Raw genomic sequence first — 230,686 nt, 5'->3', positions numbered from 1 at the left:
CCGACCCGAACACCACGGCGGCGGATGCACGGGTGCAGTTCTCCAACCCAGGCATCACGGCCCAGGTCACGCAGTTCCTGCCGGATGCTTCGGCGATTCCTGGGCAGACCGACAGCGGCGGCACCCAGGGCTACATCATGACCGTCAGCGTCAGCAGCAACGCGGCGCCGGGGCTGGTCAGCGTGCGCGCGCTGAACCCCAGCGAAGCCGCCAACCCCAGCGCCACCCAGCACCCATGGGAAAGCGGCCTGGCGCTGGTGCCCGTCGCCTGAGTGCCTGCCGGCCGCCCATGCCTGGCGTGGGCGGCCGCCTCTTGAGTCTTGAGCAAGGAATGCGACCATGAACGGATGGCTTCGCCCGCTGCGCCGGGCACGCTTGAATGTGTTGTGCTGGATCACCTGCGCCCTTCTCCCTTTCGCACCCGAACCGGTCAGCGCGGCGTCAGATGCCCAGAGCTGCGTCAGTCAGTTGGTGTTCGACCCCACCAGCGGCGGCTTCCTGCCGGTGAACAACTTTGGCACCGAGCAGGACTTTCTCAACTGTTTTGGCTGGCAACTGTTCATCGCCATGAACTGGCCGGTCAACCCTGGCTGGCCCGTCAACCCGAGCCTGGCCGGGGAGCCGGACACGCAAAGCACCGCGGCCCAGTTCGGCGTGCCGCCAACGCCCGGCCAGCCCATGAGCAATGCCCCGGTGTGGGCCAGCTACAAGGATGCCAGCGAGATCTTCCTGCCCGGTGCGCCCAAGCCCTCCGGCTGGGGCGTGGAAACCCGGGTGCCGTCCAATTGCACCGCCACCGGCAACCTCAAGGCGTTTTCCACGGGCGCGCGTAAATTCATTACGGCCACCTCCGAAAGCGCGATCAACCGCAAACACCGCTTCCACCTGTCCAGCGGCACCCAGGTGACCTTGCCGGATTCGATCATGGAGGCTTCCGGCGGCTGGCTCACGGACCAGTCGGGCAACCTGGTGTTTTTCGAGCGCAAGGTCGGCAAGGCCGAGTTCGACTACATCGTCGACAACGGGCTGTACGACGCCGCCAATCAACTGAGCGTGGCGCAGAACAGCGACAACCGGCACCCGGCCGGCCTGTCACTGCCCGCCGGCAAACTGGTGCGCGAGCTGCCGGCCCAGGCGCTGCCCCAGGAAGAACTCGGCGCCCTGGAACTCAAGGCGGCCTGGCGCGTACTCACCAACAAACCCGAGCTGTACGGGCGTTACCTGACCACCGTCGCCTGGCTGCAACGCCCGGATACGCTGCAATGCACCCAGGAAGTGGTGGGCCTGGTGGGCCTGCACATCATCAACAAGACCCAGACCCAGCCGAACTTCATCTGGACCACCTTCGAGCAGGTCGACAACGTGCCCGACGGCGGCGCCACCCCGCCCGGCGGCTACAGCTTCAACAACCCGGCCTGCACCGGTGACGCGTGCACGCCCAACGTCGCACGGGTGCAGTGCGATGCCACCCACACACCGCCCAACTGCACGCCCCTTGATCAGCCGGTGCAGGCCACGCGGGTCAATGCCACGCCTCAGGACATGCAAGCGCTGAACACGGCGGTGCAGCAGACCTTCGCGCAGAAGACCCAGGGCCAGTCGGTGTTCCAGTACTACAAACTGGTGAATGTGCTGTGGTCCAAGACGCCCAACGCGCCCAACGATCCGGGCCCTGGACCCAACGTGAAGGTGCCGCTGTCCTATGGGCCGTTTGTAAGCGACCAGAGTGTCATCGTCGCCAACACCACGATGGAAACCTACGTGCAGACAGACAACTGCAACGACTGCCACCAGTACGCGGCGATTGCCGGCACGTCCAAGCTGGCGTCGGATTTCTCATTCCTGTTCGGCAATGCCGATTCTGCGAAGAATACGCGCCTGATCAAACGCATCGAGGCGTTCAAGACCCTCAAGGACAACCCGTAGCCGACGCAAAAAAAGGGGCGATCAGTGATCGCCCCGAACACTACAACGAGAGGTCCTTTCCAAAGTCTTACAGGCTGATCTGCTTACGCTCCTCATCCGTCAGCCGCGCCCGGGCTTGTTCACTCAGCGGCCCCGCGCCAAGTACCTGCACTGGGCTGTTGGGGTTGTAGCCAGAGGTTTTCTGAGCCGGTGCAGGTTCCTGTGGCAATGGCTCGCTGCCGAGGCTCAACACCTCAACCGTCATGATCGACGGCCGGCCCTGCTTGGCCGCTGCCTGCTGGCTACGCGCCGCGTCTTCCGCCGCCTGGGACGCCGCTGCCCCGGCCGCGCTGGCCGAACTCATGGCGTTGGTGTTGACCGCCGCAGACACCGGCACCCCTGACGACTTGCCCTGAGTCTGGATGTTTGCCGCGTTCACCACACGCAAGGCGGCGATGTTGACGTTGCCCGACACACGAATGCCCGCCTCGCCCGCATCGATGGTGCCCAGCGGCGCGATCAGGTCGATGTCCCCGGCTGGCACTTCCGGAATCGGGTTGAGCGTGGCAATCCCCGCACCGGTGCTCGGCACCGATGGCGACAGGCCCACGTTGCCCCAGTTGTCATAGACACGCTTGGGCGGCGTGTAGACCACGGTGGTCTTGGAGCCGCGACCGGCGTTGATGTCGCCCTCGGCGGTCCAGCCCATGATCGAACCGCCAAAGGTGGTCATGATGCGGCTCTGGCCAAGCAGGATGCTGCCCAGGGAATACAGCTGGATGTCCCCCGCGCCCTGGGTGATCACACCCGCTGTCGACGGCGGCGCCGTGCCTTCGATGCCGAAGGTCTGGCTGCCGCCGGGGGTGAGCATCTGGATCGAGCCACCAAAGTTGGTGTGCACGCCCGCGCCGCCGAACATCGTGATGTCGCCTTTGTAGGTGACCGGGTTGCCGGCCACGTCCTTGTCCGGGAACAGCGCTGCAATCGCCTCGCGGCCACGCAAGTAACTGCCCTGGCGCACGCTGCCCTCCTGGTTGTACTCACGGCCGGCGGCCTTGAGTTCAGCGAAGTACACATCGCGGGCAAACACCCGTTGCTGTTCAGCCGGCAGCGCCGTGTAGTAAGCGCGGGCCTGAGTGGTGTCCCCGACAAAACCGAAGCGCTCGGCCAACCAGCCGACCAGCTCGTTTTCGTAGGTCTTGGCCACCTTGCTGCCCTGGAGCGACTCGCCCGGCTGCGCCAGGTTGACCGGGTTCAGGTAGGCCTCGACGAAACGAAGGTAATCCGGGCCGTTGGGGCCTACACCGGCTTGCATCACGATACTGGCGCCAGGGCGGTTATCGCCTGCGGCCACCGCGCCGAGGCTGGTAATGCCGACTTTGTCGTCCATCAGGATATTGCGGCCTGCGGTGACTTCCAGGGTGCCCGGCCCTGCGACGTTAAAGCTGCTGAAGAGAATGTCGCGGCCGGCGCTGACGATGGAAACATCGGTGGGTCCGTTGTGCATGAACAGATTACCGACGATGCTGTATTCGACAGCCCCCGCGTCACCACCGCTGGCACCGCTCAATCGCGTACCACTGCCGACGATGTCTCGCCCGGCCGACATCCACACCGCACCTGCACCTTCATGATAGGTCTGCCCAAAACGCGGGTCAGTCGAGGTAGTAATGGTAATCGAACGCCCGCTGTTGACGCCCAGCAGGTCACCGGTCAAGGCATAGAAACGCGCGGGCTCCAAGGCATCTCCCCATGAGGTGCTGGCAGTATTTGCACCGAAAGCAAACAGAGGCGCAATGCCACCCAGTTCGGCGCGAACAGCATCCGTAGAAGCATTACCGCCCACAAAATCATAAACGCCGGACACAGGGTTTTTTACGTACCCCTGGAACGCTGGGCGCAGAATCGTCGCCAGGGTATCCGCAGCGGCGCTGGAGCGGCTGATGGTCAAGTCACCGCCATAGATGGAGTCCCCCGCCAACAGCTGCAGTTGACCCTGCGCAGACGGCGCCAACACCAGCGCTTTGAGCGGCGGTGGAGGACTGGTGTTGAAGGCCGAGGCACGCCCGTAATACAGGCTGCCGTTGGCGGCTACCGCGCGTAATGTGGCGGGATACACCGCAGCCATGTCCGATTCAGTGGTGTCGGTCAGCGGCGTGAGATTGCCACCCGCGGAGAACAGGTCGATTGCAGTGCCAGGGGTCCACAGGCTGAACCATGTCTGCCCCACGCCCATGACCCCATTGTTGTCATACGCCCACGTATTCATCTGTGGCGCACGCCCCGGATCCGCGACATCCTGCAACACCAGATCACCGCGAGTGGCCAGGCTGAAGGTCGCGTCACCCGGCATCAAACTCCACCCCCCGGCCGCCGTGGCAGAGGTTGAGCGTATCGAATCATAGGCGCGTGTCTCACTGGGGCTCTGATTCTGGGGCTGGTTGCCATAACGCAAGGTCAGGCTACCCAGGGCACCGCCCGTCAATTGAACATGCCCGCGCAGATCCACCACCGCGCCGTTGAGATGGCCCGTTGTGATTTGACTGCCTGGGTTCACGGCCCCACCTACCCGAACATTCAGATCGCCACCCCCGGTGAGCTGCAGGCTGCCATCCGCCGCGACACGGCCAGTGCTGCCCACCGCCAGCACCAAGCCTTGGCTACGGGCGTTGACATTCACAGGTACAAAACCCGAGGCCAGTGGCCTGATGATCCCGGCGTCACCGCCGACGTCGACATTCAGGTTACCCCCGCCCAGGGTGCCGAACCCGGTGAAACCGACCATTTGGTCAAGCGCATTTTGCAGTAACACATTAGGAATATAGGCGCCAAAGTTGATCCCCCAGGCGGTCGCCTTGGCCTGGATACCCGATAGGCCATTGCCTTGGCGCCACAACCAAGTGCCCACGTTGGCGGAGTCGTGGCCTGCATCACCCGCGACGGGTCGCCCCAGGTCTCCTGCTTCACTGGTAATGTTCCCCGTCAGGTTGCCGCCCGCCTTCACCAGCAAATTCCCCCCGCCCTCCGGGAACCATTCGCCGGACGCACCCACGGCGGAGCTGCCGGCGGTATAGACGCCAAACAATGAATCCATGCTCAGGTCGCCCCCGGCCAGCAATTCGAGGTCCGCCGCGCCAGTGCGGATCACGCTGAAACGCGTGCTGCCGCCCGCCACCAGGTTATTGACGGATGAGTGACTGTCGGCCAGGCGCAGATTGCCTGCCTGTGGATGGGGCTGCAGCAGGCGGCTGTCGGCCGCCTGGGTATCGGCTCCGGCCACCAGGCGCATCGACCAGGACTGCGAACCCTCTGGCAACATCGGCGCCACTGCCCAAAGCTTGCCCTGCCCCCCCGCACGCAGGTCTACCGATGCGACGCCACCCGGCAACTTGACGTTGGTGCCCACTGGCAACAGCGCCCCACGCGGCAGCAGCTTGGCACCATTGAGGGTCACGGTCGCGGCGCTGCCCAGTTTCCCCGGCAACGGCACGCCTGCCGGCCAAGTCATCACCCGCACACTGGTGAGACTCACCAACACCGTACCGGCATCCAGGATGCTGCCGCTCGGCAAGCTCACGCGTGCGGTCAATATCGTGCCCGCCGGGTACAACACCGTGCCCGCGGCATTACGCACCGCACCCGCCAGTACCGTACCGGCCGGGAGTGCCAACGTTGAATTGAGTGTCACCGCCACCGGCAATCGTGTGCCGGCAGGCAGGCTGCGGGCCTTGATCGGCAGGTCGAAGTTGAGAATCGTGCCGCCAGGGAACGTGGTGCCGTCCGCCAGGGTCACGCCGTCACCCGGCACCGTGATCGTACCGCCGGTGTAGTCGATGCCGGCACGCAGCACCCAGCCTTTGTCATCCGGGGTTGCCCCAGGCTCTGCAAAACCGTCGTTGATGCTGCCGTAGATGTTCAGGTCACCGCCGGCACGCAAGGTCAGGCTGCCGGCCTCGGTCACTGCATGGGTCGGCGACGTGAGGCTGGCGTAGCGATAGCCGGACAGGTTCAGGTCACCCTGCACCACCAGGTCGCCATCCGGGGTTTTGCTGATGATTTCGACGCCAGGGCGCAGGTGGAAGGTATCGCCGTAAGTGGCGTTGTTCAGGCCGGCCAGCTTGTTCTGCAACAAGTTTGTGTTTTTCAACGCCTCAGTGATGAATGTCGTGCTCAGACCATGGATGTCATTCAAGTAATCCTGGGTGATTTCCTGATACGGCTTGCCGCTGGCAGTCGGATTAGTCTTGGTTGGCGCGTCGTCGTAGGTGACCATGCCGTTGAGGTTGATCGAGCGAGCGCCCACGATCGTCAGGTTGCCGCTGGCGTCGATCGCAATGTCGTTGGCGCCTAGGCGCGGTGCATTCAGCTCCAGCGTGCCGCGATTGCGCCCGTCATTGCCGGTGGCGGTTTCGGTGCCATGGCGCACGTCGATGCGCATGCCATCGGCCAGGGTCAGCTGGCCGGTGCCGGAACCCAGGACCACAGTGGCGCGGTTCGGCGAGTCGATGATCTTGCCATAGCTGTCCACGCGTAATTGCGTGCCATGGGCGTCGAGCACAGCGCTGCCATCCAGGGTCAGGCCGTTCTTGCCGGCCAGGTTGATATTGCCGACGCGCTCGCCGCTGGCGTCCACCCGGCCGGTCACGCGCAGACTGCCGCTGTCCACCGAGACATTCACGGTGTTGGCCTTGACGTCGTTACCGATGATCAAGTCGCCCTGCTTGAGTTGGAAACTGCGTGCACCGTACACCTGGCCCTGGTTGAGGCGCTGGTTGAGGGCGGCGAATTGGTCGCTCAAGCTGCCACTGCCTCCCAAGTGCTGGGCCTGGACCTCCACCGCACCTGCCTGGTACGGCACCAGGGTGCCGCCGGCATCGTAGTAACCGCTGCTGCTGCCGAGGATCTTGCCCGCCAAGTCGACGGTGCCGGCCGCGCCGCCCACCGCCACGGCGCGCAGTTTGCCTGCCTGGTTGTACTGGGCCGACAGGTCGATGGTCGAACCCGCCGCCTGCAGCACATTGCCCTCGCGGCTTTCCAGCAACACGTCGCCGCCGGCGCTGTATTTGGTCAGGTCATTGAAGGCAATGTCCCGGCCGGACACATCAATCGACGCGGTATCGGTCAGCACTACATCACCACGGGCGCCCAAGGTGACTTTGCCGCTGGGCAGTACCACCGCGCTGGCCACTCGCAGGCTATCGCCCTGCAAGGACAACTCGCCGCCCAGGCCCTCCACATTGCCCACCGGACCGGCTGACGCACTGATATCAATCGCGCCACCGGCGATGATTTTGTTCACCGAACCAGCCTCACCCGTCATCAACGGGGTCAGGATATTCAGGTTGCCGCCGCTGTAGGCAAAGCCCTTGACTTTGTCAAAGGCGCCCTGGCTTTGGTACACCGAGAGGCTGCCCTTGTGGTTGGCCGTGATGCGATCACTGGCCTTGAGGTTGACGTTGGCAAAGCCCAGGGCCAGACGGTCCAAGGTTGCCGCCGTGCTGCTCTGGGCAAACGCGCCATAGCCGAATTCGATGCGCTCGGCGTTGATGTCCAGGCGCCCGCTGCCGGTGCCTGCACCGCCCGCCACCACCGTGCCAGGCAACGCCTCGGCGCCCTGCCAGATCAGGTTGGCAGTGCGGATAGTCGCCACATCACTGGCGCCTCCAGAGCCGTAAATCGCCGGTGTGGAGAGCATCAAGTTGTTCAGCAGCGACTTGCCGGTGACTGCGTCATACGTGTCCAGGGTCGTGGTGCCATAGAAGTTGAAGCTGTCCCGTGCCGACAACTGCAACGTTTCCAGGGCCGGTGCGCCAAACTGGGTGTCGCCGCGCAGCAGGCGGTTGAGCACGTCTTGAGTGAGGGTCAACCCTGCCGGCAGACGATTGGCCGCCGCCGCATCTGCCAAGGCTTGCGGGCTGCCGACGTTGATACTGGTCAGCCCCAGGTTGAGGTGGCGGGTGCCGTATCGCACCTGGTCACTCATTTGCAGGGTGCTGTCGGTCAAGGCGACGATACTGCCTTCTGAATACAGCGCCGTTTGCCCACTGCAGGGCGCACTGTTGCAGACCCCGATCTGGATACCCTTACCCGCCAGCGGTTGCGTCTTGGCAACCACATTGAGCAAGCCATTGGACACCGCCAACACGTTGGCCAGGTTGTAGACAAAGCCATCGCGCGCGTCGTAACTGGCCTTGCCACGTCCGATGGTATTGATCGAAGCGCCCTGCTCCACCACGATGGATCCGCTGGAGGCCACCAGGAACACCTCCGGCGCCGCCAAGGTCGCACCGTCGCGTAGGATAAGGGCGCCCGTGGTGCCGCCGGCCACTTCAACGTAGTTACCACCCTGACCGTAAACGACGACAGTCATCCCGCCGATCATCAAGCGGGCAGCTCCCAATGCATTGAGGCTTTCCGCATCTAGGGTGACGCCGCTGAACCCGTTGCTAACCTGCTTGCCTGGCCCGACGATTTCGATGTCCTTGCCAATTGAGCCTGTGTTCATCACCGACACGGTGCCGCCGAAACCGCCCGTGGCGGCTTCAAAGCGCCCGACGCCCTGGAACGAAAACGCATCCGCGCCCGCACCAGCTTGCAGGGCCAATTGCAAGGTCTTGGCATCCACCGGCAACAATGGCCGTGGCACACCGAGCCTGGCGGCATCGGCCATGGCGAATTGCGCATAGCCGGTTTCGTTGTACTGGGAGTAGCGGCGCAACGTATCGGCGGACGTCAGGATCACTTGGCTCGCGATGCTGTTGGCGATCCCGGTATTGGCGATAGACAGACGCCCCGCCGTCGACCAGGAGCCGTTGCGCATGGCCTGGGCCAAGCCTTCACTGCCGACGCCGGCCAGGCCGTTGATTTCTACTCGGAAAGCCCCCGGCATCAAGGCATAGGTGGACGGCATCAAGGTATAGGTACCCGCCGCCAGCCCAGGCACGCCTGCGCCTATCGTGATTTGCTGGCCGATCAGCGGGTCGACTGCGCCGCCTTCGGGCGCCACCGGCGCGTAGCCCGGTTGCGCGCCTGGCACAATCGCATAGATCGGGTTGGTCGCCAGCCCCGGCAGCACAAACCCGCCGTTGGCACCGAACTGCACCAACGGGTTGTAGCGGGCGTCCGTAGAGCCACCACGCCCGGAGACAAACCCGGCGCCGAGCAGTTCGCCACCGCCGGACAGATCCAGGGTGGCGTCAGGTAGCACCGCCACTGACTGCCCGCCCATGATCACACCGACGCTCAGGCCAGCGTTCGCGTTCAGTTTGCCGCCCTGGCCAAGAAAGGTGACGGTCTTGCCGTTGTACTGATAGATCTGGCCATCGGTCGTCCCGCCGTAAGGCAGTACCAGGCCCTTTGCGCTCACCGAGGTGAGGCTGCCGGGCAACAGTTCGACCTTGCTGGTCCCTCGATTGCCGATTTCGATCAATCCCAACGGCGCACGTACCACCCCACCTTGCTTGACAGTGGGGCCGCCCAATAGCAAGCGGCCGAACGCCGAGTACGGTATGGCAGCGTTGCCATTCCCGGCGTGAGCGATGGTCAAGGTACGGGTTGGATCGTAGGAGAAGCCTCCAGTGGGGTCGCCACTCAGGTAGCCCGCCAATACCCGCGCCCCGACTTCCGTCGCTGGATACAACTGCGCCGCGCGCAGCGTCATGTCCCCCTGGGTCATCAGTTGCGTACTGATACCTGTGGCGATCACATCCGCCCCCGCTCCGGCCAGAAAGCGCAGGTCGCCCTGGCTGGTCAGTTGCACATCATCGAACCCGCGACGGTCGACGTTGACCAGGCTGGTGTCGCTCAGCGGTAGGTTACTGTTATTGCCGAACAGGACATTGCCGCGCACATCGATCAGGTTAGCGTTTGCCGTAAACAGCGCTTGGCTCGTGCGCTGCGACATGCCGGTGGTCAATACCGGGTGCAGATACTGGTCCTTGGCTTCCAGCGGCTCAAGGATGCCCGCCAGTAACAGGTACGGCGCCGACAGGTTGATACGTGAGTTGGCCGCAGCCTGCTCTGTCAGGCCCATGGCGCCGCTGTAGAGGCGCAGGCTCTGGCCCATTTTCAGGGATACGTCACCGTCGAAGCCCAGCATTCCGTCGCTCAACACAGCGAGGTTGTCGAAACCGCCAGCGCTGACCTGGTCCACCCCAAGGCGACCATGGCCATATTCCAGGCTGGCGGCCGCCGCGTCGGCAGTGTCCGGCAATGTGCTGCCCTGGTGGGTTTGGCTCAGTACCAGTTCGCGAAGGGTAAGCACGCGGTCGGTGACCGCATTCTTGGCATAGTAAGGACTTTCCAGGGCCACGGACAAACTGCCCCCCGCCGCACCGGCGCCACCGGCACGGGCGACGAAGCTGCCGTCCAAATACAGGCCGTTGTTGGACGCGAAGCTGATGCTGCCGCCATTGCTGGCCACCTGCACCCGACCCTGGCCTGGAACATCCAGCGCCGCCTGGGTACCGGACGCATCCAGGCGTGCGCCGTCGCGCACCACCACAAACAAGTCGCTGGCCTTGGCAATGCCGGTGGCCAGGTCGATGTCGCCGCCGATGCTGATCTTGCCGCCATTGCGCACCTGGCCGTAGACACCGTCACGATTGTTCACCGCCGTGAACGCGCGGGAGGCGACGTCGATCAGGGCGTTCTCGCCCACCCAGATCGAGCGGCCATGGCCAGCGGCGTTGACCGCCTCGGAAGCCTGCACCGTCAAACCGCCGAGGCTGACGCTGCCGCCCCAGGCATTGAGGGTACCGTCCAGGGTCAGTTGGCCGACGCTGCGCAGGTTGATGCCCTGGCCGGGGTCGACGTTGATGACCGCGCCCTTGCCCACGCTCAGGGCGGTGGTTGCCAGTTCGGCGGCTGTTGAATCGCGATGGCCGGCAGTCAGGGTCAGGCTGGCACCGCGACGCTGGGTCAGCACGCCCTTGGCGGCGTCTTCCTGGTAAAGCGCCGGTGTCCAGCGCTCCAGGGCAGTGGCAGGGTCGCTGCCACTCGGCGTGGATGACGTCTGCTGGCCCAAACGGTAGACCGGTGTGGTCACATCCACCTGGGTACCGTCGGTGACCAGCAGCCCTTCGTTGCCGGTGATGTCGTAGGCGGAGAAGCCCTTGTTGAAAAAATCCCCGGCCAGTTTCAAGGTGTCGGCGGCGGGCACCGTGGCACTGTCGCCGATCTGCACCTTGCGCGCCTGCAACGCCAGGGTGCCGCCGCCCGTGACGCCGTAGCCGCGAATCTCACCGCCTAGCGCCAATGCAGCGAGGGACGCCAAGGTCACGTCGCCGCCTTTGCCGCCGATGAGCTTGCCATCCACACCAAGGGTGGCGCCGGAAGAAGCGTCTACCACACTGCCGTCTGCCAGGTTCACATTGCCGGTGCCGCGCAGCGATACCTTGCCGCCGTTTACATAAGCCACGCCGCCGGTATCGGCAGGGTTCAGTGGCAGGTTGTTCCAGCGCCCGCTGGCGTCCAGTTTCACGCCGCTGGCGAGGTTGACAGTGCCCGCCCCCGCCACGATGGCATCCTCAACGGCCCCGCCCTTGAGCGGGTTGACCTGGCCGAGGATATTGCCCGCATTGAGACTGCCGCCATGGGCGGTCAGGTTCGCATTGATATCAACCCTAGGTCCGAACAGGGTGATATCACCGCCGTCCGCCACCTTGAGCGCGCCGTTGACGGTGATCTGCTGCGTGGCGCCGACCTTGATCGCACCCAACTGGTAACCGTTGAGCTGGTCACTGTCGAGCACCATCTTGCCTTGGCGGTCCGCCGGCAAGGCGGTGGTGAGGTCCAGGCCGTCGGCGATTTTCTGCGTATTACTATCGATCAGCACCTGGTCGGCGGTGCCGCTGAGGGCATAGCGCAAGGTGCCGGTGGTCTTGTTGTAGATCGGAATGTACTGGCCGATGATCAACTGCGCCCGCCGGGCCATGGCCTTCTGGGATTGCTGGTAACCGTCAAGGTTGATGTTCGGCGCCTGGGTCTGGCGGTCGCCCTGGAACACATCACTGATCACCTGGCCTTCCAGCACCGCGCTGGAGGTGCCTATCACCAGTTTGCCGGCGTCGCGGCCCACGGTGTAGCCCGCCTCATAACGGCGTTGCGGCGCGATCAGCGGGTTGTAGTAATACTCGGTCTGGCCCCAGCGCACGCTGTTGTCTTCATAGCCTTTGTACAACCCCGAGTAGAGGATGTCGCCCGGCGCCTTGGACAGTTCATACAAGCGGCCATTCGGGCCCTTGAGCCAGGTCTGCTGGATATAACCGGCTTGCACATCCACGGTGCCGCCGGACAGGTTGATCTGCGCGCCCTGCTGGGTCACCACATCGTTGCCGGTAAAGGTCACGGTGCCACCTTGGGCCATCCATTCGCCGACCGAGTGGCCCTGGGTGCCGAGGTAACCGCCCACCTCCAGCAGGCCGCCGGCGGTGTACCAACGATCCGTCGCATAGCCGTTGGTGCCCGCTGGTACAAACACCAGCTCACGCAGGTCCACCCACACATCGTTGTTGATCAGTTGCCCGCCGTCTCGGTTGACCGGTGCATCGCGCTGCTCGTTGCCCTGCACGTTGATCTTGATGTTGTTGGATTCCATCGACACCTTGACGCCGACCGCACCCGACACATCGATCATCGCGCCATCGCGCACCAGGCTGCGCCCGGTTGCACTGACCGCCACCTGGCCGCCGGTGGCGAGGGTGATCGAGCCTTTCTGGAAGTCAACCGTGCCGCCGCTGACGATCTCGATGCGTGACTGGTCAGTGCGGTCCGCCACGGCGCTGAGGTTATTGAACTGGCCGGTGATCAGGTTCGCGGGCGTGCCGTCGAGCTTGATCAGGCCGTTGTCCTTCTGCCCGTTGAGCGCGGTGCTGCCACTGCTGTCCAGCAGGATCGCGGTGGTGCTGCCCTCGCCCAGGGTCACGCTGCCGGTGCTGTCGGTGGCGGAGTTGAGCAGGTGAATCGTGCCGCGTGTGTCCACCGAGGTGCTGGCCAGGGCCACGCCGTTTTGTTGCACCTGATGCCCGGTCAGGGTGATGTCGCCGGTGGAGGCCATGATCAGACCGCTGTTGGTGACTTTGCCGGCGCTGCTGCCGGCGTTGAGACTGGTCGCCACCTCGTTGCCGCGCGTGGTCGAGCGGTCGTTGCCGGTGGTGCCGACGCCCTTGCGAATGTAGAAGCTGTCACCGGCGGCCAGGGTGGTCTGGCCCTTGGCGGTGATGATAGTGCCGGCGTTTTCCACTTCCGCGCCCAGCAGCAAGGCGTAGCCGCCCGCTTCGGTAGACGTGGCCGGGTTACGGGTCTGGATCACGGCGCCGCGTTGCACCTCGACTTTGCCTACCGCATCGGTGAAGGTCGGCTGGCTGCCGTTAGCGTCGACGTAGAGGCCGCGCTGGGTGAACTGTTCGTCGGTGATGGTCGCTGCCGCCGCCACCAGGTTACGCACGTTGACCTGGCTGGTGCCGCTGAACACCACGCCGTTGCGGTTCATGATCATCACCGTACCGGCGCCGTTGATCTGGCCCTGGATCTCGCTGGGCCGCGCGTTGGGGTCGTTGACGCGGTTGAGCACCGCCCAACTGGACTGCTGCTGGAAATCCACGGTGGTGTTGCGCCCGACGTTGAACGTTTCCCAGTTGAGGATCGCCTTATCAGCGGTCTGCTCGATGGTCACCGTGGTCTTGCCGCCGGACTGGCTCTGGGTCGGGCCCTTGGCGTTGGTCCAACCCTGGGTCAGGCCGTTGTCCACTTGCAGGCCACCCTTGCCCAGGCCATCGGGAATATTCGAGACCTGGCCGAACGCCGCCTGGCGCCCCGCCGCTTGCGCAGCCTGCTGGGCCGCAATCGCCGCGACGCTGGTGTTCAAGGTGCTGATGGAGCGCGACAACTGCTGCTTGACCCGCGCCTGCTGGTTCAATGAGGGAATCCCCGGCACCTGGCCCGCGCCAGTGCGCGCCGCCGTGGCCGCCTGGGACGCGCCCTTGTCGGCAAACCAGCCGGAACTGAACGCTGTGGCCGCCTGGGCATTACCCGCCACCATCAACAGCGCAATGGCATGGGCCAACGGCTTGAGGCGCAGGACAGTCGCTTGGGCTTTCAGGTTTACCGGTGATTTGCAGCGGACCATCTGGAATCTTCCTTCTTTGTTTTAGCCCAGGGGCAAGACAAGCTCACGTATGAGGGTTAGGCGGTTGGCGAGGGGCGCGACTGAACTTCTGTCATGGAAAGTTCACATCCGGCTGGTAACGCGGGACAAAACGACACAAACGCAAAAATCAGCAACGGCACAGGCCGTTGCTGATCGGGTGTCACAGGTCGGTGAAAGCTTGGGTTACAGCGGACGACCTTTGCCGTTGCAGACGTTGGTGTTGCCGATGCTCAGGTCGCTGCTGGCAGTCAGGAAAGTGTCGGTGATGGCGGTTTTCCAGTTAGCTGGCAGTGGCACGAAACGGTTGGCCGAAATGGCGGCGTCGTTGTTGGCGGTTGCGCCGAAGTGCTTGGTGAAGAAATCACGCACTTGGGTGGTCTGGCCGGCGTTGGCGTAGCACTGGCTGAAGATCAGGTTGGTGAAGCCGAGGATTGGGTAACCCGAAGTCGGGTAAGCCACAACGCCGGCGGTACCCGCTTTACCGAACACCGGCACCCAGTTGTCCTGGTTGGCGCGGATGCTGGCAGGGCTGGTGGCAGGCACCTGTACCAAGCCGATGGCTGCCGAAACGTTATCAGGCGCAGGCGACACACCTTCGATGCCGTTTTCTTCATCTTTACCTACGCGAGCAACCTTGGTGGCGTCGTCCAGGCCTTCCAGGGTGGAAGCAGCGTAGTCAGGGCTCATGTAGGTGATGCGGCCGTCGCTGGCGGCCAGGGCAGTCATCACACCTTGGCTACCGGTAGCCGATACAGCACCTGCAGGCAGGCCGCCGGCGTAGCTGGAACCGAACGAAGTGGTGATAGCGAAGGCGCCAGCCTCGGTGCACTTGGCATTGAGGAAGCGGGTGAACAGCTCAGTGGTGCCACTGCTTTCGCTGCGGTAAACCACAGTGATCGGGCCGGTACGGTCGGCGCCGGAGATTTCGCTCCAATCAGTGATACGGCCGGAGAACACGCCGCACAGTTCCTGGACGCTCAGGTCAACGTTGGCATCGCCAGCCTTGTTGAACGGAATGGCAACCGACGTGGCCACCGAAGGCACCTGGATCAGCTTGCCCCAGGCAGCCTGCTTGGCAGAGGCGTAGGTCGACAGTTCAGTCGCGGTCAGCTTCGAATCGCTGCCAGCCCAGTGCACGTTCTTGTTAGTTACGCCAGCCACGAACTTGGTGTAGTCGTTGTTCAGGAAGGCAGCCTTGCCGTTGCCGCTGCCCACGCCGATGTAAGGGGCGAAGCCGGCAGTGAGTACGCCGGCAGTCTGGTACAGCGGTTGTGGCAGAGTTGCGCCGCCGCCGTTTACGTCAGCGAATGCAGCCTGTGCCGAGCACAGTGCAGCGAGGGTCATGGATACCGCGAGAACGTTGCGCTTAAACATGAAGAATCTCCTTTCGTCGTGTTTGTACGTTTGGGGTAGATGGCTCTTGCATGACGCCATGGCTTCGGTCCCAAGCCGTATTGCGGGGGTGGCTGGGGGTGAAAACCATGGAGAGAAAGTCGCAGTTTCCGATGACAGCTGTGGGAAAAAACCTCGGGAGGAACACCTTGATTTCTAAAAAGATTCTCGGGTGTTTTGGTCATGGTTTTGGGCGGTTTGGGCGCAGGTGACAGCGAGGTTTCAGCCACGGTCGATGGCTCTGGGCTGGAGACAGCGCGGGCCGTGTGACGCGCAAGAAAGATGACGGAATGAGGAACCCGAGGTCGGTCGGGTGAGCTAGGTGACCAGTTGATTGATTTCAATGATCGGCAACAGCACCGCCATGACAATCACCAGCACCACAGCTCCCATCACCACGATCATCAGTGGCTCCAGCAACGCGGTCATGCCCATGGCCCTTCGCTCAATATCCCGCGACAACGTCTGCGCCGCACGCTCCAGCATCGGTGGCAGCGAGCCGGTTTTCTCGCCGCTGGCGATCAGGTGGATCAGCACCGGCGGGAACACTTTCTCCACCGCCAATGCCGGGGCCAGGTTGACGCCCTCGCGTACCTTGGCCGTGGCGTCGTTGACACACTGACTCAGGCGATCATTGGACAGGGTCTGCCGCGCCGCTTCCAGGGCGCGCAACAACGGCACCCCGGCACCGCCGAGAATCGCCAGGGTCGAGGCAAACCGCGCGGTGTTCAGGCCCAGCACAAAACGCCCAATCAGCGGCAACCCCAAGACACGGCTATGCCAATTCAAGCGCGCCACCGGGTTACGCAAATACAAGCGCCAGCTCCAGAAGCCGCCAACGATCCCGGCAAAACACAGCCAGCCCCAGGCGCGAATAAAGTCACTGGCGTTGAGCATCGCCAGGGTCAACCCCGGCAGATCCTGACGCGCCTGGGAAAACGCACTGACCACCTGCGGCACCACGTAGCTCAGCAGGAAAATCACTATGCCGATGGACACCAGCCCCACCACGCCGGGGTAGATGAACGCGGTAAGGATCTTGCCGCGCAGGTTATTGCGTTCCTCGATGTAGTCAGCCAGGCGCTCCATCACCTGGGCCAGGTCGCCGGACTCCTCCCCCGCCGCAATCAACGCGCGGTAGATCGACGGAAAATCCCGCGGCCGCGCCGCCAACGCGTCCGCCAGGCGCATACCACCGCGCACGTCCGCGCGCACCGCGCTCAAGGTCTGGGCGATGTGTTTTTTCTCGGCCTGCTCCACCGTGGCACTCAAGGCGGCTTCCAACGGCAGGCTCGCGCCCAACAGGCTCGCCAGTTGCCGCGTGGCCCACGCCAGGTCGTTGTCCGACAGCTTGGCGGTGAACAGGCTGCTGCCAGCCGCCGTCTGCTGGCCGCCTTCGATCTGCACCAGCAACGCCGTCAAACCCCGGCTGCGCAGGTTGGCAAAGGCCGCACTCTGGCTGTCGGCCTCCACATGCCCAGCCTCGACTTTGCCGCTGGCATCGGCGGCTTCATAACGATAGCGATTCATCAGGCGTCCCGTGTCACACGCAGGATTTCTTCGGGCGCGGTGGCGCCGCTGCGCACCCAGCGCTCGCCGTCTTCACGCATGCTGAACATCCCGGCGCGGCGCGCGGCCAGGCGCAGGTCCTGCTCGTTGGCACCCTGGTGGATCAGGCTGCGCACATCGTCATCGACGCAAAACAATTCATGGATACCGGTTCGGCCGCTGTAGCCGATCTGGTTGCACTGCGCACACCCGACCGGACGCCACGTGCCCGGTGCGGCCGGGTCTTCCTGCTTGCAGTGCGGGCACAGGCGACGCACCAGGCGCTGGGCCAATACACCGAGCAACGACGAGGCCAACAGGAACGGTTCGACGCCCATATCGATCAGCCGGTTGACCGCCGACACCGCATCGTTGGTGTGCAAGGTCGCCAGCACCAGGTGGCCGGTGAGCGAGGCCTGTACGGCGATTTGCGCGGTCTCCAGGTCACGGATTTCACCGATCATGATGATGTCCGGGTCTTGGCGAAGGATCGCCCGCAGGGCCAGGCCGAAGGTCATGTCGATCTTGGCGTTGACCTGGATCTGGCTGATGCCCGGCAGGTCGTATTCCACCGGGTCTTCCACGGTGAGGATGTTGCTGATGCTCGCATCCAACCGCGCCAGGGCGGCGTACAGGCTGGTGGTCTTACCACTGCCGGTGGGGCCGGTCACCAGCACGATGCCGTGGGGTTGGCGGATCAGCGTATCCAGGCGTGCCAGCAATTGCGGCTCCATGCCCAGGGTCTCCAACTGCAAGCGCCCGGCTTGTTTGTCCAGCAGGCGCATGACGACGCGTTCGCCATGGCCGGTGGGCACCGTGGACACGCGAATGTCGATGGGTCGCCCGGCTACGCGCAGGGCGATACGGCCGTCCTGGGGCAGGCGTTTTTCGGCGATATCGAGTTGGGCCATGATCTTGATCCGTGAGACCAGCGCGCCATGCAGGGCCTTGCGCGGCGAGACCACGTCACGCAGGGTGCCGTCGACGCGGTAGCGCACCACGGAGTGGGTTTCGTAGGGTTCGATGTGGATGTCGCTGGCTTCGTCGCGGGCGGCTTGGGTGAGCAAGGCGTTGATCATGCGGATCACCGGGGCACCGTCCTGGGTGTCGAGCAGGTCGGTGATTTCGGGCATGTCTTGCATGAGGCGGTCGAGGTCGACTTCGTTTTCGGCGGCGCCCACTACGGCGGCGGCGCTGCCGGTGTCGGCGTAGGCGCTGGTGAGCAGGCCGTCGAGTTCGTCGTCGCGCACGTGTTCGATGTGGGATTGGCCGAATTGGCGGTGGACTTCGCTGATGGACCAGCCGGGGGTTGAGGGGCACACGGTTAGCAGGTGGCCGGCTTCGGTGGGGCGTAGGAGGATGCGTTGGGATTTGGCCCAAGCGTAGGGCAATAGGCTCATGAGTTTTGCCCTGATTGTGGGTGTACATATCCGTTTTTTGAGTAACGGCGGCTATTGGTTCCGCTCTTACAGCGGGTCACTTTGGAAAAGCCCCAAAGTAACCAAAGGGCTCTTGCCCCAACACTCGGTACCTCGCCTAGGCTCGGTGTGCCCGTAATCCGACAGTGATTTGGGGGGCGCCTAAGATCAAAATCAAGATCAAGAGCGAAAGCACAGCGGCCTGACAGCCGGCTTGAGTGGTGTGGAGCAAAAGCAGTTTTTTTTTGTGCACCGCTGATTGCTTTTCTGTGGGAGCTGGCTTGTCGGATCGCCGCACCGCTGCGATACAGGCACCTCGGTGAATCAGGCATATCCAGTTGATGCCTTCGCAGGCAAGCCAGCTCCCACATTTGACTGGGGTCGACCACACAATACCGGTCGGCTCCAAGGCCGCCGCGCTCTGCTTTTGCTTTGGCTTGTGATCTTCGGCGCCCCGTAAAACCACGCTGGCCGAACGCAGGCTTGAATCCGTGGGTAACCCGGCAGGACGCCGGGTTAGCCGCACTGGGCCATGGATGGCCCATTGCGGCGGCCCACGGATTCAAGCCGGAGTGAGGGCACACCGAGCCTAGGCGAGGTGCCGAGTGGTGGGGCGAAGACCTTTTGGTTACTTTTGGGGCGTTTGCCAAAAGTGACCCGCTGTAAGAGCGGAACCCTAAGTGGCCGTTACCGCAGCAACGGATATGTACGCTCACTTAGGCACCGCCCGAATCACCGCCCGAGGCCCCTGCTGCTGCCCCCCGGGAATCGCCTTCTCCACCGAAGGCAACTGTGGCGCCTGCACATCCGGCATCGCCCAACTATGCTCCGGCTGCAACCCCCCTTGTGCCCGCCGCATAAACTCATACCGATTCAACGTAATACTGCGCCCCGCCCCACTGTCCCGGATAATGTAAGGCCGCAAAAACACCATCAGATTGGTCTTGTTCACACTGCGCTTTTCATTCCTGAACAACGCCCCCAACCCCGGAATATCCGACAACCACGGCACCGCATCATTACTCTGGCTATACCCATCCTGCAGCAACCCACCGAGCACCATGATCTGCCCATCGTCCAGCAAAATACTGGTATCGATCGCCCGCTTGTTGGTCACCGTCCCCGCCTCCACCGAAGCCCGCGTATCCACCGTACTGACCTCCTGGTAGATATCCAGCTTCACCGTACCGCCTTCGGAAATCTGCGGCCGCACATTCAGCTTCAGCCCCACCTCCTCACGCTGCACCGTCTGGAACGGGTTGTTGCTGGTGCCCCCGCCGCCGGTCACATAGCTGCCGGTGACAAACGGAATCGTCTGCCCCACAAAAATGCTCGCTGCTTCGTTGTCCAGGGTCAGCAGGTTGGGCGTGGACAGAATGTTGGTGCCACCCTTGCTCTTCAACGCACGCGCCAACACCTTGAGGTCGAGCACCTTGCCGATACCGGGAATATCCACGGTGCCGTTGACCAGCCCCACATTCAGGCCCTTGGGCAATACGTCGATACTGGTCTTGCTGGTCGGCGTGCTGTTCACGCCACTGCCTCCGAGGTTCACGCCACCAAACCCGCCCTTGCCACCGAGGTTCCCGGCTTGCCACTGCACGCCAAACTCGGTGGCATCGTCTTCACCGACTTCTACGATCAGGCTTTCGATCACCACCTGGGCGCGGCGCTGGTCGAGCATGTCGATCACTTCACGCAGGTTGCGGTATAGCGGATCCGGCGCAGAAATCAGCAAGGTGTTGGTGGTGGCGTCGGCCTGGATGGTCACGCCGCCGGCGCTAAACGCGGTGTCTTGATCATTAGCGGTACCGTTGGTGTTAGCCGTTGAACCCGTGGGCTGCCCATAACCGGATTGCACACCACTGCCGGTAGGGGTACCGCTGCTGTTTTGCGCGTTGCTCGCGCCTTGGGTGTTCTTGCCATTGCCGCCCATGGCGCTGAGCTTGCCACGGGCATCGTCGCTGACACCGGAATCGCTTTCGCCGGTCAGCAACCCACGCAGCGACTGGGCCAACTTGCCCGCCTGGGCGTTGCGCAGGTACACCACGTGCATGTTGCTGGGGTTGCTCTGGGCGTTGTCGAGTTTGTAGATCAGGTTGCGCGCCAGCTCGGTGCGCTCCGGGCTGCCGGAGCGGATGATGATCGAGTTGGAACGCGGGTCGCCGATCACGTTGATCTTCTGGGTCTGGTCGGCGCCTTGGGTTTCCAGCAGTTCGGAGACCATGGCGGCGATGTCCACGGCGATGCCGTTCTGCACCATCACCACGTCGGTGTCGATGGCGCTGGGGGTGTCGATGCCGTTGATAATCTGCGCCACCCGCGCAAGGTTTTCCGCGTAGTCAGTGATGACGATGCTGTTGTTGCCGGGATAGGCGTTGATCGGGTTGTTTGGCGACACGATGGGACGCAGCACCGGGATCAGGTTCACCGCGTTCTCATATTGCAGGCGGAAGGTGCGCGTCTGCATGCCACTGCTGCCGGCGCTGTAGATCGGGCCGCCGAGTAATTTGGCATCGGCTTCGGGCACCACCTGGGCCACGCCGCCGACGTCAACCACGCTGAAGCCCTGCATGCGCAGCGCCGCCAGCAACATGTCGTAGGCCTGGTGCGCCGGCACCTGGCCTTCGCTGACCAGGGTGAGGTTGCCCTTCACACGCGGGTCCACCAAAAATTGCTGGCCGGTGGCGCGGGACAGCGCGCGCACCACCGCCTGGATATCGGCGTCGACGAAGTTGAGCTGTACGGGCTGGTCACCCAATGGGTTGCGTGCCTTGACCACCGCCGGGGCGTGGCCGCGTGCGCTGTTGGTGACCCGGTGTTGCACGGGGGCTTTGGGGGGCGGTTCGCGCAGGCGATCCTGCAAGGTCTCGCCGTTGCTACGCGTATCGGCAAGCGGTTGGCCAAGTTCGCTGTCTACCAGCAACGGCTTGGTGGCCTGCTGGCTGCTGCATGCGCTCAGGGCCAGCACCAGCAACGGCGCGACCAGACGAAACGGGGGAACTGACCACTTCATGAAGCTTCCTTAGCGCCAAGCGCCTGATCCATGCGAACGGTCCCGGACACAGTGCCGGCCGAGTTGTCGACGGTGTCGAGGCTGCGTTGCAATCGCGCCTCGGACACCTCCAGGGAAAACGAACGGGCATTGCCCAGCAGCCACCCCACCACGGCATCGGCCGGGGCGTTATCGAAGGTCAGCCGCCAACCCGTGGGCTCCAGCGCCTGCAACTGGTAATGGCCTTGCAGACCTGCACCATCCAAGGTCTGGCGCAGCGTGCTTTCGTCGCCTTGCCTGGGCGCGGCGACATCCTGCAACAGCACCTGCAAGGCTGCGGCCTGGGCGCGCAGCTTGGGGGTTTCGGCCTGCCAATAATCGATCTTCTTCAGCGCGGGCTGCACCAGCACCAGCCAGGTCAGCAGGCTTGCCAGCACCAGCCCGGCACCGCCTAACAGGCGTTTTTCGCGCAAGGCCAGGCCGCTCCAGAACACCTGGGCCTGGCTGAGCAGTCGCTGCACTTTATTCATCGCCGGCTCCTGGCTTTTCTAAGGGCTGGGCCGGGGCAATGGTCCAGGCCTGCTCATTGCGACTGGCGGTAAACCCGGCCTGGGCCAATGCCGCCTGCCATTCACCCTCGGCGGCCGGGTTACGGCTGTCGGCGAGCAGTTCAATGTGCAAGCTGCCCTGTTCAAAGCTCAGGTTGTCGACGCTGCCGACCATAAATGGCAGGTTGCTGCCGGCCAATTGCAGCAGGCTGGTAAAGCGTTGGCCGGGATCGGCGGCGGCACCGGTCTGGCGAGCGGCCAATTGCTGGCGGGCTTGCTGCAAGGGGTTGAGCACCACCGGCAACTCGGGAAACGCCTGGCGCACCTGTTGGCTCATCAACGCTTTAAGGCGTTGGCCCTCCTCCACCTGACGTGCGGCATACAGGTTGAGGCCAAGGGTCCAGATGGCAGTGGCAAGCGCGACACAGGCGAGCGCCCGACCCCATCCAACCGTTGAGGGTTGGCTGAGACGGCCGTGCAAGCCCCACGTGGGTACCGCGCCACTCCAACGCTGCGCCGCTTCAACCAGTGGCCGCTCCAGCGCCTGCAAGCCGAGCGGGTGCACCGTGCCTTGTTGCAGGCTGTCACGTGACAACAGATAGCCGTCATCCAACGCCGCAGCCCCCACCGGCAAGGCAAAGGGTGCCGGGTAAAGCCCGCGCAGCTTGAGTGGCAGTTGCACGAGCCGCTCCAACCCGGCCTTGGGCACCCATGCGACTTGCACGCGCCCATCGCTTTCGCGCGGGCCGTGGGCCACCTGCATCTGTTCCACCGGGCCGAGGATCAGCGCCTGCGCCGCGCAGGCCACCGCCGCCGCCGTTTTCGCGGCGGGTAGCGGGGGCAGCTCCAGGCTGGTGAGCAGGCTGTCGCGCGGGTGCAGGAAACAGTCCATCGCCTGGCGCGATTTAGCCAACTGCGCCAGGCTTTCATACCCTTCTTCAATGACTGCGCCACGCTCCAGCCAGGCAAATCTGACCTGGCTGTCAGCAGTCAATTGATCCAGCGGCGGCAAGCCGATGCGCAGGCGTTTCATACGCCCACCCGCGACCAGATCACGCGCGGCTGACGGTCTTCAGGACGATGCAACAAGGCATCGATCGTCACCCGCCGCTGTTCACGCCGCGCCTGGCCCTGCACACGGAACCACTCACTGGTAATGCCCACGTGCACCGACTCCACGTCCACCTGAGGCAAACGCAGGCGGTTGACGAAATCCCCACGGTTGATGAACCACTGCCCGCTGTCACGCTCGGTCACCAGCCCATGGGCCTGGGACAGGCTGAGCTGCGGCACCACCGCGCTAAGCACTTCGGCGCTGGCGGTGTTGCCGTTGACCCACGTAGGGCCGGGCAACACGCTGATATAGGCGTGCATGCGCTGCAATACGACGGGGTCGAGGCCTTCGATGCCGCTCAGGTCATCCAGGCTGCGCAGCATCGGGTATTTGGCGGGCGGTTCATAAGAGGCAATTACCCGCTGGCTGATGCGCCGGCTCACCGCTGGTTCGACGCCGATCAACCGGCACAGCCGCTCGAAACTCTGCAACTGCTCGGCGTCCACCTGCTGGCGATTGACCAAGTTGCGCAGGTTGAACTTGCCCTGTTCATCCTCGATCCGGCCCTCGAAGTCGCCACGCTGGGCACGCGCCCAAGGTTGATCGAGGCGGGTCAGCACGTCCTTCTGGCGCGCGTCCCAGAGCATCTGCCGGCTGCGTTCAAGGCCACCCTGCAACAACCATTGGCCCTGGATGCGCAGTTGCTCGGCTTCCAGACCACGGGTGAACACGGTCTGGCGCGTGAGCATGGCGCCGGCCAACACGGCGACCACCGCTGCGATCAGCAAGGCGCTGATAATCGCCATGCCGCGCTGCTTCGCCGCTGGGAGCGAATACCGTTTCATAATGGGCCTTACAGCTGCCAGGAGCCGATATCGGCATTCACGCCATCGCCATCTGGCTGGCCGTCGGCACCGAGGGAGAACACGTCGACCTCACCGTTGGCGCCTGGGTTGAGGTAGTGATAAGGGTTGCCCCAAGGGTCGTTGGGCAGGCGTTCAAGGTAGGCGCGCCAGTTGCTGTTCTTCGCATCCGCCGGGCGCTCCACCAGCACTTTCAACCCCTGGTTCATGCTGGGGTAGGAACCGTGGTCGAGGCGATAGAGTTTCAGCGCCTGCATCAACCCACCAATGTCCTGCTTGGCCGCCGTGGCCCGTGCCTGGTCCGGCCGGTCCAGCACCTTGGGCACCACCATGGCGGCCAGGATCCCGAGGATGACCACCACCACCATGATCTCGATCAAGGTGAAGCCACGCTGCCCGCGAGGGCCTGGCAATGGGGACGTTAGGCGCGCGATATCCATCTCGACATTCCTTGGCTTGAGTGCAATTCGAGCCGCAGTGTTGCAAGAACACATGTCAGTCGTATTGAAAATCCTCGGGAGTTTCAGTCGCCAATCGGTCAACTGCCGGCGCTAGTCTGCGGGCCTGTTTCCCGGCTTTGAGAGCGCCATGTACGGCCGTCGCAAGGAGCAAGGTTTTACCCTGATCGAGGTGCTGGTGGCGCTGGCGATCATTGCCGTGGCCATGGCCGCCGCCGTGCGCGTGGCCGGGTTGATGACCCAGAGCAACGGTTTGCTACGGGATAAATCCATCGCGTTGCTGGCGGCGCAGAGCCGCCTGGCGGAACTGCGGCTGGAGGGGCATTTTCGGGGTGGCAAGAAGACCTTCGAGTGTGATCAAGGCCGCCTGAAATTGCGTTGCGAGCAGACCATCAACGCCGATGGTCGCCTGTTTCAAGTCAACCTTCAGGTGCTCGACGCCAGCCGCGAAGCGCCGCCCCTGGCGCGACTGGACACCCAGGTCATGGCCGAGTGAGCAGCGGCAGCGCTGGGCCGTCCGGCAGCTTGTCGAGGTTGACGCGCAGCTTTTCACCACCGCGTTCGATTTCCACACCATCACCCTGGATGGCGGTCAGCCGCACGCCGGGGCTAAGGCGTTCACCCACTAGAAAGCTGCGCGGCGGGCCGTCGTTGAGACTCAGGATCGCCACCGCACCACGGGCGCCTGCCAACACGCCAGTGACTTTGACTTGCAGCGCCGTCGGCGCATTGGAAAACCATTGCAGCGCCGGGTTATCGCTGCGCGCCGCCAGTGCCTGGGGCGTGGCTTGGGGCGTGCGGGATTCTGCCGTGGTCAGCAGCAGCGGCGTCCAGACCGCCACGCCCGCCAGGGCGGCCAGCACCCCCAGCGCCTGCACGCCGTGGGCCAGGGTGAAACGAGGGGCAAATGCCATGGGGAGGACCTCCTGTTTGTCCGTCGCACCAGCCTACAGATCAATTCGCACGCTTTTATTTCACAGACTCCCCAGTTCTCCAGGAAGCCCGCGATGAAACAGCAAGGTTTCACTCTGATCGAGCTGATGGTGGTGCTGGTGATCATCGGTATCGCCAGCGCTGCCATCAGCCTCACCATCAAACCCGACCCGCTGCACCTGCTGCGCAAAGACGCCGAGCGCCTGAGCCAGTTGCTGCAGGTGGCCCAGGCCGAAGCCCACGCAGACGGTCGCCCCATCACTTGGCGTGCGGATGCCAAGGGCTTTCGCTTCATCCGCCGCAGCGATGACGGGGCGAGCGTGGAGTCCTTCCAGGGTGACACCCAACTGCGCCCGCGCCTCTGGGAAAGCACGCCCATGCAGATCAACATCGAACCCCGGCAAACCCTGGTACTCAATGCCGAGTGGATCAACCCGCCGTTGCGGGTGGTGCTGTCCGATGGGCAGCACAGCCTCAGCCTGCAACGCGACGCTGCGGGTTTGATGCGCGTGGTGAGTCAACCATGAACAGGTCCCAGCAAGGCTTCACCCTGATCGAAGTGATGGTGGCGATCATGCTCATGGCAGTGGTCAGCCTGATCGCCTGGCGTGGGTTGGATAGCGTAACGCGTGCCGATCAGCATTTGCAGGCGAGCAGCGAGCAGACCGAGGTATTGCTACGGGCGCTGAACCAGATGCAGCGCGACATCAGCTTGCGCGCCAGTGTGGAGCTGGTTGCAACCGATATGGCGCAAGACCAGACGCCCAAAACCGAAGGGCTGGCCGCCGTGACCGTACGCAGCTCCGACAGCAAGGGCTTCAGGCTAGACGTGATCCGCAGCGCCCCGATGGCCGGGGATGGGCTGCAACGCGTGCGCTGGTGGCTCAAGGGCGACTCGCTGTACCGCGCCGCCGCGCCAGCGCGGGACCGATACCCGCTGCCGGCGGCGAAAGATGGGGTGGTGGTGTTGACCGGTGTGAGTGACCTGCAGGTGCGAGTGTGGGACGCGGACAAGGGATGGCGACAATTGAGCGGTAATCGTCGGGAGGATCCGCTGGGACTGGAAATCAGTTTGGTGCGGCAGACGCCTCAGGGCGTGGAAAAGTACCGGCAGGTGTTAGGGCCGTTGAGGTCTTTGAATTAACTCAACAACACCACCCCACCCGGCAACTCCGTGCACTTGGCCCCATACGCATCGCGAATCAACAACGCCACGCCCGCCAACTGCTGCAAACTGAACCGCGCCTGCACCCGGCGCTGGCCCAACTCTTTGTTGAGCAATAACAGCATGCCCGGCCGGTAGCGGTTGATTTCGTCCACCACCGTCGCCAGCGTGGCGTTGTTGAACACCAGTATCTGTTCACGCCAGGCCACGACCGCCTGGGTGTCTACCGTGGTCACTTCACTGACGCCAGCAACGCCATAGGTCAGTTGCCGACCGCCGTCCAGGCGCACGCTGCGTCCGGCGATATCCACTGAGAGCGAGCCCTCGATACAGGTCACGCACACGTTGTGATCGGTGTTGCGCACGTTGAAGCGTGCCTGCGCCGCGCTCACCCAACCATCACCGGCCTGGACCTTGAGCGGTTGGGCAACGTGGGCGATCACTTCGACTTCACCTTCGACCAGTTCAATGCCCTGCCCCACCCGACTGATGCGGGTCTGGGTGTTGAGTTCCAGGCTGATCCCTTCGCTCAACAGCACTTGGCGTTGCTCACCGACTTCGGTGCGATAGTCCGCCGTGAGTCCGGCAAAGCCACCCGGCACGCCGACGCGCACCATCAACACGGCTGCCGAAGCGGCAATCGCACCGCCCAAAAACGCGCGCCGACCAAAGCTGCGCGGTTGCGCCACCTGGTCGAGGGCCGGTGTGAGTTGCTGCCACAGCACCTTGGCCTGCTCGAATGCCTGCGCATGTTCCGGGCTCTGCGCGCACCAGGCTTTGAGCGCCTTGGCATCGGCCACGGTGGCGCGGCCCGAGGTCAGCAGGAGCAGCCAGTCGCGGGCTTCATCGTGCAGGGGGCTGGCGGCGGATGGCCGGGCGGTGGGGAAGCTGAAAATATTCAAGCGCGCACGTACTCACGGATTTATCAGGGACTCGACACTAAGACGGTTTTCCGGCCCCGGGACCGAACCGCTGAATCACTTTTCTTTCGAGGCGCTTGGCACAGTGGCCCAGGGCGGCCTTGATTTCCTTCTCGACCATGCGCGTGGAGATGCCGAACCGCTGGGATATTTCCAGGTGCGGCGCCTCTTCCAGGCGGGCGGCGATGAGGATTTTGCGGCGACGGGCCGGCAGTTCGTAGAGCGCTTTGACCAGGGACTGAATTTCTTTCTGACCGCCCACCACCCGCGACGGGTCCTGGGCTTCGTCGGCGCTTTGCAGCAGTTCTTCCACTTCGCTGCCGGTGAGCAGGCGCGCGTCGGCCTGGCGGCGGTCGGCGGCGATGTTCAAGGCCATGCGGTAGAGGTAGGCGTTGGGTTGTTGCAGGTTGGGCGGCACGTCCATGCGGTCGACCCGCAAGTAGGTTTCGTGCAGCACGTCGTTGGCCAGGTCTTCCGAGCCCAGGCGCTTGCGCAAACGCACCTTGAAGTCTTCGTAGGAGGCCAGGAACAAGCTGACCATCGCACTGTGCCCGGTATTTTTCATCCGCCCCAGGCTCCTTTCGCTGCTGTGCATTCCATGCGCATTCCTGTTGTGTCAGGCATCAAAAGTAAAGTCACCGGTTGGCGCAGTGAGCTCGGTGCCGGGCGTTGGACCCGGGCCGCGCTCAGGCTGCGTACCAGTGCTTCATCGCGTTGTTCATCGCCGGTGGAGCTGACCAACCGACTGTGTTCAATCACTCCGTCCGGGTTGACCCACACCTGCACCAAGGCCCGGAAGCTGCCGGGCCGGGTCAGCGGCGAGCGGCACAGGCTGGTCTCGATGGCTTGCTGCAGTGCCGTCGCGTAGCTGTTGTTGATCCGCGCGGCGCTGCGTGCCGCCGCCCCCTTTGTGGGCGGTGGTTGGCTGACCTGCGGGGTCTGCAAGGTAAACGCATCGCTGCGTGCATAACGTGCCATCAGGCCACTCCCTGTCAGCAACATTGCCAGTGCTTCTTGCGCCGTAAAGCGCCCGCGTACCCCGATGGAGCGCCGGCCCCGCGTCAACTCGCGGTCCACCAGCACCGCCATCCCGGTGGCGCGGCTGTAGGCTTGCAGTGCGTGTTCAAGGTCTTGCGCCGGCAGGTTCAACGACAGCAGCGGTGACTCTGCCTGCGCCATACGACCGCCGGCCAGCAGCAACAGCAAGACCAGGGCGCACATGACGCGCCTCCAGACTCCCTGTTCACCCCCTGCTCTGCATCGCTGCACGGCCGACGCGCCCTAGAAAACCGTCATCCTGAGGCCAGTTTATGAACCTGATGTTACGGTGATAGCAAAAAAAACATCACGGTGACGAGAAGCCCGCTGCACTACACTTTCAAGCCTAACCGGCCCACTCCTCAGGGCCTGCCAGGAGGCCCGATGAAGCTGTTACCAACCCTCGCCAGCCTGTTGCTGTGCGCTGCCCTGCCCGTACTCGCCCACGCCGAAAACGCCGCCGGCACGTGCGCCGAAGTCAGCGTGGATGGCTACAAGGCGCCCGACTATGGCTGCCTCAGCCAGCAGATGGGCAACGATACCCATGCGACCAAGGCGGCGAAGAAAAACCGCGAAGCCCAAAACATCCCCGTGGAAAAACGGCCGCCGAATGCAGTGGGTTTGTCCACCCCGGCGGCGACCAGCGTGCGCATGGGCAATACCTTTGGCACGTCGGTCAAGCCGCAGCGGCCTTGACGGTTTTGACGGAATTTTCATATATGCCCGCCTATGATCGCGCTCCTCGTTGGGGAGTAACCGGCTTCTGACCCTGTTGGAAGCGTTCGTATCAACATATTCGGCAACCTGCCGTGGTGCGAACACCGTCTTTTCGGTTGGTGAGACCAGCGACATCCCATGCCTGAAGTCGGGCGCATGGCGGTGTCGTTGTGTCCCATAGCCCGACTGGAAGCCTGACCGTGAACCCCATTTCCCTGATCCTCCTGGCCCTGGCCATGTCGACCGACGCCTTTGCGGCTGCCATCGGCAAAGGCTCCAGCCTGCACAAACCCCGCCTTACCGAAGCCCTGCGCGCCGGCCTGATCTTTGGTGTGATCGAAGCCATCACGCCGATGATCGGCTGGGCCATCGGTCATGCCGCCACCCGCTGGGTGGAAAACTGGGACCACTGGATCGCCTTTACTTTGCTGGTCGGGCTGGGCCTGCACATGATCTGGAACGGGTTGAAAGCCGATGATGAAGAGGCCGAGAAGCCGACCCAGCACTCCTTCATGATCCTCGCCGTGACGGCGTTCGCCACCAGCATCGATGCACTGGCGGTAGGCGTGGGCCTGGCGTTTGTCGACGTGAATATCCTGGTGGCAGCGGCGGCGATTGGCCTGGCGACCATGACCATGGTGACCCTCGGCATGATGCTTGGGCGAGTGCTGGGCACCGTGGTGGGCAAACGGGCAGAGATGGTCGGGGGTGTGGTGCTGATGCTGGTAGGTGCGACGATTCTGTACGAACACCTTTCGGCCTGATCAAGCGTAGGAGCCGAGGGAACGGCTCCTACAGAAGATGAATCAGGCAGCGTGGCTTGCTTTCTTCAAGCTATCCATATCGATCACAAACCGATACTTCACATCGCCCTTGAGCATCCGCTCATACGCCTCGTTAATGCCCTGGATATCGATCATCTCGATGTCCGAGACAATCCCGTGCTTGGCGCAGAAGTCGAGCATGTCCTGGGTTTCCTGGATGCCGCCAATCAGCGAACCGGCCAGGCTGCGGCGCTTGAAGATCAGGTTGAACACCGTCGGCGAAGGATGCGTGCTGTCGGGCGCGCCGACCAGGGTCATGGTGCCGTCGCGCTTGAGCAAGTTGAGGAACGCATCGAGGTTGTGCGGTGCGGCAACCGTATTGAGGATGAAATCCAGGCTGTTGGCGACCTTGGCCATCTCGTCCGCATTCTTGGAGACCACCACTTGATCGGCACCCAGGCGCAGGCCGTCTTCTCGCTTGTTGGGTGAGGTGGTGAACAGCGTCACATGGGCGCCCATGGCATGGGCGATCTTCACCGCCATATGGCCCAGGCCGCCCAAGCCCACCACGCCGACCTTCTTGCCAGGGCCGACCTTCCAGTGGTGCAACGGCGAATAGGTGGTGATACCCGCGCACAGCAACGGTGCCACGGCGGCCAGGTTGGACGCGTCGTGGGAAATGCGCAGCACGAATTTCTCCTTGACCACGATGCTGTCGGAGTAGCCGCCGAAGGTGTTCTCACCGCCGAACACCGGGCCGTTGTAGGTGCCGGTAAAACCGTTCTCGCAGTATTGCTCCTCGCCTTCGGCACAGGACGCGCAGTGCTGGCAGCTGTCGACCATGCAGCCGACGCCGGCCAGGTCACCGACCTTGAACGTCTTGACGTTGCCACCCACGGCAGTCACACGACCGACAATTTCATGGCCGGGCACGGATGGATACAGGGTGTTGTTCCACTCGTTGCGCACGGTGTGCAAGTCGGAGTGGCAGACCCCGCAATAGAGAATGTCGATCTGCACATCATCCGCCCCCGGCGCGCGGCGCTCGAAGGTGTAGGGCTTGAGGGAGTCCTTGGCGTTCTGGGCGGCGTAGCTGTAAGTCTTGGCCATTTCGTTCACCTGTGTGATCTGACGTTGGAAGTCAATCGACCAGCATAGACGCTCAACCGTTCAACCGAGCACAGGCGTACAAGCCCTTCGTCCGGTTTAACGCAATAGTGAGCTAGCATTCTCTTTCCACCCTCCCAGGAGTTTTCCATGAGCACATTCGTTGCCAAAGACGGTACCCAGATCTACTTCAAGGACTGGGGCAGCGGTAAACCCGTGTTGTTCAGCCATGGCTGGCCGCTGGATGCCGATATGTGGGAATACCAGATGGAATACCTGAGCAGCCGAGGCTTTCGCACCCTCGCGTTCGACCGCCGTGGTTTCGGCAGGTCGGATCAGCCGTGGACCGGCAACGACTACGACACCTTCGCCGACGATATCGCCCAACTGATCGAGCACCTGGACCTCAAGGACGTGACCCTGGTGGGCTTCTCCATGGGCGGCGGCGACGTGGCGCGCTACATCGCACGCCATGGCAGCGCACGCGTGGCCGGCCTGGTGTTGCTGGGTGCGGTGACGCCGATCTTCGGCCAGCAAGCCGATTACCCGCAGGGTGTGCCGCTCGACGTGTTCGCCGGCTTCAAGGCCGAGTTGCTGAAGGACCGCGCGCAATTCATCAGCGATTTCAACACGCCGTTCTATGGCCTCAACAAAGGCCAGGTCGTCTCCGCAGGCGTGCAGACCCAGACCCTGCAAATCGCTCTGCAGGCGTCCCTCAAGGCGACGGTGGACTGCGTCACCGCATTCTCCGAAACCGACTTCCGCCCGGACATGGCCAAGATCGACGTGCCGACCCTGGTGATCCACGGCGATGGCGACCAGATCGTGCCGTTCGAAACCACCGGTAAAGTCGCGGCGCAGATGATCAAAGGTGCCGAACTGAAGGTCTACAAGGATGCGCCGCACGGGTTTGCCGCCACCCATACCCAACAGTTGAACGAAGACTTGCTGGCGTTTCTGAACCGCTGAAACGTCCTCTGCTTGTTTGACCGGGCTTGCCAGCGCAACACGGCCTCTGTGGTGAGCGGGCTTGCCCCGCGCTGGGTGGCGAAGCCGCCCCAAAACCATACGCCTCGGCGCGCCTGAAGCAATGTGGTGAGGCTGACAGGGGCTGCTGCGCAGCCCAGCGCGGGGCAAGCCCGCTCACCACACAAGCCCGCTCACCACACTAATGGGGGTTAGCGCGGCACTCGCACGCCTGCAGGCCTGTGCAGACATGATGGGTTCCGATTGAATCAACAGCCAGGTAAGGTGGTCCCACTTCATACGCTCACCGTAACAGGACCCGCATAATGCCCCTGCCTACCGAAATGACCCTGATTGAAATCACCACCCCTGGCGGCCCGGAAGTGCTCAAGCCGCGCCAGGCGCCGGTGCCCTCCCCGGCAGCCGGTGAAATCCTGATCCACGCGCACGCCGCCGGCGTCAACCGCCCGGACGCCTTGCAGCGCGCCGGCAAATATCCGATGAAACCCGGCATGAGCCCGATCCCCGGCCTGGAAGTGGCGGGTGAAGTGGTGGCCCTGGGCGACGGCGTGACCGAGTACGCCGTCGGTGACAAGGTGTGCGCCCTCACCAATGGCGGTGGCTACGCCCAATACTGCGCAGTGCCCGCCAGCCAGGCGTTGCCGGTTCCCGAAGGCATGGACTGGATTCAAGCGGCGGCCATCCCGGAAACCTTCTTTACCGTATGGGCCAACCTGTTCGGCATCGGCGGCGCCCACAAGGGCCAGCGTGTGCTGATCCACGGCGGCACCAGTGGTATCGGCACTACCGCACTGATGCTGTGCCGCGAGTTCGGCATCCAGGCGTTTGCCACCGCCGGCAGTGAGGAAAAATGTACGGCCATCCGTGCGCTTGGCGCAGAAGCGATCAATTATCGCGAACAAGACTTTGCCCAGGTGATCGGCGATCAAGGCGTGAATGTGATCCTCGACATCATGGGTGCCTCCTACCTCAACAACAACCTCAAGGCGCTGGCGATGGACGGCCGCCTGGTGATGCTGGGGTTCCTCGGCGGTGCCAAGGCCAATGAGGTGGACTTGCTGACCATTCTTGGCAAACGCGCAATCGTCACCGGTTCGCTGCTGCGCGCACGGACCAAGGACGAAAAAGCCGCAATCGCCGACCAACTGCGCCAGCATGTATGGCCAGTGCTGTCAGCCGGGCGCTGCCTGCCGATGATCGACCAGGTGTTCGACTACACCCAGGCCGATCAGGCGCATGCGCGGATGGAAGGTGGGGATCATATTGGCAAGATTGTGTTGCGGGTTGCCTGATTATCCGGCGTATACCGGGTAATCGATATAGCCCTCTGCACCACCGCCGTACATGCCCTCCACCCGCAGCGGATTCAACGGCCACCCGTTGAACAGCCGCTGCGGCAAATCCGGGTTGGCGATAAACGGCCGCCCGAACGCGATCAAGTCCGCCAGCCCTGCCTCTACCCACCGCGCACCGCGTTCAGCGGTGTAGCGGCCGGCGTAGATGATCCGCCCGCTGAACGTCTCGCGCACGGCACGGCGGAACGATTCAGGCAAGTCGGGTGCGTTGTCCCAGTCGGCTTCGGCGATGGAGACGTAGGCGATGCCCGACGCTTCGAGCACCTTGATGGCTTCGATGTAGGTGTGGTGCGGGTCGTCTTCCACCAGGCCGATGTACACGCGGTCCTGATCGGTGCCGCTGAACAACGGCGAGAAGCGCACGCCCAGGCGTTCCGGCCCGACCACCGCGCTCACTGCTTCGACGATCTCGCGCAGAAAACGCAGGCGGTTTTCCAACGAACCACCGTATTCATCGTCACGTTGATTGGCATGGGCCGAGATGAACTGGTTCACCAGGTAGCCATTGGCCGAATGGATTTCCACCCCATCAAACCCCGCATCCAGCGCATTGCGTGCCGCTTGGGCATAATGCCCAACCAAGTCCTTGACCTCTTGCGTAGCTAACGCACGTGGCACAGGCGGCTGTTTCAACTCACCCTCGCCCGGCGCCGTTTCGATAAAGGCTTTGGCTTGCAGGGCCTGGAGGGCCGACGGTGCGACGGGCGCCGCCCCTTCTGGCTGCAAGGCGTTATGGGACACCCGACCGACATGCCACAACTGGGCAAAGATCACCCCGCCTTCGGCATGCACCGCGTCGGTGACTTTGCGCCAACCGTCGATCTGCGCCGGGGTGTAGATGCCCGGTGTCCAGGCATAGCCTTGGCCACGCGGCTCGATCTGCGTGCCTTCGCTGACCATGAAACCGGCACTGGCCCGCTGGCGGTAATACTCGGCCATCAAGTCGGTCGCAATATCACCCGGTTGGGCGCTGCGCTGGCGCGTCAACGGCGGTAAGACGATACGATTGTTCAGCGTATGGCGACCCAGTGTTACTGGGGTACTTAAAACATTGTCAGTCATTTAAGGATTTCCAAATTCTGGACGTGCTAAAGCATTGGCGACTTATAAAAGTCGCCAATGAATTCAGCGGTCTAATTAATTAAGCAGTCAGTTTCAGCAGGGCTTTAGCGACATCACTGGAACTGCCAGGATTTTGCCCGGTAACCAACAAGCCATCGGTAATGACAAAGGACTGCCAGTCAGCGCCTTTTTCATAAAGGCCACCCAGCTTCTTGAATTCATCTTCCACCAGAAACGGCACCACATCGGTCAACTCCACCGCCGCCTCTTCCGAGTTGGAGAACCCGGTGACGCGACGGCCCTTGACCAGCGGCTCACCATTGACCGCCTTGACGTGACGCAGCGCGCCCGGTGCGTGGCAGACAAAGCCGATCGGCTTGCCAGCACGTTCGAAGGACTCGATCAGGGCGATCGACACCGGCGATTCGGCCAGGTCCCACAGCGGGCCGTGGCCGCCGGGGTAGAACACGGTGTCGAAATCATCGGCGTTGACCGAGTCTAGTTTCACCGTGGAGGCCAGGGCTTGCTGGGCAGCCGGGTCGGCGGCGAAACGGTGCGTCTGTTCGGTCTGGAAGTCCGGCAGATCACTCACCGGGTCCAATGGCGGCTGGCCGCCGGCCGGTGAAGCCAGCACGATCTCGGCGCCGGCGTCCTTGAACGCGTAATAGGGTGCAGCAAACTCTTCGAGCCAGAAGCCGGTCTTGCGCCCGGTATCGCCAAGCTGGTCGTGAGAGGTCAGTACCATTAATACTTTCATTTTCCAGTGCCTCGATAGGTGTGAATGTCAGTTTCTTGCGGCTGACCCAACAACTGCCGGGTCAACCCCAACGCCTCATCAAAAGGCGCCGTAGTACGGGTGATCTTGCTCATGACGCTGGTCCCCAACCACAACGCATACAGGCGCTGGGCCAGGCTGTCCGGGTGTTGCGTAATCACTACCGAGCCGTCTTCGACGCCCTGCTGCAAGGCCTCGGCCAGCAAACCGATGGTGCGTGCAGTGCCACGTTGCAGGGCCAGGCGCATCGGCTCTGAAAGGTCTGACACCTCCGCACCGAGTTTGACGGCAAGGCATTTGCCTGCGTCGGTGCAGCCGGTCTGGTTATCAATCCAGCACTGCCAATAACGCATCAACTTGGTGTGCTGGGTTAAACCCGGCTGCTCGAACAGTTGCTGCATGCCGTGCACGTAGTTGTCGAAGTAGTGGTCGAGCAATACAACGCCAAACGCATCTTTGGAGGTGAAGTAGTGATAAAACGAACCTTTGGGTACGTCGGCGGTTTGCAGTATTTCGTTCAGGCCCACCGCAGAAAAACCTTTGCGGCCAACAATCAATTGCGCCGTGTCAAGAATGCTCTGGCGTACTGTTTTAGTTTCGCTGCTCATCGGATTAGACCAGTCGTCTAGTGCGTTGAGGGAATGTTAGGAGCCTGGGCAAACCCGCACAATGTCAGATCCGCAAGGATTTCGGACATGCGCCAAAGTCGGTTGCCGTTTTCCCGGCAGCCGCCGACAATCCCTGCTCCCCCCACCCGGAGACATGCGATGCACAGCGTTGCGCTGATGGTTTACCCGAACTTCCAGTCCTTGAGTCTCAGCCTGGGCTCGGTGTTCGAGTGCGCGAACCTGTTGCGTGGCGAGCCGGCCTATGAGTTTCACCTGGTGTCGGAAAGCGGCGGCGCGGTGATGACGTCCCAGGGCTTTTCGGTGAACACCACACCGATCCGGCCGGAGGGCTACGACACGCTGATCGTCAGCGGTTATCTGGAATTCCGCCTGCCGGAGGCCAACCTGCTGGAACTGGTCAAGGCCGCCTCCGCCCAGTCGCGGCGCGTCGCCTCATTGTGCATGGGCATCTTCGTGCTGGCCGAAGCGGGCTTGCTGGAAGGCAAGCGCACCACCACCCACTGGATTCACGCGCCGGCCTTTCGCAAGCGCTATCCGCACATTCATTTGGAAGAAGACAAGCTGTTCGTGGTGGACGGCCAGGTGTGGACCGGCGCCGGCATGAGTGCCGGGGTTGACCTGGCATTGGCCATGGTGGAAAACGACCTGGGCAGCGACCTCGCCCGGCGCATTGCGCGCAAACTGGTGATCGCCCAACGCCGGGGCAGTGAACAATCGCAGTTGTCGGCGCTGTTGGAGCTGGACCCCAAGTCGGACCGCGTGCAACTGGCCCTGGCCTATGCCCGCGAGAACCTGACCCACGACTTGTCGGTAGATGCGCTGGCCGATGTCGCCCGCCTCAGCCCGCGCCAGTTCAGCCGGGTATTCCGGGAAGAGACCGGGCAAACACCGGCCAAGGCCATCGAGTCGCTGCGGGTAGAGGCGGCGCGGGCGATGATGGAAACCAGTCGCCACCCGGTCGAGGTGGTCGCCCGCGAAACCGGGTTTGGTGATCGCGAGCGCATGCGCCAGGCATTTTTAAGGGCGTTCGGGCAGCCGCCGCAGGTGATGCAGCAGGCGTTTAATGCAGTGCCGCCCGCGTAATCAGGTAACTCACCAGCTGCGGGTCATCCTCCAGCTCAATCGTCTGCACCGGACGCGGCAGGTTATCCAGCACCGTGCGCCAGAACGCTTGGGACACTTCGTCCTGATCATAGAAGCGCACCAGCCAATCAGCCTCGCCACTGCACAGCACCTGGCTGGCGATGGCGCGGCCGATGCCTTTGCGGCGGTAGCGCTTGAGGACGAACAAGTCGGCCAGCTCCAGGGAGTGGATGCCCGGCAGCTCGCTGCCTTCGATCAACAGAAAGCCCGCGATATAACCATCCACCAACAGCAGGTTGGCGCTCCATTGCGGGTCCTCCCAGTAACGGACCAGGTGTTCGTCATGGATGTAGAAACGGCCATCGGCCTCGACATCTTCCTGTTCCCAGTCAGAGGATTCATAGGCGTAGTACTGGTAAAGATTGCGGATCAGCTCGGCGTGCTCCGGGCCGGTCTGGATCAATTCGACGGTGACTTCGGGCATGAGACTCTCGGTGAAAACACACAGGGCGCCATTGTTCACAAAACCGGTGGGCAGGCCAAGAGAGCGGCCAACCTTTCTACTTGCTGAACCGATTGCAAATAGGTGTTGCCTCGGCCGAAACCCTGAAACATTTCGAATAAACTCCGCGAAATTGACGCTCTCTTTCAAGGACACGTATTTTGACAAACGCCTGTACCGCCGGCCTGGACGTGGGTTTTGCCTCCCTGGATTACCTGCAGATCTTCATCCTGGGCGTGATCCAGGGCATTACCGAGCTGCTGCCGGTGTCGTCCACCGCTCATATGCGCGTGGTCCCCGCCCTGCTCGGCTGGCAGGATCCTGGCTCGGCATTCTCGGCGGCCATGCAGTTGGCGGCGCTGGCGGCGGTGGTCAGTTACTTTTGGCGAGATGTGCGCCAGGTGACCACCGGCAGCATTGGTGCGGTGCGCCGGGGTGACTACAACGACCGCTGGTTCAAGCTGGCGGTGGCGATTGTGCTGGCGACCCTCCCCATCGGCATCGCCGGCCTGGCGCTGTCTTCGACCCTGAACGCCTGCAACTCACCGTTGCGCGGGTTGATGGTGATCGGTATTTCCTGCGTGGTCATGGCCGTGCTGCTGGCGGTGGCCGAAGTGCGCGCACGCCACACCCGCGAAGTGAGCGAGATGCGCCTGCGGGATGCGCTGATCGTGGGGATTGCGCAGATCGGTGCGCTGATTCCAGGGGTTTCGCGGTCCGGTTCTACGCTGACCGCCGCGCTGTTCCTCAACTTCAAGCGTGAGGAAGCCGCGCGGTTCTCCTTCCTGCTCGGCTTGCCCGCCATCGCCCTCGCCGGCCTGAAGGAACTGTGGGTGCTGCTGCACGCCGACATGCCGGCCCATGCCTGGCCGCATTTGCTGTTCGGCCTGGTGGTCGCAAGCCTCTCGGCGTTTTTTGCGATCTGGGGCCTGATGAAGTTTCTGGAGCGGTTCTCCACCTGGCCGTTCGTGATCTATCGCGCGTTGCTGGGGATCTTCCTGATTGTGGCGGTTAGCACCGGGCTGTTGAGCTGATCAGGCCTGACTGCTGCGCCATACCTCGCGAATCAACGCCTGCATTTTCAGCGCTTCGGCCCAGCGATTACTGATCTCACGCCCGTCCGCGCCGGTGATCGCATAGGGCGGCGGGCCCAGTTCGCAGGTGAAGGACAGGCTCTGCGGCGTGTCGGGCCGGGCCAGCCAGTCCTCAATCCCGTAGCGCCACCACTGGGTAAAACGCTGTACCCAGGCTTGGTGCTGGGGAAAGTCCAGGGAGACTTGCACCTGCTCGCTGCTGGCGACACGACCGTGAAACCCCCAGCTGTGGCGCAAAATCGTACGGATATGTTTGTCGTCTTCCGGCGCGCCCGGTTCGGGCAGTTCACGCCCGACCACGTAGTGGGACAGGTCGGCCAGCAGCTTCAAATCCGGCATTTGCGCCAGCAGGTCGAGGGTGAACAGCAGGTCGTTGGTGAGGCGATAACGGTGGGTTTCCAGCAACACCGGAAAGTCCACCTGCTCGGCCAGGCGTTGCCAGCCTTCGACCAGCCGGGCTGCCTCGGCTTGGGTGCGCGGGCGTACGTCGGCTTGCAGGGTGAGGTGGTGGCAGCCGTAGCGAGTGATCACATCCAATGCGGCGGCCAGGTCATCGATCGATTGCGGAAACAGCTGGCCCTCGATCTGCAAGCCTCTTGAGCTAGCCGCCGCGTGTAAACGGGCGACATCGGCAGGCTGCCAGTAATGATCGGTAATGCCGTCAAAACCAGCGGCCTGGATGCGGTCGAGCTGGGTGTCGAGACAGCCGGGTTCGGTCTGCATCGCCCACAGGGATTGGAACACCAGGAATTGGCGCATATCAGCCTCGCAGCAGGTGTTTGAGGGACAGCTCGGGGTTGGCCAGGCTGGCGGTATCGAGCGCAATCCGCGCGCTGATCAGCCGCTCGCAGAGCTTGATGTCCTTGGCCACGCTGCTGCCCGGCGCCCAACCACAGGCGCCTTGCAAGTGCTGATCGCCATCGAGGTAGAACAGCAACAGGCCGCCGCCCGGTAATGGGCGGTTGACCACTGTCGGTGTGATCACGCCCACGGTCTGCAAACCCCAGTCGTACTGATCGGACCAGAAACCGGGCAACGCCTCGAACGGCTCTTCGCGCCCCAGCAGGTTCAGTGCGGCATGCCGGCCCTGGGCTTCGGCGTTGCGCCAGGTTTCCTGGCGATGGTAGAGACCGTCGAGGCGGAACTCACACACATCACCGGCGGCATAGATGTTCGGCGCGCTGGTGCGTAGGTACGCATCGACACGAATGCCCTGCCCCACCTCCAACCCTGCTGCTGCCGCCAGTTCGAGATTGGGTTGCATGCCGATGCCGACCACAATCAAGTCGCAGGGCAACCGGTGCCCATCCACCAACAACACGGCGTCGGCCTGGATGGATTCCAGCGCCACATTCAAACGCACCTGCACACCGTGCTCGCGATGCAGATCCAGCAGCGCCTGGGAGATAACCGCTGGCAGTACACGCCCCGCCAAGCGTGGCCCGGCTTCCAGAACCGTCACTTCACAGCCCAGGCGACGTGCGGTCGCCGCGACTTCCAGGCCGATAAAACCACCACCCACCACCACCAGCCGCGTGCCGGGGCGTAAGGCGCTGCGCAACGCGAGCGCCTCATCGTGAGTGCGCAGGTAAAGCACATTGGCCTGCGCCTGGGGCAAACGTCGCGCCCGGCCGCCGGTGGCCAACAGCAGACCGGCGTAAGGCAACCATTGGCCGTCGGCGAGTTGCAGGCGATGTTGCTGCGGTTCCAGATGAGTCACCGGGTTACCGGCGATGTGCTCTATGCCCAGTTCGGCCAGTCGCGCACTGTCGCACAAGCTGTAGCCGGCCAGCTCCGCCGTGCCTTGCAACAGGCCTTTGGACAACGGCGGCCGCTCATAGGGCAAGTGCAGTTCATCGCCTATCAGAATCAAGCGCCCGGTATAACCTTCTTCGCGCAAGGTCAGCGCCGCCCGGCCACCGGCATGACCGGCGCCGACGATAATCAACGGAGCGTTCATCATCAGGCCGTAACGGCGAGCAACACCCGCCCCGCTTCGACCCGCACCGGGTAGGTCTTGAGGTTGACGCACACCGGCGCGCCGAGGGCCTTGCCGGTGCGGTAGTCGAAGCGCCCGTTGTGCTTGGGGCATTCGATCACGTGGTCCATTACCAGGCCGTCGGCCAGGTGGATTTTCTCGTGGGTGCACAGGCCGGCGGTGGCGAAGAATTCATTCTCGGCCGAGCGGTACAGCGCGTAGGTGTGCGGGCCGTGGTCGAAGCGCAGCACGTCTTCTTCCTCTATTTCGCCCACGGCGCAGACGTCGATCCATTGATCGTTCATGGTGTTTTCTCTTGTTCTTGGGTGGGGATCAGCCAGCAGCGGTTTCTGCATGCACCGGCGCATGGGCAGCCGAATGAGTGTTCGGGTGAATCGGGCGCTGGATGAAATAGGTCGGGTCGCTGCGCTGCCGCCAGATCGTCGGCAGGATTTCCTTGTACGCCTCGAACAGGTTGGCGTACGGCGGTGGGCAGTCGCTGCGGATCTCTTCGTGCAGTTGCGCGAGGGCGTGGTACGGCACCATCGGGTACATGTGGTGTTCGAGGTGGTAGTTCATGTCCATGTAGATAAAGCGCAGCACGCGGTTCATGTAGATGGTGCGGCAGTTGCTGCGGTGGTCCAGCACGTCTTCGGCCAGGCCCACATGCTGGGTGAGGCCAAAGACGTAGCCGAGCCAGGCGCCGTAGAGGCTCGGCAGGCCAATCAGCATCAGCGGCAGCCAGCTGTGCAGGTACAACGCGGTGCCAATCACCACCGCATAAATACCGACCCAGATGCGCGCCGCACGAAACACCTTGGGCCATTCGGATTCGGGGATGAAGTCGGCTTCCTGGGCGCTCATCTTGCCAATGGCATGCCGCGCCACACCGCTGAAGGTTTTCCAGGCCAAGGGCAGGTTGAACAGGCTCAAGAACATCATCAAAAAGCTTGGCGGACGCGGCTCGACGATCTCCGGGTCGCGGCCGACCACGATGGTGTCGGTGTGGTGACGGGCATGGCTCCAGCGCCACACGTGAGGTTCGAAGATGCACATGAAACTCGCGACCTGATACAGCCCGTCGTTCATCCACCGAGTCTTGAACGCCGTGCCATGGCCGGTTTCGTGCCAGCGCGGGTTGGACGCCGTGCCATAGAGCACGCCGTAGGCGAGGAAGAACGGCACACAGGCCCAGGTGCCCCAGAACCAGTAGCCGCCAAAGCCAGTGGCAACCAGTGCGATCACCCAGATGGCGGTGTCGAGCAGGGCCGGGCCGTCGCGGCGCTGCATCAGTTCTTTCATGCGTTTGCGCGAGATGGGCGACTGGTACCAACTGGCCGAGACCAGGCCCTTCTCAGCCGCGCGGGCGGCTTCGGGGCCGGTGAGGCTATAGTCGCGCCGGGCGGTGTGAGCGGTGTGTTCAGGCATTGTTATTGTTCTCCGCAAGCGGGTGGTTTCAGGTGCTGTGTGAAACCCACGATAGAGAACGCCTAAATCACCCTCAAGGCCTTGAATCCATTCCCTATCAAGCTATCATCCAGGCCCAGCGGGGCTTGATAGTTTTCTATCAAGACGCTCAAGGGGCCTGTCATGAACAACAGTAAACGCCCGACCATCGCCACCGTTGCCGCCCAGGCGGGGCTGAGTGTGGCCACCGTCGACCGTGTGTTGAATGCACGTGCGCCGGTCAATCCCGAGACCGCCGAGCAGGTGTTCCAGGCGGCCGAAGCCGTGGGCTATTTTGCGGCGCGGTTGATCGGCCAGCGCATTCGCGAACGCCGGCCGACCTATCGTTTCGGCATCCTGTTGCTGGCCACCGCCCAGGCGTTCTATGCCAGCCTGGCGCAGGCCATCAGCGCCGCCGCCGAGCAGCATGCCGGCGCCAACCTGACGTGCCAGTTCGAGTACATCGTCGATCGCACGCCCAGCGCTATCGTCGCGCAAATTGAACAACTGGCCGTGCAATGCGATGGCCTTGCGGTGGTGAGCTTTGCCCATCCGCTGATCAACGCCTGCCTCAAGCAGATCCGCGAAGCCGGTGTGCCCGTGGTGGCCCTGCTTTCGGGTATCCACGAACAGGCCGAAGAACCCTACGTCGGCCAGGACAACCATGTGGTCGGCCGCACCATGGGCTGGCTGCTCGCCCGCACCTGCGGCGCCCGCAAAGGCAGCGTGGGCATCCTGCTTGGCGGCCACCGTTTCCTCGGCCACCAGGCACGGGTCGAAGGCCTGCACAGCTACCTGGCCGAACACGCGCCGGGGCTCAAACCATTGGAGCCGCTGATCAACCTGGACAACTGCGACATCACCGAAGAAGCCACCCTCGACCTGATCAGCCGCCACAGCGACCTGCGCGGATTGTGCGTGGTGGGCGGCGGCGGCGACGGCATCATCAGCGCCCTGGCACAGTTGCCCAAGCGGCCGGCGTTGTGCTGCATCCTGCAGGAGTCGACTGAGCTGTCACGCCAGGCGTTGGGCCAGGGGTTGATTGATGTGGTGATGGATTCGCAGCCGGGGCAGACAGCGACGGCGTTGGTGCGGTTGATGGTGGATCTGCAGAGTGCAGAGGGGTTCGATCCGGTGCGGCAGCGGGTGTATGTACCGCCGCAGATTGTGACATCGGAGAACATGGGTAACTGAAACACCGCTCCTACAAAGGCTTGCGAAAATCCGCAGCACTCAAGCCAAACCGACTCATCTTGTTGTACAGCCCACCCCGCGACACGTTGAGTTGCTGCGCGGCCAGGCGGATGTTGCCGCCGGTACTGTTGAGCGCGGCGACGATGGCGTGCATTTCATGGCTGCTCAAGTCCTGGGCGGGTGGCGCTTCGTGGGTGCGCAGCGGGATGCGTTGTCGGCTTTCCAGCGGCAGATCCACCGTTTCGATCAGCGCTCCCATCGCCAGGTTGGTCGCCCGTTCAATGCTGTTTTCCAACTCGCGCACATTGCCCGGCCAGCCGTAGGCGGTGAGCAGCGCCAGGGCGTCTGGTGAAAATCCCTGCACCGATTTACGCAGTGAACGAGCGCACCGGACCAGAAAATGCCGCGCCAGCAGCGGAATATCTTCGCGGCGCATGCGCAGCGGTGGCACGGTCAGGTTCAGCACGTTGAGTCGGTAGTAGAGGTCTTCGCGAAACGCGCCTTGCGCCACGGCCTGGCTGAGGTTGCGGTGGGTGGCGGCGATGATGCGCACATTCACTGGCCGCGAGTTTTTCGCGCCTACCCGAGTAATTTCCCCCTCCTGCAACACCCGCAGCAGGCTGACCTGGGCATCGAAGGACATATCGCCAATCTCATCGAGAAAGATGGTGCCGCCATCCGCCAGTTCGAACTTGCCCGCCGAGCCGCCACGGGTGGCGCCGGTGAACGCGCCTTCGACGTGGCCGAACAGCTCGCTTTGCACCAGGTCCCGTGGAATCGCACCGCAGTTGACCGCCACAAATGGGCTGTTGCAGCGCTCGCTGCCATTGTGGATGGCCTGGGCGAACAGCTCCTTGCCGGTGCCGCTTTCACCGAGGATCAGGGTGGTGGAATCACTGCGACTGGCGATGCGTCCCAAGTGCAGCGCGTCCTGGATCGCCCGCGAGCTGCCCTGGATGGTGTCGAAGGTGTAGCTGGCCTGGGTGCCGATGAGGCGCCGGGTGATTTCGCGAATGCGGCGGTTCTCGCGCAGCGACACGATCACCCCGCCCTGCTCCAGCGGGCACACCGAGACCAGGCAGGCGAGTTGACTGCGGTTGTGCAGCTGGAAGGTGCAGTCGAGGTCGCGCACGGGCTCGCCAAGGGCGTCACTCAGTTCACTACGGCCCAGTTGCTGGAACGGCCGCCCGATCAGCTCCAGCCCGACGCCAAACAGCTGCCGGGCATAGCGGTTGAGCGCCTTGATGCAGCCGCGTTCGTCCAGCACCACCAGGCCTTCGTTGAGCACTTCGAGGACAGTCTGCTGTTCTTCCAACAGCCCTTGCAGGGCCATCTGCCGCGATACCGCGTCGGCTGCGGCCTGCACCGTGCCGAGGGTATGGAAGTGAAACCAGCCGGGCTCGGCAGTCAGCGTCAGCATGGCCACGGTCTGGCCCTGGGCATTCTTGATCGGCGCGGCGGCGCAATGCATGCGGCGCTGGCGCAGGCCGACGCCGAAGTTTTCCTCGGCCAACACGTACACCAGGCGATCCTCGGCCAGCGCCAGGCCGGTGCAGTTGGTGCCTTGCACCGATTCCAGCAGGCGACTGCCCACGGGGGTGATGTCCAGCCCGCAGAAATACAGGGTGGTGCCATCGGCATCGGTAAGGTTGATGTGACCGCGCGGGTTGTAGGCCAGCAAGCCATGCATGACTTGCGCGGCGGCCTCGATCAGCACGCGGTGGGTGGCCTGGGCGGCGGCCAGCGTATCGGCGGCAACGAAGCGGTACGCGTTGTCGGTCGGGTCGATACCGGCCTGGACACTGCGCCGCCACGAATCCCAGATCACTTGGCGCACGTGCGCCGGGCGGTCGACCTGGCCGGCCAGGCAGTCGCGCCAGGCCTGTTCCAGTGCAGCGACCGGGCCATCATTCAGCGCGGCAGGCCCCAGGGCCGTGAGGTAGTCGAGGTCTTGCACGCTGAACGCCAGGCTCATTGGGCGGTATCCATGTTCATATTTTTGACATGGCAGTATAGGCATGTCATCAAAATGAACACTTTTTGTTTAAAGATAATTATTAATCTTTATTTATCAATATCTTACGAAATGGCACAGCCCTTGCTCTGACCCCTCTGCCGCAGGACTGTCCTGAGGCCAATAACAACAAGAGGTTATTTCATGAGTACACAGAACATCCGCCTGGGCTTGATCGGTGCCGGACGCATGGGCAGCTTCCACGGCCTGACCGCCGCGCGGCATATCCCCGGCGCCAGCCTGGCAGCGATTGCCGACCCCACACCGGGCCAGGCCGCCCGCCTCGCCGCTGAGCTGGGGGTGAGCAAGGTCTACACCGACCCGCAGCAGTTGCTCGACGACCCGGACATCGACGGCGTGTTGATCGCCGCCCCCGCGCGCAGCCACGCCGAGCTGGTGATCAGCGCCGCCCGCGCCGGCAAGGGCATCTTCTGCGAAAAACCCATGGCTATCACCCTCGATGAAGCCGACCGCGCCATCGCCGCTGCGGCCGATGCGCGGGTGCCGCTGCAAGTCGGGTTCAACCGGCGCTTCGCCAAGAGCTTTCGCACCGCGCACCTCGACGTCGCCGCCGGCCGCATCGGCACCCCGCAACTGCTGCGCTCGCTGACCCGCGACCCGGCGTTGAACAACCCGGCCAAGTCGCCGCAATGGGTGATCTTCCTGGAAACCCTGATCCACGACTTCGACACCCTGCGCTACCTCAACCCCGGCGCCGAGGCGGTGCAGGTCTACGTGATGGCCGACGCTTTGATCGCCCCGGAATACAAAAGCAAAGGCTTCCTCGATACCGCCGTGGTCGCGATTCGCTTCGACAACGGCGCCATCGCCACCGCCGAGGCCAACTTCCAGGCCGTGTATGGCTACGACGTGCGCGGCGAAGTGTTTGGCAGCGCCGGCATGCTGAGCATGGGCAGCCTCAACGATTGCGACCTGGTGCGCTACCTGGCCTAGGGCATCCAGGCCGACACCCAGCGCCTGGACACCGACCTGTTGCGCGACGCCTACATCGCCGAACTCAACCACTTCGTCGACTGCCTGCGCAGCGGCGCCAAACCCCTGGCCAGCGGTGAAGACGCGCGCGCGGCATTGGCGCTTGCCCGCGCCTGCATCGAGTCGTTCGAAACCGGCAAGGCGGTGGCCGTATGAGCCCGTTCACGCTGGCCGTCAGCGCGGAGATGGTGTTTCTCGACCTGCCCTTCATCGAACGCGTGAAGCGTATTCATGCGCTGGGCTTCAGTGCTGAAATCTGGAACTGGACAGACAAGGACATCGCCGCCCTGGCGGCTACCGGCGCCGACTTCACCTCCATGACCGGCTACATCAGCGGCACCCTCACCGACCCCAGCGGTATCCGCCAACTGCTCGACAGCGCCCGCGAATCCTTAGGGGTCGCCGAACGACTGAATTGCCCCAGCCTCAACCTGCACGGCACCGGCCTGGGTGACGGCGGCCTGCCCGTGCAGCCCGTGAGCCAGACCACCGGCCGCATGTGGCTGAGCGCCTGCAAGACCCTGGAAAAAATCGCCCGTTTGGGGGAAGACGCCGGCCGGGTGTTCCTGCTGGAAAACCTCAACACCGAAGTTGACCACCCCGGCACCCCCTTCGCCCGCGCCGACGATACCCTGGCGCTGATCGAGGCCGTGGGCAGCCCGCACCTGAAGATGAACCTGGACCTGTACCACGCGCAGATCGGCGAAGGAAACCTGATCGAACTGATCCAGCGCGCCGGCACACATATCGGTGAAATCCAGGTGGCCGACGTGCCGGGACGCAAGGAGCCCGGCACCGGTGAAATTCACTACCCGGCCATCGCCAGGGCCTTGCACGCCATGGGCTACAGCGGCGTGGTCGGTCTGGAAGGCTGGGCCAGCGGCGACAGCGAGTTGGCTTTGGCGCGTTTCCGCCAGGCGTTCACCCTATAACAATAAAAGGATCACCCTTATGAATCGCTATTCGTTGTTTGCTGCCACCTTGTTGCTGCTGTTCAGCCAATGGACCTTCGCGGCTTATCGCATCGGCGTGAGCATTGCCCGGGTCGACGATAACTTCATGACCTACGTGCGCACCGGCCTGGAAGCGGCCGCCCAGCAGCAGGATGTGCAGATCCAGTTCGAAGATGCCCAGGGCGATGTGGTGCGCCAGCTCAATCAGGTCGAAGGTTTTCTCAACCAGAAGGTCGACGCGGTGATCGTGCTGCCGGTGGACACCGCCGCCACCGCCAACATGACCCGCGCCGCCGTCGCGGCCAAGACGCCGCTGGTGTACGTCAACCGCCATCCGGACGAGCGCACCTTGCCCAAAGGCGTGGTCACCGTGGCTTCCAACGACATCGAGGCCGGGCAATTGCAGATGCGCTACCTGGCGGAAAAACTCGGCGGCAAGGGCAATGTGGCGATCATCATGGGCGACCTTGCACAGAACGCCACCCATGACCGCACCGAGGGCGCCAAACAGGTGCTCAAGGACTTTCCCGGTATCAAGGTGGTCGAGCAGCAAAGCGCCGAATGGCAACGCAGCAAGGGCATGGACCTGACCAGCAACTGGCTGCTGGCGGGCACGCAGTTCGATGCGATCGTGGCCAATAACGATGAAATGGCGATTGGCGCGGCCATGGCGTTACAGCAGGCAGGGAAAGCCAAGGGTGACGTGGCGATTGTCGGCATCGATGGCTTGCCCGATGGGCTGGCGGCGATCAAGCGGGGGTTGCTGACGGCGTCGGTGTTCCAGGACCCGAAAGCCCAGGCAACCCAAGCGGTGCAGGCGGCGGTGCGGATGATCAAGGGCGAGTCGATTGAGCCGGAGGTGTGGGTGCCGTTTGAATTGATCAAGCCGGAGCAGGTGGCGGTGTTTGAGCAGCGCTACAAGTAACGCAAAAGAGCGTGCTCCCATGGCGATCTGAAGGCCGCCACGGGAGCAAGCTCCCTCGCCACAGTTTACCTCGGTCAGTCCAGGTCGCTGGCGTTATGCCGCTCGGCCAACTGCTCATGGGGCTCACCGGACACCCGATTCACCCGCCGCCCGCGCTGCACCGCTGGCCGCGCTTCGATGGCGTCTGCCCAGCGCAACACGTGCTTGTACTCATGCACCGACAAAAACTGCGCCGCGCCATACAGGCGGCCTTTGACCAACCCGCCATACCACGGCCAGATCGCGATATCGGCGATGGTGTATTCATCACCCGCTATGTATTCGCTCACCGCCAGGCGTTGGTCGAGTACGTCCAACTGACGCTTGGTTTCCATGGCAAAGCGGTTGATCGCGTACTCCATCTTGCTCGGCGCATAGGCATAAAAATGCCCGAAACCACCGCCCAGGTAGGGCGCACTGCCCATCTGCCAGAACAGCCACGACAGGCATTCGGCACGGGCCGCAGGCTCGGTGGGGAAGAACGCGCCGAACTTCTCGGCCAGGTACTGCAAAATCGCGCCCGACTCGAACACCCGAATCGGTGTGGCACCACTGCGATCCAACAGCGCCGGGATCTTGGAGTTCGGGTTCACCCCCACAAAACCGCTGCCGAACTGGTCGCCGTCACCGATCTTGATCAGCCAGGCGTCATATTCCGCACCGCTGTGACCCAGCGCCAGCAGCTCCTCCAGCAGGATCGTGACCTTCTGGCCATTAGGCGTGGCCAGGGAATACAGCTGCAGCGGGTGCTTGCCCACCGGCAAGTCTTTTTCGTGGGTGGCACCGGCAATCGGTCGGTTGATGCTGGCGAAGGTGCCGCCATTTTCGGTGTCCCAGGTCCACACTTTCGGGGGTACGTAATCGGTCATGCTGACGGCTCCAGAGGCGTTTGCGATCGGCGAAGCGCTCCAGACTAAACCAAAGGTTGATGGCTCGTCACACAGTGAATGCCACCGCCACCCGCCGCAATGGCATCGATATTCAGCGCCACCACCTCGCGGTCCGGGTAGAGCCGGGCCAGCAGGTCCAGTGCCTTGCGGTCCGCCACCGGGTCGCCAAACTCCGGGGCGATCACCGCACCGTTTATCACGAAGTAATTGATGTAGCCCGCTGCGAAATCCGCATTGCCCCTACTGAACTTGCTTTTACGCGGGTTGAGCGGTGGCGACACCGTGTGCACCTGCAAAGGCCGGCCATCGGCGTCGGTGGCCTTTTTAAGGATTTCCAGGTGCGCCAGAGTGACCTTGTGATCATAGGACTCAGGGTCGGTATCGAGGTTGGCCAGCACTACGCCGGGGGAGACGAAGCGTGCGTAGAAATCGACGTGGGCGTCGGTGATGTCCTTACCCTTGATGCCCGGCAGCCAGATGATCTTGCGCAAGCCCAGGCGCTCCTTAAGCTCCGCCTCGACCTCGGCCTTGCTCCAGTCCGGGTTGCGATTGCGGTTGATCCAGCTGCTTTCGGTCATGATGCCGGTGCCGAGGCCGTCGACTTCAATCCCGCCGCCCTCGCCCACCAATTCGCTGCGGATAGGCCGGGCGCCGGTTGCTTCGGCGATCTGGGCCGCCAGTAGCGCGTCATCGTCGTGCTGCTGCTTGTTGCCCCAGCCATTGAAGTTGAAGTCCACCGCGCCCAGGCTGCCGCTGCCGTCGATGACGAAGTTGGCGCCGGTGTCGCGCATCCAGATGTCATCCAGCTCGGTTTCCACGAAGGTAATGTTGCGGGTGCCGCAGTGTTTTTCCGCAAGATGGCGTTCGTCTTCACGGCAGAACACGGTGACCGGTTCGTGATCAGCAATCGCCCTGGCGATACGGCCCAAAGCGGCCTGCACGTCGGCGGTAAAGTCTTCCCAGATGGCGTCCTGGGCGCCAAAGGCAATGAAGGCCTGACGGTGTTTTTCGCCCTCGTCGGGCATGTAGAAGCCGCCGCGGGTGGCGGCGCGTAGATGCGGGGCGATCAAGGTCATGGCGCAGACCACACTGGCTTGTTTGATGAAGGTGCGACGGGTTGGCATGGGGTTCTCTGGTTACGGTGTTGGGTTGAAAGTGGCGCTTCTGTGATGGAGGCGTTTGTTGTGGTGAATGGGCTTTGGTTATGAGTGGTTTTTTGTGGTGAGCGGTTTTTGTGGTGAGCGAGCTTGCTCGCGCTGGAGTGCGTAGCGCTCCCGTTTTTTTTGGGGCCGCTGCGCAGCCCAGCGCGGGGCAAGCCCGCTCACCACAACAAGCCCCATCACCACAGAAGCCCGCTCACCACAAAAGCCCCTCAGCTACATGGTTTTGAATTTAGTCCATACACGCATCCGTGCGCGCATATCGGCCTGGGGGATGTCCTTGCCGGCGATCAACCGTTCGAAGGTCGCCGCGTCCGGGTAGATGTCCGGGTTATCGCGCATGCTCGCCTCCACGTCCGGCCGCGCCTTGGCATTCGCCGTGGGGTAGCCGGTGAGGTTGGTGATGGCGGCCATGTTTTGCGGGCGCATCACGAAGTTGATGAAGGCGTAGGCGTATTCCGGGTGCTGGGCGTCGACCGGGATGGCCATGGTGTCAATCCACACCGTGGTGCCTTCGCGGGGGATGTGATAGCCGAAGGTTACCGCTTTGCCGGCCGCATCGGCGGCGCGCTGGGCCTGGGTCATGTCGCCGCTGTAGCCGAGGGACAGGCACAGGTTGCCATTGACCAGGTCGGTCACCGGTTGCGACTGGAACTTGCGGATGTACGGCCGCACCTTGAGCAGCAGCTCACTGGCCGCCGCCAAGTCTTCACGCTTGGCGCTGCGCGGGTCGCGGCCCAGGTAGTTGAGCACCACGGCGAGGACTTCGTCCGGTGAATCGATCAGCGAGATGCCGCAATCGGCGAATTTGGCCGCGTTCTCCGGCTTGAACAGCAGGTCGAGGCTGTTGACCGGCGCATTCGGCATGCGCTGCTGGATCTGCTGGGTGCTGTAGGTCAGGCCGATCGTGCCCCAGGTGTAGGGCACCGTGGCTTTGTTCGAGTTGACGTAGTGGGTGCGCAGTTTCTGCAGGCCCGGCTCGATGTCGCTCATGGCGTCGAGCTTGGCGGGGTCCAGTGCTTGCAGGCTGCCGGCGCGCATCAGGCGTTCGGCCACGGTATCGCCGGGGAAGATCAGGTCGTAGCCGCTGCCGCCGGCCATCAACTTGGCTTCCAGGGTTTCACTGCCATCCATCACGTCGTAGATCACCCGGATACCGGTCTCGGCGGTGAATTTGGACAGGGTGTCGGCGGCGAAATAGTCAGCCCAGTTGTAGAGCTTGAGGGTTTTGTCCTCTGCCGAGGCGCAGACACTCGTCATGATCAGCGCACAACTCAATAGCCGCTTCATGATGGACGCCCATCCAGGGTCAGCAGGCCGCCGTACATCTCCGGGCGACGGTCGCGATAGATGCCCCAGGTCAGGCGGTCTTCGCGCATGGCGGACAGATCGAGGCTGCGCAGCAGAACGCCGGTGGAGTCGCGATCCGCTTCAGCCAGCAGCTTGCCCTTGTGGTCGCAGATGAACGATGAACCGTAGAAGTCCATTTGCAGGCTCGGGTCGGTGGTCGCCACTTCACGGCCGACGCGGTTGGCCGCCACTACCGGCAACAGGTTCGCCGCCGCGTGGCCGCGCATGGTCATCTGCCAATGGTCCCTCGAGTCGAGCGTGGCGCAGCCGGGTTCCGAGCCGATGGCGGTGGGAAACAGCAGCACTTCGGCGCCTTGTAACGCCAGGCAGCGCGCGGTCTCCGGGAACCACTGGTCCCAGCAGATGCCCACGCCCAGGCGCCCGAAGACCGTCTCCCAGACGCGAAAACCTGTGTCGCCGGGGCTGAAATATTCTTTCTCCTGATAGCCGATGGCGTTCGGGATATGGGTCTTGCGGTACACGCCGAGCAAGCGCCCGTCGGCATCCGCCACACTGAGGGAATTGAAGAATGCGTTGCCGGCCTTTTCAAACCAACTCAGCGGCAATACCACGCCCAACTCCTTGGCCAGTGCGGCGAAACGCTTAAGCACGTGGCTGTGCTGATAGTCCTCGGCCAACGCCAAATGTTTGTGGTGTTGCTCGATGCAGAAATACGGCGTGGCGAACAGCTCCTGCAACAGGATGACCTGGGCGCCCTGCGCCGCCGCATCTCGCACCAACTGCTCGGCACGGTCGAGGTTGCCCGGCAGGTCCCAGGTGCAGTGCATTTGGGTAGTGGCAATGGTCAGAATACTCATGGCTTCACCCAGGCTGGCTGTTGCTGGGTGATGCAGTGCACGCCGCCGCCGCCATGGGCCAGGTGGTTGATCTGCACCGGTACGATCTCGCGACCGGGAAACGCCTGGGCCAAGACTTCGGCCGCGACCTGATCGGCTGCAATGCCATAGGCCGGCATGATAATTGCCCCGTTGGCGATGTAGAAGTTGGTGTAGGAGGCGCAGAACACCTCGGCGTCGGTGTCGACCGCATCGGTGGCTTCATGCAGCTCGATCAGCTCGAAATGGCGGCCTCGGGCGTCGGTGGCGAGTTCCAGGGCGCGACGGTTTTCGCGCACCACTTCGGCGTATACAGAGCTTTGATCGTGAGTTGCATCGACCAGCAACACGCCAGGGCGGGCAAACGCACAAACACCATCAACATGCCCGTCAGTCATGTCGCCCGTGACGTAGTCCGGGTCGCCGGGCAACCAAATGGTCTTCTTGATGCCCAGCAGGCGCGTGAAGATGGCTTCCATCTCGGCCTTGCTCACGCCGGGGTTGCGGTTGGGGTTGAGCAGCACCGATTCGGTGGTGATCAGCGTGCCCTCGCCGTCCACATGGATCGCGCCGCCTTCATTGCTCAGGGGCGTGCCGAAACATTCCAGCCCCAGGTGATTGAGCACCCGACGTGCCAGACTTTCGTCCAAATCATGGGCCGACTTGCCACCCCAGGCATTGAAGCGCCAGCTCACACCGGCCGTGCCCAGCTGCGGATGGCAGACAAAGGTCGGGCCGGAATCGCGGCACCAGCTGTCGTTGACGGCCTGTTCGATCAGCTCGATGCCCGGCCCGCACAGCGCCTTGGCGCCCGCCACGGCAGACGGATCAACCAGCATTTTCACCGGTTCGAAGCGAGCGATCGCATTGGCCACCCGTGCAAAATCCTCCTGCACCTGCGCCAGGGTCACGCCCCACGTGGTTTCCCACAAGGCCCGATTGTGCGTCCAGACCATCCACGTCGCCGCATGCCGGGCCCACTCCGCAGGCATCCACCAACCATTGCTTTGCATTGCATTCTGCTGCATGACAAGTACCCTTCAGTTAAGTCATTGTGTTCAGTGAAAACTGCCCACGGAGTCTTGGCACACATGCTATGGCGGCTTGCAAAGCCGGACAAACGATGGATTTTGTAGAAAACTGATTAGAGGAACTTATCAGCATGCTCAACCACTGGCCGCCCCTCGGCACCCTGCGCGGCTTTGAAGCTGCGGCGCGACTGGGCAGTTTCCACAAGGCCGCCGAAGAACTGCACCTGACCCAATCGGCGATCAGCCAGCAGATCCGCAGCCTGGAGGCATACCTGGAACAGCCGCTGTTTTTCCGCAGCGGACGCAGCGTGGCCCTGACCGACGCGGGCCATGACTTCCTCAGCACCACCCAAGCGCTGCTGCAGCAACTGGCGGTGGGCGTGCGGCGCCTGGGGCAGTATCGCAAGCCCAACCAACTGGTGCTCAACACCACGCCGACCTTTGCCCGGCACTGGCTGTTGCCACGGCTCGCGGATTTCCGCCGGCAACACCCGGAAGTCGACCTGTGGATCTTCAGCACCGACGAAGTGCCCGACATGGCCAGCCAGACCATCGACCTGGCCGTGCGCGACGACATCAGCTCCCAGGCCGAATGCAGCTTCAAGGTGCTGCACGCCGACCGGCTGTTTCCCGCCTGCCACCCACGGCTGTTGAAGCTGCCCCTGGCACAACGCACTACCCTGCACGGCGAGCGGGAAATGGACTGGAGCCATTGGGCGGTGGAAGCCGGGATTGATGTGGGGCAGCAGGACCAGGGCCTGAATTTCTCCGACCCCGGCCTATTGCTCGACGCCGTATGTACCGGCCTGGGAATTGGCTTGGTCAGCCAGTTGCTGAGCCGTCAGGCGCAAACCGACGGGTTGCTCACGCCACTGGTCGACGCGACGATTCGCGGGCCGAGCTGGGCGCTGCTGACCCATCGCGACAGCGAGCAGGATCCGCTGGCGCGCAGTTTCACGGCGTGGTTACTGAGCCACCTGGAGGCCTAGTTCAAAGGTGCAGCGCCGCGCCCATACCTGCCTCGGTGCGCGGCACCTGCACCCGCAACGCAATCAACAACGCCGCTAGCAACATCAACACACCGGCGCCGAGAAACACGCCGTCGATGCCACTGAGACTGAACATCGCGCCCCCACCGGCCGCACCCGCCGCAATGGCCGACTGCACCGACGCCACGACCATGCCGCCGGCACTCTCAGCCTGGTCCGGCACGGCGCGGGCCACCCAGTTCGACCACGCCACGGGCACTCCGCCAAAGGCCATGCCCCACAGCGCCAGCAGCAATGCCTGGCCTGGCAGAGAGGCCGGGAGCAACACCAGGGCCAGCGCCGCAACGCCCACCAACACCGGCATCAACACTAAAGTGCCGCGCGGAAAACGCACCAGCATCCAACCGGCCAGCAGCGTGCCGACAAAGTTGGCTGCGCCGAACCCCAGCAGCATCAACGCCAGCCCTTCTGTCCCCACCCCCGTGGTGCTTTCCAGGAAAGGTCGGATGTAGGTGAACAGCGCAAAGTGCCCGGTGTGAACCAGCACGCAGCCAAACATGCCGATGGCGATGCCCGGACGCAGCAGCACGTCCAGTACCGTGCGCAGACGTGCGGTGCCCGTGGGCGCCAGGCGTGGCAGCGTGAACAGTTGGAACGCCAACGTCACTGCACCGACAGCGGCGGCGGCAATGAACGCACTGCGCCAGCCATACAGACCACCGAGGTAGCTGCCCAGCGGCACGGCGACCACCGTGCCCACCGCAATACCACTGAAGATGATCGACAGCGCTCGGGGCAGCAGCGCCGCCGGCACCAGGCGCATCGCCACGGCGGCTGCCATGCTCCAGAAACCGCCCAGGGCGACGCCCAGCAGGATGCGCATCAGCAGCAGCACCGCCAGGCTTGAAGAGAACGCCACCAACAGGTTTGAGGCAATCATGAGCAGGGAGAAACCCAGCAGCACCACGCGTCGGTCGATCCCACGCGTGAGGCCGGGCACCAGCAGCCCGGCGAACAACGCCACCACTGCCGTCACCGTCACGGCCTGGCCAGCGAGCGCCTCGGACACGCCCAGGTCCAGCGCCATTGGCGTCAACAAGCTGGCCGGCAGGTACTCCGCCGTCAACAAGCCAAACACCCCCATGGCCAGGGAAAACACCGCCATCCAGGCGGGCGCGTCGGGCGCCACTTGGGCAGGGTGAGCGGTTTGGACTACATAATCATTCATCACACAACATCCTCGGGAAATTAGCGCGACGGCCAGTCTAGGTTCGCCCATCCGGATGATCTATGATGCAGACCCTTGAGTTTTTGACCGAAACCCCGACCATGACTGCAATGGCGCCTTTCAATCAGTCCTCCGACCTTATCGACGAACTGCTGCGCGGCATGCGCCTGAGTGGGGTGCAGTACCGGCGCATCCAGGCCGGACCGAGCTTCGGCATGGGCTTTGAGGCCAAACCCGGACATGCCTACTTCCACTTCCTGGCCGCAGGCACGGCCACTCTGAAAACCGACGACGGTGGCCTGTTTGAATTGTCGGCAGGCAATGCCGTGTTCATCTCCCACGGCGGCGCCCATGCGCTGTCCTCCGATACGGACAGGCCTGTGCAGGACATTGACGGCTTTGCCGCGACCGCGTTGGGCGATACCGTCTGCGCCGTGGATGCGTCCCCTGATACGCCCCCCAGCACCTTGCTGTTCAGCGCCTGCATGGCGTTCGAACTCGGCAGTCTCCAGGGGCTCGGTAGCCTGATGCCGGCCTTGATGCTGATCGATGCCCAGGGCCAGCGTTACCCCGGCCTGATGCCGATCCTGGCAGTGATGGAACGTGAAGTGTCGGCTGCCCGCATCGGCTACTGCGGCATCCTCGCGCGCCTGGCCGATGTGGTCGCCGCCATGATCGTGCGGGGCTGGGTGGAATGTGCCTGCGGGAATGCATCGGGATTGGTGGCGGCGCTGCGCGACACGCGATTGGCCGGTGCCCTGCTCGTCTTGCACCAGCAGCCTGGCCGCGATTGGAGTGTGGCCGAATTGGCGGCGCACTGTCACACCTCCCGTTCGGTGTTCGCCGAGCGCTTCCAGGCCACCCTGGGCATCCCGCCCCTGCGCTACGTGACGCAATTGCGCATGCGCCTGGCCAGCCAATGGCTGACCTTGGAGCGTTTGCCCATCGAGGAAGTGGCACTGCGCCTGGGCTATACCTCTCGGGCAGCGTTCAGCCGTGCGTTCAAGCGCATTACCGGCCAACCACCGGGGGCCAGCCGTCAGCGCCGGAGAGCTGGCCCGACATGAGTTCACGGATGCCGCCACGGCGTTTGAACAGAAGATCCGACGCTATCAGCAATTACGGCGGGCCATTGCGCAGGCCGATCCTGAGCCCTTACTCTCTTGAGCCCATCACGTGGTAAGCAATGGAGGCTTCATGAAACTGATCGGCATGCTGGACTCGCCTTACGTAAGACGCGTGGCGATTTGCCTGGACCTGTACGGGGTGGATTTTGTGCATGAACCGCTGTCGGTATTCCGCAGCTTCGACGCGTTCGCCCAGATCAATCCGGTGGTGAAGGCTCCCACCCTGGTGCTGGACGATGGCACCGTGCTGATGGACTCCAGCCTGATTCTGGACTACCTGGAAACCCTGGCCCCGGCGGACAAAAAGCTGCTCGCGCAGCACCCCGACGCGCGCGCCCGGGAACTGCATATCCTAGGCCTGGCCTTGGCAGCCTGCGAAAAAAGCGTCCAGATTGTCTACGAGCACAACCTGCGCCCGGCCGAAAAGCTGCATGCGCCTTGGCTGGACCGGGTCAGCGGGCAGTTGCTCGCTGCTTATTCGCTGCTGGAAAAACAACTGCCTGACAGTGAGGTGCTGACCCAGGCGTCGATTACAGCGGCGGTGGCCTGGTCGTTCAGCCAATTCACTGTGGCGTCGGTGGTCAAGGCGGATGCGTTTCCCAACCTGAGACGCCACGCCGAGCGGCTGGAACAGCATCCTGTCTTCAAGAAACACCCGATCGAGTAAGCGGACCTACACCCAGCCGCCATCCACAATAAAGTTCTGCGCCGAACACATCGCCGAGGCATCGGAGGCAAGAAACAACGCCATATTCGCGATGTGTTCCGGCAGCACGCTGCCCGGCAAACACTGGCTGCGGCTGATCAGTTCCTTGGCCGCATCGTCGACCCACATCGCCAGTTGTTTTTCGGTCATGACCCAACCCGGCACCAGCGTATTCACGCGGATCTGGCTCGGCCCCAATTCCCTGGCCAGGGCGCGGGTCATGCCGTGGGCGGCGGCTTTGCTGGCGGCGTACACCGGGTAGCCGGCGGACGCCATCATCCAGCCGACGGAGCCGAGGTTGATGATCGCCCCGCCGCCCGCGCTTTTCATCATCGGCACCACGGCCTTGGCGGCGAAGAAGGCGTGCTTGAGGTTGACGGAGATCAGTCGATCGAACATTTCCGAGTCGACTTCTTCTAGGCTGTGGCGCACGTCATTGGCGGCGTTGTTCACCAGCACAGTGATCGGCCCCAGGGAATGCTCGAAGCGCGTGATGGCGGCCTTGTAGGCGATCTCGTCGGTGATGTCGCAGTTCACGAATTCCACCGTGTGCCCGCGCGAACTCAGCAACGCTGCCAGGCGTTCGCCCTGGCTTTGCGCGCGGTCGACAAAGCCGACCTTGGCACCCTGGGCGGCGAAGGCGCGCACCATGAATTCGCCAATGCCCGAAGCGCCTCCGGAGATCAGGACCGTCTTGCCTTCGAGGTCGGGGTAAACAGCGTGCTGGGTCGTCATGAAAGCTTGCCTCGCTTAATTAGTCTTATTTTATTTTGCAAAAATGGCGTTAAAGGCTATAAATTCGCTGCTCTATCGACAAAATATCGCACATTAGTAGAACTATTCCACTCAAAACAACAAAAGGAAGTTCGATCATGAAGCACCCTCGATACCTGCTGTCGGGCCTGGCGATGTCCATGCTGATCGCCAGCGGCGGCACCCAGGCCGCAGGCCTCACCAGCGAACACAAACCTTTCGGTAAAACCAACGACGGCACCGCCGTCGAACAGTACATCCTGCGCAACAGCCACGGCATGCAAGCCACGGTGATCACCTACGGCGGTGTGTTGCAGTCGCTCAAGGTGCCGGACAAACACGGCAAGGTCGAGGACGTGGTGCTGGGCTTCGACGACGTGCAGGGCTATCAAAGCGGCACCGCATTTTTCGGCGCGACCATCGGGCGCTTCGGCAATCGCCTGGCCGGTGGCGCTTTTGAGCTCGACGGCAAGCGCTACCAGGTGCCGCTCAACGACGGCCCCAACTCGCTGCATGGCGGCGCCCAGGGCTTCGACAAGCACGTATGGAAAGCCACGCCCGTCAAGGCCAAGGACTCGGTGGGCGTGACCCTCACCTACCTGTCCAAGGACGGTGAAATGGGCTTCCCCGGCAACCTGAAGACCGAGGTCACCTATAGCCTCAATGACAACAACGAACTGCACATCGACTACAAGGCCACCACCGACAAACCCACGGTGCTCAACCTCACCAACCACAGCTACTTCAACCTGGCGGGCGCGGGCAATGGCGACATTCTCAAGCAGGTTGCCACGTTGCACGCCAGCCATTACACGCCGGTGAATGCCACCTTGATCCCTACCGGCGAACTGGCACCCGTCAAGGGCACGCCGATGGACTTCCTGAAACCGACACCCATCGGCCAGCACATCAAGGAGGATCACCCGCAGCTCAAGTTTGCCGAGCCGAAACAGGGTGGGTTTGACTTCAACTGGGCGCTGGATAACAAAGGTGATGTGAAGCAGCTTGCGGCCGAGGTGCATGATCCTGAGTCGGGGCGGCGCTTGCAGCTGTTTACCACCGAACCTGGGGTGCAGTTTTATACCAGCAACTTCCTGGATGGGTCGGTGAAGGGCAAGGCTGGGAAGACCTATCAGCACTGGAGCGGGTTTACGCTGGAGACCCAGCATTTCCCGGATGCGCCTAACCAGCCGACGTTTGCCTCTACGCGCCTGAATCCGGGGCAGACCTATACCCAGAACACCGTCTTCAAATTCACCACCGATTAACCTGTGAGAGCGGGGACTATGTGGTGAGCGGGGCAAGCCCGCTCACCACAAGCAAGCCCGTTCATCATAGGTGAATTTTAAAATGGCAAGGGTTCAGCGTTGTTTCATACGGTCGATCACAACGGCCAGCAGAAGGATCGAACCCCGGATCACATACTGATAGAACGTGTCGATGTTCTTCAGATTCATCGCATTCTCGATGATCGCCAAAATCAACACCCCGGCGATTACATGGCGGATCATCCCTACCCCGCCACTCAACGAAACCCCGCCCAGCACGCACGCCGAAATCACTGTCAGCTCAAAGCCCTGGCCAATCATCGGCTGGCCCGAGGTCATGCGCGACGCCAATATCACCCCAGCCAACGCCCCGATCACCCCATGCACAGCGAAGATCAGGATCTTGGTGCGGTCCACGTTCACCCCCGCCAGCAATGCCGCTTCCGGGTTGCCGCCAATGGCCATGGTGTTGCGCCCGTAGGTGGTGTAGTTGAGCAGCCAGCCGAAGAACAGGAAGCACAAAATGGTGATCAGGATCGGCACCGGCACGCCAAACAACTGGCCGTTACCGAAGACAAAGAACTGCTCCTGGGACACGCCCACTGCCTTGCCGTTGGCAAAGATATACGCCAGGCCACGCACGATCTGCATGGTCGCCAGCGTGGTGATCAACGCATTGACCCGCAGCTTGGCGATGACGATGCCGTTGATCAGCCCCACCATCAGGCCCATCAGCAGCGCCGCGCCAATGCCAAGCATGACGCTGTCGGTGTCGCGCATCACAATCGCCGCCACCACCCCGGCGCAGGCGATGACCGAGCCCACCGACAGGTCAAAATGCCCCGACGCCAGGCAGAACAGCATGGTGCACGCGGCAATGCCCACGGTGGAAATCGCCAGGCCCAGCCCGCGCATGTTCAACGGTGAAAGGAAGTTGTCGATCAGCAAGGCGCACAGCAAAAAGATACTCACGGCGGCCAGCAGCATCGCCCAGTTGTCGAGCAGCGCACGCAGGTCAAGCGGCTTGCGCGCGGTGGGCAGCACGTTGTGTTGAGGGGTCATAATCGTCTCTCAGTTCGCCAGGCTGCGCGGCAAGGCCAATTGCAGCAGGTTGGATTCAGTCGCGTGCTCGCGGGTTTGTTCTCCGCGTAGCGCGCCTTCGCACAGCACCAGGATGCGGTCGCTGATGCCCATCACTTCCATGAGGTCGCTGGACACCACGATCACCGCAATGCCCTGAGCAGCGAGGTTATGGATGATCTGGTAGATCTCGGCCTTGGCGCCGATATCGATGCCACGGGTGGGTTCGTCCAACAGCAACACTTTCATCGGCATCGATAGCCAGCGGCCGAGAATGGCTTTTTGCTGGTTGCCGCCAGAGAGGTACATGATCTTTTGCGCCGCGTTGGGCGTCTTGACCTTCATGGCCTTGATCTGCTGGTCGGCGTTGCCCTTCTCCCAGCCGTCGCGCAGCAGCCAGCCAAACGTGGAATGGGCGCCCCGCGCGCTGATATTGATGTTCTCGGCGACGCTGGACAGCGGAATGATGCCCTCCTTCTTGCGGTCTTCCGGGCACAACAGCACGCCGGCCGCGATGGCATCCCGGGGTGACTGCAAATGCAGCGGCTCGCCACAGAGTTGCAGTTGCCCGGCGCTGGCACGCTCCAGGCCGCTGAGCAGGCGGAACAGCTCCGTGCGCCCTGCCCCGACCAGCCCGAACAGGCCAAGAATCTCGCCCTTACGCACATTGAAGCTGACCGGCTCACGCAGGCCGGGCCCCAAGAGGCCGTCGACCTTGAGAGCCACCTCGCCGTGCTCACGTGGGCGGTAGTCGTAGATGTCCTGGATATCGCGGCCGACCATGCACGTTACCAACTGGTCATGGGTCAGCGTGCTCATGTCCTCGAAAGTGCGCACGTAGCGGCCGTCCTTGAACACGGTCACTGCATTGCAGATGCGGAACACTTCCTCCATGCGGTGCGACACGTAGAGCACCACTTTGCCCTCATCCCGCAGGCGCGCGATGATCGCCATCAAGCGGTCGATCTCGCGCGCCGACAAGCTGCTGGTGGGCTCATCAAACGCAATCACATGGGCACCACGGGACAGCGCCTTGGCGATTTCCACCAGTTGGCGCTGGCCCAGGGAAAGACGCCCGAGCTTCTCGGCAGGATCGATTTCATCCGCCAGGCCCTTCAGGCAAGCAAGGGCCTGCTCTCGCAGCAGCCTCCGGTTGACCACACCAAAGCGCGACGGCAAATGCCCGAGAAACAGGTTCTCGGCCACGCTCATTTCCGGCACCAGGTGCAGTTCCTGATGGATCACCGCCACGCCGCTGGCAATGCTGTCAGCAGCGTTTTTGAAGGCCATGACCTGCTCGCCGATCTGCAGCGTGCCGCTGTTGGGAATGTAGGCGCCGCCGAGGATCTTCAGCAGCGTCGACTTGCCCGCGCCGTTCTCGCCCATCAACGCGTGCACCTGCCCAGGGTGGGCGCTGAAGCTGATGCCATCCAGCGCCTTGACCCCCGGAAAGGTTTTGCCGATGCCGTCAAATCGCAAGGCGGCAGCGGTCATTGCCACAGTCCGATCTTGGTCAGCTCGGCCTGGAAGTTTTCACGGGTGATCAGGGTCACTTCGTCCATGGCCGTGTACTTCGGTGGCTCGGTGCCTTTTGTGACCCACTCGTACATCATCAGCGCGGTGTTATAGCCCTCGATGTGTGGGCTCGGCAGCATCGAGCCGAAGAAGCCGCTGCTCGGTTTTTTCAGTTCGCCGATGGCGTCGGTGCCATTGATGCCGATGCCGATCACGTTGGCCGCCTTGAAGCCGGCGCTTTCAGTGGCGCGTACGCCGCCGAGCACGGTGTTGTCGTTCATGCCGCCGATGATCAGGTTTTTCGCGCCGCTGGGCAGTTTCACCAGGGCCGAGTTCGTCGCGTCCATGGAGCCTGGGACATCCAGGGTTTTGGCCGCCGTGAACAAGATGTGATCCTTGGGAATGCCAGCTTCTTCCAGGGATTTGACCGAGCCATCGGTGCGTTTCTTACCGGTGTCGAGTTCGTTGAAGGTGTTGATCACCGCATAGGTGTCCTTCCAGTCCCAGCCGCGTTTTTTCGCTTCGGCGGCCATAGCGGCGCCTTGCTTCTGGCCGACCTCGAAGGCCGCCATGCCCAGGTACGGCACGTCTTCCATGAAGTTGCCTTTGGCGTCGACGAAGCGGTCATCCACTGCAATGACTTTCAAGCCGTTGGCCTTGGCCTTGGCGACGATGGCCGGGCCGAGGGACACGTCCGGCGGGCAGATCACAAAGCCTTTGGCACCGTTGGCGGCCAGGCTGTCGATGGCCGAGAGGGTTTTCTCACCATCGGGCACGGCGATCTTGATCACGGTGAAGCCATGTTCCTTGCCGGCTTTCTCGGCAAAGGCCCACTCGGTCTGGAACCACGGTTCCTCAGCCTGTTTGACCAGGAAGCCGATCTTCACCTCTTCAGCGGCCAGCAACAGCCCGCTCAAGCTCATGGCCGAGACCGCCACAGCGGCGCAGCACAGGGAACGCAAACCACGACGACGATTCATACGGGTGACTCCTTGTTGTTGTTTTTAAAGGGGACTTATCCGGCAAAGCGGTGACAGGGTTTTCCAGGCACATCAACCTCGATGGCCAATACCGCACCATCCAGGGGGTGATCCAAAGGGCTCGCGGCACTGGTGATATAGAGGGTGGTGAGATCCGGGCCACCAAACACGCAACTGGTCGGGCGGCTGACGGGCAGTTCGATGATGCGGTCCACCTCGCCGTCGGGCGTGAGGCGCAACAGGCAACTGCCGTCCCAGCGGGCGTTCCAGGTGTAACCGTCAACGTCCATGGCCGAGCCATCCGGCCCGCCACGTTCGTGGGGGCCGAACCAGACCTGCGCGGGATCGAGCTGGCCGTCGGCTTGAATTGCATACCGGTACAACGTGCCGTCCAGGCTGTCGCCAAAGTGCACATGGCGGCCGTCGTCGCTCCACAGCAAGGTATTCGGGATGCCCAGGCCACTGAGCAACGGCGTGACCTGCGCATCAACATCGATACGAAACAGGCCGCCGGAGCGTCGGGTGATGGGCAGATCCTCGCCCTGCTCGCCGATGTTGTTCTGCATGGTGCCTAGCCACAGGCGGCCCTGGGCATCGCAGCGCGCTTCATTGCCACGGTTGCCCGGTTGCGGGTCCGCGACGCACAGCAGGGTCAGGGCTTCGGTGGCCAGGTCGAGGCGATACACGCCGCTGCTCAGGGTCACCAAGGCATCGCCGCTTTCACACGGGATGAACGCCGAGACATGCTCGGGCAACTGCCACACCTGCAACTGCCCTCCCATCAGGCGCAGCGCCTGTTTACCGGCGATATTCACCCAGTACAGTGCCTGGGTCGGCGCGTCCCAGAACGGATCTTCGCCCAACTGCGCACGGTGCGGGGTAACGGCGATACACGACATGATGCCTCCTGGATTGTTGTTGTTCTCAGGTGCGCGTTACAGCGGGTCGCGAGATGGCGTGCCATCCACCAGCCGCTGGATACGCAACGGGTTGGCGTTTTTCAACGCGTCGGGCAGCAGGCTATCAGGGTAATTCTGGAAGCACACGGGGCGCAGGAAGCGGTCGATGGCCAAGGTGCCGACCGACGTGCCACGGGCATCCGACGTGGCCGGGTACGGCCCGCCGTGCACCATCGAATCGCAGACCTCCACACCGGTCGGGTAACCGTTGAGCAAGATGCGGCCGACCTTCTGTTCCAGCAGCGGCGTGAGTTCAGCGAACTGTTGCAGATCAGCTGGCTCGCCAATGATCGTGGCGGTGAGTTGGCCGTGTAGCCCTCGCAAAGCGGCGCTGAGCTGGGCTTGGTCAGTGACTTCGACAAACACGGTGGTTGGGCCGAAGACTTCTTCCTGCAGCACTTCATCGCCGTCGATCAACAAGCTCGCATCGGCCTTGAATAACTGCGGTTGCGCTTGGTTGCCAGCCTGTGGGCTGCCCGCCAGGTGCTGGATGCCCGGATGTGCCAGGAGCTTTTCCAGGCCCTTGCCATAGCTGCCCAGGGTGCCGGTGTTGAGCATGGTCTGCGCCGGTTGGTCGCCGATCAATTGCGCAACTTGCTGGGTGAACGCGGTGAACTCAGGCGATGCGATGCCAATCACCAGGCCTGGGTTAGTGCAGAACTGGCCGCAACCCTGGACCACCGAGGCGGTCAGGTCACGTGCGACGCTTTCGGCCCGTGATTTCAAGGCCTTGGGCAGCACGAGCACCGGGTTGATGCTCGACATCTCGGCAAACACCGGGATCGGCTGCGGGCGCGCTGCCGCCATGTCGCACAACGCACGACCGCCCTTGAGCGAGCCGGTAAAGCCCACCGCCTGGATCGCCGGGTGCTTGACCAGCGCTTCACCGACGCCGCCACCGAAGATCATATTGAACACACCGGCGGGCATCTCGGTGGTTTTGGCCGCGCGGATGATTGCATCGGCAACCCGCTCGGCCGTCGCCATATGCCCGCTGTGGGCCTTGAATACCACCGGGCAACCTGCCGCCAGCGCGGCAGCGGTGTCGCCGCCCGCAGTAGAAAACGCCAGGGGGAAGTTGCTTGCACCAAATACGGCTACCGGCCCCAGGCCGATGCGGTATTGACGCAAGTCCGGGCGCGGCATCGGCTGGCGATCTGGCAACGCCTTGTCGATGCGCGCGCCGTAGAAATCACCGCGACGCAACACCGTGGCGAACAGGCGCATCTGGCCGCTGGTACGCCCGCGCTCCCCCTTGATGCGTGCGGCGGGCAAGGCGGTTTCGCGACAGACCAGATCGACAAACTCATCCCCCAGCGCGTCCAGCTCATCGGCCACTGCATCCAGGAACTGCGCACGGCGCGCCGCACTCAACGCACGGTACGCAGGGTAAGCCTGCGCGGCGGCCTTGGCGGCGGCGTCGACTTCCTGCGGCGTGGCCTGGTAGAACACCTGGGGCAAGGCTTCGCCGGTGGTGGCGTCGACGCTTTGCAAGGTGACGCTGCCGTTGGCGCTGCGCTGGCCGCCGATGTAGTTGTGGCCGAGGAACGAGGTCATAGTTTTCTCCTTAAAGGGTGATGACGCTGCCGGGTGCGAACGCTGCTTCGCTGCTGCCGACACGGTTGACCAGCGGCGCGCCGAACTCGGCCTGGCTGATCTCGAATACATCGCCCGGCTGGGTACGGATACCGTCGGCGAATGACAGCGTGGCGGTGCCGAAGAAATGAACGTGCACATCGCCCGGCGTGAGGAACTGGCGGTACTTGAAGTGGTGGTATTCGAGGTTTTCCAGGCTGTGGCACATATTGGCCTCGCCGCTGAGGAATTCGTTCTGCCAGATCACTTCGCCGTCGCGCAGAATGCGGCTGGTGCCCGCCAGGTGCTGGGGCAACTCGCCCACGCGCAACTCGGGGCCATAGCTGCAACTGCGCAGTTTGGAATGGGCCAGGTACAGGTAGTTCTTGCGCTCCATAACGTGGTCGGAGAACTCGTTGCCCACTGCGAAACCGACGCGATAGGGCTGGCTGTCCGGGCCAATGACGTAGAGGCCGCCGATCTCCGGTTCTTCGCCGGCATCTTCCGCGAAAGGCGGCGACGGGAAGGCCGCGCCGGGGCGCACCACAATGCTGCCGTCGCCCTTGTAGAACCACTCCGGTTGCACGCCTGCCTGACCGGATTCCGGCTTGCCGCCCTCCACGCCCCATTTGAAGATGCGCATGGTGTCGGTCAGCGCGGTGTCATCCCCGGCCTGATGCATCTTGTCCCGCGCCGAGGCGCTGCCCAGGTGGGTCAGGCCGGTGCCGCTGATCAGCATGTGGGCCGGGTCCGGGTGGTCCAACGGCGGCAGGATTTTCAGGTCGGCCAGCAAAGTGGCGTAATCGTAGCTGTCGCCCAAGCCCAGGCTGTCCACCTGTTGCGCCAGGCCGACACCGGCGTCTATCGCAGCCAGGGCCAGTTCGCGCACCGTGCGGGCGCTGTTGACCTCACGCACTTTGCTGCCGTCCACCACGCCAACCCGGCGGTCCCCGTTACGTAATTCAAACTGAACCAAACGCATGTCATTTCTCCTGAATCAAGTACGTGTAGCGCCACGGGCACTGGCGGCGAATTGGTCGACAGGCAGCACGTGCTTGCGCTCCAGCTGGCGGTAGACCACACCCGTCAGCAGCAAGCCAAACACCATCACTGCGGACAAAAAGTACAAGCCCGACGCCAGGTTGCCGGTGTACTCCTTGAGCGCGCCGATCACGAACGGGCCGATATAACCGCCGAGGTTGCCCACCGAGTTGATCAACGCAATGCCCGCCGCCGCACTGGCACCGGCAAAGAACCGTCCCGGCAAGGTCCAGAACACCGCCGTGCAAGAAAACATCGCGAACGCCGCCAGGCACAGCGCGGCCATTTGCAGCACCGGCACGCTCAGCCAGGCGCTGCAGAACAGGCCGATGGCGCCCAGCACGTAAAGCACGGCGAGATGGCCGTAGCGATCATTCAAACGGTCGGAACTGCGCGGGATGATCAGCAGGCCGATGATGCCGAAGATGTACGGCACGGCAGAGATGAAACCGGTGGTGAGGTCACTGCCGCCGAATTGCTTGATCAAGGTCGGCAGCCACAGGCCCAGGCCATAAATGCTCAGGGTCACCGGCAGGTAGAACAGCGCCAGCAACAGCACGCGCTTGTCTTTCAAGGCATGCAGCGGGTTGCCGTGACGGGTTTGGCCGTAGGCTTGCAGGTCTTTGGCGAGTTCGCCGGTCAGCCAGGCTTTTTCATCCTCGCTCATCCAGTTGACCTCCTTGGGGCCGTCCGGCAGGTAGCGCAGCACCGGCCAGGTCAGCAGGATCGCCGGCGTGCCGATGACGATAAACAGCCACTGCCAGCCATGCAGGCCAAGGATGCCGTCCATGCCCAGCAAACCACCGGACACCGGCCCGGTGATCATCATCGCGATGGGCTGGGACAGGATGAACAGCCCGAGGATCTTGCCGCGATGGCGCACCGGAAACCACTGGGTGATGTAGTACAGAACGCCCGGAAAGAACCCCGCCTCCGCCGCCCCGAGCAAAAAGCGCATCACATAGAAGCTGTGCGGCCCCTGCACGAAGGCCATGCCGATGGTGATGGCGCCCCAGGTGATCATGATGCGCGCAAACCAGCGCCGTGCGCCGAAGCGGTCGAGCATCAGATTGCTGGGGATCTCAAAGAGGAAATAGCCGATGAAGAACAACCCTGCGCCCAAGCCGTAGGCGGCGTCGCCAATGCCGACGTCGGCGCCCATGTGCAACTTGGCGAAACCCACGGCGGAGCGGTCCACGTAGGCGATCAGGTACAGCAGGATCAGGAAGGGAATCAGTTTCAGCGTGATGCGCCGAATAAGCCGCAGTTCCTGGCTCATGGGGTCGATCTCCGATTGTTGTTTTTATAGAAGCTCGGGGGACGCCTCTCGCGAAAATCCGCCAGGGCCATACCTCAGTTGAAGCCGACTATATAGTATGACTATTTGCAAAACAACTCTTCCAAAGCAGGGTTTTTGCGCTTATGCTTAAGCACGTATAGAACATATAGTCATACAATAAGAGAATCGATCATGTCTGATAAAAAGCCCGGCCTACGCTCCGCCCAGTGGTTTGGTACTGCCGACAAGAACGGCTTCATGTACCGCAGCTGGATGAAGAACCAGGGCATTGCCGACCATCAGTTCCATGGCAAACCGATCATCGGCATTTGCAACACCTGGTCGGAGCTGACCCCGTGCAACGCGCATTTCCGCCAGATCGCCGAGCACGTCAAACGCGGCGTGATCGAGGCCGGTGGCTTCCCGGTGGAGTTTCCGGTGTTCTCCAATGGCGAATCGAACCTGCGCCCCACCGCCATGCTCACGCGCAACCTGGCTAGCATGGACGTGGAAGAAGCGATTCGCGGCAACCCGATTGACGGCGTGGTGCTGCTGACCGGCTGCGACAAGACCACCCCCGCCCTGCTGATGGGCGCCGCCAGTTGCGACGTGCCGGCCATCGTGGTCACCGGCGGGCCGATGCTCAACGGCAAGCACAAGGGCCAGGACATCGGCTCGGGCACCGTGGTGTGGCAGCTCAGCGAACAGGTGAAAGCTGGCACCATTACCCTGGATGATTTCCTGGCGGCCGAAGGCGGCATGTCGCGCTCGGCGGGCACCTGCAACACCATGGGCACCGCGTCGACCATGGCTTGCATGGCCGAGGCACTGGGCACCTCGCTGCCGCACAACGCGGCGATTCCGGCGGTGGATGCGCGGCGTTATGTGCTGGCGCATATGTCCGGCATGCGCGCGGTGGAGATGGTGCGCGAAGATTTGAAGCTGTCGAAGATCCTCACTAAAGAAGCGTTTGAAAACGCGATCCGCGTGAATGCCGCCATCGGCGGCTCGACCAACGCGGTGATCCATCTCAAGGCCATCGCCGGGCGCATTGGCGTCGAACTCGATTTGGACGATTGGACCCGCATGGGCCGTGGCATGCCGACCATCGTCGACTTGCAGCCATCGGGGCGCTTCCTGATGGAAGAGTTCTACTATGCCGGGGGCCTGCCCGCCGTGTTGCGTCGCCTCGGTGAAGCCAACCTGATTCCCCATCCGAATGCCTTGACTGTGAACGGCAAGTCCCTCGGCGAGAACACCCAGGACTCGCCGATCTACGGCCAGGACGAAGTGATCCGCACCCTCGACAACCCGATCCGCGCCGACGGCGGTATCTGCGTGCTGCGCGGCAACCTGGCGCCTCTCGGTGCAGTCCTCAAGCCGTCCGCCGCCAGCCCTGAACTGATGCAGCACCGAGGTCGCGCCGTGGTGTTCGAGAACTTCGACATGTACAAGGCGCGCATCAACGACCCGGAACTGGATGTGGACGCCAACTCGATCCTGGTCATGAAAAACTGCGGGCCCAAGGGTTACCCGGGCATGGCCGAAGTCGGCAACATGGGCTTGCCCGCCAAGCTGCTGGCCCAAGGCGTGACCGACATGGTGCGGATCTCCGACGCGCGCATGAGCGGCACGGCCTACGGCACGGTGGTGTTGCACGTGGCGCCGGAAGCGGCGGCCGGCGGTCCGTTGGCCACGGTCAAGGAAGGTGACTGGATCGAACTCGACTGCGCCAATGGCCGCCTGCACCTGGACATCCCCGACGCAGAGCTGGCGGCCCGCATGGCCGACCTGGCGCCACCCGAGAAGCTGATCGTCGGCGGCTATCGCCAGCTGTACATCGACCATGTGCTGCAGGCCGACCAGGGCTGCGACTTTGACTTCCTGGTGGGTTGCCGTGGGGCGGAAGTCCCAAGGCATTCCCACTAATTGGGATGCTATGATGCCGCGTCTTTAAGCCAGAGCCGTCCTGTCGTCATGGATCACCAGCCGCCCAAGCCGCGCAAGAGCCAGCATGCCCAGATCGTCCAGGATTTGGGCATGCACATCGTTTCCGGTCGCTTCAAGCCCGAAGAACGCTTGCCCATGGAGGCCACGCTCTGCGAGGAGTACAAGGTCAGCCGCTCGGTGTTGCGTGAAGCGACCCGCGTGCTCAGCGCCAAGGGCCTGGTGTATTCCAAGCCACGGGTGGGCGCGGTGGTGCGGCCACGCTTGAAATGGCACCTGCTCGACCCGGACGTGCTGTCCTGGTTGATGCAATCCACGCCCCACAGCGAGTTCTTCAACACCCTGGCCGGCGTCCGGCGCATCCTCGAACCGGAAATCGCCGCCATGGCCGCGACCACCGCCACCGACGAAGACATCGCCACCATCGAGCAAGCCTACCTGGGCATGGAAACCGCGCAGACCCACGAACAGCTGCTGCAGGCTGACCTGGACTTCCACCGCGCGATTGCCGATGCCACCCGCAATGACCTGCTGGCCTACATGTGCAACATGCTGTCGCTGCCGTTGCGCGAGTCGATCAACATCACCAACCGCCGCCCGGACATCCAGGGCCTGAGCCTGCCCCGGCACAAAGCAATCCTTACCGCGATCCAGAACCGTGATGCGCTTGGGGCGCGGCACGCGTCGCTGGTGCAACTGGATGACACGCGGGTGGCGTTGGATACCGTGATGAATGTGCTCACGCCGCTCTGATTGCGCCATTCCTTGAGCTGCACTGAACCTGTGGCGAGGGAGCTTGCTCCCGTTGGGCTGCGAAGCGGCCCCAAACAGCCGGCTCCAGCTTCGCTGTCGAACGGGAGCAAGCTCCCTCGCCACAAAAACCTCACCTCCTCAAGCAACCCGTTTTCCCGCTGAATAACTCGCCGTGCGCTGCCACTTCACGCGTGACAGATATCCGACTTCGACGGCTACTCAAGCTCGATAGGAATGGCAAACGTGCGCTTGTTGTTTTGCATGGCGACAAAGGTCTTGAACTGTTTGATGTTGCCGAAAAAGAACAGCTCACGGGTCAGTTGCTCGTATTCGCTCATGTCCTTCACATTCATCACCAGCAAAAAATCAAAATCACCGGTCACGTAGTACACCTGCTGCACCTGCGGGCAGCCCACGAAACGCCGCTTGATCTCGTCCAGCAGGTCCAGGCGTTCATTTTCCAGCTTCACTTCAACGATCACCGTGATCGGCCGCCCCACGGCCGTGGGGTCGACGATGCTCACGTTCTGGCTGATCACGCCGGCTTTCTCCAGCGCGACGATACGTCGGTTCACCGCCGACGGTGACAGGTTGACCAACTCTGCCAGTTCGCGCTGGGACAGTCGGTTGTTCTCCTGCAGAACATTGAGGATCTTCCTGTCGTAAGCATCCAACTGCATAGGGCATTCCTCGGTGAAGGGCGCAAAACGCCGGTTGACGCAGATTCGTTGCGCCAGCCACCGAGAATCTAGCAACTTCCCACGCCAACCACGCAACAAAATGCCAAAACGCAAGAATGGTGCATTTACGCCGTGCATTTTCGGCCAATCGTGCGCAAGGCAGGCCTTAGCATCATCTGCACCGCAAATAACAATAAGAAAGGAGACCACATGACCCCCTCCCTTTGTGCTCGCCACTGCCCTTCGCCTTTTCACTGGGAATCCTTCATGAAACTTGATCAGCAGCAAAACCGGCACAACTTCGTCTCCACGGCACGGCGTTATCTCACCCTTGGCGCGGCAGCACTGCTGCTGGGCACAAGCCTGGGTGTCCAGGCAGCGACGCTGGAGCAAATCGAGGCGAAGGGCGTATTGAGCGTCGCCACCGAAGACAGCTACTACCCTTTCGAATTCATCAAGGACGGCGAATCCGACGGCTTTCATAAAGACGTGATCGCCGAACTGCGCAAGTACGCGCCGTTCAAGGTCAACCAGGACATCATGCCCTGGACTGGCCTGCTGGCCGGGATCACCTCGGGCAAATACGACGCTGCCATCACCGGTGCCGGCGTGACCGAAGAACGCCTGGGCGCCTTCGACTTCGTGGCGCCGGTGGCCCCCGAGGTGTCCTACTACATCAAGCGCGCGGATGACGGGCGCATCAAGGGCCTCGCCAACTTGTCCGGCCTGACCGTGGGCGTACAGGCCGGCGGTGCGCAACTGGCGCGCCTGACCCAGCTCGACGCCAAGCTCAAGTCCCTCGGCGGCTCATTGGGCAAGGTCGTGCAGTACCAATCCTATCCGGAAGCCTACGCCGACTTGGCCAACGGCCGTCTGGACTACGTGGTCAACTCCATCGTGCCGGCCAATATGCTGGTCAAGGAACGCCCCAAGGTCTTCGCTGTGGGTGAGCCCACCTCGGGCATGGGCTTCATTGCCTGGCCCGTGGCAAAAGGCAACACCGCGCTATTGGAGTACCTGAGCGGTTTCGTCAATCACTTGCGCGACACCGGCAAGTTGGCCGAACTGCAGAAGAAATGGCTGGGCCAAGCCTTCGACAACCTGCCACGCGAGCCGATCACCTCGGTCGAACAGTTCAAGCAGTTGACCGCGCAGTAGATCGCACGGCGTCTATCACCCGCGTTGATCCGGCCCGCTGGCGGCCGGGCAACGCGCTCGATCCAAGGAATTCATGATGACTGGCAGTGACTGGCTCACGCTCCTTCATGCCGCCTGGACGACGATCTGGATATCCGGCATCTCCATCCTGTTGGGGGTGGTGCTGGGCTTGGTTGTCGCGATGCTCCGGGCCGCGAAGATCCCGCTTCTCAGCCCCTTGTTGGCGCTGTATGTCAGCCTGATCCGGGCCACGCCCATGGTCACGCTGGTGCTGTTCCTGTTTGTGATCGCCCCGTCCATCGGCTGGGAGATCGACCCACGCATCGTCGCCATCGGTGCCATGACCCTCAACACCACCGCCTTCAATGCGGAAATCTGGCGCGGCGCGCTCAACAGTTTTTCCCGCGAACAAGTGGAAGCGGCCAAGGCGGCCGGCATGACCACCGGCCTGACCCTGCGCCGGATCATGTTGCCGCAGATGATAACCACCAGCCTGCCCGGCCTGGTCAACGAGATGTCTTTGCTGGTCAAGAGCAGCCCGGCCATCGCGATGATCGGCATCGTCGACCTGACCCGCGTGACCAACCGCATCGCTGCCGTCACGTACGACCCGCTGCCACCGATCCTTGCCGCCGGGGTGTTCTACATCCTGATCATCGGCGCCCTGGTGCGCTTTCAACGAATCGCTGATGCGCGCGCCAAGCGCCTGGCCATGTAGGAGGCCCCATGAACGGTTTGACCATGTTGTGGGACAACGCCGCGCTGTTTGCCACCGGTTTGCAGAACACCCTGTTGCTGTTTTGCGTGTCGGCGGTGTGTGCCTTCGGGCTGGCATGCGGCATTGCGTTTTTGCTCGAAGGTCGGCAGAACCTCCCACGCAGGCTGTTGCGCGGCCTGCTGGACCTGATGCGCATGCTGCCCTTCCTGATCTTTTTGTACCTGCTGTATTACGGGCTGCCCAATGCGGGAGTCCGTCTGGACGTGTGGACCGCTGGCTTTATCGCGCTGATCACCTACCACGGCGCTTACTTCGCCGAGATCCTGCGTGCCGCCCGCATCGCATTGCCTGCCGGCCAGGCGGAAGCCGCGTGGGCCCATGGGTTTATCAACGCAACGATGTACTGGCGGATCCTGCTGCCGCAGATGGTCATGCGCTCGGGCCCGCTGTTCGGCAACCAACTGGTGTGTGTGCTCAAGGACACGGCGTTTCTCTCGATCATCACGTTGATGGACCTGACCGCCGCCGCGTCCGCTGTTCAAGCCAAATATTTCGTACCCCTGCCGCCGTTCATTCTGGTGATCGCGCTGTACTGGTCGATCACGCTGATCGTCGAAGCGCTGCTGCAGCGCCTGGCGCGACGCGCGCAAAAAAGAGGATTGGTCCATGAATAAATCAGCGCCCGTCGTGGAAATCCGCGACCTGCACAAACATTTTGGCGGCATCGAAGTGCTGCGTGGTATCAACCTGACCGTCGAGCGCGGGCAGACCGTCAGCATCCTGGGCTCCTCCGGCTCCGGCAAGTCGACCATGCTGCGCTGCATCAACTGGCTGGAAGTGCCGGATGCCGGCGAGATCTACCTGGGCGGCGACCGCATGGGCCTCAAGCCCGACAGCCTCAAGCCCATGTCCAACCGCGAACTGGCCGCCATGCGCGCACGCACCGCGATGGTGTTCCAGGGGTTCAACTTGTGGCCGCATTTGACGGTGCTGCAAAACGTGACCGAGGCGCCGATCCATGTCATGGGGGTCAACCGCAAAGAGGCCAACGAACAGGCAGCGGCACTGCTGGACAAGGTCGGGCTCTCGCATAAACACGATGCCTATCCCTGGTCGCTGTCCGGCGGGCAACGCCAGCGCGTGGCGATCGCCCGTGCGCTGGCGATGAACCCTGAGGTGATCCTGTTCGACGAACCCACCTCCGCCCTAGACCCGGAACTGGTCGGCGAGGTGCTGGCCGTGATGCGTGCGCTGGCCGAAGACGGCTTCACCATGGTGATTGTCACCCACGAAATGGAGTTCGCCCGCGCGGTTTCCAATGAGGTGGTGTTTATCGACAAGGGCCTGGTGGTGGAACGCGCCGCGCCCGAAAAATTCTTCACCCATTCGGACAGCGAGCGGGTCCGCCAGTTTTTGGGCCGCTACCGCACCGCGACCGCCTAAGCCTGCCACTTCTATCAACAAGGAGCCTTTCATGTTGTGTGTTAATCCGCGAGCCATCCGAGGCCCGTACCCGGAAAGCCTGAAACAGGTCATGAATATCGAGGCCGCCCTGCAGTCTCGGCGCTGGCTGGCGCACTGGGATCAACTCAGCCCCCAGGCGACGCCGCTATGGGATTTGCCAGGGGTTGCCGCCCGCCTCGGCGTCGGCAGCTTTTGTGTGAAAGATGAATCGACCCGCTCGCCCCTGGGCAGCTTCAAGGCGCTGGGCGCGCCGATTGCGTTGATCCGGTTGATTCTGCGGATGCTGCCGCAGGAGGCGTTCGAACCCGAAGGCCTGATCACCGGCCAATACCGCCAGCGTTTGCAGGATTTCACGGTGATCAGCGCCACCGATGGCAACCACGGCCGCGCCTTGGCGGCGGCAGCGCAGAGTGTCGGCTGTCGTTGCGTGATCGTGCTGCACGCGAATGTCAGCCTGGAGCGCGAGGCGTCGATTGCCGAGTACGGAGCGCGAGTGATCCGTATCAGAGGCAATTATGACGAGTCGGTGGCGCATACCGCGCAACTGGCCGAGGAACACGGCTGGCCGGTGGTTTCCGACACTTCCTACGAAGGCTACGAAACCGTTCCCCGTGATGTGATGCAGGGCTATGGCACGCTGGTTGCCGAATTGATCGAGCAAACCGCCGGCACCCCGCCGTTTACCCATGTGTTCCTGCAAGGGGGCGTGGGCGGAATGGCGGCCGGTATCAGCAGTTATCTGTGGGAGCACGCCCAGGCGCAGCGCCCGGTGTTTGTGATGGTCGAGCCGGAGCAAGCCGATTGCCTGTATCAAAGCGCATTGCAAGGGCGTCCGGCGAGCGCCACCGGTTCAGTCGACTCGGTGATGGCCGGCCTGGCCTGCGGTGAGACCTCGCCGTTGGCCTGGCGCTTTCTGGCGCCGTGCATCGACTTTTTCATGACCATCAGCGATGACGCTGCCGTGTCGGCCATGGGCTCCTTGGCGCGAGGCAGCACGACGGATATCCCGATCCTGGCCGGCGAGTCGGGCGTGGCCGGGCTGGCGGCCTTGCAGCAGTTGGCGAACGACCCGAACGCCGCGCAGCAAATCGGCCTGGGACCCCACGCCCGTGTGCTGATCATCAATACCGAAGGGGCCACTGCGCCCACCGTCTACGCAGAGTTGGTGGGAGAAACCGCGCCGTCGGTGCTCGCCCGCCAACACGATTGGCTGACCCAGGAGGTTTCCCGTGAGCAATGACACTGCCTTTGAGCAGCAACTGGTGCGCTGGCGCCACCACTTGCACCAACATCCGGAAGTCGGTTTTGAAGAGGTGCAGACCGCCGACTACATTGCCAATGCCCTGACGGCGATGGGCCTGGAAGTACACCGTGGTATCGGCGGCACCGGCCTGGTCGCCAGCCTGACGCTGGGGGACAGCCCGGCCACGGTCGGCGTGCGCGCAGACATGGATGCGCTGCATATCCACGAAAACGCACCGGACCGCGCACACGCTTCGGTCACTGCCGGCAAGATGCACGCCTGCGGGCACGACGGGCATATGTCGATGGTACTGGGCGCCGCCAAGCTGCTCACCGAGCGCCGCAACTTCAATGGCACCGTGCGGTTTATCTTCCAGCCGGCCGAAGAACACGGCTGCGGCGCCAAGGCCATGATCGCCGACGGCCTGTTCGAACGTTTTCCGGTGGACGCGATTTACGGCGCGCACAACATGCCGGGCCTGCCCGCGGGTAGCATCGCCACACGCAGCGGCGCAATCATGGCCAGCGAAGACAACTTCGTGATCCGCATCACCGGCACCGGCACCCACGCGGCCCGCCCGCACATGGGTGTCGACCCGATCGTGATTGCCGCCGAGGTGGTGCTGGCCCTGCAAACCATCATCTCGCGTAACCTCGATCCGAGCGTGCCGGCCGTGATTTCCTGCACGGAGTTCATCACCGACGGTATCCGCAACGCGATTCCCACCCACGTGGTGATCAAGGGTGATACGCGCAGCTACGCGCCCGAAGTGCAGGCCATGCTCGCCAAGCGCATGCGCGAAATCAGCGAAGGTATCTGCCGGTTGCACGGGGCATCGTGTGAATTCGAGTACACCCATGAGTTCGCCCCCACCGTGAACTGGGCACACTGCACAGCGATTGCCGTTGCTGCAGCGACGGCGGTGGTGGGGGCTGAACGGGTGAACCCGGAGGTTCAACCGATGATGATTTCCGAAGACTTCGGTGCGTTCCTGCAAGGGGTGCCGGGCAACTTTGTGTTCATTGGCAACGGGGAACAGGCTGGCGAAGGCGGCACGCCACTGCACAACGCGCGGTATGACTTCAACGACCAGGTGCTAGAGACGGGCGCGCAGTATTTCGCGCAGGTGGCGGTGGCGGCATTGGCGTCGTGAAATCGAGGGAAGAGCGCCCCGCTCTTCCCCGTTTTTTTACAGGGTGTAGGCGATCCCCACCTGCACCGTGCGCGGCTCACCCGGATACGCATACACGTTGCCGAACGCGCCTTCTTCATAGTCGCGGTTGAACAGGTTCTTCACGTCCAGGTTCAGGCGGATCTTGTCGTTGACCTTGTAGTAGCTGAGCAGGTCGACCACGGTGTAGGCATCCATCGAGAACGCAGTGTTGGAGGTCTGCCCCGCGCGCTCATCCACGTATTTGCCGCCCGCCCCCAGGCCCAGGCCCTTGAGTGCGCCGTCCTGGAATTCGTAGACGTTGAGCAGGCTGAAGCTGTTGCGCGGAATGTTCAGCAAGCGGGTACCGGTGTGCAGGGTGTTGTCCTTGGTGACTTCGGCGTCCACGTAGGCATAGCCGCCAATCACACGCCATTGCGGGGTGATGTTGCCGGCGATGTTGAGGTCCAAACCTCGGCTGCGCACCTGGCCGGCGGCGACACTGAAGGTTGAGTCCAGCGGGTCGGTGGTGAGCACGTTTTTCTTCTCGATCTGGTAGATCGCCGCGTCGACACTCAGTTGGCGATCCAGGGCTTCCCACTTGATGCCCATCTCGTAGGACTTGCCTTTCTCCGGCTCAAAACCACCCCCCTGGCGGCTGGCACCGGTGTTGGGCTTGAACGAACGGGCTGCGTCCGCATACACCGCGACGGTGTCGGTGAGGTCGTAGATCACGCCCATGCGCGGGGTGACCGCGTTATCGCTGGCTTCCCAGCTTTTACCGCCTGGCACATAGGTGTGGTAGTCATGTTCGAAGCGCTCGAAGCGGGCACCGGCCAGCACTTTGAGGCGCTCGGTCAGGGCGACCTGGTCCTGGACGAAGGCGGCGTAGGTCTTGAGGTTTTCCTTGTCGTGGGTCGGCGTGCGTGTGAGCGCCGGGCGCGGCTGGCCGTAGACCGGGTTGAAGATGTCGATGGGGTAGGCACCCACCGCGCCGCTGGAACGCTGGATGATCGACTTGTAGTTGTAGTCTTCGAACTCGACGCCGGTCAGCAGCGTGTGGTCGAAACCGCCGGTGGAGAAATGCCCGGTGAGGTTGAGTTGGGTGTCCTTGTCGGTCCACTCCAGCTTGCGGTAGTTGAAGTTGCGGCCCAGGGTGCGACCGTCAGCGGCCAAGCCGTTGGCTTCGATGGCATTGCCTTGCAGGGTGCCGTCGAGCCACTGGAAACCGCCGCCCAGGGTCCAGTTTTCGTTGAGCAGGTGCTCGAAACGCAATTGCGCCATGCTGTTGTCGTTGTGCAGTTTGCCGGCGTCTTTTTCACCCCAGAAGGTGTCGCGCGAAGGCGTGCCTTTTTGATTGGGGTAACGCGTCAAGCCACGGTCCAGCGGGTGATTGTTGCGCATGAAGTCACCTTCGAAGATCACCTTGGTGTCGTCGGTGGCCTGCCAGGTAATCACCGGGGTCACGCCGTAGCGCTCGGTTTCCACGTGATCACGGAAGGTGTCGCCGCCCTCGCCCACCACGTTCAGGCGATAGGCCAGGCGGCCGTCCTCATCCAGCGGGCCGGACGCGTCGAGGGTGGCGCGCTGCATGCCCTGGTCATCCAGTTGGCTGCCGAGGGTCACTGTCGGCTCGGCCAGCGGTTGCTTGGAGACCACGTTGAAGGTGCCACCGGGATCGCCACGGCCGTAGAGCATGGTCGCCGGGCCGCGCAGCACCTCCAGGCGCTCGATGGTGTTGGCGTCGGGCATGTTCGGGTAGCCGCGATTGATCGGGAAACCATTGCGGTAGAACTCGCCGGTGGTAAAACCGCGCACGGTGAAGGTGGTGAGCCCCTGCCCGCCGAAGTTGTTGGCACGGCCGACGCCGCCGGCGTAGTCCAGCGCGTCCTGCAAGCGGGTGGCGCCGATGTCCTCGACCACCGCCTTGGACACCACGCTGATGGACTGCGGGGTTTCGTGAATCGAGGTATCAGTGCGCGTCGCACTTGCCGAGCGGGTGGCATGGTAGCCCTGCACCGGACCCTGGGCGGTTTCGTAGTCGGCCGCGCCCGTAATGCTGGTGGTTTGCAGCTCGATCGCGGCTTTTTCAAGCGGCTCGACCTCGGCCCAGCTCAACGGGGAAAACGCCTGAAGCACACACACGGAAAGCAGGGTACGACGCATGAAGGATAAACCTAGTGAAAGAGCCAGATGGGACGGCATATCTGCCAATTATTATGCGTCGCATGATATGTCAAATCATTAACGTTTGGCATCTATTCTCATTAACGACTTATCGAGTAACCGCTTCGTATCAACGCACGGCAAAACCCGCGCAAAAAAAAAGCCACTCTCACGAGTGGCTTCTGTCACGCCCTTACCGCCTCAGCGATAACGTTCCAACCAATGCGCATAAGGTGCAGGCAAGGTCCACGACGACTTCTCGACGCCCAGCTCCTTGGCCGCAAAGTACGCCCAATGCGGATCCGCCAGATGCGCACGCCCCACCGAGACCAGGTCCAGATGTCCGGCCTGCAACGCACCTTCCGCCAGTTGCGGCGTGCCAAAGCCCCAGGCCGATGTCACCGGAATGCCGGCTTCACGACGCACGCGCTCAGCGATCGGGCCCATGAACGCCGGACCCCACGGGATGTTGGTGTCTGGGATGGTGAAGCCGACGCTGACACTCAGCAGGTCCAGGCCACCGGCCTTGAAACGACGGGCCAGTTCGATGGATTCGGTGAGGGTCTGCTCGTCGCGACCGTCGTATTCGATCACACCGAAACGCGCGGTGAGCGGCAGGTTTTCCGGCCACACTTCGCGCACGGCGGCCAGGGTTTCCAGGAGGAAACGGCTGCGGTTGTCGAAGCTGCCGCCATAGGCGTCGGTGCGTTGGTTGGAGTGCTCGGAGAAGAAGCTCTGGCCCAGGTAGCCGTGGGCGAAGTGCAGTTCGATCCACTCGAAACCGGCGTCGCGGGCACGGCGGGCGGCGTCGACGAAGTCCTGGCGCACACGGGCGATGTCGTCCAGAGACATGGCGCGCGGCACTTGCGGCAGGTTGGCGCCGAAGGCGATGGCCGACGGTGCGAGGGTTTCCCAGCGGCGCGCATCGGACGCGGCCATATGGTCGTCACCTTCCCACGGGCGGTTGGCGCTGGCCTTGCGACCGGCATGGCCGATCTGGATGCCCGGCACCGAACCGGCAGCCTTGATGGCCTGCACCATCGGCACGAAGGCCTCGGCGTGGGCGTCGCTCCAGAGCCCGGCACAGCCAGGCGTGATACGCCCTTCCGGCGCGACAGCGGTGGCTTCGACCACCACCAGGCCAGCCCCGCCACGGGCCATGCTGGCCAGGTGCACAAGGTGCCAATCGTTGACGATGCCGTCATCGGCCATGTACTGACACATCGGCGGAATGGCAATGCGATTGCGCAGGGTGACGTCTTTGAGTGTGAACGGTTCGAACAATGCGGACATGTTGACTCCAGCCAGTGGTTGGTTGATTCGATAGTTCGATGGTAATCGAACTATGGTATTCAACGATAGCCCCCTGTTATGATTCGTTTCATGCGAGCCTTCAAACACCCTCCCCTTCAAGACCTGACCCTCGAACGCGTGCTGTACGCCCTGAGCGATCCGGTGCGTCTGGAAATCGTGCGCTGCCTGGCCGGCGTGCCTGAAGCCACCTGCGGCGAGTTGGACGGCGGGCGGCCCAAATCGAGCATGTCCCATCACTTTCGCGTGTTGCGCGATGCCGGGTTGGTGCAGACCCGCAGCGTGGGGACCACTCATCTGAATGCGTTGCGTGCGGAGGATCTGGAGGGCCGCTTTCCCGGTTTACTCCAATGCGTCCTCGCCCAGCGTTGAATCAAGATTCAGACTGGCACGATCAACCTCGCCCTGCACAGCCTCCCGGCTCGGCGCGCTGTCAAATTTCATTGCGCCAATGCGCCCTTGCAGTTGATCGACAAATCGCTGCGCTTCCTGGCGTGTATTGAACCGCATGCTCAGGTCACCCAGGCGTAGCAGGCAACCCTTGGGTGAGTCCACATCTTCCAACTCAATCTTCATACGTCCCCTCGCTTATTCAGTTGCCACAAACAAACGCGGCCACACAGGCTCACCCTCCAGATACACGCAGTCCTTGCCATTTCGCTTGGCTGCGTACAGGTTCCGGTCAGCAACCTTGAGTACCGCAGACATATCGGCGCCTGCCGCAAAACGCGCCATGCCCGCGCTGCAGGTGTAGTGATGGGGCGGTGCAACGCTGCCCCGGATCCCCTGTAGCAGACGCAGCGCAAAATCGGTTGCGACGTGAAGATCATCTCCCACCACCAGGACGCCAAATTCTTCCCCACCTATGCGGCCGAAGCTGTGGCTGCCCGGGGTGGATTTAAGGCAATCGGCCATGGCACAGAGAATCCTGTCGCCCACGTCGTGGCCAAACTGATCATTTTTCAACTTGAAACTGTCGATATCCAACATTATGAAATAGCCGCTTTCTTCGGCAGCGATCAACTGGGTGAAGGCTTCCATAAAAGCACGTCGATTCAAGATCGACGTCAAGTAATCAGTCTGCGCCAATTGCCGAAACTCACTCTCGACTAACAGCACCGAACGCAAGTTCTTTAAATAAGAAAAATTCAAGACAAAGCCAATCGACAATGACGATGCGCAAAAGATCAACAAATAAACGTCCAGCCCATTCACTAAGCTTGCTTGTATGGGTGCCCACATCACTAACCAGACTAACGTCGCACTTAGCAAATAGTCTTGGACGCTGACAAATAGAATCGAACTACTGACGACCAATGTCACCGTCAATGGCAACGCCAATACCTGCAACTGCACATTTGAGCGAATCACATAAGCAAATCCCGCTGATAATAGAACAAGGTAGACGACACCCAACGCACGCCAAAGATAAAAATTCATCACCCCACGATGAAACCGATACACCCCCCACAGACCGAGGGTGATTAATACACTGCAAAGACCAACCGACATGGCCGGATCAACCAGCAATGTCGCCAGCCAGGCAACGATGCCGATAGCTTGCGCCTGCCTCACTGAAGGTGACAATAACCTTTGCATCCTTGGTCTGAGCTTTAAAATGGCCGGCATCCTGACACTCCCTGCGCAAATGTTGCCTATCTTTCATCGGCCAGGCTCAGTTCCACACTGTGCAGGCCGGACGCAAAAGTAAATGCCATAAAGCGCCGTACAAGGCTGATAAACGGAGGCAGCACTTCCAGTTGGGTTTTGGAGTGAATTCTGAAATAGCCTCTGTCGGCGCCCTCCTGTACCAGGCGGATAACATGGGTCTTGGATACCGACAGCTGTTGAGCCAGTGCCAAGTAAGAAGATGACCTGAAGCTCGCACCATTGCCCTCCAGGCCGCAGGCATCGTTGTAAATCGCCAGCATCAGCATGTGGCCGGCGTCTCGCTTCACCAGCCAATAACACTCCGGCAGCAACCCATCGATGGCCAGCTTGTTATTCAGCAGCGTTGCGTAGCCCTTGAAGTAAAGCGCCAGGAAGGCCCGGTCATCCAGTTCGCGCAACTGGCGGAACACTTCATGGGCAGGGCACAGCACCGCCAAAGGGTCGGTGATAGAGGTCATCATCACCCGCACCTCCCGGCAGGCTTGGTTCGATGGCTGGAAAGTCCTGAAGCGACTGTCTTCCGGGTGCGCGCTGACATTCATGAAACCCAGGGCCCGAAACAGCAGGAAGATGGACTCGAGGCTGTTTCTCGAACAGAACCCCTGAGCCAGGCAAAACGCCTTTACCGCCGACAGCAGAGGCACCGGCTTGGAGGCGTATTCGCTCAATAACGCGAAAGACACCATCAAACGGCTGTATTTAAGTGCACTCTTATAAAAAAACGGCCTTTTCGAATAGGTATCCAACAACACCGCGTAGTGTGCTCGGATACACCCCTCAAATGCCGAATGACGTTCAAACGACTGCGCAGACACAATAATAGCCAACTTTAACGACTTGACGCACATGAGATAGAGCCCTGATCAACCGACTTCAATTCACTGATCTTGGTCGCAGCCTCTGTGCGACCAGGTCTCACAACAACTCACGTCGTAAACGCTGCCAGTGCTGGCGTTTTGCCCACGCGCAATGTATCGCGATTAACGAAGAGGACATCATCGCTACCAAAATTGTTCCATTCGGACGTGAGACTGTGACAGTAAAGTGTCCATTTTGACTTTGTGACATTTACTTACATCTATATTTAATCTTCCCAAAGATGGCCCAAGGGATTGTTCTTAAAACGCGCTAGGGTTTCGCCGAATCGAACTACGAGACAAATCAGAGTCAATGTGCATTGCCGTGACACATAACTAACTCCGCTGCTGAACGAGAACCCGTCATGCATCAATCCATCCGCCTGTTTGCCGACACAATCGAAGCCAAGATCGAGGAAATCACTGATAACGCCCGAGTCCTGCAGCAGCACGGCCATGAGGTGATGGCCGGTAATGTCATCGAGCAAGCCCAGATTGTGCTGGAGGCACTCGAGGTCCTGCGCCAGGAGGTCAACGATGCTCGCGCCACTTAAACGTTTAAGGCACTCACCGAACCTTTCCCCCGAACCCACGTCCGAGCTTAAGCACTATTGCTTACCGCTCGCCGCGAGGTCTTCGTTTGAAAGCTGCCATCCTCAAAAAGTACCGCCTGATCATCAAGACCATGGGTTACGTGGGCTGGGCGCTGTTCTGGCTGTTGCTGTGGGACGTCGCCGTCACTGTGGACTTCATGCTGTTTCTCACCGCCAAGATCAATTTGCCGCTGATGCCCCTGACCCTGCTGGGTTCGGCGCTGGTGGTGCTGATCAGTTTCCGTAACAGCAGCGCCTACAATCGGTGGTGGGAAGCCCGCACGCTGTGGGGCGCGATGGTCAATAACTCGCGCAGCTTTGCGCGCCAGGTCTTGACCTTGCTGGACGACCCCGACGGCGAAGTGAACCCGGTCAAGGCCACCCTGTTGCGCCGTCATGTGGCGTACGTAAACTGCCTGGCCGCCCACCTCAAGGGCCAGCCATGCCCTGAAGAAGTCCGCGCCTTCATCCCCAGCGAAGAGTTCGCGCGCAATGGCGCCACCAACAACTTCGCCAATGACATCCTCACCGGCTCGGCCGCACTGCTCGCCAAAGAATATAAAGCCGGTCATCTGGACAGCATCCGCCTGGCGCGGCTGGAGTCGACCCTGGTGGACTTGTCCAACGCCCAGGGCGGTATGGAGCGGATTGCCAATACCCCGCTGCCCTACCCCTACGTGTATTTCCCGCGCTTGTTTATCTCGTTGTTCTGCCTGATCGTGCCAGTGGGCCTGGTGGAATCCCTGGGTTGGTTCACCCCGCTGGCCTCGACGGTGGTGGGTTTCATGCTGCTGGCCATCGAGCGCATCGGCACCGACCTGCAAAGCCCGTTCAACTCCAGCGAACACCAGATCCAGATGGAAACCATCTGCGAAACCATCGAGAAAAACCTGCAGTCGATGCAGCGTGATGCGCTGGGTGGCGAGCGCATCGGTTAAACCCTCCTTTGGCCCTCAAGTGCGTGCTCCCGCAGTCGATACACAGGGAGTACGCATGGGCCACACCTCCCTCAAAACAACACATGCGACGCTCGACGCCACTGTTTTCTCCTTGCCAAAAATTATAAATACCCGCGGGTGAAGTCATGAATATCAAGCAAAAGCTGACCTGGGCGTTTGCCGCCATCGCGTGCGTCCCGGTTATTTTGGTCGCGGTACTGGTTGTGCTGAATCTGCGTGAGGGGGCCCAGGCCAATTTCCTCGACAGCAGCGGCCGTGAGATCCGCCAGATCGACAATGGCATGAAGCAGTTCTTCGACGGCATCAGCCAGAACGTCGACTATGTGGCCAAGGACCCGCGCGTTGTCGCGGCCAAGGACCTCAAGAGCTACGCCGGCGCCGACGCCGCACAAATCCCCCTCACCCCCACCAATAAAGAGCTGCTGGAGATTTTCGACCAGTTCGCCAAGAGCCATCCGAGCACCGCTTACCTGTCCCTGGGCTTGAAAGACGGCGGCTACGCCAGTTGGCCCGACGACACCAAACTCAACAACTACGACCCGCGCGTACGCCCCTGGTATCAGGCGGCCATCGCCGCACCGGGCAAAACCGTGCGCACTGGCGCCTACTATTGGGCGCCGGACGATGTGACGCTGATCGGCACCGTGCACACCGTCGCCGATGCCAGCGGCAATATCCTTGGCGTGGTCGGCCTGGACGTGTCGCTCAAGCAGCTCACCGAACTGGTGCGCAACATCAAGCTCGGCGACAGCGGCTACTTGATGCTGGTGGAAGGCAACGGCAACGTGCTGGTGGACCCCAGCGATGCCAAGCACAACTTCAAGCCCCTGGCTGACCTGGGCCCGAACTACGCCGAACTGGCCAAGCGCGGCGACGGCGTGACCCAGATCGAGATCGATGGCGTGGCCTACATGGCCAATATGGTCAGTTCCAAAGACCTGGGCTGGCGTTTTATCGGCCTGATCAAGCGCGACGAAGTCATGGCCGGCGCCACCCGCCTGACCTGGTTGATCGCGGCCATCGCTGCGGTATTGGCGTTGGTATTCGCGGTGGTCGGCGCCAGCTTTGCCAGCGTCATCGTACGGCCGATTCGCGGCGTGGCCGACGGCCTGCAAGAGATCGCCGAAGGTGAAGGCGACCTGACCCGCCAGCTCAAGGTGCAAGGCAAGGACGAAACCGCCAGCCTGGCCGGCTGGTTCAACCAGTTCCTGAGCATGATCGCCCAGTTGGTGCAGCGAATCGGCAACGCCTCGTCGGACCTGCAGACCGCCGCCGCCGACACCAGCCAAGTCGCCAACAACATGAACCAGGCCGCCGGCCGCCAGCGTGAAGCCGTGGAACTGGTGAGCACGGCGTTCAACGAAATGGTCGCCACCGCCAACGAAGTCGCGCGCTCCTGCAGCGCCGCCGCCACCAGTGCCGACGAGGGCTACCGCGATGTGCACGACGGCCAGCACCATATCGGTGAAGCCACCGGCAGCGTGCTCAAGCTCAGCGAAGACCTGCAGAAGTCGACCCAGACCATGCAGTTGCTGGAGCAGGACAGCAAGAACATCAACACCATCCTCGACACCATCCGTTCGATTGCCGAGCAGACCAACCTGTTGGCGCTGAACGCGGCCATCGAGGCCGCCCGTGCCGGGGATCAAGGCCGAGGTTTCGCGGTGGTCGCCGACGAGGTCCGCGCCCTCGCCCGCCGCACCGCCGACTCCACTGGCGAGATCGACAGCCTGCTCGGCAACCTCGCCCGCCGCACCCAAGAAGTGACGCAACAGATGCAAGGTAGCCTGCTGGTGTCCCACACCAGCGTGGAACGTATCCAGCAGGCCCGCGACAGCTTCGACAAGATCCGCGGTTCGGTGGACTCGATCCGCGACCAGAACACCCAGATCGCCACCGCCGCCGAGGAACAGCACCAGGTGGCCGAAGAGATCAACCGACACATCGCGCAAATCCATGCCGACGCGCAGCTGGTCGAAGGCTTCGCCCACTCGGCGCAGACCGGGTCAGGTCGGTTGACGGATATTTCGGGTCAGCTCAAGGGCTTGGTGGGTCGGTTCAAGTTCTAACCCTTCCTCTGTAGGAGCCGGCTTGCCGGCTTCTACAGGTAATGGCTCAACCCACCTGAAGCTCCGTCGAACGCCCGGTGGCCTTGAAAAACACCAGCACGGCAATCCCCAGCGCGATCCAGCACGTGCCGCCGACCTTGGCATAGCTGTCGGAATTGACCAGCACGTAGCTGATGATCACAAAGCCGATCAGTGGCACCAGCCCGTGCACCAGCCGGCGACCGGCGCTGCGGTAGTGCCAGGCCACGGCCACATGGAGCAGCAAAAACGCGGTGAGCGCACCAAAGTTGCACATCGACGCCAGCAGGTTGATCTGCCCCACGAAGAACAGACCCAGCACCAGGCTCAAGCCCGCAACCAGCAATGTCGCGCGCTGCGGCACGCCGGTGACGGGGTGCACCTGGCTGAGAAACTGCGGCAATTGGCGGTCCCGAGCCATGGCGAATAACAGGCGCGAGGTGGCAGCCTGGGCCACCAAAGAGTTGGCGATGGCTGCGCCGATGGCCACGGCCAGGGCGATCACCACTTGCAACCAGGGCCCGGCCACCAGGCGGCCGATTTCATAGAAAGCGTTGTTCGACGCATCGGCATCCGGGTACTGCACCAGATTGGGCTGCAACAGCGCCGCCAGCCAGGTCTGCACCATGAACAACGCCGCCACCAGCGCCAATGCCCATAAGGTCGCACGTCCCACCGCGCGGCTGCCGCCACGGGTTTCTTCCGACAAGGTGGAGATCGCATCGAAGCCCAGGAACGACAGCACCGCCACCGACAACGCGCTGAAGATCAGCGGCAGAGAAAACTCGTTCGGGTTGTACAGCGGCTTCATGGTCCAGCTGGCGCCATTCACGCCGTTGCTGATCGCGATACTCGCCAGCACCACGAACACCACCAGCACCACCAGTTGCCCGTAGAGGAACAAGCGGTTGGCGCGGGCGGTGGTCTGGATACCGCGCAGGTTGACCAGGGTGTTGAGCACCACGAAAAACACGATCCACAGCGGCTGTGGCACGGCGGGGATCACGTTGGCCATGGCATTGGCGCCGATCACGTAGAGCAAGGTGGGCACCAGCAGGTAGTCAAGCAGGATCGCCCAGCCCGCCAGGAATCCCAACTGGCTGTTCAGCCCACGCCCGACGTAGGCATACACCGAACCCGCCACCGGGAACGCATGGGACATCTGCTGGTAACTGATGGCGGTGAACAGCATGGCGACAAAGCCGATCAGGTAGGTCAGCGGGACCATGCCGTGGCTGGCGTCAAACACCCCGCCAAAGATCGAGAACGGCGCCAGCGGCACCATGAACACCATGCCGTAGATCAGCAGGTCACCCAGGCTGAGCTGGCGCTTGAGTTGTTGGGTATATCCGAAACGCGCCAGCTGCGCGCTGTCACCGGGGGTGGAAGGATCGATCATGATGACGCTCCGCAAGGGTTGAACAGAAGCCTCACTCTAGGGCGGTACAGGCCGGCAGCTCTATCCTGAAAAATACTAGGTTTTGGCCTTGGCAGACTGTTTGCTTGAAAAACCGCGCAACCCCACGCCCGGAGGCGCCATGCACACCGACCTGATGCGATTCAGCGAGCAACTCGCCCACACCACGACGCTGGATGCGTGCCTGGCCGAGGTTCAGGCCGCCACTAACTCACTGGGTTTCAAGACGCTGATCTACGACTATGCTCCCGTGCCGGTCAGCCATGAAGGCGCGCTGATCACACCGTCGGTGTTCAAGACACTGAATGCCCCGACGGACATGCACGCCCTGTGGTGCGAGCGCGGCTATTACCAGATCGATCCGGTGCAGCAATGCGCGGCACGCCGCACCACGCCATTTGTCTGGTCATTTGGCACGGACACGCACTGGAACGGCGCCCTCACCGAGGCCCATCGTCCAGTGGCTCACTACATTCGCGACTACGGCCTGAGCACCGGCTTGACCGTGCCGCTGCACTTGCCCGATGGCGGCTTCGCCACGCTGACAGCGATTGTCGACGGCACGCCGGACGGCGCCGAGCAGCAAGCCCAGCACAACCTTGGCGAGATGCTGGTGCTGGCCCACGCCTTCCAGGCCAGGGCCAGCGAGTTACTGGCGCCGGCCGAGCGCTGCTGCACGCACATCCACCTCACCCGCCGCGAACGCGAGTGCCTGCAACATTCGGCCAAGGGGCTGACCGCCAAAGGCATTGCCGCCACCCTCAACCGCTCCCAGGCCACGGTCAACCTGCACCTGGTCGGCGCCGCGCGCAAACTGGGCGCGCGCAACCGTGTGGAAGCGGTCGTGCGCGGCCTGCATTACCGGCTGGTGGAAGTCTGAGAACCTAGCATTTTTGCCAGTGCCACTGACGGCACGCATTGGCTAGCCTGTACCTCATTGATCCCCAAGGAGGTACACAGCATGCAGGTTCGCGAAGGTTATGCCGATTTCCGTGGCCACCGGACATGGTTCCGAGTCACCGGCGATCTGGACTCGGGGCGCCTGCCCCTGATCGTCGCCCATGGCGGCCCCGGCTGCACCCACGACTACGTCGACAGTTTCAAGGATTTGGCCGCCACCGGCCGGGCGGTGGTGCACTACGACCAGATCGGCAATGGTCGCTCGACTCACCTGCCGGATGCCCCCAGCGAATACTGGGCGGTCGACCTGTTCCTCGCTGAACTGAACAACCTGATCGCCCACTTGGGCATCCGCGATTACGCCCTGCTCGGCCAATCCTGGGGCGGCATCCTCGGCGCCGAGCATGCGGTGCGCCAGCCGGGCGGCCTCAAGGCGCTGATCATCGCCAACTCGCCGGCGTCCATGGCGTTGTGGTCCGAGGCGGCGAATGAATTACGCCAGGCGTTGCCCGCCGAGGTGCAGGCCACGTTGCTGCAACATGAGAGAGCAGGCACTACCGACAGCGCCGAATACCGCGCAGCCTCGGACGTGTTCTACGCGCGCCATGTATGCCGCGTCCAACCGATGCCCGCCGAAGTCGCGCGCACCTTCGCCGCCATCGACGCCGACCCCACGGTGTATCACGCCATGAACGGCCCCACCGAATTCCATGTGATCGGCAGCATGCGTGACTGGACGATCATCGATCGCCTGTCGCGCATCCAAGTGCCGACGCTGTTGATTTCCGGCCGCTACGATGAGGCCACGCCCGCGACGGTGCAGCCGTTCGCCGACGGTATTGCGGATGTGCAATGGCAGATTTTCGAGCAATCCAGCCACATGCCCCACGTGGAAGAACGTGACGCGTGCATGGCGTGTGTGGAGCGGTTTCTGGAACAGCGACTGAGCTAGCGGCCGGGTCAAGCCGTGGGCCGTCGGTGCTTTCAACCGCGCCGGCGGCTGACCTGCCAACTCGCCAACTGATAAAGCCCGAGCAAACCGCCGGCCAGCAGCAGGGTCCATTGCACGCTCAGCGCCGCCGCCAACAGACCGGCGAGTAACCCGCCGATGGCTTCAAAGCCGAAACGCATGGCGATGTAGAACGCGATCACCCTGCCCCGCAAGGCTTCGGGCGCGGCGCTTTGCAGCGTCATGTTGCTGCTGACATTGCTCACCGTGATACCAAAGCCCAACCCCGCCAACGCAACCAGGGTAAACCACAGCGGCGGGTTGGCCGCCACCGCACACAACGACACCGCACACACCACCGCGCCCATGGCGATGATACGGCTCAACCGCGAGGTGCTGCCCGCGAACGCAAGAAAGATCGTGGCCACAAAAGCCCCCGCGCCCGCAGCACCCCAGAGCCAGCCCAGGGTCTGTGCATCGCCGCTGAACGTGTGCTTGGCCAGGATCGGCAGCAGCACCGTGTAGCAGGAGGCAAGCAGGTTCACCATCACCACACTGATCAGCAAGCGGCGGATGGACAATGTGCCCCACAGGTAGCGCAGGCCTTCGCGGAAGATCTCCCCGGTAGAGCCCTTGGCGCGCACTTGTGCGCGACTCTTCACCTGGCCCAGACCGATCAGCAACATGCCGAAGGCGATGGCGGTGAGCAGAAAGCAACCGGCCTCGCCGCTCCAGTTGATCAGCAAGCCGGCCAGCGGCGGGCCGATAAAGCGCGCGGCGTTGATCAGCATCGCATTCAGTACGAGGGCATTGGGCAGGTCGTTGGGGTCATCGACGAAACTGGCGATCAAGGCTTGGCGCAGCGGCGTTTCCAGGGCATTGAGCAACCCCAGCAGCAGCGCCATGGCGATGATGACTTCGCGGCCCATCCACTGCTGCCAGGTGAGCACGGCGAGCGCCACCGATTGCACCGCCAGTATCGCCTGCACCGCCATCAGCAGGCGGCGCTTGTCGTGGCGGTCGGACCAGGCGCCCGCCAGCGGCCCGACCAACAGCTGCGGCAACAGCGTCAGAAACGCAATCGCGCCCAACAGAACGGCCGAGCCGGTCAGGTGGTAGGCCAGCCACGACAACGCGACCTGTTGCACCCACTTGCCCAGGGTGGAGAGGCCCTGCCCAACAAAGTAGATCTGGAAATTACGATGGCGCAACGCGCAGATGGGCGCGGGCCATCGGGGGGTAGACGCAGGATTCAAATAAACTCGCAGCCCTTTTGTGTCAGGGATTTAAGGACCCAGGAACGGTCGTTTTCGCCCAGTGCAATCTGTTCCAGCTGCTTCTGTTCGGCGGCATGTTTGGCATAGGCGCGATCATACACCTCGCCGACCTGCTCGAACGGCACGCAGAGCAAACCGTCCTCATCCCCGATCACCAGGTCGCCCGGTTCGATCACCATGCCGGCCAGGGCAATCGGCACGTTTACCTCGCCAGGGCCATCCTTGTAAGGGCCGCGATGGGTAATACCGGCGGCGAACACCGGGAACTCCCCCGCGCCGATGCTGGCCGCGTCGCGAATCGCGCCATTGATCACAATACCCGCCACGCCCTTCTTGATCGCGTAGGCCACCATCATCTCGCCAATCAGCGCGTTGCTCAGGTCACCGCCGGCATCCACCACGATCACGTCGCCAGGCTCGGCGATGTCCAGCGCGTGATGCAGCATCAGGTTGTCCCCCGGCCGTGCCTTCACGGTGAGCGCCGGCCCGACCAATACGCCCGTACGGTGCATCGGTTGCAGGCTGGCACCGCCGGCGGTCATGCGGTGCATGGAGTCGCTGATGTTGGCGACGGGCACGGTGCGGTAACGCTCGACCCACTCGGCGGCGACCTTGCGTTGCTGCTTGAGCACTCTGAATCCGATGGACATGGGGTGTTCCTCTGATGATTTTTGTTTGTTTTGAAACGTCGTTTCGAAATTAACATCATAAATTCAAATCATCAAGACTCAAACCCGAGCCGCCCGCCAAATGACGAGCGGCAAAGCCCCGTATAAACTTTCTAAACACTTGATACAGCAAGGCCAAACCACGAATTCAGCTCGATTTTAAGCGATCACTGAAAATTATTTATTGCAACGCCGTTTCATTATGCTAATTTCCAGCCACTACCGCACACCGACAAAAACACCAAGGTGCACAGAAATGACCCGAACCCTCCTGCTGACCGGCCCGGAATTGACCGCCGACGCCATGGCCCATGCCGCCTCCCACGGCGTGCGCATCATCCCCACCACGCCCTACGCACCGGCCGATGAACTCATCGCGATCATTGCCCGCGAACAACCGGACGCGATCATCGTGCGCCAGGGCCAATTGACCCGCGAGATGATCAACGCCTCCGCCGCACTGAAAATCATCGCCAAGCACGGCGTGGGCTACGACACCATCGACATCGCCGCCGCCGCCGAGCGCCAGATCCCGGTGACCATCGCCCTGGGCGCCAACGCGCAATCGGTGGCCGAACACGCCTTGGCATTGATGTTCAGCGTGGCGCGCCAGACCGCCCTGCTCGACGCGCGGATGCGTGACGGGCATTGGGACAAGGCAACTTCGGTGGGCATCGAACTGTCCGGCAAGACCCTGGGTCTGGTGGGCCTGGGCGCCATCGGACGGATCCTGATGGAACTGGTGGCGCCACTGCACATGACCATCAAAGTGTTTGATCCGTACCTGGCGGACCTGCCGAACGTGGAACGCGTCGACACCATTGATGACCTGCTGGCGAGCTGCGATATCATCAGCCTGCATTGCCCGCTGACCGAGCAAAACCGCAACCTGTTTGGCGCCGCGCAGTTCAAGCGCATGCGCCCAGGCAGCATTCTGATCAACACGGCACGCGGGGAGCTGATCGATACCGAAGCCTTGGTCCACGCCCTGAGCACCGGGCAGATTGCCGGCGCCGGGCTCGACACCTTCAACCCCGAGCCGCCACCCGCCGACTCGGCGCTGTGGGGCCTGCCGACCCTGGTGGCCACTCCCCATGTGGGCGCCAATACCGCCGAAGCACGGGACCGCGTGGGCCTGCTGGCCTTGCAACACATCATCGATTTCTGGGACGGCGTCGCGCCGCCGCCGCGTGCGGTGGTCAACCGCCATCTCTACGCACACTGACATCTCCCGCCGATTACGCGCGGGCTCATCACGCTTCTCCAAAAAAAACAACACGGGAGAGAGTCATGCCTATCAGTTCTACCGACATCAGCGCCCTTGAGCGTTCAACCATGCGCAAGGTGGCGTGGCGACTGCTGCCATTCCTGATCCTCTGCTACCTGCTGGCGATCATCGACCGTGGCAACATCGGCATGGCCTCGCTGCAAATGAACCAGGACCTGGGGCTGACCCCGGCAATCTTCGGCTTTGCCAGCAGCCTGTTCTTTGTCTCGTACTTCCTGGTGGAAGTGCCGAGCAACCTGGCCCTGCAGCGCTTCGGCGCACGGGTGTGGATTGCGCGGATCATGATCACCTGGGGCCTGATTTCCGCCGGCACCGCGTTTGTCACCGGCGCCAACTCGCTGTATGTGATGCGCTTCCTGTTGGGTGCGGCCGAGGCCGGCTTCTTTCCGGGCGTGCTGTTGTACCTCACCTACTGGCTGCCAGCGGCGTACCGTGGGCGCATGGTCGCTATTTTCATGGTGGCGATTCCCGGCGCCAACTTCATCGGCTCGCCGCTGTCCGGCTTGTTGTTGAGCCTGGACGGCTGGTTCGGCATGCGCGGTTGGCACTGGCTGTTCATCATCGAAGGCATTCCGGCGGTACTGTTGGGCATTGCCTGCCTGTTTGTGCTGACCGATCGCCCGGAGCAAGCCAAATGGCTGAGCCACGAGCAACGCCATTGGCTCACCAGTCGACTCGACGAAGAACGCAGCCGCAAGACCGCTATCGGGCATATCTCATTGTGGAAACTGCTGCGCCACAAACACATCTGGGTGCTGGCACTGATCTACTCCGGCGCCTCGGCGGCCGGCAGCACCATGAGCGTGTGGGCGCCGCAACTGCTCAAGACCTTTGGCCTGAACAACTTGGAAATCGGCCTGGTCAATGCCATTCCCTATGGGCTGGCATCGATCCTGATGATCCTGTGGGGCCGTAGCTCGGATAAAACCGGCGAACGCCGCTGGCACACCGCGACCACCTTGTTGCTGATCACGGGCGGCCTGCTCTTGGCACTGGTCACCTCATCCCTGGTGGCGACGGTGATCATGCTGTCGATGGTGCTGATCGGTGCTTACTCCATGAAAGGACCGTTCTGGGCATTGGTCTCCACCTGGCTCTCCTCCTCCACCGCTGCTGCTGGCTTGGCGGCGGTGGGCGCGATGGCCAACCTGATTGGCGGCGGGATCATGGTTAACGTGTACGGCACGATTCATCATGCTACGGGCAGTTACGCGATTGCGCTGCTGCCATTGGCGGCGCTGTGTGCGGCAGGTGCGGTGATGGTGTTGTTGATGGGGCGCAAGCAGATGAAGGAAACCGTGGAGTTCAATAAAGCAGCCAGCGCCAACTGAAATCCTAATGCCACAGGTACAGTGCTCAGCCTTAACTGATGGGCACTGGGGCTTGCCCACTCCCACCTTTAGTTCCGGTGGACAGTCAAGATTGCCCCCATCCGCCAATACCAGTATTTTGCAGTTTCCCCCCAACAAGGAGCACCCCATGGTAAAAACCCGCCCACGCCCCGCAGTCACCGGGGTGGCCTCGGCTGATCGGGTGCTCACCGTGCTCACTGCCTTCCGCATGGGGGATACCGCCCTGGAACTGGCCGAACTCGCCGCCCGCACCGGGCTGATCAAAAGCACCATCATGCGCTTGATGGTCTCGCTGGAGGATCACGGCCTGATCACCCGCCTGGCCGACGGTCGCTATCAGTTGGCCACCGAGATCATGCGCTTGAACACCGTGTATCAGGACGGCCTCGACCTTGAACGCCACATCACCCCACTGCTGCACCGCCTGACCCAGGAAACCGGCGAAACTGCGTCCTTCTATGTACGCCACGGCGCTTATCGGATGTGCCTGTACCGTGTGAACTCCCCCCATCACCTGCGCCTGCACCTGCAACCCGGTGACACCCGCCCCATGGACGGTGCCGCCGGGGCCGAGGCGTTGCGCACGCCCTATTCGCTGGCCGCGAAGATGATCAAGCCGATTTTCTCCCACGGCGCCACCGACCCCCACGCCTCGTCCATGGCCCTGCCCATCTTCGGCCCAGGGGAAAACCTGATCGGCGCGCTGGTACTCTCCGGCCCCGCCAGCCGCCTGACCGCCGAACAAGCGCAGACGCTGCACCCGCTGTTCCAGCAAGCCGCCGTCGAACTGACCCGTAGCCTGGGTGGCGACGCACTGGCCGACACCGACGCCCCGCAGAAAAAGCTGCGCGGCAAAAAAGCCGACTAAACTCATCACTGATGCGCAGAACAGCAGGGTGCCAGACGGATCGCACCCTGAGCGACATTCCACCACATGCCATCTTCGCAGCACCTGTAATAGTCTATTGCAGGACTCTAATGTACTAACCAGTTACTTATCTTGCTAAAATCGCGTCTTTGCCCTCTCACATTCGAGTCCTGTCGACATGAAACGAGCATCGCGCGCCGCTGGCGCCTCTAGATTCTTACTGCTGGGCCTGGGCGTGATCATCGCCCTGCTCGGCCTCGCGCTGGCCATTGGCGGCGTCAAACTGGTCAGCCTGGGAGGCTCCTGGTACTTCCTGATCGGCGGCGCAGTCATGACGATTGCCGGGTTGCTGATCGCCGGCCGCAAGCCGGCCGGTGCCTGGTTGTTCGCCGCCTTTTTGATCGGCACGGCCATCTGGGCCGTTGCGGACGTGGGCCTGGTGTTCTGGCCGTTGTTCTCCCGCGTGTTCATGTTCGCAGCCATCGGCATGGTGGTGGCGCTGGTGTACCCGTTGCTCGTCAACCGGCCTGCACGTGGCGCCTATGCGGTGGCTGGCGTACTGGCGTTGGGCGTGGCAGTCGCGGCGGGCAACATGTTCGTCGCCCACCCAAGCGTGGCACCGACCGGCACCGGCCCAGGCATCACCCCGGTGGCTGCGGCCGATGCGCAGAAAGACTGGGCGCATTACGGCAACACCGAAGGCGGCAGCCGCTTCGCTGCGCTGGACCAGATCAACCGTGACACGGTCAATAAGCTCAAAGTGGCCTGGACCTACCACACCGGCGACGTGGCGATCAGCGACGGCAACGGTGCCGAAGACCAGCTGACGCCCCTGCAGATCGGCAACAAGGTGTTCATCTGCACACCCCACAACAACCTGATCGCCCTGGACGCCGACACCGGCAAAGAGCTGTGGAAGAACGAGGTCAACGCCAAATCGGCGGTGTGGCAGCGTTGCCGTGGCATGGCGTATTTCGACGCCACCGCGCCGATTGCCCAGCCGACCCAGCCGAATAGCTCACAGATCATTGCCGCCAGTGTTCCGGCCGGTGCGCAATGCCAGCGTCGCCTGCTGACCAACACCATCGACGCGCGACTGATTGCCGTGGATGCCGACACCGGCAAATTCTGCGAAGACTTCGGCACCCACGGCCAGGTGGATTTGAAAGCCGGCCTGGGTAACGTGCCGGACAGCTACTACCAACTGTCTTCCGCCCCCTTGATCGCTGGCACCACTGTGGTAGTGGGCGGCCGCGTAGCTGACAACGTGCAGACCGACATGCCCGGCGGCGTGATCCGTGGCTTCGACGTGATCAGCGGCCAGATGCGCTGGGCCTTCGACCCCGGCAACCCGGAAGACAAAAAAGCCCCGGCTGACGGCAGCACTTACGTGCGCAGCACGCCGAACAGCTGGGCGCCGATGTCCTACGACCCGCTGATGAACACGGTCTTCCTGCCGATGGGCAGTTCGTCCACCGACATCTACGGCGTGGAACGCACCCAGCTCAACCACAAATACGGCGCTTCGGTGCTGGCGCTGGATGCCTCCACCGGCGCGGAAAAGTGGGTGTACCAGACCGTCCACAATGACCTGTGGGACTTCGACCTGCCGATGCAGCCAAGCCTGATCGACTTCACGCCACCGGGCGGCGACAAAGCCGTGCCTGCGGTCGTGATCGGCACCAAGGCCGGACAGATCTACGTGCTCGACCGCGCCACCGGCAAACCGCTGACCGACGTTAAAGAAGTTCCGGTCAAGGCCGCCAACATCCCCAACGAACCCTACTCCCCGACCCAGCCGAAATCAGTGGGCATGCCGCAGATCGGCGCGCAAACCCTGACCGAATCGGACATGTGGGGCGCCACTCCCTACGATCAGTTGCTGTGCCGTATCGACTTCAAGGGCATGCGCTACGACGGCCTGTACACCGCGCCGGGCACCGATAAATCCCTGAGTTTCCCAGGCTCCCTGGGTGGCATGAACTGGGGCAGCATTTCCACCGATCCAGTACACGGTTTTATCTTCGTCAATGACATGCGCCTGGGCCTGTGGATCCAGATGGTGCCGTCGCAGAACAAGGCCCAGGCCGCGTCCGGTGGCGAAGCGCTGAACACCGGCATGGGCGCCGTGCCGCTCAAGGGTACGCCGTATGCCGTGAACAAGAACCGCTTCCTGTCGGTGGCCGGTATTCCGTGCCAGGCGCCGCCGTTCGGCACCCTGACCGCCATCGACATGAAGACGCAAAAGGTCGCCTGGCAAGTGCCGGTCGGCACCGTGGAAGACACCGGTCCGCTGGGCATTCGCATGCACCTGCCGATCAAGATCGGCCTGCCAACTCTCGGCGGCACCCTTTCGACCCAGGGCGGCCTGATCTTTATCGCCGGCACCCAGGATTTCTACCTGCGCGCCTTCAACAGCGGCAACGGTGATGAAGTCTGGAAAGCCCGCCTGCCCGTGGGCAGCCAAGGTGGCCCGATGACTTACGTGTCGCCGAAAACCGGTAAGCAATACATCGTGATCACCGCCGGTGGCGCACGCCAGTCCACCGACCGTGGCGACTACGTGATCGCCTACGCCCTGCCATAACCCCCTGTTCGCGCGGCGCCTCCCCGGCGCCGCGCCTTCTGCCTGGAAAAACCCGCATGACCCCCACTTCTCATATTCCCCTTGGGCGCCTGTTGCTGGGCCTCGCCCTGGGTGCCGCCCTGCCCGTGCAAGCCGATGACACCACCCTGACCGGCGACTGGGGCGGCCTGCGCCGCGAACTCGACGCGCAAGGCATCCGCTTCACCGGCGACTACAGCGGTGAAACCGCCTACAACGCCCACGGTGGCCAGCACCGCTCGGCGCGCTACTCGCAGAACCTCAAGCTGGGCGTGCAGTTCGACCTGGGCAAAATCTACGGTTTCAATAATGGCGACCGCATCCAAGTCACTATTAACGACCGTCGCGGCAACAGCGCTTCCGAGGATTTGGTGGGCAACCGCCTGCCGATCCAGGAAAACTACGGTGGCCTCTACACGCGCCTGACCGAGTTGAGCTACGAGCGCACGCTGTTCACGCCGACTCTCAACGTCAAGCTCGGCTACATGGCCATGGGCAATGACCTCGGCGGCCTGGACAGCGGCATCCTGTGCAACTTCATGAACGCCGGTTTCTGCGGGCACCCGCTGAACATGTCCGGCGGCAGCGGCTGGACCAACTACCCGAATGCGCGCTTGGGTGCGCGGGTGAAATACGACTTTGCGCCCAACTGGCAACTGCGCGTCGCCGCGTTCAACGTGGACCCAGAGAGCAACGGCAATTCCAGCCGCGCCTGGAAACTGGGCCCCAAACACACCACCGGCACCGTGGTGCCGATCGAGCTGGTGTACAAACACGCGGGCAACCTGCCGGGTGAATACAAGCTGGGCTATTACTACGACAGCTCCGACGTGAAACGCATCGGCAGCAGCAAGGAAGTCAGCGGTCGCGGCGGCCACTACCTGCTGATCGACCAGGCCGTTTGGGCTTCCGACTCCTCCGCCGGCCGCGTGCTGCACGCCTTCGGTCAATACTCTGCCGCCAGTGAAGCGGCTTCGCCGTTCAGCAAGTGGTATGGCGCGGGCGTGGTGCTGTACAAGCCGTTCGAAGGCCGGCCGCGTGACACCCTGGCCCTGGGTTACGGTCGCGCCGTGCCCAACCCGCGCAGCCGCGAGGTGCAGGAGCTGGCAGCCTTCAACGCCGGCAACGAATACCCCAACCTGAGCAATGCCGAACAGCTGATCGAACTCAGCTACGGCTACCAGGCCACGCCCTGGCTGACCCTGCGCCCGGATGTGCAATACATCATCGAGCCGGGTGCGTTTTCCGGTGACAACATCGACAACGCCTTGGTGCTGGGCCTGCAGGTCAAGGCGGTGTTCTGAAACGGCTCAGTCGTCTGACGGCAACGCCCTGTTCGCCTGTTCGAGCGCAGTGATGCGCTCGACTTTCTTGCCGGAGCGCTCCGCTTCGAACTCCGATTCCAGAAACACTTTGACGATACTCTTGGCCAGCTCGGGCCCGATCACCCGCGCACCAATGGACAGGATCTGCGCATCGTTGCTCTTGCGCGCACGCTCGGCCGAATACGTGTCGTGAGCCTGTGCAGCCCGCACGCCTTTGATCTTATTGGCAGAGATCGCCATGCCAATACCAGTGCCGCAAATCAACACGCCCAGGCGCTGCTCACCCGCCCCCACCGCCATGGCCACCGCCGCCGCGATATCGGGGTACAGCACCGGGCTGGACGAATGACAGCCAAAATCCTCGACCCCATAGCCCAGGCCTTCGATAAAGCGCTTGAGCAATTCCTTGAGCTCGAAGCCCGCCTCGTCGCATCCGATGGCCACCGAAAACGTCGTTTGTGCACCCATTACTGTTTCTCCATCAGACCGATCATATGATCACTCACTGAAATTATGCACAATCATTAGCGGGCGATGAGCAGGTCGCTGTCAAGGCTTATTTAAAGACCCAAACACTAAATAACACCAAAACCTCGGCGAGAGCCGTGGGCAAAGCATTGACAAAACCGCCTCAAGCAGTTTAAACATATGATCACTATCCGATCATATGATCAGGCTGTTGGTTAAGCCTACCTAATAAGAAAATCAGCAAGAGGACACACCGATGGCCACGCCATTACTGCTCCAGGCTGAACAAGTTTCCAAAGCCTATGCCGGGGTCCCTGCCCTGCGCGACGGGCGTCTCTCCCTGCGGGCCGGCAGCGTGCACGCACTGTGCGGCGGCAATGGCGCCGGCAAATCGACCTTCCTCAGCATCCTCATGGGCATCACCCAACGTGACGCCGGCACCATCCTGCTCAACGGCCAACCGGTGCAGTTCGACCGCCCCAGTGCGGCACTCGCCGCGGGCGTGGCGATGATCACCCAGGAACTGGAACCCATCCCCTACATGACCGTGGCCGAGAACATCTGGCTCGGTCGCGAGCCGCGCCGCGCTGGCTGCATCGTCGACAGCAAGGAACTGAATCGGCGGACTCGCGAATTGCTGCAAAGCCTGGAATTCGACGTCGACGCCACCAGCCCCATGCATCGCCTGAGCGTGGCGCAGATTCAGCTGGTGGAGATCGCCAAGGCCTTCAGCCATGACTGCCAGGTGATGATCATGGACGAGCCCACTTCGGCCATCGGCGAGCGCGAAGCCGAAACCCTGTTCAAGGCGATCCGCCGCCTGAAGGCGCGGGGTGCCGGCATCATCTACGTGTCCCACCGCCTCAGCGAATTGGCGCAGATCGCCGACGACTACAGCATCTTTCGCGACGGCGCCTTTGTGGAGAGCGGGCGCATGGCGGATATTGACCGCGCCCACCTGGTGCGCGGCATCGTCGGCCAGGAGTTGCAACGCATCGACCACAAGGTCGGCCGCGAATGCGCCGCCACCACCTGCCTGGACGTCAGTGGCCTGAGCCGCGACGGCGAGTTCCAGGACATCAGCCTGCAACTGCGCCAGGGTGAAATCCTCGGCATCTATGGCCTGATGGGCTCGGGGCGCAGCGAATTCCTCAACTGCCTGTACGGCCTGACCCTGCCGGACGCTGGCAGCGCCACCCTGCAAGGCCAGCCGTTGCCGACCGGCACGCCAGCGGCGACGATTCGCGCCGGCATGTCCCTGGTCACCGAAGACCGCAAAGACAGCGGCCTGGTGCTCAGTGGCAGCATCCTCGCCAACATTGCGTTGTCGGCCTACAAGCAGCTGTCGAGTTGGTCGGTGATCAATGCGCGCAAGGAGAACGCGCTGGCCCAGAGCATGGTCAAGCGCTTGCAGATCAAGGTTTCGTCCCTGGACTTGCCAGTGGAGTCCATGAGCGGCGGCAACCAACAGAAAGTGGTGCTCGCCAAATGCCTGTCGACGCAGCCGATCTGCCTGCTCTGCGACGAGCCCACGCGCGGCATCGACGAAGGCGCCAAGCAGGAGATCTATCACCTGCTGGACGAATTCGTGCGCGCCGGTGGCGCGGCCATCGTGGTTTCGTCCGAAGCCCCGGAACTGCTGCACCTGAGTGATCGCATCGCCGTGTTCAAGGGCGGCCGGCTGGTGACCGTCAGCACCGACACCGCCCTTTCCCAGGAAGCCTTGTTGAGTCTTGCCTCATGAATAGCAAAGTCCTCGCCGCCCCCGTTACCGCCGCGCCACGCAATCGCCTGCGCCTGTCACTCGACCGTTTTGGCCTGCCGCTGGTGTTTATCCTGCTGTGCCTGGTAATGGCGTTTTCCAGCGAATACTTCATGACCTGGCGCAATTGGATGGACATCCTGCGCCAGACTTCCATCAACGGCATTCTCGCCGTAGGCATGACCTACGTGATCCTGACCAAGGGCATCGATCTGTCGGTGGGGTCGATCCTGGCGTTTGCCGGTTTGTGCAGCGCCTTGGTCGCGACCCAGGGCTACGGCCTGCTGGCGGCGGTGAGTGCCGGGATGTTTGCCGGAGCCATGCTGGGTGTGGTCAACGGGTTCATGGTCGCCAATTTGAGCATTCCTCCGTTTGTCGCCACCCTCGGCATGCTCAGCGTGGCGCGGGGCATGACCTTTATCCTCAACGACGGCAGCCCGGTCACCGACCTGCCGGACAGTTTCCTGGCCCTGGGCATCGGCAAGCTCGGCCCCATCGGCGTGCCGATCATTATCTTTGCAGTGGTCGCGCTGATCTTCTGGATGGTGCTGCGCTACACCACTTACGGACGCTATGTGTACGCCGTGGGCGGCAATGAAAAGAGCGCGCGCACTTCCGGCATTGGCGTACGCAAGGTGACGTTTTCGGTGTATGTGATTTCGGGCCTGCTGGCGGGACTCGCGGGCGTGGTGCTGGCGGCGCGGACCACCTCGGCCCTGCCCCAGGCCGGCGTGTCGTATGAGCTGGACGCGATTGCCGCCGTGGTGATCGGCGGCACCAGCCTGTCCGGCGGCACCGGCAGCATCGTCGGCACCTTGTTTGGCGCGCTGCTGATCGGAGTGATCAACAACGGCTTGAACCTGCTCGGGGTGTCGTCGTATTACCAACAAGTGGCCAAGGGGTTGATCATCGTGCTTGCGGTGCTGATCGACGTCTGGCGCAAGAAAAAACGCTAAGTGGAGTGTGTGCAATGTCCAATTTCTGGAACCAGGCGTTCGACCTCACCGGCCGTTGCGCCGTGATCACCGGGGGCGCCGCCGGGATCGGCCTGGCCTGCGCGAGTTTGTTGGTGGAGCGCGGTGCCAGGGTGGCCTTGCTGGATCGTGACCCCGCGGTGGTCGAAGTGGCCGCCAGCCTCGGCACGGGGCATTTGGGCCTGGTGGCTGATTTGCGCCAGCTCGATTCGGTACAGGCTGCGATTGATGAGGCCCACGCCGGACTCGGGCGCATTGATTACCTGGTCAACAGCGCGGGGGTCGCGCTGTTGGACAAGGCCCTGGACGTCAGCGAAAACGCCTGGGACACCACCCTGGACATCAACCTCAAAGCCAGCTTCTTCGTGGCCCAGGCCTGTGCCCGGCATATGATCGAACAAGGCGGCGGGCGCATCGTCAACCTGGCCTCCCAAGCGGCGGTGATTGGCCTTGATCGCCATGTGGCCTACTGCGCCAGCAAGGCGGCAGTGGTCGGCATGACCAAAGTGCTGGCCATGGAATGGGCGCCCCACGGCATCAACGTCAACGCCGTGTCGCCAACCATCGTCGAGACCGCCCTGGGCAAGAAGGCGTGGGCCGGCGAACTGGGTGAGAAGGCCAAATTGCAGATCCCGGTGGGGCGCTTCGCCCAGCCGGAAGAGATCGCCGGGCTGGTGCTTTACCTGGTCAGCGATGCGGCCAAGATGATCACCGGCGAAAACGTGGTGATCGACGGCGGCTACAGCATTCAGTAATCCGATTCCAGACAGATAAGAACAAGGAAACACCCTATGAATCGAGTCATCAACGATCCGGACCTGGTGGTCGAGGACATGCTCGCCGGCATCCTCCTGGCGCACCCGGAACTGGTGCAGTACGAGAGCAACCCACGGGTCATCGGTAAGCGTAAGACTTCACCGGCCGGCCAGGTGGGCATTGTCACGGGTGGCGGTTCGGGGCATGAGCCGGCGTTTCTGGGTTATGTGGGGCCAGGGCTGGTGGATGCGGTGGCCGTCGGCGAGATTTTCTCCTCGCCCACCGCCAAGAGTTTCTTCGATGCGTTCCGCGCCGCCGACCAGGGCGCGGGCGTGGCGTGCCTGTACGGCAATTATGCCGGTGACAACATGAACGTAAAGCTGGCGATGAAAATGGCCGCCAGCAAAGACATGAACATTCGCACCGTGGTCGCCAATGACGACGTAGCCTCTGCCCCACCCGCCGACATCGCCAAGCGTCGCGGCGTGGCCGGTGAGATTTTCATGTGGAAAATCGGCGGTGCCGCCGCCGCCCAGGGCTACGACCTTGACGGCGTGATCCGTGTGGCGCAGAAGGCCGTGGACCATTGCCGCTCCATCGGCGTGGGCCTCACGCCCTGCACCATCCCGGCGGTGGGCAAGCCGAACTTCCAGATTGCCGATGGCGTGATGGAACTGGGCATCGGTCATCACGGCGAGCCGGGCATTGAAGTGGTGCCGGTGGAATCCGCTGCGGCCATGGCCGAACGCATGCTCGCGCCGATCCTGGCTGACCGCGACTTCACCCAAGATGAGAGCGTGGTGGTGCTGGTCTCCGGCCTGGGCGCCACGCCGGTGATGGAACTGTATATTTTCTACGCCGAGGTCGAGCGCCAACTGCGCGCCAAGGGCCTGCGTATTCACCGCTGCTATGTGGGCAACTATTTCACGTCGCTGGAAATGATGGGCGTGACCCTGACCCTGCTCGGCCTCGACGCCGAACTGAGCAGCCTGATCGACCAACCCTGCCGCTCCATCGGCATGACCCAGTCGGAGTAGCGCATGAGCGAGCATTTCCCCAGCAACACCGGTAGCGCCATCGTCACCAACCTGGTGTCGATCATCGTCGCCAACCGCGAATACCTCAGCGAAGTGGACGGCGCCATCGGCGACGGGGACCACGGCATCAACATGGCCAAGGGGTTCTCACGCTGCGGCAAGACCCTCGAAGGCCGCGAGCTGTCTTTGGCCGAGGCACTGGACGAACTGACCCTGGCGCTGATGGAAGGCATCGGCGGCTCCATGGGCCCGCTCTACGGCAGCCTGTTCATCGGCATGGCCGACGAAGTGCGCGGCCGCGACAGCATTGACGCGGCGACCTTCGCCAAGCTGCTGCGCGGTGGTCTCACGTCCTTGCAGGACATCAGCGATGCCGGTGTGGGCGACAAATGCCTGATGGATACGCTGATCCCGGCGGTGGAAGCCTTTGAACAGGCCCAGGCCAGCGACGCGTCGTTCAGCGAGGCCTTGCGCCAGATGAAAAGCGCGGCCTCCCAGGGCCGCGATTCCACCCGCGACCTGGTGGCAAAAATCGGCCGCGCCAGCCGCCTCGGGGAACGCTCCCTCGGCGTACTGGACGCCGGCGCGGTGTCGTGCTGCCTGATCCTCACCGACCTCGCCGAATCGGTGGAGGCGCGGTTGGTTGCTTAGTTGTTTGTGGTGAGCAGCCAGTCAGTCAAGAAGTCGCAAGAACGCAAAGTACTCTGTGGCGAGGGAGCTTGCTCCCGTTGGGCCGCGAAGCGGCCCCAGCTCTTTGTTTTAAAAGACTAGGACTGCTGCGCAGTCCAACGGGAGCAAGCTCCCTCGCCACAGGTACAGCGCTCGCTCTTACCTGACGGCCTGTAGCGACTGAGCCTAACGACGCGTCGCATCATCCAGGGCAAGGATCGTGTACGCATTCGACACGGTCGTCGCCAGGGTGTTGATCACCCCGGAGCGCAACGCGCCGAGGGTGGCCGCTGCCTTGGTGTTCTCGCTGGCAATCGCCACCACATCGGGAATGCGCACCAACTCCTGCACCGTCAAGCCGATCACCCTGCCCTGCATGGCGTTGACCGCCGGCTGGCCGTGGATGTCGATGAAGTCATAGCCCATCATGTCGCCCACCGTACCGGACACACGGGCCTGGGCGATTTCCTGGGGTGAAAACCAGCCCATGCGCACCATGTTGCTGTTCTCGCTCATGTCGCCGATGCCGATCAAGGCAATATCGGCGCGGCGCGCGCGGTCGAGGGTGGAGCGCACGGTGTCGTTGTTGATCAACACGCTGCGCAGTTCCGGATTGGCCACCAGGGCCGGGGCGTACAGGGTTTCGCTCTCGGCGCCAAAACGCAGGGCCAGGCGTCGGCAGATATGGTCGGGGTTCATGTATTCGCCAGCCTTGAGCGAGCCGCCAATCGCACACACAAACGTGCAGTTGCGCGTCACCGGCAGGAACACATTCTCGGCCACCGCGCCGACGTTGCGGCCCATGCCGACGGCGATGATCATGCCGTCACTGAGGGTCTTGTTCAGGTAGTTGGCGACCAGGCTGGCCACGGCCGAGCGCTGGGTGTCAGGGTCGCCATGGTCCACCGCGATCAACGCGCGGTCCAGCTGGAAACGCTCGACCAGCGCCTGCTCCAGCTCCGTGTTCAACGCCGGATGCTGCAACACCCGCACCTCTACCACCCCTTCATCCCGGGCGCGCTTGAGCAGCCGGCTGACCTTGACCCGCGACAGGTCGAAGCGCTTGGCGATGGCTTCCTGGGTGATGTTGTCGAGGTAATAAAGCATGGCCACTTCGGTCATCAGGTCGATGTCGCTGGCGGCACGCTGGGCACTGTCGGTCATGGGAGCTTCCATTTACGCCACAAAAAACCATTCTCCCTAGTCTGTGCGGTGCAAGTCCAGCGGCGAATGGGCCAAGCCTGCAAAGTTTCTAATGGTTCTGCTGGTATTCCCGTGGCGTGCAGCCGAACTCGCGACGGAACACCGTGTGCAGGTACTGCGCGGACTTGAAGCCGCATTGCTGGGCGATATCGGCAATCGCCAGGTGATCGTCCTCCAGCCCCTTGGCGGCACTGGCGAGTTTGAAGCGCAGGATCTCGTCATGCACGCTGCACCCGCGCACCTTGCGAAAATGCGCCTCCAGGGACGAACGGGACACGCCAACATAGGCCGCCACCTGGGCAGTCTTGATGCCCTGGCAAGCGTATTGACGGATAAACAGCAGCGCCTGCATCACATAAGGATGACCCAAAGGTTGATGCAAGCTGGACGCCTGCACGTTGATTGCATCCGGCGGCACCAGCACCTGCGTGCCCGCGCAGGGCTTGCCGTGCAACATCTGATGCAACAGCGCAGCGGCGGTGCGGCCCATGGTTTCGGTGCCCTGGATCACCGAACTCAACGGCACCCGTGTGAGGGTACGGGTCAGCGGGTCGTTGTCGATGCCGATCAGCGCCACTTCTTCCGGCACAGCAATGCCGGCGGTCAGGCAGGCCTGCAGCAACTGCCGCGCGCGGGCGTCGGTGACGGCGATAATGCCGATGGGTTTGGGCAGGCTTTGCAGCCAGGCAATCTGCTGCTCGACGGCGCTGTCCCACAGCGGCGCGCTGGTGCCGAGGCCGCGATAGATCTGCACGGGCAAGCCATCCCTTCGCAGTAAGCGCTTGAAGGCTTTTTCGCGCTCCTGGGCCCAGCGATTGGCCTGGGCTTCGGGCAGGCTGAAACAGGCAAACTGCGTCAGGCCGGCTTCGATCAAATGCTCATAGGCCAACTTGATCAAGGCGTAGTTGTCCGTGGCCACGTAGGGAATGCCCTTGGGATAGGCCCGCACATCCTCATAGGACCCGCCCACCGCCACCACCGGCACCTTGCTCCCGGCCAGCGCCTCGCCAATCAGCGGGTCGTCGAAGTCGGCAATGATGCCGTCGCCCTGCCAGCGCTCAATGCCCTTGAGGCGGCACAGGAAATCTTCTTCGAGGAACAAGTCCCAGGACGCGCGGGTGCTGCTCAGGTAATTGCCGATGCCAGCGATGATGCCGCGGTCGTAGATTTTGCTGCCGTTGAACAGCAAGGCGATACGGTGCACGGGCGGTAGGGTTTTCATTGTTTTTATCCTGGGGCCGGTCGAAACAGACTAGCCCCTGCTACGCAAAATCGCACTCTCCCTTGATGATTTTCATAATCGGCAGGCCCAACGCCGTTGCTAGTATCGAGCCACCGCCAAGAACAATAAGGAAAACGCCATGCCGTACTTCCCCGGTGTCGAGAAGGTTCGCTTCGAAGGCCCCCATAGCGATGCCCCCCTCGCCTTTCGCCACTACGACGCCAACAAGCTCATCCTCGGCAAACCCATGCGCGAGCACCTGCGCATGGCGGCCTGTTATTGGCACACCTTCGTTTGGCCAGGGGCGGATATGTTTGGGGTCGGCACTTTCAAGCGGCCCTGGCAGCGCAGTGGCGACCCGATGGAATTGGCCATCGGCAAGGCGGACGCCGCCTTCGAGTTTTTCTCCAAGCTGGGCATTGACTACTACAGCTTTCACGACACGGATGTCGCCCCCGAAGGTAGCTCGCTCAAGGAGTACCGCCACCACTTCGCGCAGATGGTCGATCATCTGGAGCGGCATCAGGAACAGACCGGGATCAAGCTGCTGTGGGGCACCGCCAACTGCTTCAGCAACCCGCGCTTTGCCGCCGGCGCGGCCAGCAACCCGGACCCGGAAGTGTTTGCCTACGCCGCCGCCCAGGTGTTCAGCGCGATGAACGCCACCCTGCGGCTCAAGGGTTCCAACTATGTGCTGTGGGGTGGCCGCGAGGGCTATGAAACCCTGCTCAACACCGACCTCAAGCGCGAGCGCGAACAGCTCGGGCGTTTCATGCGCATGGTGGTGGAGCACAAGCACAAGATCGGCTTCAAGGGCGACCTGCTGATCGAGCCCAAGCCCCAGGAGCCGACCAAGCACCAATACGATTACGACAGCGCCACGGTGTTCGGCTTCCTGCATGAGTACGGCCTGGAACAGGAAATCAAGGTGAACATCGAGGCCAACCACGCGACCCTGGCCGGGCACAGCTTTCATCATGAGATTGCCACCGCCGTGTCCCTGGGGATCTTCGGTAGCATCGACGCCAACCGCGGCGACCCGCAGAACGGCTGGGACACCGACCAGTTCCCCAACAGCGTCGAGGAAATGACGCTCGCCACTTATGAAATCCTCAAAGCTGGCGGGTTCAAGAATGGCGGCTATAACTTCGACTCCAAGGTGCGCCGCCAGAGCCTGGACGATGTGGACCTGTTCCACGGGCATGTGGCGGCCATGGACGTACTGGCCTTGGCGCTGGAGCGTGCGGCCGCGATGGTCGAGAACGACCGGCTGCAGCAATTCAAGGACCAGCGTTATGCCGGCTGGCAGCAGCCGTTGGGGCAGGCCGTGCTGGCGGGTGAGTTCAGCCTGGAATCACTGGCCGAGCACGCGTTTGCCCATGAGCTGAACCCGCAGGCGGTGAGTGGTCGGCAGGAGATGCTTGAGGGTGTTGTGAATCGCTTTATCTACCGGTGACCGTGTGGTCAGCGGACTTGCTTGTGGGGTGCTGGCTTGTATGTGGTGAGCGGGCTTGCCCCGCGCTGGGGCGCGTAGCGGCCCCACTGCAGGCGATGCGTTTTTACCTGACACTCTGAAGTGCCTGGTTTTGGGGCTGCTTCGCAGCCCAGCGCGGGGCAAGCCCGCTCACCACAGATATAGCGTTTGTTCTTGAGTCTTCCAACAACAATAAAAGGACGCACAACCATGAAACGTACACTCATCGCCACTGCCCTGGCCCTGCTCGCCCTGCCCGTCATGGCCGACTCAGCGCACCCGAAAATCGGCTTCTCCATCGACGACCTGCGCCTGGAACGCTGGTCCCGCGACCGTGACTACTTCGTTGCCGCCGCAGAAAAACTCGACGCCAAGGTCTTCGTGCAATCCGCCGATGCCAACGAGCAGAAGCAGATCTCGCAGATCGAAAACCTGATCTCCCGTGGCGTCGACGTGATCGTCATCGTGCCGTTCAATGCCACAGTGCTCACCAATGCCGTCGCCGAAGCCAAGAAAGCCGGGATCAAGGTGGTGTCCTATGACCGGCTGATTCTCAACGCGGATATCGACGCCTACATCTCCTTCGATAACGAAAAAGTCGGTGAGATGCAGGCCAGCGGCGTGTTGCAAGCGGCACCGAAGGGCAACTATTTCCTGCTCGGCGGCGCTCCCACCGACAACAATGCCAAGGTGCTGCGCGAAGGCCAGATGAAGGTGTTGCAACCGTCCATCGACAAAGGCGACATCAAGATCGTCGGTCAGCAGTGGGTCAAGGAATGGAACCCCACTGAAGCCCTGAGCATCGTCGAAAACGCCCTGACCCGGAACAACAACAAGATCGACGCCATCGTCGCCTCCAACGACGCCACTGCCGGCGGTGCGATCCAGGCCCTGGCCGCGCAGAAACTGGCGGGCAAGGTGCCGATTTCCGGCCAGGACGCCGACCTCGCCGCGATCAAACGTGTGATCGACGGCACCCAGACCATGACCGTGTACAAGCCCCTCAAGCTGATCGCCACCGAAGCCGCCAAGCTTTCGGTGCAACTGGCGCGCAATGAGAAGCCCACCTACAGCTCGCAGTACGACAACGGCAGCAAAAAGGTCGACACCATCCTGCTCACCCCAACCCCACTGACCAAGGCCAACATCGACCTGTTGGAGAAGGACGGGTTCTATACCAAAGAGCAGATTGCCGGGCAGTGACCGCCATGGCCGACTACCTGTTGCAAATGAACGGCATCGTCAAACGCTTTGGCGGTGTCAACGCGCTGAACGGCATCGATATCCAGGTGCGGCCGGGGGAATGCGTCGGCCTGTGCGGCGAGAACGGCGCGGGCAAGTCCACCTTGATGAAGGTGCTGTCGGCGGTCTATCCGTACGGCACCTGGGAGGGCGAAATCCTCTGGGACGGGCAGCCGCTCAAGGCCCATTCCATCAGTGAAACCGAGGCCGCGGGCATCGTGATCATCCACCAGGAACTGACCCTGGTGCCCGACCTGTCGGTGGCTGAAAACATCTTTATGGGCCACGAACTGACCTTGCCCGGCGGGCGCATGAACTACCCGGCCATGTTCCACCGCGCCGAAGCGCTGATGCGTGAACTCAAGGTACCGGACATGAACGTGGCGCTGCCGGTGTCGCAATACGGCGGCGGCTACCAGCAACTGGTGGAAATCGCCAAGGCCCTGAACAAGCAGGCACGGCTGTTGATTCTCGACGAGCCCTCCTCGGCCCTGACCCGCTCGGAGATCGAGGTGCTGTTGGACATCATCCGTGGCCTCAAGGCCAAGGGCGTGGCCTGCGTGTACATCTCGCACAAGCTCGATGAAGTGGCGGCAGTGTGCGACACCATTGCGGTGATCCGCGACGGCAAGCACATCGCGACCACCGCCATGGCCGACATGGACGTCGCGAAGATCATCACCCAGATGGTCGGCCGCGAGATGAGCAACCTCTACCCCACCGAGCCCCATGCGGTCGGCGAGGTGATGTTCGAGGCGCGCAACGTCACCTGTTATGACGTCGACAACCCCAAGCGCAAGCGCGTGGACGATGTGTCCTTTGTGCTCAAGCGCGGGGAGATCCTCGGCATTGCCGGGCTGGTCGGCGCCGGGCGGACGGAACTGGTGTCGGCACTGTTCGGTGCCTACCCCGGCCGCTACAGCTGCGAGGTGTGGCTGGACGGCCAGGTGATCGACACGCGCACACCGCTCAAGTCGATCCGCGCCGGGCTGTGCATGGTGCCCGAGGATCGCAAGCGCCAGGGCATCATCCCCGACCTCGGCGTGGGCCAGAACATCACCCTGGCGGTGCTCGACACTTACGCCCACCTGACCCGCATCGATGCCGAAGCTGAACTGGGCAGCATCGACCAGCAGATCGCGCGCATGCACCTGAAAACCTCCAGCCCGTTTTTGCCGATCACCAGCCTCTCCGGCGGCAATCAGCAAAAAGCCGTGCTGGCGAAAATGCTGATGGCCAAGCCCAAGGTGCTGATCCTCGACGAACCCACACGCGGCGTCGACGTGGGCGCCAAGTATGAGATCTACAAGCTGATGGGCGCGCTGGCAGCCGAAGGCGTGGCGATCATCATGGTCTCCTCGGAGCTGACCGAAGTGCTCGGCGTGTCCGACCGCGTGCTGGTGATCGGCGACGGCCAGTTGCGTGGTGACTTTATCAACGAGGGGCTCACCCAGGAACAGGTGCTCGCCGCCGCGCTCAGCCAACACAACAATAATGATCGGAAGACCGCGTAGATGAATCAGGTCAAACACCTTTTCACCCGCTACAAAATGCTCGCCCTGGTCATCGCCGTGGCGGTGATCTGGGTGTTTTTCAGCTGGCAGACCGAGGGGGGGTTCCTTACACCGCGCAACCTGTCCAACCTGCTGCGGCAGATGTCGATCACCGGGATCCTGGCGTGCGGCATGGTGCTGGTGATCATCAGCGGCGAGATCGACTTGTCGGTGGGGTCATTGCTCGGTTTGCTCGGCGGGTTGGCGGCGATCCTGGATGTGATTTATCACATACCGTTGCTGGCCAACTTGAGTCTAGTGGCGCTGTGCGGGTTGATGATCGGGCTGGCCAACGGCTACATGACGGCCTATCTGCGCATCCCGTCATTCATTGTCGGCCTGGGTGGGATGCTGGCGTTTCGCGGGATTCTGCTGGGGATTACCGGCGGCACCACCATTGCGCCGGTGTCGCCATCGTTGGTGTATGTGGGCCAGGGGTATTTGTCGCATTCGGTGGGTATCGGGCTGGGTGTGCTGTTGTTTGCGCTGACGGTTTTTTTGACCTGGAAACAGCGGCGCAACCGCGCGCTGCATGGCTTGGCGGCGCATTCCCTGGTGCGTGACCTGGTGCGCGTGGCGGTGATCGGCGCCGTGCTGGCCGGGTTCGTCACGACCCTCAACAGCTATGATGGGATTCCCGTCCCCGTCTTGCTGCTGTTGGTGTTATTGGGCGTGTTCAGCTACGTCACCAGCCAGACCGTGTTTGGCCGTCGCGTGTACGCGGTGGGCAGCAATATGGAAGCCACGCGCCTGTCGGGCATCAATGTGCAGGCGGTGAAGTTGTGGATCTTCGGCATCATGGGCGTGATGTGTGCACTCGCCGGTTTGGTCAACACGGCTCGTCTGGCCGCCGGCTCGCCGTCGGCGGGGAGCATGGGTGAGCTGGATGCGATTGCTGCGTGTTTTATTGGCGGCACATCAATGCGTGGCGGCTCGGGCACGGTGTATGGCGCGTTGCTCGGGGCGTTGGTGATCACCAGTCTGGACAATGGGATGTCGATGCTGGATGTGGACAGTTATTGGCAGATGATTGTGAAGGGCAGCATCCTGGTGCTGGCGGTGTGGGTGGATGTGAGTACGCGCACGGGCAGACGCTGACTGCCTCACTTGCCCAGCAACACCGCCCCTTCCCCGACCTGCCCCAACCGATCTCCCGGATTGCGCAGCGGGCAGTCATCCAGGGACAGGCACCCGCAGCCAATGCACCCGTCGAGTTGGTCGCGCAGTTGCGTGAGGCTGTTGATTCGCTCATTCAACATGTCTCGCCAACGCGTGGAAAGCCGCGTCCAGTCCTTGGCCGTCAACGGTCGCCCCGACGGCAGTTCCTCCAGTGCCGCCTTGATGGTTGCCAATGGAATCCCCGCGCGCTGTGCCACCTTGATCACAGCAATGCGGCGCAGGACATCACGGTGGTAGCGCCGCTGATTACCTGGGCTGCGTTGGCCCTGAATCAAACCCTTGGCTTCGTAAAAATGCACAGTCGCCACGGTCACCCCGCTACGCCGCGCCAACTCGCCTACCCCGAGGGGGATGTGCACATCGATTTTCGGTTCCATCGGCGGCTTGACCTCATCTATACATGAGGTCTTATAAAGAGTGTCGGCCTGCCCTGGCAAGCCTTCATTCCTTTGACATGGAGTCTCCATGAACACAACGCAAACCTCTCCCTCCAACTGGGCCGCCTTGCTGTCCGGTGCAAATGGCGTACGGTCACTGGCCCTGGCAGGCGGCGTGGTGCTGCATGCGATCAACGTCTACATCGCCACCACGATTCTGCCGTCAGTTGTCAAGGATATCGGCGGCATAGACTACTACGCATGGAATACCACGCTGTTTGTCGCCGCCTCGATCCTCGGTTCAGCGTTGTCCGCGCGTTTGCTTGGCCGCCTAGGGCCGCGTGGTGCTTATCTGGTTGCCAGCCTGGTGTTCGCCGGCGGAGCCTTAGCGTGCGCGTTTGCGCCTTCCATGCCGGTGATGCTGGTCGGACGGCTGGTACAGGGTCTGGGCGGAGGGTTCTTGTTTGCGCTGTCCTACGCGATGATTCGCCTGGTATTCGACGAACCCTTGTGGCCACGCGCAATGGCGTTGGTCTCGGGGATGTGGGGCGTTGCGACGCTGGTCGGGCCAGCGGTGGGCGGCGTGTTTGCCGAACTGGGCATCTGGCGGGCGGCATTCTGGTCGTTGATTCCGGTGGCCGGGTTGTTCGCCGTGCTGGCCGCAACTGTACTGCCTAAGCGCAGCACAGAGAGCGTTGAACCCACACCGTTGCCGCTCACTCAATTGTGGCTGCTGACAGCAGCGGTACTGGCGGTGTCGGCCGGCAGTGTCTCTTCCACCCTGCCCCTGAACCTGTTGGGGCTCGCAGCGGCAGCAATGTTCACGGCGCTGCTGATCTTCACAGAAAGCCGATCCCGCCATCGACTGCTGCCCGCTGGAGCCTTTCGACTCACCACCGCGCTTGGCGCGCTGTACGCCACGATGTCGTTGTTGGCGGTCGCTGTGACCAGTGGCGAAATCTTTGTACCGCTGTTTCTTCAAGTCCTGCACCACCAGTCACCGCTGGTGGCCGGTTATCTGGCAGCACTGATGGCGGCCGGCTGGACGCTGGGGTCAATCGCCAGCGCGGGAATGACAGGCGCGAATGTTCGTCGCGCGATCCTGGCCGGGCCGATCCTGGGTGTTGTCGGCATGCTGGCGCTGGCTCTTTTAATGCCTCGCGAAAGCAATGGCGGTGCGCAGACGCTTACGCCGATTTGCCTGGCCCTTACCCTGATCGGCCTGGGGGTGGGCCTGGCCTGGCCGCATTTGTTGACCCGGGTATTCCAGGTCGCACCCGACGGTGAGCAGGACCTGGCCTCTGCGTCGATTACCACGGTGCAACTGTTCGCCACCGCGTTTGGCGCAGCACTGGCGGGCATGGTAGCGAACATCGCGGGCCTGACTGAACCCGGCGGCATTGAAGGCACGGCAAGCGCTGCGGTGTGGTTGTTCGGGGTGTTTGCGCTGGCGCCGGTGATGGGTATTCTGATTGCCAGGCGGGTCGTTCAACCGATCGGTTAGCGGCCGCTGATGCTTGAGAGCCGACTAAAAAATGTAACAACTGCTACGGTCTTCATTCTCATAGCGCCACGACTGGATAATGCCCTCACCCGAGACGAGCACGGAGTATCGACAGTCGCGGATCCAGGTCACGAAGTAGCGCTGGCTGTCGCCCTCCTTCACTACCTGGTCATAGACCTTTTTCTTGTTGACCGGGGACCAATAGGAATCGCCACAGCCACGGCTGCAATCGTCATAGAGGTGGGCATCGAAGCGTGTGCCGACAAACGCGTTCCTGACGCCCGTCCATGCCGAGTGAGACGGCGCACAGCCCGCCAGTAACGTGGCCAACAAGGCGATACCCATGATTGTTTTCAAAGCGTTCTCAACCGAGCATTTCCGTATTGATTGACTTGACTGTGTTCGCTCGCTGGGTGAGCGTGCCAAGTTCCTCTGAGTAGAGCAAGCGAAGTCAAGACTTGTGCCCCGCTCCTGACGCCAATGTGGGAGCTGGCTTGCCTGCGATTGCGGTGTATCAGAACCAAAAAGGTTGACTGACACTCCGCTATCGCGGGCAAGCCCGCTCCCACAGTTGACCGCGTACTGGCTTGAGTTATTTGGAGACGGGCATGGCGAATTCGGCGCCTTGCTCAATACTCTCCGACCAGCGCTGCATGATCGACTTCTGCTTGGTGTAGAAGCGCACGCCTTCGGTGCCATACGCATGCATGTCGCCAAACAGGCTCTTCTTCCAACCACCGAAGCCATGCCAGGCCATTGGCACCGGGATTGGCACGTTGATGCCGACCATGCCCACTTCGATACGCCGCGCAAATTCACGGGCGATGTTGCCGTCGCGGGTGAAGCAGCTGACGCCGTTGCCGAACTCATGATCGTTGACCAGCTTGATCGCCTCGGCAAAGTCATTCACACGCACACAGGCCAGCACCGGACCAAAGATTTCTTCGCGGTAGATGCTCATTTCTTGGGTCACATGGTCGAACAGCGTCGCGCCCAGCCAGAAGCCGTTTTCCAGGCCCGCTTCGGTGGGCACGTAGTCACGCCCATCCAGCAGTAATTGGGCACCGGCCTGTACGCCTTGCTCGATGTAGCCGCTGATACGCTCCAACGCTGCGCGGGACACAATCGGGCCCATCTCGGCTTTCAAATCACGGCCGTCGGTGATGCGCAGTTGCTTGGCGCGTTCGGTCAGGGCGGCGATGACTTTATCGCCCACATCGCCTACCAGCACGGCGACGGAAATCGCCATGCAGCGCTCGCCAGCACTGCCGTATGCAGCGCCCATCAGGGCGTCGACGGTTTTTTCGATATCGGCGTCGGGCATCACCACCATGTGGTTTTTTGCACCGCCCAGGCCTTGCACGCGTTTACCGTTGCGGGCGCCGGTTTCGTAGATGTATTGGGCAATCGGCGTGGAGCCGACAAAGCTCACGGCCTTGACGTCCGGGTGTTCGATCAGCGCATCCACCGACTCCTTGTCGCCCTGCACCACGTTGAACACGCCTTTGGGCAGGCCGGCTTCACGCAGCAGTTCGGCCATGAACAGCGAGGCACTTGGGTCGGTCGGGCTTGGCTTGAGGATGAAGGTGTTGCCCGCTGCGATGGCGATCGGGTACATCCACATCGGCACCATCACCGGGAAGTTGAACGGCGTGACACCGGCCACAACCCCCAACGGCTGGCGCATGGTCCAGTTGTCCATGCCACGGGAAACCTGGTCGGAATGCTCACCCTTGAGCAGGTTGGGAATGCCACAGGCGAATTCAAGAATGTCGATGCCACGGTCGACTTCGCCCTGAGCGTCGGTGAAGACCTTGCCGTGCTCAGCGACGATAATGCGCGCCAGGTCGTCCTTGCGTTCGCGCAGCAGGTGCAGGTATTCGAACAGCACGCGGGCGCGGCGGATCGGCGGGGTATCCGCCCAACCGGCAAACGCGGCTTGGGCGGCGGCAACGGCTTCGGACACGGTCTGGCGGCTGGCCAGGGCGACGCGCCCGGTCTTTTCGCCGGTGGCGGGGTTGAAGACGTTCTGATAGCGATCATCGCGGGACACGCGTTGGTCGTTGATGTAATGCTCGATTGTCGTTGTCATGGCAGTAGATCCCGGGTGGGTAGCGTTGGGGATCACGATAGGCTTTCGCTTTGTTCCAAACCAGAGCAGAATCCAGAACTTATTGTCCACATACGCGAACAATCTACACATGGAAAAGGCTGAAATCGAAGGGCTTTGGACTCACATCCACTGGCTGTCAGTGCTGGAAGAACAAGGCACCTACACCGCCGCCGCCGCACGCCTGGGCGTGAGCAAGTCCGCCGTGAGCCAGCGTATTTCCGACCTGGAAAAGGCCACCGGCACGCGGCTGGTGACGCGCACCACGCGCAGTGTGCGGCTGACCGATGCGGGGCTGTCGTTGACCCGCGAAGTGCGCAGCGCTTATGAACAGATAGCCCGCAGCTTTTCGTCGGTGCGCGACTCGGTCGGGGAGATTCGCGGGCTGGTGCGGCTGACGGCACCTGTGGCGTTTGCCCGTCAGCAACTGGTGCCGCATCTGTCTGAGTTCTTGCAGCAGTACCCACAAGTGCGTATCCAACTGGACGTATCGGACGCCCTGAGTTCACTGGCCGCCGAAGGCTACGACCTGGCCGTGCGCCACGGTTTCCAGGTGCCGGAAACCCATGTGGCCTGGAAACTGTGTGACACCGGCTCGGTACTGGTCGCCACCCAGGACTACCTGCAACGCCACGGCGAACCGCGCGAACCCGGCGACTTGTCCGCGCACAACTGCCTGTTCTACCCACGCGGCACCGACCAGCCCGCCTGGACATTCGAACGAGGTACAAAAAACGTCGAACGCCTCACCGTGCCCATCGCCGGCAGCTTCGCCACCAACAACAGCGAAGCCCTGCGCGATTCGGCGCTCAATCATCTGGGCATCGCCCTGCTTCCGGACTTCAGCGCCCACGCCGCGCTATCCAATGGCACGTTGGTGCAGGTGCTTAAGGGCTGGACGCTCAAAGGCGCGTTTGCCGATGAGATCTACCTGATCCGACCGTATTCGCCGCATGTGCCGAAGGCGGTGAGTGTGTTGGTCAGTTATTTGAAGGGCAAACTGTCCGGTGGGTTTCGATACACGGCCCATTAATGGCCCGACCAAATTAGCACTAAGTGGATCTTTTTGAGGAACCAATTCGGCCGTAGCATTCTCTTGCGGCCACAACACTCCAGGCCGTGGCAGCGTCATCTCAAGGGCTCCCTAGTGGGGAGTGTTGATCATCATGAACTGGAACATCGTCCCCTCCACCGCCTTTCAAACCACCGCTGCGGTGATGTCCGCCATTGCCCTGCTCGGCTGCCAACCGCCCACACGGGCTGACTTCATCAAGTACCCGTCGTTACAGCAACGCTGGTCGATGATCTGCGACCCGCGCAGCAACATTGCGGAGGCAAACGTGGAAGGCTGCGAGAATTTCCATGCGTGGCAAACAGCAAGCCAAGGGCCGGTACTGGGTAATCTGATGAATCAGAACCTGGGCAAGTGAGGCGCCAGCTTTTTTCTCGCGGGATATTGCTCAGCAGAACTAAAAGTCCATAATGAACAAATTAGTTTATCTGCGGAGACACCGATGTCCAGCACACCTCATGTGATCCATCAGGCCCAGACCCGCGAGCTGCTCAGCCAGATCGATGTACCGCAGATCCTGCGCAAGCTGTTCCGCGACCTGGCGAACGAGCAAGCGGTGCAGCCAGCGCAGCAACGGGTGGAGTTCCCGCAAGCCGCAGGCGACTTCATCAACTACCTGGGTGTATTGGCCGAAGATGGGGTGTACGGGGTCAAGACCTCGCCCTATATCGTGCGTGAGCAAGGCCCGCTGGTGACGGCCTGGACCTTGCTGATGTCGATGCAGACCGGCCAACCATTGCTGTTGTGCGATGCAGGTGAACTGACTACGGCGCGTACTGCGGCAACGACTGCACTGGCGGTGGATGCATTGGCGCCTTTGGCAGCGCGACGATTGGCGATAATCGGCAGTGGCAAGGTGGCCCAGGCGCACCTGCAGTATGTGAAAGGCTTCAGGGATTGGCAGACCATCAGCGTGTATTCGCCCAGCCTGGCCAACGCATCCGCCGAGGCCATCGTGCAGCTCAAGGACCTGGACCCACGTGTGGTCATCGCCAACAGTTGCGAGGCGGCAGTGGAAGGCGCCGACGTGATCCTACTGTGCACGTCGTCAGCCGGGCCGGTGCTCGACCCGATGCACTTGAGCAAACCGGCGCTGATCACCTCGATCAGCACCAACGCCCCGCGCGCCCATGAAGTGCCGCCACACAGTCTCAACACGATGCAGGTATTCTGCGACTATCGCCGCACCACCCCTGGCGCGGCCGGTGAAATGCTGATCGCCGCCGAACAACACGCTTGGGACCCGCGCTCCGTAGTCGGTGACCTACCCGAATTGCTCAGCGAACAGGTACAGCGCCCGGCCTACGACCGCCACGTGTTCTTCCGCTCCATCGGCCTGGGCCTGGAAGACATCGCCCTGGCCAATGCCCTCTGGAGACAGTTATGAGCCATGCAGACTTCATCATCATCGGCGGCGGCATTGCCGGCGCGTCCACGGGTTTCTGGTTGTCGCAGCATGGCAAGGTGTTGGTGCTGGAGCGCGAAAGTCACCCGGCCTACCACTCCACCGGGCGTTCAGCGGCGCTGTATACCGCCGCGTATGGCACCCCGCAGGTGCGGGCGTTGACCCTGGCCAGTCGTGAGTTTTTCGACCATCCGCCCAGCGGTTTCTGCGAACACCCACTGCTGACGCCACGCGGCGAACTGACTGTGGACTTCATCGGCGATGCGACCGAGTTGAACGCCCAGTACCTGAGCGCCAAGGCCACTGTGGCGCAGGTGCAATTGCTCAACGCCGACGAAGCCTGTGGGAAGTTGCCGATCTTGCGCCGCGAAAAAGTCCACGGTGCGCTGTATGACCCCACCGCCAGCGACATCGACACCGACGCCCTGCATCAGGGCTACCTGCGTGGCATCCGTCGCAACGGCGGTGAAGTACGCACCGACAGCCATGTGCTCGGCTTGAGCCGCGACGCCGACGGCATCTGGCACGTGCAAACCCAGGATTCAACCTGCACCGCGCCCGTCATCATCAACGCCGCTGGCGCCTGGGCCGACCACATCGGCGGGCTCGCCGGCGCCGCGTCCATCGGCTTGCAGCCCAAGCGGCGCTCGGCGTTCATCTTCGCCGGCCCCGAAGGCGTCGACAGCCACCATTGGCCAATGCTGGTGGCGCTGGACGAATCCTTCTACATGAAGCCCGACGCCGGCATGTTCCTCGGCTCACCGGCCAACGCCGACCCGGTCGAGCCTCAGGATATCCAGCCCGAAGAACTGGACATCGCCATGGGCATCTACCAGATCGAAGAAGCCACTACCTTGACCATCCGCCGCCCGACCCGTACCTGGGCAGGCCTGCGCAGTTTTGTACACGACGGTGATCTGCTCTCGGGTTTCGACCCGATGATACCGGGCCTGTTTTGGGTCGCGGCACAAGGCGGCTATGGCATCCAGACCTCACCGGCCATGGGCCAGGCCAGCGCAGCCTTGGTACGCGGCGCGCCGCTGCCGGAGGCACTGACGCAGTTCGGCCTCGACGCTGGTATGCTCTCCCCTGCCCGCCTGGAGCCCCATTGATGAACACCGCTGAACAAGACAAGGTCATGCAGAACTTCCGCGCGATGGCCGACGCCATCGCCACGCTGTTCTTCCCCCACGCGGAAGCGGTGCTGCACGACCTGCGCTCGCAAAAAGTCGATTACATCGCCAACAACCTGTCCAAGCGCAGCATCGGCGATGATTCGGCGCTGGAGGACATGCTCGACGCTGACGTCAGCGAGGTGAACATCGGCCCGTACGAAAAGCTCAACTGGGACGGCCAGAAAATCCGCAGTCTTAGCACCGTGCTGCATGACCACAAAGGTCGTCGCCTGGCGGTGCTGTGCATCAACCTGAATATCTCACTGTTTGAAAACGCCAAGGCGGCGCTGGACCTGTTCCTGTCTCCGAGCACGCTGATCCCGCAACCGGACTCGCTGTTTCGCGATGACTGGCAGGAGCGCATCAATACCTTCCTGCACGCGTGGATGCGCGAGCGCCAGTTGAGCCTGAACCTGCTGACCCGTGACCACAAGCGCGAGCTGGTGCTGGCGCTGCATGCCGAGGGGGCATTCAAGGGGAAGAGCGCGTCGAACTATGTGGCCAACGTGTTAGGCATGGGGCGAGCGACGGTCTACAAGCATTTGAAAGAACTGAAGGGCTGAGCAACCCCATGTGGGACCTGGCTTGTGTGGGAGCAACTGTCTTTGAGGATTTATTTTAAAAATAATCCTTTCGGACATGGCTTCGCCAGTAATACCGCGTAGCGGTATTACTGGCGAAGCCCGCGCTTCAGTAAAGTGCCCCTCATTTGTTATCAGGCTGCGGGGACCTGAGATTTCTGCTCTCTCCAACCCGTGCCATCTCGCAGCATTGCGTTTAGACGAATCAAGAGCTTTCGCATGCATGCCACAACAGCGACCTTCGCAAGCTTGCCTCGCGCTCGCAGAGCCTCATATTCGGCTTTGACTTGCGGATCGTGCTGAACCATTGACCAGGTCGACATATAGGTTGCGCCACGCACCGTATAGCGCCCGCCCTCGATTGATCTAGGGCCGCTCTTCTTGCCGCTATCGTTGTTGTAGGGCGCTAACCCTGCCAAAGCCGCAATCTTGCGTCCCGACACGGTTCCAAGCTCAGGAAGAAATGCCAAGAGCGTTCCGCAGGTGATGGCTCCGATCCCTTTCACCGACCTCAGTCGTCTGGCTTTCTCCTGATCCAGCACGGTCGAGGCATCCTCAATCTCCTTACCCAATGACTTGATCTGGCCCTCCAGGTAAGCGATGTGATCGGTGTAAGTGGATATGGCTTTAGCGCATGTGGTTTGCTTCATCCGGCGCTTGTCGCTGTCCCGGCTCTTGACCAAGCTGCCTCGCAGCTTGAGCAATTCGCCCAGCTCATCCCGATCCTTATTCGGTTCAACATGCGGCAAGTCCTCGAAATCTCTCGCAAACTTCGCCAGCATCTGAGCATCGATCTTATCGGTTTTAGCTATCTTGCCCATTGCTCTCGCATAGTCGCGAGCGCGTTTTGGATTGACGCGAAAGACATTCAAACCCTCCAACCGCAAGGCTCTGAGCAATGCCCTTTCATAGCCGCCGGTGGCTTCAAGCAAGACCCTTCCCACCTCAAGCTCGTTCAGGCATGTGATCAGCCGAGTGAAGCCCTCAAGGTCATTACTGACCTGAAACTGCGTGTAATTCGCAGGAAGAAACCCCACATCCACAGTCGCTTTCGAAACATCGAGACCAACATAGTAGGAAATCATCGCCAAACCCTCTTACACTCAAGAAGTGAGAGCACTCTGACCTATCCCTAGCTTGTGATTTCGAGTTTTGCCGCTCATCCAACTGTTCGGGCTTCTGGTCAGAGTGAGAGGTGGATGGCGACTTGGCTCCCACTCGTGCTTTAAGCACCGCTGGCTTTCAGTCTGCCATCCACTGCTCTCACCCTTCTGAGTTTAAGAGATCTTGAAGACACAAGCTGGCTTGCCTGCGATGCAGGCACCTCGGTGTATCAGGCCGACCCCGTCGATGCCATCGCAGGCAAGCCAGCTCCCACAATTGATTTACAGTGCCTAGGCTTGCCTGCTCACCCGAATCAATCGCCGTAGATATCGGATTTGAAATACTGCTGCGAAATCTTCTGGTATTCACCACTGGCACGAATGCCATCGATGGCCGCATTCAACTCGCCCACCAACGCCGTATTGCCCTTGCGCACCGCAATCCCTGCGCCCTCGCCCACGTATTTCGGGTCTTTGAGTTCCGGGCCGACAAACGCGTAGCCCTTGCCGCGTGGCATCTGCAGGAAGTCGTTCAGGGGAATGGTGTCGGCAAAGATTGCATCCAGGCGGCCGGCCGCCAGGTCCATGTAGATCTCTTCGTTATTGCTGTAGCGCTTGACGTTGATGCCCTTGGGTTCGAACACCTCGGTGGCATACCGGTCGGTGGTGGTGGCGCGCTGCACGCCGATGGTCTTGCCCTTGAGGCTGGCGTATTGGTCATCCACCACGGCGCCGTCCTTCATCACCAAACGCGATGAGGTGAAGTAGTACTTGTGGGTGAAATCCACTGACTTCTTGCGGTCTTCGTTGATGGTCATGGACGACAGGGCCATGTCGATTTTCTTCACCTTGAGGGAAGGAATCAGACCGTCGAACTCACCTTCTACCCACACACACTTGACCTTCATCTGCGCGCACAACGCGTTGCCGATGTCGTAGTCGAAGCCGACGATCTTGCCTTCCTGCGTCTTGGACGCAAATGGCGGGTAAGCCGCCTCGATGCCGATGCGCAGGGTTTTCTCGGCAGCCATCACATGGCTGGAGGCAAGCAGGCCCAAGGTCAGGGCGGTGATGAGGGAGCGCTTCTTCATGGGGGTGTTCTCGCAAGTTGTTGTTGGTTTGGCAAGCCTGAAGAAAGAGATGAAGCTATTTTTTGTACTTATAATTCCATATTGGACTTTTACGTCTTGATCGTCAATCACGCTGCATGACGGTGCAATACCCATGACTTTTTTGCACAACGCACCGGTGTTTTTGAGCGTTCTGCTCTGATTTCTGCGTGCCTATACTCGGTCCAGCCTCTCGGTTCAGCCGAGGGAAAGTCCCACAACAATAATTAAGGACAGCCACCATGACCCAGCCCTTCCTGGCCGCTCGGGATTTTCTGCTCGCTCACCGCACCGACTACGCCACCGCCGTACGGGATTTCCGCTGGCCGCAACTGGGCGAATTCAACTGGGCCCTGGACTATTTCGACGCGATGGCCGAGGGCAATGCGGCGGATGCGCTGTGGATCGTCGAGGAAGACGGCAGCGAGCAACGCTACAGCTTCCAGCAACTGGCGACGCGCTCCAACCAGGTGGCCAATCACCTGCGCGCCCTCGGCGTGCGCCGGGGTGATCGCGTGCTGCTGATGCTCGGCAATGACGTGGCGTTGTGGGACACCATGCTCGCCGCATTCAAGCTCGGCGCCGTGGTTATCCCCGCCACAGCGTTGCTGAACCCCGATGACCTGCGCGACCGCATCGAGCGCGGGCAGGTTCGTCACCTGGTGGTGGGTGAGGCGCATGTGCACAAGTTCGTCGGGCTGGCGGACGGTTGCAGCCGCGTCTGCGTGGGGTCTGCGCCTGCCGGCTGGGTCGCGCACAACGCAGCGTTTGAACACTCCGAGCAGTTCGAGGCCGAAGGCCGCACCCTGGCCACCGACCCGATGTTGCTGTACTTCACCTCCGGCACCACATCCAAGCCGAAGATGGTGCTGCACAGCCACCAGAGCTACCCCGTCGGGCACCTGTCGACCATGTACTGGATCGGCCTGCAACCGGGGGACCTGCACCTGAATATCTCGTCACCGGGCTGGGCCAAACATGCCTGGAGCTGCCTGTTCGCCCCGTGGAATGCCGGCGCGTGCATTTTTATCCATAACGTCGCGCGGTTCAGCGCGCCGGCCCTGCTCAGTGCCTTGGAACGCTACGGCGTGACCAGCCTGTGCGCGCCGCCCACGGTATGGCGCATGCTGATCCAGGAGGACCTCACCAGCTATAAATCACGCTTGAGCCTGCGCGAACTGGTCGGCGCCGGCGAGCCGCTGAACCCGGAAATCATCGAACAGATCCAGCACGCCTGGGGCCTGCCGTTGCGTGATGGTTTCGGCCAATCGGAAACCACCGCGCTGGTGGGCAACACGCCCGGCCAGTTGCTCAAGCCTGGTTCCATGGGTCGCCCGTTGCCGGGTTATCAGGTTGCGCTGCTCGACCCGGACGGCATTCCCGGCAACGAAGGTGAAGTCGCCCTGCCCCTCGACGTGCGTCCGCTCGGCCTGATGCTCTGCTATGAAGACAGCCCGGAGAAAACCGCCGAGGTCATGCGTGACGGCTACTACCGCACCGGCGACACCGCGCAGATCGACGCCGACGGCTACATCACCTTCGTCGGTCGCGCCGACGATGTGTTCAAGGCCTCCGACTACCGCATCAGCCCGTTCGAGCTGGAAAGTGCGTTGATCGAACACCCGGCAGTCATGGAAGTGGCCGTAGTGCCGAGCCCCGACCCGTTGCGCCTGGCGGTGCCCAAGGCATTCCTGATCCTGGCCCACGACGAACCGGGCAGCCATGAACTGGCCCGGCATATCCTCGCCTTCGCCCGCGAAAACCTCGCCCCTTACAAGCGGGTGCGACGCATCGAATTCGTCACCGAACTGCCCAAGACCATCTCCGGGAAAATCCGCCGCGTGGAGCTGCGGCAGATGGAGGTGGTGCGACGCCAAAGCGACACGCGGGGTGAACAGGAGTATTTCGAAGAGGATTTTGCCTGACTGGTCAGAAGTCCACCGTGGCCGACAGCTGCAAAGTGCGCGGATAGCCTGGCGAAAACGCGCCATACGACGCCACGCCCGACCAGTACTCACGGTCAAACACGTTCTGCACGGTCGCGCGGAAGGTGGTTGGCCGGCCTTCGATCTTGGTCGCGTAGCGCGCGCCGGCATCGATGCGCGTCCACGAATCCAGTTCCTGGGTGTTGGCCTGGTTGACGTACTGGCTGTCGGTGTAGATCGCACCGCCGGTGAGGGTGAAGCCTTCCAGCCACGGTGTGTCCCACTCGGCCCAGAGGTTGGCCTGGATATCCGGCACGCCGACCGGTTTGTTGCCACGGTTGGCGGCGGTCGCGGACTGGGTCAGCTCACCGTCGAGGAAGGTCACGCCGCCCATCAAGCGGGTGCCGGGCGCCACTTCGCCGAACATGCTCAGTTCGAGGCCACGGTTACGCTGTTCGGCCTGCACTGAATACACACCGTTGGTGCCCAACTCGCCGCTGGGCTTCTCGATCTGGAACAGCGCCACGGTGGTCATGAAGGTGCCGTGTTCGTACTTCACGCCCACTTCGTGTTGCTTGGATTCATAGGGTGCAAACGTCTCGCCGGCATTCGCCGCCGTGCCGGGGGCGATATCACCTTTGCTCAAGCCTTCGACATAGTTGTAGTAGAGCGACACATCCTCCCAGGGCTTGACCACCACCCCCACCAACGGCGTGGTGGCGTTGTCTTTGTAGCGCGAGCTGACCACGCCGGTGGCGCTGTAGTTACGCGACTCGATGTCTTGGCGGCGCACGCCCAACGTCAGTTGGATACGGTCATCCAGAATCCCCAAGGTGTCGGTCAGCGCCACGCCGGACAGTTCCGATTCGGAGATGCGCAGCACCTTCGGCGTGTTGATCGATTGTTTGGGCGTGTCCACCGGGTGGTAGATATTGGAGCGGATCTCCGTGCCGTTGGTGATGCCCCGCGACAGTTCATCTTGGTAACGGGTCGCCATCAATGTGGTGGTATGGGTCACTGGCCCCGTGGCGAACAGCCCGCGCAAGCCCACGTCAGCGGTCGAGCGGTCGACGTTGAATTTGTAGTACCCCGGAATATTGCTGGTATCGCCGGCCTCGTTGAGGATGCGCGGCACCTGGTCGGACATGCGCTTCACATCCGACTTGCCGCCACCGGCATGGGCGAACACGGTCAGGTTGTCGTTGAGGTCGTATTCGCCGCCGAGCAAGGCCGATTGCTCCTTGGTGTCGGACCAGCCCCATTTCTGCGGCAGGCTGGTGCGGCCATTCGGCGCGGACGGCACTTCCACTCCTGGCGCAAGGGTGAAGGGCCGCGAGGCGCCCTCCCAGCTTTCCTTCTGGCTGATGTAGTCGAGGTTCAGGCGCAGGCGTTCGCCGCGATAATCCAGGGCAATGGCGCCGATACCGACGTCGCGGTTCTGGTTGTCCACGGCGGTATCGCCGCCCTGCAGGCTGCCGTTGAAGCGCACGCCAAACTGGTTTTCGTCACCGAAACGTCGGCTGATATCCAGGTGACCGCCCACTTGTGTGTCCGAAGCGTAGCTGCCGGTGAAGCGCGTCAGATCCTGGTCCAGCGGGCGCTTGGGCACGATGTTGATCACCCCGCCGACGCCGCTGTTCGGTGAAATCCCGTACATCAACGCGCCCGGTCCCTTGAGCACTTCGACGCGCTCAGCGTACTCGGTAAACGCCCGGTAGTTGGGTGCCACGCCGTACACGCCGTCGTAGGCCAACTCGCCCAGGTTGCCCTCGCCGATGGCAAAGCCCCGGATGAAAAACGAATCGACAATACCGCCAGTCTGGCCGGTTGAGCACACCGAAGGATCACGTTCCAGGGCATCGGCCACGGTCACCGTTTGCAGGTCGGCCAGGGTCTTGGCGGTGTAGCTGGTGACGCTGAACGGCGTGTCCATCACGTCCTTGTTGCCCAGCATGCCCAAACGCGCGCCACGGGCGACCTGGCCACCGGCGAGCACCTCCGGCAAGTCGGTAGGGCCGTGGTAAACGGCGTTGACGTTCGTCGCGTCAAGGGTCAGGCTTTGCGCGCTGTCGTCGGTCGAAGCCTGGGTGGCAGCCCAGGCGTTGGTGCTGGCGGCGGCAAGCATCAGGGCGGTACGGACAGCGAGGGTTAACCGGCTGGCAACGGGCATGGCATCAGGGTCCTTTCATCGTGAGAAAATGAGCATTACTCCTGATGCCAGCCGACGCGGGAAAAAGTATCAGCGTCCCGCGCGTTTTTTTACCGAGACCGATTCATGCCAACCACCCGTGTCCTGATTTACCTGCTGTTCACGATCCAACTTGTGTCGATGGGTGCCATGGAAATGAGCGGCCCATTCTGGCCCTTGCACCTGCGCGGGCTGACCGATTCCGACACGTTGTTCAGCTTCGCCAGCATCGCGGTGTACGTGGGGCCGATGCTTGGCATTTTGCTGACCAGTGCGTTCTGGGGCCGTATCGGTGATCGCTACGGCCACAAATGGATGATGATCCGTGCGCTGGTCGGGCTGACCCTGACCCAATTGGGGCTGGCGCTGTTCAGCGACCTTTGGACGATCCTGGTCCTGCGCTTCCTGCAGGGCGCCTGCGCCGGGTATATCGCCCCGGCGCAGGCGTATGGGGTGAGCATCGAGGCGCCTTCGCGGCGCGCGCGTTTGTTTGCGCTACTGCAGATTTCCACCAATGTCGGCTCATTGCTGGGCGCGGTGGTGGGCGGCTTGATCCTCGACCATGCCACGTTCTTCTGGATCAACCTCAGCGCCGCCTCACTCTGCGCGGTGTGCACGCTGGTGGCGGCGGTGATTTTGCCGGATGTTGCGCCGGTCAAGAAAACCGCGTCGGCTGCCAAGAACGGTGTGTGGCAAGGGTCCGCACTGTTACCGCTGCTGAGTGTGATGGGCATTCTGCTGCTCGCGCGAATGCTGCCGCAGACCTCGTTCTCGCTGTATGTGAGCACCACCTTCAACGTGAGCAACGCGGTGGTGGGCCTGTGCTACGGCTTGCTGGCGCTGGGGTTTATCCTGTCGGCCACGGCCTGGTCGCGGCATTTCGAGGGGCGTACGCAAGCCGACACGCTGCGGCGCATCGGTTACGTGGTGCTCGGCTGTATCGTCCTCACCGGCCTGGCCGGCGTCACCCGCGAACCTGTGGTGTTTGTGTGCGCCTACTTCATCTGGGGCGTGCTGTTGGGCGCGACCACGCCGGTGCTGACTGCGCTGATCTCCAAGACCGCCGACAGCGCCCGTCAGGGCCATGTGCTGGGGATCGCCCAGGGCACCGCGCAGTTCGCCTCGATTGCCGGCATCTGCCTCGGCGGGTTGCTCAGCCAGGTGTATGGCCTGGCGTACACCTACCTGTCCGTGTGCCTGGCATACGCGGTGGCCTGGGTTGCGATTCTCGCGTTGCGTTACCGCAGGGTTGTCCCTTAGCATTGGGAATACTTCTCAATTGCACGGATCCGCGCCATGAGCGAAATCCTTACCGCCGATAACCAGCAGCACCTGCGCGTGATCGAGGCCCTGTACAGCGGCCATCACGGTTGGCTGTACGCCACGCTCAAGCGCAAACTCGGCAACGCCATGGATGCAGCCGACCTGGCCCAGGACACCTTCACGCGCATCCTCGCATCCCAGGTCACGGTGATTGACCAGCCGCGGGCGTACCTGAGCTGTGTGGCCAAGGGCATCCTGGTCAACTGGTATCAGCGCAAGGCGTTGGAACGCGCTTACCTGGAGGCGCTCGCCAGCGTGCCGCCCCATGAAGTGCCTTCGCCGGAAGCGCATTTCGTGGTGCTGGAGACCCTGCACGAGATCGACGCGATGCTCGACGCCCTGCCGCCACTGGTCAAGCGCGCCTTCCTGCTGTCGCAGCTCAACGGCCTCAAATACCAGGACATCGCCGAGCAACTGGGCGTGTCGCTGATCACCGTCAAACGCTACATGAAACAGGCTTTTGTGCAGTGCCTGATGCTGGTGGAATAAGTGCTCAGCCTGCGCAAGCAACCCCCGTTAGCCCCCGAAGTCCTCGAAGAAGCTGCCGAGTGGCTGATGCGCTTGAGCGAGGGCGGCCTCAACGACCACGAACGCGCCGAATGGGAGCGCTGGAAAGTCAGCAGCCCCGAGCGTGATCGCGCCTGGGCCCGCGCACAATTACTGCAAAGCAAGTTGGGCGGCCTGCCGCCAGCCCTGGCCATGTCGGCACTGGATCGGCCAAGCCACCCGGAACGCCGCGCAGCCCTGGGCAAGCTGGCCCTGCTGCTGGCGGTGATGCCGGTCGGCTGGGGCAGTTGGAAACTGGCGCAGACCCAACAGTGGACCGCCGACTACCGTACCCGTGTGGGCGAGCGGCGCGAATGGGTCCTGGCCGACGGCTCGCGCATCACCCTCAATACCGATTCCGCCATCGACGTGCTGTTCGACAGCCAGCAACGCCTCGTGCACCTGCGCGCAGGTGAAATACTGGTACAGACCGCCCAGGATGCGTCCCGCCCGTTCATGGTCAGTACCGGCCAGGGCCGCATGCAAGCCCTGGGCACGCGTTTTACCGTGCGCGAATGGAACGCACGCACCCACCTGGCCGTGCTCGAAGGCGCCGTCAAAGTGATGCTGGCCGACAACCGCCAAGTCGCGCCGTTGGTGGTCAACGCCGGGCAACGCACGGATTTTTCCGCGCAGACCTTTGGCTCGCTCACCCCCACCGACCGCAATGTCGGCGCCTGGGCCCAAGGCATGCTGATGGCCGACAAGATGCGCCTGGCGGATTTCGTCGCCGAGCTGACCCGCTATCGCCGGGGCTTCGTGCGCTATGACCCGGCGATTGCCGACCTGCGCATTTCCGGCGCCTTCCCCATCAGCGACACCCAGCGCACCTTGAACATGCTGGTGCAGACCTACCCGGTGCTCGTCAGCGGCCACTTGAACGGCTATTGGGTCACCCTGTCGCCCGCCTGAGCGGGCGCGAAAAATAAAACACCGCTCGGGTGATACTTTTTCCGATCTCGACTGGCACACACAGGAACACCCCTTTTCCTCTCGTCCACAGGGCTCCCTTTGATGCTTGTGATTCGCAGCGCGCTGCTCAGCCTGGCCCTGGCCAGCGCCGCCATGGCCGCGCAGTTGGATGCGGTCGCGGTCCGTGCCTACCAGATCGCGCCAGGCCCGCTCGGCGCCACGCTGTCGAGCTTTGCCGTGGACGCGGGCATCGCCTTGTCGTTTGTCCCGGCCCTCACCGAAGGCCTGACCAGCCCTGGGCTGTCCGGTACTTACTCAACCCTGGAAGCCGTCACCCGCCTGTTGGCCGGCAGCGGCCTGGACATGGTGTTGCGCAGCGACGGCACCTACACGCTGGTGCAGCGCCACGTCACCCTCTCGGACACCACGGTCAGTGGCGTCGAGCAACGCGCCGACAGCCTGCCACCGGTGTATTCGGGCGGCCAAGTGGCCGTCGGTGGGCGACTGGGCATGCTCGGTAATGCGGATGTGATGGACGCACCGTTCAGCGTCAGCACCTACACCGCCTCGTTGATCAAGGACCAGCAAGCCACCACCGTCGGAGACCTACTGGAGCGCGATTCCTCGGTGCGCTCCACCGGGCAGACCGGCGGCATTGTCGACTCGTTTTTCATCCGTGGGTTTCCGGTGGGCGAAGGCAACCTCGGCGAATTGGCGTTCGACGGCGTGTACGGCGTGGCTTCCAACTACCGGGTGTTCACCGAATACGCCGAACGTATCGAAGTGGTGAAAGGCCCCGGCGCGCTGCTCTACGGCATGTCGCCCAACAGCGCGGTGGGCGGAGTGATCAACGTGGTGCCCAAGCGCTCGCTGGAGGAAGACCTGACCCGCTACACCGCCAGCTATGCCCAGGATGCCCACGTCGGTAACCGGATCGATATCAGCCGGCGTTTTGGCGAAGAACGCCGCTTCGGTATGCGGCTCAACGGCGGCGTGCAACAAGGCGACACGGTGATCGACAAGCAATCCCGTGAAGTCGGCATCGGTGCGCTGTCCCTGGATTATCAAGGCGAGCGCCTGCGCACCAGCCTGGACCTGATTTCCCAGGAAGAAACCTTCGACGCCGCGTCCCGACCGTTCCTGATCGCCTCAGGCGTAAAGATTCCCGACGCCGCCAATGGCCATACCAACGTCAGCCAGGACTGGGGCTGGTCGCGCACCCGGGACAAATCCGCCCTGCTCAGCGGCGAGTACGACCTCACTGACAACCTGACGGTGTTCGCCCATGCCGGTGGCGGCAAATCGGCAGTGGCGCGCCTGTCCGACCAGACCCCAAGCATTGTCAATACGGCCGGCGACACCTCATCGATCCCCGGTTACTACCGTTTCGAAGTGCAGCGCTACACGGTGGATGCCGGTGCGCACCTGCGCTTCGACACAGGACCGATCAGCCACAGCAGTACCCTGCAAGTCACCCGCTATCGCGATGAGCTGTCGCGGGGGATTATCTCCGGCGCGCCGGTGCTGTCGAATATCTACCACCCGGTCGAGCGCCCCAAACCCTCCATCGCCAAGCCGGACGCGCCGAAAGTCTCCGCCACCGAGTTATCCGGCGTGGCCATTGCCGACACCTTATCGATACTCGACCAACGCGTGCAGGTCACCGTAGGCTTGCGCAAACAGAACATCCAGTCCCATAACTACAACGCCGCCGGCGCGGTGACCACGGCCTACGACGCCGGCAAGACCACGCCGCTGTTCGGCGCGGTGGTCAAGCCCTGGGAGCATGTGTCGTTTTATTACAACTACCTCGAAGGCCTGAGCAAAGGCGACGTGGCGCCGTCCAATGCGGCCAACGCCGGGGAGATCTTCGCGCCCTATGTTTCCAGGCAGCATGAAGTCGGGGTGAAGTTCGATTACGGCACCTTCATGTCGACGCTGGCGCTGTTCCAGATCCAGAAACCCACCGGCGAACTGGCCCAGGGGCGCTTCTCGGTACAAGGCGAACAACGCAATCGCGGCCTGGAGCTGAGCCTGTTTGGCGAAGTCGCCCCAGGCACGCGCCTGCTCGGCGGCGTGACCCTGCTGGATGCACAGCTCACCAAAACCAGCATCGCCGCCAATCAGGGCAACACCCCGGTGGGCGTGCCCGAAGTGCAAGCCAACCTCTGGGCCGAATGGGACACCCCGTGGGTCGAAGGGCTGACGTTGACCAGCGGCGCGATCTATACCGCCAGCCAGTACGTCAACCAGGCCAACACCCAACAGCTGGACGCCTGGACCCGCTTCGATGTCGGCGCGCGCTACAGCACGCGCATCGCCGAGCGTCCGACCACCTTCCGCGCCACCGTGCAGAACCTGTTCGACCGCGAATACTGGTCCGGCGTGGCCTCCTACGGCGCGTTTTCCCAGGGTTCGCCACGCACCCTCCTCCTGTCGGCCACGGTCGACTTCTGATACCTGCAAGGGCTCACATGATGCGTTCGATTGTTCGATGCGGCCACGTTTTGGCGGCACTGTTGTTCACCGGGTTGCTGGGCATGCCTGCGCTGGCGGCGCCCACCACCGTCACTGATTTGCTGGGGCGCCAGGTCAAGGTCAACCTGCCGGTGCATCGGGTGATTCTGGGTGAAGGGCGCCAGCTGTACCTGGTGGCCGCGCTGGATACGCAAAACCCCATCGAGCGCATCGTCGGCTGGCGCAAGGACCTGATCCAGTCCGACCCGGACACCTACAACGCCTATCGGCGTCAATTCCCCGAGATCGCCCACATCCCCACCTTCGGCGGTTTTGAAGACGGCACCTTCGACATCGAACAAGCGATTTCCCAGCGGCCCGACGTGATCATCCTCAATATCGAGGCGCAACACGCCACCGAGGACGCGCGCTACATCGAGAAGCTCGACGCCCTGGGTATTCCGGTGGTGTACGTGGACTTTCGCAACCAGCCCATGACTAACACCGAACCGACCATGCGCCTGTTCGGCCAACTGTTCGGCAAGGAAGACCGGGCCGAGGCGTTTATCGCGTTCCGCAACCAGCAGATCCGCCGCGTGACCGAGGTGATTGCCGCGCAGCAACCCAAGCGCCCCGCCGTGTTCATCGAGCGCATCGGCGGCTACACCGACGATTGTTGCCTGAGTTTCGGCGATGAAAACTTCGGACTCTTTGTCGAGATGGCCGGCGGCAACAACGTCGCCAAAGGCATCATCCCCAGCACCTTTGGCCAACTGAATCCCGAGCAAGTGATCGTGGCCAACCCGGACCAGGTGGTCGTCACCAGCGCCAACTGGGAAGCTTTCGCGCCGGGTGGCCATTGGGTCGGCGTCGGCCCTGGCGCAGACATGGCCCAAGCCCGGCACAAGCTGGCGTGGTACACCCAGCGCCCGGCCTACGCCGGGATCAAGGCCCAGCAGACCCAGGCCTTCCACGCGATCTGGCATCAGTTCTACAACAGCCCGTATCAGTTCGTGGCGATCCAGCAATTGGCCAAATGGTTTCATCCGACGCTGTTTGCCGACCTCGACCCGGAAGCCGAGTTTCGCGAGTTGCATGAACGATTCCTGCCGGTGCCCTACGCGCCTGGCTACTTCGTGAGCCTCAAGCCATGACTGCCTACCGTCAATTGGTGCTGCGCAAACGCCTGATCCTGGCCATCCTGACCCTGCTATTGCTGTGCAGTGTGTTGCTGGATCTGGCCCTCGGCCCGGCGCGCTACAGCCTCAGTGAAGTGCTCGGCGCGCTGCTGTCGCCGGACAGCGCGGCGCCCCAGGTGCGTGTGGTGATGTGGGATATCCGCCTGCCGGTCGCGCTGATGGCGGTGGCGGTCGGCGCGGCGTTATCCCTGGCCGGGGCGCAGATGCAGACGATCCTCAACAACCCGTTGGCCAGCCCGTTCACCCTGGGGCTTTCCGCCGCCGCCAGCTTTGGCGCGGCCATGGGACTGGCCTTCGGCGTGGCGCTGTTTCCGTTGGCGGCGCAGTACATGGTGCCGGTCAACGCGTTCATCATGGCGATGCTGTGCGCACTGCTGATCCACTTTTTGAGCCTGCGCCGTGGTGTCACCGCCGAAACCATCGTACTGCTCGGCATTGCCTTGGTCTTCACCTTCAACGCGCTGTTGGCGCTGGTGCAGTTTTTCGCCACCGAGCAAGCCGTGGCAGCCGTGGTGTTCTGGACCATGGGCAGCCTGACCAAGGCCACCTGGCCCAAGCTGGGCGTGATCTGCCTGGTGATCCTGATCACCCTGCCGATCTTCGCCAAACGTGCCTGGGCCCTGACCGCCCTGCGCCTGGGCGACGACAAGGCCGCCAGTTTCGGCATCAACGTGCGCAGCCTGCGTTTCCAGACGCTGATCATGGTCAGCCTGCTCGCCTCGTTCCCGGTGGCCTTTGTCGGCACCATCGGCTTTATCGGCTTGGTCGGCCCGCACATCGCCCGCATGCTGATCGGCGAAGACCAGCGCTTCTTCCTGCCCGCCTCGCTGCTCACCGGCGCGTTGATTCTGTCGGCCAGTTCGGTGGTCAGCAAAACCCTGATCCCCGGTGCGATTTTTCCGATTGGCGTGGTCACCTCACTGATCGGCGTGCCGTTCTTTATCTCCCTGATCCTGAGCGGGAAGAAAAACCCATGGTAAGCATTCAGTTGCAGGACCTCGGCGCCACCTACGGGCAACGCACCATCATCCGCGGCGTGACCACCGCCCGTTTTGTCGGCGGCCAAGTGGTGGCGGTGGTCGGGCCCAATGCGGCCGGCAAATCCACCTTGTTCAAGCGCATGGCCGGGCTGATCGACGGACCGGGCCAGGTGATCCTGCAGGATTCAGCAAAAGGCCTCCAAGGCATCAGCTACATGCCCCAAGGCCTGAACGCCAGCGCCCGCTTGACGGTGTATGAATCCGTGCTGCTGGCACGCAAGCAGCTAGCACCCGGCTGGACGGTGCATGATGAAGAGCTGAAGTTGGTCGATGAAATCCTCACCGCCCTCGGCATCACCGAGCTGTCCTTTCGCAACCTCGGCGAACTCAGCGGCGGCCAGCAGCAGTTGGTGTCCATCGCCCAGACCTTGGTGCGCGAACCCGACGTGTTGCTGATGGACGAACCCACCAGCGCCCTCGACATGCATCGCCAGGTGCAGGTGCTGAACTTCATGCAGGCCCTGGCGCGCAAACGCCAGGTGATTGTGTTCATCGCCCTGCACGACCTGAACCAGGCGCTGCGTTTTGCCGACCAGGTGCTGGTGATCGCCGACGGCACCGCCCAGGGCAGCGGGCCGAGCCATGAGGTGATCAATGAGGCAATGCTGCGCGCGGTGTACAAGGTCGAGGCGCGGATTGAGCGGTGCAGTTGGGGGCAGCCGCATATTTTGATCGACGATATTGTGTAAGGCTTGAGTCCGTAGGGTGGCGTTTTGTCATGGTTTGTAAAGGGCCAGCAAGGCGCATCGCTTTTAATTGCAGGACGTTTCCTAGACAATCCCTGCCGCCTTGTGCCTGCTGGAATCGGTGGCTAGTCTGCGGTCCGTCACTGCCTATTCAGTGATCGGGTTTAGTCGCCCGGATTTCGAGCAAGCGTAGGGCCCCATGAAGCTTATGGTGGCTGTGCGCAGGGCGCCCTCGGGCGCGCCGGATGCTCCTGACCGGTCGACTAACCTGCGTACAGCCGCCACCCTTCGTTTAGTCGCGAAGCGTGCCGACTCCATGATCATCCAGGAGCTGCACAAATGAACAAAGTCCTACCCGATCCACCCATCGACCCCGCAAAAGACCGCGCCGCGTTCAACCGTGCCATCGACCATTACCTGCCCACCCAAGGTTTCCACTCGGTCAACGAAGACCTCAGCTTCGAAGACGCCCTGCTCTACACCGCCAGCCTGCTCGACAGCGCGTCGGCCACCGCACTCGATTGTGGTGAGCAATTGGCAAGCCCTGAGCGGGCGAAGATCCTGGCGGTGTGGCATTTGCTGGAAATCGCCAAGACCACGGTGGACCGCTCTATTGAATGCCTGAAACAGAACTAAAACAGATGGGAGCGGCCATGTAGTGAGCGGTGCGACGATTCGACAAGCCCGCTCACTACAAATGGCTGCGTAGGCGAGGGTCATAGCACTAGCACACGAACCATCTGCCAAGCGGCAAAGCCGATCAGACATAGTCCGCTGGCCCGGTTAAGCCAGCCAAAGTCCAGGCGCTTGGCCAGTGTCTTGTTGATCATCGCCCCCACTATCACATACAGCATTTGCCCTAGTAACGATCCCACTAGTACCCCCAGCAAATTCAGGTAAATCCCGCTTCCATCTAGCTGGGCACCACTGGCAACGGCATAGGAGGAAATCGCCGCGATGGTCAGTGGGCTGGTCAACGTCAATAAAAAAACCGGGAGAAACCCCGCAGCTCGCTGCGTGGACACCGCGCTGGTGGTTTTCTTGAAGGTGATAGCACCAAGACAAAGCAGGTAGGCAATCGCTGCCCACGTTAATAACTGATTGTGTGCAACCCAAACGGTTTCAATTGACCTCAGCCCAATAAAAGCGACAGCTGCAAACACTGCGTCGGCAACTGCTGCACCCAGCGCCCCAGGCAATGCACTGCGACAGCCATAGGTGATGGATTGCCCCAGAATAATCAAGGCCACCGGGCCGAAGCTTATTGAAAGCAGTGTCGAAAACACCATTGCACTCAGAAAATCGTGCATCTAATCCACGACTTCCCTAAACATCTTTTTCTTTGCCTGACAATGCGGGCACTGAAATTCATCGCCCAGCTCATCCCATGGCACACCTGCTTCAATACCGACTAGAGGCTCTCCCGAGGCCTCCGAGTAAACGTAGTGACAGATTGTACATTCATAATCTTTATACATATCAATACCCCACGAACTCAAGTTGCCCGAGGATCGCCAAGGTGACGATTAAGTGCTGCAAACATCTGTTCAAAACCATCCATAAACGCCATCGCACCGCGCATTGCTTGGGGTGCAATACTTGGATTTTTCTCCAAATACGAAATCATGATCTCCCGCCCGGTAGCTACATGCATGGGCTCAACTTCACAATGGATAGCAAAAAAAGCCAACACGGGATCATCCTCATCAATCAACCCGTACTCACTGGCATAGAGTTGAAAACCTTTAAGAAAGTACTGAAATTCTCTCGACGAGGTCATCTCTGAAGCCAAGTGAAAACCCAATGCCTCACCCAAAAACTCGGAACGGTACATCCTATGGGTATTGTTCCCCATGGCAGTGCCTTCCGGGAGTACGTTTTGAGAATTAAATAGCTCGGCGTCAGAAAGCCCCAAATGAGTGGTCAGCTGTTTAAACATTTGGTGATGAGTGGGAAGCATATGTTTACTATGCTGGTGTAAACCATATTCATCGACAGAGGCGTACAGGATATGCGCTGCTTTAGCGGTGCCATTCCACATATCCTCCCTTATCCATTCATCCGTGACACGTGCAGCCAACGCAACGATTCCAGCAGGAACATCTTTAAAAAAAGCCCAGATTGTTCCAAAAAACAGAGCCATGTCTTGATGAGTTAAAGGACGAGCAGAAATAACCTCTCCGAACCTTTCAAGCTCCTTGAATGCAGCATGTCGAAGTATTGCGCTAGCCACCTCATTGTAGCCAGCCTCACACACTTTATATATCTCACTCCGAGTAACCCTTTCACCTGATCTGATTACCGCTGAATTTTGAATACTCATAGCCTTTATCCTTGCCTTGATAAAACATGAGGGTTTGAACCATTTATTCAAAAACCAAACAAAGAAATTATTTCCCAATCAATAATTTTGTCAACCCCAAAATCGAAAACACCATCACTGACTTCAAGACACTCATTCTAGAGCTCTCTCATCCGGCACAAAGCAGAAACCCACCTGCAACAGTTAATTATCTCAAGCAAAGTCTTACATACAATACTGTAGGCCCCAGTCGTCAGCCTCTCATTATCTGAAAGGAGTTTCCTACTTTTAAAATAGCGTCTCTTCAGTTATGCCGACCACAATGACAACAAGTAACCCTATAAACTAACTGAAGCCTATCCTTTACAGCCCCAACTTATTTGTAGTTTGCTTTACCGTTGCGATAGCGGTGCATTGATCCATCCATTCATTCATAGGCTGACACATCGCAATCGGAGGTAAGTCGAATCGTCGCACCGCCCCTCCCACATTTGATCTGCGGCGTCTGTATGGCTGCAAGGCGCGACGCTCACTTATGCAGTCACCCGATCCTGTTGAATCCTTGCCCGATCCTCCGATTTGTCGACCACCGGGTATCTGCGCCCTTGCACTCTGGTCTAGAGTTCGACAATAAGCGGCCACTGCGTTCATCACTAAAAAGGCCGCACCTACCGTTGATCAGCAGGTGAGCCATGGAATTACGAATCAACCAAAAGGCCTATCAGGTCGATGCCGACGCAGACACGCCCTTGTTGTGGGTGATCCGCGATGACCTGGGCCTGACCGGCACCAAGTACGGCTGCGGCCTGGCCCAGTGCGGCGCCTGTTCGGTGCTGGTGGACGGCAATGTGGTGCGCTCCTGCGTCACGCCGGTGGCCGCCTTGGTCGGGCGTGAGGTCACCACCATCGAGGCGATTGAAACCGATGAAGTGGGCAAGCGTGTGGTCGCGACCTGGGTCGAGCATCAGGTGGCGCAATGCGGGTATTGCCAGTCCGGGCAGGTGATGGCGGCCACTGCGCTGCTCAAGCACACCCCCGCGCCGAGCAAGGCGCAGATCGACGCGGCGATGATCAACCTGTGCCGCTGCGGCACCTATAACGCCATCCACGCGGCGGTCGACGCCCTGGCCAAGCAGGAGGGCGCTTGATGAGTATCCTCGACGAACTGCTTGATGTACCGGTCAACCTGTCGCGTCGCCGCTTTCTGGCGAGTACGGCGGTGGGCGCGCTGGTGATTGGTTTTGGCCTGCCCCTGGGCTCGGGCCGGGTGCAAGCCGCCACCACCGCTGAACGCGGCACCCAGGTGCCGGCGTTCCTGGAGATTCGCCCGGACGGTACGGTGCGCCTGCTCAGCCCGTTCATGGAAGGCGGACAAGGCACCCACACCGCCATGGCGCAGATCGTCGGCGAAGAGTTGGATGCCGATCCCGCCACCTTTATCGTCGAAGCCGCCCCGCCCGGCGAAGCCTATGTGGTGATGGAAAACGGCCTGCGCATTACCGGCGGCAGCATGTCGGTGCGCATGAGCTACCCGACCATGCGCCGCCTTGGTGCCCTGGCCCGCGCGATGTTGCTGCAAGCTGGCGCTAAACAATTGGGCGTGCCGGTGGGCGAACTGACCACCCAGCCTGGTCGCGTGGTGCACGCAGCGTCCGGTCGTTCATTGGGGTATGGCGAGCTGGCCAGCAGCGCCCTCGACATGCCCGTGCCCGATCCAGCCAGCATCACCCTGCGCGACCCGAGCCAATTCCGCTGGATCGGCAAGCCGGTCAAACGCCTGGACGCGTACGATAAATCCACCGGCAAGGCGCTCTACAGCATCGACCTGAAAGTCGACGACATGCTTCACGCCGCCGTCCAGCACGCGCCACGCCTGGGCATGACCGTCGGCACCCTGCGCAACCAGCCTCAGGTCGAAGGCATGAAAGGCGTGCATTCGGTGCACGTGCTGCCCGGCGCCGTGGCGGTGGTGGCTGAACGTTGGTGGCACGCCAAGCGTGCGGTAGAAGCCATCCAGGTCGACTGGCAGGAAGCCGCCGCCGACTCGGCACTGCGCGTCATGCCAGCGGACTTCTCCAGCGACAAGCACTTCGAGTTCCTCGCTGCCCAGCAAGGCCCGGCCCGTGATGACGAGAACGAAGGTGACGTCGCCGCCGCGTTGAAAGGTGGCAAGACCCAGCTCGAGGCGACGTACCACAACCAATACCTCAACCACGGCCAGCTGGAACCGCCGTCAGCCCTGGCGCGCTTCAACCCGGATGGCAGCCTGGACGTCTGGCTGCCCAACCAGGCGCCGGACATGTTCCGCGCCGACATCGCCAAGCGCACCGGCCTCGACCCTGCGCAAATCAACCTGCACTCGCCGTTGCTCGGTGGCTTCTTCGGCCGGCACTTCCTGTATGACTCGGCCAACCCTTATCCGCAGGCCATTGCGTTGGCCAAGGCAGTGGGCCGTCCGGTCAAGCTGATCTGGAGTCGCGAGGAAGAGTTCTTGCGCGATGTGCTGCGTCCCGTGGCGGTGGTCAAGTTCCGCGCCGCGCTGGATGACAAAGGCCTGCCGGTCGCCATCGAAGCCGTCAGTGCAACCGAAGGCCCGACCGAAGCCCTCGCCGGCAAACAGGGCGATAAGATCGACCCCACGGCGGTTGAAGGGTTATCGGGCAAGTCCTACGCGATCCCCAACAAACGCATCGCGCAGATCTACGTCAAAGGCGCGCCGATGCTCGGTTACTGGCGCTCGGTGGGCAATTCGCTCAACGACTTTTTCTACGAGTCGTTCCTCGACGAACTGGCGGACAAGGGCGGGCAGGATCCCTATGAGCTGCGCCTGCACCTGCTGCGCGACAACCCCCGGCTGACCACCTTGCTGCAAGCGGCGGGTGAACTGTCCGGTGGCTGGAAGCGCGGTCCCTTCACCGCCGAGGACGGCAGCCGGCGCGCACGCGGCGTGGCCATGGCCTCGCCGTTCGGTTCCCACACGGCGGCGATCGCTGAGGTGTCCATCGAGAACGGCAAGGTCAGGGTGCACGATATCTGGCAAGCCATCGACCCCGGCAGCATCGTCAACCCGGCGATTGTCGAAGCGCAGGTCAACGGTGCGGTGGCGCTGGGCCTGTCCCAGACCTTGTTGGAGGAAGCGGTGTACGTGGACGGCAAGCCACGGGCGCGCAACTACGACTTGTACCCGATCCTGGCGCCCTCGCAGATGGCACGGGTGCATGTACGGATAGTCGAGAGTGGCGAAAAAATGGGCGGTATCGGCGAGCCGCCGTTGCCTGCCGTGGCACCGGCCGTGGCCAATGCGGTGGCGCAGTTGACCGGCCAGCGCGTGCGCAGCCTGCCCTTGAGCCGACACACTTTCAGCTGACCTTCAGGAAACGCCCATGAACAACCGTCGATTCGCAAGAACCGCAGGCTGGCTGGCGCTGCCCTGCCTGGTCGCCGCAGGCCTGCTGGCTTGGTACGTCACCCGTGAACCGGCTACGCCGTTCGAACAGGAACAGGCGAAAGCCACCTTCGATCCCGCCTTGGTCAGCCGTGGCGAGTATGTCGCCCGCCTCAGCGATTGCGTGGCCTGCCACAGCCTGGCGGGCAAGGCGCCGTTTGCCGGGGGCCTGGAAATGGCCACGCCGTTGGGGGCGATCCACGCCACCAACATCACGCCGGACAAGCAAACCGGCATCGGCACTTATAGCCTGGCCGATTTTGACCGTGCGGTGCGCCATGGCGTAGCACCGGGCGGCCGTCGGCTGTACCCGGCCATGCCCTACCCGTCCTACGTGAAGCTCAGCGATGACGACATCAAAGCGCTGTATGCGTTTTTCATGCAGGGCATACAACCGGCCAACCAGCCGAATATCCCCAGTGATATTCCGTGGCCGCTGAATATGCGCTGGCCCATCGCCTTGTGGAACGGCGTGTTCGCGCCCACGGCGACTTATGCAGCCAAGCCCAACCAGGACGCGCTGTGGAACCGTGGCGCCTATATCGTCCAAGGCCCCGGCCACTGCGGCAGTTGCCACACGCCGCGCGGCCTGGCCTTCAACGAAAAAGCCCTGGATGAATCCGGCGCGCCGTTCCTCGCCGGCGCCCTGCTCGACGGCTGGTATGCGCCGAGCCTGCGCCAGGACCCCAACACCGGGCTGGGCCGCTGGACGGAGCCGCAGATCGTGCAGTTCCTCAAGACCGGGCGCAACGCCCATGCGGTGGTCTACGGTTCGATGACCGAGGCTTTCAACAACTCCACGCAGTTCATGCAGGACGACGACCTGGCGGCCATCGCTCGCTACCTCAAATCATTGCCCGGTGACCCGCAGCGCGACGGCGCACCCTGGCAGTATCAGGCGGTGGCGGCGGTTCAAGACGCCCCCGGCGCCCACACCTATGCCACACGCTGCGCCTCTTGCCATGGTCTCGACGGCAAGGGCCAGCCCGAGTGGATGCCGCCCCTGGCCGGCGCCACGTCCGCACTGGCGAAAGAAAGCGCGTCGGCGATCAACATCACCCTCAACGGCTCGCAACGCGTGGTCGCGGCTGGCGTGCCGGATGCCTACCGCATGCCAGCGTTTCGTGAGCAATTGTCCGACGCGCAAATCGCCGAGGTACTGAGTTACGTACGCAGCACCTGGGGCAATAACGGTGGCGCGGTTGACGCCAAAGCGGTGGGCAAGTTGCGCGGGCACACTGACCCGGCGAGCAGCAGCCCGATCATCCTGCACATGCGCTGAGGTCAGGGCTTCAGGTTTTTCACGCTGGCAAACGTTGCCTCGCCCCGCGCCTGATCCAACACGTTCATGGGCGCGGGCGTAGGCAACGCATGCATCACCGGCTTGAGCACGATGGAGCGCTCGCTGTCGGTGACGGAGCGCTCGTCGCTGGGCGGCACGCCGAAGTATTCACGGTAGCACTTGGAGAAATGCGGCGTGGACACAAAGCCGCAAAGCACCGCCAGCTCGACGATGGAAATGGGCGTCTGCTTGAGTAACTGCCGTGCCCGGATCAGCCGCAGCCGCAGGTAGTAGCGCGACGGCGAACAGTGCAGGTATTTCTGGAACATGCGCTCAAGCTGACGGCGGGACAACGCGACATACGCCGCCAGCTCATCCAGGTTGATCGGTTCCTCCAGGTTGGCCTCCATCAACGCGACGATTTCCTGCAGCTTGGGCTGCTGGGTGCCGAGCATGTGCTTGAGGGGCACGCGCTGATGGTCCTGCTCGTTGCGGATACGCTCGTACACAAACATGTCGGAGATGGCCGCCGACAGCTCATGCCCGTGATCACGGCCGATCAGGTGCAGCATCATGTCCAGGGGCGCCGTGCCGCCCGAGCTAGTAAGACGATCGCGGTCGAGGGTAAACAGGCTGGAACTGACCGTCACCCGTGGAAACGCCTCCTGCATGGCCGCCAACCATTCCCAATGCACGCTGCATTCATAGCCATCCAGCAAACCCGCCCGCGCCAACACAAAGCTACCGGTACAGATACCGCCCAATCGCTTGGCGTAACGCGCCTGGCTGCGCAGCCACTTGACCAGCTCGCCGGTTACGGTGCCCTGGATGCCGATGCCGCCACACACGATGACGATGTCGGCGGACGGCACGCTGAGTATCGACCCGTCCGGCGTGATGGGCACGCCGTCACTGGCCCACACGGGGTTGCCGTCCGGGCTCGCGGTATGCCACTTGTAGAGTTCCTGGCCCGACAGTTGGTTGGCCATGCGCAGGGGTTCGACCGCCGAGGCCAGTGACATCAGGGTGAACTGGTCCAGCAGTAGGAACACGATGCTGCTTACGGGGCGGCCACTCATGGCGGTGAGGCTGCGGCCACGGTTTTTTGCGAACGTTCGGGCTGCCGCGCGGTGAGCAAGCCGACCAGGGAAATCATCAGGGCCAGGCCGATGGTGGATGACACCTCAAAACGGTGTTCCGGCGTGACCAGCATTACTGTCAATGCAGCACAGATGAACGCAATGACCAGCCAGGTCAGCCAGGGAAACAGCCACATCTGGAAGGTGAGCCTGACGTTGCGCTGTCGCAGGATCTTGCGCATGCGCAACTGCGACACCGCGATCACCAGGTACACCAGCAAGGCGATGGCGCCCGAACTGGCCAGCAGGAACTGGAACAACCCGGCCGGCGCGAAGTAACTGAACAGGGTCACACCCGCGCCCAGGATGGTGCTGGCAATCACCGCTGCCCTCGGCACGCTGGCCGCCGAGGTTTTCTTCATCAACGTGGGAGCATCCCCGCGCTTGCCCAGGGAAAACAGCATGCGCGAGGCAATGTAGATGGAGGAATTCATGCAACTGGCCACGGCGATCAACACCACTACGTCAACCAGCAGCTTGGCGTTGGGAATATTCATCAGCTCCAGGGCGCGCTGATAAGAGCCTACCGAGGCCAGCAACGGGTCGTTCCACGGCACCACGGAAATCACCACGAAGATCGACAACAGGTAGAACACACCAATACGCCACATCACCGAACGTGTGGCGCGGGCGATGTTCTGCGCCGGGTTACTGGACTCCGCCGCCGCGATGGTGACCGCCTCAGTGCCGATAAAGCTGAACATGATGGTAATAAAGGCCCCCACCACCGCCGACAGCCCGTTAGGCGCGAAACCGCCGTGCTCTTCCATCAACCGGCTCAACCCACTGACCTCCCGTTCGGGAATCCAGCCCATCAGCACCGCAAAGCCCAGGCCGATAAAACCGATGATCGCGATGACCTTGGCCATGGCGAACCAGAACTCGAACTCGCCGTACTTGGACACGCTGAACAGATTGGTGACCACCAACAAAAAGATCGACAACAAGGCAAACAGCCAAGCGTCGATCTGTGGGAACCATTGGTTGAGGATATGCCCGGCGGCCAGGGCCTCGATGGGGATCACCAGCACCCAGAACCACCAGTACAACCAACCGATGGTAAACCCGGCCCAGCGGCCGATGGCCTGGTCGGCATAAGTGGAGAAAGACCCGGTATCGGGGTTGGCCACCGCCATCTCCCCGAGCATGCGCATCACCAGCACCACCAGCGTGCCGGAGAACAGATAAGCCAGCAGCACCGCCGGCCCCGCCGCCGCAATCGCATGCCCGGAACCGACAAACAACCCCGCCCCGATAATGCCCGCAATGGAAAGCATGGTCACATGACGCGGCTTGAAGCCTTGCGCCAACTGGCCGTTGGAATCGTTGGAATTCAGGCTATTCATTGTTTTTGTTGTTCTCGGTGATCGACGTCAAGGTGTACTGACTGAAGAGTCAGGCGATCATCATTTCCTAATGATGGGTCACCTTACGCGGCCTGAGTTCATCAAAAATAGCCTGGGAGCGGCGGGGATTGGTCTGATATCGACATGCACATAGGGTTTACCTGCATAGCCCCCACTCATAGACAGGCCCATTTCCCTGTGGCGAGGGAGCTTGCTCCCGTTGGGCTGCGTAGCAGCCCTACCGGTTCAAACAAAGCGCTGGGTCTGCTTCGCGACCCCGACGGGAGCAAGCTCCCTCGCCACAGAGTTGAACTGATTGCCGGGCCCGCCCAAACTGGTCAAATCAAAAGCCAAACCCAATCAGTGAAGCGATTCCTGTGCCTACACGCTCGATAAACAATATTCGCCAGGCCACATCCGACGACGTGCATGCCCTGATCGAACTGGACACCTACGCAACGGCCCATACCCATCGCCGTGTGTTTATCCATGATGCCGTGGTTCGTCAAGAATGCCTGGTGGCCGTCGACACTGTTGGCCGTTGCGCCGGTTACCTCGTTCTGACCCATGACTTTTTCGAGTATGGTTTTGTGGCGCTGGTGGTCGTCTCACCCGCTCATCAGCGTCAGGGCATTGCGCAGCGGTTGCTGGCGGCGGCAGAGGCGGCGTGCAAGACGCCCAAGCTGTTTACTTCAACCAATGCGTCAAACACCGCCTCCCAGGCGCTGTTTGCAAAGGCCGGATTCGTGCCGAGCGGGCAGATCGACAACCTGGACGATCACGATCCTGAGCGGATCTATGTGAAATTCATCACTCCAACCGTGCGCTAACCTGCCCAGGCACGGCATGTACTCGGGGCAGCCCCTTGTAAAAAATTTCCCCTCTCCATCATTCCTCCACAAAACCTCCCATGAATGAGCACGTTAGCTGCGCATAATCGGGTTCGATGTTGAGCGCTATGATCAATACCTGACAGCGTGGGCCATGGAGCGGCAACCACGACAAGGCTTATTCACCGAGCAGACTATGAACGATTACCCCGTCGCATCGACACCCCAGCCCAGCAGCATCCGGGAGAACCAGGCCTTGGTGCTGATCGCCGAAGACGAGCCCGAGATTGCGGATATCCTCATCGCCTATCTCAAGCGCAGCGGCTTTCGCACCGCCCACGCCCTTGATGGCCGGCGTGCGCTGGAACTGCACCAGAGCCTCAAGCCGGATCTGATGCTGCTGGATGTGCTGATGCCCCACGTCGATGGCTGGCAGGTGCTGGCCGAAGTGCGCCATCGCGGCAACACGCCAGTGATCATGCTGACCGCGCAGGATCAGGACATGGACAAGTTGATGGGCCTGCGTATCGGTGCCGACGACTACATCGTCAAGCCGTTCAACCCGGCCGAGGTGGTGGCGCGTACCCAGGCAGTGCTGCGGCGCTCCGTCAACTACACATCGGGTGTCAGCGCCAGTGTGCTGCGGGTGGATGGGTTTGAAATAGATATCGAAAGCCATCAGGTCACGGTGAATATCGAAGGCAACGCCCTGCCGCTGCTGCTGACCGTCACCGAATTCAAATTGCTGGCCCAATTGGCCCGCGCGCCGAAACGTGTGTTCAGCCGCGCAGAGCTGTTGGCCCTGTGCTCGCCGGAAAGCGACAGCCTGGAGCGCACGGTCGACAGCCATATCAGCAAGTTACGCCGCAAGATCGAGGACCTCGGGCTGCAAGGCGTGCCGGCAAGCATTCGCGGGGTGGGTTACCGCTTCGGGAGTGGCGCGTGAAACTATTTAACGGCTTGAGCCGCCAGATCATCCTGTCCATGTCGGTCGTGGTGCTGTGTGTGATTGCCCTGGCGGTGATCGGCTCCTATGTGTTCTACGCCCTGCTTTGGACCTACTGGCCACTTCCAGACGAGCAGGTCGATGAGTGGATGCCCGCCAATGCCGAATGGGCGTGGATGGGCTTGACCACCTGCGTCAGCCTGGCGGTGGGTGCATTCGTGGCGACCAAGTTGTCGCGGCGCATCCTGATGCCGTTGAATTCGGTGGCCGAGAACCTGCGCAAACTGGCGGACGGCGACCTCGATGTGCAGGCCGTGGCTGGCGATCAGTCCATCGGTGAGGCGGCTATTTTGGTGAATGACTTCAACAGCATGGCCCAACGCTTGAAACGCATGGCGCAGGAACAGGCGTTCTGGAACGCGGCGATCGCCCACGAACTGCGCACGCCGCTGACCATCTTGCGCGGTCGCCTGCAAGGTTTGGCCGAGGGTGTGTTCGAGCCAGACACAGCGCAGTTCTACAGCCTGCTCGGGCAGGTCGAAGGGCTGGCGCGGATGATCGAGGACCTGCGCGTGGTCGGCCTGGGTGACAGCGGCTACCTTGAAATCAACGTGCAAGACGCCGACCTGGCCGCAGGGGTTGAGGAGGATGTGCGACTGTTCGAACCGAGCCTGGCCGCTGCTGGTTTTACTTTGCAACTGGACCTGCAACGCCGCATCCTGCGCTGCGACCCCGCACGCATCCGCCAGGCGTTGCTGGCCCTGCTGGACAACGTGCGTCGGCATGCGACACCCGGCAACGTCAACGTGCACCTGAGCACGCGTGATGGCGCGCACTACCTGAGGGTGCGCGACGACGGTCCCGGTATTGATGAGGACTTTGCGACGCACCTGTTCGAACCTTTCCAGCGCGGCGAAAACTCTCGCTCACGCGCCCAGGGCGGCAGCGGCCTGGGCCTGGCGGTGGTGCGCGCGATTGCCATTGCCCATGGCGGCGCTGTGACCTGTCGAAAAATGGAAAACGGCGGAACGCTGTTCGAACTCAGCTGGAACCTTTGAGTAAGCCAGGCCCCGCCATGCGCATCTTTTCCAGGTTGTTCAGAACCACCCAGCGCTTTCGTTATTTTGTCTTGTTGGACACCGCGCTTGTTTGCATTGCGTTCAAAAGCTGCGCCGCAATGCCTCAAAACGGGCACTGGATAGAAGTTGAACACATCAACCTGTCGTGGCTGGGCAATCCCCTCCCCAGCCGTGCCCGGTTAACTGAGCGAGTGTGAACATGAGCCCTTCCCTATCACTCCTTGAAGAGTCGCTACGACAGCACACGGCTCGCCTGAAACGCCTGCAACGGTTCTGGGTGCCGCTGCAACAGCGCGCACCGAAGTGGGTACTGGCGCTGTGGATCATCGGCGTTTTCGTGTCGCTGGCGGCGCAATGCTGGTGCCATTGGTTCGTGACCGCGCCGCTGATCTGCGTGTTGATCGTCGCGGAAATCGTGATCGACGAGGCGCAGATGACACTGCAGTTGCGCACCGATGCCGTTCGCGATTCGTTGCGAGCGATTATGGCGACCGGGAAACCAATCCCGGATTGAACATCCCCTCAAAGCGCGCCTTGTTCGCCGCGTAATACGCCGCCACCGCCTTGTCTGCCGTGCTCTCCCGCGCCTGCATCATCAACGCTTCGAGGTCGGCCTGGGGGATGGAGAAATGCGCAAAGAAGTACGCCACTTCGGGATGCTCCTGGCTGAAGCCTTTGCGGGCCATGGCGTGGATCTGCTCAGCGCCGCCGAAAATCTGCTTGGGATCATCCAGGTAGCGCAGCGACCATTTGGAGAACATCCAGTGCGGGCTCCAGGCGTTGACCAACGACCACTTGTCGCGCTTGAGGTTGCGGTCCAGCTCGTTGAGCATGCCGCTTTCCGAAGACCCCACCAGTTTGTAGCCCGCCAGCTTGTAGTCCTCGATCGCCTTGACGGTGAGCTTGTACTGGCCGTTGCCGACTTCGGAGGTAAAGATCTTGCCGTCGAACTTCTCGCGGATCCCGGGTTTGTTCAAGTCTTCCACGCTGGCGACTTCCGCGACCGGCACCGACGTGGGCACAGCCATGCCGATTCGCCCTTCATACAGCACGCCGAGGTCTTCGAGGCGGTCTTTGTACTTGTCGTAGAACGCCTTGTGGGTGCTGGGCAGCCAGACCATCGGGATCAGGTCGATGTTGCCGTTGGCCAGCGCCTGGAACTGGATGCCGATGTCGGCCATCACCAACTTGACCGGTTGCTTGAGATGTTCCTGCAACGCCGTGCTGGCGAGCTTGACGGTGATTTCCGTGTCGGACCAATTTACCCAACCGATGCGCACCGGTGGTTTTTCCTCGGCGTGGGTCATCGCCGCACTGGCGCCCAGCGCAAGGCCGAGCAGGTAGGCACAGGCTTTTTTCCGATAGTGCACATGAGCATTCATCAGACGTCCTCCTAAGGGGTGAGGCCGATCTTAGCGACGACTTCAGGGCACCGCAATAAAAATGTACAGTCATGTCGACCATTATTGACACCCATGTACATTTATCCTAATTTCAGATCGCCGAGCCTGATGATGCCCACTACGGAGCACAGAATAATGTCCAGCGATCCCCTGCTGCAGCCCTACAAAATCAAGCACCTGACCCTGCGCAATCGGATCATGACCACGGCCCACGAACCGGCCTACCCGGTGGACGGCATGCCGCAGGCGTTGTACCGCGCCTATCACGTCGAGCGCGCCAAGGCCGGCGTGGCTTTGACCATGACCGCAGGCTCCGCCGCCGTATCGCGGGACAGCCCGCCAGTGTTCAACAATGTGCTGGCGTACAAAGATGAAGTGGTCGGCTGGCTGAGGGACCTGACCGATGAGTGCCACGAACACGGCGCGGCAGTGATGATCCAGCTGACGCACCTGGGCCGGCGCACACGCTGGGACAAAGCTGATTGGCTGCCGGTGGTCTCGCCATCGCACCGTCGCGAGGCGTCACACCGCTCCTTCCCGAAGAAGATGGAAGACTGGGACATCGAGCGGATCATCAAGGACTACGTCGACGCCGCCGAGCGCATGCAGGCCGCCGGGCTGGACGGCCTGGAACTGCAAGCCTACGGGCATTTGATGGACCAGTTCTGGTCACCGCTGACCAACGAACTGGATGGCCCTTACGGCGGTTCCCTGGAAAACCGCATGCGCTTTACCTTCGACGTCCTGCGCGGCATTCGCCAGCGCGTTGGTGAAGACTTCCTTCTGGGCGTGCGCTACACCGGTGACGAGGCGCTGCCGGGCGGATTCACCGCCAACGAAGGCCTGCAGGTGTCGCACATGCTCAAGGACAGCGGGCTGGTGGACTTCCTCAACGTGGTACGTGGGCATATCGATACCGACGCGGGGCTGACCGACGTGATTCCGATCCAGGGCATGCGCAACTCGCCGCACCTGGATTTTGCCGGCGAGATCCGCGCGTCCACCGGCTTCCCCACCTTCCACGCGGCGAAAATCCCGGACGTGGCCACCGCGCGCTACGCCATTGCGTCGGGCAAGGTGGACATGGTCGGCATGACCCGCGCCCACATGACCGACCCGCACATCGTGCGCAAGATCATCGAGCGGCGTGAGGAAGATATCCGCCCCTGCGTCGGCGCCAACTACTGCCTGGACCGCATCTACCAGGGCGGCGCCGCCTACTGCATCCACAACGCGGCGACCGGCCGTGAAACCAGCATGCCCCATGAAATTCCCAAGGCTGCGGTGAAGCGCAAAGTGCTGATCATTGGCACGGGCCCGGCCGGGCTGGAAGCGGCACGCGTCGCCGGTGAGCGCGGGCATGATGTGACAGTACTGGAAGCGGCAGACCGGCCCGGCGGGCAAATCCGCCTGACCGCCCTGAGTGAGCGGCGTCGCGAGATGATCGGCATCATCGACTGGCGCATGGCCCAGTGCGAACGCCTCGGCGTGAAATTCCACTTCAACACCTGGGCCGAAACCGAGACGGTGCTGGCCCATGAGCCGGACGTGGTGATCGTCGCCACCGGCGGCATGCCGCACACCGACGTGCTGGCCTCGGGCAATGAACTGGTGGTGTCGACCTGGGACATCATTTCCGGCGACGTCAAACCGGGGCGTCATGTGTTGATCTTCGACGACGCCGGCGACCATGCCGCGCTGCAAGCCGCCGAGGTGATTGCGCAGAGTGGCGCCAGCGTCGAAATCGTCACCCCGGACCGCGCGTTCGCCCCGGAAGTCATGGCCATGAACCTGGTGCCCTACATGCGCAGCCTGCAGGACCTGGACGTGACCTTTACCGTGACCTATCGGGTTGAGACGGTGGAGAAACGCGACGGTCGGCTGCTCGCCCGTTTTGGCAGTGATTACGGCGCGGTGCACAAGCAGCGGGTGGTCGACCAGGTGGTGGTCAACCATGGCACGCTTCCCCTGGATGACCTGTACTTCGAGTTGCGTGCGCACTCCAGCAATGGCGGCGCGGTCGAGCAGCAGGACTTGATCGCAGGGAACGCGCAGCACATCGTCACCAACCCCGAAGGTCGCTTCCAGCTGTTCCGGATCGGCGATGCGGTGGCCGCACGCAATACCCATGCGGCGATCTACGATGCGTTGCGGTTGGTCAAGGACCTTTAAAAACGCTCAAACACCCCCGGTGTGGTTTCGGCATAGCCAAACGCCCCATAGAAGCGGTCCAGTTCACGCCGCTTCAGGGCCTTGCCGGTAAACACACTGACATACTGGGGAATACGCCGGAACCGCACCACCACCTCTTCGGTGGTGTTCATCGAGATATAGCCGATCTGCGTCAGGTAGATGGTCCGGGCACGCACATCGGCGGCCTCGTCGTCGTAACCAAAACGCCGGAACATGCCGGTCAAGGCGTTGATACGGGTGTCATCGGCCTGCGCGATTTCTGCCGCGACCTCCGCCGACTGCATCGCCCAACTGCGCACGGCGAATTCGAATTGCGAGTCGAACAGTTCCGGGTTCAACCAGCATTCGAAGACGTTGAGAATGGCCTCGGAAATACTCTCGGCATAGCGCTCGCACTGGTACACCAGGTTACCGGTGTTTTTGTCGCGCCAACGGGTCAGCAAGGCGGCGAGCAGTTGCTCACGATCCTCGAAAAACCAATAGAAACTGGTGCGTGACAAGCCCAGCTGCTTGGCCAGTGGCATCACGCGCACGGCGTCGATACCGGATTCTTTGAGGGCCGCGTAGGCGGCGTCCAGCCACACATCGACCGAGCCGCGCCAGCCTGTGTCCTGGTTCTTGCCTCGCGGTTTTGCGGGTTGCGACATCCTTGGGTCACCTTTGCCGGGGAATTGCCGGTCACTCTACACGCACCCATCCACGCGTGCAGTTCGTCGGCAAAATCGCATGAAGAAAAAATCCGGACTACTGTATTTATGTACAGTTAAATAACTTAAGGATGAGCACCATGAACGACGATTTGAAGCAGTCAGGTTCTACCACCACCTCGCAACCCACCACCACATTCGAGCAGGCTAAAACCGGCAGGGCCCTAGATTTCACTTGGGCACCCGACGCCAACACGACCACCACCATCGTCTCGGCGGATTGTGTCGACTATCGCGTCAATACTGCCCAAGGCAGCCCGACCGGTGACAGCCACTCCATAGCACGGCTGACCTATGCCCAAGGCAACGGCGGTGGCCAGGTCGGCACACTGTTTCTCGAAGAGGTGCGTGCCGGCGTACGCGCCAACACCCAGATCGGACTAATGGTAGGCCGCAAATGGGCGCTGGATGCCGACGCAGCGGACACCGGCAGCATTGGCACCTACGTGGTGGAACAGTTCGATGACATGCGCGCCAGCGTCAACTATGTGGGGGCGTTCGCCCGCGTCTTTGCCGACCCTCGGATGGTCAGTTATCACGCCGGGGGCCATGTGCACACCAATATCTCGATCACCGGCAGCAGAGCCCTGAGCATGGCGGACTCCGGCAAGTCGATCCTGGTCATCAGCAATACGGACGTCACGCTGACAATTGGCGACGATGTAACCGAAGGCTTCAGGGCCACGTTGATCCAGGCGGCAGCCGGCAAGATCAACATCGCCGCATCGAGCACCCACACGCTGTACAGCAATGCCGGAAACCGCACACGCACGCTCAACCCGCTGGATGAACTGGAGGTCAGCACCTTTCCAGGGGGCCCTGTGTTCCTGGCTTTTCGGGTCAGGCCTGCGGCTTGATGCAAACGCTCGGATCTGGTGTCGCCGCTACCGGATGGGTGCCGGTGGCTGCTACACCACTTAGCCAGGCTGCGCGGTGCCTTTAGGGGCGGCGCCCTCCCCCTGCGCCGACAACACAATCGCCAGCACAATCAACGCCGCGCCTGCCAACATTCGGTAGGACGGTGCTTCATGGAACAGCCACCACGCACAGGCAATCGCGTACACCGGCTCCAGGGAAATGATCATGCCTGCGCTGCGGGCGTTCAAACCCTTGAGGCTTTTGACGAACAGCGCCTGGGACACCGCCGTGCAGAGCACGCCGAGAATGGCCAGGTTGAGCCAGTCGACAGGCTCCAGCGCCACCAGGTCGAACACTGCAACCGGCGCCATGAACAGCGCCACGGTAGCGTTCTGCCAGAACACCACTTGCACGCCATTTCGGCCATTGGTGGCGCGGCGGTTGGTCATGGCCAGCAAGGCGAACGACAGCCCCGAGGCAATCCCCCACAGCAGCCCGACCGTGCCTTGGTTGGCGATCTCGAACGAGGGTGTCACCAGTATCAGGCCGAGCGTGACCAACAGCAACAACAGCGCTTCAGCCAGGCGCGGCCGGTCGCGGAACACCGCCATGTCGAGCAAGGTGATAAACGCCGGAAAGCTGGCAAAGCCCAAGGTGGCGACAGCGACGCCACCGACCTTGATCGCAATAAAAAACGTGATCCAGTGCGCGGCCAGCATCAGCCCTGAGACGGCATAGATGCCGAGTTTCCTGAGGTTCAGGCCGCGCAGCAGCGCGCGGTCCTGCAGGTGTGCGAACACCCCCAGGGCCAGCAAGGCAAAGGCTGCACGGCCAAAGGTGATCACACTGGCGCTGGCGTGGATCAGTGCGCCAAAAATACCGGTCAAGCCAAACAGAATTGCAGTGATATGGGCAGAAGTAAGGGCAGTACGATGGGCAGTCATGAAAAGGCTTCGAAAAAACGAGCTGGGCCGTGGACTTCTTATTGTTGACCCGATTGAAAGGAAGGCGCCCCAATCGCCGCTTGCGTGGAGCTTTGTAGAGGGGCGCCTGGTTTTTTAACCTTCGGACACGTCGATCCAGATGGTTTTGATCTCGGTGTACTGGTCGTGTGCCCAGATGGACTTGTCGCGCCCGCCGAAACCCGACTGCTTGTAGCCACCGAACGGGGTCGAGGCATCGCCTTCACCGAAGCAGTTGACGGTGACGATACCGGCACGGATCTCGCGGGAGAGCTTGATCGCATTGCGCAGGTTATCGGTGTACACCGACGCCGCCAGGCCGTAGATGGTGTCGTTGGCCAGGGCAATAGCTTCTTCCAGAGTGTTGAACGTCGTGACGGTCAGCACAGGGCCGAAGATTTCTTCCTTGAACAGCACACTGTCGGCCCCCACGCCATCGACCACGGTCGGCTCCACGTAGATATCGCCTTGCGTCTTGCCACCGTAGACCACGCGCAGGTTTTCGTTGCCGGCCTGCACCAGGTACGAGCTGACCTTATCGAAATGCGCACGGCTGACCATCGAGCCCAGGCGATTGTCCGGATCGAGCGGGCTGCCCATCTTCCACGCTTGCAACTGCACGCCGATGCGCTTGAGCAGCTCGTCCTTGATATCGGCATGGACGATAAGGCGCGAAGACGCCGAGCAGTTCTCGCCCATGTTCCAGAACGAACCATTGACGATATGCCCCGCCACCACATCCAGGTCGGCCACGTCGTTCATCACCACGGCCGGGTTTTTGCCGCCCAGTTCCAACACGATGCGCTTGAGGTTCGACTCTGCCGCGTACTGCAGGAACAGGCGCCCGGTGTCGGTGGAACCGGTGAAGCTGACCATGGTGACGTCCATGTGGCGACCCAACGGTTCGCCCACTTCACGACCGCCGCCGGACACGACGTTGAACACGCCCGCCGGAATCCCGGCCTGGGCGCCCAGCTCGGCCACGCGCAGCGCCGTCAACGTGGTTTCCTTGGCCGGCTTGACCACGATCGAGCAACCCGCCGCGAGGGACGGCGCGATTTTCCAGGCCAGCATCAGCAGCGGGAAGTTCCACGGCAGCACCAGGCCGACCACGCCGATGGCTTCGCGTACCACCAGGGTCAAGGCGTCGGCGCCGACCGGGGCGGTGTTGTCGTAGATCTTGTCGATCAGCTCGGCATGCCAGCGGATCATGTGGATGGTTTCCGGCACGTCGGTCAGCTGGCACTCACGCACCGGCTTGCCGCTGTCCAGGCTTTCTAGCACGGACAGTTCGTGGGAGTGCTGTTCCAGCAGGTCGGCAAAACGCAGCAGGACTTTCTTGCGCGTGCCGGGGCTGAGCTTGTGCCAACGGCCGTCGTCAAACGCTTGCTTGGCCGAAGCCACGGCGTAGTCCACGTCGTCGCTGTTGCACGCGGTGATTTCAGCCAGCACTTCGCCGGTTGCCGGGTTGGTGGTGGTGAACGTCTTGCCCGAACCCGAGGTGTGGGCAGCGCCGTTGATGAAGGACGTGGTGGGAAACTGGATGTCCTGGGCGATGGCCGCGTATTCGGCGGCGCTGAGCAGGTGAGTCATCATGCACCTCCGACGATTTGCGCAACGTCGCGCTTGAGGTTGGTGATCACCGTTTGCAGCGCCTGGTTTTCGCTCTCGGTCAACGATTGCAGCGGTGCGCGCACGCTGCCGGTACGCAGGCCATTGAAGGCGCAACCGGCCTTGATCGCCTGGACGAATTTACCGCCTTCGAGGAAGTCCATCAGCGGCATGAAGGCGCTCATGATCTTGCGACCCTTGTCGAAGTCTTTTTCGACCACGCAGGCTTCATACAGGGCGACGTGTTCACGCGGCACGAAGTTGGAACCGGCACACACCCAGCTGCGGGCGCCCCAGGCGAAGAACTCCAGGGCCTGGTCATCCCAGCCGCAGGACAATGCGATGTTCGGGTATTGAGTGGCCAGGCGGTGCACCTGGCCCATGTCGCCCGAGCTTTCCTTGATCGCCACGACGTTTTTCGAAGCGGACACGGCCTTGAAGTACTCATCGCCCATGCTCACGCTCATGCGGCCTGGGTAGTTGTAGAGCATGATCGGCAGGCCCGCAGCCTGGTCCACGGCCAGGGCGTGGATGGCGTTTTCCTGTTCGGTGGGCAGTGCGTAAGGCGGCGAACCGACCAGGATCGCGTCAGCCTTGATCGCACGGGCGGCCTTGGCGTATTCCACCGAATCTTCGGTGCGGATGGCACCGGTGCCGACGATCAACGCGACGCGGTTGCCAATGACTTCCTTGGCGTGGGCAGCCAGGTCGATGCGCTCCTGAGAGGTGTGCGCGTAGTACTCGCCGGTGGAGCCGCCAATGATGACGCCGTGTACCTTGGATTCGATCAGGTATTCCAGCACGTCGGCGAACGCGGCGCTGTCGATCTGGCCGGTGGCGGTCAACGGGGTGATTGCCGGGGTGTAGATGCCTTCAAACTTCATGGGTGTTTCTCCAACAGTGAAAGTGATGTGGTTTGCGCTCAACTGCTCAACGCAGCGGCGTCCCGCAAGTTCAGCGAACGTGTTTCCGGGGCCATGGCCCAGGCGGCGGCCAGGCCGATGAACGTCACGCCAGCCGCGACGTACATGGTGTTGCCGATACCAATCGAGTGAAGCGACAGCGGTACGAGGTAGGTGCCGATGGCAGCGCCGACTCGCGACAGTGAGGTGCCGATGCCCACGGCGAACGCGCGGATTTCGGTGGGAAACAGTTCGTTCGGGTAAACCAGTTGCAGCACCTGGGCGCCGCCGATGAACACGGCGTAGGCGCCGAACAGCAGCAGCACGAGAATTTCGTGGCTATTGGAAAACGCCGCCAGCAACAGCAAGGCAAGGCCTGACCACAGGAAGCTGTTGATCAGCATGCTGCGTCGACCGATGGTGTTGATCAGCCGCGTGGCCAGCACGCAACCCACCACGAACAGCAAGGTGATGAACATCGAGCCGTAGGAGGCCCACTCGCCTTTCAGGTTGAGGGCTTGCAAGACCTTGGGGGCGAATGCGTAAACGGCGAACACGGGGATGATCGAACAGGACCAGAACACCGAGACAAAGAACAAGCGCTTGCCGTACCCCGAGCGCAGCAGGTCACGAAAGGTCATCTTGCGTTCGTCGGGTTGCTCCGGCAGGTCACGCAACGAGTAGTGCGGCCCATAGACGCGCTTGATGACCTGCTCGGCTTCGGCCTCGCGGCCCTTGCTCAGCAACCAACGCGCCGATTCCGGCGTACCCAGGCGCAGCACAAACAGCACCAGCCCGATCACCGAGGCACTGGCCAGAGCGTAGCGCCAGGCGTCGTCGGCACCGGTATTGAGGATCGCGTTGCCGACCACATAGGCGAATGCCGCCCCGGCGAACCAGAGGATGGTCAGGGCGGCCAGCCGAGGGCCGCGTTGCTTCTTCGGTAGGAACTCCACCAGCAAGGAGGTGGCAACGGGGTATTCAATGCCCACGGCCAGGCCGATGATGAAGCGCAGGGCAAACAATGCCCAGGCCGACTCCACCCAGAACTGCGCCAGGGAACACACAATAAATAACGACGGGCCAATGAAATAAACTTTCTTGCGCCCTAACTTATCGGTCAGCCAGCCGCCGATAAAACCGCCAAAGAACACGCCGATCAAGGCAGAGGCGGCAATAAGGCCTTGCCAGAACTCGGTCAGTTCCAGTGCACCGGTCACTTGCAGCATCGCAATGCCGATAATGCTTAATACATAGCCATCCACAAATGAACCACCGCCCGAACGGGCCGTGAGCAATCGGTGAAAATTGTTAAGCGGTACATCCTCAACTGAGGCATTCGGACTTGTCATTATTATCTCCTACTTCGCTTCGTTCATTCGCCGGGGTACAACGCACACTTGAAATCCAGGCGAATGAAAGCCGTCTCAATCAGAAACCGCAGTCGCGTAAACGCCTGCTGTTTTCCAATCAATAGATTAAGTTCGGTATTGCGTAACGAGCGTGTTGCGAATCAGCTTTCCTGGCCGGCGCGGCTTTGCCCCCATAGCAAGTTCATGTTTACACCCGCTGATAACAGCGGCTCCGGTGGGTTTCTGCTCGGGCCCGGGGACGTCAACAGGAAGTCCACCAGGTGATTGCGCTTGCCCGCCAGCCATTCGGCCAACAAGGTGCCAGTAACCGTGCCGCGGGTGACGCCCAGGCCGTTGCAACACAGCGCGCCATAGACGTTTTTGGCCAACTCGCCGAAGTGCGCCATATGGTTGCGCGACAGGCTGAGGGAGCCGCCCCAGGTGTAGTCGAACGTCACCTCGCGGTGCAGCGGGAAGCGCCGGTCGAATGACTCTTTGTGGCGCTTGACGAACCGCTGCAGGTACTTGGGGTTGCTGCGCCCGTCGGCGTTGAAGCTGAAGCTGTTGCGCACCAGCAGGCGGTTGTCGACGGTGCGGCGCAACGTAGTGCCGAACGGGTCGGCGGGGATTACGCCCCAGAATGGATGGCCACCCAGGCGTGCCTGCTCGTCTTCGTTCAGCGGTCGGGTCAGGCTGGCGTAGGTGAAGATCGGCAGCATGCGGCTCTTGAGGAAACCAAAGCTCATGGCGAACGCGTTGTTGGTCAGCACCAGCTTGTCGGCGATGATGCGCCCGCCCTTGTGGATCAACACGGTCTTGTCGCCGTACTCCACTTCGGTAATCGGGGTGTTTTCGTACAGCGTCACGTTGGCCGGCAAGGTGTCCGCCAGCCCTTTCACCAGCGCCGCTGGCTGCACCAGTGCGGTGCCCGGTGTGAACAGGGCCTTGCGGTAGAAACCGGTGCCGATGTGGTTGGGCATATCGTCGGCTTCGATCACTTGATAGGCCTGGCCGAGCTTGTCGAGGCCACGGCGGTAGGCATTCAGCACGGCAATGCCACGGTCCTCGACGGCGGCCTGGTACTTGCCGCAATCGCGCCACTGGCAGTTGATGTTGTGCTGCTCTACCAGCGCGCGCAGCATGGACTGCCCGGCGAGATTGAGCTCCATGCTGATCCGGGCGGTGGCGATGTCGCCGATGTAGTCTTCGGCACCGATGTCATGGGGCAAGTCGATGGCAAAACCGGCGTTGCGCCCGGAAGCGCCGTAGCCGACCTCCTGGGCTTCGATCAACACGATCTCGTCATCCGGAAAATTCAGCGCCAGTTGACGCGCCGCCGCAAGGCCGGTGAACCCCGCCCCGACCACGGCCCAGCGCGCCGAGCGGATACCGCTGTGGCGCGGGCGTGCCACGCGCGGTGGGCTGAGGTGAAACCAGCCACAGGTTGAATCGTCTGCCGGGGTGTTTCTGATGAGTGCCATTTTCGCGACCTGGGTTCTTTTATAGTTGTTAGAGCTAACAGCTACCCGTCTGCATCGCGTCACACTGGCCCGGCATCAACCGATCAGAAGGTGAGCGCTACATCCAGGCCTTCGGGCGCCGCGTACTCGGACATCCGCCGACGGGACAGTTCGAGGTGGGCCCGCACGATTTCCCCGGCCGAGACCGGATCGTGGTGTTCGATTGCACGGATCATCTCGTCGTGCTGCTGCGCGGCCACTTCCAGGTCTTCCTGCATGTCGACGGTGGTCGGATGGCGATAGAAGATTTTGCCCAGGCGTGCGTGGTCGATCAGCAAGCGTTGCAAGCTCGGCATCAGGTAGGCGTTGTGGGCCATCTTGCCGATTTGCAGGTGGAACTCGTCGTTGTACAACACACGGTTCTCGACATCTTTTTCCTCGATAGCGATACGGAACAGCGCCTGGATGCGCTTCAACTCCACCACTTCCACAGGCGTTGCGTGTGAGCAGGCCAATTGCGTGGTAGCGATGTAAATCAGCGGTGCCGCCAGGAAAAAACTGCGCAGCGACTGGTAACTCATGGCCGACACCCGCGCGGCGCGGTTGGCTTCGAGGTCGATGTACCCTTCCGCCGCCATCTGCCGCATCAGTTCACGCACCGGTGGGCGCGACAAACCGAATTCATCACACAACGCCAGCTCGTCCACCACAGCACCGGGTGCCAGTTCCATGCTGAGGATGCGACGCCGCAGCGCTTCACCCAGTACCGCCTTGCGATCGATGCTTGGCTCGGCCGAAGCCGGTGTAGTGAGTTCTTTGGTAGCCATGTGAAACCTTCCTAGTAGTAAGTGCACACGGTCTACTACCTGTATTCGCACTATAAAACAACAAAATACTTTGTGTCTACAATTAAAATACACAGTGTTAAATTCAGTTGAAACCCTTTGCCAGCGGGGCTTTCCAGCTATTTGACCAAGCGAATTTCCTTGGACGGACGATGGCCGAAATAGGCGCTGTAGCACTTGCTGAAATGGCTGGGCGAGACAAAACCACAGGCTACCGACACCTCGACAATGGTCAGCGAGGTGTGCTGTAACAAGCGCCGTGCCTCGGTGATGCGCAGGTCCATGTAATAGCGTTGCGGCGAGGTGCCCAGTTGCTCCTTGAACAGCCGCTCGATCTGTCGCCGCGAGCGCCCGGCGTAAAGGCACAGGTCGACCATTTGCAACGGCTCTTCGAGGTTGACGTCCATCAGGTTGATCACTTCGCGCAGCGGCCCACTGACCGAAACGTTCAACATCGGCTTGATCCGGCGAAAGCGCGACGCCTCAAACGCCAGGATGTCTTCAATACCGTCGGTGAGGCTCTTGCCGTGCAAGCTGCGGATCCACTCCAGTGCCATGTAGAACGTGCCGGTGGGGCTCGATGCCGTCAGACGGTTACGGTCCACCACGTAGGCTTCACTGGTGACATGACTGAGCCGCGCGATCTCGGCCAATGCAGGGCGATGCTCGGGGTGAATCGCGCATCGGTATCCCTCCAACAGCCCCGCCCGCCCCAGAAACCACGCACCGTTCCACACGCCCGCCAGCGTTACGCCCTGCTCCGCCGCCGTACTCAGCAGTACGGTCAATTCATCGTTGTAACGCAGCGGCGTGCGATAACCGCCGCAGATCACCAGCAAATCCAGATCGAGCACAGCCTCCAGGGTCAGGCGCGCGTCGGGACGGATCACCAGGCCCAGGTCACTCACCACCTCATCGCAGACCAGGCCGAAGGTGCGCGTGGCGAACAGATCCGCGCGCAACAGGTTGGCGGTGACGATAGTGTCCAGCGCCTGGGTAAACGCCGGCAGCGAAAAGTGCTCCAGCAATACAAACCCCGCCCGCGCCTTGCGCACCTCCTGGCCGTGATGATCATTGAGGTAACGCAGGTTCTTGCCATGCATAGCACCACTGAATTGACGTCGCACTACCACGTCATACCCGCCGTGCCTGGCGTTGCAACGCGCCGCGTGACAGGCGGTCGAGCAACAGCGCCACCGCCACAATCGCCAGGCCGGCACGCAGGCCCAGGCCCATCTCCATCCGCGTCAAGCCACGGGTCACTTCGGCGCCAAGGCCCCCGGCCCCGACCAATCCGGCCAACACCACCATCGCCAGCGACAACAGGATGCATTGGTTCAGTCCCACCAGCAGCGTAGGCGCCGCCGTGGGCAATTCGATTTTGAGCAGGATGTGCCGTGGCGATGCGCCCATGGCCTGGCCCAGTTCCAGCAGGTCCTTGGGCAACTGCTTGAACGCCAAGGTGGTCAGTCGCAGCATCGGTGGGATGCCATACACGATGGTGGCAATGATGGCCGGCACGCGCCCCAGGCTGAACAGCATCACCGCCGGGATCAGGTACACCCACGGCGGGACGGTTTGCATGATGTTCAGGATCGGCAGCAACGCCGCGTCCACACGCTTGACCCGTGCGGCAAGAATGCCCAGGGGAAACGCAATGCTGACAGAAATCAGCACCGCCACCGAGACCAGCGCGATGGTCTGCATCGACGCCACCCACAGCCCGGCAAACAGGCAGAACGCCAACATCAAACCGGCAAACAGCGCCACGCGCCAGTTGGCGAAGATCCATGACAGCACCACCACGATGGCAATCAACACGTAGGCATGGGGCGCAAGCAGCAGGCCCTCGATCACACCCAACGAGGCCTCGATCACCTTGCCGATCAGCACGAACAGACCGTGCAGGTGGGTGTTCAGCCAGTCGATGGCAGGGGCCAGAAACTCACCCGGTGAGATACGCAAATCAGCAAGGCTCATTGACTGGCTCCTCGGCGCGATTCAGCCGCGCTTTGTGCAAGACGGTCGAGAATCATCGTGAGGATGACGATGGCCAGCGCCGCATTGATCGACTTGGCGATGTCCAGGGTGCGCACCGCACCGTAGATGGACTCGCCCAACCCACCGGAACCGACGATACCGGCAATCACCACCATGCCGAATGCCATCATCAGGCTCTGGTTGACCCCGGCCATGATGCTCGGCATCGCAAAGGGCAAGCGGATCTTGAAGAACATCTGCAAGCCGGTAACGCCGCTGGCATCACCCAGCTCGACGAACTCCTTGGGCGTCATGCGGATGCCCAGAGAGGTCAGGCGCAGCGCCGGCGGCACCGCGACGATAAACGTGGCCAGCAGCGCCGTCGCCGGGCCATAGCCGAGCAAGGCAATCGCCGGCAATAGATAGATATAGGGCGGCAGTGTCTGCACCAAGTCCAGGCACGGGTCGACCACACGATCGAACGCCGGCGTGAGCCCGGCCAGCACGCCCAACGGCACTGCCACCAGCAATGCCAACAGCGTGGCGGTGAGTACCAGCGCCAGGGTGCTGACGGTCTCGGGCCACAGGCCGATAACTTCACACAGCAGCAAGGCCAGCGCCGATAACACCGCGAAGCGCAGCCCCACCATGCGCCAACCCAGCAGGCCGATGACGAGGGCAATCACATAGAACGGCGGCGCAGCGATGCACCACTGCACGCCTTTAAACACGGCGGTCAGGGCCGTATTGGCGGCGTCGAAGAAAAACTCGCCATTGTCTTGCAGCCACATCAGGCCGGCGTCTACAGCGGCATCGAACGGTACCGAGAAATCCGGCGTACTCATATCGACGCCTCCAACACCGGGGCCAAGGCCTGGGCCTCGTTGGGAATGCCCTGCACGCCGCGCAGCAGATCCCCAGGTGTGATGATGCCCACCACGACGCCCTGCTCGACCACCGCCAACGGCTCAAGATCGGCGCCCATGGTCAAGCCGATCAGTGCGTTGATATCGGTTTCTGGCGTGGTTTGAGTGAGCCGGGTGAAATCGCACAGGGGGAACGCCAGCGCGTAACGCGCCACCGGCGTCATCACCGAATGGGCCTTGACCAGGTGCAAGCGCGAGATACCCGCGACGAACTCGGCGACATAGTCATCGGCCGGGTTCAACACAATCTCTTCGGCCATGCCGACTTGGATAATCACGCCGTCCTTCATGATGGCGATGCGGTCACCGATGCGGATGGCCTCTTCCAGGTCGTGGGTGATAAACACCGCGGACTTGCCCAGCTCCTTGGTGAGCTGGCGGAACTCGTCCTGCAACTGGCGACGGATCAAGGGGTCGAGCGCACTGAACGGCTCATCCATCAGGATAATTTCCGGGTCGGCCGTCAGCGCGCGCGCCAGCCCGACACGCTGCTGCATGCCGCCAGACAGCTCGCTCGGGTAGCGCGAAGCCCAGTCACTCAGGCCGACCTTGGCCAGCGCACGCTCCGCCACCTGATAACGCTGGGCCTTGCCAACGCCCTGCACTTCCAGGCCGAAAGCGGTGTTTTCCAGCACGGTACGGTTGGGCAACAACGCCACACTCTGAAACACCATGCCAATGTGTTTGGCCCGCACTTCGCGCAACTGTGCGGGAGATAAAGCGGACAAATCCTTACCCTTGACCAGCACCTTCCCGGCGCTGGGGGTGATCAGTTTGTTGAGCAAGCGGATCAGGGTCGATTTGCCACTGCCGGACAAACCCATAATGCAAAAAATTTCACCGCGGCGAACCTGCAGGCTCACATCCGCCACCCCCACCACGCAGCTGAAATCCTGCAGCACCTGGGTTTTGCCGAGCCCTTTGTGAACCACCGCTTGCATCGCCGCCTTGGCATTCTGACCGAAGATCTTCCAGACCGACTGGCAATCCACAAGCACTTCGTTAGTGTCTATTTTGAGCGTTGTCATGTTTGAGCCTATTGAACCAGTTCGACTGGTTTTTCTAATTGATCAGAACGCGTTATCTGTACCCGGCAGTGGCAAAAAAGAGTGAGGTTTATTGTTTGATATTGGCCCAGCGTTTCATCAAGTCGGCATGGTTGTCGGCCCAGCCCGCAACGGCCTGATCCATGCTCTTGCCGTCCTTGACGGCGCCGTTGATAGCGGTGATGTCGGCAAGCGGCACGTAGACGCTGGCGATGACTTCGCGGGCGTGGGGGTATTCAGCGGTGAAGCCCTTATGACCGATCCAGTAATAGGCCTGCGGGGGAGCGAAAGAACCTTTGGGGTCCTTGAGGAACTTAAGGTCGAACTTCTGGGCCATCCACGACGGCTCCCAGATGGTGACCGCGACCCACTCCTTGCGGTCCACGGCAGACTTCAAGGCGGCCGTCATCGCGGCAGTACTGCCTTCGAGCAACTGCAGTTTGAATCCGTAATCCTTGACCGCCTTATTGGCGTCGCTCATCAACCCTGAACCCGGCTCGATGCCGATGATCTTGCCGCCAAACTTGTCGGCGTTATCGTTGAGCTGTTCCAGCGAATCGATATCGACGTACTTGGGTACGGCGATCGCCTGGTAGAGGCCATAGGAAACCGGCGAGAGTTTTTCCAGGCGGTTCTTGTTTTTGTTCCAGTAGTCCTGGGTGGCGTAATCGGTCTGTGAAGCCAGGACTTGTACATCACCCTTGGTCAGGGCCGCATAGGCAATACCGATTTCCGAGAACTCAACCACTTTCACGGAATAGCCGGCGTTCTCCAATACCTTCTTGGTAATGCCGGTAATCGGCGTCAGGTCTTCCCAGGACATGGTGCCGACCGTGATGGTTTTTTCTTCGGCCTGCACCGGAAGCGCAACCACACCCACTAACGCAACCGCACAAACGGTTTTCCAAAAGTTCTTCATGGCGCGCCTCGATCTACGTTGTATTTATAGTTTCTGGCCCTGTTCAAAGGCCGGTGTGTTGGAACAACAAGGAAGGGTTCGGCAGCGCTGAGGGCGGCCTGTTGAAGCGAGACTCGCATGGGAAAAACGGAGGGTCAAGAGAATGTATTTTCTGTGTATACAAATATAATTCACACAAAACACAGATCGAATAATATTTTTTATATGTAATTCATAGAGTTAGACGAGAACGACGAAATACCGACAAGTCGGTTATAGGAAAGTATAAGGTCGCTTTTGGAATGCTACGAAGAGAGGAAAACGGACGGGGTCGTAGAGGTCTGGAGTGGGGGCACTCCAGACAGATTCAAAAAAGCCGCGCGCCCTACCCTAACTCACGCTTGAGTTGCTCGCGATCCAACGCCCCATCCCAGCGGGCAATGAACAACGTGGCCACACCGTTGCCGATCACGTTGATCAGCGCACCGCCTTCCGAGATAAATCGGTACACGCCGAGCACCAGGACCAACCCCGCCGCCGGGATCACATCGATGGAGCCGAGGGTGGCAGCCAGGGTGATGAATGCGCCGCCGGTCACGCTCGCCGCGCCTTTGGAGGTCAGCAGCAGGATCAACAGCAAGGTCACCTGGTGATACAGCGACACATCGATGTCCAGCGCCTGGGCAATGAAGATCGCCAGCACCGTCATGTTGATGCAGCTGCCGTCGAGGTTGAAACAATAACCGGATGGCACCACCAGGCCGACGGTGGACTTCTCACAGCCGAGCTTTTCCAGCTTGCCCATCAGGCGCGGCAAGGCGGATTCCGAGGACGAGGTGCCCAGCACCAACACCAGTTCTTCACGGATGTACTTGAGGAACTTCCACAAGCTGAAACCGGCCAATCGTGCAACCAGGTTCAACACCACGAACACAAACACCAACCCGGTAAGGTAGTAGCACACCAACAGGTTCACGTAGGCCCCCAGCGATTGCACGCCGTATTTGCCGACGGTGAACGCCATGCCGCCAAAAGCCCCGAGCGGCGCCAGGTACATGACAATCTTGAGCATACGGAAAAACGCCTTGGCCACCAGGTCGATGGTGTTCAGCAAGGGTTTGCCGGTATCGCCCAACAGCTGCAGGCCAAACGCAAACAACACCGAGATGAACAGCACCTGGAGGATGTCGCCGTCGGTAAACGCGCCAAACACCGTACTGGGCACGATATGTGTGAGGAAGCCGACCACGCTCTGATCGTGGGCCGCCTTGGTGTAGCCGGCGATAGCCGATGCATCCAGGCTGGCCGGGTCGATGTGCATGCCCGCGCCCGGTTTGAGCAGGTTGACACCGATCAGGCCGATCACCAGGGCGATGGTGGTCAGTACTTCAAAGTAGATCAGGGATTTGAAGCCGATGCGGCCGATGCGCTTGAGGTCCTGCATGCCGGCAATGCCGCTGACCACCGTGCAGAAGATGATCGGCGCGATCAGCATCTTGATCAGCTTGATGAAGGTGTCGCCCAGGGGCTTCATCTGTTCGCCCAAACTTGGGCTGAAATGACCGAGGATCACCCCCAGCACAATGGCTGCGAGCACTTGCACATACAGGTGCTGGTAGAACGGTGTGCGCTGTGGCAGCGCTTGGATCGACGAGCTGATTATTTTTGTCATGGCTCTGCCTATAGGGTTTGTGAGAGACGTCGCTGGGGTTTCAGGTCACCACGTTGATCGGTTTATTGGCGGCGAATGCCTCGATGTTGGCCAGCAGCACCGCCTTGAGGCGTGCGACGCTGCTTTGGCTGGCCCAGGCAACGTGGGGCGTGATCAGCAAATTGGGGTGTTCACAGTGCAGCAACGGGTGATCGGCCTGCGGCGGCTCCACGTACAGCACATCCAGCGCAGCGCCGTCCAATTGACCACTGGCGAGAGCGGCCAGGACGGCGTTTTCGTCCACCAATGCACCGCGAGCGGTATTGATCAGCAAGGCGCCGGGTTTCATCCGCGCGATTTCGGCGGTGCCGATCAGGTAACGGGTCTGGGGCGTCAGCGGGCAATGCAGAGTCAGCGCATCAGCCTTGGCCAACACCTCGTCGAACGCCACGTAACCCGCCCTCACCTGCGGCGCGCCACGGTGTTCGGCAAACAGCACGGTGATGTCCAAGGCCTTGGCCAGGCGCGCGACACGGCTGCCGATATCGCCGCGACCGACGATGCCCAGGGTCGAGCCTTGCAGGTCCTGGATCGGCGCGCCGTGCACGCAAAAATGCGATGACTGTGGCCACAAGTGCGCCGAGGCAGCGCGGTACGCCAGCAAGTGACGGCGCAACGCAAACAGCGAGCCGATCACCGACTCTGCCACGCTGACCGCGCTGTAGGCCGGCACGTTGCACACCGTCACGCCTTGATCACGGCAGGCGGCGAGATCCACGCAGTCGTAGCCGGTCGCTGCCACGCAGATCAGCTTCAGGCGCGGCAATTGCTCAAGGGTGACGCGATCTAGGCGCACCTTGTTGGTGATCGCCACGTCGGCGTCGGCCAGGGCTTCGATGACGTGATCGGGGCGGGTGTGTTCACGCGCGGTCCAGTGGCTGGCTTGGACGGGACGCGCCAACGGAGACGGCAAGCTCGCACCGTCGAGAAACACGATATTCATGCGGGCACCTGCTCGGAAATTTCGATGAGGTTCAGGTCGGGGTCGCGCACATACACCGAGCGAATCGGGCCGGTTGCGCCGGTACGCAGCACCGGACCTTCGATGATCGGCCAGGTTTCAGCCTTCAAATGGGCAATCACTGCTTCCAGGGGAATACTGGCGATAAAGCACAGGTCCAGCGCGCCAGGCACCGGCAGATGGGCCTTGGGCTCGAATTCATGCCCACGCTCATGCACATTGATTTTCTGGTTGCCAAAACGGAACGCGACGCGGCCATTGCCAAAGGTCTCCAGGCGCATGCCCATGACGCGGGTGTAGAAGTCTTTGCAGGCGGTCAGGTCAATAGTCGTGAGGACCAGATGGTCGAGATGATCAATCATGATGGGCTACCTGTTGGGTCAGGGTGTGGACGTGTTCGGGAATGGGATGCAGGTCCAGGCGCTTACCGGCCTTGAGGATCTGGCTGGGCGTGGCGTGGCCGATCAGGCCGGGTAAGCGGGCAGATGCGGCCAGTACGCGGTCCAGCTGCAGGCCGGTGTCATAGCCCATCAGGTCGAGCATGTGCACCAGGTCTTCCATGCACACGTTGCCGCTGGCGCCGGGTGCATAGGGGCAACCGCCAAGGCCGCCCAGCGAAGCGTCGAAACGGTCGATCCCGGCCTGCAACGCCGCCAGGGTATTGGCCAGAGCCATGCCACGGGTGTTGTGAAAATGCAGGGTCAGTTGCAGCTCGGGAAAGCGCTCGCGCACTTGCCGCGACAAGGCTTCCACCTGTGTGGGATAGGCCATGCCGGTGGTGTCGCACAGCGTGACGCCGCGCACGCCGAGTTCGGCAAAACGCCCAACCCATCCCAACACATCGTCCGCCGGCACATCGCCCTGCATCGGGCAGCCAAACACCGTGGACAACGACACATTGACGGCCACCGGCCCATGTCCAATCACCCCCACGACATCCCTCAACTGGGCAAATGATTGATCACGGGTCATGCGCAGGTTGGAGCGGTTATGCGGCTCGCTCACCGACATCACCAGGTTGGCCTCGTCGATGCCACAACCCAGCGCCCGTTCGGCTCCGCGCACGTTGGGCACCAGCACCGTGTACTCCACGCCCTTTTGACGATGGATCCCGGCCATCACGGCCTCCGCATCGCGCAACGCGGGAATGGCCTTGGGTGAGGTAAACGAGGTCACTTCGATCTTGGCGTAACCGCACTGGCTCAGTTCGTCGATCAAGGCGATTTTCTGTTCGGTGTCGATAAAGGTCTTTTCGTTCTGGAAGCCGTCACGGGTCGCGACTTCCTGCAGGTACAGGCGTTTCATAGAGCTACTCCTTGATTCAGATCAGGCCGCGAGCGCGCCAGACTTCGCGGGTCGGCGCGTCGATACCGATGCCGTCAAGCACCGCATCGGTGTGTTGCCCAAGCGTGGGTGCGCGCGAGTGCACGTGGCCGGGGGTGGCCGTCAACTTGGGCACAATGCCGGGCAAGGTGACGGCGGTGCCGTCGTCCAACTGGCTGGCGAGCAGCATGTCGCGCGCCTGGTAATGGGGGTCGGCGGCGATGTCGGCGGCGTCGTAGATCTTGCCGGAGGGGATGTTGGCCTCCTTCAGCGCGGCCAGCACCGCATCGAGGTTTCTGTCGGCCGTCCAGGTGGAAATCGCCGCATCGATGCGCGCCACATGGCGCACGCGGCCGTCGTTCTGCGCCAGTTCTGGATCGTCGGCCAGGTCCAGGCGTTCGATCTTTTCCATCAGGCGCCGGTAGATGCTGTCGCCATTCCCTGCGATCAAGGCGTACTTTCCATCCTTGCAACGGTAGGCATTGGTCGGCGCGATACCTGGCAGGCTGCTGCCGGCCGGTTCGCGCACGCTGCCGAACACCGAATACTCGGGAATCAGGCTTTCCATCATGTTGAAAACCGACTCGTACAAGGCCACATCCACCTGCTGGCCCGCACCGCGATTCTGCTCACGATGGCGCAAGGCAAGCAGCACACCGATCACGCCGTGCAGCGCGGAAAGCGAGTCGCCTATCGACACCCCTACCCGCACCGGCGTACGGCCCGGCTCGCCGGAGAGATGGCGCAGGCCGCCCATGGCTTCACCGATCACACCAAAGCCCGGTAAGTCGCGATAAGGTCCGGTCTGGCCATAGCCAGAGACTCGCAACATCACCAGGCCAGGGTTGATCGATGACAGCTCATCCCAGCCAAGCCCCCATTTTTCCAGGGTTCCAGGTCGGAAATTCTCGATCAGGATGTCGGCGTCCTTGACCAGCCGCTTGACCACCTCACGCGCTTCGACCTGGCGCAGGTCGAGGGTGACAGACTGTTTGTTACGCGACTGTGCAGCCCACCACACTGACGTCCCGTCGTGCAGCAAGCGCCATTTACGCAGGGGGTCGCCGGTGACCGGTGGTTCGATCTTGATCACTTCGGCGCCGAACTCGGCGAGGATCTTGGCGGCGAAAGGCCCGGCAATCAGTTGGCCCATTTCGACCACCTTGATGCCTTCCAGGGGTAGGCTCATGACGTTGTCCGTTCTTGTTGGAGGTGATGGCCGGATAATCCCCCCAAAAACAGACCGTGAGAATGTCAAAGATTTCCACTACTCTTTCCTGACTGGAAACACGGAGGTGGAAATGATCAACCTGCTGCAACTGGACCTGGCCTCCCTGCGCCTGCTAGTGCTGGCCGCCAAAACAGAAAACCTCACCCAGGCCGCCAACAGCGCGCATATGACCGTTTCCGCCGCAAGCAAACGGCTGGCCGAACTCGAACGCGTCACCCACTGCACCCTGTTCACCCGCGTGCCCCGTGGCCTGCAACTGACTCCGGCCGGACGCGGACTGGCCGAGCATGCGCGCACCCTGCTCGACGTGGCCCAGCAAATGGCCCATGACGCCAACGACTACGCAAAGGGTGTGCGCGGCCATGTGCGGTTGTTTGCCAACACCTCGGCGGTGATCCAGTTCCTGCCGGCGGACCTGGCGAGTTTCCTGGCCGCCAACCCGCATGTGCGCATCGAGTTGGAAGAAGCCCTCAGCGATCGCACCATTCACGCGGTGGAAAACGGCGAGGCCGAGATCGGCATCTTTGCCGACAACGTGCCCGCTCCCGGCTTGCACATGCAGCCCTATCGACGTGACCGGCTGGTGGTGCTGGTGCCGCAAACCCATGCGTTGGCGCAGCGTTCAAGCGTGACGCTGGCCGACACGCTGGACTTCGATTATGTCGCCTTGAACCAAGGCAGCTCGCTGCTGCGCCGCATCAACGATGCCGCTGCCGGCACCGGCAAGCACCTCAAGGTGCGTATCCAGGTCAGCAGTTTTGATGGTATTTGCCGGATGATCGAAGCGGGACTGGGGATCGGCATACTGCCGTTGGGATCGGTGCATCCCGAGTTGCTGGCGTCCAAGCTGCGGGCGATACCGCTTGAGGGAGAATGGGCGTCGCGGACCTTGTATGTCGGCGTGGCCGATGCGACGCGCCTGTCGCCGGAGGCGGCTAACCTGTACAACTACTTGAGTGAGCTGGAGGTCGCACCTGCATAGAAACCTTCACTCGTGGCGACAGCAGATCAATCTGCGGCGAGGATAGGTTGCCATTCATGTAGGGGAAGGGACTTCAAGGCCTAACTTGTTAAATCGCAGGCAAAAAAAAGCCACTCGCTAGAGTGGCTTTTTCTTTGTGTTTGGAGCGGGAAACGAGACTCGAACTCGCGACCCCGACCTTGGCAAGGTCGTGCTCTACCAACTGAGCTATTCCCGCTTGGTGATGCGCATTCTATAGAAATCTCGTAACCGGTCAACCCTTTGATTCAAAAAAGTTTTATTTCTTTTCAACGGTCGTGCGCAGATGAGGCCAGGCAGCGCGTAGGTACTGGAGCATGGACCACAGCGTCAGGCCAGCCGCAATCAGCAGCAAGGCGTAGCCAGTCAGGACCCAGAAAGAGAAGTCCGACGGGTTGGCCAGCAGGATCACCAGCGCAAGCATTTGCGCGGCGGTTTTCCACTTGCCCATGTTGGACACGGCCACATGAGCGCGGGCGCCGATTTCGGCCATCCATTCGCGCAGGGCCGAGACGACGATCTCGCGGCCGATGATCACGGCGGCCGGCAGGGTCAGCCACAGGTTGCCGTGTTCTTGCACCAGCAGGACCAACGCGACAGCCACCATGAGCTTGTCGGCCACCGGGTCGAGGAACGCGCCGAACGGCGTGCTCTGTTCCAGGCGGCGGGCCAGGTAGCCGTCGAGCCAGTCGGTGGCGGCCGCAAAGGCGAACACTGAACTGGAGGCCGCATAGCTCCATTCGTACGGCAAATAGAACAACAAAATGAAAATCGGAATAAGCAGGACGCGTAGAACGGTGATCAGATTAGGGATATTCATCGGCACAACTGGCTACGAGGTGGAAAGGCATTCTACTCGCTATGCAGGCACAAGAGGCGTGGCACAGCCATGATACGAGCATAATTGAACGAATGTCTAACGGTGTTCTAACCCAAGTCTAACACTCGGGAATCATGGAGACAGGCCTTAACGATACCAGAAAGGACCGGCCTACAGAGGCGCCCATGTGCGCGATAAGGACCCCAGGCGAGGCCCCATGGGGGGGAACTGGCGGCTGAGCCATATTGAGGTGGTCATTCAGATTTTTCTGTCAGATTCTCAAAGGAGGCCCCACCGATTCGATACGGCGGGATCAATTCTAATAGCTGATTCGTGATGAAGGTCCGCGCCTTCAGCTTCGTATGTCCTGATGCGAGCAACCACAACGCTTTCTACAGCTTTCACAAGGTCTTCAATTTCAGAGAGCCTTGCCAATAACCCATCATAGCTGAAACCATTGAAGACCAGACCCGTAGGCCCCTCCCCGTATATGACTGACTTCGGGTCGTAAAAGGTGAGGTCCGTATGTGCAAACTGCTGGCTCCGCAGGTTGTAGAGAACGTCATGGAGAGCGCGTAGGTGCTTGGGTACGACGTCTTTAACGCCAAGCTCGTGCTTCCCCTTTCTACCTCTGTTCGTTGAGAAAGGCCGTATGTAAGCCACCGTGATATCACGCAGCAGAGCGTATTTGACGTCCAGCCGCTTATAGCGCTTGATCAGCTTAATTGAATCAAGTGCAGCTTCTAAGTCGAGCGAGTACATGTAGTGGAAAAAATAGCTCTCTTCGTTAAGCAGCTTCATCAAGCTTCGTCCTTAAGATCCCTACGAGAATCCCGCTAAGGTCACCCATCACAGCCACCAAGTAGAACACAGACGACATCCCCAAAGGTTTCGACAAGTGGACCACCTTGAACAACTCCGAGAGAGACAAGGAGTAAAGCAAGAAATCGGTAGGTGACACGGCGCGTCAGCAGGATCCGAAGGGACGGCCATACGGCCCTCATAGCTTCCTTCATTCCTGTTTGCTCCTTTAGGACTGCCCTTTGGAGGTGATGCTTATCAGCATAATCACCAAACCTCCGAGGGTCTTCGAGTGGTCTTTAAGGGGATATCTTTAGGCCCCCTATCCTAATAGTGAGGGGTTTTGGAGGCTTTGATACGCGGGGCTTCCAGCTATGGTGTCCCAAGGCCATACTCATGTACTACTCAAAGGAGAATGAGCGTGACTGAGATATTTGAGCTGTTGGGGGCTGCACTTCTCTCGATTGCAGGTAGTGGCGCAATCATCATGGCCCTCTCGTCATGGCTGGGAAAGGTCTGGGCAAGCCGGATTTTGATGACGGAAACCCACAAGCTGAACAAGGAGCTTGAGGAGACCAAGCGCAGCCTTGACCTTATAAAGGAAAATACTCTCCGCTTTCAAAACGACAAGATACTGACCTACAGAGCTGTAGCCGAAATAGTCGCAAGGCTTTTGGCCTCCCTCGACACGCATGAAGACGGTAGGTTGGTCGGTGAGGCCGCCCAGGCTCGATTCGATGAATTCAATGAGCAACGGTTAAAAGCTTACGGATATCTCGCAATGCTCGCGCCCCAAGCCGTAATGGACGCCTACGATGGCCTTATGGACCTACTACTACAAATAAGCAACGGTAATGCCGACTATGAATGGGCCGAGGTCCGCGCGAAGTCCCTTGCGATGATCAATACCGTCCGTGCAGACATTGGAATAGACAAGGATCCGATAGCTTACAACGGCAAGCATTAACCCGCTCTATATCCGAATTCTGAAATAAAGGGGCCCATTAAGGACCCCTCGTGTTTGTTGCTGTTACCTACCCCATTCCAAGAAGCTTCCAGAGCCCGCATCGTCCTCCCAGGACATCGTTATGTCGCCGCCAATGGTCAAGGACATGGCCGACTCATAGCCGTGCAATGGGTTTTCCATTTGAACCTCAAGGAAGTCTGCGAGCATCTCTTGGGCGCCTACCTCGGAATCCTTCTCCATGGCTTCAGTAAAGAACTGAACACCAATCGCCAGGGCGTCCAAGCGGTCATCATGAAGAAGGGAGCCCCGCTCTTTCGTGATCCGAGTGAGCTGGTAGAAGCCGCTGTATTTAACGTCTGTGGTCCCGTCAGGGTTTAGAGCTGACTGGTAGTCTTTCTCAATGACCGACTCTTGAACACACAGCTTATGGCTACCCAATACGGGCTCCAACACGTCGCATATACGTAGCTCTTTCTGGCCCTTCGACTTCACCTCAGTGACAGCACAACGGTGTGTACGGGTCATCACAGGGCTGAACAGCTTCACGTACATCCCGTCACCAAAGTTACCCTCAATGACCACTTCGTTAACCTTGTACTTCTTCCCGATATCGGCAAGGGCCTGCAAGGTCTTGTCGTCGTAACCACCACGGAACCCACCCCAGTCCATCAGGTAGATGTAGCCGTTCAGCATGTACAGAACTGCGTAGCCCGTTTCGTCCTTACCGCGCCCGCTTGGGTCAATCGCCAGGATCTTAGCGCCGTAGGTAGCCGTAGAGGCTCCAGCAGATTCATAGCGGTGATAACGGTCACCTTTAAGGCCGACGTTAGGAATCCCCTTGGCTTCGTTCCCCGTGTTCGGTAACCACTGAAGGGTTGTGGGTGCGGTGTCCATTGAGAACAGACCCACGATGAAGTCACGAAGCTTGAGCGGATACTTCTCGGCATCACTGAGGTTCGGGTTAAGCATGAACTGAAGTGCGAAGCCGCCTTTACCGTAGGACAGCTCCCGTTCCCGTAGGTCCGTATCATCGAACCGTACAGGGTCTGTAGGCTTCCAATACAGCGTGTCGTCACCTTCAAGCTCCTTGAGAAGCATAGGGGCCAACCTACTACCAGCACCGTGTGCGTAGCTCTCCAGGTCCTTGTGGTCCTTGGGATAACGCGCAGGCCAGATAGTCGTCACGTAGCCTTTATCTTCGAGGGACCTATAAAGGGTCATCTCGGTTTGAGGCGTGCCCAGGTAGATAATCTGGGACCCTGGCAACGGCTTTAGGATCGCGTCGAACTCTTGAACGAGTGTTGCCAGCGCTTCACGAGCTGCCTGAGTGGCGCTGTTCCCTGGGACCTCAACGTCATCCGCAATAAGGATGTCTGCACGGGAACCGGTAAGTTGGCCGGTGATACCCACGGACTTCACAGACGGCGAGTGGTCGGGCTTGGCCGGTCCCACGTCGAAGCTCAAGGAGCTATCCCGCTGCTTCGCGTTCGGTTTGAGGTGATGCAGAAACGGAAGTAGATCAATGATCCGTTTGATAAAGATGCTGTTGGCGTCCGCTCGTTCTTTCGAGGCCGACACAATGAGGAACTTCAGGTCCGGGTTATTCCAGAGCTTCCACACCACGAAGGCGCACGTAATGAAACTCTTCCCGATACCTCGGAAGGCCTGAAGGATGAACCGTTTGTCTTTCCCTGAGGAAAGGACCCGCGCCATGTCTATCTGACATCGTGTTGGCTTGGGTAAGTTGAGTGCTGCCCAGAGGACAAAAAGAAAGGCCACAAAGGACCTTTTCATTAAAGCTATGTCTTTTTCCGATTGATTCAATTGCCCTCCCTATTCTTTCTCTCCTTGTAATCTCCTTACAATTTGTTGAAGCGCATTTACTTGTTCGTCTGCGCGCTGGGCTTGCTCGATAAGAAATCGAGAAGTGTCTTGGTGTAGTTCGGCTTTACCATTACTGACGGGTCCACAACTACCTGTGACGTTGCAGACGGTTGAATCTGCAAGCTTGACTGACAGCCTGATACCGTCATCACGCAACCTATCAATAGTGCGTTGAGCCATGCCTTTACTGTTCGCGCTGTAGACCTGCCAGTTCTTCGAGACTTCGTTAAGAGCCTTTTGAGTTGCTGCACGTTCTTCCTCCCGTTTACTGTTGAACTGTATTTGCGCTTGGGCCTTCTCGTTGGATGCTTTAATGTCCCGGTCATGCCAGCCCTTGGAATAGATCCCAAGAGCCAACAAACAGGCACAGGCAAGCCCCAAGAAAATCTTGGTGATTGTTCCCATGGGTCTCCTTAATGCTTAGTGGGTGGTGCCGTAAAGTTCGTCATCAGAAAGATCACGCACAGCATCCAGAGAGGACGCCAAGTCACCCAAAAGCGATGCGTCAGGCTTCAACCGCTGAATGGTGAATTTATGACGCTCCAACAATTTCTCGATGGCGTTGTAAAGCTGTGGGGTCCGCTTCTCTTCATTGCGAAGATCCGCAAGCATGTATCGGGCTTTCTCTGTATCGATAGCTTCCAGCAGTTGTTCAAGTACATTTTCTGACATTAAGGTTTCTCCTTTGCTTTGACCTCCTTGACGGTCTTGTAGACGATCAGTGCTGTCTGAGTTAGTGAATAGATAATGGCCGCCGCATAAAACCAATCGGACATCGTTAAACCAGCAAAACGACTTGCTACATCAGCACCAGCCGCTGCCACAACGGGAGTGGCGCGAACCACCCCCTGCGTGAAGTCAATTTCAAGACTCAATTTGAATCCTCCTGTTATTGAAGGGCAGCGTCACGCATACCCCATAGGCCATTAAACCCATTGTTCGCACCGAAGGACGAAGTTCTGAACATTCGGCGTTGTGCCGTGTTGGTGTCCTCAAAGAGACACGCGATGTAGCTGTTAGGGGCTACGCTCAAATACATGACCGTGCCTACAGGCATATTGGCAAGCTCACGGAGGCCATAAAGCGCCGTGCGGTTTGCAACGGTGCCGCCATAGATACCGTAGAAGAACGTGTAGTTGAATGCGTCGTCTGTCAGCGGGTTCAGAGTTCCGTTAGCGAACGACCTGTCACTGAGCTGGACTACCTCCATCTTGTTCGGCTTAATCCGGTGGGCATCCATGAGTAGTTGCACACGCGCCTCAGTGGTGGACATTCGGCCAGCCAATGCTGCATAGGAGGTAGCTAAGGAGTTAGCCTCAGCGGCGCCCAAAGGAGTGATCACCCCAAACAGACGAGTCATCCACGCACCAGTAACATGAACCGGGTAGGTCTCAGCGCCGTGTCGTGCTGGGTTAGGCTCTACGTACGCACCACCACCTGCCCCCATCTTCTTATCCGTGATAATGCCGGTAGTCTTGATGGGAAAGCCCGGTCCAACACCACTTTGCCCGCCATGGGCGTTTGTCGGGTTCTGTACGTTTTCAGCACCGGGCACACCGCCTGCCCAAGCATCCGCAGCGTCTCCATAGAACCGCTCGGACGTGATGTGCCTGTGTTCTTGGAGTTGATCGCGAAAAATGTAAGGCCTCCACTGACGGTTGCCAGGTTGCGTTACTACACCGTTATCGCCGCGCTGAAACACACCGCCAATCGAACCCGGCTGTGCACCGTTAAGGTCCCGCATGCGGAACTTGCCGGGGCTTGAGTCAAGTACAAAGTGACCGCGCGCCCAAGGGTTCGCCTGCCACGTCGCCTCATCAGTTGCCGGGAATAGTCCAGCTCTCAGAGCTGCCACGAAACCCGGATAGACAGCCTGATCAAGTTCCTGCCCGTCATCTACAGCGAAGCCCTTGAAGGGTTGCGGACGGTAGCCCCACATGGACATACCGAGTTGGATACCCGCGTCGGCAGCGTCCTTTGCGGACTTCTCGGCAGAACCTTTAGATGCCTCAGCCTGACCAGCGAAGCCCCCCGCTGTAGATGCGTACCGACCAGCAGCGTTGTTAGAGGACTGTGCAGCATCAGCAGAAACCTTGGCGGAATCAGAATGCCCCTTGGCCGCATCAACCTGACCATCAATCTTGGCAATCTCATCGGTGGCAACCTTGGCGGAAGCCTTAGCATTGTCCTCTGATTTCTTAGCGTTGGTCTCAGCGGTCACGGCGCGGTCCTCTGACGCTTTCGAGTTTCTCTCGGAAACCTTCGCTGCGTCCCGAGCATCCTCAGAGGCATTACGGTTGCCCAATGTTGATGCAGCCCATGCCTGTTCCTGGCGCAGAGTTACCGCGTGGTCCGGCTGTGTCGCATCCGCAAGATTCACGATACGGCGCCCGCGCGCGTCAAGATCACCATCGTTATTCACAGCGATAGTGTCGGCGGTTAGGTCCCGCGCCTCTTCAGCGATATGCAGCGACTGTACTTGAGCGGTGTTCAAATCGTAGGCACGAAGTACCGAACCATCAGAGAAGTCCACAAGGCGTTCCGTAGCTGAAGTCAGGCGCCGAACCTCGATGCTCTCGAAGCCGTCACCTGGGCCCCACGCCTTCGTTGTCGTGATGGTCCTTTTTGTTGCAAATCGGTATTCCGAGCCCACAGTTAATACTTGCCGAGTAGCCCCCACGAGGGTTAGCACTACGAATTTTCGGGATAGATACTCAAACGGTACATCAAAGTCCCTACGCGATCCGTCGAGCGGATACATAAGGACTGTCTTTGGTGCGGCCATAACGCCCTCCTTTTAATAGGCAAAAGAAAACCCGCTATGTAAGCCGGGTCCTAATAGTGAGTAGTTTTGTCTTAGCGAATCTCTACGCCTTGTGACTCCATCATCATGAGCAACAGCTTCTGAGTTACTGGATCGTTGGGCACGAGACCGCGCAGGCCATTGAAAACGCCGGTCATGTATTCCTGATCAGCTCTACGAGAGTCGGAGCCCAGAGCCCCGAAGGCGTTGTAGCCAGTCTGATAGCCGTTCGCCAAGACGCCCATGGCCGGGACCTGTTCCGAAACACGCCCGAGGAACCCGGTGTATCGTTTGTCCTGTGTAGGGCTGTACTTCATTGCGCCTTGCTCTGGTTTCTCCTTGGCCCCTCGTGGGAGGATCGAAGAGCGCACAGCGGCGCCCTGGTCGAATCCGAAAGGAGCCGCAACGATATTCAGCAGCCCGAGCGGCGCGCCGATGTGAGAGCTACGGGACAGGCCCGCATAGGCCAACATCTTGGGATCAAGCGAACTCTTCAAGAACCCTTCACGCTGGTCCTTAGGCATGCCTGCCGCTTGGCTGTACTTCATCGCCACGTAGGTAGACACAGCGAGGCCCGTAGAGAGAACCGCTTGCATCGTCTGGTCAATTGCACGGCCATTCTTCGTAGCATCGTGATAGCCACGCACCAACCGAGAGTTGACGGAGCGCATCGTGAAGTTCTTGAACTGCATCGCCATCTTGACCCCTGCCCCATAGGCCACCGTATCGGCAGACGAAAGAGCGTGAGGCCTCAGGATGGTCTCGTGTGCGATCTTGTCGCCCATCCGCCACATGTCCATTGTCCGTGGATCGCGTTGAAGGGCTGCACGGTCCTTGATGGTGTATTTACCGTTCTTGCCCATAACCATGTGCTCACGGATAGAAGCCTTGATCCCCTCGAATTGTTCGGGAGTGATAGACATCGAGTGGAGTCTTTGCGGCTCGAATAGGCCCGACTTCCGCCCAGCCAATACGTGATCTACGAGGTCCGAAAGAACGCCCGACCGGCCAGCGTCTGCGATGTAGTTTGAAGACTCTGTGAGGAACTTCGTGAATGGGGACCGCGCCGATACTTCCTGAGTGATGTACTTGGCTGTTCCCACAGCGCTTGCCATCAATGGGTTTACATCCGCTTGGTCCCGAAGGCGCTCAATGATGTCGGAGCGTGTAGGCCGTAGGTGGTTATCCAGCTCACGCCCAAACACCATTGAATGCATGTCCTTAAGGTCGTTAGCGCTGATCTTGGAGCCCCATTGAGCCATATCACGAAGCAAGGGGACGCCCTTCAGAAGCATGCGTGTATGCCCCTTGGTGATCATGCCCGCAACCTCTGAGATTGATTGCACACCCATGTAGGCGTTCTTTGCGACAAAGCCCAGGTCTGAAAGAATCCGCGCCGTGGTCGCTAACGCCCCTTCAGGCTCTCGACGGGCCCGGCCCGTGAGGATCTTTATGGACTCTTCGAGGGCGGCTTTCTCGGTCTTGCTGGAGGCTTTCACCTTGGAGATGTCGTGTAGCAACTCCCCCGTGGTTCGCCCAGTTGCCCCCATGATCCCAATGTCACCGTTAACGCGACGGTCATAGCTCGGAGTAATCCGGCCCAGGTCGAATTCGCGAAGGTCGTTCACTGCGAACTGGGTCCCGTCAGAGAGTGGCACCGCCATATCAGAATCAAAGAGGTGACGCCCTTCGAGGAAGTTGTTTGAGGCTAATCCCATGCTACCGGGGACGCTTCCTTGGTCACCCACTGCCAGCAAGTTAGAGCCGTCGAAGTCGTCAGACTTGGCGATACCGAATGCCTTACGTGCGGCGTAGTCCTCGACAGCGGCTTGCAGGTCAGCGGGATCCAGTACGCGGCCCTCTCGGGTTGCCTGATCCGTCAGAAACTTATCTACACGAGCCTTTACATGTGGCCTCGCTGCATAGCTGGCGAGCCAGGATTCAGAGATTGCATGCTGAAGGCCTTCCTGATCACCGAAGCGTCGAAGATGTAGCGCCTTGGCCGCTGTCGAGTAGACGTTGGGAATGTATGAGCCAGCGTGTCGAGTCTCTGGGAGGATCGCTCGGGCATGCCGGTTACCAAACTGGGCAGGCGCTGCAAGGTAATCGGCTTTACGGTCGTAGTGAGCCCTTACGGTTTCCATCATCTTGCGTTCACCTGGGGTCAACTGTGCTGCCTTGGTCCCCGTGGAGTCCTCAATAGCTTCAGCAACACGACGGTTAACCATGTCCATGTGAGCCTGTCGGCCCCCTGCCTGCGTAGCAAACTGAGGGTCCTTAATGGCTTCCAAGAGCTGTTCCGACATCTTGTTGTAAGTGACATGATCCTGAGATGCGGTGCGCTCAATGATGTCCGAAGCGGTTGCCCCGAACTTACCGTTAGATCCGCTTACGGTGCCTGTCGGTGACCGGAAAAGCTGACCACCGATGTTCCTCACAGCTTCATTTTCAGAACGTAATAGCGTGTAGCCAATCTCTGTAAAGCCGCCCATAGAGGCCCCTTTGGCTGCTTGCTCGGTTGGCATGAATTGCTCAGCGTCCCGAAGGGTCATAGGGTTCAGGGGGTTTGAAGCAGACAGGATGGAACCGTCTTGAAGGCGAACGGCTCCCGGCTCGCTTGGGTGCGGTACTACATCAATCCCACCGATGTTCTCAGGGGCTTCACCGGCCAACCAAGGGAATCGGGAAGGGTCATCCATGCCAGTCTGTCGGGCTGTCTCACGAGCTTCCAGGCGAATCGCAGGACCCGCAAAAGGATTGTTATCGAAGCTCTCCATTTCAGGGTGCAAGTCGAACCGCTCGTTAGGTAGAGCCGACTCACCGTGCATAGCCAAGGTTTTCTCCAAGAGATCGTCAGGGACTTCCTCACGGGTTGGCTGTACGGCTCGTTGTGCCGCCCGGTCAAACAGAGCTGTAGCACCAGCGCCGAAGAGAGCGCCACCGACCAAAGCGGTCCCGTAGTGCCCCTCGATACCTGTAGCCGCCTCACGTAGTCCTTCGGACGCAACAGCGCCTGCACTGCCATACACAGCGCCTTGAGCCATACGGGAGACCAAACGGGTCCCTGTGGTACCTGGGATTGGCGCATAAGTCAGCGGGTCAACACCAGCAGAGATAAACCCACCGACAATCTGTGCCCCCGTGCCTGCCCTGTTGATTCGAGCCTCATAACCGGCGTTCTCCTTTGCCATCGCAATAGCCTGAGGGAGATTCGCTCGCTTGCCCTTCGAGTAATCCATGATGAAACCGAAGTACTGAGGGTCTACGCCCTCCTTGCGGATCATGTCGAAGTCATCGCGAGTCCACGAAGAGGTGTCTGTAGGATTCACCCACTCCAAAGGGTCCACGGCTTCCTGAGTGGCGTAGCGCAGAATCGAGGGAATCGGGGAAGTCATAACAGAGGCTTTCGTAGCGTCCCCTGTCCCCTCGAAGAACGTCTTTTCTGGCTTCGCCATCGACAGGTAATCGGGCTGGGTCACTGGGGCTTCACCACCCTTCATGCCCATGGCGCCAAGACCTGGGAGACCCTGACCTACTTGAATTGGGTTGTTGGCTGTAAGCCCCTGAGTGGCATCCTCAAAACTTACAGCTTTAGCCTTTGGGTGAATGCCTGGATCGGTCACCTCCATAGAATCAAAGTACTTCCGAGACGGGCTATCGCCGGACACGTCCAGCAGGTTGCGCATGTAGGTTTGACCCTCATGGCTGATCTTGGAGAAGTCGCCCTGATCAAACGCCGCCAACTGGGGAGCGCCGAGACGGCCTTGGCCCTGGTTGTATGCGAGGGCAGCTTTCAGTAAGTCACCGCCATAGGCCCCCTTGAGGTCTTTAAGGTGGCGCATGACAGCCGGGATAGCCTTCTGGGGGTCCATTCGATCCTCAGGGGACATCAGGCCGTATGCCTTGCCGGTCAACTCCGTGAACTGTCCGAGCCCAAGCGGGCCTGTTGGGCTCTTAGCCTCGGTCTTAAAGCGCGACTCGTTGAAGATCAGCTTATGGGCGAAGTCGTAGGGAATACCTTCGCGGTCGGCCTCTTGGCGGATCATAGAGTCGTAGGGGGTCCCTTTAGCCAGGACCTGTGCGTATTCGTCTTTGCTATTCAATGTGTTCTCCTTTGTGATTACTGTTTGCGGGCACCTCCCAGAATCCAACGCTCGTGCAAATCGTTAATGCGCTGGGCGCTCTTAACTCCGTCATCGAAACGTTTCTGTTGGGCTGTAGCGGCTTTCTCTTGGGCGTGCTTCTGCATGTCTTCACGGCTGATACGCATGCGCTTACCAATCATGTTTGAGATGTAGAGGACTCCCCCTTTGCTCTCGACAGTCAAACCACCGGCCCCCCATTCGGAATCTTTACGTAGGGCCTGCATGGTTTCGTCAATGTGTGCCTTCCCGGTTTCCCAAGAGGCGGAGTCGTTCGGGTCTACCATCAAGTCCCGTTTGCTAATCATTCCGTGGAAACTGTCCGCACTGGCAAAGCCGTTGTCCTCAACGAAAGACACTGTGGTTTTCTTGAGGTAATCGGACACAGCTCGGGAGGCCTCGTTGGAATCCCCAGAGCGCAAGGTGACTGCATCGAAAACGGCCCTTGCCTGGGTTTCAAAAGCCCCCGGTAAGAACTTGAGTTCCTTTGCGCTGCTGTCGTTCTTGACGGATGCCCACTGCTCATTCCGGTACTTCTGTTCATCCTGGGAGAGACCCTTTTTGGACTTCTCAGCATCGATCAGAACTTGCGGATCAATCCCCGACTCAGCGGAGTAACGAAGCTTCTCCAAGAGTCCTGCTTGATCCGGGAAGAGCTGGGAGATAGTCGCCGGGTCCGCTTGGTAAGCGCGTTGAAGCTCCTTGAGCCGTGGCATGTCACCTGCTGGTTCAGGACTGATTAACGCGCCCTGCCATTCCCGAGATGCGTCCGTAATGAGTGTCCCGAATGCGGCCTGAAAAGGCCCCTTGTCGTAGTCAGCTCGAAGCAAGGAAACCTTCATGGCGTCTTTCTGTTCGTCGGGAATCTGCAAGGCGTCTACCTGATTCAGCTTCTTAGCTGCGTAGGTCGCCATGTCACTCGCTTTCATCTCACCGGTGTTCTCGTTAACAGGAAGAAACTTCGGATCCACCGAGACGTTCTCCCCATTCATACGGCGCGTGTACGCGTCATCAATAACGAGTTGTCGGTTATCCGCCTGCGCAGCTTGTTGAAGCTTCATCAGTCCTTGCTGTGACGCTTGGGCGACTTTGTGAGAAAGCTGCGACTTTGCGTCGATCAGCATTTGCCTTTGCGGGGTCATCTCTGGCCCAGCCTGTACCCAGTCGTTCCCCTGCTCCAACTTGTTGAGCATTTGCCAGCCAGCAGCAGGATCACTCTGATTAATAGCGTTGGTGATACCGAGCTGGAATGTCTCGTTGCGCTTGGAGTCCCGCGTGTAGGCAGTCCCCATAGCTTTGACTCGTAGGTTCTCGTAGACCTCAGGGCCAAGTAGGTCCTTTACCTTGTACTGCGCCCCATAGACGTTAAGCGTCTGGTCTCCCAGGTTGTCCAAGAGAGTCGTACCGCCCTCCTTGTTGACCGCCTCCGAGGCCACCTGCTGAATCGCTTGAATAGCGTGGTGGTCGCTCGGGAAGAGACCCGATTGAAGCCCAGTGTTGATGTAGTTAGAGAACCATTGAGCGCTCGCAGGATTCGCCATAACCTTCGGATCATCCAGCATCGGCTGTGTATCCGCTCTGGTCTCAACAACCGACTGAGCCTCATAGTTTTTGGAGATCCATTGACCGTGGAGGTCGTACACCGCCGCGTTACGATTGGTGATGTCGGTGTTAAAGCCCTTCTGATAGAGCGAGTCGTTAGGGTCAATACCTGCGTCTTCCGCGTAACTCTTGCTGACCATCTCCATGCGGGTCTGTCGGTATTCATCAAGGTCCTTCCGGGTGCGAAAGGTGCCCTTCTGTATCTCTTGCTGAATCTCGGAGTCAACCTGATAGGCAGCGTTCCGGCCCGACTTAAGCCGTAGCTGGTCCATTGCATCTGGGTCGTCTTTGTAGAGCAACGTACCGTCAGCGATTGCCGCGCGGCGCTGCTCAGGGCTCAGCTTTCGGATAATTTCGTTAGAGCGTTCATCTGCTGTTTGCTGCTGTTGATCCCTAAGGGCTCCGTAAGCAGCGCCCGAACTCTTCACGAAGCTCGCCATACCTTCGGCAAACCCGTTACTTCCCGTGTAGTCACTAAGCTGACGCTGCGCCTGGAAGTTACCACCACCTTGCGCAGTGAAGCCTTTACGTCTCGCTGTGGTCTGCTGCGATTGGCCTAAGGCCTGTTCAATCGAATTCATTTAGTCGGTCCTCCTTGTGGTGTGCCTGCGCCTTTCGGAGCGGCTTTGGAAAAACCGCCGCCGGCTGCGTAACCTCCCAGACCCGCCCCTACGATGTTCAAGGCGTTCGCGATGTTGTTGACCTTTGCCCCCTGACCACCACCGCCACGAACAGCCGACCGGGCATTCTCGACAGCCCCAACACGGTTCTGAAAGATTGCCGCGTAGTCACGGTTGTAGTTGTCGGTAATGTTCATCTTCTCAGCGGATGCATCGTTGTCAGCCGAACGGCGAATGCGGTCAATAGAGTTACCAGACATACCGGACTCCCCCACCGCTGCGTTGATGGTCCCTCGATTGCGAATGGCCTGAAGGTTGACCTCGGTGAGTTGGCGTTGGGCCTCTTCACGCTTGTCCACCATCGTTAAGGCCGTGTCCGCGTCCTGCATGTTTGCTTGCTTGATAATTTCCTGTTGGTTCTTGCGCTGGGCATCTGTAGCAGCACCTTTAGCCTTGGCTTGTTCGGATGCTCCCATTGCTGCGCCAGCTACAGCGACCACGGCCAAACCAATAGAAACCGGTTCGCACATTGGTGACCTCCTATAGCCAGAATTGACGAAACCTACATCCAGCCGGGCTCATTACATGCCCCTTATCAAAGGTGGCACCGAGCGACTTCAAGAGGCGGATATGGGCGTGATTGTCCACGGACACACAATTGGTCAGTGGTGTGTTGTTGGGTAGCTCGTCTTTCACAAGCGCCAAGTGTTCCTTAAGGATCCTGTAGAACCGGAATCGCTCGGACTTCTTAAGCATCCCTACGACATTCGTAGTCACGAACCAAACAACCCCCTGCGCGTGCCCACCAACGGCCAACACGAGAGCGCCACACTTGATTGCATGTGTGGTTTCGTCGAGAGCTTTAGGGAGTACGTCAGAGGGTGTTCGTCCAGATTGAAGCGAGTGGAACTCCGCAAGATCACCAGCGGATAGGTCGTGAGATGCGGCCCATAGGTCCCCGTGTGTTGCCTTAACTTTGTGCATGCGTTGAGCCTCCCTATTGTTCGTAATAGTGAGGACTTTTGGAGGTGCTACACCCCAGCAGAACGACGCATATAGTTAGCTTCCCAGCCCGCCCCGATGATCTTTAGGGGAACCGGCGCGGAACTGTAGATGGTGACTCGCTGCACCTTTGCATTACCCGTTACCGGGAACTTGAATTGCCCTGTGCCCAGCATCAGCGAACCAAGGACAACCTCTGTGCCCAGGCGACCACCCGCCATCTGGTAGACGTACTCTGTTGAGCCGTTGTTGACGTTGACCTGAAAGAACCCCGAGGTCTCATAGTTCACCCAGGCGCGGCGAAGCTGTAACCGCCCAGTGTCTTCTGTAGCGCTTGTGCCATCGTCGGCGGTTTGCTTGATCAGGAACTTACTGAACTCATATTGGAACGCGTATTCCTGGCCTACGATAAACGTCTGTTCCCGACGATCCCCTACGAGAATCAATCGGGCATCTGCTGCCCACGTGGTCACCGGCTCGTGGCGCTCAAGGACTCCCCGCTGGTCCAAGGTGTAGAACACAGTCGTAAGGTGTGGGAAGCCGCCGTAGAGGTCCTGAAGGTTCAGATACGATTCGTTCAAGTCCTCGTTGTACTGAGTAACCTTGGCTACCTTCTTCATGTCCATATAGCCCCTGTAGGGCTCTTCAATGAAGTCCACGGTGTTGCTGGTGAACTCGACGCGTTCCAGTGTGACGCCCAAGGCTCTCTCAAGAATCAGGTACATGTAGGACCCAATAGAAGCCGCCGCGAGAATCCGAACGTCATCCCCGAATGTCCAGTGAGACCACGCCTGCTGCACCAGCTCTTCACGTAGGTAAAGGAACTTGTAGAGGAACAGCCGATGTTCCGCCGAGTCCGAAAGGACCGACACGAAGTTCTCCGTCCCTGATCCATGAATGTTGTACACGGTGTTCGGCACGTAGCTTGGAATGTGCGCGGCGACGTCCTCGGCAGACTTCACAGAGGAAACATCCTGCACCGCGTAGTAACGCTTAATGGAGGTGAACGACGCCCGAGGCGATGCGAAGTAGACCCCACGCCCAATCCCCCAAGGGCGCGCACCGTCGCTCACATCGAACTCAGTCGTGAGGTCCAATTGGATCGTCTTACTCGACATGATCCCCTGAGACGACAGCACGAATTGCGCTTGGTCAGACCACAGTAGTAGCTGTTCGGAGAACGGAACGGCGTACTTCAGGATAGAGATACGGTTGTGGGATACAGCCACGTCGATAGGGTCGTCATCACTCAGGACACTTACGGACGCCGGGAAGAAGTGGAAGTATTTTGAGGTTCTCGACATGATCACGTTTTCGCCAGAGAGAAACCCCAGGCGGTTCCGAAAGAAGAACACGTCGTTAATCGTCGAATCCACAAAGGAACTCATAGGGTTCGTTGTGTCGTCCCCTGAGGTCCGGCCCACCCATGGAAGTACCTTCCAATCAAACTGGCCGTCCGCTGCACGCACAAGGCCGTGGGGCATGGTCTCAGCTTTGAAGCCTTCGATAATCCCAGGCTTAACGGTCTCCTTCCAGACCTGGCCCTTTGCGTCATAGCGGACCCAATAGTTATCACCGGACCGTGTGGCCTCGCCGGTAATCTCTACGAGGTATCCGTCTTTACACTGCAAGGGCAGCTTTGAGAACGTCTGAACCTGATAGATGAACGCGGAGATAAGCTGATTCGCGTAGCCATCCGCTGTGGTGATTTTGTCAATCAAAGTCCCCGCCGCTTTAGGCTCGATTAGAACCCAACCGGGGCCCGCTTCGGCCTTCCACAAGGCTGTCGCGTTCACCTGAGTGGCGATTGCGTTAGCAATGAACTGGGCGTCAGTCTGGGCAACCTGGGAGACCTCGTTACCGTTGGGCATTACCACGTTAGCCACCACTGCACCGTTGACATTAACCGTGAGAGTTCGCCCGTATTGACCGCCACGAACGTTCACTATGGCGCGACTGGTCAGAGCTGGGTAGCCCGCCTGAGTCATCGTTGAATTCAACTCGACCACCTTGAGGCGGTTCACGACAAACGTGTAGTCCGCCACGGTGATTAGCCGTAGGTCATCTCGTGGGAAATTGCAGTTTGCATAGCCGTCATACCCACGAACCCCATATGTGTTACCGAACAGGTCTACTACGTTAATTCCGGTGCCTGTGAAAACCATGTAGTACTGTTCTTTTTCATCCCGGTTAACGAGGTGAATTAGAGGCTTCGCGCCGAACATCCCAATGTTCCCCAAACGCTTTCGGAAGGTTGTGGGAGGTCTCTTTTGGAGTCCTTCCGTTTCTGAGGACCATCCGTTTTCCTGGAACTCGCCTTGATTGCTAAAGCGCAGAATATCTGGCTGTTGTGAAATACCTCCTTTGAGGTTCTTAATACTTTGTGTAACAAGACCCATATAGCCCTCCCTGTTAATTATCCCCGTCCGATCTGGCCTCCTACGAAAGCGTCACCGTCAAGCATGTTGAAATTCCCATAATCCAACTCGTACTCTTGAACACTCGCCCAATGAGTTGCCTCTTCTTCCGCTAAAGACCCTTCAATCTCACCGGCTCCAAAGAAGCTCATATTGAACTTCCTTGCAGCCTTGGCGACGATGTAGGAGCGGAAACACTCAGGCATTTCGCTGTATTCACGAAGTCGAATTAGGTCTGCTGTAACCGGACTTCTAAAAACATCTGTCTTAGCTTGGCGGTCATACAAAAAGCCACCACGATTCACATAGAGCGAGCCACCTGAGGTTGTAATCTTCAGGTAGTCGGAGAGATACGTTATAAGACCCGAAAATTGATCAGGAAGAAGGGTTGCCCCTTCCTCAATATTAAACGTCCAGCCTTTGGCCTGAACCTCACGATTAATCTTTGCCAAGATCCGCCGACAGTTAGCCACGTCTGCGTTAGGGTCACCTTCGAGAGAACTAACGGGACTTTCCCCGATAGCCGCGAGCATGTCGTTAACGGCTCCAAGTTCTTCGTCAGACTCAAGTGTTGCTTCAATAGAGCGCGACATTATTAGCCTCCTTACTTCCTCCTTGCGTGCATAAAAAAAACCCTCAAGGCCCCGTTAAGGACCCCAAGGGTTTGTTTGTTCGTTACTTGGCTTTAGTTGCTGGATCGAACACCAGAGCGCCCGCAGCCTCAGGACGCAAGCCGCCGTGACCCATCGCGTAGCGACCGATGATCTGGTCTGCTTGATACTCGGAGCGACGGGCGCGTTCCAGAGCCATATCACGCAACTTCACAGTGCCGACAGCCGAACGGTGGTTGAACAGACCTACAACGTTATCCAGTGCTACACGCACATCGCCGCCAGCAGTAGCCGGGAAGGCATGCTTACGGTTAGTACCAGCCAGGTCATCACCGGCACCACCAGCCGTCAGGTGGGGAACCTCGATAACCTCGAAGCTCATCACGTTACGAATGTTGCCGGTTTCTGGATCAGTCAGTGCCGAGAAGTTCGCAGCGTTAGGCAGCAGAGCGGCCAGGATTGCCGAGTAGTTTTCCGGCGTGGTGTAGAACTTGCGGTCAGCAGCAGGAACGTAGTTCTTGGTCAGCTTCGCACGGGCAATAGTCAACTGAGCCAGGATCGCAAGGCCCAACTTTGCCGGGTCCGACAGGTCAGCAGCTTTACCCACACCCAGAACCGAGGCACTGCCCAAACCTTCGATGTTTTCGTCATTGGCCGCTGGCAAGTTGCACAGAGCTGCCATCTCAGCCAGTACCGCGCCGTCAGCAGCGATAGCCAGAGCCTCACCCAGTTGCGCCGAGTATTCAGCCCGAACGTCGTAGTGGTTCATGGCGTCTTCGATGTCATAAATCAGTACATCGGAAGCCAATAGACCATCAATCTGAATCACTTTTTCGGAGTGCTTAATGTCGCCGCGCTTGTCATCCAGGCTTTCACCCGGTGCCAAGTAGTAACCGCCAGTCCGGCCCATTACTGGGAAGGAAGCAGACTTGCCGTTCTGAATGGTGCGGACCATATGTTTATCCATAGTCACAGCTCGGCGCATAAATGCGGTTAGAACTTCACCACCAAAAACCTTCAGAAACAGAGCCAGTTTATCGGCTGGGGATTGACCCTTGCCCTGGTTAGCACCTACTTGTTGACCACCTTTTGCATTTGCCATTAATAAGCCTCCTTGTATTTAGTTCTTTATTTCCTCTTTGGAAAAGTTAGGGATAAGCGGACAGGCACAAACCGCCCCCTCTCGAAGTCGAAAGGAACTTGCGGGTCTATGTTGTCTGTTGCTAATAGTGAGGGGTTTTGTTTACCAGTTAGAAACCGCTACACGGGCTTCAACTTTTGCTCGGAAAGAAGCGTCTTCGCGATATTCACGAGAGCCCATATCCTTGATCATTTCAGCTTGGGAACTGTAGCCCTCTGGGCCCGCTACGCTTCGACCAGCAGGCGCAGCAGCTCGACGGTTCAAAGTACGGGATGGACTCTTTCCGAACTTCTTAGTCTGACTTGCCATGCCAAGGTTAATGGTCGTGCGGATAGCGCCAAGGTCTTGTCGAGATATCGCGTCGGCCAGCATTTCGGCCGCGTCGGGGCTGTTAGCTTGTAGATGCTTGCAGATTCGCTGAAACTGCTCTTTGCCGCCTGCAAAGTCCATGATCTTACTCACGAAAGTATCCGCGAGCGCCTCTTGACCCTGCATGAAGCTATTTACGAAGCCACGGGAATAGCCGACCTTTTCGAGTTCAACGTAAGAGTCTTCCGACAACTTACCGTTTGCTTCGTATTCCGACTCGATACGTTCAGCTACGACTTCGGGGAGGCCAGCTTTAACAGCCTGTGCGCGCATCTGATCCAAGCCCGCTGCATATTCGTCAATCTGTGCGGAGGCCTTCGTGAGTTCCTCTGTGGGCTCACCAAGAGGCGTAAAGCCGTCTCCTTCAGTCTCTTCACCTTCCTCCCCTTCTTCTTGCTCGTCGGGCTCTTGTTCTTCCTCTTCCTCTTGCTCTTCTTGCTCAAGGGGCTCTTCTTGCTCAGGGCCATGCAGTTCCAGGCTATCGTCACCATCACGGGCGCTTACATCCAGAGCAAGCATGTTTTGTTCATGCTCGGAAATATCGTTAGAGCTAATAACGGCGTTGTTAACACCAAAGCTTGCATATACATCAGCGGACATTAAGTTCTCCTTTAGAGGCAAATTTAAGGCGAACGGAATTCCCGAAAGAAGTTATCCGTTCGCAATAGTGAGGGTTTTAAATTAAGAGCCTACCGGGGCCATTTCGACGCCTGTTGCATCCATAGCACTTTGTAGGTTCTCGGGGGATGCTGTGGCCTGTGCTGCAAGCCCTGCGCCCATTCCTGCTGCCGCTTGCTGACCACCTTGAGCGACCATCGCTTCTGCTTGACGCTTGGCCTTGTCGGCGTCCGTGAGAAGAAGACCAGAGGTATCCATGCCGATAGCGTTAGCCAAGCGGATCTTGAGGTTACTCATGTTGATATCGGGGTCTTGAGCTAACGGTGCGATTGCTTGAAGCCCGGTAAAGAACTGTTGGAGTTTGTCCAAGTCCTGTCCCCGGCCCAGCGCTTCCAAGCCCGTGCTAACGGTAGGCTCTACGGCCTCCTTGGGCATGTCTGGAATCTGGGCAGTTGCTTGTAGCTGGGTAAGCAGAATCCGAACAATCGGCAATTGCAGTTCCTGGGAGAGAATCGAGTAGACGCCACCTAAGGTGTCTTCCAGCTCGCTCGCCACATACCGAATCTCTTCAGCCGTCACGCGCTCCCCGGATCGTTGAACCGCCGAGTTGAGCATGAAGACATAGGCCAAACGGCCCTCAATGGCATCCGCTACGGATTTAGCTACCGAGAAGTCAGCCGTCTTTTCAAGCTGCAAGAATTCGATATCAGCCTTACGGCCCGCTACGAAGTCGCCCGTCTGGGCCTTGGTCAATCGCCGGACCTGGGTGGAGCCGTTTGGGTTCACCAATCCGACCACCTTAGAAGCAATCATTGAGAACTTAATCATGGCTTCGTGGAGGTTCTCCAATGAAGTCAAGTCGCCCAAGTATTCCTCGCAATGCGACCGGCCATAATGCTCGCCATCTCGCTTGGTCCATCTCACAGGGATCCAGGGGCAAGCTTCCCGAGGGTATTGGCCGTCTGTGCCCTCAATCTCCACGCCTTTCACTTCCTGATAGCTCAGGTAGTCTCCCGACTCTTCGTCGAGGTAAACGTGTGTGTAGACTTCAATCTCTTCCTCTGGCTTGGTTTCGCCTTCAGTAGACAGGGCATTACGGACATCCTCAGGCAGTGCCGCATAGGCGACTTTATCCAAGGTGACGATCTGTAGGACGTTCCCGAAGGCGTCACGCTGAACCACATAAGATGGCAGCGGGTAGAGCTTCATGGGGTTGTAGCCCGTGTCTGAATCATCAGGCGGTGGGAGATACAGGCAACCATTCCCAGCGAGCGCAAGCTGTCGAATCAGCTCAAAGAGCGTGACCCGGTAGCTGTTCGATTCCATGTAGCTAAGCAAGATGCGCTCGACCATTCCCAAGCCCTGCTCAACAACAGCAAGTTGCTGCGGATCTGCTACAAGTTGCTTTGCCTGCCACTCAGAAACCTTCAGCTTCATCCAGCTTTGCAGCGGGAACAGAGCAAGCATTACTTTTGCGGAGAGGTTGTTTAGCCCTCGCGCGCCCACAGCCTGCCACGGTGTCGTGTAGTTGGTAGAGGCGTTATCAGAGGACTTAGGGAACAGCGAGGGGATGGTGACTTTTGCGCAGTTTTCAGCGCGGGTCTCGTAGGGTTGTCGGTCGTTCTTCAGCCGGTTGTAGGCTGCAACTGCACTTTCCTCCCCCAGACCAGTTCGAGCCGTAGAGGCCATATAGACCTCCTTATACGTTCAGACCGGTCCCCTGGCTGCGAGCTACGGAGAGCCCTCGTTTACCTTTAGCCTTGGCGGCTCGTTTTGCTGCTTCGGTGTCTGCGTCGTCGTCTACGTTGTCGTCATTCTTTGGAGCTTCAACGACAGCAGCCGGGGCCGGTGCGGGGGCTTCCGGTGCGACTACGTCAGGCGCCTTCTTGTCATCACCACCGCCCAAAGGATTGGATACGACCTTTACTACTTTTTTGAATGCCTTTTTGAGAAAACCCATATAGACCTCCTTATGTTGTACGTTGAAGGGCCCGCTTTACGGCGGTGTTAGATTTCTTGGTGGTCGAAGCAGGAGCCTTTACGGACGCTGTAGAAGAGCCGTCGCCGGTATCCTTAGAGCCCTTTGGGACTTTCAAACTTCCGATGCCATCGTTTTCCCCACCATCGTCCTTACTGACATCCGCCCCAAACTCAATGCCTTTAGGCTCTTCGAGATTCACAGGGGCGGGCGCGTTGATCGCGTTAGGGTCTTGCTTTGGCGTCTTGACCTTGGACTTAAAACACATTCAATCCTCCTTAGTCGTCATTCTCATTAGTTGCGTTACGTTGGGACATCATGAGTTCACACAGTTCAGGCAAAGAGCCCACACCATCAACAAACCCAAGAATGTATTGTTCGGAGTAACCAGCCTTACGAAGATCATCAATAACCCCCGTTCGCTGAAGGTACGCGTAGTTACAACGGACCATTAAGTATTGCGCTGAAGCGTTGGGTATATCCGGGATATTTTCCGGGTCATTCAATACTTCTTGAATAACATGAAGCAAAGGACCTCCTTATCTTAGAGATGGTCTTAAAGTAATCAGGGAGGGCCCCTGCTGCCAATAGTGAGGGCTTTTAACTTGGCTGCCAAAGAATTGGCTTGCTGTTTTCAAAGTCCCAATCGGAAGCGCGAAGAATCCGAGCAACCTGGGCTTGAACAAGAAGTTCACCCTCAGTCATGCCCTTGGACTTCGCCAGGGAGACCATGCATTCCCATAGGGTTTCTCCCTCAGGTTCACGAGAAGCCCAATATTCCACTTCCAGCCCCTTACGCGGGCCGGACTTCATGACCTTCGTTGCGGGGTAGAAGAACTGAGGCGCATCAAGGAACTGTCGGGCACTCTCTGGGCCAAGGCCTGGAATACCCGTATAACCGTCCGTAGTGTCACCCATCAAGGTTTGGTACATGTGCCAGTCGTTTGCCTGGGCCTCGGTGACCCGCAAAAACTCACCTGTGGTCAGATGTAGGAACATTCCAGGGACCGTTTTAAAGTCCTTGTCACAGCTCACAGTCACCACCCGGTCGCAGCCTGCAAGCTCGGGCTTGGTCGATAGGATCCCGCAAACATCGTCCCCTTCCACACCGTCCCACTTAAAGGCTCGCTCGGGGCCGTAGTACTGCATACAGGCCTCTACAAACGCAGGGTAACCCACCGGCTTACGCTTACCTTTGCGGTTCGCTTTGTAGGTCTCAAGGACTTCCTTACGCCAGTTGTCGGCACCGGAAACGATGCACAGCGGGATAAGCTCAAAGGGCTTCTTATTACCCTTCTTCAAGGCCCGTTCGATGTCCGAAAGGATGGTCTTGATTGTGCCTGCCAGGATGCTCCGTGCCTTCTTGTGGTCGCACTCAAGGGACCAAACATCGTCACCCCAATCCACTTCATTCTCACTTGCAGAAAGCGCGGAGAAAATCAGGAAGTCCATGTCCAGGGCTACGCCTATACGAGCAGTCATACAGCACCGCCGTGTTCACTCAGGAACAGTTGGCCCTTTGTGGTCAGCGACCAATAGCCCATGTTGCGGCCAGAAGTAGACACACAAGAAATATGCCCACGGGAGGCAGCTTCGGAGACCAATGCAGCGTTCTTGCGGTAGAAGTCCGATTGGTATGTGCGGGCTTCCTTCTTGATTGCGTACAGAGTTCGTAGGTACTCACTCATTCGGCACTACCACAGTGGTTTTCACTGGCGACATGCGGGTGACAAACAGACCTTTCAACGAGCTGCCCAGCTCTTCCTTTAGGCCGGTCTTGAAGGCATCACGAAGCATCAGAACGCACATTTCTTCATCAGGTAGAGAGAGCGCATCGTCTGCGCGCTTGATCCCCGCTCGTGCCGCCGCTGCTTTCTTGCTGTCCTTACTCGCAGTCATAAGCGCCAAGCGAGAACGTGCTTCTTGAATACCGTCCCGAACGTCTTGGATATCCTGGGTGGACAGCACGACACGGGTGTTAAAGGTGTGTTGCAGGTTAAGAGTTACAGCCATTTGAAAACCTCCTTAAATGACAAAAGGCCCTTTCGGGCCCTTATGGTTTTAGTGACATTCGCGCCAAGTCGGCCCGGTCTTCCCGTCTGTATCGAGGGGGCACCGGAACTCGAACATCTCGGCTACGTTTTGGATTGCTTGCTTGGATACGCCAAGAATCACCTCGGCAATTTCTGGGGTTCGTGCGGCAATTTGGAGTTCGTCGTGGACCCAGGCCATGAAGCTAAAATCGCCGTCCCAACCGTGTGTTAGGCCATGCTCTTCCATCAGGATCCGTTCAACTTCAACAACCCAGGCTTTGCAGACCAACGCACCGGCACTCTGTAGGAGTGTGTTGAGGGCACTGTGTGGAGAGCGGACGTGGATCTTTCGACCATCGAGGCCCTTGATCCAACGGCGCTTCCATTTGATGTCAAATTTTCGAAGGGCCTGGTTCCACTTCTGTTCAGCAATAAGGGAGTCTTCGAGGGCCGCTCGGAGGTCCGCAATAACCGGCGTACCTTCAAGAAAAGCCTTCTTCAGTTCCTTACCGCGCTTCGCACCACCACCGACAATAGAGCCGATCTTGGCGTCACCAGCACCGTAGAGAAACGCATAGATGAAGGTCTTCGCGTTACCGCGCCAAGCCTCATGGTCAGCGCTATGTTTGTCTCGAACAGTCCCTGCTGGAATCAAGCCAGCGGCCAAACCGTTAGCCCAATGCACATCACCATTCAGAACCGTATCGGCATACGCCCCGTTATCGAAGCGAGCCCCGAAGTGGCCCAGGCAGCGAAGCTCAAGACCCGAGGCATCGACGCCAACTTGTACGCAGTTCTCCCAGCCCGGTAAGTGCCTCGCCAAAATCGCCCCGAAGAGCGAACGACATTCAGGCCCATACGGAGAACTTGAAGACGGCACTTGGCCCATGTTCGGATAGCTGTGAGTGGCTCGCCCGGTCACTGCCCCGTTAGGGTTGATAGAGCCGTGCATGAACCCATCAGAACCGACAAGGCGCATCCATGCGTTATCACCTTCAGCAAGCATCCCGATACGCTTCTGAATCATCAGATAGTCACGTACCAGAGCGATGCAGGCTTGGGCCTCAGGGTCATCGACATGGACCCCCTCAAGGGTTTCATCATCGACTTTCGGGGCGCCCTTCTCGGTGAACTCAGTGGGCTCCCAACCAGCGATCTTCAGAACCCTAATCAGGTGCTTACTCGACGCCGGGTTGAAGGTGACGAACTCGACCGGGGTATACGGTGCCCCCTCAAAGGTTTCCCGCTTGTCCTTTCGCTTACCGTCCTTGGTGTAGACGCCGCCAACCTTTGGATACTTGACCCGAGGCATCACACGGCCATCCGACCAAAACTCAATCGGCTTTCGTGTGACTGGGTGGCGGAATTGCTCAGTGCCGCCCTTGGGCTCGTACCAACTCCCGAAGGTCTTAATGAGCTTCACGAGCAAGTCAGAGCGTTGGCCGGCAAGATCCGCGTAGAGACGCTCGGCGCCGTCTTGGTCAAATGGGAAGCCATTACGCTCCATCTGGGCCAAAGTCCAAGCCACCTCATGTTCCAGGTGGACAGCCTTAATCGACTTCATCCAGAGTTCGCCGTTAGGAGCGAGACCACCGGGGAAGTAATAAGGATCCGACATGATCTTGGTCACGAGCTTCGACGTAACCACTACGTCCTGAACGCAATACGCCTGCATCTCAGGGGACCACTTGGCCCACTCCATGCCCTTCACATAAGGAATGCCCTCACGGGCGCACATGGCTACAAAGTCGTTCTTGTACTCGCCCTTCATCTCACCCAGGCGATAACCCCAAGCTTCCAAGGCATGAGAGCCAAAGCGGGAACCTGGGAGCTTTCCTGTGCGCAGAAGCCCTGCGTCAATGTCTCGGATATTCGCGTAGATCAGTCGGGACAGGACAAGAGTGTCCATTACGCGCTTACGGGGGATGTTCAGGCGCTTACCGAAGTAGAGGCGCTTCAACTTATCGAGGGCGGGAATGTCGTACTTGATACCGTTATGGAAAACGATAAGGCCGTCAGGTTTGGCCGCTTCAGCTTCAAGCTGTTTAATGTAATCGCCCAATTGATCCGGGCCGTACTCGAAGGTCTCGCCTGTGAAGTAGTCTTGAGAAACACCGCAGTGAAACTTAGAGACATCCTCAAGGAGACCATCAGTTTCAATGTCTGACGTGAGCAATAGCCCTCCTATTTAGTTATCGGATATAGAACTCTCCTATGGTTGATGTAACGGTTACTGAAAGGCCCCTACGAATAGAGGCCCTTGGATAACAGTTAAATCAGCGCAGACAGCTTCTCAGCCTTAACGGCCAGCTCGTTGGATTCACGCAGTTGTGCGGCGGCAGCCGAGTTAGCCTCACGAGCAGCCTTGAAGAGAGCAGTTGCTTTCGCGTCGGCCTTCTTCGAGGATTTCACGAGGGCCGCATGCAGCTTGGTCAGGACGAAGGTGTACAGTTTTACGATATTCATAGTTGTTTCTCCTTTAATAGTCTGCGTTTTGGGCAACTTCACCGGCCCATGTCTGTTCAGTAGATGTATCTCCATCGCCCTCGGGCTTCCAACCGTCCGGCGTTTCGTCGAGCCAACCCGTTTCTTTGTTGTAAATCAGATATCCAGCCACGCCGGTCTCCCCAGTAAAACGACACTTCAATACGCGGATAGTGACCACGTTAGGAAAATCGCCTTGCTGGTTACGCTCCAGGGCAATGATGGTGTCTGATAGTTGGCGTAAAGAGCCGGAACCACGGAGGTCCGTGATAGATACTGGGCGCCCCTCTTCGTGGGCCTTCCCTTTCTCTGGGTTCTTCAAGTGGCAAATGACCACCATCAGAATGTCATTGGTCTTAGCGAAGGTCTTCAACTTGGTCATTAGGCGGTCGATGGTTTTTCGCTCATCTCCGTTGTCATCCATGCCCGAAACCACGATAGAGATGTGGTCCAACACGATCACCTTGCAGCCCTGTCCCTTCACCATAAAGTGCAGCTTGGACATCAAGCGGTCTTCTACGGATTCCGCAAAGGAGTCATAGAGAAACAGCTTGTCCGTCTCAAAGATGGCGTCAAAGGCAGCGTCAAACTCTTCCTCTGTGGTGCAATCAGGGTTCTGCCGATAGCGACGGCGCATGTGCAAGCCGACAAGGTCCTCTACGGTTTCCTCTACGGACTCTTCAAGCATCGCTACGCCGACTGGCAGACCGTGTTGCCCGAGCCAGCCATAAACGTTCTGGCGCACAAAGGTGGATTTCCCCATGCCAGACCCAGAGGTCACCATAAGCACCTCACCAGCCCGTGCGTTCTTGGTCTTACGGCGCATCTCAGCGGGGCCCATCAGCGGAATTTGTGGGATTTCCTGCTTGTTCTTGATGCGTTCTTTGAGAGATTTCGCGGAGACAACTCCGTCAGGGACGAAGGGGGCAGCGTTCCAGATGGCGTCAGTGACAGCCTTGGCTTGCCCTTGTTGAATGCACTCATTGGCGTCCTTCAGTGGCAATACAGCAATCTTGACCTTGCCGGCAGGGAGAACCTCAGCGGCTTCCATTGCCGCCTTGCGCCCTGGTTCGTCCATATCGAACATCAAGACGATTTCGTCGAACGTGTCGAAGTACTCGTAGTTACGGGCACAGGACTTACGGGCAGCGGCTGCGCCAGTAGGAATGGAGACGACCGGGTATTTGCCGCCCTGCAATTGGGCAACCGACAGGCAGTCAATCTCCCCTTCCGTTACGACGATCTTTCGACCGCCTGACCACAGGTGCTTACCAAACAGGCAATCAACACCATGCTTGCCAGTAGACGAAAAGTTCTTGTCCTCATCGCGGATCTTCTGACCCACGAGGTTTCCGTGTTCGTCGCGGTAGTCCGCTACCTGAATCCACTTACCGTTCCGCTTACCAACCCAGTAGCCGTACTGTTTGCACACGGCAGACTGTAGGAATCGCTTAGGTAGATCCACGTAGCGGCCTTGGTGGTCCCCGAGTGACAGCGTACCGTCAGCTCTCAGGGTCTTAGAGCGCTCGCCAGATACATCACCATTGGCCCCGGTGCGGTGATTACAGACGAAGCAATAGGTATGGCCGTCAGAATAAGTTGCGCATCCATCCGAAGAACCACAGTCGTCCTGATCGCAAGGCCCCTTATGAAGCAGCTCGCTTTCTGGGTAGTCCTCAGAACGCTCCATCGGGCCCGCCTACAGGGACCTCGACGGCCTCACCAGTAGCTCGACGGTAAGACAGGTCAAGCCACTTAACTTGCATCTTGTCGTGGCGCTCTTTGGTGTAGTCCTTACGAACAGGGACCAAAGTGGACCAGTGACGGGCGCCAACGAAACGGACATGAGCCCCATCGATACCGTGATGAATGCCCGAGATGATGAATTGATTCAGGTTGAAGTCGAACGAATCGACTGCTTCCATCACGTCATCACACTCGTAAACGCAGATATCAATATCAGTGCCGACCAACTTATAACCGCCCAAGAGACGATCGGTTGCCGCGCCGTTGTAGATGTGGAAGCCAACGGAGACAATGCCCGCCTTTTCGAGAATCTCGGCTACTGTCGCCATTGGGATTCCCGCAACAATCACGTCGATATCTTTGGGACGAACGCCAAAGTAAATATCACGAGCCGCGCCGCCTGCGATAATTGCCGGTACGCCTTCTTTTTGAAACAGCTCAACGATGTCAAAAGCCCCCTGCATAGTTGCCCGATTTACAGACATAGAAAATCCTCCTAAGTCAATAGAATGAGTTTTAAGCGAGCCAATATGGCCCGCCTAAAGTTGTGTGTTAGTTCTTCGTGCGGGATTTAAGCCAAGAGGCCACGTCGAAGGACGGACAGGCTTTGCCGCTGTCGAGGTCCCGGTGACCGCATATACGTGCGTTGGGATACCAGACGGTCGAAGCTTCCCAGACAAGACCATCAAGGGCCGTCCATTGAGCTTCTGTGAAATTGTCTTCAGGTTTGCCCGAAGAGTCGATGCCGCCGACAAGGCAGATACCGAGAGATTCTGAGTTATGGCCTTTGACGTGCGACCCGACAACATCACGGGGTCTACCAACTTCCACTTGACCATCTCTACGGATAATGAAGTGGTAGCCAACATCGAGCCAACCTTGCTGCACATGCCATTGGCGGATCTCACGAAGGCCGATGTCCATAGTGGGTTTAGTTGCAGCGCAGTGGATAACAATCAGGTCTGTTTTAGTCCTCGCATTGAATTGAACTTTAGCCATGTGATTACTTGGTCCCCTTTGGTATTAGGACCCCTTCCGGGATTACCTTTCGCTTCTCCTTCAGCCAAGCCAGCGGAACTAACTTGTCTGCGTATTGAATGCCGTGTTTGTCACACCACGCCCCATAGGTTGTAGGTGACCCCTTGTAAAGCCTCGACTTAGACGAAGAGAACACCAAGCGAATGTCGAGGTCTGGGTATTGCTCACGCAACAGCAAGTGCTTAGCGCGGTCATCAACTTCCCAGATGCCTTTACATTCAATGATGATCCCGTTGCCCAGGATGAAGTCAGGCAGATACTTTGCGGCTCTTTCTGGAATCGTGTACTTGATCCAGTGTTGCTCAAAGCTGTACTCAACCTTGTTCTTGTCGAGATGCTCGCTGTTCTTCTCTTCGAGACCTGAACGGAAGACCTCAGAGGTTCTCCGTGGTCCCGTGTAGCGACCGAAGGCCACTGTTAGAAGTCGCCGCCGTACTGGGAAGCGTCAGGTTCAGCGTCACCACCCTGGCTTTGCTCGGAGTCGGACCAGCCTTGTTCCTGGCGGTTCTCTTCCGCTACGTAACCGTCTTCAGCTTCGTCGCCCCATTCATCATCACCACCGCCGAACTCAACGAGTTTCAGCAGCATCACGGAGTCGAGTTGCAGCTTCACGGACGCACCAGCCACCGCCGAGAAACCGTAAGCGAACATAGAGAAACGAGCTTTCAACTCGGAACCGCCAGAGATGGCCGGAACGTTGTCAATGCGCTTGCCTTTCGAGTCAACAACTTTCAAGACCAGCGGTTTCAGCTCTTCGGTTTTCTTGTCCACGTAGGAGGCGTAAGAGCTGAACTTGAAGGTCACAGTACCGTCGTCGTTGATGAAGTACGGCATATTGCCCTCGTAGGGTTCTTGCAGCTTCTTGCCGCGACCCAGTTTTGCCATCAAACCAGGGCGGTCGGTCTCGAATTGCTCGCAGATAGCCGCATAGTTTTCTTCGTGCAACTTGTTGATCTTGTTGATCAGCGGTTGAGCATCCTTACTTGGCACGGTGAGGTCGACCTTATAGACGCCGCGAGGATTACCGAAACCCTTCTCAGGGTTGCCATAGTCCGGCTTTTGAATGGAGCAATAAGGCTCAGCAGTGCCACGAGGGGTAAACATGAATTCTTTCTTAATAGCCACGAATAATTCTCCTTTGGTTAGGTGATTGGTTTCCTTTCGGGTTGTGTTGCTAACAGTGAGGGGTTTTAAGAGAACTTAGGCCGCACAACGAATACGGACGTCTCTTGAAGTTCTTCACGGCTGATAGCCATAGAGACCTCTTGAGCCGGACTCTTGCGGATAGACCGATAGACCGAATACACGACAGACTTGAAGTGTTCTCGTAGAAACTTCTTAGTGAAGCGCCATACGTCATGTTTGAAGTGAGCCGACTCTGACCCTTGGGACAGTTCCAACAGGGTCAACTCGACAAGCTCTTGCTGCTGTGAAGTCATTACACGTTCGTAAAGAACCCCGGCGAGACCGGACTGTTTAACGTGGCTGAAGTTGTTCAGGTGCAAGAAACCATCAGGCTTGGCGCGGCCATTACCGTGAGCGCGCCTCATTGAGTCACCATGAAACGGGAAGTGTCCGGCGCAACGGCTGGGCGAATGCGGGTGACCTCAGCTTGAGTGAACATCGTTTCGGTCTGAGCCCATGCAGCATCAAGGCTAACCGCGTAGACGGTTACTTCGTCGACATGATCGTCAATTTGTACGGTTGCTTTAAAAGCTTTCTTTGCGTGTTCCATTAGTTCAAAACTCCTTGTTCTTTAAGTTGGTCGAGCATTGCCCACGGTTCGCCCAGTCGATTCACTACGAGAGCGTCGAAGGGGTGCGCCATCAGGGCTATGTCAGAGATGTGATAAGGCTGGTCGTCGACGCCTTGAATGAACCAGTCACGGACTATTCGGATCGTCTTAACGTCAGGTGCGTACAGAAGGCCCTTGTATTCGTTGGGCATACGCATATCAGTGACGACAACGTGGTCATACGAAGAGTCTTCGAGACCCTGGCGTACTTCACGCATCCCCAGGTCAAACCAAACGTCAGGCTTACCGAGATATTCACGGTGGTATTGAGTCCCGAAGGTCTGCAAGTGCCAGCGCAAGGACTTAGGCGCCGATGGCTCTTCCCAGTAAGTTGTGCGTAGCCAATGCTGGTAGGAACTGGGTGCAATCTGTGAGATACCGAGGCAGCTTTGGGGCTTGTCCTTAATGGACTTATGCATGTCCCGCTGATACGCAGTCGCAAGCTCGCCAGGACCACCCGCAAGAACCTGGGCGCACATCTCTTTAAGGACATCAGCGAAGGCCACGCGGTAAACCTTACGGCCCTCAGCTTCCAACAGACCTATAAGGGTGTCCTTACCTGATTTCCCCCGGATGCTGTTCAGAGCCAGAAGGTCAGTCATTAACGATTTCCTTCAGGCGCTTGATGATCAGCGCACAGCGCGGCCAGTTACCGGCATACGGAGCCAGCTTCAAACGGCCCACCTTGCGGGCAGTCTCACAAACGCCCTTGGTGACAATGAACGTATCGCCGTCTGTTTGGTCCTTCAGGACCGCGTTGAATGGCTTCAGGGAAACGTGGTTAATCGCTCGGTTAATACGAACGGTGTAAGCCAGCTTCGGAACGCCTTTGTTGTGGTGCAGGAATGTTTCGGCCACGAGGGGACCTCCTTTGGTTAGGTGATTGGGTATTCCATCGAGTGGTTAGCTATTGCGGGAGAGGCTTACTCTTTGATCTTGGGGTCTGAGATGCCCCGGAAAGAATCAAAGGACGGGTGACGAAGCGAGCCGTTTTCATAGCGCTCCATAAAGGTCACCTTGCAGGTCCAGCCTTCATAGGGGTTATGGGGTTCAGCTTTCGAACGCGGATCATGCGTAAGCATTACTTCGGCTGTGAACTCGTCCATTTGTGCCTGTGTGATCTTGCAGGCGTTGACCACATGGCCGGACTCAAGAAGAACCTCGAAGCCAATCACTTTGCCTTCGTTAGCCTTGCCTTCAGTACCCCAGACCAGACCCACGACCTTGCCGTCTTCGTTGTCCTTCGGGACGATCTTCCACATGCCGTTTACCTTCGAGCGCTTCCAGATGCCATTGGGGTCCTTCGCTACAACGCCTTCACCGCCTGAATCACGGACCTTGTGGTTGAACTGGTGCAGTTCCTCCAGCGAGAACACATCAAGCGACTCAACAACCTCCCAATGAATTTCCGGGAAGGTGTACTTCAGTGCTGCCACCTGGGCCTCAACGTGGTACTTCATGACAGCGTGAGTGACTTCGTAGTCTTTGCCAGATAGAACCGCGTCCATCGGGACCACACCAAAGACAACAACCTTCAGCTTCTCCACAGGAAGCTCACCGTGTGTATCACGATCACGGCGCAGAACACCCGAGGTTTCCTTACAAGCCATATCAGCGCCGAATTCGTTCTTAACGATCAATTCAGCGTCGAGCATGAAGCCCTGTGGGAACAGTCCCTGTACGGGCTGATACGGGCTGAAGAAGTCTTTCCAACGGCCATCACGGCACAGAGGCCCCTTTCGGGCTGCACTGTTCAAACGAGGGAACCGCTTACCCTCTCGGCTCAGCCATTCGGTATTGAAAGCACCCGTAAAAGCAACTGAGGGACTGACGCAAAGATTCAGGCGTACACCGTCCTCTTTCTTGTCGGCGATCAGGTAAGCGTCTTCGAGAACGGCCAACAATGCCGCTTCGTTGTAGTCAGTCGGGCGTTGTGGGTTCGTTTCGATAATTACAGCTTCTACCTTGCTCATTCAGCGGCCTCCCACTCAGTACGGCCACCACGTTGTGTCTTGTTGCGTTTACCTTTCTTCGCACGGACTTGCTCCATCTCTTCCGCGTTGCGGCGGATCTTGCGAGGGTTCTTTTCAAAGGTCATTGCAGCGTTCATTCAGTTCTCCTAAAGGGATTCGGTTGGTATTTCTAAAAGTGAGGGTTTTTAAATTTCAGGCAGCAAAAAGGCGCCCTTAGGCGCCCTCTTGGGTGTTGCAGCGGTTAGGCAAATGCAAAGTCGGATTCGAGAATCTGAGTGATATCCAGGGAACCCTGTGCGGGTACTTCAGGCATGTCGCTCAGTTGGGTCTCGTGGAGCTGTTCAAGGAATTGATCACGGAAGTCAGCGAGTACGTTTGTGTCGGCGTAGGTCTCAACCATCGTCTCGCGCACCGCCTTGAACATCGCCCCGGCTTTCGCTGGGATGGTCCCGAAGCTGTCATGAATCAGACTGAAGAAGGTGACCCCGTAGGACTCATGAGCCTTCACCACGGTTTTGCGCAGATGGCTACCGTCCTGGCTGTGTACGAAGTTCGGAGAGATACCCGATTGCTGCTTCAGACCGTCAATCACATTACTGTCGCGGACGTTGATGGTCGTTTGGAGGCGCATGGACCCCAAGAACGTCAGGTCAATACGGCGCTGTTCGGGCTTCATGTACTCTTGCCACACAGGGAAGCCATCAGGGGTAACCCAGAAGACAGGCATGCACGGCTTGAGCTGGTCACCAGACTCCTTGCAGACCACCTCTTTAGCCAGGTGCTTAGCGGCGACTTGCAGCCACTTCATGGCCTCAACAGCCTTCACTACGGTGACCCCTACAGCGTCCCAAATGAGGTTCGCCATGTAGCGCGCGCACTGCTGAACGTTGGCGAAGTACTCGATGCCTGTCCCACGATCCATAGCGGGCTGGATGATGTCGCTGATTAGCTGCTCGGAGAAACCGAAAGCCTTGGAGCCATAAGCCAGGGTCATTACGGAACGCTTGGTAACCGAACGGGTAACCCCATAGCCCAGCCAGCCAGCGGCCATACCGCGAGTGCCGAGGACACGCTTTTCAGTGATGTCGCCGGTCTTCTTGTCCTTTACGGTTTCCGTGGAGTCGTCAGTGCCTTCAGCGAAGTCACGGGCAAGCGCTTCGTTTACTCGGTCAGCGACAAGCTTGTAGATGTCCTGCACGGTTTCGGACGGCACGAGATTGACCGCACGACCACCACGTTCATCGCGGAGCATTGCGCTGAAGTGCTGAATCCCAGAGCAAGAGCCGTCGAAGGCGATAGGTAAAGCGGAGAGGTGCCGCGCTCCGTCCTTGACGACGCCAGCCCATTCGAAGCAGAACGCCAAGAAGCAGAACGGGGAATCCATCGAAGCCCATTCGGTGTTATTGAGAGGGTCAGCGGCGCACCCGAGAATAAGTTGCTCATTGTCTTTCACCCATTGTTTACGTTGATCGAAAGCGACCTTATCGACCCCGGCGCAGTTAGCACCGTGGATCATTAGCCACTGAATGCCCTCTTCCCCCACAGGCTCGGCAATGGAAGCCTGAAGAAGCCCCTTGGTCATGTCGTTACCTTGCGGGTTGAACGCAGGGATCGCGTAGACCCGACCACGCCAGTCCAAGTTGTAGGGGAAGTAGATGGACTCGAAAGCGGAGAACTTTGCGGCTTGCTCCAAGGCAAACTCATAGCCCAGGCGGCGAGATACGCGCGCCTTGTCACGGCGATAAACCGTTGCGGCTTCACGCTTCCAAGTCTTCAACAGTTCGGCGTCCTCATCCATGCCTTCAGGCTTGGTCGGGAGTTCTTCCCGTTCTGCCAAAGGGAAGCCGTCGATAGGAACGTGTTTCCACGTCATCACAGCGTTAGCAACGTCGAGGACCTTAGTGTTGATGCTCCACGCTGTCTGCTGGGCCAAATTGACGGCTTGGTAGACTTCGGGCATGTACACATCGCGATAGCGGTTAAGGGCCTTCTTGGAGCGGACACGAATCAACGGAATCGGCTTACGGCCTTTCGCCCAATAACCCCCGCCGACCATCTGGGTCCACTCACGCGGCGGGACGATCATCGGTTGATGTTGTGGTGAGACGCCTGCAAGGGAGAACGCACGGTCACACAGCTTTTTAGCCCAATCGGGATGCAGGTAGACGTATTCGCCATCCTTGGATTTGATCCCCGCAAACTCCCGCTTCACCTCGACCAACTGAGTGGACTCAATGAGAAGCTCAAGAAGGCGAATTCCCATGTGATAGGTAACGTCGTTATCGAGCGTGTCCCACTTCACCCAGGCGGAGGTCAATTGCTCAGCGTCCAGCATATGGCCTTCAACCTTCTCCATGAATTTCACTTTGTAGGTGTAGGCGTTGCGGGTATCGAGAGCCTTCTTAACGTGCTTATTGAAATGAGCGGCTTCTTGGGTACGGATGCGGCCAAAACGGGCCTCCTCTTCCAAATGCTGACCAATACGAACGGCTACCTGTTGAATAGAGAGCGCGGCGGGTTTCGCCATGTCTCCGAGGACAACCTTGATAGTCACCGCTGCGACAGCCTCAGGGGTCATCTGCAAGAAATACGAAAGGCCGACATGCTTACGCCGCACTTTGTTTACTTGGTGGTCAATCCAGGCTTCATAGGCTTCGACCAACTTAGGGACCAAGTGGGCAAGGATAGGTTTAGCGGTTACGTTGTCGGCAAACTCTCCACGTTCAATTTGACGTTCAAGTTGCTTCTTAAAACGTTCCTCACCGAGCGTATAGGCCTCATGCTCAAGACTCAGTTGAGCGGCTGCAAGTTCATCACCATACATCCCCGAGAGAGTCTCAAAGGCCCATGAAGATTCACTTTGAATATCACTGAAGTCGTGCTTAGTTACTTGGATTTGGCTTTTTGCGGACATGGGGATCCCTTGGAAGCTCTTTAAGAGCCCAATAAATTGATAGTTTGTTAGTTGGGTGATTGGTCGAATTGCGGGCGTAGAGGGCCCTTAGAGGTATCTCTAAGATGTCTTTTAGTTTGTCTTAAAGAGTCTCTAAGGGAGGCTCTGGGAGGTACTGCTAACAGTGAGGGTTTTTAATTCCCTTACGATCCCGATAAGCGCAACGCCCTTACGACTTGCCAAATGATGGCATTGTGATAGTCTTTGTTTTCGTCGCTTGCTTTTCCTCTCTTAGTTGGGTGTCGTATTAGTGCGCCTGAGCGAAGCTCAGACAGCCAAAACTTGACCTATTTAACTTCACTCCAATGCACTAAAAGATTCCGCTCACCCTGAGTCACTGGAAGCCCGTAATGCCGCATGGCTTTCCCGTTGAAGAACATTGCGTGACCAATAGGAAGTTGAGGAACGACAACACTTTTAGCAAATGGGCCGAGATGAACTTTAGTGCCACCACCTTCGTGTTCAGCAGTAAGCGCAACAACCATAGTTACGTCAGAATCGTTATCAGCGTGCCAATGGCCGCGTGGCGTATTCTCCGAGGTGTATTTAGCTGCCTGGATAATGCGCAACTCATGGGGATCTTGACCGAACAGCACTTTTGCCAGAGCTATCCCCGCATCAGACCAGAGCGCGCGCAAGCATTCGTGAAGAGCTGGGCAGTGGTGCTTAAAGACCAACTCGGGAATTTGCGCCTCTTCGGGTTCGTCCTCGTTAACCACGTAATCCATGCAATCAAGCTCTAACATCAGGGCTTTGCAGAATTCAGGGGACAGATAAGGGAACGAATAGACACCCCGTGCATGCTCTGTAACTTGGCTCAATGCGTCAGCCCAATCCGAATTCGATGCGAAGTCTTCAGCAGAAATAGGGCCCACTTCTTCCGAAAAATCGGCCATCTCTTTGAAGATAAAAAGGTTGCGGCGAATGAAACCCGCGTACTTGTCCATGCTGGGAATTGCGGTTATTGCTTTCGAGAGAACATGCGTCATTACTTAAGAACTCCGATAAGGGTCACGCACTGAGAAGCCTCAGGCGTCAACTTGTAGGGTTTAGCTTCAACTTCTTTCAGCTTTCCGCCACCATTACGTTTAAAGGTCATAGCACCGTCTTTCGGATAAACAGTAATGACAGTCTTACCGAGACCAAAGAAGCCCTTCTTAAAGCTTGCAAAATAGTACTTACCCGCATCAGTACGGATAATGTGGGTTGCTCCCATTTGTTTCGCACGGGCATGCAAGCGAACGCGATTTTCGGCAGTGGTAACACGGGCGCTACGGGCACGCTGAAGATTCCACTGTGCGCGTTTTGCTTTAGCCGCCTCCATCTCATCGCGTTTCTTTTTGGTCACCTCTGGATGCTCAACAAGTTCATAAACAGCTTTCAACAAAGCTGCGAAGCGAATTTCCAAAGGCCGAGACCAGTGGAACCACGAAGACTGCGCGATGATGTCGCCTACTTCTTGGCCGTTGTACGCGAGGAACTGCAAATTTTGCTTTCCGTCGCGCTCTACGAAATCCACACGAAGCCAGCGCTTCCCGTTACGGTTCTCCAAGTACTGTTCAGCACCGGAAGTTAGCAGGTCATCTACTGCTTTAAGGATCTTCGAGGCGAGCGAATCCGACGCGAACGCGGTCACGTTGAGTTTTGTCAACATTGGTAGTTACCTTCTAATGTCTAAGTAGTAAGCACTGGCGATCCAAAGGACCACCGTCAAGAGGAATAGCGTTACTTCAAAAATGGATTACCTTTCCTTTATATCCGGCTTCATAAGGAGCCTGTCTTTCTGGGACGCTTAAGGCTATCTGTTCGGCCTTCCCCGCCGATTTGGTGAGGGTTTCTAACAGTGAGGGTTTTTAACCTGGGACCGCCCATGGCTCCCAAGGGGCCGCCACAATAGAGGCCAAACCACTGTATGTCCATCCATATTTATGCATTTGTGCATATTCAATGCATTAGGGCATTTACCCTACGATCCCTTACTAAAGGTGGCTATGGCTTACTGAGTTTCGTTCTCCGCTGCCGCCCAGGTGCGCGCGCAGCTCTTGAGGTAGCTCAGGCTGTTATCGCGGTACACATGGCCGCACGGCGCCTTCATGGAATAGTTCGTCCAGCAGTCACCAGCTTGGGTTTCGGAGAATTCAAATGCGTAGCCACAATGACTGGCAGTAATTCCTTCAGGGGCTGCTTTGAGGTCCGATACGGTGAAGCTGCGAAGGTTGTGCATGAGCTTGAAATCTCGGTTTGGGGGGGGTGTGCGCATTTTATGCGTAGATCTATTTAAAGCCTTGCTCAGAAATGCCCTGAGGTCGCCAAATCTACGCACACAATGCGTACATGTCAACGTGAAGACGAAAAAAAACCCGGCGATCCGTAAAGGACCATCCGGGTTTTAGGCTTTTAGCGTTTAGTAGAGAGGGTGACGTTTAAGGACAGCCATCAAAGCCGCTCGGGTTTCCGTGTGGGTGACTTTGAGGGACATAGCAAGGCACAGCCACGAACCAAAATACAGGCACATTTGTTCACGCCCATATTGATCCGTATAGGGACCGAATTGGGCCACCAGGGCGCCGTTACAGAACCACTTGCGCGCGGCAGGTGCATCAGTAGTCAGCACACCAGCAGAAGTAAGCTCAGCTAAACCACCGTTGAAGCTCCTAATGAGGTCTGCATGTGACCTCTGGCGCGTAGTGAACGGAAGTGAAAGATGAATTTCAGCTGTGCTGGTGTGTAGTTCAGGCGTAGCCATGTCTTTAAAACCCTAATAAAGCCGTCACCTTCGGGAAAGCCTGGACGAGCTTAATGATCCCGTAGAGAACAGCAGCACTGAAGACCCACGCGGCGACTGTTAACGCTCGGTCCATGAGTCAATCCTTGTGAATCGTGAAGGCAGTAGCAGTCCCGCCCAGGACGTACCAGCAGTTACGGTTAAGGCCTGAATCTTTCGATATGACTACACCTGTAATGCCGTCCGCGCCCTGTGCATATGCAGCTATCTTCAGGTCTGTTATGACGGTGGATTCTTCCGGAGCTTGCTCAACGAAGCTTCTATGACAGCGACCGGCTGACACCTTGCTCACTACTTCCGCGCCTGCTGGGAGAGCGTCGTAAACCTTCACCGTCCGAACCGCTTCACGCTGGTCCTTGAGGCTCGTGTAGGACTGATCATTGCCTACCTGAAGATTAGAAGAGTGACTGCTACAGCCCATTGCAAGGCCACAAAGTAAAGCAAGGACAACACAACGCATCAGTGGGACTCCAATCAAGAAGCCCCAATGATACCGTTAGCGGCCCATCCGAGCGACCTAAGCCGTTCTGACTTCGTTGAGTAACTCAGGATGTCGGTCGAGTACCTTGAGAAGCTTAATGAGTGCCAGCGGTGGTTTAGTCTTACCGTTCTCATAGCGCGAGAAGGCATTAACCCCTCCCCCGAATATCTCGGCGGCTTCCCGTTGGTCCAAGTCGAGTTTCTTCCGTACCTTCGTGATGTAGCCAGGGTCTACGAGGTCCGCATTGGTTCGCTTGGAAAACGCGCGCATCTCCTTCATGACCCGATCTGATTCCGTAAGGTCCAAGACCGACTCAGAGCAAGACGGGCAGAAATCACCCGTCACGTTCTTAATCAATGTGGTTTCGCCCTTGTACGTATAGGGCACATCGCGGGTGTCATGGACCAAACCCGCAGCGCCGCAAACAGGACATTTCATGTTCAAAGCTCCTTGAAGGACACGATTAGCACGTCTTCGATAACCGTGAGTTTCAGGTACACATTACCCGCCTTCGTGTGAGGCCTATACACGTCTTGCCATATCGTGTGGTCGGCGTAGGTGGTCATGCTCTTATAAAAATCCATTGGTTGAAGGCCCATTACCACGGCCAGCATATCGGAAAGGTCAAGGTTAAGTGCATCGGCGCCCACTCGTGCAGAGTTCGTGGTGCGCACCTTCCCAGATTCAATCAGGGCCTTGACGGTTGTTAGCTTGCAGTGAGGTGTCTTCTTCTCCATGACCGAATATTAACCTAATAGGTTTTTATTTGGCAAGTAGGTTAATTCACCTGCACTCCCCCTTGCTCCTAAGGCGACCTTGAGGGCTTCAGCCATGCGTTGCATTTGTACGGACCTCCCTGAGCCATACAGGTCGAACGTGATAGACCCCGAACTATGCCCCAATATTTCCTGAGCGGTGCCCAAAGGAACCTCAGCCGCTTTCAGAGAGCCCGCGACGAAGTGCCGAAGGGAGTGGAACGACAGACCTCCCTTGGTCTGAATGCCGAGTGTCTCTCGAATAAACTTGTTAAGGACCCCATAGAAAGAACCGAGGGTTCTCTTAAAGAGCTTCCCGTTAGAAGCCTCAGCGAAGGCTTTCAACGCCTCAAGGTCCACCCCGTAGATGTCCACCAAGGGCACCTTACGAATGCTGAATTTGTTCTTAGTACCCTTCCCGTCATTGGTGTTGATGTCCATCACCAACACATTATCAATCTCTACGATGTCCGCCGTAGTTAGCTGATGAATCTCACCAATGCGCGCCCCACTGATAACCCCCAAAGTGACCGCCCAGCGCTTCCAATCATCCGCAGGGAGGCTATTAGCGCACTGAATGAGCTTGGCAATCTGTTCCTGGGAGAATGGTATACGTCCGCTCTCAGCACCCTTCGTTAGCTGAAGCTTCTTACCGAAAGCCTGTTTGATATGACCGTTGTCCACTGCCCAATTTAGAATGGTGGTCATCTGAGTAACGATCTTGTTAACAGTCACGGGCTTACGCCCTTCCTTCAATGTCTCACGGACGCCCACAAGGTCTGCCCTTGAGTGAGTCGCCATGTCCATCTCACCCAGCACCCCTACGAGAATGTCGCAACAAGCCTTCATGCTGCGCATAGACGACGCCTTAACGTCCTCCTTGCGTTCTTCCAAGTAGGTATCTGCGAGCGTCTTGAAGGTAAGCGTCTTGCTGGCTGGTGCTGCCCCCATCACGTTCGGAACCGATATTTCAGGTTTCCAAACAGACTCGCCCTCACCTAACTCCGCGATGATTGCCAGGATAGGCCCCATATCGCCCTCGTCCCGTCTCTCACCGGCAGTCGTTATCCGTTTGCCATAGGACACGGCTCGGGCCTGATCAATACTCAATGGCTCCGTACTGGATATCTCGTTGAGGTCTTTACGAACGTCCCTGTAGACCAACCGAGTGTCGCCAAACTGATCCCACACAGAGCGAGTCTTGAGGATGTCTTTGGCGATGTCTAAGAGGTTCTCTTTGAGGTCTTGCCAGGTAGCGTCGGGTGTATCGAGGTGGAAGGCTCTGAGGGTGCCCAGAAGGTGTGCAGCGGTAGCCAATGCGGATTGCCTGTTCGTTGTCTTGAGGGAGACCGAAAGAGTCTCTTTGGAGCCTAAAGGACGAACCCTGAGAGTGTAACGACCTTGGCGCCTATACAGATAGGGACGCGCAAGCTCTAACATTGTTCTAACACTTTGAGGGTGCGTGGCGGTGGTCATCATGGTCAAAGCCCCGGAATCATTGGGTTGACCTCTTGCCGTGCTAAGTAGGCATTCTATTCGCTGTGCAGATTCGCATAAATCAACTCAGCGAGCTTTTTACTGATACCGGGTGCTTTGGCTATTTCGTCAATGCTGGCACGGGATAGCTCTTGCAAGCCACCAAAATGTTTAAGCAAGTCGCGTCGCCGTGTCGGCCCGACCCCCGCCACCCCTTCCAGGGTTGAGGTTCGCCGGGTTTTACCACGCCGGGCGCGGTGACCGGTAATGGCGAAACGGTGGGCTTCGTCACGGATCTGTTGGATCAGGTGCAGCGCAGGAGAGTCGCCCTTCAAGGTGAACTCATGGGCGGCGTCATTCAAGTACAACGTTTCGAAACCGGCCTTGCGTGTGGCGCCCTTGGCGACGCCGAGCAGGATGAGGTCGGGCACCGCCAGCTCGTTGAGCACGTCGCGGGCCATGGACAGCTGGCCCTTGCCGCCGTCCACCAACAGGATGTCTGGCAACTTGCCCTCGCCGTCCTTCAGCTTGCTGAAACGTCGCGTCAGAGCCTGGTGCATGGCGGCATAGTCATCGCCGGCGGTAACACCTTCGATGTTATAGCGACGGTAATCGGCTTTGATCGGCCCTTCCGGCCCGAACACTACGCAAGATGCCACGGTGGCTTCGCCGCTGGAGTGGCTGATGTCGTAGCACTCCAGGCGCTGCGGTGGTTCGTCCAGGTTGAGGACTTCGGCAAGGGCGTCAAAGCGCGCGGCGACGTGCTGTCGATTGGCCAGGCGTGCACCCAAGGCCTGTTCGGCATTGGTCACGGCCAATTGCTGCCAGCGCGCTCGGGTGCCGCGTACACGGTGGCTGATGTCCAGCTCGCGGCCGCGCAGTTCGTGGATCGCCTCAATCAGCGTGGGGAAGTCTTCGTGCACCACGTTGACGATCAGCTCTGACGGCAGATCACGCTCGGGACTGCTGACGTAGTACTGGCCAAGGAAGGCGGCCATGACTTCGGCCACGTCCTCGTCAATACCGGTCTGCGGGAAAAAGTTCTTGCTGCCCAACACCCGCCCTCCCCGCACGCTGATCAGGTGCACACAGGCGCCGCCCGGGTTGACGAAGGCCGCAATCACATCGACGTCGCCAGTGCCGCCCTCCATGCTCTGCTGGTCCTGCACGCGACGCAGCAGCGAGATCTGGTCGCGCAGTTCGGCGGCGCGCTCGAAGTCCAGGGTACTGGCGGCCTGCTCCATGGCGCCGGAGAGTTCATCGGTCAAGGCATTGCTGCGTCCTTCGAGGAACATCACCGAATGGCGTACATCCTCGGCGTACTCCGCTGGTTCAACCAGGCCCACACAGGGCGCCTTGCAACGCTTGATCTGGTATTGCAGGCACGGACGGGTGCGGTTTTTGTAGAAACTGTCCTCACACTGGCGCACAAAAAAAGTCTTCTGCAGCAGGCTCAGGCTCTCGCGGATCGCACCCGCGCTGGGATAAGGGCCGAAATACTTGCCCTTCTGCTTCTTCGCACCACGGTGAATGCTCAGTCGCGGGAAGTTGCCGTCGGATAAATGCACATAAGGGTAGGATTTATCGTCGCGCAGCAGGATGTTATAGGGCGGCCGCCACTCTTTGATCAGCGTCTGCTCAAGCAGCAGCGCCTCGGTTTCATTGGCGGTGATGGTGGTTTCAACCTGGGCGATACGCGCCACCAGCGCGGCGGTTTTCGGCGCGAGACCGGTCTTGCGAAAGTAGCTCGCCAGGCGGTTCTTCAGGTTCTTGGCTTTGCCGACGTAAAGCAGGCGCGCCTCGCTGTCGAACATGCGGTATACGCCGGGGCGGCCGCTGCAGGTCGAGAGAAAGGCACTGGGATCAAACGGTGTGCTCATGTCAGGCGCTGGCGTCCACCATGCCGTGGCGCACCGCGAGCAGGGTCAATTCAACATCACTGCTGATGGCGAGCTTCTCGAAAATGCGATAGCGGTAGGTGTTGACGGTCTTGGGCGACAGGCACAGTTTGTCAGAGATGCTCTGCACCTTCTGGCAACCGACGATCATCAAGGCGATCTGGATTTCCCGCTCCGACAGCGCATCGAAGGGTGAGTCGCTGACGGGCTGGAAGGACTTGATCGCCAATTGCTGGGCAATCTGCGGGCTGATGTAACGCTGACCGGCAAAGACCAGGCGAATGGCTTGCACCATTTCCGCCAGGCCTGCGCCCTTGGTCAGGTAGCCAGCCGCACCCGCCTGCAACAAGCGCGTCGGGAACGGGTCTTCTTCGCACACTGTCACCACCACGACCTTGATGTCCGGATGGCTACGCAATAATTTGGTCGTGGCGCCAAGACCACCGATACCGGGCATCTTGACGTCCATCAACACCACATCGGGTTTCAACTCTCGAGCCTTGATCAGGGACTCTTCCCCGGACTCGGCCTGGCCGACTACTTGCAGGCCATCGATGTCAGCCAGCATTCGTGTAATGCCTGTACGAACGAGATCATGGTCATCGACTACTAGCACCCTAATCAAGCAGACACCTCGCGATATGGTCTTATAGGTTGCTGAACACCTTAGCAAAAAACCAAGGCGCAGACCTAGCTGCAAGCGTCATATATATAGTGTTTGAACGCACAGTAGCCGTCCACCGAGGGGTGGACGGCTCTATTTGCTGGGCAGCGGCTCAGGAATCCTGGGGCTGCGGCTTGGTTTTTCCATTCAGCGAACTGGAATGTTCGGCCAAGGTCGACGTCAGGCGGCGGATAGCATCCTGGTCTTCCTTGAACATGGCGCGGTAATCGCCCAACACTTTCTCTTCGATGTGGCTCAAGTTCTCCAATTGGATCGGTGTTGCCGTACCGGTCAACACGTACAACACATCCACACCTCTTTCAGCGACACGGGACAAATAGTCCGCTTTAGGCGCTCGCCCTCCACTTTCGTATTTACCTTGGGCGTTGGCTTCAACGCCGCCGATTTCACCAAACACTTTTTGCGACAGGCCAAGTCGCTCTCTTTCTTGCCTCAAACGCGAACCGATTCCACTCATTTGGATGTATGATCCTAGTTGGCACACCCCAAGAGGTGACACACTCATCTCTTTGTTAAACGAACTTGAACGGTTTTGAACTATGCCCGGAATCCGTACTGCTGCACAAGCCAAGGCCTGGCTGGAACATCAAGGAAAGTCAGTTCAAGCGTTCGCCCGCGAACATGGCGTTGATCCGGCAACCACCTATCAAGTGCTCGCTGGGCGCAAAAAGGGACGGCGTGGAGAGGCCCATAAGGTAGCGGTCCTTCTGGGCATGAAAGAAGGGGTCATCCTCTCTGAGGCTGATGGCCAAAACAACGAACAGGAAGTTGTCTCCTGAAGCCAGTATGCGCTTATTAGAATGGGCTGCATGGTTTAGCTGGATGGACAGACGCGTTCCATGCGCCAGAAGCAGTCCTCTTCACCGACTATGCCCAAGCCCATGCGCTGGTATAGCCTCCTGGCCGGATTGGTCTTGAACACGGTCAAGCGCAACAAACCCAGGGTCTGCGCCTTGACCGCCATTTGCTCCAACACCCAGCTGCCCGCGCCAAGTCTGCGGCAGGTCTCGAGCATGTGCAGCTCGCGGATATAGAGCGCGCGGCTGTCGCGGCTCAGGCTGATAAAGCCCAGCACCGCATCGTCGTTACAGATCAGCCAGTTTTCACGGCCAGCCCAGGCGACGTCGAAGCCATCGTTGGACCAGATCAGCCCGTATTGCAGGTAGTAATGGCTCATGGCCTCAAAGGTCAGGGTTCGAGCGAACGGCAGGTCCAAGTCCGTGGCTGCGCGTAAGTGAAACGCCATGTGTCCGTGTCCATTCCAATTAAAATATCCACAGCATATCGGCACTCTCCCATAGCCGTAAGTACTCCAAGGCAATAGAAATTTCTGATTGAAACCACCCGTGCGCGTCGAGTAAGCTCTGCCCATCATTTGGAGACACACCATGTTGCAACTCACCCACACCCAGGTTTGCCCTGCTACCAGCGCCACGCGCTCGGTATCGGCTACCCGTGTGAACGGTTCGAGCGCACTGGTCAGCTTTTATTTTGGGTATTGGTTTAGCCACTGGCGCGCCTGATACCTGAAATCGGCGCCCACTACTCAAGGGGTCGCCTACCAGAGAAATCTAACCCCCGGTCGGCTCCCCGACCGGGGGTTTTGTTTTTTCAGCCTCTAACACTTTTTGAAGAACACTTAAAGGACACACGACATGAACTACGCCACCTATTACCGCTACGACACCTCCACCGCATGGCGATTTAGCCAGCTCCGCTCGGGACAGCCTGCCGCCTCCGATCGGTCACCTCTTGGTGGCAAGCCAACACACGTAGCCAATACGGCCAATTGTCGAACACCCCAGTAGGGCAGAGCGCGCGGGAACAGCCCGCCGCTTGCCCAGGAAGCCTTGAATATGAACTCTGCCACCGCCGCTCTGCCGATCTCTGCACTGACCAGCGCCAACGAAGCCCTGACCCAGCGCCTGCCCAGCTCCCTTGAGCTCAAGCACCAACTGCCCCTGAGCCCGTTCCTCAACGAACAAGTCCACGCCCATCGCCAAGCCGTGCGCGCCATCCTCAATGGCGAAGATTCGCGTTTGCTGGTGATTGTCGGCCCGTGCTCGATCCACGATCCGGAATCGGCCATGGAATACGCGCGCAACCTGAAGAAACTCGCGCTGGAAGTCAGCGACCAGATGCTGCTGGTGATCCGCGCCTACGTCGAAAAACCGCGCACCACCATCGGCTGGAAAGGCCTGGCCTACGATCCGCACCTGGATGGCAGTGATGACATGGCCGCCGGCCTCACCCTGTCCCGCGAACTGATGCGCGAAATGCTGCGCCTGGGCCTGCCAGTCGCCACTGAGCTGCTGCAACCTATGGCAGCCGGCTACTTCGATGACCTGCTCAGTTGGGTCGCGATTGGCGCGCGCACCACCGAATCGCAGATCCACCGCGAAATGGCCAGCGGCCTGGGCATGCCTGTGGGCTTCAAGAACGGCACCGACGGCGGTGTCGCGATTGCCTGTGACGCGATGCGCTCGGCGTCCCATCCGCACCGTCACTTCGGTGTCGACAGCCAGGGCCACCCGGCGATCATCCAGACCCCAGGCAACCCCGACACGCACCTGGTACTGCGCGGCGGGCACCGTGGGCCGAACTACGATGCGCAAAGCGTGGCGCAGGTGAAACACGATCTTGCCAAGTCCAAGGTAGCGGCGCGCATCATGGTCGATTGCAGCCATGCCAACAGCGGCAAGGACCCGCTGCGTCAACCGGCAGTGTTCAACGAGGTACTGGAACAACGCCTGCAAGGTGACACTTCGTTGATCGGCATGATGCTCGAAAGCCACCTGTTCGAAGGCTGCCAGCCGCTGAGCGCATCGATGAAGTACGGTGTGTCGATCACCGATGGCTGCCTGGGCTGGAGTGGCACCGAGCAGCTGTTGCGCAGTGCGGCGCAGCGGTTGCGCACCCAAGGCTAAGCGATCAAGGCGCTGCTACAGCGGGTACAGCGCCTCATCAAACTGCTCAAGCTTCGGAAACACCAAGGGCTGCTCGTCCGCCAGCCCTTGCAGCCGCTGCTCATACCCCACCAGGAAATCCCGCCGTGCCTCATCGCTGATGTACGGCACATGCCACGCTACAAACGGTGACAGCACGTCATACCCCACATACGCCAACGTCCCGCGCAGAATTGGCCGCAGCATGTCCTCCAAAGGGCCGTGAATCGCACCCTCACCGAACATATGCTCACGCCCGCCCAGGGTCACTGTGACCATCGCGCGCTTGCCTGCCAGGCCGCCTTGATCGTAAAAGCGCTTGCCGCCGTAACACACACCCGACACCAGCACCCGGTCGATCCATCCCTTGAGCATGGCCGGCGCCGAGAACCAGAAAATCGGAAAGTTGAGGATCAGCAGATCAGCCCACAGCAGCTTGTCCAACTCGCCCTGGATGTCCGCAGCGATTGACTGCTTCTTCACCCCCAGGCGCTGCTCCAAGGCATACACCAGGTAATCTGGATTCTCCCGCGTCGAAAAGTCCGTTGCCGACGCCACCGGGTTCCACTGCATGGCATACAAATCACTGGTCTTTACCTCATGCCCCTGACCCTCCAGCGTGGCGACCGCCTGATCGCGCAAGGCCGCAGTGAATGACTGTGGCTCAGGGTGCGCGTGAACAATCAGAACCTTCATACAAACTCCTCAAACGGTGTGCGCCGCCCGTTGGGCCAGCAAGTGATCGAGCCAATCCGGGTCCATCTCGGGCGCCGATGAAAACAACAGCCCGGTGTAGTCCTGGTACGGCGGGGTGAAAATCTCGCTGCGGCTGCCCTGATCCACCACCCTACCCCGCTGCATCACCACCACTTCATCGGCAATGGCACGCACGGTGGCGACGTCATGAGTGATAAACAGATAGGCCACGCCCAGTTGCTGCTGGAGGCGGTTGAGCAACTTCAGCACGCCCTCGGCCACCAGTTGATCGAGGGCCGAAGTGACTTCGTCGCAGATGATCAGTTGCGGGTCGGCCGCCAAGGCGCGGGCGATGCAGATGCGTTGTTTCTGCCCGCCGGACAATTCCCTCGGTTGGCGCTCCATGAACACCGCCGGGTCCAGTTCGATCATCTCCAGCAACTCGGCAACGCGAGCGCGCATCGCCTTGCCCTTCAGGCCCAGGTAAAACGTCAGCGGCCGACCGATGATGTCGACGATGCGCTGGCGCGGGTTCAGCGCCGTGTCGGGGATCTGGTAGATCATCTGGATCCGCCGCAATTGCTCCTTGCTTCGCTGACGAAAGTCGGCCGGCAATGCCTCGCCGTCATACAGCACCTGCCCCGCCGTGGCCGGCAACAACCCAGTAATCAGACGCGCCGTGGAGCTCTTGCCGCTGCCCGACTCGCCGATCACCGCCAGGGTCTGGCCGCGATAGAGCTTCATCGACACCTCATGCAGCACCGCTTGATGACCGTAACTGGCGCTTACCTGCTGCACGTCCAACAAGGGCACTTGCTGATCCGGACAAGCTTTGGGCTCGGTGCGAAAACTGCGCACCGCCCACAAGGATTTGGTGTAGTCCTGCTGCGGCTGGCTGAGCATGCTGCGGGTGTCCGCCTCCTCCACCAGCTTGCCGTGACGCAACACCATGATGCGATCGGCCATCTGCGCCACCACCGCCAGGTCGTGGCTGATGTAGAGCGCGGCGCTGCCGTAGGTTTTCACCGCATCGCGGATCGCCGCCAGCACTTCGATCTGGGTGGTGACGTCGAGGGCCGTGGTGGGCTCGTCGAAGATGATCAGGTCCGGGTGGCAGGCCATGGCCATTGCAGTCATGACCCGCTGCAACTGCCCACCGGAGACTTGATGGGGATACCGTTGGCCGATGGTTTGCGGGTTGGGCAGGCGCAACACACGGTACAACTCCACCGCCTCACGCTCGGCCTGGGCGCGATCAATGCCGCCGTTGATCACCGCTGTTTCGACATGCTGGTCGATCAGGCGATGCGCCGGGTTGAACGACGCCGCCGCGCTCTGCGCCACATAGGCAATGCGCAGGCCGCGCAATTTGCGCAGCGCCTCGGGCCTGGCCTGCAATAACTGGATACCGTCAAAACACACCGAACCACCGGTGATGCGGCAACCGTCCCGCGCATACCCCATCGCCGCCAGCCCCAGGGTGGATTTACCCGCCCCCGACTCGCCAATCAAACCCAGCACCTCGCCGCGTTTCAGGGTCAGATCAATGCCCTTGATCAGCGGGTGCCAGGCGTCTTCGTAATGCCCTTCGATCTGCAGGTTGCGGATTTCCAGCAATGGCTTGTCCATCCTCAACACTCCTTCAGGCCGCTGGATTTGTGCAGCATCCAGTCGACGACAAAATTCACGCTGACGGTGATCAACGCCACAGCAAGGGCCGGCAGCAACGGGCTGATGTCGCCAAAGGTGATCAACACCGCGTTGTCACGCACCATGCTGCCCCAGTCGGCAGTGGGCGGCTGAATACCCAGGCCGAGGAACGACAACGCGCTGATGAACAGGAACACAAAGCAGAAGCGCAGGCCGAATTCGGCAATCAGCGGCGCGGCGGCGTTGGGCAACACTTCGCGGGTGACCAGCCACCACAGGCCTTCGCCGCGCAGGCGGGCAGCTTCGACAAAGTCTTGCACCACTACGGTCATTGCCACGGCACGGGACAAGCGAAACACCCGCGTTGAATCCAGCAAGGCAATCACCAGCACCAACGACGTGGCGTTGGTGCCCACTACGCTGAGGATAAGCAACGCGAAGATCAGTTGCGGGATCGCCATCAGCACATCCACCACCCGCGACAAGCCCTGGTCAATCCAGCCGCCCTTGATCGCCGCCACCAAGCCGCTCAAGCCCCCCAGCAAAAACGCCAGCGTAGTGGTCAGGAAGGCAATACCCAACGTGTTGCGCGCGCCGTAGACCAAACGACTGAACATATCGCGCCCCAGGTTATCGGTGCCCAACAGGAACTGGCCGCTCCAGGGCGCAAAGCCCTCGCCCACCACTTGGGTTTCGCCATAGGGCGCCAGCAACGGCGCAAACACGGCCACCGCGATGTACAACAGAATAATCAGCAAGCCGAACTTGGCGCTCAACGGCGCACGGGCCACTTGGCTCAACAGGTTCATGGGCTACCCCTTGGGATGCATCAGGCGTGGGTTGCTGGCGATGGACAACACGTCCGCCCCGGTATTGAGCAGGATGTAGGTGGCGGCAAAGATCAAGCTGCACGCCTGCACCACCGGGATGTCGCGCTTGGACACCGAGTCCACCAGCAACTGGCCGAGGCCCGGATAAACAAACACCACTTCGACCACCACCACCCCCACCACCAGATACGCCAGGTTCAGCGCGATCACGTTGACGATCGGCGCCAGCGCGTTGGGCAGCGCATGCCGCCAGATAATCCGCGATTGGCTGATGCCCTTAAGGCGGGCCATTTCGATATACGGGCTAGCGAGCAGGTTGATCAGGGACGCGCGGGTCATGCGCATCATCTGCGCGATCACCACCAGGCTCAGGGTTGCCACCGGCAGCACCGAGCGTTCCAAAATCGTGCCAAAGGTGGCATCCGGCGCCAGGTTGGACAGGCTGGGGAACCAGCCGAGTTTCACCGAGAACACCAGGATCAGCAGGTAGGCGACGAAGAACTCCGGAAACGACACCGCGCTCAACGCCGAGGTATTGAGCAGGCGATCGAACCAGCTGTTGCGGTACAGCGCCGCCAGCATGCCCAGCACCAGCGCCGTGGGCACCGAGACCAATGCCGCCAATGCAGCCAGGCTCAGGGTGTTACCCAATCGCGCACCGATCAGCTCGGCAATCGGTCGCTGATTGGCCAGCGACGCACCCAGGTCACCGTGCAGCAGGCGCAGCAGCCATTGGGCAAAGCGCGTGAACGGCGGCAGATCCAGGCCCAACTGCGCCCGAAATGCCGCCACGGTTTCCGGCGTGGCGGACTGCCCGAGCATGGCCTGGGCAATATCCCCCGGCAGCATGCCCACGGCGAGAAAGATGATCACCGACACGGCGAACAACGACAGCACACCCAGGGCCAGGCGTTGCAGGACCAGCTTCAACAGGCTATTCATGGTGCCACTCCTCAGGCCTGCCACCACCGCTCGATCAACCGCAGCCCATCCAACTCACCATAGGGCGCGGTCAGCGGCCCGTGGTTGACCTTGTTCGAACGCGCCGCCACCGAGCTGGCAAACAGCGGCACAATCGCGCCGCCGTCATCCCGGCACAGGGCCTGCATTTCGTTGTACATCTCCTGGCGCAACGGCGCGTTCATCTCGCCACGGGCGGCGTTGAGCAGTTGGTTGAAACGTGGGTTGTCCCAATGGGTTTCATTCCACGCCGCGCCTTTGGCGTAACCGATGCTGAACATGCGGTCGGCGGTCAGGCTGCTGTACCAGAACGAGGTGGTGAACGGCTGCTTCATCCACACATTGGAGAAGAACCCGTCGGCCGGTTCACGCACCACATCGATGTCGATACCCGCTTGGCGTGCCTGCTCCTTGAACAATACCGAGGCGTCCACCGCACCGGTGTAGGCTGCGTCGGAGGCTTGCAGGCGCACCTTGAGCGACTCCACACCGGCCTTGCGCAGGTAGAAACGCGACTTGTCCGGGTCGTAGGTGCGCTGCTCGAGGGCCGCATTGATAAAGCGACTGCCGGGCTGGATCGGGTGGTCGTTGCCCACCAGGCCGTAGCCATGCAGCACGGAGGCCAACAACGTCTCGCGGTTGATCGCATGCTTCATGGCCATGCGGATGTCGTTGTTCTTGAATTCGTTGCTGTCGCACAGCATCGGGAAGGTGTAGTGCTGCGCGCCCTTGGTTTCTTCGATCACCAGGCCGGGGTTGCGCTTGAGCAGCGCCACGGTTTTCAGGTCGACCTTGTTGATCACATCCACCTGCCCGGTGACCAGCGCATTGACCCGCGCGGCGCCGTCGGCAATGGCAAGCAATTCGGCGCTGGCGAAGTGCGCGCGACCGGGTTTCCAATAGTCTGGGTTGCGTTCCAGGTCCATGCGCACACCGGGTTCGAAGCTTTTCAGGCGATAGCCGCTGGTGCCCACACCGGCTTGCCAGTCCGCCACGCCGTCCTTGGCGGGCATGATCACCAAGTGATAATCAGCGACGACATAAGCAAAGTCGGCATTGCCTGAATGCAGCTCGAACACCACTGCATCGCTGCCCTGGGCGCTCACACTGGCGACATCACCCAGCACGGTCTTGGCGGCTGAGGTGGACTTGGCGTCCAAGTGGTGATTGATCGAGACCATTACGTCGTCGGCGGTCAAGCTTTTGCCGTTGTGGAAGGTCACGCCAGGCCGCAAGTGAAAGGTCCACACCCGCGCATCAGGTGTGGATTCAAAGCGCTCGGCCAATTCGGGAATCGCGCTGCCGTCCACCGCGATTTCCGTAAGGGTGTTGTACACAGCCGAGAAACCGACAAAGGTGAAGGTATCAACCCAGGAACCCGGATCGCGGGAATCGGTGGTGCTGCCCCCGGCCAGGCCCAGGCGCAACACGCCGCCCGGTTTGGGCGTGGCGTCTGCGGCAAAGGCCTGCAACGGCAAGCCCATGGAGAACGCCGCAGCCACCGCGCCAGCCACGGCACTGTGTTTGAGAAAGTCGCGGCGGTGCATCGCTTGAGTCATTTTGTTGTTGTTTTCGCTCATGGTCTTGTCTCTCTAAAGGTCAACAGGCACAGGCATGTTTCAACTCGATCAAGGTCACGCCATTGCGTTTGAACGCGTTGCGCAGGTCCGTCTGCAATTCATCCAGGGTGCGGGGCTGGTTCACGGTGCAGCCGAACGCCTGGGCGAACAGCGCGAAATCCGGGTTGCGCGGCAGCACGCCGATGGGCTCGATATCGAGGCTCAACATGTCGTCGCGGATCTGGCCAAGCGCGTCGTTGTTCCACAACAGCACCACCAACGGGCTGTCCAGTTCCTCCACGGCAGTCGCCAGCTCCTGGGCGGTGTAGAGGAAACCACCGTCGCCCACCAGCACCAAACCCGGCCGCTGTGGCGCGCCAAACTTGGCGCCGATACCTGCGGGCAGGCCGTAGCCCAAGGTGCCGTAGCCGGTAGGATGCAACCAGCTGCGCGGCGCACGGCTGCGGTAGGCGTAATTGCCGGTGTAGGCCAGTTGGGTCATGTCGCTGCTGATGAACGCATTGGCCGGCAATTCGGCTTCGATACGGTCGAGAATGGCTTGGTGGATGGACTGCAAGGGGCCGTGCCCCAACTCGACTGCCTGCCACAACGCCCTCACTGTCGAAACGGCGGCTTCAGCGTCGCGCGCTGTGGCCGACAGGCGCTCCAGCAAGGCCTGCACGGTCTGCTGTGCATCGCCTTTCAGTGCCACGGCACAGGGGTAGAAATCATTGAATTTGCGCGCGTCGATATCCACCCGCAACAGCTCACCGTTGAGGGGCAAACGCTCACGCCAATAGTCGGTGTCGGCCATCTCCGTGCCGACCGCCAGCACCACATCCGCCTCGCTGATCAGTTGCCAGCCGGGTTCGACGCACAGGGTGGAACCGGCATTCAGCGGGTCATTGATGGGCAATAGACCCTTGCCGGCCACGCTGGTGAAGAACGGCGCCGCCAACTGGGTGCTCAACCGTTGCAAAGCCTCGCCCGCCGCCAAGGCACCGCCACCGGCAATGATCATGGGTCGCTTGGCCGTCGCGAGCTTGGCCGCAGCTTGATCCAAGGCATCGGCCGACGGCAAGCCACGACCAGGGCGGCGTACGACCTCATTGCTCCAGTCGCGCAGGATCGGCGCCGCCAACACATCCAGCGGCACCGAGATATGCATCGGACGGGGTCGTTCGCTGTCGAACACCGCGTAGGCGCGGGCGACCAATTCAGGTAAATCCTCAGTGCTCAGTGCCACCGCCGAAAACGCGGTGATCGGCGCCGTGATCGCGCGCTGGTCCTGGGTCTCATGCAGGATGCCCCAGCCCTTGCCGAGGCTGGCGGTGCTGTTGACGCTGGAAATCACCAGCATCGGAATCGAATCAGCGTACGCCTGGCCAATAGCGGTAGCGGCATTGGTCACGCCGGGACCGGTGATCACAAAGCATACCCCCGGCTTGCCACTGACCCGCGCGTAGCCGTCAGCCATAAAGCCGGCACCTTGCTCATGCCGCGTGAGTACATGACGAATGCCGCTGCCGGGCAGGCCGCGATACAGCTCCAGGGTGTGCACACCGGGAATGCCGAAGACCGTGTCGACGCCATAATTGGCCAGCAACCGCACCAGGGCCTGGCCGCCGGTCAGGGTGTTATCGCGCATGTTCATCTCCTAGACGGATCAATGCATCGACCGCCGTGGCGCCCTGGGCATTGACCAACAATGGGTTCACATCCAGCTCCAGCAATTGCCCGGCATTGGCGCAGGCGTAGTCGGCCACGGCCCGGATGGCCGCCACCAGCGCCTGCAGATCCGCCACTTCACGCCCGCGAAAACCCTGCAATAACGCGGCACTGCGCAGGCTGAGCAAAGCGTTGCGGATGGCACTGTCGGTGGTCGGCAACAACAGGCTGCGGCTGTCCTTGAGCAGCTCCACCAGGATGCCGCCGGCACCGATGACCAGGGCCAGGCCGAAGTCGTTTTCGCGCTTGATGCCCACGATCAACTCGGCCAATGGCGGCGTCGCCATCGACTCCAACAACAATTGATCGAAAACGACATGCGGCGCATAAACCGAAAGATGCTCGCGCATCTGCTCAAGTGCGGCGGTCAGGGCCATGCCGTTCTGCAGGTTCAGCACCACGGCACCTGCCTCGGTCTTGTGCGGCAACTGCGCGCTGACCGCCTTGAGCACCAACGGATAGCCGACCAGTTCTGCATCACTGACCGCCCTTCCCGGCGTACTCAGCACGCCGGCGGGTGTGGTCAGGCCGAACGCACGCAAGGCTTGCTTGGAAGCCCACTCGTCCAAGGCCCCGTCACTGTCATCCAGGGCTTTTGGGCACAAGGGTTCGAGGATCGACTCGCCTCGCTCCAGCAACACGCGCCGGTTGCTCTGGTAGTCGGCAATCCGCCCCCAAGCCGCCAGTGCATCCTCTACGCCTTGCAGCGCGGCGATCCCCTGAGCATGCAGACGCTCGCGGGCATGGGCCGGCAACAGTTCGGGAAACGCCGAGGTGACAAATCCGGTCTTACCATGCCGGCCGAGCGCCGCACAAAACAGCTCCAGCAACAGGTCGCACTCCTTGCGCTCGCCGGTGAACTCGGCAGGGTAATCCAGCACCAGCATGGCGGCATCGGCGTCGGTTCGTAGCGCGGTGTCGAGCATCGTGTTCAGGGCATCACGGTCGCCCCAGATGGCGGTGGTGAAATCCAGCGGGTTGACCAGGTTGGCGTAGCTGGGCAGCACCAGGGCCAGTTCACTGCGTTGCATTTCGTCCAGTTTCGGCAAGGCCAGATGATTGCGTTCGGCATAGTCGGCAATCAGCCCCGCATCGCCACCCGAACAAGCCAGTGCAATCAGGCGGTTGCCCGCTGGAAGATTGCCGCAGGCGGCCGCCTTGAGGGTTTCGACAAAACTTACCGGCCCGCTCACACGGATCACGCCCAGGCGCGCAAACAGGCTGTCGTACAGCGCGTCGGAGCCGGACAACGAACTGGTGTGACTCAAGGCCAGTTCGGCGCCGATCTGCGACACGCCGGTTTTCAGCGCGATGATCGGAATGCCTTTCTCCAGCGCCTTGTGCGCTGCGCGGGCAAAACCGGGCACATTCTTCAAGCCTTCCAGGTGCAGGCCGATGGCGGTGACGCGTAGCTCGTCGAGCAATACGTCCATCAATTCAGCAACGCCCAGTTGTGCCTGGTTACCCACCGAAGCCATGTAGGCCACCGGCAGCGAACGGTCGCTCATCGACAGGTTGTAGGCGAAGTTGCCGCTCTGAGTGAGCACCGCCACGCCCTTCTCCACCGCCTTGCCGCCGTGGGCCACCGGCCACAGGGCCGCGCTGTGCAGGTAATCCAGCAGGCCATAGCAATTGGGGCCGAGCAAGGCCATATCGCCCGCAGCCTTTAAGAGCTGCTGCTGCATGGCGGCGCCGCTGGCGCCGGTTTCGGCAAAACCCGAGGCGTAGCAAATGGCGCCACCGGTGCCGATAGCGGCCAGTTCAGCCACGCAGGTCAGCGTCAACTCCCGGTTGGTGGCGATAAACACCGCATCCGGCCCACAGGGTAAATCGGCCACGCGGCGCACACAGGGGATGCCATCGAGGCTGTCATGTTGCGGGTTGACCAGCCACATCGGCCCGGTAAAACCGCCGTCGGCACAGCGCTTGAGCGCGCGCGCCATACTGCGTCCACCCACGAACGCCAGATGCCGGGGCGCCAACAGGCGCTTGAGGTTGTCGCGAATAGCCTGGGACATACGCTCTCCTCGCCGCTCAACGCAACAGTGGCCGCAACAGTTCACGGGCGATGATATGGCGCTGGATTTCCGACGTGCCTTCCCAGATCCGTTCGATCCGCGCATTGCGCCAGATTCGCTCAACCGGCCCTTCATCCATCAAGCCCATGCCGCCGAAAATCTGCACCGCCTCATCGGCAACCTTGCCCAGGGTTTCGCTGGCAAACAGCTTGGCCATGCCGGCCTCGCCGTCGGTCATGCTGCCTTGGTCCATTTTCCAGGCGGTGTGCAGGGTCAGCAGTTCAGCGGCGCGAATCTGCGTGGCCATGTCGGCCAGCTTGAAACTCACGCCTTGGTAGGTGCCGATCGGCTGGCCGAACTGTTTGCGGTCCGCCGCCCATTGCAACGACACATCCAGCGCGCGCTGGGCCTGGCCGACGCAGTTGGCGGCCACCATCACACGGCCAGCGGTGAGCCAGGCGTTGGCCACTTCCCAGCCTTTGCCCACTTCGCCCAATACCTTGGACGCCGGGACGCGGCAGTCGTCGAAGAACATTTCGTAGGTGTGATAACCCCGGTTGCTCACGCACTTGGGGCCACGGCGGATGGTCATGCCAGGCGTACCCCGATCCACCAGGAACGAAGTCACCGCGTTGCGCTGTCGGCCGTTGTGTTCGTAGGTATCAGTGACCGCAAACACGATGGCGAAATCGGCGTGCCCGGCGTGGCTGATGAAGTGCTTGCTGCCGTTGATCACGAAGTCATCGCCACTGCGCACGGCGCGGGTCTTGATGGCATTGGCGTCGGAACCGGCGCCGGGTTCGGTCAAGGCAAAACAGTCGATTTTCTTGCCTTGCACACAGGGCAACAGGTAGTCGCCAATCTGTGAGCCCGTGCACGCCATCAGGATCTTGGAGGGCCGCGCGACAAACACATGCAACGCCCAGGAAACTTTGGACAACTCACGCTCGATCAGCGCCTGGGACAGGTAGTCCAGGCCACCACCACCCACCTCTTCCGGCATGTTGAAGGCGTAGAAACCGGCAGCAATCGCCTTGTCGCGAATCTGCGCAGCCAGCTCCGGCGAGACCTCATCGGCACGGTCTACCGCCTCTTCATGGGGCAACAATTCCTTGGCAACAAAACTGCGTACCGCGTCCACCAACATGTCTTGCTCTTGGCTGAGTTGGAAATTCATGGCGCTACCTGTTCGGGGTGTTGTTGTTATTGACCGGAGAAATTCGGGAGGCGTTTTTCCAGGGAGGCACGCAACGCTTCGGCGCCATCGGCACTGCGTCCGCACAACAGGCCAGCGGCCAGTTCGGCCTGCAGTTGCTCGGGCAGGCTGCGCTCGGCGCCTTCACGGATGAGGGTCTTGGTCTGGGCGAAGGCGAAGGTCGGGCCGTTGGCCAAGCGCGTAGCGAGTTCGGCGGTGTGGGCGTGCAGTTGATCATCCGCGACCACTTCACCGACCAGGCCGGCAGCCAGGGCGCGGTCGGCGCTCCACAGCTCGTCAAGGAACAGCAGGCGCTTGGCCTGCTCGCCGCCGATCAGGCGCGGCAAGTGCCAACTGGCGCCGGCGTCGGGCGAATAGGCCATGCTGGTGTAACCGGCCTTGAAGCGCGCCGATTGGGCGGCGACGCGCAGGTCGCAGCACAGGGTCAGGTCCATGCCCGCACCGACGGCGGTGCCGTTGATGGCGGCAATCGTCGGTTTGTCGAGGCTGTGCAGGCGGGTCATCAAGGCGTGGGCGGTTTCGGTCCAGCCGTAGGTTTCGAGGGCGCCACGGGCTTCGGCGTCGGCCCACTCGGCCAGGTCGGCACCGGCGCAGAAGCTGCGCCCGTTGCCGGTCAATACCACCACGCGCACCGCAGGGTCGGTGTTGAAGGCGTCGAGCAAAGTGTGCAGGTGCTTGAGGGTGGGGATGTCCAAGGCGTTGCGCTGTGGGCCACGGTTGAGGGTGATCCAGGCAACGCCAGCTTGCACTTGAGTGAGCAAAGGCGAATCGGTAGTCATGGCTTCCTCGAATTATTTTAGTTGGCTTGAGGGGTGCGACACGAGGCGATACTAAACAAGTGTTCAGTAAGAAGGCAATCAGCAAACCGCAAATATTTTCAGAAGGGGAAATGGCCGACCTGAACCTTGCGTTCAGGCGGCCGCAGAAGGCTCAGGGCTTGAGCTGATAACGCTGGCGACCACCGGCCTGCAGGCCATCGACCCAGGCCTCGCAGATCTGGATACCCTGCTCCGGTGTGAACGTGCCGGGGTTGAGCCCCGACTCCAGCCACAACCCGTCGAGCAGTGCGCTCAGGCCGATGGCGGCCAGATCGGCGTCGAAGTGCTTCCAGCCCTCCTCCCTGGCCATGTCGGTCAGGGCCGAACGCATGATGGTGCGGTACTCGCCATAGGAGTGTTCGTGAGCCAGGTTGATCGCCGGCGCGGTCTTGACCGCGCCCCAGAACACCAGCCAGGCATCCAGCAGGTGCGGGTCAAGCAATTCGGCGGAAAACGAGCCACGGAACAACGCCGACAAGCGCTCCCGCGGGTTCGGCGGCGCCTTGGCCATGGTTTCGCGCAGCAGGCTCATGACCTGGTCGGTGATGGTGCGGTAGGCCTCGGCCACCAGTTCATCCTTGCCCGAATAGTGATGGCTGATCAGCCCCACCGACACCCCGGCCTCGGCGCTGATCTTGCGGATCGACGCACCCTGGAAACCATCACGCTTGAGACACGTGAGCGTGGCTTGGACCAGATTGGCCTTGCGCACTTCCGGATCCATCCGGGAAAAACGGGATTCCTGGGTCATGCGGCAAATTCCTACGATTGAGTCGGCAGCACGACTCTACCTCAGTCGCGATAGCCCGGCGACACCCGATCCAGCATCCGCAGTAACGCCGCCCAGGCCAGTTGCATGGCGTCCAGATCGACCAACTCACCCTCTTCCAGCGGTCGCCCAGGGTTGTTGAATTGCTGCTCGGTGTAGGCGCAGACCTCGGCGGACGGTAGCATCAGCTGGCCGCACGCCTGGGCGGCGATCTGGATATCGCAGGCCTTTTCCAGGTAATACATGCGCAGGAACGCCTGGCTGACGGTCTCGCCCACCGTCAGCAAACCATGGTTGCGCAGCATCAGCACCGGCTTGTCGCCCAGGTCCCGCACCAGCCGCTGCTGCTCATCCATGTCCAGGGCCACGCCTTCGTAATCGTGGTAGGCGACCTTGCCGTAGAACTCCATGGAAATCTGGTTTACCGGCAATAACCCGCACTCCAAGGCCGCCACC

General features: G+C 60.6%; 209 protein-coding genes, 1 tRNA gene and 3 pseudogenes (2 of these 213 only partly in view). 76 read left to right on the top strand and 137 right to left on the bottom strand.

Annotation, left to right across the window (positions count from 1 at the left end; all coding sequences use genetic code 11):
* Positions 1 to 272, top strand: the 3' portion of a protein-coding gene (locus OZ428_RS13610; protein WP_269133720.1) for a hypothetical protein. The gene continues 1,462 nt to the left of window position 1, outside the view; only the last 272 of its 1,734 coding nucleotides appear in the window; its start codon lies beyond the left edge, outside the window; it ends in the stop codon at positions 270 to 272.
* A 67-nt stretch (positions 273 to 339) separates the two neighbouring features.
* Positions 340 to 1,926 (top strand): hypothetical protein, encoded by a 1,587-nt coding sequence (locus OZ428_RS13605; protein ID WP_269133719.1) that lies wholly within the window; start codon positions 340 to 342, stop codon positions 1,924 to 1,926.
* Between the two features lie 67 nt (positions 1,927 to 1,993).
* On the opposite strand, the gene OZ428_RS13600 is transcribed toward OZ428_RS13605, so the two are convergent.
* The 9 genes from OZ428_RS13600 to gspG form a co-directional block, all read right to left on the bottom strand.
* The gene (locus OZ428_RS13600) at positions 1,994 to 14,032 is read right to left on the bottom strand and encodes a filamentous haemagglutinin family protein (RefSeq protein ID WP_269133718.1); all 12,039 of its coding nucleotides are present in this window, start codon (positions 14,030 to 14,032) and stop codon (positions 1,994 to 1,996) included.
* A gap of 204 nt (positions 14,033 to 14,236) precedes the next feature.
* Positions 14,237 to 15,427 (bottom strand): substrate-binding domain-containing protein, encoded by a 1,191-nt coding sequence (locus OZ428_RS13595; RefSeq protein ID WP_269133717.1) that lies wholly within the window; start codon positions 15,425 to 15,427, stop codon positions 14,237 to 14,239.
* Between the two features lie 336 nt (positions 15,428 to 15,763).
* The gene (gene gspF, locus OZ428_RS13590) at positions 15,764 to 16,975 is read right to left on the bottom strand and encodes a type II secretion system inner membrane protein GspF (protein ID WP_269133716.1); all 1,212 of its coding nucleotides are present in this window, start codon (positions 16,973 to 16,975) and stop codon (positions 15,764 to 15,766) included.
* The gene (gene gspE, locus OZ428_RS13585) at positions 16,975 to 18,393 is read right to left on the bottom strand and encodes a type II secretion system ATPase GspE (RefSeq protein WP_269133715.1); all 1,419 of its coding nucleotides are present in this window, start codon (positions 18,391 to 18,393) and stop codon (positions 16,975 to 16,977) included. The genes gspF and gspE overlap by 1 nt, the downstream gene beginning before the upstream one ends.
* A gap of 730 nt (positions 18,394 to 19,123) precedes the next feature.
* Positions 19,124 to 21,427, bottom strand: a complete 2,304-nt coding sequence (gene gspD, locus OZ428_RS13580) for a type II secretion system secretin GspD (RefSeq protein ID WP_269133714.1) — start codon at positions 21,425 to 21,427, stop codon at positions 19,124 to 19,126.
* The gene (gene gspM / locus OZ428_RS13575) at positions 21,424 to 21,936 is read right to left on the bottom strand and encodes a type II secretion system protein GspM (protein WP_269133713.1); all 513 of its coding nucleotides are present in this window, start codon (positions 21,934 to 21,936) and stop codon (positions 21,424 to 21,426) included. Before gspM ends, gspD begins: the two co-directional genes overlap by 4 nt.
* Entirely contained in the window at positions 21,929 to 22,987 is a 1,059-nt protein-coding gene (gene gspL, locus OZ428_RS13570) for a type II secretion system protein GspL (protein ID WP_269133712.1), read from the bottom strand. The genes gspM and gspL overlap by 8 nt, the downstream gene beginning before the upstream one ends.
* The gene (gspK, locus tag OZ428_RS13565) at positions 22,984 to 23,853 is read right to left on the bottom strand and encodes a type II secretion system minor pseudopilin GspK (RefSeq protein WP_269133711.1); all 870 of its coding nucleotides are present in this window, start codon (positions 23,851 to 23,853) and stop codon (positions 22,984 to 22,986) included. Before gspK ends, gspL begins: the two co-directional genes overlap by 4 nt.
* A gap of 8 nt (positions 23,854 to 23,861) precedes the next feature.
* The gene (gene gspG, locus OZ428_RS13560; protein ID WP_033901551.1) at positions 23,862 to 24,311 is read right to left on the bottom strand and encodes a type II secretion system major pseudopilin GspG; all 450 of its coding nucleotides are present in this window, start codon (positions 24,309 to 24,311) and stop codon (positions 23,862 to 23,864) included.
* A gap of 148 nt (positions 24,312 to 24,459) precedes the next feature.
* On the opposite strand from gspG, the gene gspI reads away from it, so the two are divergent.
* Positions 24,460 to 24,825 (top strand): type II secretion system minor pseudopilin GspI, encoded by a 366-nt coding sequence (gene gspI / locus OZ428_RS13555; RefSeq protein WP_269133709.1) that lies wholly within the window; start codon positions 24,460 to 24,462, stop codon positions 24,823 to 24,825.
* On the opposite strand, the gene OZ428_RS13550 is transcribed toward gspI, so the two are convergent.
* On the bottom strand, positions 24,812 to 25,243 hold the full coding sequence (locus tag OZ428_RS13550; protein ID WP_269133708.1) for a type II secretion system protein N: 432 nt from the start codon (positions 25,241 to 25,243) through the stop codon (positions 24,812 to 24,814). The two genes, gspI and OZ428_RS13550, sit on opposite strands and share 14 nt — an antisense overlap.
* 93 nt (positions 25,244 to 25,336) lie before the next feature.
* Between OZ428_RS13550 and gspH the strand changes: the two genes are divergently transcribed.
* Both gspH and OZ428_RS13540 read left to right on the top strand, forming a co-directional pair.
* Positions 25,337 to 25,789, top strand: coding sequence for a type II secretion system minor pseudopilin GspH (gspH, locus tag OZ428_RS13545; RefSeq protein ID WP_269133706.1), 453 nt, complete (start codon positions 25,337 to 25,339; stop codon positions 25,787 to 25,789).
* Positions 25,786 to 26,406 carry a type II secretion system protein GspJ gene (locus tag OZ428_RS13540; RefSeq protein ID WP_033901547.1) on the top strand — a complete coding sequence of 207 codons (621 nt, stop codon included), beginning with the start codon at positions 25,786 to 25,788 and terminating at the stop codon, positions 26,404 to 26,406. The genes gspH and OZ428_RS13540 overlap by 4 nt, the downstream gene beginning before the upstream one ends.
* On the opposite strand, the gene OZ428_RS13535 is transcribed toward OZ428_RS13540, so the two are convergent.
* Genes OZ428_RS13535 through OZ428_RS13525 form a run of 3 tightly spaced genes read right to left on the bottom strand, consistent with a single transcriptional unit; the run spans position 26,403 to position 28,568 of the window.
* A complete protein-coding gene (locus tag OZ428_RS13535; protein ID WP_269133705.1) occupies positions 26,403 to 27,329 on the bottom strand; it encodes a FecR family protein in 927 nt (308 codons plus the stop codon). The two genes, OZ428_RS13540 and OZ428_RS13535, sit on opposite strands and share 4 nt — an antisense overlap.
* A 37-nt stretch (positions 27,330 to 27,366) precedes the next feature.
* On the bottom strand, positions 27,367 to 27,912 hold the full coding sequence (locus tag OZ428_RS13530) for an RNA polymerase sigma factor (protein ID WP_038841783.1): 546 nt from the start codon (positions 27,910 to 27,912) through the stop codon (positions 27,367 to 27,369).
* Positions 27,909 to 28,568: a TonB family protein gene (locus OZ428_RS13525; RefSeq protein WP_051422269.1), complete on the bottom strand. Its 660-nt coding sequence runs from the start codon at positions 28,566 to 28,568 to the stop codon at positions 27,909 to 27,911. The genes OZ428_RS13530 and OZ428_RS13525 overlap by 4 nt, the downstream gene beginning before the upstream one ends.
* 201 nt (positions 28,569 to 28,769) lie before the next feature.
* On the opposite strand from OZ428_RS13525, the gene OZ428_RS13520 reads away from it, so the two are divergent.
* Both OZ428_RS13520 and mntP read left to right on the top strand, forming a co-directional pair.
* A complete protein-coding gene (locus tag OZ428_RS13520) occupies positions 28,770 to 29,081 on the top strand; it encodes a hypothetical protein (protein WP_269133704.1) in 312 nt (103 codons plus the stop codon).
* Positions 29,082 to 29,302: 221 nt separating this feature from the next.
* Positions 29,303 to 29,866, top strand: coding sequence for a manganese efflux pump MntP (gene mntP / locus OZ428_RS13515; protein ID WP_038841780.1), 564 nt, complete (start codon positions 29,303 to 29,305; stop codon positions 29,864 to 29,866).
* A gap of 42 nt (positions 29,867 to 29,908) precedes the next feature.
* On the opposite strand, the gene OZ428_RS13510 is transcribed toward mntP, so the two are convergent.
* Positions 29,909 to 30,976 (bottom strand): NAD(P)-dependent alcohol dehydrogenase, encoded by a 1,068-nt coding sequence (locus tag OZ428_RS13510; protein ID WP_269133703.1) that lies wholly within the window; start codon positions 30,974 to 30,976, stop codon positions 29,909 to 29,911.
* A gap of 147 nt (positions 30,977 to 31,123) precedes the next feature.
* Here OZ428_RS13510 and OZ428_RS13505 point away from each other — a divergent pair, with 147 nt between their 5' ends.
* A complete protein-coding gene (locus OZ428_RS13505; RefSeq protein WP_033903182.1) occupies positions 31,124 to 31,942 on the top strand; it encodes an alpha/beta fold hydrolase in 819 nt (272 codons plus the stop codon).
* A 323-nt stretch (positions 31,943 to 32,265) separates the two neighbouring features.
* Positions 32,266 to 33,252: an NAD(P)H-quinone oxidoreductase gene (locus OZ428_RS13500; protein WP_269133702.1), complete on the top strand. Its 987-nt coding sequence runs from the start codon at positions 32,266 to 32,268 to the stop codon at positions 33,250 to 33,252.
* Here OZ428_RS13500 and OZ428_RS13495 read toward each other — a convergent pair whose 3' ends face one another.
* The 3 genes from OZ428_RS13495 to OZ428_RS13485 all read right to left on the bottom strand — a co-directional run bounded on the left by OZ428_RS13495 (position 33,253) and on the right by OZ428_RS13485 (position 35,760).
* The gene (locus tag OZ428_RS13495; RefSeq protein WP_269133701.1) at positions 33,253 to 34,377 is read right to left on the bottom strand and encodes an alkene reductase; all 1,125 of its coding nucleotides are present in this window, start codon (positions 34,375 to 34,377) and stop codon (positions 33,253 to 33,255) included.
* Positions 34,378 to 34,456: 79 nt separating this feature from the next.
* A complete protein-coding gene (locus tag OZ428_RS13490; RefSeq protein WP_038841760.1) occupies positions 34,457 to 35,134 on the bottom strand; it encodes a type 1 glutamine amidotransferase domain-containing protein in 678 nt (225 codons plus the stop codon).
* Entirely contained in the window at positions 35,131 to 35,760 is a 630-nt protein-coding gene (locus tag OZ428_RS13485) for a TetR/AcrR family transcriptional regulator (RefSeq protein ID WP_269133699.1), read from the bottom strand. The genes OZ428_RS13490 and OZ428_RS13485 overlap by 4 nt, the downstream gene beginning before the upstream one ends.
* A gap of 159 nt (positions 35,761 to 35,919) precedes the next feature.
* On the opposite strand from OZ428_RS13485, the gene OZ428_RS13480 reads away from it, so the two are divergent.
* Positions 35,920 to 36,864 (top strand): GlxA family transcriptional regulator, encoded by a 945-nt coding sequence (locus OZ428_RS13480; protein WP_033903177.1) that lies wholly within the window; start codon positions 35,920 to 35,922, stop codon positions 36,862 to 36,864.
* Here OZ428_RS13480 and OZ428_RS13475 read toward each other — a convergent pair.
* Positions 36,842 to 37,348 (bottom strand): GNAT family N-acetyltransferase, encoded by a 507-nt coding sequence (locus OZ428_RS13475; RefSeq protein ID WP_269133698.1) that lies wholly within the window; start codon positions 37,346 to 37,348, stop codon positions 36,842 to 36,844. The genes OZ428_RS13480 and OZ428_RS13475 overlap by 23 nt on opposite strands.
* Before the next feature lie 179 nt (positions 37,349 to 37,527).
* On the opposite strand from OZ428_RS13475, the gene OZ428_RS13470 reads away from it, so the two are divergent.
* Positions 37,528 to 38,400 (top strand): undecaprenyl-diphosphate phosphatase, encoded by an 873-nt coding sequence (locus OZ428_RS13470; protein ID WP_033903175.1) that lies wholly within the window; start codon positions 37,528 to 37,530, stop codon positions 38,398 to 38,400.
* Here the strand turns inward: OZ428_RS13470 and OZ428_RS13465 are convergent, their stop codons facing one another.
* From OZ428_RS13465 to OZ428_RS13450, 4 genes are read right to left on the bottom strand one after another with little or no spacing between them, the layout of a single operon-like run.
* Positions 38,401 to 39,219, bottom strand: coding sequence for a sugar phosphate isomerase/epimerase family protein (locus OZ428_RS13465; protein ID WP_269133697.1), 819 nt, complete (start codon positions 39,217 to 39,219; stop codon positions 38,401 to 38,403).
* Position 39,220: 1 nt separating this feature from the next.
* A complete protein-coding gene (locus OZ428_RS13460; RefSeq protein WP_269133696.1) occupies positions 39,221 to 40,420 on the bottom strand; it encodes an NAD(P)/FAD-dependent oxidoreductase in 1,200 nt (399 codons plus the stop codon).
* 2 nt (positions 40,421 to 40,422) lie between these two features.
* Complete coding sequence (locus OZ428_RS13455; RefSeq protein WP_269133695.1) at positions 40,423 to 40,743, bottom strand: MocE family 2Fe-2S type ferredoxin; 321 nt, start codon at positions 40,741 to 40,743, stop codon at positions 40,423 to 40,425.
* Between the two features lie 28 nt (positions 40,744 to 40,771).
* Positions 40,772 to 41,866 carry a fatty acid desaturase family protein gene (locus OZ428_RS13450; protein ID WP_269133694.1) on the bottom strand — a complete coding sequence of 365 codons (1,095 nt, stop codon included), beginning with the start codon at positions 41,864 to 41,866 and terminating at the stop codon, positions 40,772 to 40,774.
* A 162-nt stretch (positions 41,867 to 42,028) separates the two neighbouring features.
* Here OZ428_RS13450 and OZ428_RS13445 point away from each other — a divergent pair, with 162 nt between their 5' ends.
* Complete coding sequence (locus OZ428_RS13445; protein ID WP_269133693.1) at positions 42,029 to 43,078, top strand: LacI family DNA-binding transcriptional regulator; 1,050 nt, start codon at positions 42,029 to 42,031, stop codon at positions 43,076 to 43,078.
* Between the two features lie 10 nt (positions 43,079 to 43,088).
* Here the strand turns inward: OZ428_RS13445 and OZ428_RS13440 are convergent, their stop codons facing one another.
* Positions 43,089 to 45,053, bottom strand: a complete 1,965-nt coding sequence (locus tag OZ428_RS13440; RefSeq protein WP_269133692.1) for a sigma-54 interaction domain-containing protein — start codon at positions 45,051 to 45,053, stop codon at positions 43,089 to 43,091.
* 183 nt (positions 45,054 to 45,236) lie between these two features.
* Here OZ428_RS13440 and OZ428_RS13435 point away from each other — a divergent pair.
* The 3 genes and pseudogenes from OZ428_RS13435 to OZ428_RS13425 all read left to right on the top strand — a co-directional run bounded on the left by OZ428_RS13435 (position 45,237) and on the right by OZ428_RS13425 (position 47,963).
* Positions 45,237 to 46,241 (top strand): annotated as a pseudogene (locus OZ428_RS13435) (Gfo/Idh/MocA family oxidoreductase).
* Positions 46,238 to 47,017: a TIM barrel protein gene (locus OZ428_RS13430; RefSeq protein WP_269133690.1), complete on the top strand. Its 780-nt coding sequence runs from the start codon at positions 46,238 to 46,240 to the stop codon at positions 47,015 to 47,017. Before OZ428_RS13435 ends, OZ428_RS13430 begins: the two are co-directional and overlap by 4 nt.
* Before the next feature lie 19 nt (positions 47,018 to 47,036).
* Positions 47,037 to 47,963, top strand: a complete 927-nt coding sequence (locus OZ428_RS13425; protein ID WP_269133689.1) for a sugar ABC transporter substrate-binding protein — start codon at positions 47,037 to 47,039, stop codon at positions 47,961 to 47,963.
* Between the two features lie 74 nt (positions 47,964 to 48,037).
* Here the strand turns inward: OZ428_RS13425 and yghU are convergent, their stop codons facing one another.
* From yghU to OZ428_RS13400, 5 genes are all read right to left on the bottom strand, one after another.
* A complete protein-coding gene (gene yghU / locus OZ428_RS13420) occupies positions 48,038 to 48,871 on the bottom strand; it encodes a glutathione-dependent disulfide-bond oxidoreductase (protein ID WP_038849352.1) in 834 nt (277 codons plus the stop codon).
* A 44-nt stretch (positions 48,872 to 48,915) separates the two neighbouring features.
* Positions 48,916 to 50,016, bottom strand: a complete 1,101-nt coding sequence (locus tag OZ428_RS13415; RefSeq protein WP_269133688.1) for an agmatine deiminase family protein — start codon at positions 50,014 to 50,016, stop codon at positions 48,916 to 48,918.
* Between the two features lie 252 nt (positions 50,017 to 50,268).
* A complete protein-coding gene (locus tag OZ428_RS13410) occupies positions 50,269 to 51,342 on the bottom strand; it encodes an extracellular solute-binding protein (protein ID WP_269133687.1) in 1,074 nt (357 codons plus the stop codon).
* Positions 51,339 to 52,220 carry an N-carbamoylputrescine amidase gene (aguB, locus tag OZ428_RS13405; RefSeq protein WP_269133686.1) on the bottom strand — a complete coding sequence of 294 codons (882 nt, stop codon included), beginning with the start codon at positions 52,218 to 52,220 and terminating at the stop codon, positions 51,339 to 51,341. The genes OZ428_RS13410 and aguB overlap by 4 nt, the downstream gene beginning before the upstream one ends.
* Complete coding sequence (locus OZ428_RS13400; RefSeq protein ID WP_269133685.1) at positions 52,217 to 53,266, bottom strand: agmatine deiminase family protein; 1,050 nt, start codon at positions 53,264 to 53,266, stop codon at positions 52,217 to 52,219. The genes aguB and OZ428_RS13400 overlap by 4 nt, the downstream gene beginning before the upstream one ends.
* 134 nt (positions 53,267 to 53,400) lie before the next feature.
* Here OZ428_RS13400 and OZ428_RS13395 point away from each other — a divergent pair, with 134 nt between their 5' ends.
* A complete protein-coding gene (locus tag OZ428_RS13395; RefSeq protein WP_269133684.1) occupies positions 53,401 to 54,258 on the top strand; it encodes a LysR substrate-binding domain-containing protein in 858 nt (285 codons plus the stop codon).
* Between the two features lies 1 nt (position 54,259).
* Here OZ428_RS13395 and OZ428_RS13390 read toward each other — a convergent pair whose 3' ends face one another.
* Positions 54,260 to 55,486: an MFS transporter gene (locus OZ428_RS13390; protein WP_269133683.1), complete on the bottom strand. Its 1,227-nt coding sequence runs from the start codon at positions 55,484 to 55,486 to the stop codon at positions 54,260 to 54,262.
* Between the two features lie 65 nt (positions 55,487 to 55,551).
* On the opposite strand from OZ428_RS13390, the gene OZ428_RS13385 reads away from it, so the two are divergent.
* Both OZ428_RS13385 and OZ428_RS13380 read left to right on the top strand, forming a co-directional pair.
* A complete protein-coding gene (locus OZ428_RS13385; RefSeq protein ID WP_269134175.1) occupies positions 55,552 to 56,553 on the top strand; it encodes an AraC family transcriptional regulator in 1,002 nt (333 codons plus the stop codon).
* A gap of 130 nt (positions 56,554 to 56,683) precedes the next feature.
* A complete protein-coding gene (locus OZ428_RS13380) occupies positions 56,684 to 57,280 on the top strand; it encodes a glutathione S-transferase (RefSeq protein ID WP_269133682.1) in 597 nt (198 codons plus the stop codon).
* 6 nt (positions 57,281 to 57,286) lie between these two features.
* Here OZ428_RS13380 and OZ428_RS13375 read toward each other — a convergent pair whose 3' ends face one another.
* On the bottom strand, positions 57,287 to 58,054 hold the full coding sequence (locus OZ428_RS13375; protein WP_177114757.1) for an SDR family NAD(P)-dependent oxidoreductase: 768 nt from the start codon (positions 58,052 to 58,054) through the stop codon (positions 57,287 to 57,289).
* A 137-nt stretch (positions 58,055 to 58,191) separates the two neighbouring features.
* Between OZ428_RS13375 and OZ428_RS13370 the strand changes: the two genes are divergently transcribed.
* A complete protein-coding gene (locus OZ428_RS13370) occupies positions 58,192 to 59,340 on the top strand; it encodes an aldose epimerase family protein (protein ID WP_269133681.1) in 1,149 nt (382 codons plus the stop codon).
* A gap of 93 nt (positions 59,341 to 59,433) precedes the next feature.
* On the opposite strand, the gene araH is transcribed toward OZ428_RS13370, so the two are convergent.
* The 7 genes from araH to OZ428_RS13335 are packed head-to-tail and all read right to left on the bottom strand — an operon-like array spanning position 59,434 to position 67,769.
* The gene (gene araH, locus OZ428_RS13365) at positions 59,434 to 60,402 is read right to left on the bottom strand and encodes an L-arabinose ABC transporter permease AraH (protein WP_269133680.1); all 969 of its coding nucleotides are present in this window, start codon (positions 60,400 to 60,402) and stop codon (positions 59,434 to 59,436) included.
* 9 nt (positions 60,403 to 60,411) lie between these two features.
* Complete coding sequence (gene araG / locus OZ428_RS13360; protein WP_269133679.1) at positions 60,412 to 61,914, bottom strand: L-arabinose ABC transporter ATP-binding protein AraG; 1,503 nt, start codon at positions 61,912 to 61,914, stop codon at positions 60,412 to 60,414.
* Positions 61,911 to 62,915, bottom strand: coding sequence for a substrate-binding domain-containing protein (locus OZ428_RS13355; RefSeq protein ID WP_016976497.1), 1,005 nt, complete (start codon positions 62,913 to 62,915; stop codon positions 61,911 to 61,913). Before OZ428_RS13355 ends, araG begins: the two co-directional genes overlap by 4 nt.
* A 35-nt stretch (positions 62,916 to 62,950) precedes the next feature.
* On the bottom strand, positions 62,951 to 63,814 hold the full coding sequence (locus OZ428_RS13350) for an SMP-30/gluconolactonase/LRE family protein (protein ID WP_269133678.1): 864 nt from the start codon (positions 63,812 to 63,814) through the stop codon (positions 62,951 to 62,953).
* Positions 63,815 to 63,850: 36 nt separating this feature from the next.
* Positions 63,851 to 65,431, bottom strand: a complete 1,581-nt coding sequence (locus OZ428_RS13345; RefSeq protein WP_269133677.1) for an aldehyde dehydrogenase (NADP(+)) — start codon at positions 65,429 to 65,431, stop codon at positions 63,851 to 63,853.
* Between the two features lie 10 nt (positions 65,432 to 65,441).
* A complete protein-coding gene (araD1, locus tag OZ428_RS13340; protein ID WP_269133676.1) occupies positions 65,442 to 66,431 on the bottom strand; it encodes an AraD1 family protein in 990 nt (329 codons plus the stop codon).
* Positions 66,432 to 66,446: 15 nt separating this feature from the next.
* Positions 66,447 to 67,769: an MFS transporter gene (locus OZ428_RS13335; protein WP_269133675.1), complete on the bottom strand. Its 1,323-nt coding sequence runs from the start codon at positions 67,767 to 67,769 to the stop codon at positions 66,447 to 66,449.
* A 192-nt stretch (positions 67,770 to 67,961) separates the two neighbouring features.
* On the opposite strand from OZ428_RS13335, the gene OZ428_RS13330 reads away from it, so the two are divergent.
* Together OZ428_RS13330 and OZ428_RS13325 are read left to right on the top strand one after the other, a co-directional pair.
* On the top strand, positions 67,962 to 69,698 hold the full coding sequence (locus OZ428_RS13330; protein WP_033903150.1) for an IlvD/Edd family dehydratase: 1,737 nt from the start codon (positions 67,962 to 67,964) through the stop codon (positions 69,696 to 69,698).
* A gap of 48 nt (positions 69,699 to 69,746) precedes the next feature.
* On the top strand, positions 69,747 to 70,469 hold the full coding sequence (locus OZ428_RS13325) for a FadR/GntR family transcriptional regulator (RefSeq protein ID WP_016978830.1): 723 nt from the start codon (positions 69,747 to 69,749) through the stop codon (positions 70,467 to 70,469).
* A 215-nt stretch (positions 70,470 to 70,684) separates the two neighbouring features.
* Here OZ428_RS13325 and OZ428_RS13320 read toward each other — a convergent pair whose 3' ends face one another.
* Entirely contained in the window at positions 70,685 to 71,149 is a 465-nt protein-coding gene (locus OZ428_RS13320; protein WP_269133674.1) for an Lrp/AsnC family transcriptional regulator, read from the bottom strand.
* Between the two features lie 267 nt (positions 71,150 to 71,416).
* On the opposite strand from OZ428_RS13320, the gene OZ428_RS13315 reads away from it, so the two are divergent.
* The 6 genes from OZ428_RS13315 to OZ428_RS13290 all read left to right on the top strand — a co-directional run bounded on the left by OZ428_RS13315 (position 71,417) and on the right by OZ428_RS13290 (position 76,885).
* On the top strand, positions 71,417 to 72,307 hold the full coding sequence (locus OZ428_RS13315; RefSeq protein ID WP_269133673.1) for a transporter substrate-binding domain-containing protein: 891 nt from the start codon (positions 71,417 to 71,419) through the stop codon (positions 72,305 to 72,307).
* Between the two features lie 76 nt (positions 72,308 to 72,383).
* The gene (locus tag OZ428_RS13310) at positions 72,384 to 73,025 is read left to right on the top strand and encodes an amino acid ABC transporter permease (protein WP_269133672.1); all 642 of its coding nucleotides are present in this window, start codon (positions 72,384 to 72,386) and stop codon (positions 73,023 to 73,025) included.
* A gap of 8 nt (positions 73,026 to 73,033) precedes the next feature.
* On the top strand, positions 73,034 to 73,699 hold the full coding sequence (locus OZ428_RS13305) for an amino acid ABC transporter permease (protein WP_033903146.1): 666 nt from the start codon (positions 73,034 to 73,036) through the stop codon (positions 73,697 to 73,699).
* A complete protein-coding gene (locus OZ428_RS13300) occupies positions 73,692 to 74,468 on the top strand; it encodes an amino acid ABC transporter ATP-binding protein (protein ID WP_033903145.1) in 777 nt (258 codons plus the stop codon). The genes OZ428_RS13305 and OZ428_RS13300 overlap by 8 nt, the downstream gene beginning before the upstream one ends.
* 31 nt (positions 74,469 to 74,499) lie before the next feature.
* Positions 74,500 to 75,729, top strand: a complete 1,230-nt coding sequence (locus OZ428_RS13295) for a diaminopropionate ammonia-lyase (protein ID WP_269133671.1) — start codon at positions 74,500 to 74,502, stop codon at positions 75,727 to 75,729.
* Positions 75,719 to 76,885 (top strand): M20 aminoacylase family protein, encoded by a 1,167-nt coding sequence (locus OZ428_RS13290; protein WP_269133670.1) that lies wholly within the window; start codon positions 75,719 to 75,721, stop codon positions 76,883 to 76,885. The genes OZ428_RS13295 and OZ428_RS13290 overlap by 11 nt, the downstream gene beginning before the upstream one ends.
* Positions 76,886 to 76,921: 36 nt before the next feature.
* On the opposite strand, the gene OZ428_RS13285 is transcribed toward OZ428_RS13290, so the two are convergent.
* Both OZ428_RS13285 and OZ428_RS13280 read right to left on the bottom strand, forming a co-directional pair.
* On the bottom strand, positions 76,922 to 79,048 hold the full coding sequence (locus tag OZ428_RS13285) for a TonB-dependent siderophore receptor (RefSeq protein WP_269133669.1): 2,127 nt from the start codon (positions 79,046 to 79,048) through the stop codon (positions 76,922 to 76,924).
* A gap of 201 nt (positions 79,049 to 79,249) precedes the next feature.
* Positions 79,250 to 80,341, bottom strand: coding sequence for an NADH:flavin oxidoreductase/NADH oxidase (locus tag OZ428_RS13280; RefSeq protein ID WP_269133667.1), 1,092 nt, complete (start codon positions 80,339 to 80,341; stop codon positions 79,250 to 79,252).
* A 78-nt stretch (positions 80,342 to 80,419) separates the two neighbouring features.
* On the opposite strand from OZ428_RS13280, the gene OZ428_RS13275 reads away from it, so the two are divergent.
* Positions 80,420 to 80,731, top strand: coding sequence for an ArsR/SmtB family transcription factor (locus tag OZ428_RS13275; RefSeq protein ID WP_269133665.1), 312 nt, complete (start codon positions 80,420 to 80,422; stop codon positions 80,729 to 80,731).
* On the opposite strand, the gene OZ428_RS13270 is transcribed toward OZ428_RS13275, so the two are convergent.
* The 3 genes from OZ428_RS13270 to OZ428_RS13260 are packed head-to-tail and all read right to left on the bottom strand — an operon-like array spanning position 80,702 to position 82,878.
* Complete coding sequence (locus OZ428_RS13270) at positions 80,702 to 80,935, bottom strand: hypothetical protein (protein WP_269133664.1); 234 nt, start codon at positions 80,933 to 80,935, stop codon at positions 80,702 to 80,704. The two genes, OZ428_RS13275 and OZ428_RS13270, sit on opposite strands and share 30 nt — an antisense overlap.
* Positions 80,936 to 80,947: 12 nt before the next feature.
* Complete coding sequence (locus tag OZ428_RS13265; protein WP_269133663.1) at positions 80,948 to 81,988, bottom strand: GGDEF domain-containing protein; 1,041 nt, start codon at positions 81,986 to 81,988, stop codon at positions 80,948 to 80,950.
* A 26-nt stretch (positions 81,989 to 82,014) separates the two neighbouring features.
* Entirely contained in the window at positions 82,015 to 82,878 is an 864-nt protein-coding gene (locus OZ428_RS13260) for a hypothetical protein (protein WP_269133662.1), read from the bottom strand.
* Positions 82,879 to 83,252: 374 nt separating this feature from the next.
* On the opposite strand from OZ428_RS13260, the gene OZ428_RS13255 reads away from it, so the two are divergent.
* From OZ428_RS13255 to OZ428_RS34695, 4 genes and pseudogenes are all read left to right on the top strand, one after another.
* Positions 83,253 to 83,441 (top strand): hypothetical protein, encoded by a 189-nt coding sequence (locus tag OZ428_RS13255; protein WP_269133661.1) that lies wholly within the window; start codon positions 83,253 to 83,255, stop codon positions 83,439 to 83,441.
* 86 nt (positions 83,442 to 83,527) lie between these two features.
* Positions 83,528 to 84,418: a bestrophin family protein gene (locus OZ428_RS13250; protein ID WP_016978827.1), complete on the top strand. Its 891-nt coding sequence runs from the start codon at positions 83,528 to 83,530 to the stop codon at positions 84,416 to 84,418.
* A 146-nt stretch (positions 84,419 to 84,564) separates the two neighbouring features.
* A pseudogene (locus OZ428_RS34700) lies at positions 84,565 to 85,644 on the top strand (cache domain-containing protein); the annotation flags it as partial.
* A gap of 327 nt (positions 85,645 to 85,971) precedes the next feature.
* A pseudogene (locus tag OZ428_RS34695) lies at positions 85,972 to 86,508 on the top strand (methyl-accepting chemotaxis protein); the annotation flags it as partial.
* Positions 86,509 to 86,554: 46 nt separating this feature from the next.
* On the opposite strand, the gene OZ428_RS13240 reads toward OZ428_RS34695, so the two are convergent.
* Positions 86,555 to 87,925, bottom strand: coding sequence for an APC family permease (locus OZ428_RS13240; RefSeq protein WP_269133660.1), 1,371 nt, complete (start codon positions 87,923 to 87,925; stop codon positions 86,555 to 86,557).
* A gap of 139 nt (positions 87,926 to 88,064) precedes the next feature.
* Here OZ428_RS13240 and OZ428_RS13235 point away from each other — a divergent pair, with 139 nt between their 5' ends.
* Entirely contained in the window at positions 88,065 to 88,823 is a 759-nt protein-coding gene (locus OZ428_RS13235) for a helix-turn-helix transcriptional regulator (RefSeq protein WP_269133659.1), read from the top strand.
* A gap of 81 nt (positions 88,824 to 88,904) precedes the next feature.
* Positions 88,905 to 89,795: a proline iminopeptidase-family hydrolase gene (locus OZ428_RS13230; protein WP_269133658.1), complete on the top strand. Its 891-nt coding sequence runs from the start codon at positions 88,905 to 88,907 to the stop codon at positions 89,793 to 89,795.
* 32 nt (positions 89,796 to 89,827) lie between these two features.
* Here OZ428_RS13230 and OZ428_RS13225 read toward each other — a convergent pair whose 3' ends face one another.
* Both OZ428_RS13225 and OZ428_RS13220 read right to left on the bottom strand, forming a co-directional pair.
* A complete protein-coding gene (locus OZ428_RS13225) occupies positions 89,828 to 91,048 on the bottom strand; it encodes an MFS transporter (protein ID WP_442964824.1) in 1,221 nt (406 codons plus the stop codon).
* Entirely contained in the window at positions 91,045 to 91,719 is a 675-nt protein-coding gene (locus tag OZ428_RS13220) for an RraA family protein (protein ID WP_177114722.1), read from the bottom strand. Before OZ428_RS13220 ends, OZ428_RS13225 begins: the two co-directional genes overlap by 4 nt.
* A gap of 274 nt (positions 91,720 to 91,993) precedes the next feature.
* Between OZ428_RS13220 and OZ428_RS13215 the strand changes: the two genes are divergently transcribed.
* From OZ428_RS13215 to OZ428_RS13195, 5 genes are all read left to right on the top strand, one after another.
* The gene (locus OZ428_RS13215; protein ID WP_269133657.1) at positions 91,994 to 92,962 is read left to right on the top strand and encodes a hydroxyacid dehydrogenase; all 969 of its coding nucleotides are present in this window, start codon (positions 91,994 to 91,996) and stop codon (positions 92,960 to 92,962) included.
* 65 nt (positions 92,963 to 93,027) lie between these two features.
* Entirely contained in the window at positions 93,028 to 94,356 is a 1,329-nt protein-coding gene (locus tag OZ428_RS13210) for an MFS transporter (RefSeq protein WP_269133656.1), read from the top strand.
* A 148-nt stretch (positions 94,357 to 94,504) separates the two neighbouring features.
* Positions 94,505 to 95,245, top strand: a complete 741-nt coding sequence (locus OZ428_RS13205) for an IclR family transcriptional regulator (RefSeq protein WP_177074334.1) — start codon at positions 94,505 to 94,507, stop codon at positions 95,243 to 95,245.
* A 178-nt stretch (positions 95,246 to 95,423) separates the two neighbouring features.
* On the top strand, positions 95,424 to 97,832 hold the full coding sequence (locus OZ428_RS13200; protein WP_269133654.1) for a glucose/quinate/shikimate family membrane-bound PQQ-dependent dehydrogenase: 2,409 nt from the start codon (positions 95,424 to 95,426) through the stop codon (positions 97,830 to 97,832).
* A 56-nt stretch (positions 97,833 to 97,888) separates the two neighbouring features.
* Positions 97,889 to 99,154, top strand: coding sequence for a carbohydrate porin (locus OZ428_RS13195; protein WP_269133653.1), 1,266 nt, complete (start codon positions 97,889 to 97,891; stop codon positions 99,152 to 99,154).
* A gap of 6 nt (positions 99,155 to 99,160) precedes the next feature.
* On the opposite strand, the gene rpiB is transcribed toward OZ428_RS13195, so the two are convergent.
* A complete protein-coding gene (gene rpiB / locus OZ428_RS13190) occupies positions 99,161 to 99,643 on the bottom strand; it encodes a ribose 5-phosphate isomerase B (RefSeq protein ID WP_038844192.1) in 483 nt (160 codons plus the stop codon).
* A gap of 256 nt (positions 99,644 to 99,899) precedes the next feature.
* On the opposite strand from rpiB, the gene OZ428_RS13185 reads away from it, so the two are divergent.
* Genes OZ428_RS13185 through dhaL form a run of 5 tightly spaced genes read left to right on the top strand, consistent with a single transcriptional unit; the run spans position 99,900 to position 104,823 of the window.
* Entirely contained in the window at positions 99,900 to 101,387 is a 1,488-nt protein-coding gene (locus OZ428_RS13185) for a sugar ABC transporter ATP-binding protein (RefSeq protein ID WP_269133652.1), read from the top strand.
* Positions 101,384 to 102,361: an ABC transporter permease gene (locus OZ428_RS13180; protein ID WP_071494913.1), complete on the top strand. Its 978-nt coding sequence runs from the start codon at positions 101,384 to 101,386 to the stop codon at positions 102,359 to 102,361. Before OZ428_RS13185 ends, OZ428_RS13180 begins: the two co-directional genes overlap by 4 nt.
* Before the next feature lie 14 nt (positions 102,362 to 102,375).
* Positions 102,376 to 103,134, top strand: a complete 759-nt coding sequence (locus OZ428_RS13175) for an SDR family oxidoreductase (RefSeq protein ID WP_269133650.1) — start codon at positions 102,376 to 102,378, stop codon at positions 103,132 to 103,134.
* Positions 103,135 to 103,170: 36 nt separating this feature from the next.
* Positions 103,171 to 104,172, top strand: coding sequence for a dihydroxyacetone kinase subunit DhaK (locus OZ428_RS13170; RefSeq protein WP_269133648.1), 1,002 nt, complete (start codon positions 103,171 to 103,173; stop codon positions 104,170 to 104,172).
* A 3-nt stretch (positions 104,173 to 104,175) separates the two neighbouring features.
* The gene (dhaL, locus tag OZ428_RS13165; protein WP_061436225.1) at positions 104,176 to 104,823 is read left to right on the top strand and encodes a dihydroxyacetone kinase subunit DhaL; all 648 of its coding nucleotides are present in this window, start codon (positions 104,176 to 104,178) and stop codon (positions 104,821 to 104,823) included.
* 204 nt (positions 104,824 to 105,027) lie between these two features.
* Here dhaL and OZ428_RS13160 read toward each other — a convergent pair whose 3' ends face one another.
* Entirely contained in the window at positions 105,028 to 106,005 is a 978-nt protein-coding gene (locus OZ428_RS13160) for a sugar-binding transcriptional regulator (RefSeq protein WP_033903113.1), read from the bottom strand.
* An 88-nt stretch (positions 106,006 to 106,093) separates the two neighbouring features.
* Positions 106,094 to 107,266: a XylR family transcriptional regulator gene (locus OZ428_RS13155; protein WP_269133647.1), complete on the bottom strand. Its 1,173-nt coding sequence runs from the start codon at positions 107,264 to 107,266 to the stop codon at positions 106,094 to 106,096.
* A gap of 139 nt (positions 107,267 to 107,405) precedes the next feature.
* Between OZ428_RS13155 and xylA the strand changes: the two genes are divergently transcribed.
* The 4 genes from xylA to OZ428_RS13135 all read left to right on the top strand — a co-directional run bounded on the left by xylA (position 107,406) and on the right by OZ428_RS13135 (position 112,633).
* Positions 107,406 to 108,722, top strand: coding sequence for a xylose isomerase (gene xylA / locus OZ428_RS13150; RefSeq protein ID WP_177114805.1), 1,317 nt, complete (start codon positions 107,406 to 107,408; stop codon positions 108,720 to 108,722).
* Positions 108,723 to 108,950: 228 nt separating this feature from the next.
* Complete coding sequence (xylF, locus tag OZ428_RS13145; protein ID WP_269133646.1) at positions 108,951 to 109,943, top strand: D-xylose ABC transporter substrate-binding protein; 993 nt, start codon at positions 108,951 to 108,953, stop codon at positions 109,941 to 109,943.
* A gap of 5 nt (positions 109,944 to 109,948) precedes the next feature.
* Positions 109,949 to 111,496, top strand: a complete 1,548-nt coding sequence (xylG, locus tag OZ428_RS13140; RefSeq protein ID WP_269133645.1) for a D-xylose ABC transporter ATP-binding protein — start codon at positions 109,949 to 109,951, stop codon at positions 111,494 to 111,496.
* The gene (locus OZ428_RS13135) at positions 111,497 to 112,633 is read left to right on the top strand and encodes a sugar ABC transporter permease (protein ID WP_269133644.1); all 1,137 of its coding nucleotides are present in this window, start codon (positions 111,497 to 111,499) and stop codon (positions 112,631 to 112,633) included.
* Positions 112,634 to 112,638: 5 nt separating this feature from the next.
* On the opposite strand, the gene soxR is transcribed toward OZ428_RS13135, so the two are convergent.
* A complete protein-coding gene (soxR, locus tag OZ428_RS13130) occupies positions 112,639 to 113,091 on the bottom strand; it encodes a redox-sensitive transcriptional activator SoxR (RefSeq protein ID WP_269133643.1) in 453 nt (150 codons plus the stop codon).
* A gap of 88 nt (positions 113,092 to 113,179) precedes the next feature.
* Between soxR and OZ428_RS13125 the strand changes: the two genes are divergently transcribed.
* On the top strand, positions 113,180 to 114,595 hold the full coding sequence (locus tag OZ428_RS13125) for an MFS transporter (RefSeq protein ID WP_269133642.1): 1,416 nt from the start codon (positions 113,180 to 113,182) through the stop codon (positions 114,593 to 114,595).
* Positions 114,596 to 114,619: 24 nt separating this feature from the next.
* Here the strand turns inward: OZ428_RS13125 and OZ428_RS13120 are convergent, their stop codons facing one another.
* Both OZ428_RS13120 and OZ428_RS13115 read right to left on the bottom strand, forming a co-directional pair.
* Positions 114,620 to 114,952 carry a hypothetical protein gene (locus tag OZ428_RS13120; protein ID WP_269133641.1) on the bottom strand — a complete coding sequence of 111 codons (333 nt, stop codon included), beginning with the start codon at positions 114,950 to 114,952 and terminating at the stop codon, positions 114,620 to 114,622.
* A gap of 235 nt (positions 114,953 to 115,187) precedes the next feature.
* Positions 115,188 to 116,687 carry a CoA-acylating methylmalonate-semialdehyde dehydrogenase gene (locus tag OZ428_RS13115; protein WP_269133639.1) on the bottom strand — a complete coding sequence of 500 codons (1,500 nt, stop codon included), beginning with the start codon at positions 116,685 to 116,687 and terminating at the stop codon, positions 115,188 to 115,190.
* Between the two features lie 109 nt (positions 116,688 to 116,796).
* On the opposite strand from OZ428_RS13115, the gene OZ428_RS13110 reads away from it, so the two are divergent.
* From OZ428_RS13110 to OZ428_RS13090, 5 genes are all read left to right on the top strand, one after another.
* Positions 116,797 to 117,738 carry a LysR family transcriptional regulator gene (locus tag OZ428_RS13110; protein WP_269133637.1) on the top strand — a complete coding sequence of 314 codons (942 nt, stop codon included), beginning with the start codon at positions 116,797 to 116,799 and terminating at the stop codon, positions 117,736 to 117,738.
* 133 nt (positions 117,739 to 117,871) lie between these two features.
* Positions 117,872 to 118,135, top strand: a complete 264-nt coding sequence (locus OZ428_RS13105; protein WP_218174485.1) for a hypothetical protein — start codon at positions 117,872 to 117,874, stop codon at positions 118,133 to 118,135.
* Positions 118,136 to 118,219: 84 nt separating this feature from the next.
* On the top strand, positions 118,220 to 119,164 hold the full coding sequence (locus tag OZ428_RS13100) for an ornithine cyclodeaminase family protein (RefSeq protein ID WP_269133633.1): 945 nt from the start codon (positions 118,220 to 118,222) through the stop codon (positions 119,162 to 119,164).
* A complete protein-coding gene (locus OZ428_RS13095) occupies positions 119,161 to 120,294 on the top strand; it encodes an NAD(P)/FAD-dependent oxidoreductase (RefSeq protein ID WP_269133632.1) in 1,134 nt (377 codons plus the stop codon). Before OZ428_RS13100 ends, OZ428_RS13095 begins: the two co-directional genes overlap by 4 nt.
* The gene (locus OZ428_RS13090) at positions 120,294 to 120,920 is read left to right on the top strand and encodes a helix-turn-helix transcriptional regulator (RefSeq protein WP_269133631.1); all 627 of its coding nucleotides are present in this window, start codon (positions 120,294 to 120,296) and stop codon (positions 120,918 to 120,920) included. Before OZ428_RS13095 ends, OZ428_RS13090 begins: the two co-directional genes overlap by 1 nt.
* A 152-nt stretch (positions 120,921 to 121,072) precedes the next feature.
* Here OZ428_RS13090 and OZ428_RS13085 read toward each other — a convergent pair whose 3' ends face one another.
* Positions 121,073 to 122,023 (bottom strand): transposase, encoded by a 951-nt coding sequence (locus OZ428_RS13085; RefSeq protein WP_269131116.1) that lies wholly within the window; start codon positions 122,021 to 122,023, stop codon positions 121,073 to 121,075.
* Positions 122,024 to 122,355: 332 nt separating this feature from the next.
* Positions 122,356 to 123,132 (bottom strand): ABC transporter substrate-binding protein, encoded by a 777-nt coding sequence (locus OZ428_RS13080; protein ID WP_033903099.1) that lies wholly within the window; start codon positions 123,130 to 123,132, stop codon positions 122,356 to 122,358.
* 260 nt (positions 123,133 to 123,392) lie between these two features.
* Here OZ428_RS13080 and OZ428_RS13075 point away from each other — a divergent pair, with 260 nt between their 5' ends.
* A complete protein-coding gene (locus OZ428_RS13075) occupies positions 123,393 to 125,075 on the top strand; it encodes an AMP-binding protein (protein WP_269133630.1) in 1,683 nt (560 codons plus the stop codon).
* 4 nt (positions 125,076 to 125,079) lie between these two features.
* Here the strand turns inward: OZ428_RS13075 and OZ428_RS13070 are convergent, their stop codons facing one another.
* Positions 125,080 to 127,245: a TonB-dependent receptor gene (locus OZ428_RS13070; RefSeq protein ID WP_269133628.1), complete on the bottom strand. Its 2,166-nt coding sequence runs from the start codon at positions 127,243 to 127,245 to the stop codon at positions 125,080 to 125,082.
* Between the two features lie 105 nt (positions 127,246 to 127,350).
* On the opposite strand from OZ428_RS13070, the gene OZ428_RS13065 reads away from it, so the two are divergent.
* The 8 genes from OZ428_RS13065 to OZ428_RS13030 all read left to right on the top strand — a co-directional run bounded on the left by OZ428_RS13065 (position 127,351) and on the right by OZ428_RS13030 (position 136,062).
* Positions 127,351 to 128,523, top strand: a complete 1,173-nt coding sequence (locus OZ428_RS13065; protein WP_269133627.1) for an MFS transporter — start codon at positions 127,351 to 127,353, stop codon at positions 128,521 to 128,523.
* Positions 128,524 to 128,559: 36 nt separating this feature from the next.
* Positions 128,560 to 129,075, top strand: coding sequence for a sigma-70 family RNA polymerase sigma factor (locus tag OZ428_RS13060; protein WP_016978354.1), 516 nt, complete (start codon positions 128,560 to 128,562; stop codon positions 129,073 to 129,075).
* Positions 129,076 to 130,044 (top strand): FecR domain-containing protein, encoded by a 969-nt coding sequence (locus OZ428_RS13055; protein ID WP_269133626.1) that lies wholly within the window; start codon positions 129,076 to 129,078, stop codon positions 130,042 to 130,044.
* A gap of 102 nt (positions 130,045 to 130,146) precedes the next feature.
* Complete coding sequence (locus OZ428_RS13050; RefSeq protein ID WP_269133625.1) at positions 130,147 to 132,501, top strand: TonB-dependent receptor; 2,355 nt, start codon at positions 130,147 to 130,149, stop codon at positions 132,499 to 132,501.
* A gap of 20 nt (positions 132,502 to 132,521) precedes the next feature.
* A complete protein-coding gene (locus OZ428_RS13045) occupies positions 132,522 to 133,655 on the top strand; it encodes an ABC transporter substrate-binding protein (protein WP_269134173.1) in 1,134 nt (377 codons plus the stop codon).
* The gene (locus OZ428_RS13040; protein WP_038851439.1) at positions 133,652 to 134,680 is read left to right on the top strand and encodes a FecCD family ABC transporter permease; all 1,029 of its coding nucleotides are present in this window, start codon (positions 133,652 to 133,654) and stop codon (positions 134,678 to 134,680) included. Before OZ428_RS13045 ends, OZ428_RS13040 begins: the two co-directional genes overlap by 4 nt.
* Entirely contained in the window at positions 134,674 to 135,429 is a 756-nt protein-coding gene (locus tag OZ428_RS13035; RefSeq protein WP_269133624.1) for an ABC transporter ATP-binding protein, read from the top strand. Before OZ428_RS13040 ends, OZ428_RS13035 begins: the two co-directional genes overlap by 7 nt.
* Positions 135,430 to 135,765: 336 nt before the next feature.
* On the top strand, positions 135,766 to 136,062 hold the full coding sequence (locus OZ428_RS13030) for a DUF6124 family protein (RefSeq protein ID WP_177114840.1): 297 nt from the start codon (positions 135,766 to 135,768) through the stop codon (positions 136,060 to 136,062).
* Between the two features lie 80 nt (positions 136,063 to 136,142).
* Here OZ428_RS13030 and OZ428_RS13025 read toward each other — a convergent pair whose 3' ends face one another.
* From OZ428_RS13025 to OZ428_RS13020, 3 genes are read right to left on the bottom strand one after another with little or no spacing between them, the layout of a single operon-like run.
* Entirely contained in the window at positions 136,143 to 136,736 is a 594-nt protein-coding gene (locus OZ428_RS13025) for a LysE family translocator (protein WP_269133623.1), read from the bottom strand.
* Positions 136,737 to 136,904, bottom strand: coding sequence for a rubredoxin (locus OZ428_RS34690; protein WP_080589270.1), 168 nt, complete (start codon positions 136,902 to 136,904; stop codon positions 136,737 to 136,739). It lies immediately after the preceding gene.
* Between the two features lie 17 nt (positions 136,905 to 136,921).
* Positions 136,922 to 137,749, bottom strand: a complete 828-nt coding sequence (locus OZ428_RS13020) for an iron-containing redox enzyme family protein (protein ID WP_269133622.1) — start codon at positions 137,747 to 137,749, stop codon at positions 136,922 to 136,924.
* 671 nt (positions 137,750 to 138,420) lie between these two features.
* Here OZ428_RS13020 and OZ428_RS13015 point away from each other — a divergent pair.
* From OZ428_RS13015 to OZ428_RS13005, 3 genes are read left to right on the top strand one after another with little or no spacing between them, the layout of a single operon-like run.
* The gene (locus OZ428_RS13015; protein ID WP_269133621.1) at positions 138,421 to 138,876 is read left to right on the top strand and encodes a (2Fe-2S)-binding protein; all 456 of its coding nucleotides are present in this window, start codon (positions 138,421 to 138,423) and stop codon (positions 138,874 to 138,876) included.
* A complete protein-coding gene (locus tag OZ428_RS13010; protein ID WP_269133620.1) occupies positions 138,876 to 141,095 on the top strand; it encodes a xanthine dehydrogenase family protein molybdopterin-binding subunit in 2,220 nt (739 codons plus the stop codon). The genes OZ428_RS13015 and OZ428_RS13010 overlap by 1 nt, the downstream gene beginning before the upstream one ends.
* 16 nt (positions 141,096 to 141,111) lie before the next feature.
* Complete coding sequence (locus OZ428_RS13005; RefSeq protein WP_269133619.1) at positions 141,112 to 142,455, top strand: c-type cytochrome; 1,344 nt, start codon at positions 141,112 to 141,114, stop codon at positions 142,453 to 142,455.
* Between the two features lie 2 nt (positions 142,456 to 142,457).
* Here the strand turns inward: OZ428_RS13005 and OZ428_RS13000 are convergent, their stop codons facing one another.
* Together OZ428_RS13000 and gabP are read right to left on the bottom strand one after the other, a co-directional pair.
* The gene (locus tag OZ428_RS13000) at positions 142,458 to 143,534 is read right to left on the bottom strand and encodes a GlxA family transcriptional regulator (protein WP_269133618.1); all 1,077 of its coding nucleotides are present in this window, start codon (positions 143,532 to 143,534) and stop codon (positions 142,458 to 142,460) included.
* Positions 143,531 to 144,940, bottom strand: a complete 1,410-nt coding sequence (gene gabP, locus OZ428_RS12995) for a GABA permease (protein WP_269133617.1) — start codon at positions 144,938 to 144,940, stop codon at positions 143,531 to 143,533. The genes OZ428_RS13000 and gabP overlap by 4 nt, the downstream gene beginning before the upstream one ends.
* 377 nt (positions 144,941 to 145,317) lie before the next feature.
* Here gabP and OZ428_RS12990 point away from each other — a divergent pair, with 377 nt between their 5' ends.
* From OZ428_RS12990 to OZ428_RS12975, 4 genes are all read left to right on the top strand, one after another.
* Positions 145,318 to 145,770 carry a GNAT family N-acetyltransferase gene (locus OZ428_RS12990; protein WP_269133616.1) on the top strand — a complete coding sequence of 151 codons (453 nt, stop codon included), beginning with the start codon at positions 145,318 to 145,320 and terminating at the stop codon, positions 145,768 to 145,770.
* 196 nt (positions 145,771 to 145,966) lie between these two features.
* On the top strand, positions 145,967 to 146,716 hold the full coding sequence (locus OZ428_RS12985; protein WP_269133615.1) for a response regulator: 750 nt from the start codon (positions 145,967 to 145,969) through the stop codon (positions 146,714 to 146,716).
* Positions 146,713 to 147,774, top strand: a complete 1,062-nt coding sequence (locus OZ428_RS12980) for an ATP-binding protein (protein ID WP_269133614.1) — start codon at positions 146,713 to 146,715, stop codon at positions 147,772 to 147,774. Before OZ428_RS12985 ends, OZ428_RS12980 begins: the two co-directional genes overlap by 4 nt.
* 220 nt (positions 147,775 to 147,994) lie before the next feature.
* The gene (locus OZ428_RS12975; protein WP_269133613.1) at positions 147,995 to 148,309 is read left to right on the top strand and encodes a hypothetical protein; all 315 of its coding nucleotides are present in this window, start codon (positions 147,995 to 147,997) and stop codon (positions 148,307 to 148,309) included.
* On the opposite strand, the gene OZ428_RS12970 is transcribed toward OZ428_RS12975, so the two are convergent.
* Positions 148,278 to 149,177, bottom strand: coding sequence for a glycine betaine ABC transporter substrate-binding protein (locus OZ428_RS12970; protein WP_269133612.1), 900 nt, complete (start codon positions 149,175 to 149,177; stop codon positions 148,278 to 148,280). The genes OZ428_RS12975 and OZ428_RS12970 overlap by 32 nt on opposite strands.
* A gap of 156 nt (positions 149,178 to 149,333) precedes the next feature.
* Here OZ428_RS12970 and OZ428_RS12965 point away from each other — a divergent pair, with 156 nt between their 5' ends.
* Entirely contained in the window at positions 149,334 to 151,370 is a 2,037-nt protein-coding gene (locus OZ428_RS12965; RefSeq protein ID WP_269133611.1) for an NADH:flavin oxidoreductase, read from the top strand.
* On the opposite strand, the gene OZ428_RS12960 is transcribed toward OZ428_RS12965, so the two are convergent.
* Complete coding sequence (locus OZ428_RS12960) at positions 151,367 to 152,038, bottom strand: TetR/AcrR family transcriptional regulator (protein WP_061436188.1); 672 nt, start codon at positions 152,036 to 152,038, stop codon at positions 151,367 to 151,369. The genes OZ428_RS12965 and OZ428_RS12960 overlap by 4 nt on opposite strands.
* A 140-nt stretch (positions 152,039 to 152,178) precedes the next feature.
* On the opposite strand from OZ428_RS12960, the gene OZ428_RS12955 reads away from it, so the two are divergent.
* Positions 152,179 to 152,955, top strand: a complete 777-nt coding sequence (locus tag OZ428_RS12955; protein WP_269133610.1) for a hypothetical protein — start codon at positions 152,179 to 152,181, stop codon at positions 152,953 to 152,955.
* 60 nt (positions 152,956 to 153,015) lie between these two features.
* Here the strand turns inward: OZ428_RS12955 and OZ428_RS12950 are convergent, their stop codons facing one another.
* From OZ428_RS12950 to OZ428_RS12875, 16 genes are all read right to left on the bottom strand, one after another.
* Positions 153,016 to 153,900, bottom strand: coding sequence for a DMT family transporter (locus tag OZ428_RS12950; RefSeq protein ID WP_269133609.1), 885 nt, complete (start codon positions 153,898 to 153,900; stop codon positions 153,016 to 153,018).
* A 114-nt stretch (positions 153,901 to 154,014) separates the two neighbouring features.
* Positions 154,015 to 155,511, bottom strand: coding sequence for an aldehyde dehydrogenase (locus OZ428_RS12945; RefSeq protein ID WP_177052809.1), 1,497 nt, complete (start codon positions 155,509 to 155,511; stop codon positions 154,015 to 154,017).
* Positions 155,511 to 156,413 carry a dihydrodipicolinate synthase family protein gene (locus OZ428_RS12940; protein ID WP_269133608.1) on the bottom strand — a complete coding sequence of 301 codons (903 nt, stop codon included), beginning with the start codon at positions 156,411 to 156,413 and terminating at the stop codon, positions 155,511 to 155,513. Before OZ428_RS12940 ends, OZ428_RS12945 begins: the two co-directional genes overlap by 1 nt.
* Positions 156,414 to 156,451: 38 nt before the next feature.
* On the bottom strand, positions 156,452 to 157,783 hold the full coding sequence (locus tag OZ428_RS12935) for an MFS transporter (RefSeq protein WP_038851411.1): 1,332 nt from the start codon (positions 157,781 to 157,783) through the stop codon (positions 156,452 to 156,454).
* Positions 157,784 to 157,944: 161 nt separating this feature from the next.
* Positions 157,945 to 159,264: an NAD(P)/FAD-dependent oxidoreductase gene (locus OZ428_RS12930; RefSeq protein ID WP_016979686.1), complete on the bottom strand. Its 1,320-nt coding sequence runs from the start codon at positions 159,262 to 159,264 to the stop codon at positions 157,945 to 157,947.
* Between the two features lie 83 nt (positions 159,265 to 159,347).
* Entirely contained in the window at positions 159,348 to 160,070 is a 723-nt protein-coding gene (locus OZ428_RS12925; RefSeq protein WP_269133606.1) for a GntR family transcriptional regulator, read from the bottom strand.
* Positions 160,071 to 160,207: 137 nt separating this feature from the next.
* Positions 160,208 to 161,221: a GlxA family transcriptional regulator gene (locus tag OZ428_RS12920; RefSeq protein WP_177052810.1), complete on the bottom strand. Its 1,014-nt coding sequence runs from the start codon at positions 161,219 to 161,221 to the stop codon at positions 160,208 to 160,210.
* Position 161,222: 1 nt separating this feature from the next.
* A complete protein-coding gene (locus tag OZ428_RS12915; RefSeq protein WP_177052811.1) occupies positions 161,223 to 162,068 on the bottom strand; it encodes an ABC transporter permease in 846 nt (281 codons plus the stop codon).
* Complete coding sequence (locus OZ428_RS12910; protein WP_038851404.1) at positions 162,065 to 162,913, bottom strand: ABC transporter permease; 849 nt, start codon at positions 162,911 to 162,913, stop codon at positions 162,065 to 162,067. Before OZ428_RS12910 ends, OZ428_RS12915 begins: the two co-directional genes overlap by 4 nt.
* Entirely contained in the window at positions 162,910 to 164,022 is a 1,113-nt protein-coding gene (locus OZ428_RS12905) for a quaternary amine ABC transporter ATP-binding protein (RefSeq protein WP_269133602.1), read from the bottom strand. The genes OZ428_RS12910 and OZ428_RS12905 overlap by 4 nt, the downstream gene beginning before the upstream one ends.
* Before the next feature lie 88 nt (positions 164,023 to 164,110).
* Positions 164,111 to 164,959 carry a glycine betaine ABC transporter substrate-binding protein gene (locus OZ428_RS12900; RefSeq protein ID WP_177052813.1) on the bottom strand — a complete coding sequence of 283 codons (849 nt, stop codon included), beginning with the start codon at positions 164,957 to 164,959 and terminating at the stop codon, positions 164,111 to 164,113.
* Positions 164,960 to 165,323: 364 nt separating this feature from the next.
* Positions 165,324 to 166,610: a C4-dicarboxylate transporter DctA gene (dctA, locus tag OZ428_RS12895; RefSeq protein WP_033903071.1), complete on the bottom strand. Its 1,287-nt coding sequence runs from the start codon at positions 166,608 to 166,610 to the stop codon at positions 165,324 to 165,326.
* 40 nt (positions 166,611 to 166,650) lie between these two features.
* Positions 166,651 to 167,592, bottom strand: a complete 942-nt coding sequence (locus tag OZ428_RS12890; protein ID WP_269133601.1) for a D-2-hydroxyacid dehydrogenase — start codon at positions 167,590 to 167,592, stop codon at positions 166,651 to 166,653.
* Positions 167,589 to 167,972, bottom strand: a complete 384-nt coding sequence (locus OZ428_RS12885; protein ID WP_033903069.1) for a VOC family protein — start codon at positions 167,970 to 167,972, stop codon at positions 167,589 to 167,591. The genes OZ428_RS12890 and OZ428_RS12885 overlap by 4 nt, the downstream gene beginning before the upstream one ends.
* Positions 167,965 to 168,915 carry a hydroxymethylglutaryl-CoA lyase gene (locus OZ428_RS12880; RefSeq protein ID WP_269133600.1) on the bottom strand — a complete coding sequence of 317 codons (951 nt, stop codon included), beginning with the start codon at positions 168,913 to 168,915 and terminating at the stop codon, positions 167,965 to 167,967. Before OZ428_RS12880 ends, OZ428_RS12885 begins: the two co-directional genes overlap by 8 nt.
* 16 nt (positions 168,916 to 168,931) lie before the next feature.
* Entirely contained in the window at positions 168,932 to 170,122 is a 1,191-nt protein-coding gene (locus OZ428_RS12875; RefSeq protein WP_269133599.1) for a CaiB/BaiF CoA transferase family protein, read from the bottom strand.
* Positions 170,123 to 170,234: 112 nt separating this feature from the next.
* Here OZ428_RS12875 and OZ428_RS12870 point away from each other — a divergent pair, with 112 nt between their 5' ends.
* Positions 170,235 to 171,146 (top strand): LysR family transcriptional regulator, encoded by a 912-nt coding sequence (locus OZ428_RS12870; RefSeq protein ID WP_269133598.1) that lies wholly within the window; start codon positions 170,235 to 170,237, stop codon positions 171,144 to 171,146.
* Between the two features lie 141 nt (positions 171,147 to 171,287).
* Here the strand turns inward: OZ428_RS12870 and OZ428_RS12865 are convergent.
* The 4 genes from OZ428_RS12865 to OZ428_RS34685 form a co-directional block, all read right to left on the bottom strand.
* Positions 171,288 to 171,363: transfer RNA gene (locus tag OZ428_RS12865), tRNA-Gly, on the bottom strand.
* A 60-nt stretch (positions 171,364 to 171,423) separates the two neighbouring features.
* Positions 171,424 to 171,984, bottom strand: a complete 561-nt coding sequence (gene pgsA, locus OZ428_RS12860) for a CDP-diacylglycerol--glycerol-3-phosphate 3-phosphatidyltransferase (RefSeq protein WP_003232771.1) — start codon at positions 171,982 to 171,984, stop codon at positions 171,424 to 171,426.
* 279 nt (positions 171,985 to 172,263) lie between these two features.
* Entirely contained in the window at positions 172,264 to 172,785 is a 522-nt protein-coding gene (locus OZ428_RS12855) for a hypothetical protein (protein WP_269133597.1), read from the bottom strand.
* 41 nt (positions 172,786 to 172,826) lie between these two features.
* On the bottom strand, positions 172,827 to 172,988 hold the full coding sequence (locus OZ428_RS34685) for a gp19.5 family protein (RefSeq protein ID WP_442964835.1): 162 nt from the start codon (positions 172,986 to 172,988) through the stop codon (positions 172,827 to 172,829).
* Positions 172,989 to 173,200: 212 nt separating this feature from the next.
* Between OZ428_RS34685 and OZ428_RS12850 the strand changes: the two genes are divergently transcribed.
* Positions 173,201 to 173,752 carry a hypothetical protein gene (locus tag OZ428_RS12850; RefSeq protein ID WP_269133596.1) on the top strand — a complete coding sequence of 184 codons (552 nt, stop codon included), beginning with the start codon at positions 173,201 to 173,203 and terminating at the stop codon, positions 173,750 to 173,752.
* A gap of 63 nt (positions 173,753 to 173,815) precedes the next feature.
* Here OZ428_RS12850 and terL read toward each other — a convergent pair whose 3' ends face one another.
* The 43 genes from terL to OZ428_RS12645 all read right to left on the bottom strand — a co-directional run bounded on the left by terL (position 173,816) and on the right by OZ428_RS12645 (position 215,498).
* Entirely contained in the window at positions 173,816 to 175,576 is a 1,761-nt protein-coding gene (gene terL, locus OZ428_RS12845; protein WP_269133595.1) for a phage terminase large subunit, read from the bottom strand.
* 56 nt (positions 175,577 to 175,632) lie between these two features.
* Positions 175,633 to 175,785: an Rz1-like spanin outer membrane subunit gene (locus tag OZ428_RS34680; RefSeq protein WP_442964834.1), complete on the bottom strand. Its 153-nt coding sequence runs from the start codon at positions 175,783 to 175,785 to the stop codon at positions 175,633 to 175,635.
* A gap of 271 nt (positions 175,786 to 176,056) precedes the next feature.
* On the bottom strand, positions 176,057 to 176,308 hold the full coding sequence (locus tag OZ428_RS12835; RefSeq protein WP_269133592.1) for a hypothetical protein: 252 nt from the start codon (positions 176,306 to 176,308) through the stop codon (positions 176,057 to 176,059).
* Positions 176,308 to 176,511, bottom strand: a complete 204-nt coding sequence (locus tag OZ428_RS12830; RefSeq protein WP_269133591.1) for a type II holin — start codon at positions 176,509 to 176,511, stop codon at positions 176,308 to 176,310. The genes OZ428_RS12835 and OZ428_RS12830 overlap by 1 nt, the downstream gene beginning before the upstream one ends.
* 14 nt (positions 176,512 to 176,525) lie before the next feature.
* A complete protein-coding gene (locus OZ428_RS12825) occupies positions 176,526 to 178,421 on the bottom strand; it encodes a phage tail fiber domain-containing protein (RefSeq protein ID WP_269133590.1) in 1,896 nt (631 codons plus the stop codon).
* A gap of 71 nt (positions 178,422 to 178,492) precedes the next feature.
* Positions 178,493 to 182,542 (bottom strand): transglycosylase SLT domain-containing protein, encoded by a 4,050-nt coding sequence (locus OZ428_RS12820; protein ID WP_269133589.1) that lies wholly within the window; start codon positions 182,540 to 182,542, stop codon positions 178,493 to 178,495.
* Between the two features lie 17 nt (positions 182,543 to 182,559).
* Positions 182,560 to 184,764: a hypothetical protein gene (locus OZ428_RS12815; protein ID WP_269133588.1), complete on the bottom strand. Its 2,205-nt coding sequence runs from the start codon at positions 184,762 to 184,764 to the stop codon at positions 182,560 to 182,562.
* Complete coding sequence (locus OZ428_RS12810; protein ID WP_269133587.1) at positions 184,761 to 185,333, bottom strand: virion core protein, T7 gp14 family; 573 nt, start codon at positions 185,331 to 185,333, stop codon at positions 184,761 to 184,763. Before OZ428_RS12810 ends, OZ428_RS12815 begins: the two co-directional genes overlap by 4 nt.
* A 10-nt stretch (positions 185,334 to 185,343) precedes the next feature.
* Positions 185,344 to 185,787, bottom strand: a complete 444-nt coding sequence (locus tag OZ428_RS34675; RefSeq protein ID WP_442964823.1) for a phage protein Gp13 family protein — start codon at positions 185,785 to 185,787, stop codon at positions 185,344 to 185,346.
* Positions 185,788 to 185,834: 47 nt separating this feature from the next.
* Positions 185,835 to 188,204: a phage nozzle protein gene (locus OZ428_RS12805; RefSeq protein ID WP_269133586.1), complete on the bottom strand. Its 2,370-nt coding sequence runs from the start codon at positions 188,202 to 188,204 to the stop codon at positions 185,835 to 185,837.
* Between the two features lie 17 nt (positions 188,205 to 188,221).
* Positions 188,222 to 188,815 (bottom strand): hypothetical protein, encoded by a 594-nt coding sequence (locus tag OZ428_RS12800; protein ID WP_269133585.1) that lies wholly within the window; start codon positions 188,813 to 188,815, stop codon positions 188,222 to 188,224.
* An 82-nt stretch (positions 188,816 to 188,897) separates the two neighbouring features.
* Entirely contained in the window at positions 188,898 to 189,935 is a 1,038-nt protein-coding gene (locus OZ428_RS12795; protein WP_269133584.1) for a hypothetical protein, read from the bottom strand.
* A gap of 141 nt (positions 189,936 to 190,076) precedes the next feature.
* On the bottom strand, positions 190,077 to 190,943 hold the full coding sequence (locus tag OZ428_RS12790; protein WP_269133583.1) for a capsid assembly protein: 867 nt from the start codon (positions 190,941 to 190,943) through the stop codon (positions 190,077 to 190,079).
* Between the two features lie 81 nt (positions 190,944 to 191,024).
* Complete coding sequence (locus OZ428_RS12785) at positions 191,025 to 192,650, bottom strand: portal protein (protein ID WP_269133582.1); 1,626 nt, start codon at positions 192,648 to 192,650, stop codon at positions 191,025 to 191,027.
* 10 nt (positions 192,651 to 192,660) lie between these two features.
* Positions 192,661 to 192,921, bottom strand: a complete 261-nt coding sequence (locus OZ428_RS12780) for a hypothetical protein (RefSeq protein ID WP_269133581.1) — start codon at positions 192,919 to 192,921, stop codon at positions 192,661 to 192,663.
* A 10-nt stretch (positions 192,922 to 192,931) separates the two neighbouring features.
* Positions 192,932 to 193,207: a DUF5476 domain-containing protein gene (locus tag OZ428_RS12775; RefSeq protein WP_269133580.1), complete on the bottom strand. Its 276-nt coding sequence runs from the start codon at positions 193,205 to 193,207 to the stop codon at positions 192,932 to 192,934.
* Between the two features lie 10 nt (positions 193,208 to 193,217).
* The gene (locus OZ428_RS34670) at positions 193,218 to 193,469 is read right to left on the bottom strand and encodes a phage protein (protein WP_442964822.1); all 252 of its coding nucleotides are present in this window, start codon (positions 193,467 to 193,469) and stop codon (positions 193,218 to 193,220) included.
* A 70-nt stretch (positions 193,470 to 193,539) separates the two neighbouring features.
* Entirely contained in the window at positions 193,540 to 194,421 is an 882-nt protein-coding gene (locus OZ428_RS12770; RefSeq protein ID WP_269133579.1) for a hypothetical protein, read from the bottom strand.
* Positions 194,418 to 194,627 carry a hypothetical protein gene (locus tag OZ428_RS12765; protein WP_269133578.1) on the bottom strand — a complete coding sequence of 70 codons (210 nt, stop codon included), beginning with the start codon at positions 194,625 to 194,627 and terminating at the stop codon, positions 194,418 to 194,420. Before OZ428_RS12765 ends, OZ428_RS12770 begins: the two co-directional genes overlap by 4 nt.
* A complete protein-coding gene (locus tag OZ428_RS12760; RefSeq protein WP_269133577.1) occupies positions 194,620 to 194,952 on the bottom strand; it encodes a hypothetical protein in 333 nt (110 codons plus the stop codon). The genes OZ428_RS12765 and OZ428_RS12760 overlap by 8 nt, the downstream gene beginning before the upstream one ends.
* Before the next feature lie 48 nt (positions 194,953 to 195,000).
* On the bottom strand, positions 195,001 to 197,148 hold the full coding sequence (locus tag OZ428_RS12755; RefSeq protein ID WP_269133576.1) for a DNA polymerase: 2,148 nt from the start codon (positions 197,146 to 197,148) through the stop codon (positions 195,001 to 195,003).
* Positions 197,149 to 197,243: 95 nt separating this feature from the next.
* Positions 197,244 to 197,438: a hypothetical protein gene (locus tag OZ428_RS12750; protein WP_269133575.1), complete on the bottom strand. Its 195-nt coding sequence runs from the start codon at positions 197,436 to 197,438 to the stop codon at positions 197,244 to 197,246.
* A gap of 13 nt (positions 197,439 to 197,451) precedes the next feature.
* On the bottom strand, positions 197,452 to 199,146 hold the full coding sequence (locus OZ428_RS12745; protein WP_330913591.1) for a DnaB-like helicase C-terminal domain-containing protein: 1,695 nt from the start codon (positions 199,144 to 199,146) through the stop codon (positions 197,452 to 197,454).
* On the bottom strand, positions 199,133 to 199,687 hold the full coding sequence (locus OZ428_RS12740) for a hypothetical protein (RefSeq protein WP_269133573.1): 555 nt from the start codon (positions 199,685 to 199,687) through the stop codon (positions 199,133 to 199,135). The genes OZ428_RS12745 and OZ428_RS12740 overlap by 14 nt, the downstream gene beginning before the upstream one ends.
* A gap of 67 nt (positions 199,688 to 199,754) precedes the next feature.
* Positions 199,755 to 200,201 (bottom strand): peptidoglycan recognition protein family protein, encoded by a 447-nt coding sequence (locus OZ428_RS12735; protein ID WP_269133572.1) that lies wholly within the window; start codon positions 200,199 to 200,201, stop codon positions 199,755 to 199,757.
* A gap of 4 nt (positions 200,202 to 200,205) precedes the next feature.
* The gene (locus OZ428_RS12730) at positions 200,206 to 200,655 is read right to left on the bottom strand and encodes an endodeoxyribonuclease (protein ID WP_269133571.1); all 450 of its coding nucleotides are present in this window, start codon (positions 200,653 to 200,655) and stop codon (positions 200,206 to 200,208) included.
* Between the two features lie 2 nt (positions 200,656 to 200,657).
* The gene (locus OZ428_RS12725; RefSeq protein ID WP_269133570.1) at positions 200,658 to 201,365 is read right to left on the bottom strand and encodes a DUF2815 family protein; all 708 of its coding nucleotides are present in this window, start codon (positions 201,363 to 201,365) and stop codon (positions 200,658 to 200,660) included.
* Between the two features lie 421 nt (positions 201,366 to 201,786).
* Positions 201,787 to 201,975 carry a host cell RNA polymerase inhibitor gene (locus OZ428_RS12720; RefSeq protein WP_269133569.1) on the bottom strand — a complete coding sequence of 63 codons (189 nt, stop codon included), beginning with the start codon at positions 201,973 to 201,975 and terminating at the stop codon, positions 201,787 to 201,789.
* Complete coding sequence (locus tag OZ428_RS12715; protein WP_269133568.1) at positions 201,975 to 202,637, bottom strand: hypothetical protein; 663 nt, start codon at positions 202,635 to 202,637, stop codon at positions 201,975 to 201,977. Before OZ428_RS12715 ends, OZ428_RS12720 begins: the two co-directional genes overlap by 1 nt.
* Entirely contained in the window at positions 202,630 to 202,893 is a 264-nt protein-coding gene (locus tag OZ428_RS12710) for a hypothetical protein (RefSeq protein WP_203306422.1), read from the bottom strand. Before OZ428_RS12710 ends, OZ428_RS12715 begins: the two co-directional genes overlap by 8 nt.
* Positions 202,894 to 202,958: 65 nt before the next feature.
* Entirely contained in the window at positions 202,959 to 204,008 is a 1,050-nt protein-coding gene (locus tag OZ428_RS12705; RefSeq protein WP_269133567.1) for an ATP-dependent DNA ligase, read from the bottom strand.
* Positions 204,005 to 204,145: a hypothetical protein gene (locus OZ428_RS12700; RefSeq protein WP_269133566.1), complete on the bottom strand. Its 141-nt coding sequence runs from the start codon at positions 204,143 to 204,145 to the stop codon at positions 204,005 to 204,007. Before OZ428_RS12700 ends, OZ428_RS12705 begins: the two co-directional genes overlap by 4 nt.
* 104 nt (positions 204,146 to 204,249) lie before the next feature.
* Positions 204,250 to 206,922, bottom strand: coding sequence for a DNA-directed RNA polymerase (locus tag OZ428_RS12695; protein ID WP_269133565.1), 2,673 nt, complete (start codon positions 206,920 to 206,922; stop codon positions 204,250 to 204,252).
* 326 nt (positions 206,923 to 207,248) lie between these two features.
* A complete protein-coding gene (locus tag OZ428_RS12690) occupies positions 207,249 to 207,950 on the bottom strand; it encodes a hypothetical protein (protein ID WP_269133563.1) in 702 nt (233 codons plus the stop codon).
* The gene (locus tag OZ428_RS12685; RefSeq protein WP_269133562.1) at positions 207,950 to 208,615 is read right to left on the bottom strand and encodes a hypothetical protein; all 666 of its coding nucleotides are present in this window, start codon (positions 208,613 to 208,615) and stop codon (positions 207,950 to 207,952) included. The genes OZ428_RS12690 and OZ428_RS12685 overlap by 1 nt, the downstream gene beginning before the upstream one ends.
* Before the next feature lie 342 nt (positions 208,616 to 208,957).
* Entirely contained in the window at positions 208,958 to 209,185 is a 228-nt protein-coding gene (locus tag OZ428_RS12680; RefSeq protein WP_269133561.1) for a hypothetical protein, read from the bottom strand.
* A 180-nt stretch (positions 209,186 to 209,365) separates the two neighbouring features.
* Positions 209,366 to 209,707, bottom strand: coding sequence for a hypothetical protein (locus tag OZ428_RS12675; protein ID WP_269133560.1), 342 nt, complete (start codon positions 209,705 to 209,707; stop codon positions 209,366 to 209,368).
* Between the two features lie 556 nt (positions 209,708 to 210,263).
* Positions 210,264 to 210,665: a type II toxin-antitoxin system MqsA family antitoxin gene (locus OZ428_RS12670; protein ID WP_269133559.1), complete on the bottom strand. Its 402-nt coding sequence runs from the start codon at positions 210,663 to 210,665 to the stop codon at positions 210,264 to 210,266.
* Positions 210,666 to 210,667: 2 nt separating this feature from the next.
* On the bottom strand, positions 210,668 to 210,964 hold the full coding sequence (locus tag OZ428_RS12665) for a type II toxin-antitoxin system MqsR family toxin (RefSeq protein WP_269133558.1): 297 nt from the start codon (positions 210,962 to 210,964) through the stop codon (positions 210,668 to 210,670).
* A 9-nt stretch (positions 210,965 to 210,973) separates the two neighbouring features.
* Positions 210,974 to 212,461: a site-specific integrase gene (locus OZ428_RS12660; RefSeq protein ID WP_269133557.1), complete on the bottom strand. Its 1,488-nt coding sequence runs from the start codon at positions 212,459 to 212,461 to the stop codon at positions 210,974 to 210,976.
* Positions 212,462 to 212,514: 53 nt separating this feature from the next.
* Positions 212,515 to 214,338 (bottom strand): excinuclease ABC subunit UvrC, encoded by a 1,824-nt coding sequence (gene uvrC, locus OZ428_RS12655; protein WP_269133556.1) that lies wholly within the window; start codon positions 214,336 to 214,338, stop codon positions 212,515 to 212,517.
* Between the two features lies 1 nt (position 214,339).
* Positions 214,340 to 214,981 (bottom strand): response regulator transcription factor GacA, encoded by a 642-nt coding sequence (gacA, locus tag OZ428_RS12650; protein WP_016977368.1) that lies wholly within the window; start codon positions 214,979 to 214,981, stop codon positions 214,340 to 214,342.
* Positions 214,982 to 215,132: 151 nt separating this feature from the next.
* Positions 215,133 to 215,498, bottom strand: coding sequence for a helix-turn-helix domain-containing protein (locus OZ428_RS12645; protein WP_177003196.1), 366 nt, complete (start codon positions 215,496 to 215,498; stop codon positions 215,133 to 215,135).
* An 82-nt stretch (positions 215,499 to 215,580) separates the two neighbouring features.
* Between OZ428_RS12645 and OZ428_RS12640 the strand changes: the two genes are divergently transcribed.
* Positions 215,581 to 215,820 carry a DNA-binding protein gene (locus tag OZ428_RS12640; RefSeq protein ID WP_033902121.1) on the top strand — a complete coding sequence of 80 codons (240 nt, stop codon included), beginning with the start codon at positions 215,581 to 215,583 and terminating at the stop codon, positions 215,818 to 215,820.
* A gap of 35 nt (positions 215,821 to 215,855) precedes the next feature.
* Here the strand turns inward: OZ428_RS12640 and OZ428_RS12635 are convergent, their stop codons facing one another.
* The gene (locus OZ428_RS12635) at positions 215,856 to 216,287 is read right to left on the bottom strand and encodes a GNAT family N-acetyltransferase (RefSeq protein WP_269133555.1); all 432 of its coding nucleotides are present in this window, start codon (positions 216,285 to 216,287) and stop codon (positions 215,856 to 215,858) included.
* 610 nt (positions 216,288 to 216,897) lie between these two features.
* Between OZ428_RS12635 and OZ428_RS12630 the strand changes: the two genes are divergently transcribed.
* A complete protein-coding gene (locus OZ428_RS12630) occupies positions 216,898 to 217,968 on the top strand; it encodes a 3-deoxy-7-phosphoheptulonate synthase (protein WP_038851373.1) in 1,071 nt (356 codons plus the stop codon).
* A 15-nt stretch (positions 217,969 to 217,983) separates the two neighbouring features.
* Here the strand turns inward: OZ428_RS12630 and OZ428_RS12625 are convergent, their stop codons facing one another.
* From OZ428_RS12625 to OZ428_RS12575, 11 genes are all read right to left on the bottom strand, one after another.
* Entirely contained in the window at positions 217,984 to 218,682 is a 699-nt protein-coding gene (locus OZ428_RS12625) for an NAD(P)H-dependent oxidoreductase (RefSeq protein WP_269133553.1), read from the bottom strand.
* Between the two features lie 9 nt (positions 218,683 to 218,691).
* Positions 218,692 to 220,311: an ABC transporter ATP-binding protein gene (locus OZ428_RS12620; protein ID WP_269133552.1), complete on the bottom strand. Its 1,620-nt coding sequence runs from the start codon at positions 220,309 to 220,311 to the stop codon at positions 218,692 to 218,694.
* Between the two features lie 2 nt (positions 220,312 to 220,313).
* A complete protein-coding gene (locus OZ428_RS12615) occupies positions 220,314 to 221,141 on the bottom strand; it encodes an ABC transporter permease (protein ID WP_028619646.1) in 828 nt (275 codons plus the stop codon).
* Between the two features lie 3 nt (positions 221,142 to 221,144).
* A complete protein-coding gene (locus tag OZ428_RS12610; RefSeq protein WP_269133551.1) occupies positions 221,145 to 222,104 on the bottom strand; it encodes an ABC transporter permease in 960 nt (319 codons plus the stop codon).
* A gap of 11 nt (positions 222,105 to 222,115) precedes the next feature.
* The gene (locus OZ428_RS12605) at positions 222,116 to 223,702 is read right to left on the bottom strand and encodes an ABC transporter substrate-binding protein (RefSeq protein WP_269133550.1); all 1,587 of its coding nucleotides are present in this window, start codon (positions 223,700 to 223,702) and stop codon (positions 222,116 to 222,118) included.
* 19 nt (positions 223,703 to 223,721) lie between these two features.
* Positions 223,722 to 225,329, bottom strand: a complete 1,608-nt coding sequence (locus OZ428_RS12600) for a 5-guanidino-2-oxopentanoate decarboxylase (protein WP_269133549.1) — start codon at positions 225,327 to 225,329, stop codon at positions 223,722 to 223,724.
* Positions 225,319 to 227,427 (bottom strand): acetate--CoA ligase family protein, encoded by a 2,109-nt coding sequence (locus OZ428_RS12595; protein ID WP_269133547.1) that lies wholly within the window; start codon positions 227,425 to 227,427, stop codon positions 225,319 to 225,321. The genes OZ428_RS12600 and OZ428_RS12595 overlap by 11 nt, the downstream gene beginning before the upstream one ends.
* Positions 227,428 to 227,443: 16 nt before the next feature.
* Complete coding sequence (locus OZ428_RS12590; RefSeq protein WP_033902111.1) at positions 227,444 to 228,604, bottom strand: acyl-CoA dehydrogenase family protein; 1,161 nt, start codon at positions 228,602 to 228,604, stop codon at positions 227,444 to 227,446.
* 26 nt (positions 228,605 to 228,630) lie between these two features.
* The gene (locus tag OZ428_RS12585; RefSeq protein ID WP_269133546.1) at positions 228,631 to 229,422 is read right to left on the bottom strand and encodes an enoyl-CoA hydratase/isomerase family protein; all 792 of its coding nucleotides are present in this window, start codon (positions 229,420 to 229,422) and stop codon (positions 228,631 to 228,633) included.
* A 151-nt stretch (positions 229,423 to 229,573) separates the two neighbouring features.
* On the bottom strand, positions 229,574 to 230,212 hold the full coding sequence (locus OZ428_RS12580) for a TetR family transcriptional regulator C-terminal domain-containing protein (RefSeq protein WP_038851358.1): 639 nt from the start codon (positions 230,210 to 230,212) through the stop codon (positions 229,574 to 229,576).
* A 41-nt stretch (positions 230,213 to 230,253) separates the two neighbouring features.
* On the bottom strand, positions 230,254 to 230,686 hold the 3' portion of the coding sequence (locus tag OZ428_RS12575; protein WP_269133545.1) for a class II aldolase/adducin family protein. 326 nt of this gene lie beyond the right edge of the window; 433 of the gene's 759 nt are visible here — the last part of the coding sequence; the start codon falls outside the window, past its right edge; the stop codon is at positions 230,254 to 230,256.

Source organism: Pseudomonas sp. GXZC (assembly GCF_026967615.1).
Taxonomy (GTDB): Bacteria; Pseudomonadota; Gammaproteobacteria; order Pseudomonadales; family Pseudomonadaceae; genus Aquipseudomonas; species Aquipseudomonas azotoformans_A.
Note: the sequence above shows the minus strand (reverse complement) of the source record. Positions and strands in the feature narration are given on the sequence as shown.

Coding starts and splice junctions, on each gene's coding strand:
- OZ428_RS12935 (WP_038851411.1), bottom strand. CDS start 157,783: ATGACAAGTCCGAATGCCTCAGTTGAGGATGTACCGCTTAACAATTTT.
- OZ428_RS13445 (WP_269133693.1), top strand. CDS start 42,029: ATGAACAACAGTAAACGCCCGACCATCGCCACCGTTGCCGCCCAGGCG.
- xylA (WP_177114805.1), top strand. CDS start 107,406: ATGCCGTACTTCCCCGGTGTCGAGAAGGTTCGCTTCGAAGGCCCCCAT.
- OZ428_RS12635 (WP_269133555.1), bottom strand. CDS start 216,287: ATGGCGTTTCACTTACGCGCAGCCACGGACTTGGACCTGCCGTTCGCT.
- OZ428_RS13005 (WP_269133619.1), top strand. CDS start 141,112: ATGAACAACCGTCGATTCGCAAGAACCGCAGGCTGGCTGGCGCTGCCC.
- OZ428_RS12680 (WP_269133561.1), bottom strand. CDS start 209,185: ATGCACAACCTTCGCAGCTTCACCGTATCGGACCTCAAAGCAGCCCCT.
- OZ428_RS12625 (WP_269133553.1), bottom strand. CDS start 218,682: ATGAAGGTTCTGATTGTTCACGCGCACCCTGAGCCACAGTCATTCACT.
- OZ428_RS13280 (WP_269133667.1), bottom strand. CDS start 80,341: ATGTCCGCATTGTTCGAACCGTTCACACTCAAAGACGTCACCCTGCGC.
- OZ428_RS13205 (WP_177074334.1), top strand. CDS start 94,505: ATGGTAAAAACCCGCCCACGCCCCGCAGTCACCGGGGTGGCCTCGGCT.
- OZ428_RS13240 (WP_269133660.1), bottom strand. CDS start 87,925: ATGATCGATCCTTCCACCCCCGGTGACAGCGCGCAGCTGGCGCGTTTC.
- OZ428_RS12785 (WP_269133582.1), bottom strand. CDS start 192,650: ATGGCCTCTACGGCTCGAACTGGTCTGGGGGAGGAAAGTGCAGTTGCA.
- OZ428_RS12940 (WP_269133608.1), bottom strand. CDS start 156,413: ATGAAGTTTGAAGGCATCTACACCCCGGCAATCACCCCGTTGACCGCC.
- OZ428_RS13040 (WP_038851439.1), top strand. CDS start 133,652: ATGACTGCCTACCGTCAATTGGTGCTGCGCAAACGCCTGATCCTGGCC.
- OZ428_RS12760 (WP_269133577.1), bottom strand. CDS start 194,952: ATGGCTGTAACTCTTAACCTGCAACACACCTTTAACACCCGTGTCGTG.
- OZ428_RS13100 (WP_269133633.1), top strand. CDS start 118,220: ATGTCCAGCACACCTCATGTGATCCATCAGGCCCAGACCCGCGAGCTG.
- OZ428_RS13350 (WP_269133678.1), bottom strand. CDS start 63,814: ATGTCGTGTATCGCCGTTACCCCGCACCGTGCGCAGTTGGGCGAAGAT.
- OZ428_RS13075 (WP_269133630.1), top strand. CDS start 123,393: ATGACCCAGCCCTTCCTGGCCGCTCGGGATTTTCTGCTCGCTCACCGC.
- OZ428_RS12585 (WP_269133546.1), bottom strand. CDS start 229,422: ATGACTACCGATTCGCCTTTGCTCACTCAAGTGCAAGCTGGCGTTGCC.
- OZ428_RS13115 (WP_269133639.1), bottom strand. CDS start 116,687: ATGACAACGACAATCGAGCATTACATCAACGACCAACGCGTGTCCCGC.
- OZ428_RS12685 (WP_269133562.1), bottom strand. CDS start 208,615: ATGTTGACAAAACTCAACGTGACCGCGTTCGCGTCGGATTCGCTCGCC.
- OZ428_RS12740 (WP_269133573.1), bottom strand. CDS start 199,687: ATGTCTGTAAATCGGGCAACTATGCAGGGGGCTTTTGACATCGTTGAG.
- OZ428_RS12640 (WP_033902121.1), top strand. CDS start 215,581: ATGCCCGGAATCCGTACTGCTGCACAAGCCAAGGCCTGGCTGGAACAT.
- soxR (WP_269133643.1), bottom strand. CDS start 113,091: ATGGAACCGAAAATCGATGTGCACATCCCCCTCGGGGTAGGCGAGTTG.
- OZ428_RS12890 (WP_269133601.1), bottom strand. CDS start 167,592: ATGAATATCGTGTTTCTCGACGGTGCGAGCTTGCCGTCTCCGTTGGCG.
- gabP (WP_269133617.1), bottom strand. CDS start 144,940: ATGAATAGCCTGAATTCCAACGATTCCAACGGCCAGTTGGCGCAAGGC.
- OZ428_RS13000 (WP_269133618.1), bottom strand. CDS start 143,534: ATGAGTGGCCGCCCCGTAAGCAGCATCGTGTTCCTACTGCTGGACCAG.
- OZ428_RS13080 (WP_033903099.1), bottom strand. CDS start 123,132: ATGAAGAAGCGCTCCCTCATCACCGCCCTGACCTTGGGCCTGCTTGCC.
- OZ428_RS12770 (WP_269133579.1), bottom strand. CDS start 194,421: ATGACTGCTCGTATAGGCGTAGCCCTGGACATGGACTTCCTGATTTTC.
- OZ428_RS12985 (WP_269133615.1), top strand. CDS start 145,967: ATGAACGATTACCCCGTCGCATCGACACCCCAGCCCAGCAGCATCCGG.
- OZ428_RS13090 (WP_269133631.1), top strand. CDS start 120,294: ATGAACACCGCTGAACAAGACAAGGTCATGCAGAACTTCCGCGCGATG.
- OZ428_RS12965 (WP_269133611.1), top strand. CDS start 149,334: ATGTCCAGCGATCCCCTGCTGCAGCCCTACAAAATCAAGCACCTGACC.
- OZ428_RS13125 (WP_269133642.1), top strand. CDS start 113,180: ATGAACACAACGCAAACCTCTCCCTCCAACTGGGCCGCCTTGCTGTCC.
- OZ428_RS13065 (WP_269133627.1), top strand. CDS start 127,351: ATGCCAACCACCCGTGTCCTGATTTACCTGCTGTTCACGATCCAACTT.
- OZ428_RS12790 (WP_269133583.1), bottom strand. CDS start 190,943: ATGTCCGCTGATGTATATGCAAGCTTTGGTGTTAACAACGCCGTTATT.
- OZ428_RS13540 (WP_033901547.1), top strand. CDS start 25,786: ATGAACAGGTCCCAGCAAGGCTTCACCCTGATCGAAGTGATGGTGGCG.
- OZ428_RS12835 (WP_269133592.1), bottom strand. CDS start 176,308: ATGTCAGAAAATGTACTTGAACAACTGCTGGAAGCTATCGATACAGAG.
- OZ428_RS12970 (WP_269133612.1), bottom strand. CDS start 149,177: ATGAATGCTCATGTGCACTATCGGAAAAAAGCCTGTGCCTACCTGCTC.
- OZ428_RS13275 (WP_269133665.1), top strand. CDS start 80,420: ATGATTCGTTTCATGCGAGCCTTCAAACACCCTCCCCTTCAAGACCTG.
- OZ428_RS13155 (WP_269133647.1), bottom strand. CDS start 107,266: ATGAAAACCCTACCGCCCGTGCACCGTATCGCCTTGCTGTTCAACGGC.
- gspH (WP_269133706.1), top strand. CDS start 25,337: ATGAAACAGCAAGGTTTCACTCTGATCGAGCTGATGGTGGTGCTGGTG.
- OZ428_RS12950 (WP_269133609.1), bottom strand. CDS start 153,900: ATGACTGCCCATCGTACTGCCCTTACTTCTGCCCATATCACTGCAATT.
- OZ428_RS13525 (WP_051422269.1), bottom strand. CDS start 28,568: ATGTGCGCCCTGGTCTTGCTGTTGCTGCTGGCCGGCGGTCGTATGGCG.
- OZ428_RS13215 (WP_269133657.1), top strand. CDS start 91,994: ATGACCCGAACCCTCCTGCTGACCGGCCCGGAATTGACCGCCGACGCC.
- OZ428_RS13490 (WP_038841760.1), bottom strand. CDS start 35,134: ATGAAAGTATTAATGGTACTGACCTCTCACGACCAGCTTGGCGATACC.
- OZ428_RS34680 (WP_442964834.1), bottom strand. CDS start 175,785: ATGACGGTATCAGGCTGTCAGTCAAGCTTGCAGATTCAACCGTCTGCA.
- OZ428_RS13600 (WP_269133718.1), bottom strand. CDS start 14,032: ATGGTCCGCTGCAAATCACCGGTAAACCTGAAAGCCCAAGCGACTGTC.
- OZ428_RS13370 (WP_269133681.1), top strand. CDS start 58,192: ATGAAGCACCCTCGATACCTGCTGTCGGGCCTGGCGATGTCCATGCTG.
- OZ428_RS13260 (WP_269133662.1), bottom strand. CDS start 82,878: ATGTGCGTCAAGTCGTTAAAGTTGGCTATTATTGTGTCTGCGCAGTCG.
- OZ428_RS34690 (WP_080589270.1), bottom strand. CDS start 136,904: ATGTATAAAGATTATGAATGTACAATCTGTCACTACGTTTACTCGGAG.
- araG (WP_269133679.1), bottom strand. CDS start 61,914: ATGACCGCTGCCGCCTTGCGATTTGACGGCATCGGCAAAACCTTTCCG.
- OZ428_RS13605 (WP_269133719.1), top strand. CDS start 340: ATGAACGGATGGCTTCGCCCGCTGCGCCGGGCACGCTTGAATGTGTTG.
- gspG (WP_033901551.1), bottom strand. CDS start 24,311: ATGGATATCGCGCGCCTAACGTCCCCATTGCCAGGCCCTCGCGGGCAG.
- OZ428_RS13170 (WP_269133648.1), top strand. CDS start 103,171: ATGAATCGAGTCATCAACGATCCGGACCTGGTGGTCGAGGACATGCTC.
- OZ428_RS13010 (WP_269133620.1), top strand. CDS start 138,876: ATGAGTATCCTCGACGAACTGCTTGATGTACCGGTCAACCTGTCGCGT.
- rpiB (WP_038844192.1), bottom strand. CDS start 99,643: ATGGGTGCACAAACGACGTTTTCGGTGGCCATCGGATGCGACGAGGCG.
- OZ428_RS13475 (WP_269133698.1), bottom strand. CDS start 37,348: ATGCCCGAAGTCACCGTCGAATTGATCCAGACCGGCCCGGAGCACGCC.
- OZ428_RS13255 (WP_269133661.1), top strand. CDS start 83,253: ATGCATCAATCCATCCGCCTGTTTGCCGACACAATCGAAGCCAAGATC.
- OZ428_RS12620 (WP_269133552.1), bottom strand. CDS start 220,311: ATGGACAAGCCATTGCTGGAAATCCGCAACCTGCAGATCGAAGGGCAT.
- OZ428_RS12675 (WP_269133560.1), bottom strand. CDS start 209,707: ATGGCTACGCCTGAACTACACACCAGCACAGCTGAAATTCATCTTTCA.
- OZ428_RS12810 (WP_269133587.1), bottom strand. CDS start 185,333: ATGTGCGAACCGGTTTCTATTGGTTTGGCCGTGGTCGCTGTAGCTGGC.
- OZ428_RS13325 (WP_016978830.1), top strand. CDS start 69,747: ATGGATCACCAGCCGCCCAAGCCGCGCAAGAGCCAGCATGCCCAGATC.
- araH (WP_269133680.1), bottom strand. CDS start 60,402: ATGACCCCTCAACACAACGTGCTGCCCACCGCGCGCAAGCCGCTTGAC.
- OZ428_RS13085 (WP_269131116.1), bottom strand. CDS start 122,023: ATGATTTCCTACTATGTTGGTCTCGATGTTTCGAAAGCGACTGTGGAT.
- OZ428_RS12945 (WP_177052809.1), bottom strand. CDS start 155,511: ATGACTCACCTGCTCAGCGCCGCCGAATACGCGGCCATCGCCCAGGAC.
- OZ428_RS12930 (WP_016979686.1), bottom strand. CDS start 159,264: ATGGCACTCATCAGAAACACCCCGGCAGACGATTCAACCTGTGGCTGG.
- OZ428_RS12855 (WP_269133597.1), bottom strand. CDS start 172,785: ATGAAGCTGCTTAACGAAGAGAGCTATTTTTTCCACTACATGTACTCG.
- OZ428_RS13305 (WP_033903146.1), top strand. CDS start 73,034: ATGAACGGTTTGACCATGTTGTGGGACAACGCCGCGCTGTTTGCCACC.
- OZ428_RS12885 (WP_033903069.1), bottom strand. CDS start 167,972: ATGATTGATCATCTCGACCATCTGGTCCTCACGACTATTGACCTGACC.
- OZ428_RS12925 (WP_269133606.1), bottom strand. CDS start 160,070: ATGGCTACCAAAGAACTCACTACACCGGCTTCGGCCGAGCCAAGCATC.
- OZ428_RS12735 (WP_269133572.1), bottom strand. CDS start 200,201: ATGGCTAAAGTTCAATTCAATGCGAGGACTAAAACAGACCTGATTGTT.
- aguB (WP_269133686.1), bottom strand. CDS start 52,220: ATGAGTATTCTGACCATTGCCACTACCCAAATGCACTGCACCTGGGAC.
- OZ428_RS13070 (WP_269133628.1), bottom strand. CDS start 127,245: ATGCCCGTTGCCAGCCGGTTAACCCTCGCTGTCCGTACCGCCCTGATG.
- gspE (WP_269133715.1), bottom strand. CDS start 18,393: ATGAGCCTATTGCCCTACGCTTGGGCCAAATCCCAACGCATCCTCCTA.
- OZ428_RS12605 (WP_269133550.1), bottom strand. CDS start 223,702: ATGAGCGAAAACAACAACAAAATGACTCAAGCGATGCACCGCCGCGAC.
- OZ428_RS12900 (WP_177052813.1), bottom strand. CDS start 164,959: ATGAAGAACTTTTGGAAAACCGTTTGTGCGGTTGCGTTAGTGGGTGTG.
- OZ428_RS13200 (WP_269133654.1), top strand. CDS start 95,424: ATGAAACGAGCATCGCGCGCCGCTGGCGCCTCTAGATTCTTACTGCTG.
- OZ428_RS12805 (WP_269133586.1), bottom strand. CDS start 188,204: ATGGGTCTTGTTACACAAAGTATTAAGAACCTCAAAGGAGGTATTTCA.
- OZ428_RS13135 (WP_269133644.1), top strand. CDS start 111,497: ATGAATCAGGTCAAACACCTTTTCACCCGCTACAAAATGCTCGCCCTG.
- OZ428_RS12695 (WP_269133565.1), bottom strand. CDS start 206,922: ATGTCCGCAAAAAGCCAAATCCAAGTAACTAAGCACGACTTCAGTGAT.
- OZ428_RS12615 (WP_028619646.1), bottom strand. CDS start 221,141: ATGAACCTGTTGAGCCAAGTGGCCCGTGCGCCGTTGAGCGCCAAGTTC.
- OZ428_RS12910 (WP_038851404.1), bottom strand. CDS start 162,913: ATGAGTACGCCGGATTTCTCGGTACCGTTCGATGCCGCTGTAGACGCC.
- OZ428_RS13175 (WP_269133650.1), top strand. CDS start 102,376: ATGTCCAATTTCTGGAACCAGGCGTTCGACCTCACCGGCCGTTGCGCC.
- OZ428_RS12750 (WP_269133575.1), bottom strand. CDS start 197,438: ATGAATATCGTAAAACTGTACACCTTCGTCCTGACCAAGCTGCATGCG.
- OZ428_RS13025 (WP_269133623.1), bottom strand. CDS start 136,736: ATGCACGATTTTCTGAGTGCAATGGTGTTTTCGACACTGCTTTCAATA.
- OZ428_RS13230 (WP_269133658.1), top strand. CDS start 88,905: ATGCAGGTTCGCGAAGGTTATGCCGATTTCCGTGGCCACCGGACATGG.
- yghU (WP_038849352.1), bottom strand. CDS start 48,871: ATGACCGATTACGTACCCCCGAAAGTGTGGACCTGGGACACCGAAAAT.
- OZ428_RS13380 (WP_269133682.1), top strand. CDS start 56,684: ATGAAACTGATCGGCATGCTGGACTCGCCTTACGTAAGACGCGTGGCG.
- pgsA (WP_003232771.1), bottom strand. CDS start 171,984: ATGAATATCCCTAATCTGATCACCGTTCTACGCGTCCTGCTTATTCCG.
- OZ428_RS12665 (WP_269133558.1), bottom strand. CDS start 210,964: ATGGAGAAGAAGACACCTCACTGCAAGCTAACAACCGTCAAGGCCCTG.
- OZ428_RS12825 (WP_269133590.1), bottom strand. CDS start 178,421: ATGGCCGCACCAAAGACAGTCCTTATGTATCCGCTCGACGGATCGCGT.
- OZ428_RS13345 (WP_269133677.1), bottom strand. CDS start 65,431: ATGACCTCGTTCCTCGGCCACAACTACATCGGCGGCCAGCGCAGCGCC.
- OZ428_RS12875 (WP_269133599.1), bottom strand. CDS start 170,122: ATGAGCCTACCCCTGGAAGGCATCAAGGTGGTCGAAATGGGCCAACTG.
- gspD (WP_269133714.1), bottom strand. CDS start 21,427: ATGAAGTGGTCAGTTCCCCCGTTTCGTCTGGTCGCGCCGTTGCTGGTG.
- OZ428_RS13295 (WP_269133671.1), top strand. CDS start 74,500: ATGTTGTGTGTTAATCCGCGAGCCATCCGAGGCCCGTACCCGGAAAGC.
- OZ428_RS13035 (WP_269133624.1), top strand. CDS start 134,674: ATGGTAAGCATTCAGTTGCAGGACCTCGGCGCCACCTACGGGCAACGC.
- OZ428_RS12630 (WP_038851373.1), top strand. CDS start 216,898: ATGAACTCTGCCACCGCCGCTCTGCCGATCTCTGCACTGACCAGCGCC.
- OZ428_RS12690 (WP_269133563.1), bottom strand. CDS start 207,950: ATGACGCATGTTCTCTCGAAAGCAATAACCGCAATTCCCAGCATGGAC.
- OZ428_RS13510 (WP_269133703.1), bottom strand. CDS start 30,976: ATGGCCAAGACTTACAGCTACGCCGCCCAGAACGCCAAGGACTCCCTC.
- OZ428_RS12815 (WP_269133588.1), bottom strand. CDS start 184,764: ATGAATTCGATTGAACAGGCCTTAGGCCAATCGCAGCAGACCACAGCG.
- OZ428_RS12975 (WP_269133613.1), top strand. CDS start 147,995: ATGAGCCCTTCCCTATCACTCCTTGAAGAGTCGCTACGACAGCACACG.
- OZ428_RS13315 (WP_269133673.1), top strand. CDS start 71,417: ATGAAACTTGATCAGCAGCAAAACCGGCACAACTTCGTCTCCACGGCA.
- OZ428_RS13180 (WP_071494913.1), top strand. CDS start 101,384: ATGAATAGCAAAGTCCTCGCCGCCCCCGTTACCGCCGCGCCACGCAAT.
- OZ428_RS12700 (WP_269133566.1), bottom strand. CDS start 204,145: ATGAACGCTGCAATGACCTTTGAAAAGAACCCTCGCAAGATCCGCCGC.
- OZ428_RS12955 (WP_269133610.1), top strand. CDS start 152,179: ATGAACGACGATTTGAAGCAGTCAGGTTCTACCACCACCTCGCAACCC.
- OZ428_RS12870 (WP_269133598.1), top strand. CDS start 170,235: ATGATCAACCTGCTGCAACTGGACCTGGCCTCCCTGCGCCTGCTAGTG.
- OZ428_RS12915 (WP_177052811.1), bottom strand. CDS start 162,068: ATGAGCCTTGCTGATTTGCGTATCTCACCGGGTGAGTTTCTGGCCCCT.
- OZ428_RS13465 (WP_269133697.1), bottom strand. CDS start 39,219: ATGCGCCAATTCCTGGTGTTCCAATCCCTGTGGGCGATGCAGACCGAA.
- gspI (WP_269133709.1), top strand. CDS start 24,460: ATGTACGGCCGTCGCAAGGAGCAAGGTTTTACCCTGATCGAGGTGCTG.
- OZ428_RS13430 (WP_269133690.1), top strand. CDS start 46,238: ATGAGCCCGTTCACGCTGGCCGTCAGCGCGGAGATGGTGTTTCTCGAC.
- OZ428_RS13550 (WP_269133708.1), bottom strand. CDS start 25,243: ATGGCATTTGCCCCTCGTTTCACCCTGGCCCACGGCGTGCAGGCGCTG.
- OZ428_RS12595 (WP_269133547.1), bottom strand. CDS start 227,427: ATGTCCCAGGCTATTCGCGACAACCTCAAGCGCCTGTTGGCGCCCCGG.
- OZ428_RS13095 (WP_269133632.1), top strand. CDS start 119,161: ATGAGCCATGCAGACTTCATCATCATCGGCGGCGGCATTGCCGGCGCG.
- OZ428_RS13020 (WP_269133622.1), bottom strand. CDS start 137,749: ATGAGTATTCAAAATTCAGCGGTAATCAGATCAGGTGAAAGGGTTACT.
- OZ428_RS12610 (WP_269133551.1), bottom strand. CDS start 222,104: ATGAATAGCCTGTTGAAGCTGGTCCTGCAACGCCTGGCCCTGGGTGTG.
- OZ428_RS13480 (WP_033903177.1), top strand. CDS start 35,920: ATGCACAGCGTTGCGCTGATGGTTTACCCGAACTTCCAGTCCTTGAGT.
- gspM (WP_269133713.1), bottom strand. CDS start 21,936: ATGAATAAAGTGCAGCGACTGCTCAGCCAGGCCCAGGTGTTCTGGAGC.
- OZ428_RS13235 (WP_269133659.1), top strand. CDS start 88,065: ATGCACACCGACCTGATGCGATTCAGCGAGCAACTCGCCCACACCACG.
- OZ428_RS13110 (WP_269133637.1), top strand. CDS start 116,797: ATGGAAAAGGCTGAAATCGAAGGGCTTTGGACTCACATCCACTGGCTG.
- OZ428_RS12705 (WP_269133567.1), bottom strand. CDS start 204,008: ATGAGCAAGGTAGAAGCTGTAATTATCGAAACGAACCCACAACGCCCG.
- OZ428_RS12715 (WP_269133568.1), bottom strand. CDS start 202,637: ATGACTGACCTTCTGGCTCTGAACAGCATCCGGGGGAAATCAGGTAAG.
- OZ428_RS13195 (WP_269133653.1), top strand. CDS start 97,889: ATGACCCCCACTTCTCATATTCCCCTTGGGCGCCTGTTGCTGGGCCTC.
- OZ428_RS12645 (WP_177003196.1), bottom strand. CDS start 215,498: ATGAGTGGAATCGGTTCGCGTTTGAGGCAAGAAAGAGAGCGACTTGGC.
- OZ428_RS12600 (WP_269133549.1), bottom strand. CDS start 225,329: ATGCGCGATAACACCCTGACCGGCGGCCAGGCCCTGGTGCGGTTGCTG.
- OZ428_RS13395 (WP_269133684.1), top strand. CDS start 53,401: ATGCTCAACCACTGGCCGCCCCTCGGCACCCTGCGCGGCTTTGAAGCT.
- gspF (WP_269133716.1), bottom strand. CDS start 16,975: ATGAATCGCTATCGTTATGAAGCCGCCGATGCCAGCGGCAAAGTCGAG.
- OZ428_RS12670 (WP_269133559.1), bottom strand. CDS start 210,665: ATGAAATGTCCTGTTTGCGGCGCTGCGGGTTTGGTCCATGACACCCGC.
- OZ428_RS12800 (WP_269133585.1), bottom strand. CDS start 188,815: ATGTCGCGCTCTATTGAAGCAACACTTGAGTCTGACGAAGAACTTGGA.
- OZ428_RS13425 (WP_269133689.1), top strand. CDS start 47,037: ATGAATCGCTATTCGTTGTTTGCTGCCACCTTGTTGCTGCTGTTCAGC.
- OZ428_RS13310 (WP_269133672.1), top strand. CDS start 72,384: ATGACTGGCAGTGACTGGCTCACGCTCCTTCATGCCGCCTGGACGACG.
- dhaL (WP_061436225.1), top strand. CDS start 104,176: ATGAGCGAGCATTTCCCCAGCAACACCGGTAGCGCCATCGTCACCAAC.
- OZ428_RS13030 (WP_177114840.1), top strand. CDS start 135,766: ATGAACAAAGTCCTACCCGATCCACCCATCGACCCCGCAAAAGACCGC.
- OZ428_RS12745 (WP_330913591.1), bottom strand. CDS start 199,146: ATGGAGCGTTCTGAGGACTACCCAGAAAGCGAGCTGCTTCATAAGGGG.
- OZ428_RS13320 (WP_269133674.1), bottom strand. CDS start 71,149: ATGCAGTTGGATGCTTACGACAGGAAGATCCTCAATGTTCTGCAGGAG.
- OZ428_RS12765 (WP_269133578.1), bottom strand. CDS start 194,627: ATGAGTGAGTACCTACGAACTCTGTACGCAATCAAGAAGGAAGCCCGC.
- OZ428_RS13410 (WP_269133687.1), bottom strand. CDS start 51,342: ATGAAGCGGCTATTGAGTTGTGCGCTGATCATGACGAGTGTCTGCGCC.
- OZ428_RS12960 (WP_061436188.1), bottom strand. CDS start 152,038: ATGTCGCAACCCGCAAAACCGCGAGGCAAGAACCAGGACACAGGCTGG.
- OZ428_RS13495 (WP_269133701.1), bottom strand. CDS start 34,377: ATGACTGACAATGTTTTAAGTACCCCAGTAACACTGGGTCGCCATACG.
- OZ428_RS13330 (WP_033903150.1), top strand. CDS start 67,962: ATGTCTGATAAAAAGCCCGGCCTACGCTCCGCCCAGTGGTTTGGTACT.
- OZ428_RS12795 (WP_269133584.1), bottom strand. CDS start 189,935: ATGGCAAATGCAAAAGGTGGTCAACAAGTAGGTGCTAACCAGGGCAAG.
- OZ428_RS12660 (WP_269133557.1), bottom strand. CDS start 212,461: ATGATGACCACCGCCACGCACCCTCAAAGTGTTAGAACAATGTTAGAG.
- OZ428_RS13160 (WP_033903113.1), bottom strand. CDS start 106,005: ATGACCGACAGTGCCCAGCGTGCCGCCAGCGACATCGACCTGATGACC.
- OZ428_RS13450 (WP_269133694.1), bottom strand. CDS start 41,866: ATGCCTGAACACACCGCTCACACCGCCCGGCGCGACTATAGCCTCACC.
- OZ428_RS13220 (WP_177114722.1), bottom strand. CDS start 91,719: ATGTCCATCGGATTCAGAGTGCTCAAGCAGCAACGCAAGGTCGCCGCC.
- OZ428_RS13105 (WP_218174485.1), top strand. CDS start 117,872: ATGAACTGGAACATCGTCCCCTCCACCGCCTTTCAAACCACCGCTGCG.
- OZ428_RS13015 (WP_269133621.1), top strand. CDS start 138,421: ATGGAATTACGAATCAACCAAAAGGCCTATCAGGTCGATGCCGACGCA.
- OZ428_RS13385 (WP_269134175.1), top strand. CDS start 55,552: ATGCAGACCCTTGAGTTTTTGACCGAAACCCCGACCATGACTGCAATG.
- OZ428_RS13210 (WP_269133656.1), top strand. CDS start 93,028: ATGCCTATCAGTTCTACCGACATCAGCGCCCTTGAGCGTTCAACCATG.
- gspL (WP_269133712.1), bottom strand. CDS start 22,987: ATGAAACGCCTGCGCATCGGCTTGCCGCCGCTGGATCAATTGACTGCT.
- OZ428_RS12720 (WP_269133569.1), bottom strand. CDS start 201,975: ATGGAACACGCAAAGAAAGCTTTTAAAGCAACCGTACAAATTGACGAT.
- OZ428_RS12905 (WP_269133602.1), bottom strand. CDS start 164,022: ATGACAACGCTCAAAATAGACACTAACGAAGTGCTTGTGGATTGCCAG.
- OZ428_RS13505 (WP_033903182.1), top strand. CDS start 31,124: ATGAGCACATTCGTTGCCAAAGACGGTACCCAGATCTACTTCAAGGAC.
- OZ428_RS13455 (WP_269133695.1), bottom strand. CDS start 40,743: ATGAACGATCAATGGATCGACGTCTGCGCCGTGGGCGAAATAGAGGAA.
- OZ428_RS13595 (WP_269133717.1), bottom strand. CDS start 15,427: ATGTTTAAGCGCAACGTTCTCGCGGTATCCATGACCCTCGCTGCACTG.
- OZ428_RS13270 (WP_269133664.1), bottom strand. CDS start 80,935: ATGAAGATTGAGTTGGAAGATGTGGACTCACCCAAGGGTTGCCTGCTA.
- uvrC (WP_269133556.1), bottom strand. CDS start 214,338: ATGAGCACACCGTTTGATCCCAGTGCCTTTCTCTCGACCTGCAGCGGC.
- OZ428_RS13440 (WP_269133692.1), bottom strand. CDS start 45,053: ATGAGCCTGGCGTTCAGCGTGCAAGACCTCGACTACCTCACGGCCCTG.
- OZ428_RS13285 (WP_269133669.1), bottom strand. CDS start 79,048: ATGCGTCGTACCCTGCTTTCCGTGTGTGTGCTTCAGGCGTTTTCCCCG.
- dctA (WP_033903071.1), bottom strand. CDS start 166,610: ATGACAAAAATAATCAGCTCGTCGATCCAAGCGCTGCCACAGCGCACA.
- OZ428_RS13500 (WP_269133702.1), top strand. CDS start 32,266: ATGCCCCTGCCTACCGAAATGACCCTGATTGAAATCACCACCCCTGGC.
- OZ428_RS13375 (WP_177114757.1), bottom strand. CDS start 58,054: ATGACGACCCAGCACGCTGTTTACCCCGACCTCGAAGGCAAGACGGTC.
- OZ428_RS12880 (WP_269133600.1), bottom strand. CDS start 168,915: ATGAAACGCCTGTACCTGCAGGAAGTCGCGACCCGTGACGGCTTCCAG.
- OZ428_RS12775 (WP_269133580.1), bottom strand. CDS start 193,207: ATGTGTTTTAAGTCCAAGGTCAAGACGCCAAAGCAAGACCCTAACGCG.
- OZ428_RS13045 (WP_269134173.1), top strand. CDS start 132,522: ATGCGTTCGATTGTTCGATGCGGCCACGTTTTGGCGGCACTGTTGTTC.
- OZ428_RS13415 (WP_269133688.1), bottom strand. CDS start 50,016: ATGCCAACCCGTCGCACCTTCATCAAACAAGCCAGTGTGGTCTGCGCC.
- OZ428_RS13460 (WP_269133696.1), bottom strand. CDS start 40,420: ATGAACGCTCCGTTGATTATCGTCGGCGCCGGTCATGCCGGTGGCCGG.
- OZ428_RS34675 (WP_442964823.1), bottom strand. CDS start 185,787: ATGCACAAAGTTAAGGCAACACACGGGGACCTATGGGCCGCATCTCAC.
- OZ428_RS12850 (WP_269133596.1), top strand. CDS start 173,201: ATGAGCGTGACTGAGATATTTGAGCTGTTGGGGGCTGCACTTCTCTCG.
- OZ428_RS13530 (WP_038841783.1), bottom strand. CDS start 27,912: ATGAAAAATACCGGGCACAGTGCGATGGTCAGCTTGTTCCTGGCCTCC.
- gspK (WP_269133711.1), bottom strand. CDS start 23,853: ATGAAACGGTATTCGCTCCCAGCGGCGAAGCAGCGCGGCATGGCGATT.
- OZ428_RS12780 (WP_269133581.1), bottom strand. CDS start 192,921: ATGGGTTTTCTCAAAAAGGCATTCAAAAAAGTAGTAAAGGTCGTATCC.
- OZ428_RS13060 (WP_016978354.1), top strand. CDS start 128,560: ATGAGCGAAATCCTTACCGCCGATAACCAGCAGCACCTGCGCGTGATC.
- OZ428_RS13520 (WP_269133704.1), top strand. CDS start 28,770: ATGAAGCTGTTACCAACCCTCGCCAGCCTGTTGCTGTGCGCTGCCCTG.
- OZ428_RS34685 (WP_442964835.1), bottom strand. CDS start 172,988: ATGAGGGCCGTATGGCCGTCCCTTCGGATCCTGCTGACGCGCCGTGTC.
- xylG (WP_269133645.1), top strand. CDS start 109,949: ATGGCCGACTACCTGTTGCAAATGAACGGCATCGTCAAACGCTTTGGC.
- OZ428_RS13355 (WP_016976497.1), bottom strand. CDS start 62,915: ATGAATCGTCGTCGTGGTTTGCGTTCCCTGTGCTGCGCCGCTGTGGCG.
- xylF (WP_269133646.1), top strand. CDS start 108,951: ATGAAACGTACACTCATCGCCACTGCCCTGGCCCTGCTCGCCCTGCCC.
- araD1 (WP_269133676.1), bottom strand. CDS start 66,431: ATGCGTTTGGTTCAGTTTGAATTACGTAACGGGGACCGCCGGGTTGGC.
- OZ428_RS13390 (WP_269133683.1), bottom strand. CDS start 55,486: ATGAATGATTATGTAGTCCAAACCGCTCACCCTGCCCAAGTGGCGCCC.
- OZ428_RS12580 (WP_038851358.1), bottom strand. CDS start 230,212: ATGACCCAGGAATCCCGTTTTTCCCGGATGGATCCGGAAGTGCGCAAG.
- OZ428_RS13300 (WP_033903145.1), top strand. CDS start 73,692: ATGAATAAATCAGCGCCCGTCGTGGAAATCCGCGACCTGCACAAACAT.
- OZ428_RS13335 (WP_269133675.1), bottom strand. CDS start 67,769: ATGAGCCAGGAACTGCGGCTTATTCGGCGCATCACGCTGAAACTGATT.
- OZ428_RS13400 (WP_269133685.1), bottom strand. CDS start 53,266: ATGCAGCAGAATGCAATGCAAAGCAATGGTTGGTGGATGCCTGCGGAG.
- OZ428_RS13265 (WP_269133663.1), bottom strand. CDS start 81,988: ATGCCGGCCATTTTAAAGCTCAGACCAAGGATGCAAAGGTTATTGTCA.
- OZ428_RS13485 (WP_269133699.1), bottom strand. CDS start 35,760: ATGAGCAGCGAAACTAAAACAGTACGCCAGAGCATTCTTGACACGGCG.
- OZ428_RS12590 (WP_033902111.1), bottom strand. CDS start 228,604: ATGAATTTCCAACTCAGCCAAGAGCAAGACATGTTGGTGGACGCGGTA.
- OZ428_RS13185 (WP_269133652.1), top strand. CDS start 99,900: ATGGCCACGCCATTACTGCTCCAGGCTGAACAAGTTTCCAAAGCCTAT.
- OZ428_RS13050 (WP_269133625.1), top strand. CDS start 130,147: ATGCTTGTGATTCGCAGCGCGCTGCTCAGCCTGGCCCTGGCCAGCGCC.